The organism is Pseudoalteromonas sp. 120-MNA-CIBAN-0494 (genome assembly GCF_040308885.1).
Lineage (GTDB): Bacteria > Pseudomonadota > Gammaproteobacteria > Enterobacterales > Alteromonadaceae > Pseudoalteromonas > Pseudoalteromonas nigrifaciens.
On sequence record NZ_JBEOOE010000003.1, the window covers coordinates 1 to 230,686 of the forward strand.

Sequence of the window (230,686 nt, forward strand, 5' to 3'; positions counted from 1 at the left end):
GGTACGACTGAGTGGATTCGAACCACCGACCCCTACCATGTCAAGGTAGTGCTCTAACCAACTGAGCTACAGTCGTACAATTTTTGAATTCTTAAATAAATTTATTCTGTGATATTAGAATAAATTTGGTACGACTGAGTGGATTCGAACCACTGACTCTTGGACCGGATGATCAAGAGTAGGTAGTGCTCTTTCCTTCAATTATACTTTTTCTTAAATGTTGGTACGACTGAGTGGATTCGAACCACCGACCCCTACCATGTCAAGGTAGTGCTCTAACCAACTGAGCTACAGTCGTATTACTTTAATTTAAGCTAAGTGCTAACTAGGTAGCACGGGCGCTAATATATAGCGTGATGGGAGTTGGATCAAGCAGCTTTATAGTTTTTGCGTTTATTTGCCGTTTTTTTATTCATATTGGGCTGATTTCACACGTTTTATAAAATTTTTGCCACCAAAGTACATGGTTTTTAGCTGAGTATTTTAGTTGGTTCAATAAGTTACTGTTTGCATTGGGCTGGAGTAAATTATTAATTGGTTTGCTGGTGATTGCTGTTTTATACCAAAGTTGTTGATATAGCGGTTGCAGGGTTTCTAAGTAGCCGGCGAGCTGTGCTTGGTAAGGTTGGACTTGTCCTAAGTAATATTTTTTAAAGATATTATTTACAATTTGCGCTTGGTTATTATTTTTACCTGCTTGGCATAGCTGGCTAATATTTATGGTGTTTATAAATTGGGTAGCACTGTTATTTAGGGCTATTTGCATTCTTGCTGATTGAATTAGCTGCTGGTTAAACTGGTATTTATTAAGCTGCTCTAGTGCGGCAAATAAATGCTCGGAGTTTATTTGTGCAAACTGCTGCTTGGTTATTTGTTGTTTAATATTTACCAGCTTTGTTACGGCATTTACTGTGTCGCTAAAGCCTGCTGGGGTTATTGAAAGCTCTCGCGAGCTCAGTTGCCAAATGCGATTAAGCTCGGACTCTTTATAGAGCATGTTATTAAAGTAGTGCATTAAGTTATTTTGTTTGTGTTCGGTTGCCGCCAAAATCTTTTTATAAATAGAAGAGTCTTTTTCAAGCGAAGTTAAGCACTGCTGCGCACTTTGTATAAATTTTATTTGATAGATTAATATGCCTGCCGCTGTGGCGGTTTTACCGAGCTGGTTATTATGCTCGCTAATAAGGACGTTAAGTTTGCAGTGGCTTAAACTGGCAAGTTGAATAATGCCCAAGGTGATGTTGCTATCACTTAATACAGTTAATGGTATTAAGCTTAGTGGCACTAGCGGTTTTAGTGTTACTGGCTGTAAATCAAGCGAGTTTGCTAGCCGCTGGATATAAGTATGGTTTGCATTGCTAGGCTTATCGCTACAAGCGGTTAATGCAATAAAGCACACTACCAATAAACACGTTATTGGCAGTGGCTTTACTAATAGCCGTTTAAGCTTGCAAAGACGGTTCATATTTAAAACGTCTATGTACTGTGTACATTAACAATACAGCAGCGAGTGTTAAGCCAACAATAATGCCCAACCAAAAACCATGTGGGCCCATTGCTGGGACGATTAAGTCGGTTCTGGCTAATACATAGCCTAGTGCAAAGCCAACTAACCAATACGATACAAATGTAATGTATGAAATAGGTGCGGTGTATTTTAATCCACGTAATATGCCATTTGCAGCAACTTGTAGTGCATCAGGTAGTTGATATATACAGGCTAAAATCATGATTGATGAAGCCAGTGCCAGTACTTCGGGGCTGTCGCTGTATAGTTGGCTTATTAAATCGCGGCCTAAAAAGGTAGTTACGGCAACAAACAGGGCAATGAGCGCTGCCAGTATATAGCTAGTTGAAACAGCAACTTTTAGCTGTTTTAAATGGTTTTGACCATATAAGTTGCCTATACGTATACTTATAGCAATAGAAAGGCTGAGCGGCATCATAAACAATAAAGTGGTAACACTGGCGGCAATTTGATGGCCAGATACGGCTACGGCGCCTAAATGGGCTATAAATAATGGAATGCAGGCAAATAAGGTTACTTCAAAAAAAGTAGCTAATGAAATAGGAATACCCAATTTAGTGATAATGCCAATAGTGGTTAAATTAGGTTTTTCAAATGGAGTCATTAAGCCTTTAGCATCTATTTTTTTACTCATTTGGCAATAAATAACCTGGGCTATTGCCATTACCGTTAATACTAATGCAGTAGCAATACCACAGCCTGCGCCGCCATAAGCGGGTAGGCCAAATAAGCCATTAATAAAAATATAGTTAACCGGAATATTAACCGCTAAACCTAACAGGCTGATATAAAAAGCGGGTTTGGTCATTCCCATACCTTCGGTCATATTTCTGTAAACGGTAAAAATTAAAAAGCCAAACACTCCCCATTTAACAAAGCGAATATAATCACTGGCAAGTGTTGCTATAGCAGGGCTGGTGTCGAGTTTTAAAATAATAATATCGGCAAATTGAGCAATACCAAACCCAGCAATACATAGCAGCGCAGTTAAATATAAAGCTTGTTGAAAATAATGGCTGATGCCTTTTTTATCGTTGGCCCCCGCAAACTGTGCAATAACACCGGTTAAAGCGAGTAAAATACCTTGCAGTGCAAGTAATAATGGGTTCCAAATACCAGTGGCAATAGATAAAGCAGCTAAATCAGTTGGGCTTACTTGGCCTGCCATAATCGTATCGACGACAGACATTAAAACAAGGGTAACCTGAGCTAAAAAAACGGGGATGGCAAGGGAAAGTAAGCGTTTAGCTTCCCAATTACTAAATGTCATAACAAACAGCTAAGAAATAATACAGGGCATAATTGTAATCTATTGCGGGGTGCCAATCCATTAAGATAATTATTAAGAGTGCATGATTTTATAACTTGATACGTTAAACTAGAGGCTATTAAGCAGCAAAGGCTTAACAGCCCCAATTTTGTAATAAACTTAAGAGATTATATGTTTACAGGAATTATACAAACCCAAGCGAGAGTCGTGTCGGCTAACCAAGTAAATGGCGTAATGCAATTAACCATAGCGGTTGAAAAGCAATATATACAGCAACTAAATTTAGGGGCGAGTATTGCTATTAATGGCTGCTGTTTAACAGTTGTTAAAGTATTAGCAAGTGATGATTTAATGGCGCAGGTATATTTTGATGTGATTGATGAAACACTCAAGTTAACTAACTTAGGTAAGCTTGAACTGGGCAGTTTAGTTAATTATGAGCGTTCAGTAACCTTTGGTACTGAACTTGGCGGGCATATTGTATCTGGCCATATTCACTGTACGGCTAAAGTGGTGCAAATAGTTAAACAGCAAAGTAATTATAAAATGCAATTGTGCATACCGCCGCAGTGGCAAAAGTATGTATTGTATAAAGGTTTTGTGGCTATAAATGGCGCAAGTTTAACTGTAGGTAATGTTGATGAGCAGGGCTTTTGGCTGCACCTTATTCCCGAAACCCTCGCTATTACCAACTTAGATGCAGCTAAGCTAGGTGATGAGTTTAATATTGAGGTAGATCAGCAAACCTATACCATAATAAATACGGTCGAGCACTACTTGCGTCAGCAGAGTTAAAATATTTGTTCGTCGCCGCTATCTACATGTAACTCTAGTTTATTACGAGCATGGTCAATGTGCATGTTTAAATGAATAGGGTTACAACAGGCGCTGCACTCTTCTATGTAGTCTTGATCTCCCATGCTGGCATCTAAATCTAAATGAATATGATGCCCGCAGTGCGGACATGAAATACGTTGCGATACAAAGTTTTTCATAATCACTCCATGTATATTATTAAGTAGGCTTTCAATAATATAATTACACTAATCAATCACTTACTTAATGCTATTGGTATAAGCTCAATATAGTCGGGTTTGAATGTTTACTGCGTTTAATTTAGTTTAATTTAGTTTATTTGGATTACTTTATTAACCTTTCTATGTGTTGTTTTGCTTGGGTAAGGTAATGCCCCGCAAAAATATTAGCGTGGTTTAAAATAGGGTAAAGCTGGTATATTAATTTACGTTGCTCAAAACTTGCTAGCAACGGATACTGTTGGTTATAAGCGCTGTAAAAATCATCTGGCAGTGGTGCAAATAGCTCGCTCATGGCTATATCAACCTCTCGGTCACCGTAATAACAGGCAGGGTTAAATATACTCGGTACTGTATTTATAAACCCTACATTACCACGCCAAAAATCGCCATGTAATAATGATGGCTCTACGGGGTGGCTGTGTAATTGCTCTTTTACTAAATTAATTAATCGCTCTGGCTCTATAAATATAATGCCTTTTTCTGCCAATAATTGTAATTGCCAGCCTATGCGCTCTTCGGCGTAAAATATATTCCACTTTTTATGCCAGCTATTAGGCTGTACTGTAGTGGCTAAATAATTATCTACATCAAAACCAAACATGGCTTGCTGATGCTTTTGATGCAACATTGCTAAGCCTTTTCCCATTGCGTTCCATGTGGGGTGTGGTTGTTTGTCAAATTCTAACCACTCTAAAACAATAAACGAGAACTCTATATTTGCACCTGTTGTAATGCAATCAGGCACTATAAACACCCCGTTTTCTGTGAGCAGCTTTAAACCAAGCGATTCGCTTTCTAGGCGCTCAAGCTCATTTTTTAACGCTACTTTTACTAAATAGTTGTGCGTACCATTGGTTATATGAAAAAGTTTGTCTGTGTTGGTGCTCTGAAGTTGCTGTTTATGAGTATGTTTAAAGTCATAATGTATGGCTTGGCTTATTTGCTCGTTTACTGTTTTCCACATAACAATTGCTCGCTTTTTAAACCGATACTTAAACTATGGCAAAAAGGTATTAATTTAACAAACTAATCGTTGTAAAATTAATGCCATAAATCACTGAAATGGAATAAAAATGAATAAAAGTTTAATAACCAATTTGCTAGCGGGTATATTTGTTGTTCTCGGCTTTATATTTGATCAGGCAATTGTGCTGTCGGTTGGTTTATTTGCACTCTCTGGAGCAGTGACTAATTTATTAGCTATTCATATGCTGTTCGAAAAAGTACCTTTTTTATATGGTTCGGGAGTAATCGCGTTAAAGTTTCAAAGCTTTAAAGTAGCAATAAGAAACTTAATTTTAACTGAGTTTTTTTCAGAGCAAAAAATTAATAGCTTACTCAGCAAAGCGCAACCTAATATCGACTTTGAACCAATAATTAGCAATGTTGATTTAAACCCTGCATTCGACAATTTGTTAGAGGTAATAGAGCAGTCTCAGTTTGGTAGTATGCTAGGAATGTTTGGCGGTACAGCGGCAATAGAGCCGATGCGTGAAAAGTTTATTGAAAAAATGCAATTGTCGCTTAGTGAGATTTCTCAAACTGACGACTTTAAAGCATTAGTAAGCCAAACACTTTCACAAGGTAATAGCGCAGAAAGCCTACATAAAACGGTGCTTAAACTAGTTGATGAGCGCTTAGATGAGCTTACTCCTAAAATGGTTAAAGAGATTATTCAGACCATGATCCGCGAGCACCTAGGCTGGCTTGTAGTATGGGGCGGTGTGTTTGGTGGTTTATTTGGTTTAATAGCGGCCGTGATTTAAATATAGTCTGAGCTATAAGATAATTTTATTAAAAGTATTTTATAGCTACTGACATATTTTTTCAGACTGTTATTATCGCCCCCTAATTTTTAGTGTTTAATTAAAAGGAGCCACTGTGAGTAAAACGCTAGCCAGTTATTATCAGCAGGCGTATGCATGCGACCAACAGCACTTTAACCAATGTTTTTATTGTGGCTGTGAAGCGACAGAGCGCGACCATTGTCCGCCATTACACATGCTACAAAGCATTATTGACCTAGGTGAAGAAGCCGACTTTGTATCAATACCGGCATGTTATGAGTGCTATGCGCTACTACATAACGAAAGGTTAATGACGATAGATGAGCGCTTTACTAAAATGAAAAAAAAGCTTTCTAATAAATACGCTAAACCACTGCGTGTTTATAACATGTGGGAAGAGAGTGAACTAGGTGATATGAGCGACGAGTTTGCGCATAGCATTCAAGCGGGTATGAAACTAGGTAAAGAAGCCGCAGAGCGCTTAGCATTTACTGGCTTTAGTTACGCCACTGAAGAGGCTAAGGTCACAGTGCGGGAAAAAACCAAAGAATTTGACGTAGAAGGCGTGTTATTTACTGATTTTAAAGAGGCACTAAGCTACTGCATTACCGACTTAAATGTTGATAAAAGTGATTTTTATAAAATATTGGTTGAAGACTATCAAGGCGATTTTAACAAAGCACTTAGCCAGTATCGTCATCGGCATGACAAAGTAACTGCCGCTAAAGATGGCAACACGTTAATTAAAGATTTTTCAAAGCTGCACAAACAAAACTCTGATTTTGTAACTCGCACTGTTAAGCACTTTATGGAAAAAGATCCAGTGTTAACAACCGAAGGCGCACTAGAGAAACTTTATAACAATTATATAAAAAAGTAATTACAGCAACTCATCTCAATTTATTGGTTTTTGGCCTGTTTTTTTAGCTTTATTAGTTAGCTTTAGCTAAAGTAGCAAAAAAACAGGAGAACCGAATAACATGCAAAAATTTGCTCCCTCATTGTTAGCTATTGGCTTAGCAACTGCACTTGTTGGTTGCCAAGAAAACGGCCCACAAGACGATAAAATAACAATAAACAAAAACCCTTACCCAAGTACTTATAAAGTGGTTGCTACATCAAGCACGCTGATCACTAATGCCACTGTATTAACAGGTACGGGCGAGCGCTTAGATGATACCGATGTATTACTTGTTGATGGTAAAGTACAACAAGTAGGCAAAGATTTAACTGCATCAGCAGATACCACAATTGATGCTCAAGGCAAGTGGGTCACACCGGGTATAATTGACGTTCACTCACATTTAGGTGCATATCCAAGCCCCTCGGTTGAGTCGCATCAAGACGGTAACGAAATGACCAGCCCAAATACAGCGGAAGTATGGGTAGAGCACTCTATTTGGCCACAAGATCCAGGCTTTAACCGTGCTCGCGAAGGCGGTATTACCTCACTACAAATATTACCTGGCTCTGCTAACTTGTTTGGTGGGCGCGGCGTAACACTTAAAAACGTACCAGCGCATACAATGCAAGCAATGAAATTTCCAGATGCGCCGTACGGCTTAAAAATGGCGTGTGGCGAAAACCCAAAACGCGTTTATGGTCGTAAAGGCACGTTACCGTCAACCCGTATGGGGAACATGGCCGGTTACAGAATGGCATGGGCCGAAACTGTAGAATACAAACGCGCGTGGGATAAATACGATAGCGATTATGCAGCGGGTAAAAACCCAGCAGCACCTACCCGCGATATTAAATACGATACATTGCGAGGAGTGTTAGAGGGCGAAGTGCGCATTCATAACCATTGCTATAAAGCAGAAGAAATGGCGATGATGATTGACCTTTCAAAAGAATTTAATTATCACGCGGGTACTTTTCATCATGGTATAGAAGCCTATAAAATTGCCGACATGCTAGCTGCAAATGGTTCATGTGCTGCGCTTTGGCCAGACTGGTGGGGCTTTAAAATGGAAGCCTACGACATGGTGCAAGAAAATGTGGCCATTGTTGATGCGGTTAAAAACTCGTGTGCGGTAGTTCATTCTGATTCAGATACGACTATTCAGCGCTTAAACCAAGAGGCCGCTAAGGTAATGTTCCGCGCTAATCAAAATGGTTTTGATATTTCGGAGCAGCACGCAATTAAGTGGATCACTGCTAATGCGGCAAAATCACTAGGAATTGATGATAAAACAGGCTCACTCGAAGCGGGTAAACAGGGCGATGTGGTTATTTGGAACCAAAGCCCGTTTAGTGTTTACGCTAAAGCTGAGCAAGTGTTTGTTGATGGTGCAAAAGTTTACGATAGAAACGATAGCACGTATCAGGCAACAAGTGATTTTATGTTAGGTCAACAATAAGGAGCACCCAGAATGAAAAATTTATCACGTTCGTTTTCGCTTTCTCTGGTTGCTGCAGGGTTATTAGCAGCAGGCGCGGTTAATGCGCAGTCACTGGCAATTATTAACGCCACATTACACACCTCAACAGAGCAAGGTGTATTAGAGGGCGCGAGCATTGTAATGACTGATGGCAAAATTTCTGCCATTAATCCAAGCGCTGTAAAAGCCGACAAAATTATTGATGCTAAGGGCCAAATAGTAACGCCTGGCTTTATTGCCAGTATTAACCAATTAGGTTTAGTTGAAGTAGGTGCGGTTGCAGGCTCACGCGATGGCGGCGATGAAAAAGCCGGTATTGATTTTGATGCAAGTTTAGCTTTTAACGGCCACTCGGGGTTAATTCCTTACGCACGTAAAGGCGGAATTACACGCGATGTGATCACCCCACAGGGCGGCGAGAGTATTTTTGCAGGCCTTGCTAGTGTAGTTGATTTAAGTGGTAGTTTTGAAAGCGTACTGCAAAAACAAGTGGCACTAGTGGTTAATTTAGGTGAGCGCCGTAAAGGTTCGCGTGCGTTTACTTTGCAAACGCTTATAAATAAGCTTGAAGAACATCAAACTAAAGCCGGTAAAAAAGCTAAAAAAGATGACAAAAAGCCAACCGCCGAAGATAAAATAATGGTTAAAGTACTTAGCGGTGAAATGCCATTAATCGTTAATGTATCTCGCGCTGCCGATATAGTTGAGCTTATTAAAGTAAAGCAGCAGTTTGGCATTAACTTAGTACTTAATGGTGCGCAAGATGCTGTTGTAGTTAAAGAGCGTTTAGCTAAAGCAGACATTCCAGTGATCATTAGTGCTATGGATAGTTTGCCAGGTAGTTTTGACTCATTAAATGCGAGTTTAAATAATGCAGGATTACTTGAAAAGGCCGGCGTAAAAGTACTGCTAACAGTGGGCGGCGATGCCAGTCATAATGTTTACCAGCTACGTTTTGATGCGGGTAATGCTGTATCGTATGGTATGAGCCAACAAGGTGCGTTAAAAGCAGTTACAGCAAACGTGGCTGATGTATTTGGCATTAATGCAGGCAGCCTAGCAGTAGGTAAAGCGGCCGATGTGGTTATGTGGAGCAATGATCCGTTTGAGCTTAGCAGCCACGTGAGCAAAATGTTTATTAATGGGGTTGAGGTATCTACACAATCTCGCCAAGATAAACTGCGTGACCGTTATACAACTGAGTCAAGTATGCCACGCGCATATACTAAGTAATCAGAAACTAAGCTAAACATCCTATATATTGGAGGTTAAAGCTACTACTAAAAAGGCCGCTATTTTATAAATAGCGGCCTTTTTATTTGTAAAATTTTAGACATAAAAAAGCCGCTTACTTTTGCAAGTAAGCGGCTTTTAAATTCATTTCAATATTATACTAATTTAGCAAGAATATCGTTAAAGGTAGTGCTTGGACGCATCGCTTTAAAAGCAGCATCGTCGTTAGGCTGGAAGTAACCGCCTAAATCTACCGCTGGGCCTTGAGCGTTGTTTAGCTCACTAACAATTTGTTCTTTGTTAGTTTCAAGGTCGCTAGCAATTTGCGTAAACTGCGCTTTAAGTTCGCTGTCGTCATTTTGCTTAGCAAGTTCTTGTGCCCAAAATAAAGATAAGAAGAAATGAGAACCACGGTTATCAATTTCTTTTACTTTACGTGAAGGCGACTTGTTTTCTGCAAGGAAAGTACCAGTTGCTTTATCTAGGGTGTCAGCAAGTACTTGTGCCTTGTTGTTACCCGTCGTTACGCTTAGGTGCTCAAGCGATGCAGCAAGTGCTAAAAATTCACCTAAAGAATCCCAACGTAAGTGGTTTTCTTTTTCGAATTGTTGCACATGCTTAGGTGCAGAACCACCTGCGCCAGTTTCAAATAAGCCACCACCGTTCATAAGTGGAACAATTGACAGCATTTTAGCACTTGTACCCAACTCTAAAATTGGGAATAAATCTGTAAGGTAATCACGTAAAACGTTACCTGTTACAGAAATAGTGTCTTTACCTTCTTTAATACGCGCTAAAGAGAATAAAGTTGCTTCAAGCGGTGCTAAAATTTGAATATCTAGACCAGCTGTATCGTGATCTGGTAGGTATTTATTTACTTTTTTGATTAGCTGCGCATCATGTGCACGGTTTTCGTCTAACCAAAAAATAGCAGGAACGCCCGTTGCGCGTGCACGGTTTACTGCAAGCTTAACCCAATCTTGGATTGGTGCATCTTTAACCTGACACATGCGCCAAATATCGCCTTGCTCAACACTGTGCTCAAGTAAAGTAGTACCGTTTGCATCAACAACACGGATTGAACCGTCTGCTTTAGCTTCAAACGTTTTGTCGTGTGAACCGTATTCTTCTGCTTTTTGCGCCATAAGGCCAACGTTTGGAACGCTACCCATAGTTGTTGGATCAAACGCACCATTTTCTTTACAAAAATCAATAGTTGCTTGGTAAATACCTGAGTAACAACGATCTGGAATTACAAAGCTAGTGTCTTGTAATTTACCATCGTTATTCCACATTTGACCGCTTGAACGAATTGCAGCAGGCATAGATGCATCGATGATCACGTCACTTGGTACGTGTAAGTTTGTAATACCACGGTCAGAATCAACCATAGCAATAGCGGGGCGGTTAGCGTAAACAGCTTGAATGTCTGCTTCAATTTCTTCGCGCTTAGCGTCATCTAATGTTTGAATTTTAGAGTACACATCGCCTAAACCATTATTTACATCAACACCTAGCTCTTCAAAAAGTTTACCATGCTTGGTAAATACATCTTTGTAAAATACTTTTACAGCGTGACCAAAAATAATTGGGTCAGATACTTTCATCATTGTCGCTTTCATATGCAGCGAGAATAATACGCCTTTTTCTTTAGCAGCATCAATTTCGGCAGCTAAGAAAGCTTGCAGTTTAGCAGCGCTAATGCTTGATGCATCAATAACTTCGCCAGCTAAAAGCGGTGTGCTTTGTTTAAGCACAGTAACGTCGCCGTTAGTTGCAACATGTTCAATACGCACATCAGTGGCTGTATCAACAGTTACTGATTGCTCAGAACCAAAAAAGTCGCCTTCGCTCATGCTAGCAACGTAAGATTCAGAATCTTTGCTCCACGCACCCATTGAATGCGGGTTGTTACGTGCATATTCTTTTACAGAACCAGGTGCACGACGATCTGAGTTACCTTCACGTAGTACTGGGTTTACTGCACTGCCTTTAATTTTGTCGTACGCAGCTTGAATTGCTTTTTCTTCATCGTTTTTAGGCTCAACAGGGTATTCTGGAAGTGCATAACCTTTAGCTTGAAGCTCTTTAATTACCGCGCGAAGCTGTGGTACAGAGGCGCTGATGTTTGGTAATTTAATAATGTTAGCTTCTGGTGTTTTAGCCAGTTCGCCAAGTTCAGCCAGTGCATCGTTAATACGTTGTTCTGGTGTTAAATAATCAGGGAAGCTTGCAATTACACGACCTGCTAATGAAATATCGCGAGTTTCAACTTCAACACCTGCCGCATTTGTATATGCTTGGATGATAGGTAGCAACGAATAAGTTGCGAGTGCCGGAGCTTCGTCCGTTTTTGTATAGATAATTTTTGATGTCATCATCATTCCTAGATAGTTGGCCATAACGACCATATTCAACAATGCAAAGAAATCATTGCCACCAGTATTGGTAATACATTAAAGCGTTAATAATGGAGCAACGAGCAGTCAGTTAGGTGTTTATTGCCCTATATTTATATAAAGCAAAATAGTCACACCTGACCAGCTAGTACCGTATTTATAACTAAACATTTAATAAAAATAAATTAGCCTTTAGGCTAGCGTTAATACGTTATTTTTAGGGTAAAGAGTGTAACAAGCTTGGTTTAAAAGGGCTAGTTTTTGCAAGCACCATCCAAGTAGTTATACCAATTGAATTAAAAACATTGATCGTTCTAACGGACTAAAGTTTCATAATGGCATTAAAATTTTCATATAGAATAACTATACATTTAAATTTATGCTTAATTATTAAGCTTTTTTACTTGTCGCTATAGTAAATGCCAATTTTATTAAAAATATGAGCATGCTTGCGTATTAAATGACTTATTGGTTACTTTTAAAATAACTAAGGTAAAACAATGGGATACATTATTTAACCCTATTGTTAAGCCATTTGTTTTGCGCCGAAATTACTCATTAATTTAATGTTATTGGTATATTCGCGTATTTAATACAAATTGATATTTAACATTCAATACAGAAAATATTGGGGTAGATAAAATAAATTCAAGGAAAAGGGTTGAATTTGCAGATAATGAGGCTATTAATACAGAAGAAGAGATGATAAAAAAGATGTTGAAGGAATTAAGCGAGGATCTAAGCAGGTCACTCGCTTTAGTAGAACAAAATAACAGTCACTCAATAATATCACCGTTAGGCGCTATATTTTTAGCATGTAAGCCTTTAGGGCCTTGTTCTAATTCGAATGTTACATCTTGACCAGCTTTAAGTGTTTTATAGCCGTCCATTACAATTGTTGAGTAATGAGCGAAAATATCATTCTCGCAGCCGTCTTCTACGATGAAACCGAAACCTTTGGCATTATTGAACCATTTGACTTTACCACAAGCCATACTTCTACATCCTTCTATAAGTTCACTAATTTAGTTAATCTAAACTGTATAATTTGCTAGACTGACTAAGGTTTAATCAATCTATGTTTGACTGTAGTTTATTTAGCCAGTCAGTCAAGTGTTTTGATCTATTTATTAACATTTTATTTATTTTTTTATTCAAGTTTGCTTGAGTTACAAAGACAAGACTATATTTAATTATGAGTGGTATGAAAGATTCAGGTGTTATAGACATCGTTCGCGACAAGGAAAAGCAAAAGCTGCAACCACCGCGAAAATATAAAGTTGTTTTAAATAACGACGATTACACGCCAATGGATTTTGTGATTGAGGTCCTGATGACGTTTTTTAATATGGATAGCGATAGAGCAACCGACGTGATGCTGCAAATTCATCAACAAGGGAAGGGGATCTGTGGCGTATTTAGCTCAGATGTAGCCCATACAAAAGCTGAACAAGTTAACCGGTATTCAAGGGATAACGAGCATCCACTGCTATGTAGTTGTGAGCAGGAATAAATACCAAGCGAATGATCTTTCGTTCGATTGTAATGGTATAAAATTATTATCTCTGTAAGGGGTTGCCAATGCTAAATAAAGATTTAGAACTTACTTTGAACAGCGCGTTTCGCGAAGCGCGTACACGTCGTCATGAGTTTATGACGGTAGAACACCTTTTACTTGCGCTTTTGGACAATCCATCTGCTGGGGAAGCGCTAAGTGCCTGTGCAGTAAATGTTGCAGAGTTAAAAACTGAACTCCTTGAGTTTATTAACGAAACCACGCCGGTTATTCCAGATTTAGAAGAAGAGCGTGAAACTCAGCCAACACTTGGTTTTCAACGTGTATTGCAACGTGCTGTTTTTCATGTGCAATCATCGGGTAAAAACGAAGTGACAGGCGTAAACGTGCTGGTGGCTATTTTTTCTGAACAAGAAAGCCAAGCAGTCTATTTACTTAAAAAACACGACATATCACGTCTCGATATTGTTAATTTTATTTCGCATGGCATTGCCAAAGGCGATGATGAATTAGGCGATGACACCGACGATATTCACGAAGACGTACAAGAAGTGCAAAGCGAAGAAGCAAGCAAGCTCGACAGCTTTACCACTAATTTAAACGTACAAGCGCTCGAAGGCCACATTGACCCATTAATAGGGCGCGATAGTGAAGTAGAGCGTACTGTACAGGTGTTGTGTCGTCGTAAAAAGAACAACCCACTATTAGTAGGCGAAGCAGGTGTTGGTAAAACAGCAATTGCAGAAGGCTTAGCGTATCGTATTGTAAATAAGCAAGTACCCGAAGTAATTGCCGATGCAGTTGTTTACTCGCTTGATATGGGCGCATTATTGGCAGGTACTAAGTACCGTGGCGATTTTGAAAAACGCTTTAAAAGCTTACTAAAAGAGTTGCAAGCACAACCGGGTTCTATTTTATTTATTGATGAAATTCATACTATTATTGGTGCCGGCGCGGCATCGGGTGGAGTTATGGATGCATCAAACTTACTTAAGCCGCTACTCTCTAGCGGGCAATTACGCTGTATGGGTTCGACAACTTATAACGAGTACAAAAATATTTTTGAGAAAGACCGTGCTTTGGTACGTCGCTTTCAAAAAATTGATGTGCTTGAGCCGAGTGTTGCCGATACCACTAAAATATTAAATGGTTTAAAAGAGCGTTACGAAGCGCACCATGGCATTCGTTATACGCAAAAAGCATTAAAAGCAGCGGCAGAGCTAAGTGCAAAATATATTAATGAACGCCATTTGCCCGACAAAGCAATTGACGTAATTGACGAGGCCGGTGCAAGCCAACGTTTACTGCCTAGCTCTAAACGTAAAAAAACCATTGGCGTTGCCGATATAGAAAACATTGTGGCTAAAATGGCGCGTATTCCACCGCAAAGTGTGTCATCTAGCGACAAAGAAACGCTAAAAAACTTAGACCGCAATTTAAAAATGTTGGTGTTTGGGCAAGATCAATCTATTGATGCGCTTACATCAGCTATTCGCTTATCGCGCTCTGGTTTAGCCAACGAAGAAAAACCGGTAGGGTCGTTCTTATTTGCAGGCCCAACAGGGGTAGGCAAAACCGAGGTAACTAAACAGCTAGCTAAATGTATGGGTGTTGAGTTTATTCGCTTTGATATGTCGGAGTACGTAGAGCGCCATGCAATAAGTCGACTAATTGGTGCGCCACCAGGTTATGTTGGTTTTGAGCAAGGTGGGTTACTCACTGAAGCGGTAATTAAAAACCCGCATGCGGTAGTACTGTTAGATGAGATTGAAAAAGCGCACTCAGATATTTACAACATATTGCTGCAAGTAATGGATCACGGTACATTAACTGATAATAACGGCCGCAAAGCCGATTTTAGAAATGTAGTCGTGGTAATGACCACCAATGCGGGCGTGCAAGAAACAACGCGTGCGTCAATTGGTTTTAGCGAGCAAGACCATACACACGATGCAATGGGTGAAATTAATAAAGTATTTTCACCAGAATTTAGAAACCGTTTAGATAACATTATTTGGTTTAATCACCTTGATAAAGACGTTATTTTACTTGTGGTTGATAAGTTTATTGTAGAGCTTCAAGCGCAACTGGATAAAAAGTCAGTTAATCTTGAGCTAAGTGCTAAAGCACGAGAATGGTTGGCTGACAAAGGTTACGACAAAGCGATGGGGGCACGTCCTATGGCACGTATTATCCAAGAGCAGCTTAAAAAACCATTAGCCAACGAAATACTCTTTGGTGAACTTGTTGAAGGCGGTACGGTTAAAGTATCGGTTAAAGATAAAAAAATTCGCTTTGATTATCAAAGTGATTTAACACCCGCTTAGTTTAATATGCGCTAAATGAGTTAAATAAAAAGGCCTGCTTTTAAAAAGCAGGCCTTTTTATTTAATGTTTTATAGACAACAAAAAACCCAGCAAGGCTGGGTTTTTTGTTTATTAAATGTAATTGCTAGTTAATATCCATCAATTACATTTAATAAACGCTTAAAGCTAGTGAAACACTAGCCAAAAACTAAATCTCGTTTACGCACTTACTTAGCGAGCACGGAATACGATACGACCTTTCGATAAATCGTAAGGAGTCATTTCTACCGTTACTTTATCGCCGGTTAAAATACGGATATAGTTTTTGCGCATTTTGCCTGAAATATGAGCCACAACTACGTGACCATTTTCTAGCTCAACTCGGAACATTGTATTTGGTAAAGTATCAAGGACTGTCCCTTGCATTTCGATTACGTCTTCTTTCGCCATGTTTAGCGTAACACCTCTTTAATAGTTAAACGCTGCAGATTCTGCCCAAAATACGCCAATAAGTAAAGGCGCAGCGGCTATTTTTGCAAATTAAATAGTCAACCACTGGTCTTTGACTTGTTTTTGCGCCGGTAAAAATTGCGTTTTGTAGTTCATTTTAGGACATTCGTCTATTTGGTAGCCCAAGTACACGTAGTGCTTATTTTGTGCTTTAGCAAATATTAGCTGCTGTAAAATCATCACAGTACCCAAACTATACTGCTCATAGTCGGGGTCAAAAAAAGTATAAATAGCTGAAATAGCCTTGTCCATACAATCAGTTACGGCAACTGCAACTAAATTATCTTGATCCCAAAGTTCTATAAAAGTGATGTTTAACCAACTGCATAATAAAAAACTCTGAAACTGTGTTTTATCAGGAGGATACATACTACCGTCTTGATGGCGCAAACTAATATATTTACTGTACAGCGCGTAGTATTGCGGGCGCTCTTGGTTAGAATATTTAACTTCAAAGCGTGTTTTTGCTTTGTTTAGTTTACGTTTGTGCGATTTTGTCTCAATAAACTCTTGTGCTAATACACGTACAGAGCTACATGCGCTGCAAGTTGGACAGTGCGGGCGGTAAATTTGGTTACCGCTGCGACGAAAACCTAACGCCAGCAAAGACTCAAATTTATCGCTGCTGTAGCAACTTGGATCAAGAATGACCAACAACTGCTCTTGGCGGTTGGGTAAATAACTACAAGCAAACTCTTGGCTTAAACCAGCGCGTGCAGGAATATGTTCATTCATAAATAGCGTTAAGCTCCTGTGGTATCCACATAGCAGGGTCTACTTTATAATTTTGCGCTGCGTGTAGTTTAGCTAAAAATGCAGGGCGTGGGATCACTGTCGCCCCTAATGACATTAAATAGGGGTTTTCGAGCTGACAATCAATAAAATGCGCGTTATGGCGCTTAAGCCAATTAACCAACGCCCACATAGCCAGCTTAGAGCAGTTTGTTTGATGATGAAACATCGACTCGCCACAAAAAACACCATTTTGCATAATGCCATATAAGCCACCTGCAAGCTCTCCCTCGCGCCACACTTCTACACTATGAGCAATGCCTGCGTTATGGGCGTTAATGTACGCAGTGAGCATGTCAGAGGTTATCCACGTACCATCGGTATCAATGCGTTGCTCGCAGCATGCTTCAATCACTTCAATAAAGGCATTATTTATAGTAACGGTGACCGGGTGCTTTTTTAAATGCTTGCGCAGGCTTTTACTAATATGAAAATTATCGAGCTCTACAATGCCGCGCTCACTGGGCGACCACCACATTATTGGCTCGTCTTCGCTAAACCACGGAAATATACCATTATTATAAGCGTTACTTAGCCGCGCTAAACTTAAATCGCCACCAATAGCGAGTAAACCGTCGGGGGAGTCGAGAGCGCACTCTATAGGTGGAAATGCTATATCGGTATTACTTAGCTGGTACAGCTGCTTTTTCATACAATACTTCAATAAAAACGAATAACAAAAGTGTAACTATAATTTAGACATAAAAAAAGGCTGATTTATCAGCCTTTTTCACTAAACACTTAACAGCTTATAGATTATCTAAAAAGCGCTCAGCATCTAATGCTGCCATACAACCTGTTCCGGCTGAAGTAATTGCTTGGCGGTAAATATGATCCGACACATCACCAGCGGCAAATACGCCTGGTACGTTAGTTTGTGTAGCGTTGCCATTAAGGCCCGACTCAACAATTATATAGCCGTCTTTCATCTCTAGTTGGCCAACAAACATATCGGTATTTGGCTTATGGCCAATAGCAATAAATACGCCCGCTAGGTCTAACTCTTCGGTTGCATCAGAGTTTGCATCTTTAATACGCACACCGGTAACGCCCATTTGGTCACCTAATACTTCGTCAAGCGTACGGTTGTAATGCATTACCACATTACCGTTTGCTGCTTTTTCAGCAAGGCGGTCGGCTAGTATTTTTTCACTACGGAAACTATCACGACGGTGAATTACATGCACTTCATCGGCAATGTTAGATAAGTAAAGCGCTTCTTCAACAGCTGTGTTACCGCCGCCAACAACCGCTACTTTTTGTCCTTTATAGAAAAAACCATCACAGGTCGCACACGCAGATACGCCACGGCCTTGAAAATTTGTTTCTGACTCTAAGCCTAGGTACTTAGCAGACGCGCCTGTTGCAATGATAAGTGCGTCACAGGTGTAAGTGCCTTGGTCGCCAGTTAAAGTGAAAGGGCGTTTAGACACGTCTACTTTATTTATGTGATCAAATATAATTTCAGTTTCAAAGCGCTCAGCATGCTCTTTCATACGATCCATTAACGCAGGACCAGTTAAGCCATGCGCATCGCCAGGCCAGTTTTCTACTTCGGTAGTGGTGGTTAATTGGCCACCTTGTTGCATACCAGTAATTAATACTGGGTTTAAATTTGCGCGGGCTGCGTAAACTGCGGCAGTGTAACCAGCGGGGCCTGAGCCTAAAATAAGTAACTTACAATGTTTTGCTTCAGTCATGGTTTTTTCCTAAACGTTTAATTCACTCTGTAATGCGCTCGATTCTAAGAAAAACAAGCAGGAAGTAAACAAAATCCGTGATTAATTTTTTTAACAAATTTTAAAGCTGTGCAATATTGTGTACTTAAAATGGAGTAATTTATGTCTAATAAGTAAAATTAGTTCAATAAACAGACTAATACGCAACAAAACTGCGTTAATTCATGACCGGTTTGATTTTTTTTGATATGTTTTACCTAATTTTGATTTGTCACTGAAAGATTATGTGACCTAAGTGAATAGGCAACTATGTTATTTTGGCAGGAAAAACCCGCATTTGGGTTGACTTCAAAAGACCTTAACGTCTTAACCAATGCGCAAGAGTACCGTACGCAATTGCTACGTTTAATTGCCAACGCAAAAAAACGAATTTATATAACCACGCTTTATTTACAAGATGATGAAGCCGGACGTGAAGTTTTAGAGGCACTGCACCAGGTGTCATTAGCTAACCCAGCGCTTGAAATAAAAGTGCTGGTAGATTTTCATCGCGCGCAACGTGGCCTTATTGGTGCCGAAAAATCTGAGGGGAATGCCAGTTTATATTGTGATTACCTCGAAAAGTTTCAATCGAACGTGCAGGTATACGGCGTACCAGTAAAAGCGAAAGAGTTATTTGGCGTATTGCATTTAAAAGGTTTTGTGATTGACGACACCTTGCTTTATAGCGGCGCGAGTATAAATAATGTGTATTTAGAGTATAACGACCGTTATCGCCTCGATCGTTACTTTTTAGTTACGCAAAACGCATTGTGCGATGCTGTAATAGACTTTATTGAAACAACATTACTTAGCTCAAATGCAGTGCCGCGTATTGATAGCCGCCCGCTGCCAAAGCTTAATGATTTTAGATTAGATCAAAAGCAATTAATGCGTGATTTAAAAACAGCAAGGTATAACAGCGCCGAGCTGCATAATACTCAGTCCTTAGGTATTCGTTTGTTTTTAGGATTAGGGCGACGCAATAACGAACTTAATCGTTTAATTAAAACCATGTTTGACGCCACCGAGCAAGAGCTAGTGTTGTATACGCCTTACTTTAATTTTCCGGCGCCGTTAATGCGCTCATTACGCCGCTTATTAAAACAAGGTAAGCAAGTCACTATTGTAGTGGGCGATAAAACGGCTAACGACTTTTATGTACCGCCTAGCGAGCCATTTAGTAAAATAGGCGCGTTGCCGTATTTATACGAAACTATTTTGCATAAATTTGTTAAAACACAAAAACGCCATATTGATAACGGTAATTTAAACGTTTATCTATGGAAGCACGACAGTAATTCGTTTCATTTAAAAGGCATTTGTTCAGACAGAAAAGTACATTTACTCAGTGGTCATAACCTTAACCCGCGGGCGTGGGGACTAGATGTTGAAAATGGTATTTTAATTGAAGATCCACAACAAACAATAATGCAAGATATTGACAACGAAAAGCAAGAAATTCTGCAGCACTGTCGCCGTTTAACTGGCCCAGATGATTTAGAAACCATGGACGATTATCCGCAAGCGGTTAAAAAGTTACTTGGCCAAGCAAAACGTGTAAAAGTAGATTTTATAATTAAACGTTTTATATAAGTAACCTTATAAAATTTAAAATCTATACAACAAAAAAGCAGCTAATAGCTGCTTTTTTGTTTGCACTAATGTTTACTCTAAAGTTTAAAGCACTCAAGTAAATTAATGCTTGAGTGCTTTACGCTAAATTAAACGTTTTCTAGCGCAGTACGAGGATCAACATATTCCATGTTAAACGCTTGTGCTACTTCTTTGTAAGTTACTTGGCCTTTTATTACGTTTAAGCCTTTTAAGAAGTGAGCGTCGTCAAGCAATGCCTTTTTATAACCTTTGTTTGCAAGGTTAATAATAAACGGCAAGGTTGCATTGTTAAGTGCAAACGTAGAAGTACGTGGCACAGCGCCCGGCATATTAGCAACACAATAGTGAACAACGTCATCAACAATGAACGTAGGATCTGCATGGGTAGTTGCTTTAGAGGTGGCAATACAGCCACCTTGGTCAATGGCAACGTCAACAATTGCAGAGCCTGGTTTCATGGCTTTAATGTGCGCAGCAGTTACTAGTTTAGGTGCAGCTGCACCTGGAATAAGTACACCACCAATTACTAAATCGGCCTCCAGTACGTGTTTTTCAAGTGCGTCGGCAGTTGAGTAAATAGCGCGTACTTTGTTGCCAAACTGTGCGTCTAGTGCGCGTAATACGTCAATGTTACGATCAAGTATTACTACGTTTGCACCTAAACCAACCGCCATAAGTGCAGCGCTACGGCCAACCATACCGCCGCCAATAATAACTACTTTAGCTGGCTCAACGCCCGGTACGCCACCAAGTAACATACCACTGCCTTTATTTATTTTTTCAAGCGCTTGTGCGCCCGCTTGAATAGACATACGACCTGCTACTTCACTCATAGGTGCTAAAAGAGGAAGGCCACCGCGAGAGTCTGTGACTGTTTCGTATGCAATACAAATTGCTTTGCTTTTAACTAGGTCTTCAGTTTGTGGTAAATCAGGGGCAAGGTGTAAGTAAGTGAAAAGAATTTGATCTTCGCGCAGCATGGCACGCTCAATCGCTTGTGGCTCTTTTACTTTAATTATCATCTCGGCTTTTGCGAATACATCAGCAGGTGTTGCTAAAATTTCAGCACCGGCTTGTACGTAATCGTCGTTAGTAAAGCCAATGCCCATACCCGCATCTGTTTCCACTAATACTTGGTGGCCGTGATTAACGAGCTCACGAACACTAGCAGGAACCATACCTACGCGGTATTCATGGTTTTTAATTTCTTTAGGTACACCTATAATCATAATTTTGCCTTGTTAGAACGGGATAAGTTTTTTCACTATTATATTCATGAGTTGCTAGTGTGTCTTACCTTTTTTTTAACATATTATAGTGATAATATCTGTTTTTGGCTTTTAAACAGAATAATAAACTAGGTGAGTATGCATACACTATTAGATAGAATAGATCGCAAAATATTAGTGGAATTACAACAGGATGGGCGGTTATCTAATGTGGAACTGGCCCGACGAGTTGGCTTAAGTGCGACACCTTGTTTAGAGCGTGTAAAAAAGTTGGAGCGAGAAGGTTATATACTTGGTTACAAGGCTGTGGTCGATCCGGCTAAGCTTGGCCAAGGTTTATCGGTATACGTTGAGGTAACTATTACTAAAACATCGGCAGATGTATTTGACGAATTTAGTGCTGCAGTTAAAAAGCATAACGAAATAATAGAGTGCCATTTAGTATCGGGTAATTTTGACTTTTTACTTAAAACGCGGGTAAACGACATGTCAGAATATCGAGGAGTACTGGGCGATATACTCTTAAAGTTACCCAATGTTAGCGAAAGTCGTACTTATGTAGTAATGGAAGAAGTAAAAGGCGAGGAAGGCGTAATTATTCGCCCCTATGTTGCTTAAGCTGATTTACAATATGTGTGTTATTTATAGGCTAATATAGTAATTTATAATTAGTTTCGCATAATATAAGTTTAAATTATAAAAACTTGTTCATAATCAGGCCATCAAGGTTAAGATAAAGTGCAACAAAATACATTTCCTGCTAAGGTATTCCACTGCTAAGTGAGTGTAAAAATAATAAAGAGGAATAGGGAATTATGCGCCTAAACGGTGTGCAAAGGCTATTAGAAACAGGGCTGATAATCAGCACTTTTACAGCAATATTTATTTTATGTGCCTTAATCAGCTTTGATCCGGCGGATGCTGCATGGTCGCAAACTAGCTTTAGCGAAGTAAAAAACATTACTGGCGCTGCGGGTGCATGGATTGCTGACATATTATTACTCACTTTTGGCTGGTTGGCTTATTTAGTACCGGCCGCAATTCAGATATTTGGTTATTTATTATTTAAACAACCGCACCGAATTTTACAACTCGACTACACCACCTTAGCATTGCGTGTTATTGGTTTTGCTTTATTTATTACCTCAGCTACCGCTATTAGCAGCATTAATTTTGATGATATTTATAACTTTTCATCAGGCGGGGTAGTGGGCGATGTGATTGAATCGGCAATGATGCCAGCATTTAACTTTACCGGTACTTCAATACTATTATTGTGCTTCTTTTTTGCCGGTTTAACATTATTAACGGGCGTTTCGTGGGTTGATTTTGTTGATTATTTAGGTGATTTAATCGTTCGTTTTTATCGTTACATAAGCAATTATGTAAAAGGCTGGCTAAACCGAGAGCGTTTAGCGGGTAATGATAATCAGCAAATAGACGCACAATTTGAACCAGACGCCAACGAGCAAGCCGATGAAACAAATAGCAAAAAAGTAAATAAACAAAAATCAATTAACAAACCGCAAACGCCATTTAATGAGCCGCAAATTAGCGACGAATTTATGCCGTTTGACGAGCTAGACGATATTCTCGATCAAGAAATTGGCTTTAGCGCCATAGATGACGATCCAATGGATACAGAAGCTGCACTTAATGCACTTGATCAGAGCCCAGTAGTAGAGCCAGAAAAGCCTGTAACTACAGTAGTATCGCCAGCAAGGCCAATGAACAAGCCAAAAGCTGCGTATCAGCCGCCGCCAACAGCCAAAGAAAAATTTGAACAATTACTTAATCAAGAGCCGCCACTAGGGCCATTACCATCGCTAGATTTACTCGACAGACCCGACAAAGCTAAAAACCCTATTTCGCAAGAAGAGCTCGATACAGTATCGCGACTAGTAGAGACAAAACTGCTCGACTTTAACGTACAAGCAAAGGTTGTAGCAGTATACCCAGGGCCAGTTGTAACGCGCTTTGAGCTAGATTTAGCACCCGGTATAAAGGTGTCTAAAATTACCGGTTTAGCAAAAGATTTAGCCCGTTCGCTTTCAGCAATTAGTGTACGTGTGGTTGAGGTTATTCCGGGTAAAACCTATGTAGGCATAGAGCTGCCTAACAAGTATCGCGAAATAGTGCGTTTATCAGAAGTAATAAACGCCCCTAAATTTGAGCAAAACCCATCACCACTCACCATGGTATTAGGTAAAGATATTGCCGGGGAGCCGGTATGTGCCGACCTTGGTAAAATGCCACATTTACTGGTAGCCGGTACCACAGGCTCGGGTAAATCAGTGGGCGTTAATGTGATGATAGTAAGCTTACTGTACAAATCGGGGCCTGACGATGTACGTATGATCATGATTGACCCTAAAATGCTTGAACTTTCGGTATACGAAGGTATTCCGCATTTATTGTGTGAAGTAGTTACCGACATGAAAGAAGCCGCTAATGCACTGCGTTGGTGTGTAGGCGAAATGGAGCGTCGTTATAAGCTAATGTCGGCTTTGGGTGTACGTAACTTAAAAGGTTATAACCAAAAAGTGCTTGAAGCCAAAGAAGCAGGCTACCCAATAATGGACCCATTATTTAAAGACACCGATGGCATGAAAGATGGCCCAGATGAGCTTGGAAAACTACCTAGTATAGTGGTAGTAATAGACGAATTTGCCGACATGATGATGATTGTAGGTAAAAAAGTAGAAGAGCTAATTGCCCGTATTGCGCAAAAAGCACGTGCCGCAGGTATTCATTTAATACTGGCAACACAGCGCCCATCGGTAGACGTAATAACCGGTTTAATTAAAGCAAATATACCAACGCGTATGGCGTTTCAGGTATCGAGTAAAATAGATTCGCGCACTATACTTGACCAACAAGGTGCCGAAAATTTATTAGGTATGGGTGATATGTTGTATTTACCGCCAGGTACAAGTGTTCCTGAGCGTGTGCATGGCGCGTTTGTAGACGACCACGAAGTACACGCAGTAGTAAACGACTGGAAAGCCCGTGCTAAACCAAATTACATAGACGAAATACTTAATGGCGACGCGAACGAGGATATTTTATTACCGGGAGAAGCCAGCGAAAACGCAGATGAAGAAAACGATCCGCTATACGACGAAGCAGTGTCGTTTGTAATTGAAACCGGTAAAGTATCGGTGTCGTCTGTGCAACGTAAATTACGTGTTGGCTATAACCGCGCAGCACGCTTAGTAGAACAAATGGAAACATCGGGTATCGTGAGTTCAGCTGGCCACAATGGCGCTCGCGATGTATTAGTACCTAATGGAGCAAATTAATGAAAAAACTTAACACCTTATTATTAGTACTTGGCAGCTTAGTTGCTACGCCAAGCTTTGCAGACGACAGCCAAGCATTACAAGATCAACTCGCAACGCTAAAAAGCTTTAAAGCGCAGTTCTCGCAAAAAGTAACAGACAAACAAGGCCAAGCAGTAATGCAAGGCGAGGGCACAATTGCCCTGCAACAACCTATGATGATCCGCTGGCAGCAAACCAATCCAGACGATACATTATTTGTATCAAATGGGGATAAAACATATTACTTCGACAGTTTTGCCGAGCAAGTAACTATTATGCAAACTAGCAGCCTTATAGATTCAACGCCGTTTGTGTTACTTACCTCAAAAGACCCAGCGCAGTGGGAAAAATACAGCGTACTGGCTACAAATAGCGGCTTTAGCGTAACGCCAAACAAAGGCGTAGAAAGCCAAGTAGAGCAGCTAGATATAACCTTTGCTGGTAACGAGCAAGGTTTGGCTAAATTAGTGGTAACCGATAATTCAGGGCAGTTATCGTCGTTTACTTTTAATGATGCACAAGTTAATACGCTGCTTGATAAAAGCACCTTTGAATTTACGCCTCCTGAAGGTGTTGAAATAGACGATCAGAGTAACGGTGAGTAACTTAGGATTTAACTTTGGGCCCGATGTACGCCCACTCGCAGCGCGTATGCGCCCAACAACGCTTGATGAATACATTGGTCAGCAGCACTTACTCAGCGCCGATAAACCACTGCATCAGGCAATTGTTGCAGGGCGCTGTCATAGTTTAATACTGTGGGGGCCGCCGGGTGTGGGTAAAACAACGCTCGCGCAAATAATAGCTAATCATGCCGATGCTGCGCTTATTCAAATGTCGGCAGTTACTGCAGGCGTTAAAGACATTCGCGACAGCGTTACGCAGGCGCGCGAAAACCTGCAAAGCCGTGGCCAACGCACCTTAATGTTTGTTGACGAAGTACACCGTTTTAATAAATCTCAGCAAGATGCATTTTTACCGCATATAGAAGACGGTACGTTTATATTTGTAGGTGCAACCACCGAAAACCCATCGTTTGCTCTTAACAACGCTATTTTGTCGCGGGCGCGTGTGTATGTTTTAAAATCGCTTGCCGATACCGACCTATACACAGTAATAGATCGTGCACTCAAACAAGACGAACAATTAAGCCAAAAGCACATAGTAATTGCCGACAACGCTAAAAAAGCACTGTGCCAAGCAAGTGGTGGCGATGCGCGCAAAGTACTTAACTTACTAGAGCAAGCGGTTGATTTAACCACAGAGCAAAACGGCCAATACAAGGTAGACGAGCACGTACTTAGCCAAGTGCTGCCCACACATTTAGCTAAATACGACAAAGGCGGCGATGAATTTTACGACTTAATATCGGCCTTTCATAAATCGGTACGAGGCAGCTCCCCCGATGGCGCGCTGTATTGGTATTGTCGTATTTTAGCCGGTGGTGGCGACCCTTTATATGTAGCTAGGCGCTTACTTGCCATTGCCACAGAAGACATAGGCAACGCCGATCCGCGCGCTATGGAAGTGGCGCTAAACGCATGGGATATTTTTCAGCGAGTTGGCCCAAGCGAGGGCGAACGCGCAATTGCCCAAGCCACACTTTATTTAGCCAGCGCACCTAAAAGTAATGCGGTGTATATGGCGTTTAATCAAGCCAAGGCCGATGCCCAAAACGAGCCAAGTTACCCCGTGCCAGAGCATTTACGCAATGCGCCAACCAACTTAATGAAAGACTTAGGGTATGGCGCTGAGTATCGTTATGCGCATAACGAAGAAGGCGCTTTTGCAGCCGGAGAGAAGTATTTACCACCAGAAATGCAAGGTAGGGAGTATTACTTACCGAGCGATCGTGGCCTTGAGCAAAAAATTAAGCAAAAGCTCGATTACCTAAAAGAGCGCGACGCGCAAAGCCCACTTAAACGATACGAAAATGATTAAACTTTATATGATGATCGCCCTTGGCGGAGCCTCAGGAGCGTGTTTACGGTTTTTTATTAGCGAAAGCATGCTAAAACTCCTCGGTAGGGGATTCCCTTTTGGCACGTTGGCGGTTAATATTCTGGGTTCATTGTTGATGGGCATTTTGTACGGTTTACTAGATAAAGATATAATCGCCGAAAGCCCTGCTAAAGCCCTGATCGGGGTTGGCTTTTTAGGTGCGTTAACCACCTTTTCAACATTTTCAATGGATTCGCTGTTGTTATTACAACAAGGTCACTTTATTAAAATGGCCCTCAATATCATCTTAAACGTGATGGTGTGTATTTTTATGGCTTGGCTGGGCCTTCAGCTAGTAATGCAAAAAGGTTAAAAACTAACATGTTAGATTCTAAATTTTTACGTCAAGATATCGAACAAACTGCAGCACGCTTAGCGGCTCGCGGTTACGAACTCGATGTAGCGACGGTCACGGCACTTGAAGAAAAACGCAAAACATTACAAGTAAAAACGCAAGAACTTCAAAGTCAGCGTAATGCAAGCGCAAAAGCAATTGGCCAAGCTAAAGCCAAAGGCGAAGACGCTCAACCGCTACTAGATGCAGTTGCTAACTTAGGTAGCGAACTAGACGCAGCAAAAGCGCAGCAAGATGTAGTATTAGCCGCAATTAACGACATTGCCTTAGCAATTCCAAACTTGCCAGACGAATCCGTACCTGCAGGTAAAGACGAAGACGACAACGTTGAAATACTAACGTGGGGCACACCTAAAAAGTTTGATTTTGACGTGAAAGATCACGTTGATGTAGGCCAAGACTTAAACGGCTTAGACTTTGAAATGGGCGTTAAAATTAGTGGCGCACGCTTTACCGTAATGCGCGGCCAAGTAGCGCGTATGCACCGTGCATTAACGCAATACATGCTAGACACCCACACAGACAAAAACGGTTACACAGAAATGTACGTACCGTACCTAGTAAATAGCGCAAGTCTATACGGCACCAGCCAATTACCTAAGTTTGCGGGCGATTTATTCCACACATTAGGCCTTGTAAACGACGATGGCGAACAGCAATCAGGCTTTAGCTTAATCCCTACAGCAGAAGTACCACTTACTAACAGTGCACGCGATGAAATTTACGACGAAAGCGATTTGCCAATTCGTTTAACTGCGCACACGCCATGTTTTAGAAGTGAAGCCGGCAGCTATGGTCGCGATACTCGCGGCTTAATTCGCCAGCACCAGTTTGATAAAGTAGAACTTGTACAGCTGGTAAAACCAGAAGACTCAATGGCAACACTTGAAGAGTTAACAGGTCATGCGGAGCAAATACTACAAGAGCTTGAACTACCGTACCGTAAAGTAATTTTATGTATGGGTGATATGGGCTTTGGCTCAGCTAAAACCTACGACTTAGAAGTATGGTTACCAGCGCAAAACACCTACCGCGAAATTTCATCATGTTCAAATATGGTAGATTTTCAGGCGCGTCGTATGCAAGCACGTTTTCGCCGCGAAGGGGCTAAAAAGCCAGAGTTACTACATACACTAAATGGCTCAGGTTTAGCCGTTGGCCGTACACTCGTAGCCATACTAGAAAACTACCAACAAGCCGATGGTTCAGTAGTAGTACCAGAAGTATTACGCCCGTACATGGGTGGCCTTGAAGTGATTGGCAAGCAATAAAACGTAAACTTTAAGCCAATTTTTAGGCTTATGAGCTTAAAAAGAAAGCCGCTGTTAATTACAAACAGCGGCTTTTTTATTATAGGTTAAAAGTAAAAAGGTTCAGCTAATATGTAGGGCGTGCTTTAGCACTTTATAGTTCTTTGACAAAGTTATGCGCCTGTCCTTTTTAGTTTCCTTTTTATATGTTACGACTTTTTATCTGTTATGGAGTCAGGTGAATGAGCAATGGCAACTGTATAGCCTTGTTCATAATATAGAAAAGCTGCAAAACACGATGCATTAAGGTGGGTAAGGCCTTTTAACCTCAATAAAGCCACTTAAACACCAGTAATACCTTCTAAAATGCCAATTAAAACAACATCAACCTCCCACTTTATATTCTGCATAAAATACAGTAATCGATTGAACCAAAATAGGAACTCAGCTATGGTTTATTAATCAATAAAAACAAATAAAAAACGAGTTAATCTACAGGCTCGTTATACGTTTTTCAAAAATGGAGTTTTAAAAATGAGTAAAGTATTTCAATTCAAAGTTAAAAATCACACTATTAAAATAGTTAATTCATGGCTTCGAGGTGTGAAGCTCTACGTAGATGGCGATTTTCGAGATCACGACTCAACTTTCCTAGCAATTGGTAAAAAAGCTCTTTTATCAGCAAGCCTTGGAGAAAGTGGTATCCTAGAAATTATTCCAATGTCAGCTTTATTCTCTGTAGAAATGGATGCGTATTTGATTTCAGATAATTCAACTCAGCATGTTTATAGCTCACATAAACGCTTAAGTTTAACAGAACAAAGAACCGCGCAATAAACGTATAACAACACGGCCTGAGGTGGACGACTAGTAAAATTTAGCTATTAATTGCAAATTTTAAAAGTGGTGAGCCCTGCGTTTTAATGCTGATAAATACGTCGATTCATCGTAGGGTGTATTCGTTTTCCAACACCTAAATACAATCCTTATCCATTTAAATGTCAGTGTTCTAAAAGTAAAATAAGACAAGCACAATTTTTTGTATACAAGAATAAATAACAGTTAGCGAAACATTATATTTATAGTTGAGCTCTAGCCACTAATAATTGATTAAATAAGGGGTATTAAAATGGATAAAATGTCAGTTAACATAACGTCTAAACCTTTAGAAACTTACCCGAAAAAACAAATTTTAAAGGTGGTGGCTGATGACGATTCTGAAAAAGAGACAGTGCAAAAGGGAGTGGCTCAAGGTGTTCAAGTAGACATATCTGAAGAGGGGGCGGAAAAAAGTCTGGAAGATAAAAATCAAGCGGCGTTTCGCAAGTTATTAGGTAATGAAGATGTAGATCAAGCATCACAATCTGAAGGTGACCTCCTTGATGAACTAATTGCTGAAATACAAGAAAAGCTTGAAAAACTACTGCAGGAAACTGCATTGTTACGCAGTAAAGATGATGAAGAGTCGCAGGCAAAAGTGAAGGTGCTAGAAGGTGAAATTACCGGGCTTAATATTCAACTTATTGAATTATTAAAACAGAAATTAGAATCGGGTAAAAACTAGGTGTAAAGCTCCTGTAATTACCTTTAATACATTTTTCGGTTACTGCATAACGCGGTAAGTCGGGTTGTTTCTAGTAAACTCATCACTTTTGTCGGATGGCGTGGCTTCGCCACTTATCCGACTTACGTCAAAAGGTAGGTTGGTTAAGCCGAAGGCGCCACCCAACAGAGTTATTAAACCTATTAAAGCGGCTTACTAAAAGGCGCTATCCCCCCTAAAAGCGAAGTCTCTCTAACCCTCTTGTGAACTAATTTGATTTAACTAACATCAGCTTTGCATCTTCCCCATCGGTTAATATCGCTACATTACCCTCAGTGGTTACAAACACATCTCTTAATCGGCCTGTGGCCTCTGGGAATATATGAGACTGGGTAAATTCACCATTAGCTAAATTTACAGCGTAGAGCTTTTTATCAGCCAAAGTCGTAATTAACACATGTTTTTGTAGTGAAGGGAAAGCCGCGTGCTTAGAGCCGTAATACGCCATGCCAGATGGGGCTATTGATGGCGTCCAATTAACACTTGGTTTTTGCATGCCTGGGTATTGAGTAAAAGGTGAAATACGCGCTTGCGAATAATCCCTACCGTAAGTAATTACTGGCCAGCCATAATTGGTTCCTGCGGTTAAGTAGTTTAGCTCGTCGCCGCCTGCGGGGCCGTGTTCGTGGCTAATAATTTGCTGTGTATCGTAATCATATACAAGGCCTTGAGGGTTACGGTGACCAAGTGAGTAAACAGCATGGGCATTTGGGTTTGTATGGTTAATAAATGGGTTATCTGTTGGAATACTGCCGTTTAAGTTTATACGTAATATTTTACCAAGCTGGCTGGTAATAACTTGTGCTTGTTCTCTAAAGTCAAAGCCATCGCCCGTTGAAACTAATAACGTATTGTCGGGTAGTACAAGGGCGCGCCCAGCGTAATGTTGTGGTGTGTTTTTATTGGTAGCTACTTTATAAATAATTTGCGGCTTTGAAAAACGAGTACCATTAAAGGTGGCTTTGGCAACAACAAGCCTGTTTGCGTTGGCATCGCCTTGGGCGTAGGTAAAAATAATTTCTTTGGAGTTGCTATAATCTGGCGATAACACTATATCGAGCAAGCCACCTTGGCCTGCAAGGTATAAGCCCTCTAGGTTTAGTTTTACTCTTGATTGCTCATTATTTTTAATTATAACTACGTGGCCATCGCGCTCTGTAATTAACCATGTACCGTTTGCTAGTTCAACCATGCTCCACGGAGACTGTAATTGTGTAGCAAGGGTTTTTGTACTGTATTGCTTTTTTGGTAACGCAGCGCCTGCATTAACAGGAAACGCAAAAAGCGAAAGCAGAGTAAAAAAAGAGATACATTGTTTACGGGGTAAGCCTTTGCTAGCATGGCTTATATAAGAAAAAAACTTTATTTTAAGTTGAGATAACCATGTCATTTTTAACACGTATATTGCCCTCATTTTTAGTTTCTTGGTTATTTACATTCACACTTGCTAGCTTGTTTCATAGCCAATACGTTGTCTATCAATTAGTTAATGTAGGTGTTGTAGTGGGCTTTAGCGACCGTGTTAGTTTAACACTGGATGATTGGCTGGGCTTATTACCTACCTATGGTGCTATTATTGCCATTGCACTTGCCATCGCTTTTTTAGTTACGGTGCAGCTTAATAAAAAGGTTAAAAAATACCGTACTCAGCTATTTGTTATTGCTGGCATTGTGGCGTTTGCTATGGTGTTAATTGCCATTGAGTCGATTATGAATATACATATTATAGCGGGTGCAAGAGGTTGGGGGTTTTATACTCAATTGCTTGCAGGTGCAGCTGGGGGCTATGTGTTTTCACGCTTAACAAAAACAAATATTATCTGATTTTAATTACTGCAGGATACAGGAAAGGTTTTTATTATAATGAATAAGTAAAAAAGCCACTGTTTGTAGTGAACAGTGGCTTTTAATTAGGTGTTTTAGTTTAATTAAAAAATCAAACTAATCAGCTTGTAGCTGCTTAAGCCAAAAATAAGCAGTAATATAGGCACAGTGATAAGGTTTAATAACACAGAATTGGTGTAATTGCCCATCACCGCTTTTTGATTTACCAACCAGAGTAAATAAACAGTAATAATAGGCAGTAATAAGCCATTAGCAGCTTGGGCAAAAATGATCACGGCAACCGGATCTAACCCCAAAGAGGCAACAGCTGCGCCAAACAGCAAGATAACCAGTGCTACCGATTTGAAACGGCTACTTTGCATTTTGTTAGACCAACCAAGCATTCCGCAAACTGCATAGGCTCCCGCTAAAGGAGCAGTAATTGCACTAGTTAAACCTGCAGCAAATAAACCAATAGCAAAAAAGTAATGGGCAGCGCCACCTAATAATGGCTCAAGCTGTACTGCCATATTTGCTGCGCTAACTTTACCTGCGTCGGTACCATAAAAAGCCACCGAGGCGGTAGATAAAATAGCCAAAGTGATCACTCCACCTAAAGTGATTGATAAGCTGGTATCGATATTTGTTTGCTTAATTATTTTACGTTTATCGCTATTATTGTTGTACTTTGCTGCGAGCACTCCTGAATGCAAAAATAAATTATAAGGTACTATGGTGGTGCCAATCAGTGCAAGTACAGTGGTAACAGAGCCCTCAGGCATAGTAGGAATAAAACCCGCTAGTACTTTGCTTATAGGCGGAGCAGCCATAACTAAAGTAGAAATAAACACTAAGCTCATTAAAATCACTAATAAGATGAGCGCGTTTTCTACCACTTTATGTTTTCCGCTGTACAGTAACAATGCGCTAATAAAAGCAATGAGCGGCGTCCATATTTGCGCATTTATTGTCGGAAATATCTTTATTAAACCCATGCTAGCGCCACTAAGGTTACCCGCTTCATAGGCGGCGCTGCCCACGCCAATGGCGCTTATTACCAAAAAGCTAGCGAGAATTTTAAGCACTGGGGTATGAATATGCGCGCGCAGTGCTTGGGCAAGATCTTTGCCTGTTGCTACGCCAAGGCGAGCAGCCATAGATTGTAATAATATAGTGGCTATTACTGAAAAAAGTAATGTCCAGATAAGTGCAAAGCCAAAGTTTGCACCTGCTACGCTAGCAGTCGTTATGGTGCCTGGTCCTATAAAGGCTGCGGTGACTAGTAGTCCTGGTCCTAATCGCATAATTTACCTGTATGTTGGTGTTTAAAGTGTGCACCTGTATGGGCGCGCGTTTTATTACTGCCACTTAGTAAGCGTTTGCAGCCTGAACTACCTTTTATGCTACCCGCTAGTAAATAGCGTGTAAAAAAGGTCGCGTAGAATAACAGTTTATATATAAATTTAAAGAGTATAGCGCGCGTTTGCACAAAAAGAGTACAGTATTACAGAGGTAAATAAGGGATAAAGGCAACACTTGCTCAATAGCGTGCCGTTATAGTGGATGTTACGTTATAGCCAAAGCGTAGATAGCATAAGCATTAATTTACGCCATTAAATACTTTATGGTTTGTAAACCTTTGCGTAGTGTTGCTTCATCGGTTGCATAGTTAATGCGAATACACTCGTGCTTGTGCGCCCAGCTATCGTCAATGCCAATAAAAAAGTTGTGTCCAGGAATTACATACACATCTTGCTCTTTAAGCTTTTGGTATAGTGTTTCGCTTGTTATTTTTGCATCTTTAAACCACAGCCACATAAAAAATGCGCCTTCAACTTTATGCAAGTAAACACTCATATCGGCAAATATTTCATCAAACAGTTCAATCGCTATTTGTGCTTTATTACGATAAAAAGGCAACACAACATTACGACACAGCGGCAGTAGTTCGTCGTCGTTAATTAAACGGGTAACTAAGCTTGGGCCTATACTATTTGGCGATAAAACCATGCTGCCATTTACGCGGCCAATTGCTTTAATAATTTCATTGTTTGCAACCACAATACCGCTGCGTAAACCCGGTAAGCCAAGCTTTGAAAGCGACATACATAAAATTATGTTTGAGTTCCACGTTAGGTTTGCGTCGGTGTAAATACAGCCCGGGAATGGATCGCCATATGCGTTATCTATAATGAGTGGAATGTTGTATTGCTTAGCGAGTAAATCAAGGTGTTTTACTTCATCATCGGTTATTACATTACCGGTTGGATTGGTAGGGCGCGATACGCACAGCGCACTGATACTGCTGTCGTTTGCTAATATTTTTTCAACCGCTTTAAAATCAATAACGTATTTAAATTGTTTAGATGTGCTACCGGTATTTAAAATTTCGATATCGGGCTTTATGGCAACAAACATATCGTCCGATAAACCTTGGTCGGCATAACCTACGTATTCTGGCGCGAGGGGAAATAAAATCTTTTTATGGCTGCCATCAGGCATTTCGCCTGCAAACATATTAAACAGCACAAAAAAGTTAGCTTGGCTGCCATTACCAAGTGCTACGTTATTGGCACTTATATCCCATGCATATTCTTTACTTAGTTGGCTTGCTAATGCAGCTCTAAACTCGTCGTTACCGGTTGGGCCGTCGTAAAGGCCAAATACTTGCGATACTTTATTACTGGCAACGAGCTTTTGTAACTCACTTAAAAAAACCTCATTTACTTGTGGTACTAATGCAGGGTTACCGCCACCCAGCATAACAATATTAGGATTGTTACTGCTTTTAGCACTGCCTAAGTCTTCCATTAACTGAGTAATGCCGTTGGGTTGTGTAAATTTAGTGCCAAAGTTTGAGTAGTTCATAATACATAGCGTTTGTAGGTAATGGAAAGGGCAGTATAGCCTAAATAAAGGGCTAAAATAGTAAGTTGAGAATTATTCAATGCGTAGTTTTAAAGGTTGTTACTGCAACCTCATTGCATATAAGCATAATAAAGCAGTAATAAAATAGGCACTGTGCTTTTTGGAGATATTTGTAAAAAATGAGGGGGTTTTTGGTTTTAATAGCGCGTAGCGATACTCAAGGGTAAAAACAAAGCGTACGAATACGTAAGCAGCTAAATTTGTAATGCTATTGTTTGATGTATGAAATTGAATTGATTTGCCATGTATGATCTTATTTTTACAAGTTTACTTAAATAGCACAGGTTTTGAACACCCCCCTAAAGCCTTAAAAACGATAAGCAATAGGGTATACTGCTATTACATACTTTTACGTATTCATTTAAGCAAGCATTAGGGCTAATAACTCAGCGATGTTTGTTATTTTAAAATGTACAGCAGTGGAACCTCTTTTGATAAAAAACACTCAACTAAAAATAGCCACATTTAACTTGTTTAATTACCTTGAGCCACCCAATGCATACTATGAGTTTGAGAAAATTTATACCGCGCAACAGTGGGCTAAAAAGCAGCAGTGGGTTATTGATTATTTAACAGAGCACGCACCTGATGTGATTGGTTTTCAGGAAGTGTTTAGTATTGAGTCGTTACAAGAATTAGTACGTGGGCAAGGTTATGAGCACTTTGCAGTGGTAGATACGCCCGAGGTGATTGACGACTTTATTTATAAACGCCCCGTAGTGGCAATTGCCGCAAAATATCCTATTGTTGAAGTGGCTGCGGTGCAGCACGATAATGAACTTGTAGCTACCCTTGGGCTTAGTGCTGATTTTACATTTAGCCGCAAGGTATTAAGAGCCACAGTAACTTTGCCGCACATAGGTAATACAGATTGTTATGTGGTGCATTTTAAATCTAAACGCCCAATGATTGAGGTTGATGAGCACAATAAAGCACTTTCGCCCGAAAAGAACATAATTGAGATTTTAAAAGCGAATGTAGCGGGTGGCTGGGGATCAACTATTCAACGCGGCAGCGAAGCCACATTATTAATGATACAAATGATTGCGCGCCGCGAAGCTACGCAGCAGCCTATGATTTTAATGGGCGACTTTAATAACAGCATAGCTGATGGTGTGTTAAGCCACATGCTTACTAATACACTGCGTTTTGCACCTGCTTTTGACGCTAAAACTTACCTTGCTAAATATTGTTTAAATGATGCATGGGACTTATTTACAAAGTCGCAATTGGCAAGTGCTGAGCCACAAGCACCAACAGACGACTTGCGTGTTGATGGCGATATAGTGAGTGTTGTAATTGAGCAAGGTGATACAAATAATGTGGCTAAGCCAGCAACTCCACGCACGCCAACCCATTATTATGGCGCGAGCAGTTCAGTGCTTGACTATATTTTATTGTCTAGTGAATTTGATGCCAGCTACCATGATAGCTTTTTTGAAGTAAGTGACTATAACACTTACGATCGGCATTTAATTAACCCAGTATTTGAGCGAGACGATTTAAGTACCGACCATGGGGTGGTTATAGTTACTTTAACTTTGAGGTCGTAGGCTATAATTTTAATGATTAATATTGCTAATAATATTTGTTTAACAATATTACTTTTACGGTTTTTAATTTAAGTATTAAGTGCTTTTATGTAAAAACGTCGGAATAAATTACTGAGTTTAAACGATAGCTTTAACTATTTGTATAACTATCAAATAATTAAACTCGGCCTAAAACTTGCCTGTTATTAATGTTAAACATCTAAAAATTGATAATCTTTAATAAAAACAAGGAAATTAACTATGACTAATATTGCACTTTCGGCGTATTTGGCGTTTTACCTGTATTTAATTATGTTGCTTGTACAGTGGGCGGTAGCAACTTTTAGCAAAGCAAAACAGCCTAATGCAGTGCCGGGTAAAATAAGTGACGACTTATCTCACGATAGTTTTATATTTAGAGCACACCGTACTTTTCACAATACCCTTGAAAATAGTGCGTTATTTATAGGAACAGTGTTGTTTGCTTTTGTAATAAATTATCAAAGCCCAATATTTGCACTATGTGTATGGATATACGTTATTGCGCGATTAATTCATATGGTGCTGTACTACGCAATTGCTACTAATAAAAATCCTAGCCCGCGTAGCTACTTCTTTTTAATTGGCGTACTTGCCAATGTTGTGATGCTAGTAATGGTAGGTTTAAGGTTAATTGCCTAATACAAATTAAATAACAAACAACAATTAATCAAGAGCGAAGTTGCTTATATAGCAACTTCGCTTTTTTTGTTAACTACTTCGCAGCACCAAATAAAAACAATATAACCAATTGAATTTTAAATAATTAACCTGTAAATATTAAAGCTTGCATAACCACCATTCACACACCCTATTTACAATATAGCAACCATCTATGCATATATAGACCTCAGTACAATAGCCACTTGGTAATGCTGTGCTATTTTATTGTGGTGAAAAAATAATAACCAATAAATACTCACCAAAATGCGTATCAATAAAGCAGATAAATTGCTTTATTGTAATTAAAGCCAGCTGATTTATGTAATTAAAACAGGAAATGTAAAATGAAGAGTTTGCTATGGGGGTTCAACATAGTATGTATTGCTATGTTGTTTTTTTGCTCGCCAGTTTGGGCTGCGCAAGGGCAGTTAGATTTAACATCATCGAGTATTGGTTGGTTATGTATTGGTATATTTTTTATTGCTTATACCGTGGTTATGCTCGAGGAAAAGCTACATTTAAGAAAGTCGAAACCAGTATTAGTTGCAGCAGGATTAATTTGGATATTAATAGGTGCCTATTACGTTAGCCATGATATTACTGAACTTACCGAAACTGCATTTAGGCATAATTTACTTGAGTTTGCCGAGCTTATGCTCTTTTTACTAGTCGCTATGACCTACATAAATGCGCTAGAAGAAAGAGGAGTATTTGATGCATTGCGCGCTTGGATGATCCGTAAAGGCTTTAACTATAAAAATTTATTTTGGATAACCGGTTTTTTAGCATTTTTTATCTCCCCGATTGCCGACAACCTTACCACCGCGTTATTAATGTGTGCAGTGGTAATGAAAGTTGCCGAAGGTGATAAGCCATTTATAAACATCAGCTGTATTAATATTGTTATTGCGGCTAATGCGGGCGGCGCATTTAGCCCCTTTGGCGACATAACCACGCTAATGGTGTGGCAAGCTGGATTGGTGCATTTTAACGAGTTTTTAGTGCTGTTTTTACCTGCTTTAGTTAATTACTTAGTGCCCGCAGCCATTATGAGCTTTTATGTTGCCGATAAGCACCCAACCGCACAATACGAAGCGGTTGAGCTAAAACGCGGCGCAGTGCGAATATTAGTGTTGTTTTTACTTACCATAGCCACTGCCGTTGCTTGTCATAGCTTTTTAAACCTGCCACCAGTATTAGGTATGATGATGGGGCTAGGCTATTTACAGTTTTTTGGTTATTTTTTAAGAATGACTTTACCAGGATCACTGGCTCGTAAAAGAGCCCATGCAGAGCAGTTGGGCGATCAAGAACGATTAGCTAAACTAGGCAGTGTTGTACCATTTGACGTATTTAGTAGAGTGCAACGGGCAGAGTGGGACACGTTATTATTTTTTTACGGTATTGTTATGTGCGTGGGTGGCTTAGGGTTTTTAGGTTATTTAAACTTTATGTCTGAGATGCTATACGGCAATTGGTCTACTACAACGGCAAATGTTTTTCTTGGGGTGATTTCTGCAGTGATCGATAATATACCGGTTATGTTTGCGGTGTTATCTATGGATCCTGAAATGTCGCATGGGCAATGGTTGCTGATCACATTAACTGCGGGGGTAGGCGGTAGTTTACTCTCGATTGGCTCGGCTGCGGGAGTGGCATTAATGGGGCAAGCACGCGGCTACTATACTTTTTTTGGTCACCTAAAGTGGACGCCTGTGATTGCGTTAGGTTACGGGGCCAGCATAATTCTGCACTTATGGCTTAACGCATCATTATTTTAAAGATACCAGCAAACGCCTATAAGCTATTTTTTATCACAGTAACAATACTATAAAGCTTTAATTTAAGTATTAAATGGTAGTAAAAGCGAAGGAGCATAAACAGCATCTTCGCTTTTTTTATTACTTAAATTTAAGCCGTTATAAACTAATGGCTGAGTGCTTACTGATTAAATTTTTTAAGCCAAATAAGTTGTGGTGATAATAGACGGCTAGTTAATAAAATATTGATTTATTTTATGTTTTTTTAAAGGTAAATGTTATAAAAAAGGATTTATTTTTATTGTGGCAAATAATTTGCATGAAAAAATGTTATAGTAAGGCTCGTATTAGCTATTAGGAGTCGACTTTTATAATGAAAAAAATTGCTATTTTGGGCGCAGGTCCAAGCGGTTTGGCACAATTACGTGCATTTGAAGCAGCTCGTTTAGCCGGTATTGAGAATTTACCGGAAGTTGTTTGTTACGAAAAACAAAATGATATTGGTGGCATGTGGAACTATACATGGCGCACTGGGCTAGACAGAAATGGTGAGCCGGTACATGGCAGTATGTATCGTTATCTTTGGTCTAACGGACCAAAAGAATGCTTAGAATTTGCTGATTATTCTTTTGAAGAACATTTTGGTAGACCTATTCCTTCGTATCCCCCTCGTGAAGTGCTTAAAGACTACATAATGGGGCGTATTAACAAGCAAGATATTCGTAAATACATTCGCTTTGAGTGCCCGGTTCGTTGGGTTACATTTGACGACGAAACACAAATGTTTACTGTAACGGTTATGAACCATAAAACCGGCGAGCAGGAAGTGAATGAGTTTGATTATGTTATTGTTGCTACAGGTCATTTCTCTACACCAAACATGCCTTATTTTGAAGGGCTAGAAGAGTATTCTGGTCGAGTATTACATGCTCATGACTTTAGAGATGCGCTAGAATTTAAAGATTCAGAAGTTTTACTTATAGGCAGTAGCTATTCTGCCGAAGATATAGGTACGCAGTGTTATAAGTATGGCGCTAAATCGGTAACTATAAGCTACCGTACTAAAGCACTTGGCTATAATTGGCCAGACGGCATTGCAGAAATGCCACTTGTGACCCACTTTGAAGGGGACATTGCGCATTTTATAGATGGCACTAGTAAGCGCTTTGATGCTGTGATTATGTGTACTGGGTATTTATTTCATTTTCCATTTTTACCTGACGAACTACGTTTACAAACACATAACTGTTTGTATCCGGCAAACTTGTATAAGGGTGTTTTTTGGCAGCCAAACCCTAAGTTAGTTTATTTAGGCATGCAAGATCAGTACTTCACTTTTAATATGTTTGATGCGCAAGCATGGTATGTACGCGACGAAATTTTAGACAGAATAAAAATACCAGCATTAGCAGCACGACAAGAAGATGAAAAAAATTGGTTAGCTAAGTACGATGAAGTAACGAATGTTGAAGGCTCTATTGATTATCAAGCAGCGTATATTCGTGATTTAACTAATGCCACAGATTACCCTGAATTTGCAGTTGAAAAACAGGCAGATATTCTCAAAGAATGGCAAAAAGATAAACAACAAGACATTATGTGTTTTAGAGAAAAAGCGTATCGCTCTACTTTAACAAACACCTTGGCACCTGAGCTTCCTGTGCCGTGGTTAGATGTACTTGATGATTCATTAGAATACTTTTTAGAATTATCGGCTACTCACACCATAGAAAAAAGTAAAGCGAGCTAGCACGTAATAAAACAATATTAAACCATAACGCATTTTTCGTTATGGTTTAATATTTTAAGTTTGTTGTTAATACTTAAAAAAACTATTCAACGCCAATAAACCCACCTGTTTGATGTGCCCAAAGTGCAGCGTAAATCCCATTCTTAGCTATTAACTCATCATGTGTGCCTTGCTCAACAACACCGCCGTTATCAAGTACGATAAGCCTGTCCATTTGCGCTATGGTTGATAGCCTGTGAGCAATAGCAATTACTGTTTTATCTGTCATTAAATCATCAAGACTTGCTTGAATAGCGGCTTCTACTTCTGAATCAAGCGCGCTGGTGGCTTCGTCGAGTATGAGAATAGGGGCGTTTTTAAGCAGTACGCGCGCAATAGCAATACGTTGGCGCTGCCCACCCGATAAGGTAACGCCACGTTCGCCTACTTGCGCGTCAAAGCCTTTATTACCTTTGCTATCAACTAAGTCGGTTACAAACTCTAGAGCTTTAGCTTGCTTGGTGGCATCGATCATTTCGGCTTCAGTGGCATCTGGTCTGCCGTATAAAATGTTGTCTTTTACTGAGCGGTGCAGCAGGGAAGTGTCTTGAGTTACCATGGCAATGTAACGGCGTAAGCTTTCTTGGCTCACATCGGTAATGTTTTGGCCGTCAATTTTTATACTGCCAGAGTCGGTGTCGTAAAAGCGTAGTAGTAAATTAACTAGCGTTGATTTACCCGCGCCAGAGCGACCCACTAAGCCAATTTTTTCACCGGCTTTAATATTTAAGTTTAAACCGTTAATAACCGGGCCACGCAGCGTTTCACTTGCTGCTTTGCCGTAGTTAAAGTGCACATTGTTAAATTCAATTGCACCTTGGCTAACGTTAAGAGTGCTGGCATTGGGTTTATCGGCTACTGCAATTGGGTTAGAGAGGGTTTGCATGCCATCGGCCACGGTGCCAATATTTTCAAATAAGCTGCTTATTTCCCACATGATCCACTGCGCCATGCCGTTTAATCTAAGGGCTAAACTTACCGCAACGGCAATTGCTCCTGCGCTAATGGCACTTAGCGACCACAAGTAAAGTGATACCGCAGTGACCGAAAACACTAATAAGTAATTTAAAGTTTGAATAACAAAGTTGAGGCTGGTAACTAAACGCATTTGCTTGTACACCGGCTGTAAAAAAACATCCATACTTTGTTTTGCGTATTCTTCTTCGCGTTGGGTGTACGAAAATAGTTTAATGGTAGCAATATTAGTGTAGCTGTCGACAATGCGGCCGGTCATTTCTGAGCGGGCATCGGCTTGTGAGGTAGCCACTTTTTTAAGACGCGGTACAAAGTAAAGTTGAATGCAAATATACAAAACAAGCCAAACAAGTAAGGGTAACATTAAGCGCCAATCGGCCTCGGCTACTAAAAACAACATAGAGCCAAAATAAACGATTATGTACATTAATACGTCGAGTAGTTTTGTTACAGCTTCGCGCACAGCCAGAGAGGTTTGTAATACCTTGGTGGCGATGCGTCCGGCAAATTCATTTTGATAAAAACTAACACTTTGGCGCAATAAATATCTATGTGCTAACCAGCGAATCGACATGGGGTAATTGCCCAGTAATGCCTGGTGCAAAATTGCAGAATGAAAAAACACCACTACAGGCAGCACCACAAGGAGCATAAGGGCCATTTTTGTCAGCTCGGACTGCTGCTCTACAAAGAGTGTTTGTGGTGTATAAATTGCCAGCCAATCAACTAGTTGCCCCATATAGCTAAATAGCGATACTTCTAAAATAGCGAGCAAGGCGGCACTTAACGAGAGTAGTGCTAGCGACAGCCCCATGCCTTTGGTGTAATGAAGACAAAACGCAAGCAGCGTGTTAGGTGGCTGCGTTGGTTTATCTTGTGGGAACGGCTTAGTAATGCGCTCAAATAGTCGATACATTTTAATAGCTTAAATGGCAAGTAATTGCAGCTATCATAGCATTTTTGTGTTTTTAAATGCAGCTTAGTAGAGGCTTAATTACTCATACTCTAAGGTATAATTAATATTAGTAAGCATTAAAACAATACTAAGATTGCTATTATCAGCCGTTATTGAACAGCCCCATTAAGTTTTATTTTGCTTCTATATGGTAAATAGTATTTATATTGCTATGCAAGTTTGGCGCTATGCTTTGCATTACTGTTGAGGCTTGTATTGCCTCTACCGTTATATGCTTTAACGAAAGGTTACTTAGTATAAGTACAATGTTTTTGTATTCAAAAAACTCTATAAGTGCAATACAGTTAAAGTAATGGCGTAACAATACTAAAGTGGTTTGTAATTCTTGCCCTGTTTTAGGATTTAGGTTAATAATTGCCTGGCCGCTTTTATTAATGCAGTGGTTAATGGCGTGCCAAAACGACTCGCTTTGAATAAACGTTTGGTGGTGCTCGCCACTAAATATATCTATGTAAATTAGGTCGTATTGTTGAGTGCATTGACTAATAAATTGCTGAGCACATTGCTGGTGCACAGTATGATCACTGGGTAATTTAAAAAATTGCTTAGCGATACTTATAACATCAGGGTTTATTTCTACACTTTCAAACGTATCAATTAAATTACGGCGGCTAGATTCAATGTGTTTAAGTGCGCGCTCTATTGCTGCAGTGCCTAAGCCCAAATTTAAAATACGTAGCTCACTAACCGGGGCTAATAAAAATAACAACATGCTTTGATATATTGGTACACATAATAGTTCAGGCCGGGCTTTGCTCATTACTCCTTGAAGGGTAGAGCCTAGCGGCGGATCGTTATTAAAAGTGAGCCATCTATAATCTTCATTTTGATAAACGCGTACCGGACCAAACTTACTGTCGGCATGATAGATTTGATTACTGAGCTTGGTATCGTTTTTTAATTGGCGCATAAAGTTTTTAATAAATAAAAACCCTAGTGTGGCATAAATAAAATAACTATATTACTAAATATTGTAGTTGCTAATTATTTGGCTTAATTAAACCTTTAACCTGTACTCTAGCTTACTTTTTTGTGGTGCCTACCGCAAAAGTATTGCGCAATAAGCTTACTTGCGTAATGGTGATTATAATAAAAATAAGGAGCTATAAATGCTTAAAACACCTTTTAAAATAACAACAAAATTACTTAGCGTGAGTACCCTTACAGCTGCTTGTTTTGTGGGTTTAACTTCGCAAGCATTGGCAGCGGGCGAGATTAAATACACTGATCAACAAAAATTGCATGCTATAGCCGGTGATATTTCAGCGCAGCGTATTGGTGGCGATATTCAAACGCTGGTGGATTTTGGTACGCGCCATACATTATCAGACACTAAATCGGAAACCCGTGGCATTGGTGCAGCAAGGCGCTGGATAAAACAAGAGTTCGAAAAAATATCAGCACAATGCGGCGGATGCCTAGAGATTATTGAAGTAAAAGACACTATATCGGGCGAAAAACGAATTCCTGATGCAACCGAAGTGGTTAATATTGTCGCTATTCAGCGCGGTATAAGCGAGCCTAACCGTATGGTAATAATGTCGGGCGATATAGACTCACGCGTAAGCGATGTGATGGATTTTACTAGTAACTCGCCGGGGGCTAACGATAACGCCTCTGGTGTGGCGGGCGTAATAGAGGCGGCGCGCGTATTGAGTAAACATAAATTTAATGGCTCTGTGGTGTACGCGGCGCTGTCGGGCGAGGAGCAGGGTTTATTTGGTGGTAAAATTTTAACCGCTTATGCGCAAAAACACGACTGGCAAGTACACGCAGTACTAAACAACGACATGATAGGCAATATTACCGGGGTTAATGGCGTAACCGATAACACCACAGCGCGGATATTTTCTGAAGGTACGCGCGTAATAGAAACTAAAGAGCAAGCACGAACGCGGCGCTTTACGGGGGGCGAGGTTGACTCAGCTAGTCGTAACTTGGCGCGTTACATAGATACCATTGCCGACAGATACATTGCTAATTTAAATACTATGCTAGTTTACCGGTTAGACCGATTTGGTAGAGGCGGGCACCATAGACCCTTTAATGACGCGGGCTTTGCTGCAGTGCGCATTATGGAAACAAACGAGCATTACGATCGCCAGCATCAAGACTTACGCACTGAAAACGGCATTGAATATGGCGATACGATCAAAGGCGTTGATTTTGACTATGCGGCCAAATTAACCGCACTTAATGCTGTAAGTTTAGCGTCGATGGCGTGGGCACCAGCTCCTCCTAAAGACGTGAAAATCGCGGGTGCGGTAACGGCTAATACGCGTTTGTCGTGGCAGGCATCTAAAGACAATAATATAACCGGTTATCGTATTTATTGGCGTTATACCAGCGAGCCACAATGGCAGTTTAGTAAAACCGTGGGTAAGGTTACTCAAGCTATACTTAACAATGTAGTAATTGATAATTACTATTTTGGTGTTGCAGCCATTAATAAAGAAGGGATTGAGTCGCCGGTGGTATTTCCGGGGGATGTGGGCTCATTCGATCATAATATTAAAATAGTTAAGTAAAGCTTATAAATTTGGCTAAAAACCAGGCAAACAGCGGGTTTTAGGCTAAAAAATACTATTTTTGTACTTGCACCTTATTTGTTAAGCCCTTAAAGTGTTAAAAAAGAAGTAAAAGGTTATTAATAATGACACAACAAGAAAAAAAACCGTTAACAGCACAAGAACAAGCTCAAGTAGAGCAGCAAAATATATTATGGCAGCGTGAATGCTTTCAAAACGCACAAAAGCATTTAGCTGAAAAAGGCATTATGCCTAAAACGTTGATTGAAAAAGACAGTCGTTTTTTAGCCCCATTTTGTGCTCTATGGAAATTTAAGGCGCAAAACGGTAAAAACTATTGGGTAATTACCGGTCGTTTACCAACTGATCATGCTGAAGTGAGTGCTGCAAAAGATGCTCGCGATGCAATACGTTATTTTTCACTGCAATGGCAGTTAAAAGCTGATCAAATAATGCAAACAGGGGCGAGTGATAAAACCAAGGTTGATTTTGCCAATTTACTGATCAATCGTGCCCATGGTTTATACGAAATGCACGAAAATGAACAACTGTGGGCTAACGAGCCTAAATAAGTTTAATATGTTTGTATAACAAATTAAAAAAGCGAGCTACTTTGTTTATTGTAGCTCGCTTTTTAATGCGTTAACGTAAATGGACGAGTTTCAAAGCTGGTAACAGGGCATTGCATTCGTAGCTTTGCAATGCCAGCCTCCATGAATACATTGCCTTGTTGGCTAAAGCCATTTTGTTTAAATAATTCAACTTCTTCTAAAATGCAGTTAATACTCAGTACTTCAATATTTTGCTCTGCAGCAAGTGCAACAATAAAGTTAAGTAGGGATTTGTAAACATTGCGATTGCGGTGGGCGGGTAATACAGCTATACGGCCTATAAGGCCATCGCTACACAGCCTGCCTGTGGCTACAGGAGACTGTGTGTCGTTGGTAATACAGGTGACAAGAATATGTTGGGCAAGTGGGTCTAGGTTGTCAAATTCAATATGTTTAGGAATATGTAACTCATAAACAAATACACGCTCTCTTATTTGCTGCAGTAGCGCTTTTTGGCTGTGCCAATCGACCTGTTCTACCCGGTAGTCCATAATACACCTCTAATTGAACCAAATACCCTCATTAATTAGTGTAGTGAATATTTCAATAAAAACTAGGCTTGGGGCCGTGTTTTTTAGCTGTTGCGCATTAAAACCTGTAAAATCAGTAAGTAACTTAACAGCATTCAAGTCACTATTTGGTACAGAGTAGTTTTCTCCGTTAACACTTACTAATAATTCATCAGCTGTTTGCTGATATATAGCACGCGTTCCACCTAGGCGTTCAAAGCTTATGTCGTCACTGATTATTGCATCGGCTATTTGCGCCGCATTAAACGGTTGCTCAACAGGCATTAAGTCCATATCGTGCTTTGGTTGGCTTAAAGTTGTGCCAAGCCATTGTTTAAATAAGGTGTGGTCGTTTAGTAATGCCTGCATTAGCACTTTTACTTTATCAACCTCAGTATCGCTCAGCTCGCCCTTAGACTCTCTTAATGTAAGGTTGTGGTCGGTGTAACGCTTTTGTCCGCTTTCGGTATCAATAATATGATCGGCAAAGCTAGAGAGTAAATCTTGTTGATTTGGCGCTCTAAAACCCACCGAATAATTAAGGGCGTTTTCTACGGCATAACCTTCGTGCGGGCAACCTGGTGGAATATATAAAATATCGCCGGGTTCTAAAATACAATCAATAACCGCAGTAAACGCTTCTACTTGCAATAATGTTTTATTTTGGGTGAATTGTTTAAGGCTAGGATCTGGTAGGCCTACTCGCCAATGGCGTTTGCCTTCACCTTGAATAATAAATACATCGTATTGATCTAAATGCGGGCCAACACCACCGCCAGGCGTTGAATAGCTGATCATTAAATCATCTATGCGCCAGTTTGGGATAAATCGAAACGGCTCTAGCAGCTGTGCTGCATCGTTATGCCAATGATCAACCGCTTGTACTAATAAAGTAGAGTGTTGCTCTGTAAGCTGTTCAAAGTCTTCAAACGGCCCTTGGTGCGATTGCCATTCATTATTATGATTAGTAACAATACGCGACTCTATGCTGTCTTCCATTGCAAGGCCTGCAAGTTCATTCGCATCAAGCGGGTCCTGAAAATTACTAAAACCTTGTTTAATTAAGAGTGGTTTTTTTTGCCAGAACTGAGTTAAAAACTCTTGCTCTGATAAGTCATTTATTTTTAATTGATACATACAGTGGCCCTACAAATTAGTGCAAGTGGTATTAAAACAAAAAAAGCGAAAGGAGACCTTTCGCTTTTTCATTGATTTTAGTTTAGTTATTAAACTAAATCATCAATAAACTCAACAGCGCGGCCAATATAATTAGCAGGTGTTAGTTTTTTCATTTCTACTTTAGCGTGTTCAGGAAGGTCTAAACCATCGATGAAGTCTGCCATTATTTCTTGGTTTACACGTTTGCCACGGGTTAAGTCTTTAAGCTTTTCGTATGGCTTTTCGATACCGTACTTACGCATAACTGTTTGAATTGGCTCTGCTAGCAGTTCCCAGTTTTGATCAAGCTCTTCTAATAAACGTTGCTCGTTTACTTCAAGCTTACTTACACCTTTAAGTGTTGATTGGTATGCAATAAGTGCATAACCCATACCTACACCTAAGTTACGTAATACCGTTGAGTCGGTAAGATCACGTTGCCAGCGAGAAACAGGCAGCTTTTGTGCAAGGTGAGAAAAAATAGCATTTGCTAAACCTAAGTTACCTTCTGAGTTTTCAAAATCAATAGGGTTAACTTTATGTGGCATTGTTGATGAGCCAATTTCGCCAGCAATGGTTTTTTGCTTAAAGTGATTAAGGGCAATGTAACCCCACATGTCACGATCAAAATCGAGCAGTATTGTGTTAAAACGGGCAATAGCATCAAAAAGCTCAGCAATGTAGTCATGCGGTTCAATTTGTGTAGTAAACGGGTTTAGAGTTAAACCTAGGCTTGATACAAATTTGTCTGCATGTGTGTGCCAATCGTAATCTGGGTATGCACTAAGGTGAGCGTTGTAGTTACCTACAGCACCGTTAACTTTACCTAGCATTTCTACTTGTGCAATTTGGTCGCGTTGACGTTTTAAGCGCATGTAAACGTTAGCAAACTCTTTACCCATAGTAGACGGTGTAGCAGGTTGTCCGTGCGTACGTGTCATCATAGGGATTGTTTTGTACTCAATCGCTTTTTCTTTAATTGCGCTAAGTAACTGATCGCAATATGGTAGTAATACATTATTGCGTGCTTCAGTTAGCATTAAACCATGAGATAGGTTGTTAATGTCTTCAGAGGTACATGCAAAATGAATAAATTCGTTAATTGCATGTAGTTCTGCGTTATCGGCTACTTTTTCTTTTAGAAGGTATTCAACCGCTTTAACGTCGTGATTTGTTGTGCGTTCAATATCTTTAACGCGCTGTGCATCAGCTTCGCTGAAGTTATCAACAATGGCGTTTAGTAATGCATTAGCTTGTTCGCTAAATGCAGGGACTTCTTTAATATCGCTCGCTGCAGCTAACGCTTGCAACCAACGCACTTCAACGGTTACGCGGTATTTGATTAGGCCAAATTCGCTGAAAATACTGCGTAGTTCAGTGGTTTTGCTGCCGTAGCGACCATCCACTGGAGAGATAGCCGTTAACGCTGAAAGCTCCATAATAACTCCTAAATTTTAGTTTGAACGATAATTAAATTTTTGCTTTAGCAATGGCGATTATTTTTCTTTTTGCAAAGAAAAAGTGACGGCGTTTACCGCCCATTTGTCGCCATAAAACTGCACTTCTAATACCGGCTAATAATAATGCGCGGATTTTATTTTGAGTGAGCTGCTGCTTTAGTAACTCAGGTTTACCATAAACCTGTATACGGTGCCCAAGGGGGCTTAGCACCGTTGAGTATATATCCGCTAAACCGGCGACAACGCTCTCGTCGGTTATAGCAAAATGATCTAAACGTCGATGAATGTCATCAATACGTTTACCTAATTCGTTTAAGCTTTTGTCGTTTGCACTCAAGGCACGTTCTAGCTGCATTAAACCACCGACGTATTTTACAATTTCAACATCTTTTTGCGCGCCAGCACTTAGCTGTGCCAATAATGTTTTGTAGCCATCGCGTAGGTTATCTGTGCCTTGGTATACATCCTCTGGCGATGCCGGCGAGGTTTGAATAATACTCGAAAGTAGTATTTCTAAATCGTGTTCATTATTATTGCCGTACTGAGCAACTTTTTGAACTTGTTTAGCAACTTGGCACATGGCGGCAAGCGCCATGACTTGGTGTTGATTCATTATTTGATCACCGAATCAATAATACCACCACCTAAACACACATCTTCTGCATAAAATACGGCAGATTGACCTGGAGTAACGGCTTTTTGTGGCTCGTCGAATAATACGCGTGCCATGCCGTCTTCGCCTACAAGTAGCGTACAGCTTAAGTCTTCTTGGCGGTAACGGGTTTTAACTGTGCAGCGAGTAGTGCCTTTAGGGCCAATACGGTCAACCCAGTGCAATTGGTTAGCATTAAGGCCATTACTGTATAGGCGAGGGTGATCTTTACCTTGGCCAACAATAAGTACATTTCGCTCAAGGTCTTTATCTACTACATACCATGGCTCTCCTGAGCCTTCTTTCATACCACCAATTAGCAAGCCTTTGCGTTGACCTAGGGTGTGATACATTAATCCTTCGTGCTCGCCTACATTGTTACCATCAGTGTCTTCGATAACACCAGGTTGGGCAGGTAAAAACTTTTGTAAAAAGTCTTTAAATTTGCGCTCACCAATAAAACATATACCTGTGCTGTCTTTTTTATCGTGAGTAATTAGGTCTTGCTCTTCAGCTATGCGGCGTACTTCTGGCTTAGCAATATCGCCAACAGGGAATAATGTTTGGCCAATATGTTCGTGGCTAAGCGTGTATAAAAAGTAGCTTTGATCTTTATTATCATCTAACCCGCGGCACATAACGTATTTGTCATCGCGTAGTTCGCGGCGTACATAGTGACCGGTGGCAATAAAGTCGGCGCCTAATGCTTGGGCCGCAAATTCTAAAAAGGCTTTAAATTTAATTTCTTTATTGCACATTATATCTGGGTTAGGTGTACGACCTGCTTTGTATTCAGCTAAAAAGTACTCAAATACGTTATCCCAATACTCAGCGGCAAAGTTAACTGTATGCAGTTCAATACCGAGTTTATCGCAAACTGCTTGCGCGTCTTTTAAATCATCAGCTGCGGCGCAATATTCATCATTGTCGTCTTCTTCCCAGTTCTTCATAAACAGGCCTTCTACCTGATAGCCTTGTTGCTTTAACAAATATGCAGATACAGAAGAATCAACACCGCCGGACATACCTACGATGACTTTAATGTGACTATTTTCGCTCATGAATAATTTCGCTTATACAGATTACTGTTATTAATAACATCTTGGAAAGGCCGCGATTATAGCATGTATTTAAGCAGCGCTTAAAGAGGCTTAGCCGTAATGCAGCGCTTTTGTGATTATTTTTTATTTAGACTAAACTTATTTAGCAGTTAGAACGTAAGGTAAAACGAAAGTAAATTATATAAAAAAGTATGTTAAGTTTTAAGAGTATTATGGCTTATAGCTTTGAGTAGTAGCTTAGTGCTATATTTACATTGTTAGTTATTGTGTATTTGCCAAGGTTTAATATTACATAGTAATTACAATTATTATAAATATAGTCAAAGGAATGAATATATGAATTATGCGTCACATGTCGACAGGATTAAATCTTTTATTATCAGTGCATCAAACGACGTTGATTTTAAAGATTTGCTTGCCAGTACATCAACCGATTTAAAAAAATCGGCTTACTACCTTTTTAATCAAATAATTAAAGTTACACCACCTTATTCATATCAAGATCCACATCCTATATCTGAGCTATTTAGGCTTACAGAGCAATCGCTTAGTTTAAATAATCAAGCACAAAAAGCGATATTAACACGCTTAGAAAAATGGTGGCTTGAATGGCACTTTGTCGCCATTATGAATGCTAAACTAGCAAATGAGTACAGTGATACACAACAAAACTATATAACCAATAGTACCCATCATCCAATGCGAAAACATGAGTTGAGCCATTATGCAAAGTTATTTACTATTTTACCTATGCCTATATGTAATGTGTGTAGTGACACAGGTGATATTTTAAAAGTTAATCAGCGATTTATTGATGTTTTTGGTTACAGCATAGAAGATGTCCCCAATTTGGACATTTGGTGGGTAAATGCGTACCCAGATTTAAACTATAGGCAGTCAGCACAAACCTTGTGGGAGCATTCGATCGCTCAAGCCGAAAAAAAAAATAACGACATCCAAGCAAATGACTACCAAATAGTATGTAAAAATGGTGAGCAAGTAACAATGCAAATTTCAGGTATAAGCATTGGTAATGAGTTTATTGCTGTTTTTAACGACGCAACGGAGCGTATAAAAGCCCAAGATATTTTGCGTGATATGGCCTTTTTAGACTCGTTAACTAAAATAGCTAACAGGCGTCGTTTTGATGAAAAGTTAGCCGATGAATTTGAGCGAGTAAATAACCTTAGTGGTCAGCTATCTATTATTTTAATTGATATTGATAACTTTAAACAATTTAATGATCGTTACGGTCATTTAGCGGGTGATGAATGCTTATACGCTGTTGCACAGAAACTTGCCGATACAGTGAGTCGCCCAGAAGATTTTGTTGCCCGTTATGGGGGCGAAGAGTTTGTAGTATTACTACCCCAAACAGATAAACAAGGAGCGCTCTTTGTGGCTGAACAAATTCAAAAAGCGATTGAAAAATTAGCTATAATTCATGAAGACAGTTTTACTGGTTTGTTGTCGTTAAGTATGGGAATAAACACGATAGATGAGCATGTATGTAATGATTATGTAGATTTTATTAAAGCAGCCGATAGCGCCCTTTATTATGCAAAAGATCAAGGGCGGAATTGTATTGCGCTTAGTTCAGTATGTTAATTAATCGTCGTGTTAGGCTGTCGTTTATACACTTTAAAACAAGAGAACTGCGTAGATGCATTGTTTTAATTTTCTAAAAGCTATACTAACCGGCAGAGGTAATATCGGGCTCAAGCGGTATTGGGATTGTAATACAGTTGTCGGCTGTAAAAAAAGAAAAATTATAAGTCCCATTTGTAGCATGTAAGTTTTAAAAGCCTAAAAATTCTTCTGGGTACAGTGCTAAGCCAGTTTCCTCTAATAACTCTCTGCTTGCGGCTTGTGCCAGGATTTCGTTTTTTACAATTGCCACCACGGTTGCATACGGCTTATGCACGGTTACCTTCGCGTACTTCATACTCGCCGTTATTAATACCATCTAGGGTATATTTACCAATACTATAGCGAATTAAGCGCAAAGTAGGGTGGCCAATATGTGCTGTCATGCGTCTAACTTGGCGGTTACGCCCTTCACTTATTGTTATGCTGAGCCAAGTTGTAGGTATTAGTTTTCGCTCTCTTACTGGCGGGTTTCGCGCCCACAGCGTTGGTTCACTGATGATACTCACTTTAGCGGGTAATGTAAGGCCATCTTTTAATTCTACGCCTGTGCATAGTGCAGCAATTGACTCTGAGCTCGGCTCACCTTCTACCTGAACCCAATAAGTTTTACTGGTTTTTTTACCCGGTGCGGTTAGGGTGTTTTGTAATTTACCGCAATTGGTGAGCAGTAATAAACCTTCACTGTCTCTGTCGAGTCTGCCTGCAGCGTAAACTTCTTTTATAGGAATAAATTCAGCAAGGGTTTTTCTGTTGGCATCATCAGTAAATTGGCACAAAACGTCGAAAGGCTTATTAAATAAGACTATTTTTATATCTTGTGAAGCTATTGCTGGTTTTATTTCTCTTTTTGAAGCAACGCTTTTTAGCGTGCTGCGAGAATAGGTTCTGCCAGTATTACGTTTGGGTTTAGCTGTGTACTCTTGCTTATTAGCTGACTTATTATTCATTATATGCACCTGGCAGGTTTTGGTAAGCCGGCAATTTTAGTCGCTTGTTTTGCCGGGCCTTTAGGAAATAATTTATATAAATATAGGCTATTACCTTTATCTTCACCGAGTGCTTTAGCCATGGCTTTTACCAGCATTCTAATAGCGGGGCTGGTGTTGTATTCTAGGTAAAAGTTGCGAACAAAGTTAATAACTTCCCAATGCTGCTCAGTTAAACTAATGTTTTCTTGCTGTGCAATAATGGGCGCTAATTCTTTTGACCATAAAGTATGGTCAAGTAAATAACCTTGTTTGTCTGTTTCAAGCTGTTGGTTGTTAATTTCAAGCATAAGTTACCAGGTAATAGATTGATTGGTTGATAAGCTAAGGGTTACAAATTCGTCATAGCTAATTACTTTATCGTTATTATTTAGCTTTATAGCGCGAGCACTCGCATCAGGCGCTAAAATAAACAATGATTCGGCAAATTGTCGATACTGCTTTGCTGCATAACAGGCATCACCAACCAGAAGTACAATATCAGTTGCTTGAATTAGGTTTTCTAATCGATTGGCGCTGTAGTAGCTAAGTGGTTTAGAAAATATATGTAAGGTGCTCAAAGCATTAGTTTGTAGGTTACTCATAGGTTCACCACATGTTGCTGGGTTTTAATTAGCGCTTTTTGCTGATCAAAGTTTAGTGCTTGCACATCTAACAATAAATCATTTTTGTTTAAGCCATAATCGAGTAGTGACTTTTCGCAGACGTAAATATTTTCAACGTCATAAATTTCCAATGTTTTAATGTTTTTAAAAAAATCTTTTATACCAAGCATATTTGGTTGTTGTTGCTTTTTTAGTGCCAGTACAGCTGGGCCACTAAATAGCCAACTGATATTCTGATCGACAGCTGCAAATATGAGGGTCATGTCTAGGGCGTCGCGAATATGCAAGTCATCAAAAGGACTGCATTGGCTCATTACGAGTACGTTAATCATTTAAACTGTATCCATTTGTCGGCATCACTAGCAAGCATGGCAAATTCAGCAAGCCCAGCAACATTAAACACATTGGTGTGTTTAATGTCTAAACCACGTTTTTCAGCGGCGGTTACACATAACATTAAATTAATTTTTTGATCTGCTAATTGCTGCCACAACATCGGAATTTGTAGCTCATCAGTGGGAAGATCAAAGTGGTTTGAAGCATGATAAACCCCTTGCTGATATAAAAATATAGCGTCTATGGTGTGTCCTTGCGCTAAGCAAGCGTGCGCAAATTTAACTAAACGCTGCGTAGTATCGTGATCAGAGGGTGGAGTATGTAAAGACAAGACGAAACGCGACAAAATTATTCCAAAAAAAAGCCCCAATTAAGGGGCTATTTTAACAGAACTTTTTAATTAGTCATTATTTGCGCCAAGCAGAGCAAGTAATGAAGTAAATAAGTTATATACACTTAGGTAAAGTGACACAGTTGCGCGAATATAATTTGTTTCGCCACCGTTAATAATACGGCTGGTATCAAATAAAATTAAACCAGACATAATTAATACTACAGCAGCATTAAGTACCATAAACATCAGTGAACTACCGATGAAAATATTAACAATGCTTGCCACAATAACTACGATTAAACCAACCGTTAAAAAGCCACCCATAAATGAGAAGTCTTTTTTAGTGTTAAGTGCATAAGCCGATAAACCAAAAAATATCAGCGCGGTAGAGCCCAGCGCTTGCATAATTAGCATAGGGCCATTAGGCATTTCTGCATAGTGGTTAAGCATTGGGCCAAGGCCTGCGCCCATTAAGCCGGTAAAAGCAAATACCCAAAATACACCAGATGCAGTTTCTGCTTTTTTATTTACTACAAATAATAAGCCGAACGAGACAAGTGTGAACACTAATCCCATAAAGTATGGTAACTGTAGTGCCATTGAAATACCCGCTGTAACAGCGCTAAATGCGAGTGTCATAGCAAGTAATAGGTAGGTGTTTTTAAGCACCTTGTTTGTTTCAATGGTAGACATTACCGGTTTAGCGGTATTGTACGATTGATTAAACGCCATTGTAGAGCTCCTGTGGTTGAAACTGAGTAGTTCCGATAATTTAACTAAATTTAGATTAACAACTCTTATATGTTTGGGCAAACCTTTGTAGTTCAATAGAGTGAAATATTTAAATAAAAGTTCAATTACAATTAATGCAGGCCACTTTTGCTTTAACTTTAAACAAATTAGTTGTTTTTTAATCACTTAAACAATTAATTTAAAATAAAGCTTCACAAACCTCTGCGCTTTCCCTATTATTCAGGCCGTGCGGAGAGATGGCAGAGTGGTCGAATGCACCGGTCTTGAAAACCGGCATGGGTTTATAGCCCATCTAGGGTTCAAATCCCTATCTCTCCACCACTTATTTAATAAATAAATGGTGTTTTGGTTTTTAAAATCAATAATAAGCATTTATTTAAAATAGTTAAAAATACACTCTTATTTTTAACTATAGCAGTATCGGAGAGATGGCAGAGTGGTCGAATGCACCGGTCTTGAAAACCGGCATGGGTTTATAGCCCATCTAGGGTTCAAATCCCTATTTCTCCACCATATAACAAAACAGCCCGCTTAATTAGCGGGCTTTTTTGTGCCTCATATAAAATAATGCGTTTGTTTTGCAAGTTTAAATTACGACCATAGTCTCTATTTATAAGCGACTCCGCTTAGGGCATGCTTATATTATGAGGCTTATGTTTGTATATTTAAGGATTTTACGATGAAACATCAACTTGCAAAAAGTGTCGGGCTTTCATTACTCTCCCCAATTATTATTGGTGGTATGTTGGGTGTTTATTATGGCCTTGCTATGAGTGGCGACTTTTTATCTGTATTTTTTCAATTATTGATGACGGCAATAGCAAACGCACACATTGTAGGGTTAACAATGGCCGCATTTGTAGTGCCAGGTTACTTACTTATGTTTAAGTACGCTAAAGTAAATTATTCAGGGGTTTTAACGCTTGGTTTATTAGGCGGCGCTATTTTTAGTTACTTACTTAGTGCTACTACGGGCGAGATATTTTTAATAAATAGTGTGATGTCTGGGTTTGCTGCAGGGCTGTTTTTGTTTGGGCTGCGTAAAACCGCAAAAAAATAATCGTAGCATTATTAAGCAAGCATGCTGATAAAGCGTGCATTTTCCTTTTTTTTAGCCGCAAAAGGTTTCAATTTTTCACGACAAAGAGTACCTTTAGCTACTGTATGTTTAATAAGAAGTAGTTTGGTATGCAAAAGCACGATTTTTACCAGTCATTAGTTAAGCAAACGCAATCGCTGATAGGCGGTGAATCGAATGTAATTGCTAATATGGCAAATATAAGCGCGCTGTTATTTACTTCATTAGATGATGTAAATTGGGCGGGCTTTTATTTTATGGATTCACCTACCGAATTAGTGCTTGGTCCGTTTCAAGGTAACCCAGCTTGCATTCGAATTCCGGTAGGAAAGGGTGTATGTGGAACCGCCGCTGCAACCGGACAAACACAATTAATAGAAGATGTTCACGCTTTTGATGGGCATATAGCCTGTGATGCAGCGTCAAATTCTGAAGTAGTTGTACCTATTATGAAAGCTGGTAAAGTATTTGCTGTACTTGATATAGATAGCCCAAGTATTAGCCGATTTGATACTGACGATCAAGCGGGTCTTGAAGCATTAGTAAAATGCTTAGAGGCAAGCCTATAATGAAAGACTTGCTAAATGTTCAAGACTACCTTTTTGCCGTACAAGATGTGGGCGATTGGGAAGGCGATGAAGAACATGTAGCGGAAACGCTCAATGATTTGATTCATATTGCTTGGGATCGTCTACCAGACGAAGCCGAGTGTGAATTTATCGATGAAACAATTAATGGTATTTGGGAACACCTTCGTGGTGATATGGCTGTAATTGAGGCCGACTTCGAAGAATTGGTCGACTGGGTAATACACTATGTTGATTCGTCCCTTGATGAAAAGATGTGAAAAATAGGTTCTAAAATGGAAACCACAAACAAGCTAAAAGATATGAACGAAGTGTTGGAATTTTTATATCAAGAATTCCCGCAGTGTTTTAAACAAAAAGACGGTATCAAACCGCTTAAAGTCGGTATTTTTAAAGATATTGCTGAGCGTATTGAAGGGTCTGAAAAAGTAAGCAAGACTCAAGTGCGCCAAGCGCTTAGAAAATACACGTCTAACTGGCGTTATTTAGAAGCTGTGACTAAGTCAGAGTTTCGTATTGATCTTGATGGTAATCAAGCTGAAAAAGTTGAGCAAGAGCATATCGACCATGCACAAAAAGCATTGGAAGAAAGCCGCGCGAAAATGGCTAAACGCAAAAAGCAGCAACGTCCGCGTCCAGATGCAGATGCAAAATCTTTCAAAAAGAAACCTGCTCATGCCGCTAAAAATGCTACTTCAGCAGATAAAACAGCTAAAGCCGCACCGGTTAAGCGTTCAGGAAAAATTGAACCTTTACCAGCAAGTGAGGTCAAGGTTAATAATAAGGTTAAGGTTAAACTTGGCCAAGCACTTGTTAATGCAATAATCACTGAAGTGAACAAAGACGACGTTCATGTTGAATTAGTGACTGGTATGCAAGTTAAAACCAAAGCTGACAGCTTATACATTATTTAAGCTGAAAATAAATTAAGGAGTTGTGTATGAGTAAAAAGTTTACGCTCATTCCGTTAGTTGCTGCCCTGTTTTCAGGTTCATTATTTGCTGCCGTTGAAGCCGTTACGTTAAAAGACTTACCGTTGCTCAAGCAAGAAAGTCAACATGCTACAGCCAGCAAACGAGTGGTTAACTTATTTACTCGTTCACACTATACACCGGTTCGATTTAACGATGAGCTTTCAAGTAAAGTGTACGATCGTTATATCGAATCCCTTGATTTTAATAAAAGTGTATTCTTAGCCAGCGATATTGCGTCATTTGAGCAATATCGTAATGGCTTTGATAACGCATTGGTAACCGGCAAGTTGGGCTTTACGTTTGATATTTTTAACCTAAGCCTTAAACGTCGCTTTGAGCGTTATGATTACTCGCTTTCATTACTTGAAAATGAGATGACGTTTGATAAACAAGATGAATACTTTTTTGATCGAGAAGATGCTGATTGGGTAACCACCCAAGACGAACTTGATGAAATATGGCGTGAGCGCGTTAAATATGACGCACTACGCTTAAAAATGACCGGTAAAGATTGGGAAGGTATAAAGGATGTACTTGTAAAGCGCTATAAAAATGCACAAAAGCGTTTAGTACAATCAAAATCTGAAGATGCCTTTCAAATAGTAATGAATTCGCTTGCACGCAGTATAGAGGCGCATACCTCTTATTTATCGCCGCGCCGTGCAGAGCAATTTAAAATGGATATGGACCTAGAGCTTGAAGGCATAGGTGCAGTATTAAGCCCAGACGAAGACTATACCGTTATTCGCAGTTTAGTACCGGGTGGTCCTGCCGATAAATCACAACAAATTAAAGCCGATGACCGCATTATTGGCGTTGCCCAAGACGGTAAAGAGTTTGTTGATGTGATAGGTTGGCGCTTAGATGACGTGGTTGATTTAATTAAAGGCCCTAAAGGTACAAAAGTACGTTTACAGTATCTAAAAGGCGCTGATGCGCACGGTACGCCTAAAATAGTTGAAATAACCCGAGATAAAATACGCCTAGAAGACAGAGCAGCCAAATCTGAAGTGTTTGAAGCACAGTATTCCGATTTAACGAGTAAAATAGGCGTTATTGAAATACCTGGCTTTTATAATAACTTGTCGCAAGATGTAAAAGTTGAACTAGCTAAACTAAAAGAAGCTAAAGTAGACGGTGTTATTATAGATTTACGTCAAAATGGTGGTGGTTCTTTATACGAGGCAACACAGCTTTCTGGATTGTTTTTCGACCAAGGTCCTGTGGTACAAATTCACACTCTTAATAATCGTATTGAAGAGCAGAAAGACCGCGATGGTATTACGTACTACGATGGCCCGTTAACTGTTCTAGTAGACAGATACAGTGCATCTGCTTCTGAAATTTTTGCAGCAGCGATACAAGATTATGGTCGCGGTATTGTGATTGGCGAGCAAACCTTTGGTAAAGGCACTGTACAACAGCACAAAGGCTTAGGGCGAGCGTACGACCTGTACGACAACGAGCTTGGCAGTGTGCAGTATACAATTGCTAAGTTTTACCGCATAAATGGTGGTAGCACACAACACAAAGGCGTTATTCCTGATATTTCGTTTCCATCTGCAATTGATCCCGCAGAGTGGGGAGAAAGCAAACAAGATAATGCACTGCCGTGGGATAGCATAGTACGCGCTAGATACCAAGAAATGGGTGACTTAAAACCGATTATTACGTATTTAGATAAGCAACATGCGCAGCGTATTCAGTCAGAGCCAGAGTTTAATTATGTATTTGAAGACATTACTCGCTACAACGAAGAGAAAGACCGCAAAACTATTTCGTTAGTAGAAGCTCAGCGTATTAAAGAAAAAGATGAAAATGAAGCACGCGCTTTAGTGCGTACTAATGAGCGTTTAGCGCGTTTAGGTGAAAAACCAATCGAAAACCTAGATGATGTGCCGGAAGTAATTGAAAAGCTGGATCCATTTTTAGAGGAAGCAGCCCTGATCACTCAAGACTATATTAAATACGGGCGTATAGCCAAAAAGTAATAATTGGTTTACCTCTATAAAAAAAGGCGCAATTGCGCCTTTTTTGCTACCCATAATTTACAAGATTGTTATAATCGCTGATTACACAAAGTTGAGCTAGATCAATGTTGCTCGATTAATGCGCTGTATGTGCTAAGAAGAATAATTAACATGCATTAGATGTGTGTAGGAGTCTTTATCTTGAAGTCATTAGAAGAAAAACCAATAAAACCCGCCTCGTTTTTTGATGCACTCATTCCAATCTCAGTTCTCATTTGTTTACTTGGTGCGGCTGTTTATCTATTTGGTGATAATTCCTCTTCTGGGCCAAATCAAATAGCTTTGTTATTTGCTACTTTTGCAGCAGCATTAATAGGTCTAAAAAATGGCTACAATTGGAAAAAACTAGAAGATGCGATGATTGAAGGGATCACCTTATCGCTAGGCGCTATCTTAATTTTACTTATGGTAGGTGCGTTAATAGGCACTTGGTTGCTTTCGGGCACAGTACCTACGCTAATTTACTATGGCTTACAGGTTATTAATCCGAGTTGGTTTTATGCAGCTAGTTGTTTAATTTGTGGCATTGTAGCAATGAGCATTGGTAGTTCGTGGACCACAGCGGCTACAATAGGTGTGGCTTTATTAGGCGTTGCTACAGGCTTAGGATTAGAGCAAACAGTAACGGCTGGTGCGGTTATATCGGGCGCGTATTTTGGCGATAAGCTTAGTCCACTATCAGAGACTACTAATTTAGCGCCTGCGGTTGTGGGGGCAGATTTATTTGAACATATTCAGCATATGCTATGGACTACAGTACCGAGCTTTGTAATTGCCTTAATAATCTTTATATTTATGGGGTTTAACGCGACTGCATCGAGTGAAGCAGGGCGTATTGATGAAATTACTGCTATTTTGCAGCAAAACTTTAATATTGGTTTAGAAATGCTAGTGCCTTTAATTGTACTTTTGGTACTTGCGATACGCAAAATGCCAGCGTTTCCTGCTATATCGATAGGCGCGGTACTTGGCGCTGTGTGGGCTGTGTTGTTTCAATCTGATTTAATTGCCAGCCAAATAGACATAAGCCAAGGCCAGCTAATAGGCTACTTTAAATTAATTTGGACCACTTTTTTTGATGGTTTTAGTATTAGTACCCAAGACGACAATATGGATGCGCTCCTCAGTGGTGGTGGTATGTCAGGTATGCTTACAACAACCTGGCTAATTATGACGGCACTGATGTTTGGCGCTATTATGGAAAAAACGGGACTGTTAGATGTGTTTGTTAAGAGTATTCTTAAAATCGCAAAAAGCACAGGGTCGTTAATCACTGCAACTATAGCGACTTGTATTGGTACAAACGTCATTGCGGCGGATCAATATATTGCTATTGTGGTACCGGGGCGGATGTTTAAAGAAGAATACGCAAACCGTGGTTTAAAGCCGGTTAATTTATCGCGTACCTTAGAAGATGGCGGCACAATTACTAGCCCGCTGATCCCATGGAATACCTGTGGTGCATATATGCAAAGCGTGTTACTGATCAATCCATTTGACTATGCACTGTATGCTTTCTTTAATTTAATTAACCCTGTATTGGCAATTATTTACGCTTATTTAGGTATTAAAATATTACGTATTAAACCTAAACAGACAGCTTAATTTAAACAGCCTCTTTTAAACATAAAAGAGGCTTTTTTTGGAGTATTTATGACTGCCACACAAAAACCGCAAACACAATATTTAAAAGACTACCAAGCGCCAAACTTTTTAATTAACCACACCGAGCTTAACTTTGATTTACAGCCGTTAACAACAAGAGTCACTGCGCTACTTACATTGAGCCGCGTGGGCGCTAAAACGGCACCTTTAGTACTCGATGGCATTGATTTACGCTTAGTGTCGCTTTCAATAGATACTCATGATATTAGCGATTATAAAATAGTGGGTGAGCAACTCATTATTAATAACCTACCAGATCACTGCCAACTTAGTATAGTGACCGAAATTTCTCCGCAAACAAATACTTCTCTAGAAGGACTTTATTTATCGGGTGGGGCTTATTGTACTCAGTGTGAAGCGCAGGGTTTTAGAAAAATAACTTACTATATGGACCGTCCAGATGTTTTATCAACATTCGATGTAACCATAATAGCAGACAAAAAATACCCGCAGTTACTCTCTAATGGCAACATGGTAGATAGCGGTGAAACGCAAGACGGTCGTCATTTTGCTAAGTGGCAAGATCCGTTTAAGAAGCCAAGTTACTTATTTGCGTTAGTGGCGGGTGACTTTGATGTATTAAATGACAGCTATACTACAAAAAGTGGTAAGAATGTCGATTTAGCCTTATTTGTAGATAAAGGTAACTTGTCAAAAACACCGCATGCAATGAGCTCACTTAAAAAAGCGATGCAGTGGGATGAAACACGCTTTAATTTAGAGTATGACCTTGATATTTATATGATTGTTGCCGTTGATTTTTTCAACATGGGAGCGATGGAAAATAAAGGGCTTAATATTTTTAATAGTAAGTGCGTTTTGGCAAATCAAGAAACCGCTACCGATAAAGACTATCACACCATTGAATCTATTGTTGGGCATGAATACTTTCATAACTGGACCGGCAACCGCGTAACCTGTAGAGATTGGTTTCAGTTATCGTTAAAAGAAGGTTTAACAGTATTTAGAGATCAAGAATTTAGCAGTGATTTGGGCTCGCGAGCGCTAAACCGTATTGATGCCGTTAAAGTAATGCGTACTCACCAGTTTAGTGAAGATGCAGGGCCTATGGCGCATCCTATTCGTCCAGAAAAAGTAATTGAAATGAATAACTTTTACACTGTGACTGTATACGACAAAGGTGCTGAAGTTATACGTATGATGCACACCTTGCTTGGTGAAACTAACTTTCAAAAGGGCATGACACTTTACTTTGAACGCTACGATGGCCAAGCGGTTACCTGTGACGATTTTGTAAGTGCTATGAGTGATGCATCTAATATTAACTTAGAGCAATTTAAACGTTGGTATAGCCAATCGGGTACTCCTCGTTTAAATGTACAACAAAGTTACCATAGCGAGACGCAAACGTTTAGCCTTACCATTGAGCAGGCTGCGCCAATTAATCAGCCACAAAACGATACTTTGCATATTCCTTTTGCAATTGAGTTGTTAGATAGCAAGGGGGAAAGTGTACCGTTACAATATAAAGGTCAGAGCGTTGATCATGTGCTTGATGTAACTAAAGCAACGCAAACATTTAATTTTGATCAGCTAGCAGAGCAACCTGTTGCCGTTTTATTGGAAGACTTTTCAGCCCCGTGTATATTAAAGCAGCACAGTAACGATCAAGACCTATTGCACATAATGCGCTTTGCGCGTAGCGATTTTTCGCGTTGGGATGCACAGCAACAGCTATTTATTAATGCGGTTAAGCGTGGTATTGCAAGCAAAAAACCTGAACCATTAAGTAATGAAATAATAGCAGCATTACAGGTATTAATAGCCAGTAGAGCAGGTGACTTGGCATTACTTGCTGAACTGTTAAAACTCCCTAGCTTTGATACCTTAGCAGCTGAGTTTGAGACGATCCCAGTTGATGCCATTCTTACTATTACACAGCAGTTTGAACAGCAAATAGCTGATACCCTTGAACAAGAATTTATTAATTGTTACCAAGCACTTCAAGACGATGGCAGTGTTAATGCGGCTGCTGTGGCAATACGTTCATTAAAACAACAATGTTTGTATTACCTAGCAAAAACAGACAGTTTATCAGCGGCTGAATTTATAAAAGAAGCTGCAAGCTCAACTAATATGACCAATGTGCTCGGTGCGCTCAGTGGTGCTATAAAAGCGTCGCATACATTAAGTGACACCTTGCTTGCACATTTTGATAGCCAATGGCGACACGACGTATTAGTAATGGACAAATGGTTTGCACTGCAAGCCATGCAGTCGGGTGATGATGCAATTGACAATATTAAAGCACTGTATGAACATCCTTGTTTTGACTTTTCAAACCCTAACCGAGTGCGTGCTTTAATTGGCAGTTTTAGTCACTTTAATACCGCGCAATTTCATCGCCTAGATGGTCAAGGTTATGCTTTGCTTGGTGATTTACTCATTAAGCTCAATACTATTAATCCGCAAAATGCATCACGCATGTTAACGCCTTTTATGTCTTGGAAACGTTACGATAAAGTACGTTCTGCAGCAATGAAAACACAACTGCAGCGTTTAGCTGATTTAGATACGCTGAGCGACGATTTATTTGAGAAGGTTGAAAAAGCCTTAAATTAAATCATGATTGAATATTATTTTAGATTAAATTTGAGCTACAACGAATGCATGGATTACTACCATGGACGTTATAGCTCAGTACAAGTTGTAGATGACAGCGGTAAAAGCATTCGATTTGCCGCAAACTACCTGCGCCCCTACATTTCTAGTTTAGGGGTGCGAGGTAGGTTTAGATTGATACTTACCCCCGAAAATAAGTTTATCCGCCTCGAACGAGTAGCCTAAGCGCTTGTATTTATGTTATAGATATACATAAATATTGCCTTTTTGTTAATTTCGATTTGTCCTATTGTTAATTTGCGTGTATAAATTACTGGTATGACGTCTTACCATTGCGTAAACGTCAGTGAATAAAAAAAGATTATGACTGATTGAAGGCGACTGTTTGTAATTTGTTTAATTCGCTTCTATCGTTACGATTACACTAAAAACAATAACTTGATCACACAAAATGACCCGCGACAGGGGGGAAACCAAAATGATAAGAAGATCGCTTTTTGTTAAAAATAAAATCGCTATAGGTTTAGCAGCCGCAAGCTTAGGGTTATCTGCAATGACTGCACAAGCGGCAGTTTTTGAAGCCGGAGGTTTTGATATAACTTTCGACTCCACTTTTTCTTATGGGCAAAGTATTCGTGTAGAAGACCGAGACTTTGGCTTAATAGGTAAAAGTAACAACCCTTCATTCGATTGGACGGGTTATAACCCAGCCTTAAACAATACCGTTTACTCATCGCAAGATGTGTGGGCGCAACCAGGATCATATTCAAACAATGGTGATGCAGGCGATTTAAACTTTGATAGTGGTGATTCGTTTTCAAAACTATTAAAGGGCACCCATGATCTATCTATCAGTAAAGATAATTATGGTTTGTTTACTCGATTTATGTATTTTTATGACTTTGAGTTAATGGATGGCGATCGTGCTTATGTAAACCCTACCTCAGGCCAAGGCGTCGATCCATGTGATGACAAAGATACAAAAGCACAAAGCTGTGCTGACATCCGTTTATTAGATGCGTATGTATGGGCAAGCTTTGATTTAAATGAAGGCAAAAACCCGCTATCAATTCGCGTTGGTCAACAAGTAATAAATTGGGGTGAAAGTACATTAATATCGCATGGTATTAACGTTAACCCAGTTGACATAGACCGTTTAAAAGCGCCTGGTGCAGAGCTTAAAGAAGCCTTTATACCTGTTGGTATGTTATGGGCGTCGTTAGGTATTACTGATAACGTAACCTTAGAGGGTTTTTATCAATACCAATGGCAAGAAACACGCTTACCAGCAACGGGAACGTATTTTTCTACCAATGACTTTGCCTCTGAAAATGGTTATCAGCAAAATGTGCAGTTAGGTTTTACTTCAAATCCTGATATTGATTTAGCATTTTTAACCGACAGTTTAAATAATTTAACCTCTGACTTTGCCCTAGCAGCCTCACTCAAAGGCGTTGATCCTTCAAGTGCTCAAGGCAAAGCGCTACTGGCCGAAATGTATTTAGCCTATCCAACTAAGGTAGCACTAAAAGGTAAAGGCGATGAAGGTAAAGTAGAGCCGGATGACGGCGGCCAATACGGTTTACGTTTAGGCGTGTTTTTACCTGAATTTAATGACACGGAAGTGGCATTTTATCATGTGAATTATCATAGCCGTCGCCCGTTAGTATCTGGTCGAGTGTCTAATTTTACTCAAGCTTCACTTGCCCAAGATTTAGCAATGATTACAACGACTGAAATCACTGAAGATAATATTCATAATTTAAGAGCTTTCTCTTTAGCAAAAAATGAATACCCAGAAGACATTAAACTCTATGGTTTGAGCTTCAACACATCTTTAGGTGAAACTGCGTTTGCTGGTGAGTTTACTTTTCGCGAAGATGAACCACTACAAATTGATGACGTAGAGCTACTTTACGCTGCAATGCCAGAGCAATTAGCAGTGGCAGGTTTACGCCCTGAATTTGCAGGTATTTCACAAATGAGCCAAGGCAATGCTGTCAGTGTTGTTGGCCCAGGCGAGCTAGCAAAAGGTTATATAGAGCGTAATACCAGTCAATTACAATTTACCGCGACGCATTTATTTGGCCCATCTTTGGGTGCAGATAGCTGGGCTGTGGTAGGTGAGGTTGGTGGCGTGCGTATTCATAGTATGCCGGAGTACGATGAAATGCGTTTAAACGTTTCTGGTACTGGGCGTAGTGGCATTATGACCGGCCCAGGCAGTTCTGATTATTCTGCGCTACATATGGCGTTATCAAATGGAGCAGAGCAAAAACAATTTGCTACGGCTACATCGTGGGGTTATCGCTTAATTGCTAAAGGTGATTATTATAACCTGTATAACGGTATTAACTTTTCGCCACGTTTTGTATTTTCTCATGACGTAAATGGTAGCACGCCAGATCCTATGTTTTTGTTTATAGAGGATCGTAAATCGTTAGGTGCAACCATGAACTTTAACTATCAAAATGCGTGGTCATTAGATGTTAGCTACAACTCATTTTGGGGTGGCGGCGACATTAATACCTTCTCTGATCGCGATTACATTTCATTTAACTTAAAATATTCTATTTAGGGGTAATATTATTATGATTAAAAAACCTACCCTCATTGCTACTGCATTTTGTAGCTTGTTTGCAAGTCACGCTGCTTTAGCTAAAATTAGCAGCGAAGAAGTTGCGCGCTTAGGTGCAGACTTAACGCCACTAGGCGCTCAAAAAGCAGGCAATGCAGATGGTTCTATTCCTGCGTGGAATGGTGGTATTACCGCAGCACCGGCAGGTTATAAAGCAGGTATGCATCACTTAGACCCGTTTAATACGGATAAAGTGTTGTTTACTATTGATAAAAGTAATATTGAAAAATATAAAGCGAACTTAAGCCCTGGCCAAATTGCGTTATTTGAAGCGTATCCTGATACCTTTAAAATGCCAGTATATGCAACTCGTCGCTCTGCTTCGTTCCCGCAATTTGTATATGATGCAACTAAGCAATTTGCACCCACTGCAGAGCTAATAGAAGGCGGTAATGGGATTAAAAGTACAGCAATTGGTATTCCATTTCCTATTCCTAAAACTGGTTTAGAGGCAATTTGGAATCACTTGCTACGTTACCGTGGTCAGTCTATTGAGCGCTTTGGCGGCCAAGCAGCACCTACCGCTTCGGGTTCGTATAACTATGTTGGTTTTGATGAGCAACTACTAGTTAAATACTCAGATCCAAGTGCTACACCTGCGCAACTGCAAGACTCAAATATTTTGTTTAAGTTTAAACAAAAAGTAACCGAGCCTGCACGCCTAGCGGGTACTGCGTTATTAGTGCATGAAACCATGGACCAAATATTAACGCCACGCCAAGCATGGACCTACAACAGTGGTCAACGTCGTGTTCGTCGTGCACCTAACGTTGCTTATGATGCACCAGGTACAGCAGCTGACAGCTTACGTACTACTGATGACTTTGACATGTTTAACGGGTCACCAAACCGTTACACCTGGACATTAAAAGGTAAGCAAGAGCTTTATATTCCATACAATAGTTATAAGCTCCATAGCGATAAACTAAGCTATGACGAAATATTAATGCCAGGACATATTAACCCTGAGCATACACGCTACGAAAAGCACCGTGTGTGGGTGGTTGAAGCTAACTTAAAAGATGATACGCGCCATATTTATAAAAAACGTGTGTTTTATATTGATGAAGATAGCTGGCAAGTACAGGTTACCGATATTTACGATAACCGTGACCAACTTTACCGTGTAGCTATGGCTTATGGCCTTAACTACTATGAAGTACCAACGCAGTGGAGTACGTTAGAGGTTTATCACGATTTAAACTCTCGTCGTTACTTAGCAATTGGTTTAGATAATCAGCACAAAATGTATGATTTTTCTCAGTCGTTTAACGACAATGAGTTTACATCAAGCGCATTACGTCGCGAAGGTAGATAGTTAATAGTAGGCACCTAACCGATTGGTTAGGTGCCTTTTTTCCTTTCTCATCGCGTTTGTCTTTTTGACGCGCAGGGCTTTTCCTCACCTAAATAGACAAACAATTCCCCAGTTCAAGGCGATTTAAATTTATGAAGTATTTGGTATATGCCAGCCTGATCCTCAGCGGTGCGAGTGTTGCACAAGAAACTCCTCAATTTGCTATTAGTGCAATAAACGCCGATAAAACGTTATTGACTGATATTACCCAAACTAAAGCGGGTTTAGTGGCTGTTGGTAAGCATGGCACTGTAATTACAAGTATTAATGGTATTGATTGGCAACAAGCAGAATCGGTGCCAACTCAAGTATTGTTAACTGCGGTTGATTTTACTAATGAAAACAATGGCTGGGCCTGTGGGCACGATGCAACAATAATAAATACTACAAATGGTGGTAAAACGTGGCATTTACAACAAGCTAAGCCAGAGATAGATAAACCGTGTTTAGATATTTTATTTAAAGATGAGCTACATGGTTATGCTGTGGGGGCTTATGGCATGTTTTATCAAACCAGCGACGGTGGTAAGCACTGGCAAAAACGTTTTTTAGACTCGCTATTATTTAGTGACGATAGAGAATATTTGAGTGATTTAAAAGAACACGACCCAGAAGGTTATGAAGCAGAAACAGCCTCAATTTTGCCGCACTTTAACCGCATTGAGCAAACTCCAGACGGTTTAATGTTAGTGGGTGAAATGGGCTTAATGGCAAAAAGTACCGATGCAGGCTTAACATGGCAGCGAGTTGACGAAATTTACCCAGGATCATTTTTTGCATTTAGCGCCAATGCGCAGCAAGAGGTAGTGGCAGGATTACGAGGCAATGTTTTTACTCGCCAGCGAGGTGATCAAAATTGGCAGCACCTTGATAATAAAAAAACAGCAACGATTAACAACATCATAAATTATAACAATGAACAATGGCTAATGTTGGCCAATAGCGGCGTGATTTTTCATTTGCAAAACGCTGAGCTTACACATGAGCAGTTGGCCGACGGTAAAGCAATTCTAGATGGTGTGATTTTAAATAATAAACTAATCATGGCAACAGAAGATGGCATTAAAGTGAAGGAGTTGACCCCTTAATGCATAAGATTTTAGACTTTATAGAAAATGCGATATTTAAACATCGCTTAATTATGCTTATAAGCTTTGTGCTTATAACCTGTTTATTGGCATTTAAAGCGACACAAATTCAACTTGATGCCTCGTTTAATAAAAACATTCCGTTAAACCACGATTATATGAAGGTATACACCAAACACGAAAAGCAGTTTGGTGGCGCTAACAGTATTTTAATTTCGGTGTGTGACGACAGCGGCGATATTTTTAATCCTGAATTTTTTACCCAATTAAAAGCGGTACACGACCAGCTATATTTTATCCCAGGGGTTAATCGACCTTTAGTAAATTCAATATTTTCACCCAGCGCTCGATTTGTTGAAGTAGTTGAAGATGGTTTTGCCGGCGGGCCAATAATTCCTGCTAATTTTAAAGCCGATAAACAGGGTTTAGGGGTCGTTAAAGAAAATATCGAAAAAGCGAAAGTAGTTGGGCGCATGATTGCCAGTGACTATTCGTGTGCGATGGTGACAGCGCAATTAATGGAAACCGATCCGCAAACCCAAGAAAAGCTCGATACCTTAGCATTTGCGCAAAAACTCGAAACACAACTACGTGAACCGCTAAGCACCGACAAGGTGAGTATTCATATAATTGGTTTTGCTAAAATGGCCGGTGATATAGCCGAAGGTGCAAAAGGTGTGGTGGTATTTTTTGCCATCGCGATTGCCTTTACTTTTATTATGGTTTGGCTATTTTGTGGCAGTTTAAAGCTGACTATTTTACCTATAATGTGTTCGATCATTGCTGTAATTTGGCAATTAGGGCTACTGTCGAGTTTAGGCTTTGGCTTAGATCCTATGTCTATTTTGGTACCTTTTTTAGTATTTGCAATTGGTGTGAGCCATGGTGTGCAGATGATTAACGCGATAGGTAAAAAAGTAGGCGAGGGTAAAAGTACGCGAGAATGTTGTCAGTCAAGCTTTAGAGCATTATTTATCCCAGGCGGCATTGCGTTGTTATCGGATACGGTTGGCTTTTTAACTCTGCTAACCATTGACATTGGTATTATTAGAGAGCTTGCTATAACTGCTAGTTTAGGTGTTGCGGTAATTATATTTACTAACCTAATTTTACTCCCTGTATGGGCGTCGTATATGCACTTTGAAAATAGTGTACATATTCAATCGGGTGATGCTAAAAAACCAAATATGCTTGATGCAATTAGAGATTTATTGGTTAAAGCCACCGATCCTAAAATTGCTAAAATGATAATTGCTTTTACTTTAGTGTTATTTGCACTTGGTTATTGGCAAGCTGATAAAATGCGTATTGGGGACTTACATGCTGGCGCACCATCATTGCACCAAGATGCACGCTATAACCAAGACACATTTTTAATCTCGGACAAATACACCATTTCGTCTGATATCTTAAAGGTAATTGTAGAAGCGTATCCTGCAGCATGTACTGAGCATGATGTGATGCAGCGTATTAGCCGCTTTCAGTACAAAGTAGAGAATGTGGCCGGTGTGCAATCAGCGGTAAGCTTAAGCTCGGTAGCGCAGTCGGTAAATGCCGGTTATAACGAAGGTAACCTTAAATGGCAAAGCCTGCCACGTAACTCTGCAAGCTTAGTACAATCTACCTCGCGGGTAGAAACCAGCACGGGGTTACTCAACGGCGATTGCTCAGTGATGCCAGTGATTATCTTTTTAGATGATCATAAAGCGCAAACAATTGATCTTGTAATTGAAAGTGTTAAACGCTTTGCACAAGAAGAGGGTACAGATAAAGTTGCGTTTAAACTCGCATCAGGCCCAGTAGGTGTAATGGCAGCCACAAACGAGTCAGTGTCAGCGGCGCAAATTCCGATGATGCTGTATGTTTACGGCGCTGTAATTGTTTTGTGTTTACTAAGCTTTAGAAGCGTAAAAGCAACCATTGCAGTAGTGTTACCTCTGTATGTGGTATCTACTCTTGCACAAGCACTAATGGTACAGCTGGAAATTGGCTTAACCGTATCTACACTGCCAGTTATTGCATTAGGTGTGGGTATAGGCGTTGATTATGGTATTTATATATTGTCGTCGATGATGGGGCAGTTAAAACAAAATGTACCGCTGAGTGTTGCTTATCGAAATGCGTTAATTGAGCGCGGTAGTGCAGTATTATTTACCGGTATTACACTTGCTATTGGCGTGAGTACTTGGATTTTCTCTGATTTGAAATTTCAAGTTGATATGGGAATTTTGCTTACCTTCATGTTTTTAGTAAATATGCTGGGTGCAGTGCTGCTTTTACCAGCAATTGGTAGCTTACTCTGGACTGACCAGAAAAAATAAAGTGAATAAGTTTGCTCCTAAATGGCCTGTAAAGGCCATTTATATCTATAATTTGTGAATAGATGACCAAATAGCTGAAAAGCTAAAAATGTTTTCATCGTAAAAGGCTGTTTATTAGTTGTAAACGAGTTAGAATTTGCTCGACTCCACGCTAATAAATGCTGTACAAATATTCTGCTATTAAGCAGTAATAGATTTAAGGAATAAACAATGACACGAAATGAAGGTCAAGCCTCAGTTATTTTAGATAATGTTTGTAAGCTTATCCACAAAAAAGTTCGCGCTGATAATGTGTTACTCGTTGAAAAATTCGCCAAAGCCTTGTACAGCAATATGTCTAAAGAGGATTTGGCTAATCGTAACGATAGTGACTTATATGGTGCTGCACTAAGCCTTTGGAATTCGCTAGAAAAGAACACGTCTGATGACGCGGTTATTCGCGTTTTCAACCCAGAAGTGGCAAAAGATGGCTGGCAGTCATCGCATACCATTGTTGAGATTATAGCTAAAGACATGCCGTTTTTAGTTGATTCAGTACGTATGGCCATGACTCGTGAAAATATTGCCTCTCACTTATTACTACATAGCCCGCTTAAAATCCAACGAGATGAAAATGACAAAATCTCAGGTTTATCTGGTTTAAAAGCAGAGCAAGAATCAACCTCGACCAAAACAGTATTCTTTATTGAAATTGACCGTCAAACAGATTCAGCTGTGATTGAGTCTTTCAAACAAGAGTTAGAGTCTGTGCTTACAGATGTGTCGGTAGCGGTAGAAGACTGGCAGCCAATTCGCGAAAAGCTAATTGCAGTTAGTAAAGAGCTACCAAAACGTCGTGCTGGCAAAAATAATGCTGAAGTAGATGAAACGGTTGAGTTTTTAGACTGGTTAGTTAAAGACAACTTTACCCTAATGGGCTATCGCCAATATGAGTTATCGCCAATACAGGGTGATTACGAGTTAAAAGGCGTAATGGAAACCAGTTTAGGTTTGATGAAAAATGCCGGTGTAGAACACACTCGTCTACTTTCTGAATTACCAGAAGCTGCTCGCCAAGATGCGCGTAGTAGTAACTTACTAATTTTAACTAAAACTAACTCATTATCACGCGTACATCGTCCGGCTTATATCGACTATGTTGGTGTAAAACGTTTTGATGACAAAGGCAATGTTATTGGTGAGGATCGCTTTATTGGCTTGTTCTCGTCAAACTTTTATAACTACAGTGCGGCAGACGTACCGGTTCTTAAAAGTAAAATTGACCGTATTATGCAAATGTGTGATTTTGCCAAAGGCACCCATGCTTATAAAGCGGTGCTTAATATTTTAGAAACCTACCCGCGAGATGAACTTGTACAAGCCCGCGAAAGCGAATTGCTAGAAGTTGCAATGGGCGTGTTGCAAGTACAAGAACGTGATATGTGTCGCTTGTTTGTACGTAAAGATGCCTATGGACGTTTTTTCTCATGTATGGTTTATGTACCACGTGAGCGCTATAACACGGCACTGCGTCATGAAACGCAAAATATTTTAGCAAATGCATTTAATTCTGACGAAAAAGTCGAATTTACAACCTATTTCTCTGAGTCAACACTAGCCCGTACTCATTATACCGTGCGTGTGACTGATAATAATATAGAGTATAAAGTGAAAGACATTGAAAACAATTTAGTTGAAGCGGCCCGTACTTGGGAAGATAAATTACAATCAGCCTTACTAGAGCAAGCTGGCGAAGCACGCGGTAATGAATTAAACCGTAAGTATGCTCAAGCATTTGCTCGCTCATATAAAGATGAAGTATTACCAAGTGCAGCTGTTGTTGATATTGAAAAGCTAGAAATGCTTAACGATGAAAACAAACTTGAAATGTTATTTTATCGCCCGCAAGAAGAAGCTAACAGCAATGTTGTGCGTTTAAGCTTATTTCATAAAGATGAGCCTATTCACTTATCTGATGTGATGCCGATGCTAGAAAACTTTGGCTTACGTGTCGTTGGCGAAACACCTTATTCAGTTAAAACTAGCGATGGTAGCATTAATTGGATCATGGATTTCTCTATGCTAATTGATAGCAAAGGGATGGCAGATTTTGATAAAATTTCAGCACGTTTTCGCGCTGCGTTAACCAGTGTTTGGAATAACCGCTTAGAAAACGACGGTTTTAACCGTTTAGTATTAATGGGTGGTCTTACTGGGCGTGAAGCGTCAATATTACGTGCGTACGCTAAATACATGCGCCAAATTGGGGTTACCTTCTCGCAAGCTTACATTGAAGGCACTTTTGCAAATTATCCACACATTGCAGCAAAAATTGTTAACTTGTTTACTAAAAAGTTCTCAGTTAAAAGCCCTGCAAGTGAAAAAACACTTGAAAAGCTTAGTACAGAAATATATTTAGAACTTGAAAACGTAGCCAATCTTGATGATGACCGTATTATACGTCTATACGTTGATATGATAGTGGCAACACTGCGTACTAGCTTCTTTCAAAAAGATGGCAATGGCCAATTTAAATCGTATGTATCGTTTAAAATTAAGCCAAGCTTAATTCCTGGCGTACCATTACCATTACCGGCGTTTGAAATTTTTGTATATTCTCCGCGTATTGAAGGTGTGCATTTACGATACGGTAGTGTTGCCCGTGGTGGCTTGCGTTGGTCAGATCGCCGTGAAGATTTCCGTACTGAAGTACTTGGCTTAGTTAAAGCACAACAAGTGAAAAATGCGGTAATTGTGCCAGTAGGTTCAAAAGGCGGTTTTGTTTGTAAACAATTGCCAACTGAGCGTGAAGCATTCTTAAAAGAAGGCCAAGAATGTTACAAAATCTTTATTCGTGGTTTGTTAGATATCACAGATAATATTGTACAAGGTGAAATTGTTGCGCCTGTAGATGTAACTCGCCACGATGGCGATGATGCTTATTTAGTTGTAGCAGCCGATAAAGGTACTGCAACTTTCTCTGATATTGCTAATGGCATTGCAAATGAATATAACTTTTGGCTAGGTGATGCGTTTGCATCAGGTGGCTCAGTGGGTTATGACCATAAGAAAATGGGTATTACAGCACGTGGCGCGTGGGAATCAGTTAAACGTCATTTCCGCGAAATGGATATTGATTGTCAAACAACCGATTTTACCGTGGTAGCTATTGGCGATATGGCAGGGGATGTATTTGGTAATGGTATGTTGTTATCTAAACATACTCGTTTACAAGTTGCATTTAACCATATGCATATTTTTATTGACCCAACACCAGATGCAGCAGCAACGTATCCTGAGCGTGAACGTTTATTTAAATTACCGCGTTCATCGTGGGAAGACTTTAATAAAGATTTAATTTCTGCCGGTGGTGGTGTTTTCTCTCGTGCGGCTAAGTCGATTACACTAAGCCCAGAAATGAAAAAAATGTTAGGCACTAAAAAAGCCAGCATGACACCAACTGAACTGATCAAAGCTGCGCTAATGATGGATTACGATCTATTGTGGAATGGTGGTATTGGTACTTATGTTAAGAGCAGCAAAGAAACTGACGCCGATGTAGGGGATCGTGCAAACGATGCACTGCGTATTAACGGTGGCGAGCTAGGTGCTAAAGTATTCGGCGAGGGCGGTAACTTAGGTGCAACTCAGTTAGGACGTATTGAATTTGCAGCGAAAGGCGGCCGTGTTAATACTGACTTTATTGATAACGTAGGTGGCGTTACTTGTTCAGATAACGAAGTTAATATTAAGATTTTACTTAATGGTTTAGTTACCTCAGGTGACTTAACGCGCAAGCAACGCGATGAACTTTTATACGCTATGACAGACGAAGTGTCTAAGCTGGTATTGAATGATTGTTATCGTCAAACACACACTATTTCAATTACTCAATCTAAAGGCTCATCAACGCTTAAAGAGAAAATTCGCTTTATTCATGCTCTTGAAAAAGAAGGCAAGCTAAATCGTGCGATTGAGTTTATCCCAAGTGATGAAGAATTAGCAGAACGTGCAGCAGCTGGCAAAGACTTAACACGTCCAGAGTTAGCGATTTTAGTGTCGTACTCTAAAATGGTACTTAAAGAGTCATTTGTTACAGATGAAATTACGGAAAATCCATATTACCGTCAATTGTTAGTTAATTCGTTCCCGTTACCACTGCGTGAGAAGTTTAACGAAGCGATGGATAATCACCCACTTCGTAAAGAAATTATTGCCACTAAACTGGCTAATCAAATTGTTAACGATATGGGCCTTAACTTCATGGTGCGTATGCATGAAGAAACCGGTGCAAATGAAGCTGAAATTGCTTTATGTTATTCAATTGCCAGCGAGTTGTTCCAAATGAGCGATACGTGGGCCTCGGTTGTTGCACTTGATAATAAAATTCCGGCTGCTGTACAAACCGAAATGCTATACCAATTACGTCGCACGGTTCGTCGTGTAACACGTTGGTTCTTACGTCATCGCAACAAAGCACAAACAATTACCCAAACAGTTGAATTTTTTGCGCCAACATTTGCAGATTTAAGTGCTAATTTAACAACGTATATGGTTGATAAAGAAGGCGAGCTTTTAGTTGCAGCTGCCCAAGAGTTAACACAAAGTGGTGTGCCTGCAGAACTAGCTAATCGCATTACTGGTTTATCTAGCTTGTTTTCTGCTATGGACTTAGCTGAAATCTCAGCAAGTTCGAAACAAAGTATCGATACTGTATCGCATACTTACTTCAAGCTTGGTGCAAACATGGGCTTACATTGGTTCTTAGAGCAAATTACTAAGCAACCAGTAGCAAACCATTGGCAGGCATTAGCGCGTGCATCGTACCGCGAAGAGCTTGATTGGCAACAACGTACATTAGCAGAAGTGGTATTAAACGGTTTTGCCGATGATAACAAAGATGTTAATGGCCAAATTGAGCAATGGATGGATAGCCAAGAGTTATTATTACAACGTTGGAAGCAAATGCTTGCAGAGTTTAGAACATCACAAACTCACGATTTTGCTAAGTTTTCAGTAGCACTACGTGAACTCATGTTATTAAGCCATAACTGCGTGTAATAGAATAAAAACCATAATTAATGCCTACTCATTATTTTCCTTGGTGAAAATAATGAGTTAATGGTTAAAATTGTTATACAATACCTCGGCCTAGTCTGAGGTATTTTTTTGTCTGCATTTTAAGAGGATTATATTCATGTTTTACGATTTAGCTCGCCGTTTTATGTTTACCCGTGATGCGGAGTGGGCGCATGAGTTCGCTCTTAATAATTTAAGTCGTTTTGCCAATACACCATTAAGCGCTGCTTGGTCACAAAATATTGTGAATAAACCAGTTAATTTTTTAGGCTTAGAACTTAAAAACCCCGTTGGTCTTGCTGCAGGGCTTGATAAAAATGCAGAGTGTATTACTGCATTTGCACAAATGGGCTTTGGTTTTGTTGAAGTGGGTACAGTTACTCCGCGCCCACAAGCTGGTAACGATAAACCACGTATGTTTAGATTGCCGCAGTCAAATGCCATTATCAATCGCATGGGATTTAATAACAAAGGCGTTGATAATTTAGTTAATAACGTTAAAGCAGCCAACTATACCGGTATTTTAGGTATTAACATTGGTAAAAATAAAGACACACCGAATGAGCAAGGCAAAGACGATTACATACATTGCATGCGCAAGGTGTTTGAACATGCCTCGTATATAACTGTTAATATTTCATCGCCAAATACCCCAGGGCTTCGTGATTTACAATACGGTGCAGCCCTTGATGATTTACTACAAAGTTTGAAAAACGAGCAGCTTGATCTTGTTGCTAAACATGGTAAACAGGTACCTATGCTGGTAAAAATTGCGCCAGATTTAGATCCAATCCAAATTGCTCAAGTAAGTGAATCTTTACTAAGCAATAAAATAGATGGGGTAATTGCTACCAATACTACACTTGAGCGTAGCATGGTTGCGGGTCAGCAATATGCTGACGAAGCCGGTGGTTTATCGGGGCAGCCAGTTAGGGAGCGTGCGACGCATGTAGTTAGCGAGTTAAAGCGCTTAACTAATGGGCAGTTACCTATTATAGGTGTAGGCGGTATTGACGATGTGTCATCGGCGAAAGAAAAAATAAACGCAGGTGCCGATTTAGTACAAATTTATACTGGCTTTATTTATAAAGGCCCACAATTAATTAAATCGATAGTTGATAGTTTATAAAAAATAGGGCTACTTAGCCTTAAAAGTTAAGTTTGTTTTAACACTAAAAGGCTAACTTGCCCTCTAAGCTTTTGATCGTTCAATAAATGTTCTAATAAAACATTTTAAAAATGATTAAAAGCGGCTATACTTTGTGCTTATTGTTTTTATTATATTTAAATGTTAAGCGTGGAGGGGATATGTTACAAGCATCAAAGCAATGGCAGTGGATATCTTGCGCCAAAAAAAACCGTTTATTACTTGATTTAAATGAAGATATGCAGCTCTGCACTCCTTATAAGTTAAGACAACTTACTGACAGCACATTTAAAAACCCTTATTTTAGCTTAGAAGATGCCGCTTTTTATGAACAAGTTTATCAATATCTTGTGCAATTTAAGCTGTGGAATCCAGCGCAATTATGTCAAATATCACTCAATGCAACCGCAGTGAAATTTCAATTAAAGCCAGTACTTGCTAAAAGTTGGTTTTTTGAGCAATACACAGGAAGCACTCCAAGTACTGAAGCCGTTATTAATTTAACCTCTAAAGCGCAGTCGGGAGAGTTTTTAATTGTAGAGCACAGCAGTGATGCATCTGTATGTATTAACCTAAGTGAAAATTTTCAATTAGATGATAATTTATCATTAGTACAGTTTGAAGCCATTCGCGTTTTAAACAATCGTGTACATCCTCTCTTAAATCAGCATATTCATAGCAAAATAGCTTAATCTAATTTTATTTTCAGCCCGTGTTTATGGCGTGTTTGTATGCAAACCTATGTTATAATCCTGCGCAATTAGCTATTAAGGGTTACTACTTTGCAATTTATCGCACTTACTTCTATCGGAATCGAAAATTTATTGGTTGATGAACTAACAGAACTTGGCGCAACTGTGTCTAAGCAAACTGTTGGTTCTGTTCGCTTTGAGGCAGACTCATTATTGGCGCAAAAGGTGTGTTTATCGACTCGCTTTGCTACGCGCGTGCTTATGCTTATTGAAGAAAAAGAAGGCGTAGATGACAAAAATAGCCTGTATAACTTTGCTCGCTCACAACCATGGCAAGAATGGTTTGGGCCTACACAAACGTTTGCTGTCGACTTTAATGGCACCAACGACTCATTAAAAAATACACAGTTTTCTGGTTTAGTTATAAAAGATGCCATAGTTGATTACTTTAACGACTTATTCGAGCAGCGCCCTAATGTTGATAAACAAGACGCTAATGTGCGTGTGGTTGCGCGTTTAAATCGTTATGGCGTATCTATGTATATAGATTACTCTGGCCCGCGTTTATCTGAACGTGGTTACCGACAGGGCCAAGGTAAAGCACCTATAAAAGAGCATTTAGCAGCGGCATTAATCAAACGCAGCGGCTGGCTTGAAAATGTAAATCAGCCTTTGTTTGACCCATGTTGTGGTGCAGGTACTATTTTAATTGAAGCTGCCGGTATGGCGCGCAACGAAGCTCCCGGCTTATTTCGCGAAGGCTTTGCATTTGAGCGCTTACCAAGTTTTAGAGCTGCGAAATTTAAAGAGCTAAAAGAAGAATTGCTGGGCAATATTATAGACCCTAAATTATGGCTCATTGGCCACGATTACGACGCTCAAGTATTAGGTAAAGCAATTGATAACGCAAAACGTGCTGAGCTAGACGATATTATTAAGTTTAAACAAAGTGATGCAACTAAACTAACCGCAGTGGCTAAATTACCTGGCGTAGTTATATCTAACTTACCTTATGGTGAGCGTATTGGTTCTATGGCTGAGCTTGTAGATTTACATCGTAATTTAGGCGTGGGCTTTAAAAAGCACTTCAATCATTGGAAGCTTGCTTTACTGGGTATGGATGAGAGCTTATTTAAGCTGTTAAAGTTGGTTAGGCTGAAACGTTATAAATTTAAAAATGGCCCGTTAGATGTTGAACTTAACTTGTATCAACTTGATGACAAACAAGTAAGCCTGACAACCGATGATAAAAAAGCGCTGAATTTTGAAGGTTCAATGTCTTTTGCTAATCGATTGAAAAAGAACAAGCAGGGTTTAAAAAACTGGCTTAAGCAAAACGAAATTACAGCATACCGTGTATACGAAGCTGATATTCCTGAGTACAACGTTGCTGTAGATATTTACGGTGACTCAGCGGTTATTTTTGAATACGCAGCCCCGAAAGAAATTGATGAAAAAACGTCTGAAAAACGCTTACAAGATGTGATCAGCTTAACCGCTGAACAACTCAAAATAGCACCAGAGAATATTGCTGTAAAAGTACGTAAAAAGCAAAAAGGCGAAGAGCAATACACGCCAATGGCTAAACAAAACCGCACTATGGTGGTTGAAGAGTTTGGCGCTAAGTTTAAAGTGAATTTATTTGATTACTTAGACACTGGCTTGTTTTTAGATCACCGTTTAATGCGTCGTTATATTCAAGAAAACGCCAAAGATAAGCGCTTTTTAAACTTATTTGCCTACACAGGTACAGCGTCAGTACATGCAGCACTTGGTGGCGCTAAAGCAATTACCACGGTTGACTTGTCAAAAACCTATTTAAAATGGGGCCAAGACAACTTTGATTTAAATAATATTAGTAATACTCGCTACCGTTTTGAGCAAGCAGATTGCTTAAAGTGGCTAGAGCATGCGACGGCGCAGTACGATTTAATCTTTTTAGATCCCCCGACGTTTTCAAACTCTAAGCGTATGAAAGATGCATTTGATGTGCAGAGCGATCATATTAAGTTATTAACTTGGGTTAAAAAAATATTAAGCCCGTCGGGTACGCTTATTTTTTCTAATAATAAACGTGGCTTTGTTATGGATGAAGTGGGTTTAATTGGCTTGGGCTTAAAAGCGGTTAATATTTCTGACAAAACCTTATCGCCTGATTTTAAGCGTAATAAAAAAATTCATAACAGCTGGTTAATTACCCATGGCTAAGTGGATTTTATATCACACAGATGGTTGTCATTTGTGTGAACAAGCTGAGCAATTAATTAAGGGATTAGTTAATAGCCACAATGAATTATTGCTAGTAGATATTATGACTGATGATCAGCTTATTGCTGATTATCAGGTTAGTATTCCGGTATTTAAAAGTGAGCAAGGCCAACAATTATTTTGGCCTTTTACTGCACTAGACGTGCGTGAATTTTTAGCGCAAGCAGAATAAGAGCAAAGAAGAATTATGGATTTAATTAGAATTTTAAAAGCACAACTGGCCTTTGGTACTCATGCATTGCTTAATAAAGCAGATGCAGTGATTGAAAGTGGCGAGCGTGTGTGTGTTGTAGGTCGAAATGGTGCTGGTAAGTCAACGTTATTAAAAGTACTCGATGGTGAGGTTTTATTAGATGATGGCGAAATAAACCAGCTTGGCGGTATAAGAATTTCTCGTTTAGAACAAGATCCACCAAAAGGCGCAAGCGGCACTGTATTTGATTATGTTGCTCAAGGTATGCCTGAAATTGCCAACTTACTGATTGATTTTCATCATGTGAGTACAGAGCTACAAACCGTATGTACCGATAAGTTATTAAATAAACTTGAGCGTTTATCAAACCAATTAGAAGCGGTTGATGGCTGGCGTTTTGACAGTCGCATTCAAGTTGTTTTAACCCAATTAGAGTTAACACCTGATGCTAAGCTTGAGTCACTTTCAGGTGGTTGGTTACGTAAAGTTGCACTTGCTCGTGCACTGGTTAGTGAGCCAGACTTATTATTACTCGATGAGCCTACTAACCACTTAGATATGGCAAGTGTTATGTGGCTTGAGCAATTTTTAAAAGAATTTAAAGGCGGCATTGTATTTATATCGCATGACCGTGCCTTTATTCGTGCTGTTGCAACGCGTATTTTAGATTTAGACCGTGGTAAATTAATATCATACCCTGGCGACTATGCTACTTATTTAGAGCAAAAAGCCCACGACTTAAAAGTTGAAGAAAGCCAAAATGCTTTATTCGACAAGCGTTTAGCCGAAGAAGAAACGTGGATACGCCAAGGTGTTAAAGCACGAAGAACCCGTAATGAAGGGCGCGTACGTGAACTTAAGCAACTACGTAACGAGCGTAAACAACGTGTTGACCAAGTAGGTAAAACAGACTTTAATATTGAAACCGCAGATCGTTCGGGTAAATTGGTATTTGAAGCTAAGCATCTTTGTCATGCATTTAAAGATAAAGTGATTGCAGATGATTTTTCAACCTTGGTTATGCGCGGCGATCGTATTGGTTTAGTTGGTCCTAATGGCATTGGTAAAACAACGTTATTAAAATTAATGTTTGGTAGCCTAGCCCCAGATAGCGGTGAAACTAAGCAAGGTGTTAATTTAGAATTTGCTTACTTTGACCAATACCGTGAAAAATTAGATGAAGAAGCAACAGTACAAGACAACGTTGCTGAAGGTAAGCAAGAAGTAATGATGGGTGGTCGCTCGCGCCATGTATTAGGTTACTTACAAGACTTTTTGTTCCCGCCAGCACGTGCCCGTACACCAGTTAAAGCGCTTTCGGGTGGTGAAAAAAACCGCTTGTTATTGGCGAAACTGTTTTTAAAACCGTCAAACATATTGGTACTCGATGAGCCAACTAATGATTTGGATATAGAAACATTAGAGCTTTTGGAAGATATTATTAACCAGTATCAAGGCACAGTATTAATAGTAAGCCATGACCGTGAGTTTATTGATAATACCTGCTCTAGTGTTTGGGCATTTGAAGGTCATGGCAAGATTACTGATATTGTTGGCGGCTACAGTGATTACGAAGCCTATGTTAATTACTTAGCAGAGCAACAAAAAAATCAACCACAGCAAGCAACTAAAAAAGTTGAAAAAGCACCTGCTGCGCCAGTAGTTAAAGCAGAGGCTAAAGGTAATAAACTCTCTTACAAATTAAAACTTGAATTAGAGCAACTGCCTAATAAAATGGAACAACTCGAAGCCGATGTTGAAATTCAACAAGCCATAGTTAGTGATGTTGATTTTTTTAAGCAAGACAGTGATATAACGGCTAAGGCATTGAACCATTTGGCAAAACTTGAGTCAGACCTTGAGGCCGCGTTTTCGCGCTGGGAAGAACTTGAAGAATTAAAAAATCAGTAGTAAGGACTAAAATGAAATATAAATTACTCGCTGCCAGTATTTTAGCAACAATGAGTACTTCAGCATTAAGTGCGACTTATCAATTAACGGAATTGGGTGCACTTGAAGGCGCGAAATATTCTTATGTTACCGATGTAAGTGAAAGTGGTCATATTATAGGTATAGCTAATGGCTTATATAATTTACCTGTAGATATTGAGCATATTGATTTTTCACTGAGTTTAATTCAAAACGCTTACACTAATGAAGTTAATGCATTTGAGCTTAGTGATAAAGAGATTACTTTTACGTTAGAAGACATAGAAAAAAACAATGCTGTAGCAACAAATGCAGATGCGCATAGCTTCATGATTCGTTTTTTAGCTAATGTGTCGGCTAATTATCAGTTTCAAAAGTTAAGCTCACTAACGGCAATAAAATATGATAGCGGCGCTGCTGTTGAGCAAACTTTGTTTGATATAAACTCGCCTGATTACCCAGGCGTTACCCGCTCTGTGACTAACTTTTACAACGCTGTTGCAGAAGATGGCACTACAGTTGGTTGGGGTAGTGCTCCTTTTGATAAAATAGAGTTTACTATAGAGGACGAAACTGATCCTAAACCGTGGTTTACCCGTGACTTTATAGAGCGCGGTATTGTTATATCTGAAAGCGGTATGGAAGTTCCTTTAGTACCCCAATTTAGTGAATATGGTGGTACTAGCCAAGCCTCTGATATTGTAAAAACCGCAGATGGTTATATTGTTGTTGGTAATATGTCACTTGGTATACCGCAAACGCGTCAAACCAATATTACTGATAACTGTGATGATAAATATCAGCCATTTTCAACCTGTATTGAAGTTATTAATAATCAAACAACCCGTGGGATATTTAATAAGCAAGCAACTAAATGGACGCTTGATAACGCATTTAATATCACGTCTACCGAGGTACTAGGTTTAGCCTTTACTCCTTATGAAGACGAAGTTGACTTTGCGTTTATTAGTAATGCATTCGCGGTTAATAAGAACGGTATTGCAGCAGGTGTATCGAACACGCGTTATTATGATAAAGATACTACTATTATAACCATGCCGGTGTATTTTAAAGATGGCAAAGCGGTTGAATTTATAAATCAACCAGACGGTTGGCAAGGCGGTAAATCTTTAGCAATTAACGATAATAATATTGTGACAGGTTATGCCACAAGACGTGTTGATGGTGCTTTACGTAATAAGTTTTTCTATCATGATATAGCAACAGGTACTACCGTTTATCCAGATAGCTATTTTACGAGCTCAAGCTCATACGGTAACAGTATAAATAATCAAGGTTATATTGTTGGCGAAGGTGAGGTTGGTATTTCTGATAGTTCACGTCGATCAGCTGCGTTCATTTATAAAATAGGTGATGATAAAATCACTAATTTAAATGACTTATTGCCGTGTTACGACATGGACGGTACAAGTAGTTATGGCTATAGCATGAGTGAAGCTAAAGTGATTAACGAAAACAATGAAATATTTGGTGTGGCCACTAAAACTGTTGAAAAGCGTAACTCATTAGGTGAAGTTGTAACCGATGTTAACGGTAAAACTGAATATGAAAGTGTTGCTGTAGCAGTAAAGCTTTCGCCAATACCTAATGGCACGATAGAAGATTGCGCACCACCTGATGCCGAAGTGTATGAGCGTCGCTCTGCAAGCTTCTCTTGGTATGGATTATTATTATTACCACTGATTGCGTTTAGACGAGTATTTAGATTTTAATAGAATTTAAATCGAAAATTTAAGCTGAGAAACTAAAAAAGCCCAAACTTGTTAAGTTGGGCTTTTTTTGTCTATAGTCATTATAACTATTGGCTACTTGTTACGTATTAACCATGCTTTTCTAACTGAACGCCGCCAAACAATATCTATTCCAAAATAGCCGATAATCGCGGCAACTGATGCCGACACCAAGGAGCCAACTAAAAATGCTGGACCAATAGTCGTTAAGCTTTCGATAAACCAAGGCCAGCTTGCTTCAAAGGAAAAATGTTGTTCTGGCTGGTTTAGTACTAGGGTGCCAATAAGGTAAGAGCAGTAAAAAATAGGTGGCATGGTAACGGGGTTAGTTATCCACACTAAGGCCACTGAAATGGGCAGGTTTACCCTAAACACTATAGCGGTTGCTGCAGCTAGGACCATTTGAAAAGGAACAGGGATGAACGCAAAAAATAACCCGACAGCAAATGCACCACGCGCAGAGCGTCTATTTAAATGCCAAAGGTTCGCGTCTTGTAACAAACGGCCAAATATTTTAAGTGATTTGTGATGCCTAATTTTATTTGGATCGGGTAAAAATCGTTGGATCGTTTTTTTAGCCATTTAAAGCAACCATTTACATCAATGTGGATTAGTCTTGGATTTGTGTGCGGAAGTATTGCAACCGTATTTTATTTTCAAACCCTCGAATTTATACTCATCACAATTTCAATCCTAATTGCGAGCGCTTATTTTAAGCCGTTTTCAAATGTTTTGTTAGGCTTTATTTGCGCTATTTTTGCTATCTTAGTGCATTTCACACTTTTTTACTCGTTTGAGCTACCAGCGCAGGGTGAAAAGTATGCATATTCAGTAAAGTTAGTTGTTGAAGACGTTGTATCAGCTAATGCTCCGCAATATATAAAAGCAAAAATTATTAAGCTTGATGAGCAAGATTACGCTTATTTTACTGCCCCCAGTGCTATGTTAAGTGTTGATTCAGCGCAAATATTAGAAGTAGGCGCAACCTTCAGTGCTCACGCACATTTAAAAAACTTTAGAAGCACAAAAAATTTTACTGTTTTTGACAATCAACTTTATGCATTTACACAAAAAATATTTTTTAAAGGCAAAGTACTCAATAAAAATTTAATTATTACTGATACAAAAAGAAACCAACACGTTATAGCTTATCGCCACTATATTAAACACATATTTAAAGAGTCTAAGCTTAACTGGCTTTATTATACGCTGCTGACGGGCGACAAGTCCTTAATGAACTTTGAACAAAAGCTGACCATGCAAACGCTGGGGTTAAGCCATTTACTGGCAATTTCTGGGTTGCATATTTCGTTAGTATTTGGCTTTGCTTTTTTTGTAACACGCTCACTTGTAAGCCACGCCAGAATTAGAATAAAACAAACAATTAACCTTGCAACTTGTTATAGCTTAATGGGCTTTATAGCGGCTTTTGTTTATGTATATTTAAGCGATTTTATTGTTTCTGCGACCCGGGCTTTAATAATGTTAGGGTGCTACTTATTATTGTATTACCTAGCTAAACAATCGCTACGTTGGCGCAGTATTTTATACGCCTTGGTTTTAGTTTTAATGATTAACCCTTTTAATGTATTAAATCCTGGTTTGTATTTTTCATTTTTAGCTGTGGTTATCATCTTTATTGTTATTACAAAAGTACCCTTTAAGGGAGCCTCTGTTATCGCTAAAGTAGGCATGTTATGTGCTATACAAGGGGCACTATTTATAGGCTTATTGCCTTTGTCTTTATACTTTTTTAATGGTGTGAGTTTGGCAGGGTTAGTCTTGAACTTAATCGCTATTCCGTTGCTCGCCTTTATCATTATGCCATTATTATTAGTGGTTGCGATATTGAGCAGTGTTATTGATATGAGCCTGATAGTGTCGTTATTTGACCCCGTATTGTATTTTTTGTATCAACAATTAATGGCAATACCGCCAGGCTGGCGTTGGTTTAATGTAGGAACAATTACTTTAGATATAGTAATGTTTAGTTATGTAACCATGCTACTACTGTATTTAGTGAAATTTAAATGGCTTGCTTGTATCCCGTTAAGTGTATTGCTGGTTGATAGTTACTTTACTTCCAAAAGTGATTGGCAAGTAAACATATTTGATGTTGGCCATGGTTTGATGGTGTTGTTAGAAAAAGATAACAATGCATTAATTTATGATTTTGGCCCTAGTTATTTTAACCGCTTTAGCCGTACACGTAGTATTTTACTGCCGTATATAAAAGCTAATAACCTGAATGTTGCGACCGCTATTTTAAGCCATCAAGATAACGACCATGCAGGAGGAGTTAAACATTTTATTGAGGCAGGCTTTGAATCGACTCTTAGTGCTTTTCATCCAAATGGTATACCGAGTTTATGTAAAACCATGACTATGGATTTTTATGGGCTTAAAATACAAACGTTTAGTTCAATTACTTTTAACAATAACAACGATGACTCCTGCGTAGTTAAAATTAGTAGCGCGCAACACAGTGTACTTTTTACTGGTGATATTTCTAAGCAACGAGAGCACGCACTAATTGCCGCAGGATATAATTTAGCAAGCAATGTATTAATAAGCCCGCATCATGGTAGTGGTACTTCATCAAGTAGTGAGTTTATTGCGGCTGTTAACCCTAAAGTTGTGGTGCATTCGAGTGCTTACAAAGGGCAATGGCATTTTCCTAATGATGAAGTGGTTGCGCGGTTTAACAAAATTGGCGCTGCGCAATATATTACTGGGCAGCAAGGACAAATTAGAATTAAATTTTATAGTACTAATCTGCATGTTGAAACGGCCAGAGAGCGTGAAAGTTATTGGTTTATTAAAGATTGACGTTTTGTTTTAGCCTCCCTGAGGATACAATAGGGGCTGTAACTGTATAAAGAGAGTGTTATGGATCAAAGTACTACACAAATTTATAAACGTCTTATTTCTTACGTTGGTGCGTACAGAACAGTCGCCATCGTCGCTATTATTGGCATGATAGGGTATTCAGGTATGGATGCTTTATTTATTCAGCTTATGAAGCCGTTTATTGACGAAGGTCTTAATGAGCGCAATGCTGATGTATTAAAATATGCACCATTTGTAGTTATTGCTTTGGTAATAGGGCGTGGTGTATTTAACTTTATGTCGTCTTATTGTTTGAGTTATGTAGGCTCACAAGTTGTACGCTCGCTGCGCCAAGAGTTGTTTGAACATATTCTACATTTACCGGTATCGTTTCATGATAAAAATTCCACCGGCGATCTTATTTCCAAAATAACCTTTGATACCGAACAAGTACAACAAGCTATTACCAAGGCATTATTAATTGTAGTGCGTGAAGGCGCTTTTGTGGTGTTTTTACTCGCAGTTATGTTTTATACCAGTTGGCAATTATCGCTGATATTTTTAGTTATTATTCCTTTAGTTGCTGTCATAGTCACTGTTGTGTCAAAGCGCTTTAGACACATTTCTAAAAGTATTCAATCAGCTATGGGGCAAGTTACTCGTAGCTCAGAGCAAATGCTAAGCGGTCATAAAGTGATCCATGGTTTTGGTGGTCAAAATCAAGAAATAGATCAGTTTTCAAAAGTAAATAATCATAATCGTCAGCAACGAATTAAAATGGACGCAACTAAAGCCTTGAGTGTATCAATCATTCAAGTATTGGCTGCCAGCGCTATGGCGGTTATTTTATGGGTTGTGTCAATGCCTTCGATGATTGACACCATAAGCTCAGGCGACTTTGTAGTATTAATTTCATCAATGATGATGTTACTTCGCCCGCTTAAACAGCTAGCTAATGTAAACAGTGATATGCAGCGAGGAGTTTCAGCCGCGCAAAGTGTGTTTTTAATACTCGACGAGGAAGTAGAAAAAGACACAGGTACTGTAAGCGTAGATAAAGTAAAAGGCTTGATTGAAGTTAAAAATGTCACCTTTAAATACCCAACTAAAGATGAGCCGGTATTAAACAATTTATCGTTAACGATTAAAGCGGGTGAAAGCATTGCTTTAGTTGGGCGTTCGGGCTCAGGTAAATCTACTATTTCTAACCTATTGCCACGTTATTATGATTTAGAAGCGCCTAGTGAAATTTTACTCGATGGCATTGCACTGCATGATTATAAGCTAACCGATTTACGTCGTCAGTTTGCGCTAGTGTCGCAACAAGTGGTGTTATTTAACGACTCCATTGCCAATAATATTTGTTACGGTTTACAGCGTGAAATATCGCAGCAAGAACTGGAAAAAGTAGCCAAGCAAGCACATGTATGGGAGTTTGTAAAAGACTTACCAGAGCAGCTAAATACTATGGTTGGCGAAAATGGGGTAATGCTCTCTGGTGGTCAACGCCAACGTATTGCTATTGCTCGTGCAATATTAAAAGATGCGCCTATTTTAATCCTTGATGAAGCAACATCTGCGCTCGATACTGAATCAGAAAAACTAATTCAGCAAGCACTCGAGGCATTAATGAAAGACAAAACCTCGATTGTAATTGCGCATCGCTTATCGACGATAGAAAATAGCGACCGAATTTATGTTATAGATAATGGCAGTGTTATTGAAAGTGGCGATCATTTAAGTTTACTGGCAAATAATGGCACTTATTCAGCATTATGCAAAATGCAATTTGGTGAGCAAGGGTGAGCAAAATTGAACAAAGCTGGTATCAGCCTGTCAGTTTAATTACTATATTATTACTGCCTTTAGCTGCACTGTTTTGGCTAATATCAACATTACGTAAATGGCTTTATACATGCGGTATATTAACGCAATTTAGTAGCAAAACACCTGTAATTGTAGTGGGTAATATTAGTGTTGGCGGCAATGGTAAAACGCCATTTGTACTGTGGCTACACGCTCATTTAACTCAGCAAGGTTTATCTGTAGGTATTATTAGCCGAGGCTACGGCGGGCATGCTAAGCAATATCCATTGCTTGTTGATCATAACAGTACTACGCTTGAGGCGGGCGATGAACCGATACTTTTATATCATCGTTTGCAGTGCCCCATAGTGGTTGGCCCAAACAGACAACAAAATATAGAATTACTTGAACAAACCTCTGCTATTGATGTAATTATATCTGACGATGGCATGCAACATTATAAAATGGCACGTAGTATTGAATGCTGTATTGTTGATAGTGCACGTCAATTTGGCAACGGTTTGTTAATGCCAGCAGGCCCGCTTCGCGAAACTAAAAAGCGTTTAAAGAGCGTTGATTTAGTGATAGAAAATGGCGGCAACAACCCACAACGTTATAATTTGCAGCCTGCAGCTTTAAAATCTGTGCTCAATAATCGTACGCTAACAGAGCCTATATTAACAGCCCACGCTGTGAGTGCTATTGGTAATCCGCTGCGTTTTGAGCAGTCATTACAAGCACAAGGCATTACCTTAGTATCAACCCATCATTATCGAGACCATTATGCATACACTGCTGATGATTTTACTCAGTTTGGTGATGAAAATGTGTTAATGACCGAAAAAGATGCTGTAAAGTGTAGTGCTTTTGCAAAACAAAATTGGTATTACTTACCAGTGGATGCTCAACCTACCGATAGCGTTATAAACAAATTAAATTCATTATTAAAAGATAAAGGGATCCTCAATGGCCTTTGATACAAAATTACTCGAAATTATCGCCTGCCCAGTATGTAAGGGTAAATTACGTTTTGATAAAGAAAACAGCGAACTAATAAGTACAGCCGCTAAGTTGGCGTATCCGGTTATCGATGACATTCCAGTATTGCTTGAAAATGAAGCGCGTGAATTGTCACTTGATGAGGTACAAAAGTGGAATTCGTAGTTGTTATTCCTGCGCGTTACGCTTCTAGCCGTTTACCAGGCAAACCACTAGCCGATATTTGTGGTAAGCCAATGATCCAGCATGTTTACGAAAAAGCCTGTTTATCGGGTGCGAGTAAAGTTGTTATTGCGACCGATCATCAAAAAGTATTTGATGCTGTGAGTACCTTCACAAGTGATGTATTAATGACGCGTGAAGATCATCAGTCAGGAACGGAACGTTTAGCAGAGGTTGTTGATTTACTTAAGCTTGATAACAACACTATTGTAGTTAATGTGCAAGGTGATGAGCCATTATTGGCACCAGAAAATGTATCTCAAGTTGCCACGTTATTAAATGAATCAACTGCACCTATGGCCACTTTAAGTGTAGCGATAGAAGAGCAAGAAGACGTTTTTAATCCTAATGCAGTTAAAGTCGTTAGCGATATTAATAAAAATGCATTGTATTTTTCGCGTGCCAGTATTCCGTTTGATCGTAGCGCCATGATGGGCGAGCAGAGCACGCTGGATTTAACGCCGTTTCAACGCCATGTGGGTATTTATGCCTACCGAGCTGGTTTTATTAAGCAATATATTGAGCTAAGTGTGTCGCCGCTAGAGCAGCTAGAATCACTAGAACAATTACGTGTGCTTTACCATGGCTACAATATTAAAATAGAGCAAGCGCATATTACTCCAAAAGCGGGTGTCGATACGCCAGAAGATTTAGCTAAAGTAATTAGCTATTTGCAAAGTAAACACGCGTGAGCATTACGAATAAAGCCTATTTAAAAGTTGTGCATAGTCATAGCGACTTTTATATTTTAGCAAAACCTGCAGGGCTGAATTTTCATTCAGAAGACGCCGCAGGTTTTGTGGTATTAGCAGAGCAGCAATTAAATGAAAAACTCTTTGCAGTACACCGCCTCGATAAAGTGACCTCAGGCTTGCTTATTTTAGCGCGCAATAAACTCGCCGCCGCTAAATTTACGCAAATGTTTACTGAGCACACAATTAATAAGTTTTACTTGGCTATTAGCGACGCCAAGCCTAAAAAAAAGCAGGGTTGGATAAAAGGCGATATGGCAAAATCACGCCGTGGTACTTTTAAGTTACTTACAACAACAGCTAATCCTGCTATTAGTCGTTTTTATTCTGTAAGTTATAAACCCGGTTTTAGGGGATATATTTTAAAACCTTACTCAGGTAAAACGCACCAATTAAGAGTAGCGCTAAAAAGTATAGGCGCACCTATATTAGGTGATACCTCTTATGCAGGTGCGCATAGCGCACGTACTTACTTGCATGCATTTGCGCTTGATTTCTTATGGAATGAGCAGCAAATACAATTTACTCTTTTACCCGATAATGGGGATGAGTTTACACAATTAATTAAACATCAAGATTTTCAAGCATGGAAAACACCATGGCAACTGGATTGGTAAATGACTGAAAAAGTAACAGACATACGTTTTGGCGGGATCAAACGTTTATACGGACAACAACAGTTTGACTGGTTACAGCAGGCACATTTTTGTGTTGTTGGCATTGGTGGTGTTGGTAGTTGGGCCGCAGAAGCATTGACGCGCACTGGGGTTGGCAAATTAACCCTAATAGATTTAGATGATATTTGTGCCACTAATGTAAATAGACAAATACACGCACTTACCGGCACCATTGGCCAAGCTAAAGTGGAGGCGATGAAAGCGCGTTGTGAGTTAATTAACCCACAATGTGAAGTGCAGGTGATTGATGACTTTATTACTTTAGATAACATTCATGAGCATATTCAGGGCTTTGATTATGTTATTGATTGTATTGACGCAGTGAAAGAAAAAGCGGCATTAATTGCGCATTGTAAACGCAATAAACTAGCTGTAATTACTACCGGCGGCGCAGGTGGGCAAACTGATCCGGGGCAAATTACGTTTGGCGATGTGGCTAAAACTACCCAAGATCCACTCTTAGCTAAAGTGCGTTATATTTTACGCAAGCAATATAATTTTAGTAATAACCCTAAGCGTAAGTTTAATATTGATTGTGTATATTCAACAGAGCAGCTGGTATACCCAGGCAGTGATGGCAGTGTTTGCCATGCTAAGCAAAATGCCGATGGTAGTATGAATATGGATTGTAATAATGGCTTTGGCTCAGTGACTATGATCACTGGCAGCTTTGGCTTTTTTGTAGCTGCAAAAGCCGTTCGTAAATATTTAGATAAAAAACAGCGTTTACTTAGTTCCCAAGCATAACGCTGCTTATAATTTAACCGGATCTTGAGTTAATTTAACTTATTTTTTGTTTAGCCATGGTTTGAATCGTCTCTACCATGGCTTTAATACCATTCCCTCTAGATGGACTTAAGTGGCTAATTAACCCTAGTTTTTCAAACTCTTGATAGGCGTTTATCTCCAGTACTTGCTCTGGGGTAAGGCCATTGTATAGCGCTAATATTAAGGCAAGTAAGCCCTTTACAATACGGGTATCAGAATCACCTATCACCACGAGTGTATTTTCGGTTAAATCAAACTCCACAAATAGCCACACTTTACTTTCGCAGCCAGGGACTAATGCGCTGTCTATTTTCAAAACGTCAGCAAGTACTGGTAATGTTTTACCAAGTAACATTATTTCTCGGTATTTTTGCTGCCATGCAGGTGCATTTTTTATCCCTTGGGCTGCTTTATTAAAAGTATTTGTCATATTCTTATCCAACATTAGTCTAATAGAGCAATGCATTTTTGTAGTGCATCAATAAAATTATCTACATCTGTATGGTTATTATAGAAAGCTAAGCTTGCTCTAAGGGTGCCATTGACCCCTAAATGCGCCATTAAAGGCTGAGTGCAATGATGGCCACTGCGCAGTGCAACCCCATATCCGTCAAGTAAAGTTGCCAAATCGTATGGATGCTCATCTTTATAGTTAAAACATAAAGTGCCAATATTATGCTTAAGGTCACTAAATAGGGTGATGCCATCAATTTGCTGTAGTCTATTGGCTGCATAATTAAATAGCGTTTGTTCATATTCAATTAAAGCAGGATGATTTAATGCATTTATATACTCAAGTGCTGCACCAAAGCCTAATACGCCGGCAATATTTGGCGTCCCCGATTCAAACTTTGCCGGTGCATCGCGATAAGTGCTGTGCGTTAAGGTTACGGTTTGGATCATTTCTCCCCCGGTTTGGTATGGGGTGAGGGCATTTAATTGCTCGTAGCGGCCATATAAGCCACCTAAACCGGTTGGCCCCAGCATTTTATGGGCAGAAAAAACGTAAAAATCACAATTAAGTGTGCTTAAATTAGCTTTTAAATGCATTGCCCCTTGTGCGCCATCAACCAGTACTAATGCGCCTACCGCTTTCGCACTGGCAATCAACGGCGCTAAATTAGTGATATTACCAAGCGCATTAGAGGCTTGGCTAATGGCCAATAACTTAGGTTTATGCTGCTTTATAAATTCACAGCATGCAGGTATATCAAAGGTGGCATCGTCGTTAAGCGGTAAAATAGCAAGCTTAGCACCAGTTTGCTGAGACAAAACCTGCCAAGGTACAATATTAGCATGATGCTCAATAGGCGTAATAATGATGGTATCGCTGGCTTTTATTTGATTTTTTAAGCCATTAGCAACTAAGTTTATAGCTTCAGTTGCCCCTTTAGTCCATACAATTTCATTACTATTAACACCAAAAAATTCTGCAGCTTTATCTCGTACTTGCTCATAACGATAAGTAGCCTGCTCACTGAGGGTATGGCGTCCACGATGTACGTTCGCGTTTTGCGCTGCATAAAACTGTGCCGTGGTATCAATAACGCATTGTGGCTTTTGTGTGGTTGCCCCAGAGTCTAAATAAGTTAAAGTTTGGCTATTAATCGTTTGATTTAGGATAGGGAAATCATTACGTATTTTAGTGATATCAAACGTGGAAACAGACATAAGCTCATTTAATTAGTCAATTTAGGGCGAGAATTGTAATCTGTTTAAGATAATTCTCAAGTGCTGAGTAACAAAAAAGGCCGCAATAGCGACCTTTTAAAATACTTAAGCAATATTACAGCGAATTAACGCTTGTCAGTTGCTTTGTAGTCACGTTGTGTGTAACCCGTGTAAAGCTGACGTGGGCGGCTGATCTTATGACCAGGTTGAGATAGCATCTCATCCCAGTGAGTGATCCAACCAACAGTACGTGCCATTGCAAAAATTACAGTGAACATGCTTGTTGGAATACCGATCGCTTTTAAGATAATACCTGAGTAAAAATCTACGTTAGGGTAGAGTTTCTTCTCAACAAAGTACGGGTCTTCAAGCGCAATTTGCTCAAGCTTCATTGCAATATCAAGCAATGGATCTTGAATATTTAGCTCAGCAAGTACTTCGTGACACGTTTGACGCATTACCGTTGCACGTGGATCAAAGTTTTTGTAAACACGGTGACCAAAGCCCATAAGACGGAACGGGTCTGACTTATCTTTTGCTTTAGCTACGTATTCGTCAATGCGATCAACAGAACCAATTTCTTCTAACATGTTTAAACATGCTTCGTTAGCGCCGCCGTGTGCAGGGCCCCAAAGAGATGCGATACCAGCAGCAATACAAGCATATGGGTTAGCACCAGATGAACCTGCAAGACGTACAGTAGACGTTGATGCGTTTTGTTCATGATCAGCATGAAGCATGAATATTTTATCCATAGCTTTAGCCGTTACAGGGTTAACTTTATACTCTTCAGCAGGTACAGAGAACATCATATGTAAGAAGTTTTCGGCGTAGCTTAAATCGTTACGTGGGTATACAAATGGTTGGCCAATGTTTGTTTTATAAGCCATAGCTGCAATAGTAGGTAACTTAGCTACTAATTTAATTGCACTTGTTTTGCGTTGGCTTGCGTCTGTAATATCAAGATCTTCATGATAAAAAGATGATAAAGCACCAACCACGCCACATAGCATTGCCATAGGATGTGCATCAAAACGGAAACCTTGGAAGAAAGTTGCAATTTTTTCATCTAGCATAGTACTGCGAGTGATTTGTTGTGCAAATTCTTCATACTGCTCTTTTGAAGGTAACTCACCGTTTAATAGTAAGTAACATAGCTCTACATAGTTAGAGTCTTCAGCAAGCTGCTCAATTGGGTAACCACGATGAAGTAGAACACCTTTGCCGCCATCAATATAAGTAATTGTAGATTCACAAGAGCCAGTCGACATAAAACCTGGATCGTAAGTAAAGTGACCATGTGAACCTAATGTACGTACGTCAATTACATCCTGGCCAGCAGTACCTTGATAAATTGGAAGTTCGATTGGATCTAGACCATCAATATGGACTGTGGCTTTCTTATCCGCCATCTATGTATCTCCTATTAAGATAACTATTCTGATTTTATACTCTAAAATCTGTTTTAAGCACATCTTCTCATTTTAACGTGAAAGAGGGGTATAAAGTCAATTTTTATAAGCATTATGCGTATACGTATAATAAATATTCGGTATGGTTTGAATATTATACCATTGGCTAATTTGCAAATGGCTCTAACTAAACAAGAATTGTAAAAAGGCCTGCGGCTATATATACTGTCGAAGGTTTTTAACCGTATTGTATTTAGGTAAACATATTTTTACATTATAATTTTTGCATTATAGTGAACTTTATTTGTAAAGAGACGTTTATTTTGATAGTTCCATCAGAAATATTTGGTGGGTTTTAGAAAAACAAGTAGATGAGCCCCACTGTGGGCAAGATGGGCAAGTAACTGTGAAAAAGCAAAGACCTGTAAATCTAGATCTAACAACTATATCTATGCCGGCAACGGCTAAAGCGTCAATTTTCCACCGCGTCACCGGTGTTGCATTATTTTTTGCTTTAACGTTTGTCATTTGGGCTTGGTCAGAGTCTCTTTCTTCTGCTGAAGGTTTTGAATTCGTCAAGGGTCTGTTTAACGGATTCATTGCCAAATTTATTGCTTGGGGCACCGTGTCTGTATTGGGTTATCACCTTATTGGTGGTATTCGCCATATGATTATGGATATGGGACATTGGGAAGAACTTGAATCAGGTAACCTCAGCGCTAAAATTGCAATGGCTCTTGGCGTTGTGTTTGCCGTATTGGCAGGGGTGTGGATATGGTTTTAAATCAAGCAACTCTTAAACGTGATGGTGTACAAGATTTCGTATCTTTACGTACCACGGCATTAATAATAAGCGCGTATGCGATTTTTATTATCGGCTATTTTTTAGCAACGCCAGAAGTCACTTTCGAAGCCTGGACAGGCCTCTTCTCTAACCTAGCAATGAAAGGGTTTACTTTAATTGCCCTGGTTTGCATTATGGTTCATACCCGCATTGGCCTTTGGCAAGTTCTAACAGACTATGTTAAGTGCGCTAAGCTTCGTGCTGTTTTAGGCTTTGTACTAAACCTAATGGCCTTTGCTTACGTAGCTATTGGTCTAATCGTATTATGGGGTGTATAAGTGAAATATTCTGTTCGTGAATTTGACGCCGTAGTAATCGGTGCCGGTGGTGCAGGTATGCGCGCTGCTTTAGCTATTACTGAGTCTGGCAAAACGTGTGCTTTAATCTCTAAAGTATTTCCAACTCGCTCACACACTGTATCAGCACAGGGTGGTATTACAGTAGCGCTTGGTAACTCGCACGAAGATAACTGGGAATGGCACATGTACGATACCGTTAAGGGCTCCGATTTTATCGGTGACCAAGACGCTATTGAATATATGTGTCAAACAGGCCCAGAAGCTATTACTGAATTAGAAAACATGGGTCTCCCATTTTCTCGCTTTGAAAATGGCCGTGTTTACCAACGTCCTTTCGGTGGTCAATCGAAAAACTTTGGTGGTGAACAAGCTGCACGTACTGCGGCAGCTGCCGATCGTACTGGTCACGCACTATTACACCTTCTTTATCAACAAAATGTTAAAAACAAAACAAATGTATTCTCAGAATGGTATGCACTTGATTTAGTTAAAAACGATAATGGTGATGTAGTAGGTTGTACTGCAATTGAAATTGAAACAGGTGAAATCACTTATTTCAAATCTAAAGCAGTAGTATTAGCAACAGGTGGTGCGGGTCGTATTTTTGCATCAACTACTAATGCGCACATCAACACCGGCGACGGCGTTGGTATGGCAACACGTGCTGGTATTTCTATGCAAGATATGGAAATGTGGCAGTTCCACCCAACGGGTATTGCTGGCGCGGGTACGCTAGTAACTGAAGGTTGTCGTGGCGAAGGTGGTTATCTTTTAAATAAAGATGGCGAGCGCTTCATGGAACGTTATGCACCAAACGCAAAAGACTTAGCGTCTCGCGATGTGGTTGCACGTTCAATGATGACTGAGATCCGTGAAGGTCGTGGTTGTGATGGTCCTTGGGGTCCTCACCTTAAGCTAAAACTAGATCACTTAGGTGCAGAAACACTAAATCTGCGTCTTCCTGGTGTATGTGACCTTGCTAAAACATTTGCTCACGTTGACCCTGCAAAAGAACCAATTCCAGTAATTCCTACATGTCATTACATGATGGGTGGCGTGCCAACCAACGTAAATGGTCAAGCGCTACAAATCGACGCAAACGGCAAAGAAACAATCGTTGAAGGTTTGTTTGCGGTAGGTGAGATTGCCTGTGTATCAGTACACGGTGCTAACCGCTTAGGTGGTAACTCATTACTTGATTTAGTGGTATTTGGTCGTGCGGCCGGTAACTTCTTAGGTAAATACCTAAATGATGTTGAAATTTCTAAAGCGGCATCAGAGTCTGATTTAGAAACATCACTTGCACGTTACAATCGTTGGGAAAATTCAACGGCTGGCCAAGGTGAAGATCCAGTTCAAATCAAAAAAGACTTACAGCAATGTATGCAACTTAACTTCTCGGTATTTCGTGAAGGTGACTCAATGGCTGCTGGTCTGCAAGAACTTAAAGAAATTCGTGAACGTCTGCAACATGCACGTCTTGATGATAAATCATCAGACTTCAACACGCAGCGTATTGAATGTCTTGAACTAGATAACTTAATGGAAACAGCTTACTCAACTGCAGTAGCTGCAAACTTCCGTACCGAAAGCCGTGGTGCACATTCTCGCTTTGACTTCCCAGATCGTGATGACGAAAACTGGTTATGTCACTCAGTATTTAATCCGTTAACGGATGAAATGAGCAAGCGTGACGTAAACTACGCGCCTAAGTCGCGTGAAGCTTTCCCACCTAAAGCACGTGTGTACTAGGAGATAGACGATGGCACAAGTACAATTTTCAGTTTATCGTTATAATCCCGATGTTGACAACGCACCTCGTATGCAAGAATACACCTTGCAAACAGAGGAAGGTCACGACATGATGGTTTTGGATGCACTTATTCTTTTAAAAGAACAAGATCCAACATTATCTTTCCGTCGTTCATGCCGTGAAGGTGTGTGTGGATCTGATGGTGTTAACATGAATGGTAAAAATGGTTTGGCATGTATCACTCCTTTATCTACGCTGCAAAAAGGTGGCAAAGGTAAAATAGTAGTGCGTCCATTACCAGGCTTACCTGTGGTTCGTGACCTTGTTATTGACATGAGTCAGTTCTACACTCAATACGAAAAAGTTAAACCGTATCTAATTAATGACACGCCAGCAGCTGGCGAGCGTCTTCAAACAATCGAAGAACGTGATAAGTTAGATGGGCTTTATGAGTGTATTTTATGTGCATGTTGTTCAACATCGTGTCCTTCGTTCTGGTGGAATCCAGACAAGTTCATTGGTCCAGCAGGCCTTCTTCATGCTTACCGTTTCTTGGCTGATAGCCGAGATACAGCAACAGAAGAGCGTTTAGCTGACTTAGACGATGCTTTCAGTGTGTTCCGTTGCCACAGTATAATGAACTGTGTTAGCGTTTGTCCTAAAGGTCTTAATCCGACCAAAGCAATTGGACAAATAAAATCTATGTTATTAAACCGAGCGGTTTAATTACTTAGTAAATGTAGGATGGCTAATACTAATTAGTCATCCTGTTATCATAACTATTAATTTCTGCGCTAAAGAAAAGGGCTTATAAATGCACGAAGGTGTGATGAAGGCATGGCTAGAATCTTCACATTTAAACGGCGGTAACGTTGCTTATATTGAAGAGCTTTATGAAGCGTATTTAGACGATGCGACTTCGGTGCCAGAAGAATGGCGAGAAGTGTTTGAACAATTACCTAAAGTTGATGGTGTGGATGTTGAAGTAAAACATTCAGAAGTTCGAGCACAGTTTGCGGCGCTTGCTAAAAACAAGCATAGAGAAGTAGTGGTAGCAGAGGGCAGTGGCGGTGACCTTAAACAGGTTAAAGTATTGCAACTTATTAATGCTTTCCGTTTTCGTGGACACCAAAATGCTAACTTAGATCCGTTAGGTATTTGGCAGCGAGAGCGCGTACGAGATTTAGAGCTAGATTACCACGACCTATCCAATGCTGACTTTGACCGCGAATTTAATGTAGGATCGTTTGCTGTAGGGCGCGATACTATGCCTCTAGGTGAGTTATACCAAGCACTAAAAACCACGTATTGTGGTTCTATTGGCGCCGAGTATATGCACATCACATCAACAGAAGAAAAACGTTGGTTACAACAGCGTTTAGAGTCTGTTCAGTCTAGGCCAAAATTCAATAAAGACGAAAAGCTACGTATCCTTAAAGGATTAACCGCAGCCGATGGTCTTGAAAAATATTTAGGGGCTAAGTTCCCAGGTGCTAAGCGCTTCTCACTTGAAGGTGGCGATGCGTTAGTACCTATGCTTAAAGAGCTGATTCACCGCGCTGGTGAAAGTGGCCAAAAAGAAGCTGTTATTGGTATGGCTCACCGCGGCCGTTTAAACGTACTTGTGAACGTACTTGGTAAAAATCCATCAGAGTTATTTGATGAGTTTGCCGGTAAACACAAAGACACGTTAAGCTCGGGTGATGTTAAATACCACATGGGTTACTCATCTGACTTTGCTACTAAAGGTGGCAATGTGCACATGGCACTTGCGTTTAACCCATCGCATCTTGAAATTGTAAATCCAGTGGTTATGGGCTCAGTACGTGCTCGTTTAGACCGCTTAGGTGACAGCTCAGGTATTAAAGCACTGCCAATTACTATTCATGGCGACTCAGCAATTGCTGGTCAAGGTGTTGTACAAGAAACATTTAACATGTCACAAACAAACGCCTTTAGCTGTGGCGGTAGTATTCGTATAGTAGTAAATAACCAAGTTGGTTTTACAACGTCTAAACAAGACGATGTACGTTCTACTCCATACTGTACTGACATTGCTAAAATGGTGCAGTCGCCAATATTTCATGTTAATTCTGACGATCCAGAAGCAGTGGCATTTGTTACTCAACTGGCACTTGATTTCAGAAACCAATTTAAGCGTGACGTTGTAATTGACCTTGTTTGTTACCGTCGCCATGGTCATAACGAAGCTGATGAGCCTAATGCTACTCAGCCTGTTATGTATCAAAAAATTAAAAAGCATCCAGTTCCACGTTTAATTTACGCTGATCAATTAATTGCCGAAGGCTCATTCACTGAAGATGAGGTTAAAGCACTTGTTGATGATTACCGTAATGGTTTAGACGAAGGTAATTGTGTGGTTGATGAAATACAGCCAGAAACATCACATTCATCAGATTGGGCAAAGTATGTTGGCCATGAATGGAGTGTTGATTACGATGCAAGTGTCTCGGTTGAAAAACTAAAAGAGCTTGGCAACATAGTGTCTAGCTACCCAGAGAGTCATAAAGCGCAATCGCGCGTGAAGAAAATTTACGACGATCGTAAGCTAATGGCATCTGGCGAAAAGCCGCTTGATTGGGGCATGGCAGAAACACTAGCTTATGCAACTATTGCAGCAGAAGGCACAGATATTCGTTTTACTGGACAAGATTCTGGTCGTGGTACTTTCTTCCATCGCCATGCGGTAGTACATAGTCAAGCCGATGGTGCGACTTACACTCCACTTGAGCATGTTGGTAAAGATCAAGGTACTTTCCAAGTATTCGATTCAGTTCTTTCTGAAGAAGCGGTTGTTGCTTTTGAATATGGTTACGCAACCGCAGAGCCAACGTCATTAATTATTTGGGAAGCACAGTTTGGTGACTTTGCAAACGGCGCACAAGTTGTATTTGATCAGTTTTTAAGCTCGGGTGAGCAAAAGTGGGGGCGTTTATGCGGCCTTACTATTTTATTACCACATGGTTACGAAGGCCAAGGTCCAGAGCACAGCTCTGCACGCTTAGAGCGCTTTTTACAACTTTGTGCTGATCACAATATGCAAGTATGTGTACCTTCAACGCCAGCGCAAGTATATGCAATGCTTCGTCGTCAATCAGTTAGACCATTGCGTCGTCCACTGATTGTTATGACGCCTAAGTCATTACTACGCCATCCGTTAGCAGTGTCTTCGCTAGAAGAACTCTCTGCAGGTGTTTTTCATAATGTGATTGACGAAATTGATGATATTAACCCTGAGAAAGTAGAGCGCGTTATTTTTTGTAGTGGTAAAGTTTACTATGAACTATTACAAGAGCGCCGCAAGCTTGAACAAGATAATATTGCTATCGTACGTGTAGAGCAGCTTTACCCGTTCCCACACGACGAAATGAAAACTATTATAGAGCGTTACCAGCACGTAACTGATTTTGTATGGTGTCAAGAAGAGCCGCAAAACCAAGGTGCATGGTATTGCTCGCAACATCACTTCAAAGATGCTATTCCACAAAACGCTAAACTAACGTATGCGGGTCGTAAGGCTTCAGCATCACCAGCATGTGGTTATATGTCAGTACATACTAAAGAACAACAAGCGCTCGTTGCCGACGCGCTTACTATCGAAAATAAAGGATAAGCAATGAGCACAGAAATTAAAGTTCCTGTTCTTCCTGAGTCGGTTGCAGATGCTACCGTTGCTACATGGCATGTAAGTGTTGGCGACAAAGTAACTCGCGACCAAAACTTAGTAGACATTGAAACAGATAAAGTGGTTTTAGAAGTTGTTGCGCAACATGACGGTGTGATTACTGAAATTACACAAGAAGAAGGCGCTACGGTACTTGGCGATCAAGTTATCGGTTTACTTGGCGATGCTGATGCAGCACCAGCAAGTGAAGATGCACCAAAAGAAGACTCTTCAACTGAAGAATCTGCAGCAACTAAATCAGAAGACGCGCCAGCGGCGCAATCAGCACCAGCATCAGAAGGTAAAGAAGTGGATATTAAAGTTCCTGTACTTCCAGAATCAGTTGCAGACGCAACAATTGCTACATGGCATGTACAAGCAGGCGACGCAGTAACTCGCGATCAAAACTTAGTAGATATTGAAACTGATAAAGTGGTACTTGAGGTTGTTGCTCAAGAAGACGGTATCATGGGTGAAATAATCCACGGCGAAGGCGACACTGTATTAGGCGAGCAAGTAATTGGTTCGGTTAAAGCGGGCGGCGCTCCAGCAGCACCAGCTAAAAAAGCAGACGCAGCTGCACCAGCAGCAAGTGAGTCAAACGACAGCTCTGATGTGTTAACACCTTCAGTACGTCGTTTAATTGCTGAAAAAGGCCTAGACGCTGCAAAAATTAAAGGCACGGGTAAAAACGGTCGTGTAACTAAAGAAGACGTAGATACTTTCTTAAAAGCACCTGCACCAGCGGCAAAAGCAGCACCAGCGGCGGCACCTGCAGCAGCAATGGGCGATCGTACACAAAAACGTGTTCCTATGACGCGTTTACGTAAAACAATTGCTAAGCGCTTACTTGAAGCGAAAAACTCAACTGCAATGTTAACAACATTCAACGAAGTGAACATGGAACCTATCATGAGCCTTCGTAAGCAGTATCAAGAAGTGTTTGAAAAGCGCCACGGTATTCGTTTAGGTTTCATGTCTTTCTACGTGAAAGCGGTTACTGAAGCACTTAAGCGCTTCCCAGATGTAAATGCATCAATTGATGGTGACGATATTGTTTATCACAACTACTTCGACATCAGCATCGCTGTATCTACACCTCGTGGTCTAGTAACGCCAGTACTTAAAGATTGTGACAAGTTATCAGTTGCAGAAATCGAAAAAGGTATTCGTGAGCTAGCACTAAAAGGTCGTGATGGTAAGCTAACACTTGATGATATGACGGGTGGTAACTTCACTATTACAAATGGCGGTGTATTTGGTTCTTTACTATCTACTCCTATCATTAATTTACCGCAGTCTTCAATTTTGGGTATGCATAAAATCCAAGATCGTCCAATGGCTGTAAACGGTAAAGTAGAAATACTTCCTATGATGTATTTAGCACTTTCTTATGACCACCGCATCATTGATGGCAAAGAATCTGTTGGCTTCTTAGTAACAATTAAAGAGTTACTTGAAGATCCAACACGCTTATTACTGGATGTTTAATTTAGTTGTATGAAATGTAAGCTGTGAATGAACATTCACAGCTTTTTTTTTTGCGCCTTTGGTCATACTGGGGTTTTCATGTTAAGCCTTGGGATCTATACTATGGTCGCAATTTGGGATAGTTGTTTATTTGAAAAAATATTCGGCTCTTTTAGTATAAAAATTTGGATAAAGCATCATGAATTTGCATGAGTATCAGGCAAAACAACTTTTTGCCGAATATGGTTTACCAGTTTCTACAGGTTACGCTTGCGATACACCTGAAGAAGCTGCAGCTGCTGCTGAAAAAATTGGCGGCGATATGTGGGTTGTTAAAACTCAGGTTCACGCAGGTGGACGTGGTAAAGCTGGCGGTGTAAAGCTAGTAAAAACTATCGACGAAGTTAAAGCGTTTGCAGCTAACTGGTTAGGTAAAAACCTAGTTACTTACCAAACAGACGAAAAAGGCCAGCCAGTTGCTAAAATTTTAGTAGAAAGCTGTACTGACATCGCCAACGAATTGTACCTAGGTGCAGTTGTTGACCGTGCATCTCGCAAAGTTGTTTTCATGGCGTCTACTGAAGGCGGCGTTGAAATTGAAACTGTTGCTGAGGAAACACCTGAGCTTATCCACAAAGCTGAGATCGACCCATTAGTAGGTCCTCAAGCTTATCAAGCACGTGAACTAGGTTTCAAATTGGGTCTTAACCCAGTACAAATGAAACAGTTTGTTAAGATCTTTATGGGTCTTGGTAAAATGTTCACTGATTTTGATTTCGCATTACTTGAAATCAACCCGCTTGTGATCACAGACGAAGGTAACCTTCACTGTCTTGACGGCAAAATCGGTATCGATGGTAATGCACTTTACCGTCAACCTAAAATCCGTGAATTCCACGATCCTTCACAAGAAGATTCACGTGAAGCACATGCAGCAAGCTTTGAGCTTAACTACGTAGCGCTAGATGGCAACGTTGGTTGTATGGTTAACGGTGCAGGCCTAGCAATGGGTACTATGGACATCGTAAATCTACACGGTGGCAAACCGGCTAACTTCCTAGATGTTGGCGGCGGCGCGACTAAAGAACGTGTTTCAGAAGCATTCAAAATCATTCTTTCTGATGATAATGTTAAAGCTGTTTTAGTTAACATCTTTGGCGGTATTGTACGTTGTGACATGATTGCTGAAGGCATCATTGGCGCAGTTAAAGAAGTAGGCGTAAACGTACCAGTAGTTGTACGTTTAGAAGGTACTAACGCTGAACTAGGCCGTGAAGTTCTTAAAAACTCTGGTCTAGACATCATCGCTGCTGAATCACTAACAGACGCTGCTGAAAAAGTAGTTGCTGCTGCGGAGGGCAAATAATGTCTGTATTAATCAATAAAGATACAAAAGTTATCTGTCAAGGTTTCACCGGTGGCCAAGGTACTTTCCACTCAGAGCAAGCGCTTGAGTACGGTACACAAATGGTTGGTGGCGTAAGCCCAGGTAAAGGCGGTCAAACGCACCTTGGTCTTCCTGTATTCAATACAGTACGTGAAGCAGTACAAGAAACTGGCGCAACTGCGTCTGTTATCTATGTACCAGCACCTTTTTGTAAAGATGCAATCTTAGAAGCAATCGATGCAGGCATCGAGCTGATTGTTTGTATCACTGAAGGTATTCCTACACTTGATATGGTTGATGTTAAAATCAAACTAGATCAAACAGGTACACGTATGATCGGTCCTAACTGCCCAGGTGTTATTACTCCTGGTGAAACTAAGATTGGTATCATGCCTGGTCATATCCACAAACCTGGTAAAGTAGGTATTGTTTCTCGCTCTGGTACATTAACGTACGAAGCAGTTAAGCAAACTACTGATGCTGGTTTTGGTCAGTCTACATGTGTTGGTATTGGTGGCGACCCAATTCCAGGTACTAACTTTATCGACGTTTTAGAAATGTTCGAAAAAGATCCACAAACTGAAGCGATCGTAATGATCGGTGAAATTGGTGGTACTGCAGAAGAAGAAGCTGCAGAGTACATCAAAGCACACGTTACTAAACCTGTAGTATCTTACATTGCTGGTGTTACTGCACCAGAAGGTAAGCGTATGGGTCACGCTGGCGCAATCATTGCCGGTGGTAAAGGTACTGCTGATGAGAAATTTGCTGCACTAGAAGCTGCGGGCGTAAAAACTGTACGTTCACTTGCTGATATCGGTAAAGCACTTAAAGAGAAAACAGGCTGGTAATCGCTTTTTTACTCTAAAAAGGCTCGCTAATGCGAGCCTTTTTGTTATCTGCACTTTTACTTTTACACTTAGTATAGGTAGCTTATATGCTGATAAAACCGCACTGATAAATCTTGGCGTTGTTTATTTATAGCTAACTCATCGCACAAAGTATGAATCGTTTTCTCTACTTGATTCATAAACCGCCCATAGCCCATTTCATTATTATTATGCTGCGCAGCCACCACTACAAAATGCAGTGTTTCTACTAATTTATCTTCATTAAATAGCGCTTTAATTTGCACTTGATCAGTCTCTATGTCAAAGCTTAACTTTTGTAATTCTTGATTACCGTCATTTTTATCAATGCTGCTATTACGAATAATAGGTATAGCGCCATTAGCAACCATAGCCCCGTGGGTTAACTTATTGGTATTACAAATTTGGGTAAATAAATCGGTAAAGTATGTATAAAATTGCTTAAAATCACGATTATTTATTTGTGTTTGAAATTGCGTTTTGATTGCTCGTGACACTGGAATAGCGAAGGTTGCATAGCTCATTTGGGCATGATCACTGGGAATATTACACTGCCTTGACTGGTAGCGAGGGTAGAGGCTACGCAGTTTATAACCGTAGGTTTGTTTATTGCCTTTATCTTTAGCAAATAAGTCATAGGTTAAATGTTGATGATCGCGCAGTTTAAACAATGGTTGTTCTAAAAATAACTGCTGTTGTAAATTATTTAATACCTTTTGTACCTTGCTATGAAACAGTGCTGAATTTGCACGCAGATCGTCACCGGTTGCTAAAAATAACAGCCTGATTTTTTTACTGGCTATATTTTCAGTGTAGTACGCTTTATGTGCTTCGTGGTAGCGAGGGTTATAAAAAAACAACATTTGTTTATTCGTTTCAAGCTGATACGACTCATCGTTAAAGCGTACTACAGGTAGTTTGTCGTTCGCTAATAAATGCACATTGTGTAAGCCAAGCTCATCACAGCAAGAAAAAAGCTCACGTGCTATACGCTCATAACAACAGTTAATATTACTAAAGCTTTTATAAAAATCAGTGGTAGGGGTTATTTCAGCTAAAAGGTAGTGATTGGTACGGGCATTGGTTGGAATATAAACACGGTGTTGATTTTGTATAGCCATGATGGTTCCTTTAAGTCAGGTTATTTGCTTACTATAATGGCCTTTGATGACGTTATTATTGCGCTAAAACAAAGTTTATTCATTAACTGACTCGTTACTGAATTAAAGTTAACCAAGATCTAAAATAAACCTTAATCTATTGCTGTATGTTAGTGTATGTTTTTGTAATAATGCATTAGTTTTGTTATCACGCACTATTTTGAGGATCATACTCCTATGGCGGAAATCGAGAATCGCCCAAGTAATTTTATTAGAACCCGCATTGACCAAGATTTAGCAAGTGGAAAGCATGCGTCTACGCATACTCGTTTTCCACCCGAACCAAATGGTTTTTTACACATTGGCCATGCAAAATCAATTTGTTTAAATTTTGGCATCGCAAAAGACTATAACGGTTTATGTAACTTACGCTTTGACGATACAAACCCAGAAAAAGAAGATATTAACTACGTTAATTCTATTAAAGAAGACGTGCAGTGGTTAGGCTTTAATTGGGATGGCGAAATTAAATACTCGTCTAATTACTTCGATATATTATACGATTATGCAGTTGAGCTAATAAATAAAGGCTTAGCGTATGTGTGCTTTTTAACGGCAGATCAAGCCCGTGAATACCGTGGCACATTAAAAGAGCCGGGTAAAAACAGCCCATACCGCGATACAGCAAGTGATGAGAATCTCGCGTTATTTGAAAAAATGCGTAATGGCGAGTTTAAAGAAGGCGAGTGTGTACTGCGCGCTAAAATTGATATGGCAAGCTCATTTATGGTGCTTCGCGATCCTATTATTTATCGTGTACGCTTTGCTCATCATCATCAAACTGCAGATAAGTGGTGCATTTACCCAATGTACGACTTTACTCACTGTATTTCTGATGCGCTAGAAGGTATTACTCATTCATTGTGTACACTGGAGTTTCAAGATAACCGTCGTTTATACGACTGGGTACTTGATAACATCAGTTTAGAGTGTCATCCACAGCAAATTGAGTTTTCACGCTTAAACCTAGAGTACACTATTATGTCTAAGCGCAAGCTCAGCGACTTAGTAGTGAATAATCATGTAGAAGGGTGGGATGATCCACGTATGCCTACGATTGCAGGCTTACGTCGTCGTGGTTATACCCCAGCCTCCATTCGTGAGTTCTGCTTACGTATTGGTGTAACCAAACAAGAAAACATGGTTGAAATGGGCATGCTTGAAGCCTGTATCCGTGAAGATCTTAACGAAAATGCACCACGTGCAATGGCGGTACTTGATCCCGTTAAAATCGTTATTGAAAACTATGATGCTGATAAAGTTGAAACCTTATCTGTGGCTAATCACCCAAATAAAGAAGAAATGGGTCGCCGTGATGTGCCATTCACACGTGAAATTTATATTGAACGTGAAGACTTTAAAGAAGAAGCTAATAACAAGTTCAAACGTTTAGTACTTGATAAAGAAGTACGCTTACGCGGCGCTTATGTTATTAAAGCACAGCGTGTTGAAAAAGACGAAAATGGTGAAATTACCACTATTTATTGTACTTTTGATCCAGAAACGCTAGGTAAAAACCCAAGTGATGGTCGTAAAGTTAAAGGGGTTATTCATTGGGTATCGGCAAGTGAAGCGATTACAGCAGAAGTACGTTTATATGACCGTTTATTTAGCGTACCAAACCCAGCAGCAGCCGATGAGTTTGAAAGCACCTTAAACCCTGACTCATTAGTTATTTTAACGAATGCTAAGTTAGAGCCATCGTTGGCTAATTCAGCAGCCGAGCAAGGTTTTCAGTTTGAACGTACTGGCTATTTTTCGCGAGATTCAAAAGCGAAAAACATAGTATTTAATCAAACAGTGGGTCTGCGTGACTCATGGTCAAAAACTCAGTAAAGGTTAACGCCTCTGTACTCATTATTACCTAGGAAGTGTTAGTAATGAGTACTGGGAATTTTACTGACAAAAAAACCTGCATTAAGCAGGTTTTTTTTGTTTATAATACAAGCTTAACTTATATTATTAGCAAAATTTTTGCACGCTTCTTTGTCTTCGCATTCACCATACAAATATAAAGAATGATTGGTTAATTTAATACCATTTCTTTCAGCAACTTCAAGTTGGCGACGTTCAATAACATCATCTTCAAACTCAACCACTTTACCACATTTTAGACATACTAAGTGGTCATGGTGAGTGCTGGTTGCAAGTTCAAATACTGATTTACCACCTTCAAAGTGATGGCGAGTAACAATACCAGCGTCATCAAATTGATTAAGTACGCGATATACAGTTGCAAGACCGATTTCTTCACCCAAATCTAGAAGAATTTTATAAACATCCTCAGCACTAATATGCTGGTTATCAGGTGATTGTAAAATCTCTAAAATCTTAATTCGCGGTAAAGTAACCTTTAAACCGGCTTTTTTTAATTCCAAATTATGATCAGTCATTAAATCTGTCTCAATTTTGTTTGGTTATACTAGACACCTTGCAAGGATGTACACGAATAGATGTACACGACACATCAACCGGTAAGGGTAACGTGCCTAGCTACTAAGTGCAAAGGTCAAAGCTAATAAATACCGATAAAAACGCATTTACTAATATATTGCTACTAATTTAAGCAAAAACCAAGAAAAAATAAAGTTAATCAGCAAGTTCGCTTAAACACATTTCTTCATAAACTTGGGCAGACCAGGCTTTAACACGCTGCTCAGTAAGTTCTGGTTGACGGTCTTCATCGATACCTAAACCAACAAAATGTTTGTCATCAGCAATACCTTTAGATGCTTCAAAGTTATAACTTTCACTTGGCCAATGACCAACCACAATAGCACCACGTTCAGTAACTATATCGTTAATCATGCCCATTGCATCTAAAAAGTACTCTGCGTAGTCTTCTTGGTCACCACAACCAAAAATAGCAACCAGCTTACCTTCAAAGTCTACTTCTTCAAGCTCAGGAAAAAAATCATCCCAATCACATTGCGCTTCGCCATAATACCAAGTAGGAATACCAAATAAGATTAAATCAAATTCCGCAATCTCTTCTTTAGAGCTTTTTGCAATATCATGTACAGCTACGAGCTTTTTACCCAATTCTTTTTGGATCATTTTTGCTACGTGTTCTGTATTACCTGTGTCACTTCCGAAAAAAATGCCTACACTTGCCATGGATTAAACCTTTTATCTATCAATAGCCAATCTTTCTTGTAAAATTGTTTCAATCAACACACTGCGGCTAATATTTTGTGCATCTGCCATATCACTAAGTGCCTGATATAACTGTGAAGAAACTTTAAATTCAACACGCTTTAAACCACGTGCTTTATCTCTTTTTATTTGATTACGTTTATTAACCTTTAACTGCATATCCCGTGGAAGGGGATTGGTTTTAGGTCTGCCTGGGCGTTTTTCGTATTCAAATAAATCGAGCGTTGTTCTATCTGTTTCTGACTTGGCCATGCTTAACCTACACCTGCGCCTTGCCAAAATACTTGAATAAGTCCTTTAGCAATAAAGCCAGAACACCCTAAAAAGAGTACAGCCCAAACAATGTAACGACCAAACTTGGGTACATTGCCGCTTTTTAGTACGTCTTTAATTGCCATACCGATAAATATAAAAATACCGGCTAAGCCAAAATACAACCCTAAGGTATCAAATTCGTTAATTAACTGACTGACCATCAACGTGTAACCTTTAAATTAAACGGCGCATACTATAGCATATAAATATACGACTTTTTAGTACGCAAAATCAAAAACAGGCGATTAAAATGAGTTTAAATCGCAGTTAAAAAGTCATTTATTGCTTTATTCACTGCTAATGGCTTTTGCGCATGCAACCAGTGGCCAGCACCGTGAATTATTTTGGCACTGGCATTACTAAAGCGCGCATTAATAGCCGCTCTATGCTCAGCTAATATATAGTCAGAATCATTACCTTTAATAAATAGAGTGTCGCACAAACAAGAATTGTTTTCATTAACATTGTCGGTAATTATCGAATAATTTTTATCAAGACTCAATAAATTAAACCGCCATGCAAAATTGCCTTCATCGTTTTTAGCTAAACTTTTTAATAAAAACTGACGCACACCCATCTCGTCTATAAAAGGCTGCATAATTACATCGGCATGCTTTCTATCTGTAATAGATTCGTTTGCAACCGCTTTAAGCGCTTGAATAATTTTAGTGTGGCGAGCAGGGTAACTAACAGGTGCTATATCAAGCACAATTAATTTATTAACGTGCTCTGGATGGGTTAATGCCAATTCCATTGCTACTTTTCCGCCCATAGAGTGGCCTATAATGTGCGCTTTATCTATGTTCAAATGCGTTAATAATTCAATAATATCTTGGGCCATTGCCGCATAAGTCATTGTATCGCTATGGGGCGATTTGCCATGGTTACGTAAATCGACATTGGTTACGGTATAAAATTCACTAAGGGGTTTTGCGATCACGTTTAAGTTCTCTAATGATCCAAAAAGCCCATGAATTAAAATAACATGTGGGCCTTGCCCTTGTTGCTTATAATTTAACTGCATATTAGCCTCAGTGTAAAATTCGCCATAGTGTGACGAGCATTTGCTTAAAAAGCAAAAAATACAGTCACAAAATATAATATTGGGCTGTAGCCTGTTTTATCAACAATATTTAGCTATTTAATCGTGCTAAATAGTAATTTAAATAGCGCTGATAAGTAATTTAAAATATATGTTTACAGCGGGGTTTGTTGTAACTCGCATTTCTAACTGGTTTGGGTATAATCACACGGAAAGAAAAATGTGGCCGTAATGACAGGAAGAACATGAAACAAATCGACATAGACGACGAGTTATATCAGTATATTGCCAGCAATACGCAAAGTATTGGTGAGAGCGCATCCACTATTTTACGTCGTTTATTAAATCTGAGCGGCGAAAAAATTCAGACCGCAAACGTAGAGCTTAATCAAAATAATCAAACAACAACTACCTTGCCTAAAATTACCCCTGTAGCAGAGCAAACACCTGCGCTTGCTGCTAAGCCAAGTGCAGTAGCTGAGAAGTCTGTGCAGCAAAAAAATGCGAATGTATTTAATGTATTAAATAAAGAAGAGTTGGCAATGCAGAAAGGCGTTGTGGGTCGGTTTTTATTTATTTTAAGTGCATTTTACCGTACCCATAAAACTGACTTTCGCGCCGTATTAGATATCAAAGGCCGTGATCGCGTTTACTTTGCTACTAGCAAAGAAGACTTAGTTAATAGTGGTAGCAGTATGAACCCTAAAAACATCACCGACAGTGAGTATTGGGTAATGACAAACTCTAACACTACACGTAAAAAAATGATGCTTCATGAAGTTGCTTTGTGTTTAGGTTATAGCACAGAACAAGCTGAAAAAATTCGCGACTACCTGTAAGGAAATACTATGGCTATTCATCCAGGTGCGGGCAAACCAGCTCCACAATCGGTATTAATAAATGTACCTAAATTAGTATCTGCGTATTATTTAAATGAGCCAGACCTTGAGCAGAATCCAGAGCATTGTGTTGCATTTGGTACATCAGGGCATCGTGGTTGCTCCTACGATGTTAAATTTAACGAGTCGCACATACTCTCTATTACTCAAGCTATTTGTGACTACAGAAAACAAAACGATATTTTTGGCCCGTTATTTTTAGGAAAAGACACCCACGCTTTAAGTGAAGCGGCCTTTAATTCGGCAATAGAAGTATTAGTAGCCAACGAAGTGCAAGTGATCACCCAAGACGATGGTGACTTTACTCCAACACCTGTAATTAGCCACGCTATTGTAAGTTACAACAAGCTGCACCCAAATGAATTAGCCGACGGTATTGTAGTTACGCCTTCGCATAACCCACCAGAGGATGGCGGGTTTAAATACAACCCACCCGATGGCGGGCCTGCCGATACCGACGTGACTAAATGGATAGAAGACAGAGCTAATCAGTTATTACTAGAGGACTTAGTTGAAGTGGAATTATTTCCGTTTGCTAAAGCCTCGCGCTCAGGGTTTATTAAATACCAAGACTTAATGACCCCGTATATTAATGATCTAGAAAATATTGTTAATTTAAAAGCCATTAGCGAAGCGGGTATTAAAATTGGCGTTGATCCGCTGGGCGGCTCAGGCATTAATTTTTGGCCGGTTATCGCTAAAAAATATAATTTAGACATTAGCGTTGTAAATGATGTTGTTGATCCTCGTTTTGCATTTATGCCACTTGATAAAGATGGCAAAATTCGTATGGATTGCTCATCACCTTATTCAATGGCCAATCTTATTGCGCTTAAAGATGATTTTGATATTGCCATTGGTAACGATCCAGATTACGACCGCCATGGCATAGTAACGCCAGATGGTTTAATGAACCCTAATCACTTTTTAGCGGTTGCGATTGATTATTTGCTTAAAAATCGAGACTGGAACGCAAATGTGCAAATTGGCAAAACGTTAGTTTCCAGCTCCATGATCGACAAAGTTACTGAGCGTAATGGCCGTAAAGTAAAAGAAGTACCGGTTGGCTTTAAATGGTTTGTTGAAGGGTTAAATAAAGGTAAGTTAGCCTTTGGCGGCGAAGAAAGTGCTGGCGCCGCATTTTTACGTTTTGATGGCAGTGTTTGGTGTACCGACAAAGATGGCTTTATTATGGGCTTATTAGCGGCCGAAATACTTGCTGTTACCGGTAAAACACCGTCTGCTCTTTATAAAGAGTTAGAGCAAGAATTTGGCTCGCCGCTTTATAAACGTATAGACGCACCGGCTACAAGCACGCAAAAATCGCGTTTAAAAGCCCTCAGTGCCGACGACGTTAAAGCCGATACACTCGCAGGTGAACCTATTTTACAAAAGCTAACCCATGCGCCAGGTAATAATGCGCCAATTGGTGGTTTAAAAGTAGTTACCGAAAGTGGTTGGTTTGCAGCGCGTCCATCGGGTACTGAAGATATATACAAAATTTACCTTGAGTCGTTTAAAGGTGAAGTGCATTTAGCACTACTTGAAAAAGAAGCTAAAAAGCTAGTAGACTCAGTTATTAGCTAATATCGCTTATATTACTTAAAAACGGCTGATTTAATCAGCCGTTTTTGTTTTTAATTGCATAATAATAATTTCAATTTTACAAAGGGCTTTTATCCATATGTCAGCCACTACTCCAGATTACATCGAAGAATTAAAACAAACTGGCGACTTTTTAACGCTAAGCCGCAATAACGAATGGCACTTAGCCGCAGGGGAGTTCACCCTCAATAATGGCACAGTAGTTACTATTCATGATACCGGTGTTATAGAGTTTCAACCGGCCACTGTTTCAAGCAAAGACGTAGTGTACTCAAGTGCAGTGCACGGAAACGAAACCGCACCAATCGAAATATGCGACGAATTAATTAAACAAATAATCGCCGGTGAGCTGCTCTTAAAGCAGCGCGCTTTATTTATTTTTGGTAATCCGCAATCAATTAATATTGGTTTGCGTTTTGTAGAAGAAAACCTTAACAGGTTGTTTAATGGCCACCATAGCGTAGACGGCGTACCAATGAATAACGAACGTACCCGTGCAGCCAAATTAGAGCAGTACGTAAGTGACTTTTTTAGCCGAGGCGAGCAAGGTAGCAGCCGCTGCCATTACGATTTACATACTGCAATTCGTGGCTCTAAAAACGAAAAGTTTGCAGTGTATCCCTATTTACATGGTAAACCGTGGAAAAAGTCGCAATTACAGTTTTTATTAAGTTGTGGGGTAAATACCGTATTAATGATGAAATCCCCAGCAACCACCTTTAGTTATTATTCATCATTTGTGCATGGTGCCGATTCGTTTACGGTCGAGCTTGGCCAAGTTAAGCCCTTTGGTGAGAATGACATGAGCCGCTTTGCAAAAACCAAACAAACACTCACTGCATTAATTAGCCAAGATAAGGTTGAATATCCAGAATTTAATGCAGATGAATTCGAGTTGTTTACTGTGCACCGCACCATAAATAGAACGCAGAATGAATTTAGTTTTCCATTTTCAGATCAGGCCGAAAACTTCACAGGTTTTGCCAAGGGTGAGTTGTTAGCTACTGATGGCGATACACCTTACTACGCCGATGTGCAAGGAGAAGCGATTATTTTCCCCAATGCAAACGTAGCTATTGGCCAGCGAGCGCTGTTAACCGTTGTGCCAATGGCGATAGACAGTAATTTTATTTAAAATAGCTGATCAGACCACTTGTTGTAATAAGTTAACTATATGATTAATAAATAGTAAAATATCTGTATAGTTAACTTGCCATTTTTATACTCACTATTTAGTTTTGTTTCGTCACAGATTTGTTGAATAACACTTTACGTTAACGTAAAGTGTCGGCAGCTTTAATTAAAGACAGTGCAGATGTTGCAAAGTTTATTCGCAGCAATCAACCCACAATAATAATTTAATGGGCACTGTTTTATCGACAACAAAAGAAGGTAGGTTATGAGTAATCCAAATAACGTATCGCTGAATATTAACCATAAGCTTGAGTTTATCGATGGCAATGCGTTAACTATTCCAACCCTTAGTATTTTAACTGAGGACGGCGAGATTCATCCAGGTGCAACCGCACCCGACATTTCAAAACATACCGCAATTAAATTATACGAAACCATGCGCTTTATACGTTTGTTAGATGAACGCATGCAAGGTGCACAGCGCCAAGGCCGCATTAGCTTTTATATGCAATGTTTAGGTGAAGAAGCTGCAGTAACAGCCTCTGCAGCTGCGCTTGATCAAAATGATATGATTATGGCTCAGTACCGTGAACAAGCGGCGCTTCACTATCGTGGTTTTACGCTTGATCAGTTTATGAACCAAATGTTTTCTAATGAACTGGATTTAGGCAAAGGCCGCCAAATGCCGATTCATTATGGTTCTAAAGCATTAAACTATATGACCATATCATCGCCATTAGGAACACAAATTCCACAAGCGACTGGCTACGCTTATGGTCAAAAAATTAAACATATAGATGCTAAAACAGGTGAGCTTGCCAGCACTATAGATAACATCACTATTTGTTATTTTGGTGAAGGCGCAGCGTCTGAAGGGGACTTTCATGCCGGTGTAAATATGGCCGCAGTGCATCAAGCGCCGGTAATATTTTTTGCCCGTAATAATGGTTATGCTATTTCGACCCCTGCAGATGAGCAGTTTAAAGGTGACGGCATTGCTTCTCGTGGCGTTGGTTACGGTATTAAAACAATTCGTGTTGATGGCACAGATGCCCTTGCAGTGTATGCGGCAACTAAAAAAGCCCGTGAAATTGCAGTGAGCACAGGCGAGCCAATTTTAATTGAATCAATTGCTTATCGCTTAGGTGCGCATTCGACCTCAGACGATCCAAGTGGTTATCGCTCTAAAGATGAAGAAGCTAATCATCAAGTATGCCCAATCGACAAGTTTAGAAAATGGCTAATTAAGCAAGACTGGCTAAACGAAGCCGACGATGTAAAAGCTAAAGAATCAATTCGTGAAGAAATTTTAGCTGCGCTAAAACGTGCCGAAGTAGTGGCAAAGCCAGCTTTAGAAGAATTAATATCAGATGTTTACGATACCCCAATTCCATCATTGCAACGCCAATATGAGCAACTAAAAGCGCATATAAAACTGCATCCAGATGCCTACCCAGTTACAGCAGGGAGAATTAAGTAATGGCTAAAATGAACATGCTACACGCAATTAACTCTGCACTTGACATTACTATGGCAGAGCATCCACAAGCCTGTATTTTTGGCGAAGATGTGGGTTACTTTGGTGGTGTATTTAGAGCAACTTCAGGCTTACAAGAAAAGTACGGTAAACACCGTGTATTTAATACCCCGCTTACAGAGCAAGGTATTTTAGGTTTTGCGAATGGTTTAGCGGCTTTTGGCGCTCCAGCGCTGGCAGAAATACAGTTTGCAGATTATATATTTCCAGCCTTTGACCAAATAGTCAATGAATCAGCTAAATTTCGCTACCGCAGTGGTAATGAGTTTAATGTGGGTAATTTAACTATTCGTACACCTTACGGCGGCGGAATTGCAGGGGGCTTGTATCATTCACAATCACCCGAGGCTTACTTTGCACATACACCAGGCTTAAAAGTGATTGTGCCACGTAACCCGTACCAAGCAAAAGGCTTATTACGCGCGGCAATCAAAGATGACAACCCGGTATTGTTTTTTGAACCAAAACGCTTATACCGCGCATCAATCGGCGAAGTGCCAGAAGAAGATTACATCATTGAGCTTGGAAAAGCCGAGGTAGTACAGCAAGGTACAGACGTGACCTTACTTGCGTGGGGCGCGCAAATGGAAATAATAGAAGACGCCGCCAAACAAGCAAGTGAACAAGGCATTAGCTGCGAAGTAATTGATTTACGCAGTATTTTACCATGGGATGTAGAGGCAATTGCACAGTCGGTGACTAAAACTGGACGCTTGATTGTTAGCCACGAAGCGCCAATTACTAATGGCTTTGGTGCAGAAATAGCGGCAACCATTGGTCAAGAATGTTTCCTACATTTAGAATCGCCAATTATGCGCGTGTGTGGCTTAGATACGCCGTATCCGTTAGCGCTTGAAAAAGAATATGTACCGGATGCATTAAAAGTATTGGCCGCAATTAAACAATCAATGGATTTTTAGGGGATACCATGGCTAAAGATTTTATATTACCCGATATTGGTGAAGGCATAGTTGAATGCGAAGTTGTTGAATGGCTTGTAGCAGAAGGTGACACTGTGGCTGAAGATCAGCCTATTTGTGATGTAATGACAGACAAGGCATTAGTGCAAATACCCGCTGTACATGATGGGGTTATTACCAAGCTTTATTATCAAAAAGGTGAAATTGCCAAGGTTCATGGGCCATTATTTGCTATGAATGTAAGTGGTGAAGCAGTTAGCGAAGAAGCTGATGCAGCACCTGAAAAAGCAGCTCAAACGGTTGTCAGTAATAATAGCAGCGAGCACTTAGAAGATTTTATTTTGCCAGATATAGGCGAAGGTATTGTTGAGTGTGAAATTGTTGACTGGTTAGTTGCCGAAGGTGAAGAAATAGTTGAGGATCAAGCGGTTTGTGATGTAATGACAGACAAAGCCTTGGTACAAATACCGGCAAAATATACTGGTGTTGTAAATAAGCTGTATTATCAAAAAGGTGAAATAGCCAAAGTGCACAGCCCGTTATTTCAAATGACGGTAGCAGGGCGTACAGCTAAAGCCGATGCAGATATAAATCAAGCAGTGGTAAAAGCACAAACTAATGCAGCAGATAAACCAGCGGCTATTAAAGCTGAGCAAACAACTAAAATTGTGAATAAAAAAGCAGTTGCATCGCCAGCGGTTCGTCGTAAAGCACGCGAGCTTGATGTTGATTTAACCTGTGTACCGGGCAGTGGTAAAAATGGCCGTATTTATAAACAAGACATAGAAGAGTTTGTAAAAGGCGAAGTTCCTAACACTATCGATACCTCACCATTGCACAGTGGCAATGAGCAAAGAACATCAGCTACACACTCAGGTGGTACACGTGTAGAGCCAATTAAAGGCATAAAAGCGGCAATGGCTAAACAAATGGTGGCGTCGGTTTCGACCATTCCACACTTTACCTTTAGTGATGAAGTAGACTTAACTAAGCTAATTGCGCTTCGCTCTAGTTTAAAAGAGCAGTATAAAGCGCAAGGTATTAAACTAACCATGATGCCGTTTTTTGTTAAAGCATTATCGCTTGCAATGAAAGAGTACCCAGTACTTAACTCTAAAGTAAATGATGAGTGCAGCGAGCTTACCTATTATAACGATCATAATATTGGAATTGCAGTTGACTCAAAAATAGGTTTATTAGTGCCTAATATTAAATCGTGTCAGAGCAAAAGTATTGTAGAAGTTGCAAACGATTTAACCCGTTTAACCGACTCAGCGCGAGAAGGTCGTGTTGCGCCAGATGATTTGAAAGGCGGTACTATTAGTATTTCAAATATTGGTGCAATTGGCGGCACTATTGCGACGCCTATTATTAATAAACCAGAGGTGGCTATTGTTGCTTTGGGTAAATTACAGCACTTACCGCGTTTTGATGAAAACGGCCAAGTGGTAAGCAAAGCTATAATGCAGGTGAGCTGGTCTGGCGATCATCGCGTGATTGATGGTGGCACTATTGCCCGTTTTAATAACCTTTGGAAATCGTACTTAGAAAATCCATCGGTAATGATGATGGCGATGAGCTAAACATACGCGCTTATTGTTATTAAAAAACCAGCTTCGGCTGGTTTTTTGTTTACTGTATTTAAAAGTATTACTTACTCACCAAAAATATAAACCATAACCCACGCCTAAAGCCGGTATTGCAGTATAAAAAGTTGCTATGAGCGCGGCTTTTGGTGCCATTGCTATGGCAGGAAACAGCGCATCGCCATCGTTAGAAATAGCATTTGCAGTTAAAGCACTAAATGGAATAATACCTTGAATGTACAAAGTGGTAACAATTATTTGTGGCCCGCAACCGGGTAAAAAACCGATTAATACCGCTATAAGTGGTGCTAAATACGCATAGTGTAAAAACCATGCTTTTAAATCAAGTCCTGCCACATTTACTAATATTTCAAATAACATAAATGACGCAACGACCCACGCAGTTACAAAGTGAGTGTCTTGTAATACCTTGGTAATATTAGAGGGAGGATTACGCTTACATGCATCGTCTTCTGCGGTGACTTCTTTATAGCTCTCTCCTTTAGACGAATACGCCCAAATACTGACAATAAACAGTGCCATTGCAGCGCCAAAAAAGCTAATAATGTTAGGTATATTAGTACCCCACTTGTTAAAATCAACATTAAACGCAATTAACAAAGCAATAATTAAGCTTGGAACAATAGCAACCATCCATACCGGCTTAGATATTTTAATAATAGCTGTTGGTAGCTGTATAACCTGTTGTTTATGCTGTTGTGGGAGTGGTCGCAAAAAGTCTTTTTTATGAATAGCATTTACTATCAATCCGCTTAAAGTTCCTACAACCAAGCCAATACCCATAATAATTACTCCTTCGGTAGGGCGAGTAGCAAGTAGTAAAAATGCCGCATCACCCATTGTTGCAGCTAAAACCGCGACAATAGCGCCAAAACTGGCTTGGCCTTTTGTAAATTGGGTAACAACAATAATTGCACCACCACAGCCTGGTAATGCACCTAGTATAGATGCAAAAGCAACTTCTAAAATAGGCGACTTAGCGCTTAAATAACTAAGCTCTAATTGTGGTAAACGTGCTATGGCATAGTAGTAAATTAGTAAGGTAGCTGCTACAAAAACACTGACCTGAAAAAATGCGTCACTGAGTGCAGTAATAGTAATAGCGCGTAAATTAGGTAGGGCTAAACACACTAATATAAAGAGTGGTAATAATAAGCGTTTGTTTTGACCCATAAAGCGTTTTGAATTGGCTGTTATAAATCCACTATGTGAGAGTAATTGCATAAAGTGTGGCCTAGTAAGTAACTAAGCTACACTTTACATTGCACTCAAATGATAATCAATATCATTTGAGTGCAATTATATCGATTACTCTATTTGAGTTTTTCGATTAGATAAGATTAAATTACTTACGTTGGAACTCAGAGTTAGTGTTCCACGTTGGCCATTGCTCTTGCTCAGAAATATTAAAACCTACTTTATAAAATAATTGTAGGTCTTGCACCGCGCCCGATAAATCCCATTCATCACGGTAGCGATCGCATGGTTGATGATAACAACCGCGCAGTACTAAGCTCATACGCTTACGGTAGTTTGCAGTTTCTTCGTCAAAGGCTTGCGTGCCACCACCTGCGTACATGGCTGGAATGCCCATGTTTGCAAAAGCAAAGTGATCAGAGCGATAGTAACCACCCGAAGAAGGATTAGGATCGCCAGATATTGTTCTGCCTTGCTCAAGCGCAACCGTTGTTAATAAATCATCCATTTGTGATTTACCAATACCTACCACGCTAATATCTTTTACTTTGCCTAATAAATTTAAGCTGTCCATATTAATGTTAGCAACGGTTTTATTGGCAGCAATAACAGGGTTAGCTGCATAATATTTTGATCCTAATAAGCCTTGCTCTTCAGCGGTTACCGCTAAAAAGGTCATTGAACGGCTAGGGTGCTTAGGTAATTTAGTAAAGGCTTCAGCCACTTCAATTAAACCAGCCGTACCGGTAGCATTATCGTGCGCGCCATTAAAAATTTGATCCCCTTTGCGGTTTTTATCAGTGCCTAAGTGATCCCAATGTGCAGAATAAATAACATGTTCATCTGGTTTTTCACTGCCCGGTAAAGTGGCAATAAAGTTATACGAGATAGACTTTTTAATGGTGTTTTTTATCTTTATAGAGGCAGTCAAATCGCCCATATCAACGTGGTAAGCGCCTTTTGCAGCATTGGCTTTTAGTGTATCAAAATCAAGCCCTGCTTTATTAAACAGCTCTTTGGCTACGTCTGTTGTTACCCAGCCTTCAACGGCTACACGGTCCATATTGTTGTTTTCTTTTTGAAAACCAAACTGCTCACCACTCCACGAGTTTTCTACTACAGACCAAGGGTATGAAGCTGGTGCTGTTTCGTGAATAATAATTGCGCCCGCTGCACCTTGACGACTCGCTTCTTCGTATTTATAAGTCCAACGGCCATAATAGGTCATGGCATCGCCAGTGAATAAATCAGGGTTTTTAGTTGCAAAGCCCGGATCGTTTACCAGCATTACTACCGTTTTGCCTTTAACATCTAAGCCTTCGTAATCGTTCCAGTTATACTCTGGTGCATTAACGCCGTAACCAACAAATACTAGCTCAGAGTTTTCAATTGCTTGGTTTTCGCTAATGCGACTACTGCCCATTACCATGTCTGTTTTGTATTGGTAGTTTTTACCACCAATTTTTAATACCATGTCTGAGTCTGCTTCAAGCGAAACCAGCGGAACTTCTTGTAAAAAGCTATTGCCATTACCGGGCTTTAAACCCAAGGCTTTAAATTGCGCTGTTAGGTAATCAAGCGTTAGCTTTTCGCCTGGCGATGAAGGGGCACGGCCACCAAATTCATCCGATGCTAACACTTTTACATGCTTAGCAATTTCATCAGCTTGAATACTGTTGTAGCCCTTAGTTACATCATCGGAGGTAATACTTGTTGTAGCGCAGCCCGCTAATACGGCAGCAGTGATAAGGGTAAGAGAGAAATAACGTTTCATATTGGCTCTATTTTTGTTTTAAGATAACCCAGTATATGAAGTTCTATTAATTAGAACCAGTTTTTGCGGTAAACTGTTACAAAATTTAAGGTATAAACTAGTAAGTACAAATAATAATGAAGCGTTTTACTCCCCCAGAAGAATTTCAGCCAAGCTGCTTACAAAGCGGCGCTTTTGAGCATTTGCGTACGTTGTTTAATATACATGAGCAAAAAAATTGGCCTCTGCCTAGCTGGTTTAGCCCACACTTAAACGCAATTAATGCCAATAACTTGGCTATTAGCTTTGTCGATGATGCAAAAATAGATTTTGCTGAGCGTTATTACGAGCAAGTTATTTTTGAAACAGGGCAGGTGCCTACGCGTACTGAAAATTGGCACGACTTATTTGGTGGCTTTATTTGGTGTTTATTTCCTAAAACCAAAGCGCTCATTAATCAACGCCACGTAGCAGATATTGCAGTACATGGCACAAAGCAGCGTACCAAACATCGCAATGCCCTAACCTTATTTGACGAATGCGGTGTTGTACTGGCTATTAGCAATACCCAATGGCAACAGTGGTTGCGCGATCATCAATGGAAAACAGCGTTTGTTGAGCATAGAGCGCAGTGGGGAAAAACCATCAAACCATTTATGTTTGGCCATGCTAATTACGAAATGCTAACTAAACCCTATATTGGTTTAACGGGTAAAGCGTTGTTTGTAACTGTACCCGATGAAATATTTTGTAAAGATTTAGTTACCCAATACCAGTACCTAGATCAAAGACTTTATGAGATGATAAAAACCGATCAGTGTTTAGCCGACAATAAACTCCTTTCACCTTTACCACTACTAGGTGTTCCGGGGTGGCATGAGGACAACACCGACGACACATTTTATAATAATACGGATTACTTTAGAGAAAAACGAAGGATACGAACATGATAGAAGTTATTGGCCTTAAAAAGAAATTTAAGCTAACTAAAGATCATAAAAAAAACAAAGTAGATGAAATAGACCCGCGCGAAGATAAAGATTATTTTCATTCAGTTAGAGATGTTAGCTTTCGTTGTGCAAAAGGCGAAGTACTTGGACTGCTAGGACCAAATGGCGCAGGTAAAACCACCACGTTAAGAATGATTTCTACTGCCTTAAAACCCGATGCCGGCAGTATTACCATTGCCGGTAACGACATAATAAAAAAGCCATTGCTGGGGCGTAAATCGATTGGGTTTCTATCGGGTTCAACCGGCTTATACGGGCGTTTAACCGTAAAAGAAAACATCGAATATTTTGCAAAACTCCATGGCATGAGCAAAAAAGATATTGCAACACGCTGCGAAGAGCTATTTACCTTGCTCGATATGCATAAATTTATAGATAAGCGTGCAGAAAACCTCTCAACCGGAATGAAACAAAAAGCCAATATTGCCCGCGCAGTAGTGCATTATCCTGCTGTAGTGGTTTTAGATGAGCCAACGACCGGGTTAGATATTATGACCACACAAACGGTAATTAACTTTATAAAAGGTTTAAAAGCGCAAGGAACACCGGTTGTTTTTTCAACGCACCACCTAGATGAAGTTGCTTTACTGTGCGACCGCGTAGCAGTGATTAACGAAGGCGTAAGCTGTTTTGATGGCACTGTAGAAGAGTTTAAACAAACAGGTAACAGTGAAGAACTTAACCAAGCGTTTATGAACATATTAACGGAGAAACGTGATGTTTGAAGTATTTAAAAAGGAATTAAGAGAGTTACTACGCGATAAAAAAACGCTCATATTTGTAGTGGCTGTGCCAGTTGCAGTGTTCCCACTTATTTTTGCCGTTGTTGCCTTTATTAGCGCACAAGCAGCTATGGATGCAGAGCAAAAAGTAAATACCTACGCTATTGTAAACGGCGACTATGCGCCAGAGTTTACCGACAAAGTGTTTTACCATAAAAGTTTTGAGCAGTATAAAGGCACTAAAACCTTTAATAGTGTTGCACAGCTTAAAGCCGCAGTGATTGCTGGCGATATTGATATGGGCATTTATTTACCAAGCAATGCACAGCAAACGTTAAATAATGCACAGCAAAGCAAATGGCAGGTAGTGTTTAACGACGCTAAGTCTATTAACTTTTTGTTTCAGCGGGTGAAAGAGCTAGCGCAAGAATACAGCGATGCGTTACAAGTACAAAAGCTGCTTAGTTTTGGCATTGACGAAGCAACGCAAAAAGCAATACTTGAACCAATTGAAGTTGTAAAAGTAGATACCGCCGACAAACGTGAAAACCTAGGTGAAAAAATAGGTGGGTTTTTACCGTACTTATTAGTACCTTTAGTATTAATGGGAGCAACTTATCCTGCCATTGACTTAGGAGCAGGCGAAAAAGAACGTGGCACCCTAGAGACATTATTGTTAACACCTATCACTCGTACACAACTTGTTTTAGGTAAATTTATTACCCTTTTAACTACTTCGATTGCCTCTACAACCATTACTGTGCTGAGTATGGGAGTGTGGATAGCCTTGGCGATTACTTTTGCGGATCTTGAATTTATTAAAGTTGCATTTAGTAGCTTAGCCGTTTCTGATTTATTAATGATTTTTGTATTACTGTTACCACTGGCGGCTATATTTTCTGCGCTAGCGTTAGCTATTTCAATTTACGCACGTACCTTTAAAGAAGCGCAAAACTACATGACACCGTTATCTCTGGGCGTTATTTTTCCGGTAATAATTGCCTTAATGCCAAATGTGGAACTCACTGTTAAAACAGCGTTTATTCCTGTCACTAATGTAGCGTTAGCAATAAAAGAAATAGTTAAAGGCACAGTAGATTACACGCTAATAGGGCTAATATTTTTAGCTACAGCTATTATTGCCGGTATTTTATTAGCTTTTTGCGTTAAATGGTTTAACCGCGAAGATGTGTTATTTAGATAGTTAATAGACAAAGCTTTAAGTTTTGAAGGCAGCACTCGCTGCCTTTTTCATTTATAAACAAATATAAATAGCGTTTAGTTTATTTCATTAAGAGCAATGGTAGTGGTAGAATACACTTCATAATTTGGCACTCTTTATTGCAAATAAAAGAGGTAAGTAATTAATTTTGAGGTTTATTGTTTCTCAATCTAGACTACTTATGTAAGTACTATAGTGTAGGTAATAGTAAATGTTAAAACGAAATTTTTTATCTAGAGTTGCAAAAAGTAATAAGCTAATACTTTTTGCCGTAATGATTTTTATGATCATTGCGTTGCCTTCAATGTATATATTTGAGCAAAAAGTAAGAAGTGAAATTTATCACACGGCGCAAATAGAGCTAAAACGCGAACTCGAAACTAAAACATTATCGTTAAAAAAACACTTTACCGACAGCGTTAACGCCATTCGATTTTTAGATGCAACCCCACCTATAAAAGCAATATCACGCGCTAGTGAAAATCAATTGTCAGATCCAGCATCTGCAACGCCTATGGCCATTTGGAAAAATCGCTTAGCGAGTATATTTTCTGGCTTTATGCGCACCGACGAAAGCATATTACAAGCGCGTTATATAATGCTAGCAGAAGGCGGGCAAGAAGTCGTAAGGGTTGATCGGACCGAGCAAGGCAAAATTACCATACTCGAAGGCGAGCAATTACAACAAAAAGGCCAACGAGATTACGTTATTAAAACCAGTATGCTTGATGAGCACACTGTTTATATTTCGCCAATAAATTACAACCGTGAAAATGGTAAAATTCAGCAGCCTTATATCAGTACCTTTCGGGTAGCAAAACCTGTATTTGACAAAAACAAACAGGTTTCTGCGGTTTTAGTTACGAATTATTATGCAGAGCAACTATTTAAAAGCCTCACTTTTGAGTCTCCGCAAGGCACTGCAATTTATTTAATGAGTAACCAAGGTGAGTTTTTATATCATCCAAACCCAGAGCTGCGCTTTGGGTTTGAGTTTAATAAAAGCAGAACCTGGGAGCAAGAGTCTGTTGGCGCGCAAAATATGGCTGCAGACAAAACGCTGCCGTTAAATAACTACCCACAACAATACACACTTCAAAAGCGTATTTATTTTGGTAATGATATTGCCATGCTGCCACTCGAGCTTGCTGTGAGTGTAGATACGCAAACATTATTAGCAAAAGTGAGCGAGAGACGCCAAAGCTTTATTACTACATTAGCTGTATTTTTTGGTGTGTTTTTAGTTATGACCATGCTGTATCAGCGCTTTATAAACCGAAAGTTACTTATTCATTCGTTAAAAGAGCAAAATAACACAGTAATAGAAAACTCCTTAGATGCTATTTTTAGCATTTCAGAGTCGGGTAAAGTAGTGCAATTTAATAACACAGCTAAGCAAGTGTTTGGCGATATACTAGAGAGTGATAACGTAAATTTTATTTCTTTATTTACTTTAAATAAAGAAGATGAGCAATGCATAAGAGAAACCATTAAAAATGGCTCTAAAATGCCCTTTGAAGCCATGCACACCGACAGTTCGGGCAATAAATACTACTACTCAATAACCCTCAGCAGTATTTATGATGTGTTTAATGAGCGTTATCAAGTTGCGGCTATTTTAAGAGACATAAGCTCGCTTAAAAATATTCAAGCTGAACTTGAGGGAGTTAATACCACTTTAGAGCTTAAAGTTTCGCAAAGAACCCGAGAGCTTGAGCGCGCAATAGATGAAGCATTAGCAGCAAGCCAAGCTAAAAGTGACTTTGTAGCTAATATTTCTCACGAAATACGCACCCCTATGAACGGGGTATTAGGCATGCTAGAAATGCTTAAAGAAGATGGCTTATCAGAGCAACAGCATCATTATTTAAAACTTGCAAATAGCAGTGCTAATTCTTTAATGAATTTAATTAATGATATTTTAGATTTTTCAAAAATAGAAGCGGGTAAGCTCGATATTGATAATCACAGCTTTGATGTTGTTACCGTGTGCAGCGATATGATTAACTCATTAGCGCTACAAGGGCAACGCAAAGGACTTGAAGTATTTTTACACACCCACAATATTGTTGATCGTATGGTAGTAGGTGACAGCCATCGCCTTAAGCAAATTTTAATTAATTTGGTTAATAATGCTTTTAAGTTTACTCACAAAGGTGAAGTTAGCTTAACCATAGGCTCTAAATACATTACCGATACTAAATTACAGATGAGTTTTGCGGTTAAAGACACTGGAATTGGCATAGCAGCTGAAAATATAGATAAACTATTTGAAGTGTTTACCCAAGAAGATTCAAGCACCACACGCCATTTTGGCGGTACCGGCTTGGGTTTATCAATTTGTAAAAAGCTAGCGCAATTAATGGGTGGTAATATATCGCTAACAAGCGAAAAAGGGGTAGGGAGCACTTTTACTGCAACCGTTGAGCTGCATGTAGCACCCCAGAAAAAGCTAAATACCGGCATTGAGCTTGCTACCAGTATTGATGTTGCTGCATTAATTGCTCGCGATAATGTGTATAACAATGTGTGTGATTTATTACTGCAAACATGCAAAGTAGATAAAAGTAATATTGTTAGGTTAGATTACTTTAGTGAGCATGATGAGTTTGAAGCGGACTTATTAATTATTGACGACGACCATCCACAAGTTAATGCCCTGATTAGCTTTTGCAAACAGTACGATAAAAAATATGTACTAATTTTGCGTGATATGGTGATGAACAAACAATCGAAAAAAGTATTTCCTGATCATCTACATATTTTAAATAAACCGCTTACCCAAGATGAGTTTAGTTACAAATTAGCGAGTTTATTTGGTGCCAGTAGCGAGTTTGTTATTACCCCACCAAAGAGCTTAATTGAAGAGCCTGTAGATGCAGACTTATCAGCTTATCATGTGCTTTTAGTTGACGATAATATGATCAACATAGAAGTGGCTAAAGCGATTTTAAAGCACACTAAAGTTAAAATCACCTGTGCATCTGACGGTCTTGAAGCTTTAGAGGCGTTAAAGAGTAATAAACAGCAACCTTTTAACGTTATTTTAATGGATTGCCAAATGCCTAATTTAAACGGCTACGATACCACCAGCGAAATTAGAAACGCCAAAGCCGGAATAGAATATATTCATGTGCCTATCATTGCGATGACAGCAAGTGCAATGGAAGGCGACAGAGAGCGTTGTTTAACGGCCGGTATGAACGACTACATTACTAAACCAATTAAGCCGCAAACGTTAAAAGACAAGCTTATTACGTGGTTGAGTTAACACTAAAGCGAAATAGGCGGCTTTTAATAAGTCACCTTTTTTTAGCTGAAGTGATTATATTTTAGATATAAAAAAACCGCTTTAAAGCGGTTTTTTATTTATAGTTAAGTGTATTTTATGCTTAACCTTTAACAGCTGCTTTAATTGCATCGATTGCTGTATCAATATCAATCATTAGCTTTTCACCAGTGCGGCGGTTTTTAAGTTCAACTTTGTTTTCATCAAGGTTGCGCTCGCCAATAACTAATGTAAATGGTACGCCAATTAATTCCATGTCGTTAAACATAACGCCAGGGCGCTCTTTACGGTCATCAAATAACACATCAAGGCCAGCATCTTTTAAGCCTTGGTAAAGGTTGTTAGCAATATCTGGAATGCGATGCGACTTATGCATATTCATAGGCACAATAGCTAAATCAAACGGTGCAATTGGTTGTGGCCAAATAATACCGTATTGGTCGTTGTTTTGCTCGATTGCTGCAGCAACAATACGCGACACACCAATACCATAACAACCCATAGTCATTATTTGGTTTTTACCTGATTCGTTTAATACGCCAGCCTTCATTGCTTGTGAGTATTTAGTGCCAAGTTGGAAAATATGGCCAACTTCAATACCACGTTTAATTTGTAAAGTGCCTTGGCCACATGGGCTTGCATCGCCTTCTACAATATTACGTATATCAGCAACTTCATAATCAGTTACATCACGATCCCAGTTAATGCCGCTGTAATGCTCGTCGTCTTTATTAGCGCCGGCAACAAAGTCAGCTAGTATGTTAGCGCTTCTATCAACAATAATTGGCATAGACAGGCCAACCGGGCCTAATGAGCCAGGTTTTGCACCAATAGCAGCAACAATGTCTGCCTCTGTTGCCATTTCAAGCGGAGAATCTACTAACGGGTGTTTTTCAGCTTTTAGTTCGTTAAGGTCGTGATCGCCGCGTAAAACTAGCGCAACTAAACCACGTACCCCGTTTTCATCAGGCGTAGCGTAAACGATTAATGTTTTAACACCGCGATGTGGTTTAACACCGTAGTGCTTTTTAAGCTCGTTAATTGTTTTAGCGTCAGGCGTTGGAAACGCTTTAAGCTCTTTTGTTGCAGCTGGGCGTGGCTCGCTTGGTGCAAGTGCTTCTGCTTTTTCAATATTTGCTGCGTAGTCGCTGCCATCACTAAATGCAATAGCGTCTTCACCAGATTCTGCAAGTACATGAAACTCATGCGATACGCTACCACCAATAGAACCCGTGTCGGCAATAACAGGGCGGTAGTCTAAGTTTAAACGCTCAAAAATATTACAATACGCTTTGTGCATTACTTGATACGTTGCATCTAAACACTCATCACTTAAGTGAAATGAATAGGCATCTTTCATTGTAAATTCGCGGGCGCGCATTACACCAAAACGCGGACGACGTTCGTCGCGCACTTTAGTTTGTATTTGGTATAAAGAAATTGGTAGCTGTTTATAGCTGCTAATTTCTTTACGAACAAAATCAGTGATCACTTCTTCGTGAGTTGGGCCAAGCGCAAAGGTACGATTATGACGATCGGTAAAACGCATAAGTTCAGGACCAAACTCATCCCAACGACCTGATTCTTCCCATAAATCTGCTGGTTGAATTACTGGCATCAGCATTTCAATCGCATTGGCTTTATTCATTTCTTCACGTACGATATTTTCTACTTTTCTAAGTACCCGTAACCCAGTGGGTAACCAAGTGTATAAACCCGAAGCGACACGACGGATCATACCGGCTCTAAGCATTAATTGATGCGATACAATTTCAGCATCCGAAGGCGTTTCTTTAAGTGTGGCGAGTATATATTGACTGGTACGCATGTTGTTTCCGAAATTAGAGTAATTATGTACATATTGTAAGGGCTTCAGTCTACCAGCGGTTGCATTTACACTAAAGCGCTAAGTGATAAATTATTTAGGTATTTTCTATACTAGTAACTAAATTATGTGACTCATTAACTTGCCAGCAAATATTATAGTTATACAAAGTCATGCCGTAGCTTTGCTGTCCGTCTTTTTGCTTTTTATAAGCAGGGCGAGGATCTTGCTTTAGCACATTACTTATAAACGCCTGTAAATCTGGATATTGCGTTTGCTGCGCAATAAAATCTAGTACTTCAGGGGTAAATTCAACGCTCATGTGGGTTTCTGGGCGGGTGTCGGCAAACCCCGCACTGGCCTCTGGCATAGAGTCAGAATAGGGTAAGTAAGGTTTTATATCGATTATTGGTGTGCCATCGAGTAAATCTATTCCGGCGAGTAATAAGCTCAGTTGGCCATTTTTATACTCTATACCTTCTAGTTTTACTGCGCTCATACCAATGGCGTTAGGCCTAAAAGTGGCACGCGTGGCAAACACGCCTTTGCGGGCATTACCACCTAAACGAGGCGGGCGCACCATAGCCGAATAGCCTTTGTCGGCTGTTTCATGAAAACGAAATAGCAGCCAAATATGGCTAAACTCATCGAGCCCGCGTACAAATTCTTCACGATTAAAGTCAGGCGCAAAAATAAGCTTTGCTTTAGCTTCTGGCACTAAACGAGGTTGCCTAGGTATAGCAAACTTTTGTTTATAAGGAGATTGAATGTGGCCAATAGCCGAAATGGTATAATCGCTCATAGTACTCGGGTGCAAATGAAATAGAGCGCTATTCTACCCATATTTAGCGTTTATGGCATTACTTGTAAGTGAGTTTATTACTTAACCTGAGCTCCGGATAATAAACCTATCTCAAGCAGCTACTTTCAGCGCTAACTGCGTTGAATTTACTTGCAATAGGCCAGCTATTGACGCGTAAATTCGCCTTATTTTCACTGAAAATCTCTGGCTAGAGAAAATAAAATTAAATATAACTATGATTTAATACGTTAGTAAATCTCTTAACCAGAGCTCAGGTTACTTATAGAAGCCTAGTCTAAAAGGTATTGATTAGACTAAGTGGTTTATATGCATGTGCGTTTAAACCACTCAAAACAAAAAAGGTAAGCCTAAGCTTACCTTTTACACACGTTTTAGGGTTTAATTAAAACATGTACTGCACTGATAGAGACGCTACATCCATATCTGGGTCAATATCGTCATCAAGTTTATAGCGTTCATACTCTAAACGAAATTGAACGTTTGTTGTAAGTGCATATTCAATACCTGCACCGTAAAACGCATCACCACCATCTGTAGAAGCTGAAACAGAACCTACTGGTAAATCTTGTGTGTATTCTGCATCCCACTCAAGCCAACCGCCTTTTGCATACACAGAAAAACTCTCTGTAATAGGGTAGCCCAAGCGTGCGGCAAGCGATACGCCATCAATTTCAGCTTTGCTGTCCACATCACTTACTTCATCAAAGTTTTGATAAGCAAGCTCTAAGCTTAAATACTCGTTAAATTGTGCGCCAACGTAACCTTTTAGCATTTGTGCATCGTCGTCAAAGTCAGTGTCTTTGTCACTGTCTTCAAATTCAAAAGAATATTGACCGTAACCAACACCCGTGTAGATACGTGGAGAATCGAAATCAGCAATATCAGCCTTAGCTGCAGTATTAAAACCCAGTGTTACTAAAGCAAGTGTAGAAAGAGAAAGTGTTTTAATCATGAATTAGCTCCTTTAATAATAAAAATCAAATGCTTGAAAAAATAAGATGTAATTAAATCAAACGTCATCAAGGTAGGTGCAGTGAGCATGCCACTTATTAAAAACATAAAAAAACGGCCATAAAAACCTACTTTAGTATTGGTTTTTATGGCCGTTTGTATGATACGTGTACAGCAGTGAACTTTTATTAGTTGTTACTTTCTAAGCTCTATTGCATGTTTTACAAAAAGTGTGAGGTTTTTACAGGCACACTTTAGTTACTTATACCTTATGCAGTAAGTTTTCCGTCTCTATTGCAATTTCTTTCATTTTTATAGCGTAGTTTTCTAATTTTAAATCTTCTTCGGTAATCGCTTTAAAAGAAGGCACAGCTACTGGGTAACCGGTTTCATCCATAGCAATAAAGCTAATAACACAGTGGTTGGTTTCAACCATATTTTGTGTTTTGGGGTCGCCACAACGCACTTGAATAAATATTTGCATACTGGTTTTACCGGTATGCGCTATTTTAGCTTCCACTTCAACAATTTGGCCTACTAAAATAGGGCGTCTAAACTTCACCCCAGCAACAGATACGGTAACACAGTAATGGCCACTCCAGCCTGCAGCACATGCATAGCCAGCTTGGTCAATCCACTTCATGACGGCTCCACCATGCACTTTACCACCAAAATTTACATCAGTAGGCTCTGCTAAAAAACGAAAAACAACTTTTGACGACGGCATAACTAATTCTCTTTTATAAAAACTAGGGTAAGCATAGCGCAAAACAGGGGCACAAGCCCCTGCAAATTAGTGTAGGTTTATAATTTATATGTAAAAACCTACTTTTTATTAACAATAATAACTACATATTAGGATAATTTGGCCCGCCAGTCCCCTCCGGAGTTACCCAAGTAATATTTTGGCTCGGATCTTTAATATCGCAGGTTTTACAATGCACGCAGTTTTGCGAGTTAATCACAAACTCTTTAGTGCCAGCAATTTCTTGAATTTCATAAACCCCAGCAGGGCAATAGCGCTGCGCTGGCTCATCAAATTTAACTAAGTTTACAGCAATTGGAATACTCGGATCTTTTAATTGCAAATGACACGGCTGTGACTCTTCGTGGTTAGTATTTGATAAAAATACCGACGACAACTTATCAAAACTGAGTTTACCATCGGGTTTTGGATACACTATTTTATCGGCATCCGCCGCATCAACTAAAGTATCGTGATCTGGGGTGTTGTCTTTAAAGGTAAATGGCAAGCAACCATTAAAAATATTTTGATCTAGGGTGTTATATGCGCCACCAACAAACTTACCTAACTTGTGCATAACAGGGCCAAAGTTACGTGATTGCTGCAATTCTTTATAAGCCCAAGATTGCTCAAACGCGTCTTTAAACTCGCTTAAGTCGGTATTTGCTTGCTCATTTTCTAATGCTTTAAAAATAACTTCAGCTGCCACCATACCCGACTTCATTGCAGTATGATTACCTTTAATTTTTGCAAAGTTAAGCGTACCTGCATCGCAGCCTACCAATAACCCACCAGGAAAATGCATTTTTGGTAATGAGTGCAAGCCGCCTTTAGCAATAGCACGAGCACCATAAGCAACACGTTCGCCGCCTGCTAATACATTTTTAAACACAGGATGGTGTTTCATGCGCTGAAACTCATCAAACGGGCTTAAATGCGGGTTTGAGTAGTTGAGATCAACAATCAGTCCTACCACAACTTGGTTGTTTTCACAGTGGTACATAAATGCGCCGCCGTTAGTATCGCCTTGTAATGGCCAGCCTGTACCGTGTACTACTGTGCCTAATTGATGCTTACTTTCATCAATTTGCCAAATTTCTTTTAAGCCTAAGCCATAGTGCTGCGGTGATGACTCATCATCGAGGGCAAATTCATTAATGAGTTGTTTGCCCAAATGACCACGACAACCTTCGGCAAATACGGTGTATTTAGCGCGTAGCTCCATGCCAGGCATGTAACCATCTTTTTCGTTGCCGTCTTTATCAAGGCCCATATCGCCAGTAATAATGCCTTTTACTGTGTCGTCTTCAATAATAAGCGAATGCGCACTAAACCCAGGAAAAATCTCGACTCCCAGTGCTTCTGCTTGCTCAGCTAACCAGCGACAAACATTCCCCATAGAGACAATATAATTGCCATCATTATGAAAGGTTTTTGGTGTGGCAAAGTGCGGAATAGCGGTGGCTTTTTGTTCGTTGTTAAACCAGTAAATTTCATCCTTTGCTACTTTGGTGGTTACAGGGGCGTTGAGCTCTTGCCAATTTGGCAGTAATTCATCCAGCGCTTTGGTTTCAAACACGGCACCAGAGAGTATATGAGCACCCACTTCTGAACCTTTTTCAACGACACAGATCATGCATTCTTGTTGTTTATTTTGCGCTTGTTGTGCCAGTTTTATTGCACATGCAAGACCCGCTGGGCCTGCACCTACAACAACTACATCAAATTCCATGGTTTCCCGGGTGATCATAAATACCTCTTATTCGAATGGTTAACGTACCCTATATTTAACTACACGTTAATGAAATACATAACCCATTTGATAGATGCTAATAAAAAGTTATGGGTTGTGAATGTTTAAAGGTTATTTTAGGTTGATGTTTACGTCAATAGACAGTAGTCTGATTTCATAAAATAAATAGGTTGACGTGCACGTCAGCTTGTAGGTTTAAATAACGATGGAGTCCATATGAAAGTTCTCGTACCAATAAAAAGAGTTATAGATTACAACGTAAAAGCGCGAGTTAAGTCAGACAAAACAGACGTTGATTTGACCAACGTAAAAATGGCGATGAACCCATTTTGCGAAATTGCAATTGAAGAAGCTATTCGCTTAAAAGAAGCGGGTACAGCAAGCGAAGTTATTGCCGTAACAATTGGGCCAAAAGCCTCGCAAGAACAGTTACGTACGGCATTAGCCCTAGGCGCCGACAAAGCCATTCACATCGAAACCGATGAAAAGTTAGAGTCGCTGCACATTGCTAAATTACTTGCAAAAATTGTAGAACAAGAAGCACCAGAATTAGTTATTTTAGGTAAGCAATCAATTGATTCAGACAATAACCAAACCGGCCAAATGCTAGCTGCATTGACCAAACGTGGCCAAGGTACGTTTGCTTCAAAAGTTGAAGTGGTTGATGGAAAAGTTAATGTTACCCGTGAAGTTGATGGCGGCTTACAAACAGTAGCGCTTAATTTACCGGCTATTGTAACTACCGATTTACGTTTAAACGAGCCACGTTATGCGTCGCTGCCAAATATAATGAAAGCAAAACGTAAACCGCTTGAGGTTATTGCAGCCGATACTTTGGGTGTTGATTTAACGGCCCGTGTGCAATTAATTAGCGTTGAAGAGCCAGCTAAACGTACTGCCGGTATTATAGTTGAGGACGTGGCGCAACTTGTAGAAAAATTAAAAACAGAGGCGAAGGTAATCTAAATGAAAACACTTGTAATAGCAGAACACGATAACGGTGTATTAAAACCAGAAACCTCAAAAACAATTAACGCAGCAGCAAAACTTGGTTTTCCTATTGATGTGCTTATTGCGGGCGAAAACCTAGGTGTATTAAGCGAAGAAGTTGCGCTTATTAATGGCGTAGCCAGTGTACTGGTAGCAGATAACGCAGTATATGCACACCAATTAGCTGAAAGTATGGCAGATTTAGTGCTATCGCTTGCTGATTCTTATAGCCACATAGTGGTAAGTGCTACCACTACAGGTAAAAACTTTATGCCGCGCGTTGCAGCCTTGCTTGATGTTGCACAAATTTCAGAAATTGTTGACGTTGTTGACGCAGAAACATTTAAGCGTCCTATTTATGCGGGCAACGCAATTGCCACGGTTAAGTCACTCGATAGCAAAAAAGTTATCACTGTACGTGCTAGTAGCTTCGACTTACAAACAGAGCAAGCAAGCGCGCCAATAACGGCAGTTAATACGGTATCCGATTCTGCGCTAAGCAGCTTTGTAAGCGATGAGCAAACTAAATCAGAGCGCCCAGAATTAACCGCAGCTACTGTGGTTATCTCAGGTGGTCGTGGTATGCAAAATGGCGAAAACTTTAGTTTATTACACGGAATAGCCGACAAGTTAGGCGCTGCTATTGGTGCTTCGCGCGCAGCAGTTGATGCAGGCTTTGTACCAAATGACATGCAAGTAGGGCAAACAGGTAAAATTGTAGCGCCAAACTTGTACATTGCAGTGGGTATTAGTGGTGCAATTCAGCATCTAGCCGGTATGAAAGACTCAAAAGTAATTGTCGCAATTAATAAAGACCCAGACGCACCTATTTTTCAGGTTGCAGACTACGGTTTAGTTGCCGATCTGTTTGATGTTTTACCACAGCTAGAGCAAGCTCTATAAGTTAATAACTAAAAATTATATTTGTATTTATAGTTATAGTGATAAATTAAAAGCCGCAGTATCATTTTATGATGCTGCGGCTTTTGATTGTGCCTAATAAACCTAAGGTACTTATTCACTTAACCTGACTGGCCTATTGCAAGAAAATTCAACGCAGTTAGCGCTGAAAAATAGCTGCTTGAGATAAGTTTATTATCCGGAGCTCAGGTTACTTAGGCATAAAAAAACCAGCCATCGGCTGGTTTTTACTATGGTACACAGTAAGCGTTAACGTATTAGTACGTTGCGCTGCCTTTAGTACGAGGGAAGGCGATAACGTCACGTACGTTGCCCATACCAGTAACATAAGCAACTAAACGCTCAAAACCTAAGCCAAAGCCTGAGTGCGGCACAGTACCGTATTTACGTAAATCGCGGTACCAGCTGTAGTCGTCTTTGTTTAAGCCCATTTCGTCTAAACGAGCATCGAGAATATCTAGGCGCTCTTCACGTTGTGAGCCACCAATGATCTCACCAATACCTGGCGCTACTATGTCCATTGCGGCAACGGTTTTACCGTCTTCGTTTTGGCGCATGTAAAACGCTTTAATATCGCGTGGGTAGTTTTTAATAACAACCGGTGCTTTAAAGTGTTCTTCTGCTAAGTAACGCTCGTGTTCAGACTGTAAATCTACGCCCCATTCAACAGCGTACTCAAACTTTTTACCACAGGCTTTTAATATTTCTACCGCTTCGGTGTAATCAACTTGTGCAAAGTCTTTTTCTACAAATTCTTCAAGGCGAGTAATGGCTGTTTTTTCTACACGTTGTGCAAAAAATTCCATGTCATCGCGGCGCTCTTCTAGTACGGCTTTAAACACATACTTCAACATCTGCTCTGCTAGTTTTGCAATATCTTCTAAATCAGCAAATGCTAATTCAGGTTCTACCATCCAAAACTCGGCAAGGTGGCGCGAAGTATTTGAGTTTTCTGCGCGGAAGGTTGGGCCAAACGTATAAATTTTTGACATTGCCGACGCGTAAGTTTCACCATTTAACTGGCCAGATACAGTAAGAAATGCTTCTTTACCAAAAAAATCTTCGCTGTAATCTACTTCGCCTTTATCGGTAAGCGGTAAGTTTTGCATATCAAGCGTTGATACGCGGAACATTTCACCTGCGCCTTCACAGTCACTTGCTGTGATAATAGGGGTGCTTATCCATAAAAAACCTTGCTCATGGTAAAAGCGATGAATAGCTTGAGCTAAACAGTTACGTACACGGGTTACGGCACCAATCATGTTAGTACGAGGGCGAAGGTGAGCGTGCTCACGTAAGTACTCAATACTATGACGCTTTGCAGCCATAGGGTACGAATCTGGGTTTTCTACCCAACCTAATACAGTAACCGAGTTAGCTTGAATCTCATAAGACTGACCTTGGCCAGCAGATTGCACTAAAACACCGGTAACCGACACAGAACAACCGGCTGTTAGGCTAGTGACTTCATCATAATTATTAAGTGAATTAGGAACTACCGCTTGAATAGGATCAAAACACGAACCGTCATGAACGGCTAAAAATGAAATTCCTGCTTTTGAATCGCGGCGAGTACGGATCCAGCCTTTTACTGTAACTTGGCTGTCTACCGATACCTTGCCTTTTAATAGCTCTGAAATCGCTAAATGGCTCATCTTCACTCCAATGATATAAGTTGCCTAACTATATAATTTAACTACGCACCACACGCTGGCAAAATTGCTCTTAAACGGCGCTGCACTTGAACCCTGTATCTTACCTAGTAAAGTAAGATAAAAAAACTATTGTGGGCAACTCTTTAAAAATTTTTATAAATGCGCTTTATTTTTATACAGTTTTAAGGCCTAAATGTGAGTATTGTTATTTGTTGCTCTTATGTTTACCCATTTTGTGGCATTATGAACATTCAGATATTTTTATATTAATCGTTTTACCATTACATACTAAAAAATGGATGCTATGAAACAAGTTTTTATTTTACGAGGACTACCAGGAAGCGGTAAGTCTTATTATGCGCAAAATCTTGCTGACGAACTCGCCGGTGCAGACGAAAGCCAATATGTTATTTGCTCAACCGATGATTATTTTATTAATGATCTAGGTGAATACCAATTTGATAAGTTTAAATTGCCGCAATACCATAATTTAAATTTAGCGCGCTTTATTAACGCTTTAGCACAAAATATTCCGTTGGTGATTGTAGATAACACCAATATTAAAAAGTGGGAATTTATCGCGTACACACAAGCAGCAGTCGCTTTGGGCTATCAAGTAAAAGAAGTGATTGTGGGCGAAGTAAAAGACAAATCTATGCAGCATTTATATGCCAAGCGTAACAGCCATAACATTCCACTTAAAACTATTAGTAAAATGGCCTATATGTTTGAATGGTAATTTATACAGATTAAAAAAGCCCATGTTAATGGGCTTTTTAGTGTTGCATACTTTATTATTGCGCGAGTTGTTTATAAACCGCTAACGGATGCAAGGTACTTAAAGATACATGTACAGCATCGCCAGGGCTTACCACTATTTCATGGCTAACACGGCTGGTTACTACAGTTCCGCAGGCAAGCTTTATAGCACATAAGCGGCTGCCACCTTCAAAGCGTACCCAAATAACTTCGCCATTATTCCCCACACTACTTTGCACTAGTAATACGTCATCGGGGCGCAGCAGCACATCTACATCGCCACTATCGCAATCAACACCGTGGGCAGGGGCATTACCAATACTTGTGGTTGCTTGGCCTTGGCTAAACTGGCCGCTTATAAAGCTGGCTTCCCCTAAAAAACGTGCCACAAATCGATTGTTAGGCGTACTAAAACAGCGCTCTGGTGTATCAATTTGCTGAATTTTACCGCCTTGCAGTACACCCACACGATCGCCAACCGACAGTGCTTCTTCTTGGTCGTGCGTTACCCAAATTGCAGGTACGCCCGCCGCTTTAAGGGCGTTTCGAATATCCCAGCGCAGCATGTCTTTAAGTGCGGCATCTAAGTTAGAAAGCGGCTCATCTAATAATACAAAGTCGGGCTGGTGGGCAAGGGTGCGCGCAAGTGCAACGCGTTGTTTTTGCCCGCCTGAAAGCGTTGCCGGTTTTTTATTTCTAAACTCATCAAGGCCAAGTAACTTTATCCAATGTTCGCCTGGGCTGGTGTCTTTTAACCTAAAATAAATATTTTGCTGCACGGTTAAGTGCGGAAATAAAGCAAAGTCTTGAAATACCATACCTACACTGCGTTTTTCTGGAGGCATAGTAATTTTAGGGGTTGCCCGCCATTTACCACTGTTTATTTCGCCTTCGCTTATAGGTATAAGGCCGGCTAGTGCCTGCAAAATAGTACTTTTACCACAGCCAGTAGGGCCTACAAGCATAAGAATTTCGTTATTACCTAATGATAGGTTTAAATCGCTTACTACACGGTTACTGCCATAATCTATAGACAACTGACTTACAGATAGCATTTGTTATTAAATCCTTAATGTTCGAGCTGGTTGCGTTTTTCGCCAGTGAGCATAATAGCTAACGCGCACGCAGAAATCACCACTAATAATAACCCTGGAATAGCAGCACGGCCAAAATAGCCGGCTTCGTATACACGCCACAAATAAGTAGAAAGGGTTTCAAATCCAGTAGGGCCAAGCAATAATGTGGCCTCTAGCTCGCGCATCGACTCTAGAAACACTAATGCTGCACCGGCAATAATACCGCGCATAGTTAAGGGCAGAGTTATACGCATAAATGCTTCGCGTGGGCTGGCGCCAAGTACTCGGGCCGATTTTACCAAGCTTGGATCTAAGTGCTCGGTGCTGGTACGAACTGAGCCTACAGCAAGGGGTAAAAAGCGCAGCGTATAAGCAATAATAAGCAACCCTAATGTTTGATACAAAAAGGGCAGTTGCAAGCCGCCATAAACAAGCGCTGTGCCCATTACTATGCCCGGAATACCAAAGCCAAAGTAAGTTACGCGCTCCATTACTTTACCTGCTTTACCGCTAAGAGCCGCATGAGCAACCGGAATGGCCACAATTACAGCTACTACAGCAGCAATTGCTGAGGCATATGTTGAGTTCCAAGCAATACTAAAATCAAAGCCGCTAAAACCATCCCGTGCCAGCCACAACGAAAATATAGCTAAAGGTAAGCCAATGGCTAATAACAAAATAGGCGCAAAAGTTATAAACATAGCGCTTAACTGCCACTTTTTAGGGAATAAAATAAGTGGTCTGCCTTGGCGTTCAGTGGCGGTTTTTATTTGTGATTCAATCATTAATAAAAAGCCAACAATAACCATTAATTGCAACGAGAGCATAGCCGCACGGCCCAAAGCAAAGGCGTTGTATTCCACATAAATAACTCGGGTAAAGGTATCTAAGCGCATCATTGCCGGTGTACCAAAGTCAGATAAAGTATAAAGTGCAACAAGCAAAGATCCCGCGGCAATACCATTAACTACGCGGGGTAATATTACTTTAAATACACTTTGTGTCATCGACATACCCAGTGTACGTGCAGCGTTTACCATACTGGCATCAAGGCTGAGTAAGGACGAGCGGGTGGTCATCATTACAAACGGAAATGTGTACAAGGTCATTACTATGGCTGCGCCGCTAAGGCCGTCCATTGAGGGCGTTGGAATGCCAAGCAGGTTATTTATTTCCCCCCCAGGGCCAAAAGCTGCATAAAGTGTAAACGCCCCTATATAACTAGGTATAGCTAAGGGAGCTGCAAATATAACCAGCCATAATTTTTTAAATGGCAAATGTACATAAGCGCTAATAAACGCCAGTGGCACGCCAATTAAAATAGAACCCAATACAGTTAACGCCATTAACGATAAGGTATTAGCTAAAATGTCGAGGTTATGGCTGTCAAATACTGAGCTTGTGTCGCTGGCAAGGGTAATTAACACATAAATAGGGGTAAGCGTAATGAGCGCTGCAAGCAGCGCCATTGGGTAGGATGCTGGTAGTCGCATTACAGTACGCCGCTACTGCGCATTAAATCGATAGTGGGGCGTAAATCGGCGAGCTGAGTTAAATCAATTTTAGGCGGCGAAATACTCGATAAAGACGGTATGCCCTGTGGCACACTAATGCCATTAACAAGTGGGATTTCGTAAGCTTCACTGGCTAAATAGCTTTGCACTTCGGTGCTTAGTAAATAACGCATAAAATTAGTTGCTAACGGATCGTCACTTAAAGCTAACACCCCTGAGGCATTGACCAAACAGCCCGCATCGTTTTGGGTAAAAGCTAAATCTAACTTAGCATCGGGCTTACCCGACTTTAACCTAAGTGTGTAATAGTGATTTGCAAAACCAATATCAACTTCACCGCGCTCAACGCCCATAACTACACCTAATTCACCGGCATAGGTTTTAGAGCGCTTTTTAATTTTTTTAAGCCACTTAGCGGTTTTGTTATCACCTTCTAAAATTCGCATTGCAGTTACAAACGACTGGAACGATGCATAAGCAGGGGCCCAACCAATACTTAAATCGCTGTCGGCAATTTCCATAATGCTGGTGGGAATTTGCTCTTTAGTTAAACGCGACGTGTTGTATGGCAAGGTACGAATACGGCCGGTTACCGGCGTCCATTCTTTATATCTAAATTGCGGTTGTAACTGAGCCGATAAATCACTTGGTATTGGCTGTGCAAGGCCAGCATCGGTAACTAAACCAATTGCGCCTGAGTCAACCGCCCAAAATAAGTCAGCACGGCGAACGCCTGCTTTTGCTTCAGCTACTATGGTATTTGCTAATGCAGCAGTTGGGCCTCGGCGTATACCGAGTTTAAGGTTTGGATTTTTCTTCTCGATAGCTTGTAATACGTTTTCGTATAAGCCACCTTCACCACGCCCTAAATAAAGCGTAAGCTCACCCTCTAGTTTAGGTAAGCTATCTACAGACACAGGGTTTGCTATATTGGCCGCTAGTGCGCGAGCAAGAGGCAGTGGTAATGCACCCACAGCCCCAAGCGCAACCAGGCCTTGTATAAAGGTCCTACGCTTCACTTAAAATACATCCTTACGTGTTTTTTCGGCTTTTTCGATCAGCGTTTTAGCGCGATCTAATTTTGTTTGCATGTCGCTTATTACATTACGTACTTCGTCTACGCTTTTGTTGCTAGAAATAGCAAGTGGCAGTGTTACGTTAAAGTCTTTCTCTAACACTTCAACTAAGTTAGCGTCTTGCGCTATTAGTGTGCCTTCTACGCCTTCAAATAAGTGTAGGTAAGTGTCGTGTACAATTTCGGTGGCTTCGTCGTTTAAACGCTCAGCAAATTTTGCAACAACACGATCGAGTCGGTGCTTAATTTCGTCGATAGTGGCACTTTGGGTCATTTCTTTGGTTGCAGTTGTTGTTACATTTGCTAATAAACCCTGTTGCTGAAATTTTGCCGCTAATTTAACAGCGCCAAGGCCTTGCCATAGGGCATTGTTCATGGCTTGTTGTTGTTTACGAACTTCAGTTGCAGGCTGTTTGTTTTCGATAGCCATTTTTACACCGTAAATACCTTGCCAAATAGAAGCGTAAACAGGTACAAAATTGGTTTCTATGGCGCTGTGAAATTTAACCGATTCCCAATATTCAATAAGGTCATCTGTTTTTACCGCTTTAGCACCTTTAGTATCGTAGTCGCTTACCATAGTATCGACTTTGCCAACCATCCACTCTACTTCTTCGGCGTAACTTTTAAGATTAGCCTGAAGGTGATTAACATGCTCGCCAATAGGGCCATTAGCAAGTACCGGTTGCGTTATAAAAGCAGAGGCTAATAACAGGCTTACGCCTAACGCTTTAGCTGGTTTAAATAATAAGTTCATAAAAGAGTCCGAAAAGGTAACTGTAAATGATAGGTATTATCATATAGGTAAAGGTCACTGAGATCAATACTCTAAAGGTGAGTTAAGGGGCTGTTTGTTTATTAGGGCAAAGTGTGTACAACTTTTAACCCTAAAACTTTAATTTAGCGGTAAGTTTAAGCGTAATGCTTGCCTTTAATGGCGTTATAAATGGCATCACACAAGGTTTTTATGCTGCTATGGTCTGAAATATATGGCGGCATTAAATAAATAAGTTTACCAAAGGGGCGTATCCACACACCTTGTGCTACAAAATAAGCCTGAATTTTAGCCACATCAACATTGCCTGCTTCCGCTGTTAGCTCTACCACCCCAATAGCGCCTAAAGTGCGTACATCGGCTACGTCATCAAGCTCTTTGCACTTATTGAGTTGTTGTAGTTGGCTGTTTAGGTTGGTTATGCGCTGCTGCCAGTTTTGCTCAAGCAGTAAATCTATACTGGCACAGGCCACAGCGCAGGCAAGCGGGTTGCCCATAAAAGTAGGGCCGTGCATTAATACACCGGCTTCGCCTTCGCTTATACCTGTGGCTATTTTGTCACTGGTAAGAGTGGCCGATAGGGTCATAGCGCCGCCAGTGAGTGCTTTGCCTATACACATTATATCGGGCTGAATATTAGCATGCTCTACGGCAAATAATTTACCGGTACGGCCAAAGCCTGTGGCTATTTCGTCGCATATAAGTAACACCTTATATTGCGTGCATAACTTGCGTACGCAGGCTAAGTACTCAGGGTGATAAAAGTTCATGCCACCAGCATTTTGTACAATTGGCTCAATAATAAATGCCGCAACGCTCTGGTGGTGCGCTTTAAAATACGCTTCAAGCTCGGTTGCCTCAGCTTGGTTAAATTCACTATTAAATTGGCTTACCGGGGCTGGTACAAAAATATGCTCGGGTAAAAAGCCGCTGTACAAACTGTGCATTGAATTAACTGGATCGCATACACTCATAGCCGCAAAGGTATCGCCATGATAGCCCTTGTAGGGAGTCATTAATTTTTGTTTGTTAGAAATACCTTGGCTAAGCCAATACTGCAGCGCCATTTTTATAGCTACTTCAACACTTACCGAGCCGCTATCGGCTAAAAATACCTTAGTTAAGCTAGCAGGGGTAATGCTTACTAGCTTTTTACACAGCTCTACAGCGGGTTTATGGGTAAATCCGCCAAACATAATGTGGCTCATAGAGTTAATTTGCTCAATCATGGCGTTATTTAAAACTGGGTGGTTATAGCCATGTATAGCGCTCCACCATGAGGCCATGCCATCAATGAGTTGCTCGCCTGTTTCAAGCTCAATAATATTATGATTTGCGTGGGTAACAGGGTAAACCATTATAGGCTTGGTCATAGAGGTATAAGGGTGCCAAATATGCTGGCGATCAAAATTTAGGTCAATCGTATTCTTTTTAATCATATGTAAACTTAAGTGGGCTTGGGTTCGTTGACAATGGTACTTCAAGAAGTAGACTAAGCCAATATCACCGTTATGAAAAAATAAAGAGAGTAGAAAACTATGGAACTTGCACCTGTTCGTCACAACTGGACCCACAGTGAAGTTAAAGCAATATTTGAAATGCCATTTAACGATTTACTATTTAAAGCCGCATCGGTTCATCGTGCTAATTTCAACCCAAATGAAGTGCAAATTTCTACTTTATTATCGATTAAAACCGGTGCCTGCCCAGAAGATTGTAAATATTGCCCGCAGTCTGGGCATTACCGAACCGATTTAGAACGCGAACGCCTAATAGAGGTAGAAAAAGTAGTAGAACAAGCGCGTTTAGCCAAACAAAAAGGCGCAACTCGTTTTTGTATGGGGGCCGCGTGGTCAGATCCAAAAGACAGAGACATACCGTATATTTCGCAAATGGTTAAAGAAGTAAAAGAACTTGGCCTAGAAACCTGTATGACCCTAGGCATGCTTAATAACGAAAAAGCCCATGAACTACGCAATGCTGGGCTTGACTACTACAACCATAACCTTGACACCTCGCCTGAGTATTACGAGCAAATTATATCTACCCGAACTTTTCAAGACCGCCTAGATACCATAGGCAATGTACGCGACGCGGGTATGAAAGTATGTTCGGGCGGTATTGTAGGTATGGGCGAGCAAGCAGCCGATCGCTATGGCTTATTAATGCAACTGGCCAACTTAGATCAACAACCAGAAAGCGTACCCATTAATATGCTGGTTAAAGTTAAAGGCACACCGCTTGAAAACGTAGATGACTTAGATCATTTTGAGTTTATACGCACAATTGCAACCGCGCGCATTATGATGCCGCACAGCTATGTGCGTTTGTCGGCAGGGCGCAACGCCATGAACGAGCAAATGCAGTCAATGTGCTTTTTTGCAGGTGCTAACTCTATATTTTATGGCGACAAACTGCTTACCACCGAAAACCCAGATGCCGATGCCGATATGGCCTTAATTAAAAAGTTAGGGATGAATCCAGAAACTCGTCACGACTATTCAGATGAAGCCGTAGCCGCGTCGCTTTCATCGCAAGTGGCCGACAAAGCAACGTCTAAGTTATTTTACGAAGCATAACCATAGCCATAATAATAACTAAGCTATAACTAAGCCTAGGTAAACACAGCCAAATGTCATTTGAATTTATAAATACGCATCTGCAAGCTTGCTTGCACGATGCGCTACTGCGTAAACGCCACCAAGTACAGCATGCTACGGCGCGCAAAATTACTATTAATAACAAAACCTATCTTAATTTTGCCAGTAACGACTACTTAGGCTTTGGCGATAACGCAATTGCTTTAAATGAATTACCGGCATTAGGGAGTCACAGCTCAGCGTTAGTTACCGGTTATCAAGTTCAGCAACACGCACTAGAGCAGTATTTATGCGCACAGTTAGGTTACGAAGCCGCCATGCTGTTTAGCTCGGGCTTTAGTGCTAATAGCAGTGTAATAAAAGCGCTGTTTCAAGATAAAACGGTAGCGCAGCACAGTGCTGTTTTTCAAGATAAGCTTAATCATGCCAGCCTAATAGACGGCGCACTGCATGCTAACGCCGCTTTAATCCGTTTTAATCATAACGACATGAACCATTTACGCGCCCGCTTAGAAAAATCAACAGCGCAGCATAAGCTAATTATAAGCGAAGGTGTATTTTCGATGGATGGCGACAAAGCGCCACTTAGCGAGCTACTGGCGTTAGCCAAACAGCACAATGCTTGGCTAATGATAGACGATGCTCATGGTTTTGGCGTATTAGGTAAAACCGGGTTAGGCAGCTGCGAGGCGCTTAATACCGAGCAACTACCTGAGTTACTGGTTATTACTTTTGGCAAAGCGGTAGCCAGTAGCGGCGCGTGTGTATTAGGCAGTAAACATTTTATTGATTACATGCTGCAATTTAATCGCGATTACACTTATTCCACGGCTATGTCGCCGCTTATTGCAGGGCTTACTCTTGCACGTATTAAAGCGATTAAAACTGCAGATGATAAACGCGCTAAATTAAAGGCAAATATTAGCTACTTTAAGCAACTTGCTAAACAACATAATATTGCCGTAATGGAGTCAAGTACCGCTATTCAGCCCATTGTTTTAGGCTGCGCCGAGCACACCTTAAACGTGGCTAGTAAACTTAAAAAATACGGTGTTTGGCTTACTGCTATTCGCCCGCCAACCGTTGCTCATAACACCGCACGTTTGCGAATCACTCTCAGCGCAGCGCATACAAAGCACGACATTAACCATTTAGTTAATAGCTTAGTAGGTGCATTAGTATGATTGCTCAAACACTTTTAAATGCTGCTTCTATAACAACACAGCCATTAAATACAGAGCCAAATAGGCAGCCGTTAAATATACAATCATTATCAGCAGGGCCTATATTATTACCAAGCTGTAGCCTTAAAAAGGGGGCGCAGAGTAAGTTTTCAAAAGCAGCCAGCAGTTATAACCACCATGCTAATGTGCAAAAACAAGCCGCAGATGATTTATTTAAACTTATAAAAGCGAATGCAAATAGCAGTAATAAAGCCAAACTGTGTATCGACTTAGGCGCAGGGCCATTAGTTAATACACATACTTTGCAAACATTATTTGGCAGCGTTATTGCCATGGATCTTAGTTTAAACATGCTACAAAGCAGCGCACTAAATACGCCACGGCTATGCGCCGATATGGATAATCTTCCGCTGCAAGCCAATAGTATTGATATTATTTACAGTAACTTTGCAGTGCAATGGTCGGCCGATTTTGCTCAATTATTAAAATCGCTTTATACTGCGCTCAAACCAGGCGGGCAAGCCTATATTAGCTGCGTTATTGAAGGCTCGCTTAACGAGATAAAAACCGCATTTAGCGCACTTGATAACAACAGCCATATAAATACCTTTAATAGCGAACAGTATATAAACCAATCAGTCCAAAAATCTGGGTTTACTATTAATACAATACAAAAAGCCTTGTATAGCGATGAGTTTACATCGCCATTAAATGCCATTCGCTCTATTAAGGCCATAGGTGCTACAGCGCAAAATCACAGTAATACGCGCAGAGGCTTGTTAACTAAGCACGCTTTGCAGCAGGTATGCAGCGCATATCCGCTTAAAAATAATAAAGCGCACGTGTCGTATCACGTTATGCTATTAGCACTTTGCAAAAAAACAGTTAAATAAAAACCGCTAAATAAAACAGCAAAGGTAAATAACGCCATGAAAGAATTTTTTATTACCGGCACCGACACCGACGCCGGAAAAACCCACGTTACCAGTTTATTACTAAAGCTACTTGCGCAACATAAAAAGCAAGCAATTGGTTTTAAACCGCTCGCGTCTGGCTGCGAAATGGCGTTTGATCAGCTAGTAAATGCCGATGCACTAATATTAATGGAAAGCGCAACGGTAAGTGCCAAGTACGATGTAATTAATCCGTTTGCCTTTGCACCTGCTATTGCCCCGCACATAGCCGCCGAGCAAGCAGGGGTTACTATTACTGCAGATAAGCTAAGCAGCGCGTATAAAAACGTAAAACAGCAAGGTGCCGATTATATACTTACCGAAGGTGCTGGTGGCTGGGCGCTGCCTATAAGCAACACAGATTATTTATACAATTGGGTTAAAGCAGAGCAACTGCCGGTAATATTGGTAGTAGGTATAAAGTTAGGCTGCTTAAATCATGCACTCCTTACGACTGCACATATGCAAAGTATGGGTATAAATTGCATTGGCTGGATTGCAAATCAGGTTGATCCAAACATGGATGAGTACCAAGCTAATCTTGATTCACTTAAATTACGTTTACCCTTTCCTATACTGGCAATAAGCCCATACAGTGAGCAAACCCCTAAATTACAAATATATAAAACACTGCTAGAAAATTTCGCACTAAACACATAAAAAACACTTGTTTTACGACATAGTTTGTCACAGAATAGCACTGACGTTGTGACATACTGTGTCATAACGCAGTGATTGCTTTTAATCAATTTAGTGCCAAACGCACTAAACATATTAATAGTACCGCAATCGATATTATTTTTTGAGGACAAGTATGAAACGTGTTTTTTTATTTTTACTAACAAACCTCGCAGTTATGTTGGTATTAGGTGTAGTGCTTTCAATAGTGATGAGTGTATTTGGACTAAGCAACCGTAGCTTAGGCGGTATGCTAATGATTGCCACTGTGTTTGGTTTTGGTGGCTCGTTTATTTCGTTATTTATGTCGAAATGGATGGCTAAAAAATCAACCGGCGCACATGTTATTACCCAACCACGTAACGAAACCGAACATTGGCTAGTAACTACGGTTGCAGCACAAGCGCAAAAAGCCGGCATTAAAATGCCAGAAGTGGCCATTTACGACAGCCCAGAAATGAACGCATTTGCCACCGGCCCAAGTAAAAACAACTCACTAGTGGCAGTAAGCACAGGTTTATTACACAGTATGAGCCAAGATCAAGCCGAAGCCGTACTTGCCCACGAAGTATCGCATATTGCTAATGGCGACATGGTAACGCTTACACTTATACAAGGCGTGGTAAACACCTTTGTTATATTTGCCGCTAAAGTGCTAGCAGGCATAGTAGATAACTTTATAAACAGTAACAACGATGAACAAGAGGGCGGCAACAGCTGGACCTACTTCCTGTTCGATATGTTGTTTCAAGTAATTTTTGGCATTTTAGCCAGCGTTATAGTGGCTTATTACAGCCGCCAACGTGAGTTTGCTGCCGACAGCGGCGCTGCCAAACTAGTAGGCGCAGACAAAATGCGTTCAGCCCTTGAGCGATTAAAGCAAAATCATCCTTCGCAACTAGAAGGCTCAATGATGGCGTTTGGTATTGCCAGTGGTAAAGGTATGGCTGAGTTGTTTTCGTCGCACCCACCGCTTGACGCCCGCATAGACGCACTGCGTAAATAATGTTTTAGCGCAAAGTTATTGCATATATACTAAGCCAGCTTAACCGCTGGCTTTTTTGTGACTAAATTACATGCTAAGTTGGTTGCTCATATGTTTAACCAAACCAGAGTTTATACATGAAACTATTAAGCACCACTTTTGTATTTGCGTTACTTTTTGTGTTTTTTCCGGCTAAAGCAACAAACGGCCTAATAACACTACAAAGCCAGCAAAGCGCCAAAGCCACTATGAATAAGTTTGAGCTACTGGCTAAAAATAAAGGACTGACAATTTTTGCACGTATTGATCACGCCGCAGGGGCTAAAAAAGTAGGGCAGCAGCTTGGCTATACCGAAGTTATTATATTTGGTAATCCACAAGGCGGTACTCCTTTAATGCAGTGCGCGCAAACAATGGGGATTGATTTACCGCTTAAAGGACTTGTTTGGCAAGACGCCGATGCAAAAGTATGGTTGAGCTACAACGATCCGAGCTATTTAACTAAGCGCCATGGTGCAGCGCAATGCGCTGTTGCTACAAAGCTTGCCAATGTACTTGCAGAGCTTGCTGCAAAGGCTATACAGCCCTGAGCTTAATTACCAACCCTAAAAAAGTAATTTAAACAACGAGGGAATATACATGAAGTTTTTAGTATTTTTAGGCACAGTACGCAATAGCACACCCCCTAAACCAGCAAGGCTTGGTGAGCGCGTAGCCCAAGCATGTATAGCGTGTTTGCAAAGCCAATTTAGTACACACGAAATAGAGCTAATCGACGCGCTAGATTACCCGCTCGAACCGGTATTTAAGCCACACTTTGCTTACCCCAAAAGTAAAGCTCCCGAGCAGCTAAATACCCTAGCTGATAAAATTGCCGCAGCCGATGGCTACATTATGGTCAGCCCAGAGTACAACCATTCTATGAGCCCAGCACTGGCCAACTTATTAAACCATTTTGGCAGCTCACTGTTTTCGTACAAGCCCAGCGCTATTGTTACTTACTCTGCTGGGCAATGGGGTGGTATGCGCGCCGCAATGGGTATGCGTAACTTTTTAAGTGAATTAGGCTGTTTACCCGTATCAGCAATGATCCATGTACCAAAAGCGCAAGAGGTAATGACTGAAAATGGCTCGTTCAATGATCAAAGTGAACAAGACACTTGGTTTAATTACTTCTCACGTACATTTACCCAATTAGCCTGGTGGGCAGAGGCTGCTCAACAGCAAAAACTAACTCAAAATCCAACTGAAGTGTTAAGCAGCTTTACTAAAGATCCCTCACAGCGAAACGCTCCTAAATAAACTAAGTTTAATTAATAACGCCTTCAAACAATAAAGCCAGCTTAGCTGCTGGCTTTATAATTTAAAACATACGACCTAGCTATTACTGAGACATAATAATTTCGGTAATGCCCTCGGCCGAGAGTATTTCAATCCAATAACCGTCGGGGTCTTTAATAAACGCCAAACCTTTCATCGAGCCATCGTCTGGTTTTTTTACAAACTCTACATCGTATTTTGCAAAGCGTTCGCACGCGGCGTATACATCGGGTACGCTAATACCAATATGGCCAAAGCCTTTAGGCTCTTCGTTACCACTTACATAGCCTGCAAAGCTATCGTCGTTTTCTGTGCCCCAATTATGGGTAAGCTCAATTAGTGCAGGGCGGCGAAACACCCATTCAGCTTTGGTTTTATCATCGCCCGCAGGCAGTTGTTGCTCGTAACCTAAAAAGTACAGGGTAAACTTCATACCAGGAAAGTCATATTTGCCCAACAACTTCATACCTAATACGTTTTCATAAAATGCTAATGACGGTTTTGGGTCTTTAATTCGCAGCATAGTTTGCTGCATTACATAACCTTCGGTCGCTTTAGTAACTTGCTCTGGAGATTCGTTATAGCTAGACATAAGATGATCCTTACTAAAAAATTTAAAGCACAACAGACTTATTAAGTATTTCTAGCGCCATCATAATCAACAGCACCGCAAATTAAAACCACCCTATGTAATTCATTCGTTATTCAATCACTATTCAATAATTAGTTAATTAAAATACCGCCAAGCAATGGCTATAAAGTAGTTTAATTTTAAAATTACTTAAAATAAGTTTACCGACCACTTTTAGAAACGTATAGTTTGCATAAGTAACACATAAAAAATAACTAATAAAAAGTATAAAAATCAGGAACACCAATGAACAAAGGATTGTTAACGTCGTGGAACGACAACCGAGGCTATGGTTTTATTAAATCTAGCAGTGTTGCACACGACACCTTTATACACATATCTTCGCTTAAACACATGAACCGCAAACCCAAAGTAGGCGACACTATCTATTTTGAGGTAGCTACTAATCCCAATGGTAAAAGCAAAGCCGTAAACTGCCGCATTGAAGGCGTAATTGAAAGCAAAGTAGAAACCAAACTAGCAAAAACAGCTGCTTTTAATAAACCCTTTAAAATGAGTAAAGCAAAAAAGAAGTCGAGCACTTTAGCTAACCTTGTTGCGCTGGTAATTATATTAAGCATAGGTTTTAGCGCATACAATAGGTACTTCGCAAACACTCATGCAGGCAATAAAAACAACACCCCCGTTATTACCAATGCCGACTTAACCACCTTTGATGAGAAATACCCAAAGGCAGTTATTCCTAAAAACACTCAAAATTTTAGCTGCGATGGCAGGCAACACTGCAGCCAAATGACCTCACGAGCCGAAGCTGTATTCTTTATAAAAAACTGCCCGAATACAAAAATGGATGGCGATAACGACGGGATACCTTGTGAAAATGATTCAAGGTTTTAAAGAGGTGATAATTGCAGATGCGTTTTTATAAAAAATAAATTTAATTTGATACTGTATATAAATACAGTTCTGTAGGTTTTGTCCCATAACATTATTAAAAGTCGTTTTGGGATTAAATTATAAAGGTTACAAAATAGAAATTGTAACTTCTTGTTTATAAATGAATTATATGTTTTTGTCGAACAACGTAACGTATAAATACTAAGACGTTATAACTTTACGAGTCCATATTGCTCATCGTTAATTATAGGAAAGGAAATGTCCAAAAATAATCAAATCTTACTTGATGCAATAATTAAACAAGAAATGGAAGATTTAGAAGAAAATATACCATTGAGTGATTTCTTCGAATTTTACTCCGCGCTTCAGGTATTAAAAGAGAATGAATTAAGTTATGACGAAATAAATACCGGTATCGCAGGTAAAAGTCATGACGGTGGTGCCGATTCGCTTTATTTATTTGTAAATGGTGAACTGGTTAAAGAAGATGATGACTTAGCGGATAAGTATAAAAAGAATGTAGATATTGAATTTGTATTAATTCAATCAAAATATGAAAATAAATTTTCAGAAGATCCACTATTGAAGTTATCAAGGTTATGCCGAAGTCTCTTTGATTTAGACTTTAATCCTGAAGACTATATTGGCCAATATAACGAGCACGTGTTATCTGCGTTTGAATTATTTAAAAAAACTTATGTGGGGCTAATTACAAAAAAACCAAGATTGAAAATTAGTGTTTATTATGTTTCAAAAGGTATTGATATTCACCCTAATGTATATAAGCAGGCAGCATCCTTAGAAAACGACATCATTGATAAATTACCTGCTTCAGAAGCAAAAGTTCATTTTCTCGGAGCCGAAAAACTAGTCAAAATGACACAAGAAAGACCAAATGATGTGTTTCGTTTGAAAATATCTGAAACTCCATTATCAACATCAGGACAAGTATTTATAGCACTTACAAATTTAGTTGATTATTACAACTTTATTACAGATGAAAATGGTAAATTAATTCGGCATATTTTTGAGTCTAATGTTCGTGACTATCAGGGCAAAACAAACGTAAATAATGAAATCCAAGATACACTAGAAAACCCTGGTGACGAAGAGTTTTGGTGGCTAAATAATGGTGTAACTATTTTAGCAAGTGAAGTTGCTGCACCAGGGGGGAAAGAACTAGTTGTACACAACCCAGAAATTGTAAATGGATTACAAACATCTTCTGAAATACACCGTTTTTATAATAATAACAAAGATAAGATAGAAGGTGAAAATCGAGATGTTCTTGTCAGAATAATTGTTGCAGAAAGTGAAGAAACACGTGATCGAATTATTCGTGCAACAAATAGTCAAACTCCAATTCCAAAATCTTCTTTGAGAGCAACAGATCAAGTACATCGTCAAATAGAAGATTTTCTTAAGCCGAGAGGTCTTTATTATGATCGAAGAAAGAACTTTTATAAAAATGAAGGGAAGAAGCCTAAAGAAATAATTAGTGTCCCTTTCATGTCTCAGTGTTTAATTTCAGTACTAATGCAAAAACCAAACTTTGCAAGAGCTAGACCATCAACTTTATTAGAAGATGATGAGTCTTATTCTAAATTGTTCCATAAAAATAATGATTTACAGACTTATTACTTAGTTGCACTTCTAGGACGAAAAATTGAGGAGCAGTTAAAAAAAGATAAAGCATATACTACTATTGAAATAGCGGATATTAAGTTCTACATCCTATATACAGTAAGTTGTTTAATGACCAACAGCCTTTATCCCGGTAGTAATCAAATCGCTCAATTAAAGCAAGAAGATTTAACGGATGATATGTTTAATTATGCTTTAGCTACAACTTATGATCTATATCGTGAGTATGGTGGCACAAATAAGGTTGCAAAAGGTGCAAAATTAATTGAAGAGCTGAAAGATAAAATCAGAGCAGATAAAAAGTTATAATAAATAGTTTAAACAAAATAAAAGAAAAGGACAGGCATAAAAAATCAACAGTGCTGTGAATTAAATCCTGGTATTTTCTAAGCCATTTTCCTAAGTGGATTAGACTATGGATGATTATATACCAGGCTAAGTGCTAATAAACTCATTTTAACTAGGAAGTTAGGGAAATAAAATGAGTTTAATTGAAACAAACACAAAGAAGAAAATTATAATGACACCCACGCTAATCACTTTGAAAAACTAGGGTGGGTGTCAATGTTATTCACTTGATTTCGCTATGCGTATTATTATGCGTATAGAGGGCTTAAAATCTAATTTTTAAAGATTGAAATCTAAAGTGAGACCAATCACTTAACGCTGTGATAGTTTGTTTTGTAGGGGGAGCGACATAGATTAAACCTGCAATGGCAATAATTGACGACAATGTAATTAATTTATTATCGAAGTCAGCTATTTTTAGAGCGGTCCCGAAAGAGCGTTTAATTGTGACATTACTTAAATCTACACTGTAAATTTCATCCAGCAATAAATGAATTAATCCTCCGAGTAAAATAAACCCACCCGTTAACCAGGCAAAGGTGGCTGCTTGTGGGGTTGATTGATCATTCAGTTCCCATGTTACTTGAGTTGTTAATAGCGCGCATAGCAGTATAAATAGTAAAGAGTGGCAACTGCCTCTATGTACTGTGATCCATTCAAAAAGTGGTCTAATAATATATTTCATAAATCCGTAAACTAATAAGGGCACTACAATTAACTCGATAAAACTAATTTTAATAATTAGCTCAGTGGTTATGTAATGCAGTACCAGTAATACAGCGCTGAGTGCAAATAAGTTAAAAATAGTGTCGAGTGATGTGGAGTTATCTGAATCTATATCTGGTAATAAACCGCCGATTGAGCCTAAAAACCATAACCAGAGCGCGCCCTTTAAATCAATATGTTCTGCAGATAATAAGGTGGCTGAGGCTAAGCCTGTGATGATTAGCGCAGTATTAAGATGAGTATTGAAGTTTGCCATTGTGTCTCTTGATGGGGAAATAGGAGGGCATTCTAACAATTATGTTCTTTAAGACAAATAAAGGGACAGGCATAAAATAATTAACAGTGCCGTAAATTAATCCACTTGTATTTTCTAAGCCATTTTCCTAGATGGATTAGGAATATGGATGATTTTATACCAGGCTATTTGCTAATAAACTCAATTTAACTAGGACGTTAGGGAAGTAAAATGAGTTTAATTGAAGCAAGCACAAAGGAATTTGGCAATATTACGGTGTTTTTACATAGCCTAGGCTCATTTTGCTATCGTATTGAGTGGTATAGCAAAATGACAGGTGCCTCAATTAGTTTAGCGCGTATTAAAAAGGGTAAATATATAGTCATTCGAAAATGGGCAGCTATACGGGGTTTAACTGATGTGTCTACAGAGTTTGATAGAGCTAATCAAGCATTTATCCATTTATTAAATAATGTTGACGTGGTTAAAGGTAAAGACGATTTGATAGTTGCAGCTAAGCAGCACTGCGTAAACTTATTTGCAAAGTCGGAAGGGTTAAAACCAATTAGCAAACCTAGTTTGCCAAAGCCACGATTACAAGGCGCTATAGGCAAGCAAGTGGTGGTAAAGTCAAGGCTTGGCAACAGCCAAATAGCACAAGGTATGCTACTGCAGCTAATAGGTAACCAAGCTGAAATACAAGTTAATCCCGAACATATAGAAGCAGGCCAATTAAGGCAAAAGTTTTATACTAAACAAGTTTTTATTTGCTAAGCAATTTACAAATTAAGCAATGTGCTAACTAATCAAAGTAAAAAGGAAGCTTTACCTTAATGGTAAAGCCATTTTTTACACACACTTCAAAAGTTCCGCCCAATGCCATTGCGCGCTCTTCAATAAAAGCTAAACCATAATTACCCGAGTTGTTAGCAGGTGTTGCTAAACTGCCATTATCACTAATGGTTAGTGTAATAAAATTATTATCGGTTACGAGTTCTATATGCATTTTGCTGGCATTACTATGCTTAACACAGTTAGTTACAGCTTCTTGGCATATTCGATAAATAGCTATTTCATGATCTTTTGACAGGGCTTTATGAATTTTAAAGTCGGCCTGAAAATTAATTTTTGCCTTATGCAGTAAACTTTTTAGTCGCCCGGCTGTTATTGCCTTATTTAAGCCAAGTTCGTCTAATTCGCGTGGGCGAAGGTAATGCATTAATTGGTATACCGAATCGTACATGGTATTGGCATTCGTTTTTAAGCTTTTAACAAACGACTGAGTATCTTTATTACTCATGTGAGACAAAATAGATAAGTCAGTTTTTAAAGCAGTGAGATTTTGACCCAACTCGTCGTGTAACTCTTGAGAAAGATGTTTTCGCTCATTTTCTTGTACGCTAACCATTTTAGCCGCAAGGTGTGTGTTTTTAGTTAACTGCTTTCTGAGTTCTAGGTTCGTTTTATATAACTCATTATTTTTACGTTTTAGTTCAGTAATTGCAGCGCCTAAAACCATACTGGTAATTGCATTTGCTAAAATGAATAACTGGCTTATATAAGTGTTTTCAGGGGCATGAGTAAAGCTTGCCTCGAGTATAATTAAGCTATTAATTAACGTGGCACTGGTTACAGCGCCCAAAGAGCCAAACCTATACGAAAACCAAATAATGGGTAATAACGAGGCGAGCCTTAGTAGCGGGTAGGTGTCGGGGCGTAGTGCATATACAAAAATTACAATTAATAAAAGGCACAATAAAGCAGCCCCTAAATGCATCATTTTTAGTAATAGCGATTTATTTAATTTATGCCTCACGCTAAAAATTAGCATCATTAGCGGAGTGACTAATAGTGTGCCGGTAATATCCCCAAGGCACATATTTAACTGGTACTGTAATAATTCTGTAGCAACCAGTATATTGGTAAATTCAAACGCACTAGCAAATACAAACCATTTAATAGATGTACTAGCAACAGCCAGTAATATTAACGAAAGTATACCTTGGCTATCGTTAATACTGGGCGGCCAACGGCTGTTTTTTAAAATATAAATAAGCGCAACAAAGCAAAGCTCCTGCCAAAAACCATGAAATAAATTAAAATCCCATTGTGCAAGAGCTAAAACTTCATTATTAAAAGCACCCACAAAGGCAGCGAGAAGACGAGATGTTACCCATAAAGTTAGCCAATACTTTGTAGGTAAAAGTAAAAAGAAGGCAATTTTAATGCCCGCAGGAATAAAAATTGCGCTGCTTTCGGGGACTGTTTCTAGATTTTTGCTGAGCCAAAAAGTTGCAGCAAATATAACAAAATAAACAAGCCCAACAAGTAACTGCTTGGTTACTTGTTTAAAAGCTGTAGTAATAAAAAAACTAAACGAGGGGGATAGGCTAAGTAAGCTCATCTAGTTGTATTACTCCTACATCTATTGCAATTTTTAACAGCTCGAATGAAGTTGTAACGTTAAGCTTAGTGTATATATTTGCCTTATGGACATGAGCAGTTTTAGGCATTATTCCTAATGCTTGTGCTACTTGCTTGGCATTAAGCCCCTTAGAAAATAATGGTAAGGCCTCTATTTCTCGATTTGTTAGTAGCGTAAGTGCGCTACTTTCTGTGGTTAGGGCAAAGTTTACGTCTTCGCTTATATAGCGCTTACCCAAAGCTACAGACTTAACCGCATCTATTAATTCTTCAGAAGCCGAGCGTTTTGACACATAACCTAACGCGCCAAGTCGCAAAGCGTTACTCACATAGGGTTCGTGGTCATGCATGGAGGCAACAATGGTTTTAATGTTAGGAAAATGCTCAAAAAGGTAAGATAAAAAAGTAAGCCCGGTTTCTTTACCGTTAAGCGATATATCCACTATAAATATATCGGGTTGTTCTAGTTCAACCGCAAGCTTTGCTTCATTTACGCTGCAAGCTTCTATTATTACTTTCCAATCTGGCTGTAATTCGAGTAGCTTTTTAAAGCTATCTCTTACTAGTTGATGATCTTCTATGATACCAATGTGCATTTATATCTCCCTTTAAAATTATTATACATGGTAATAGGTAAGTATTGGCTAGGAAAAAATCTTAGAAAGGGTAATTAGGTAGAAAAATAAAGGAAGGAAATAAAGGGACAGGCATAAAATAATTTACAGTGCCTAAATTTTTGAATACTTCACGATCTTACTAAAAATAAGCTGTGGAATTTAATGTCAGCTAGCTTAATCTCTAGAAGATTTATTTTGGGCTGGTGGTTATTTGAAAGTCTATGCTTGCTCTTAGATGGATAAGTCTATTTATAAGCTCCTTGTTTGTAAAGTTATTTCAGGACGGGTCAGTGAGCAACAAAAAAGCCTAGCATGTTAACGCTAGGCTTTTTGTTATTTATTTATAAGAATTAAACTTTAAATCTATGCACTGGTTTTATTACGAATCAATTTGTAGTTTAAGAATTCAGTAATACCAAGGGTACCAAGTTCACGACCGAAGCCTGAGCGCTTAACACCGCCAAAAGGGGTGTTGGCTTCAGTACCAGAAGGTGCGTTTATGGTCACCATGCCGACTTCTAACTGATCAGCAATCTCAGCTGCCAATTCTGAGTCTTTAGTCTGGATTGACGCACCAAGACCAAATGGAACATCGTTGGCAATTTTGATCGCATCAGCGATATCACGAGCTTTATAAATAACAGCAACAGGACCAAATAGTTCTTCGCTATAAACAGCCATTGAGTTATCGACATTGGTAAGTACTGCTGGAGCAAACCAAGCGCCTGGCTTGTCTTTGACAATGCCGCCTTCAATTAGAACGGTGGCACCAGCTTTTATTGCTTCATCTAACTGCTTTTGTAAATTGACTGCAGCGCTTTTTGAGGACATCGGTCCGATAAAGGTTGTTTGATCTAATGGATCAGACAACGTCATCTCACGAACCGCATCGGCAAAGCCTTGTACAAACTTATCATAAACGGCTTCAACGACAATTAGGCGCTTAGCGGCGTTACAAGCTTGTCCTGTATTGCCAAAGCGGCCGGTGATGGCATCTGCTACTGCTTGCTCAATATCAGCATCTGCTGCAACGATAAAGGCATCTGAACCCCCAAGCTCTAAAACGACCTTTTTAAGGGCGCCGCCTGCTATTTTAGCAACTGCTTGTCCTGCACGCTCAGAACCTGTTAATGAGATGCCTTGTATTCTGCTGTCTTCGATGATAGTTGCGGCTTGATCATTGGTAGCAAATACATTGTTATATACGCCATCTGGTAAACCGGCATCTTTAAGAATTTCGACAATTACTTCTGCCGTTTTAGGGCACTGTGGGGCATGCTTTAAAATAATTGTATTGCCTGCCATAAAGTTAGGTGCTGCAAAGCGTGCTACTTGATAATGCGGATAGTTCCACGGCATAATTCCTAACAATGCGCCTACTGGCAGTTTCTCTACAAAAGCTGAGCCTTCGGCTACATTGATTTGGTTATGTGCTAATAGCTGTTCTGCGTTGTCTGCATAATAGCGATATATTTCAGCGACTAGAGCGAGCTCTCCTTTACCTTGGGCTACAGGCTTGCCCATTTCTACAGCGATCATGTTTGCCAGCTCATCTTGACGCTCAATATAGATATCTGCAATTTTGTGCAGAAGTGCGCTGCGCTCGCTAAGAGAGATGTTACGCCATTCTTTATAGGCATCATCAGCTTTTGTGATGGCTTGCTGAATATCTTGTTCATTTGCAGTAGGGTAGCTGGCTTCAACTTTGCCAGTTGCTGGATTGGTTACTTTATATTCGCTCATAAATATTCCTTGGATTAAAAGTTCATTTATAGTGACTCACTGAGTACAACTATTATTTATACAACTGCAACATGTAAGCGTACATCAATACTAAATGTTGCATTAGAGTAAGGACAGGTTAGATGAGATTTTGTGATTGCACATTGTTAATACGTGATACTTCAACAGACAGATCTATATATATTAAGTTATAGCTATTATCGGCTTTCATACCAAGACCGACTTGAGCAGATGTTGAAGCTGTAATTGGTAATTTTAACTGTTGTGCTGCCATGTTCAGGGCGCGCTATCGAAACGCGCTGCATAACCCATCACAAACAGCTGTTCTGGATTAAAACCCTTTTTATCTGGTTCTTGAAAGAACACCAAATCAAAAACTTAGTGAACCATCGACAAGACTTGTATGGCCAAACTGATCACAGGCTGCTATTGCCTAAGCTGTGTAATACTTTCATTTTGTGATGCGATCATTATAAGGGACAGCTTAATAATTCGTTATAATAGTCCTACAAATGTGTTGCCTAATCCTATAAAAATTTGTACTGTCAATCAGGTTCTAAAAATAAGTAAAATATGATGCAGAAAACAAACATTGAGCAACTACTTAGATTAATCCCTAAGAACCAAACCATCGAATCAGATATTCCAGACTTAGTATTTCATTGTGCCGACAGGCCAGAAAAAATAATCGGTTATGTCCTAGAGCCTAGTATATGTATTGTTTTACAAGGCGAGCGCGAGGTTTACTTAGGAACAGATTGTGTAAAGTTTGACAATACTAACCTGATGTTTTGTCCAGTAGACGCTCCATTGAACATACATATTAAACAGGCTTCGTTAGACAATCCTGTTGTTGTATTATCTATGAAATTAAATTTGCTAATGATTCGCGACGTTCTGGCTAAAATACCACCTAAAAAACATATAGACGAGGGTTATTTTGGAATCAAATGGCAATTAGATGACTCTATCATGCCATCGTTTGATCGATTGATAGAGTTACTTAATTATCCAAATGATATTGAATTTCTATCTCCTTTAATACAGCAAGAAATTTATTATCGATTACTATCAGGAAAACAAGGCGATAAGCTGCGCCAACTGGTAACGAATGGCAGCCATATTCATCGTATTGCTCAAGCAGTCGATTGGCTGAAAGCACATCTAGATGAACCTTTGGTTATTGCAGACTTGGCAAGCCGCTGCGGTATGAGTGTTTCAGGGTTTCACCAACACTTTAAGAAAATTACTCAGTTGAGTCCGCTACAGTATCAAAAAAACTTACGATTAATGGAGGCGCGACGGCTGATTAAAATCAATGACGCGCAAATATCATACATTGCCCTGCAAGTAGGATATGAAAGCCCTAGCCAGTTTAGCCGAGAATATAAACGACTGTTTGGCATCAGTCCAAATAATGACTTGGATTAAAGCATCGCAACAGCAGTCTTCCAGATGGTCACAAAGCAGAAATAAAGGTAACAGAAATAAAGGGACAGGCATAAAATAATTAACAGTGCCATAAATTAAACCCTGATATTTTCTAAGCCATTTTCCTAGGTGGGTTAGGAATATGAATGATTCTATACCCCAGGCTATTTGCTAATAAACTCATTTTAACTAGTAGAAAATAAAGGGACAGGCATAAAATAATTAATAGGTTAAATATTGCCCCTTACCAATCAAAACTTTATTTTTACTAAATTAAAGCGGCTCACTTCAAGCCGCTATTTCTTTTAAAATCTTTTATAACTAAAGCGCTTCAAAAATAGCAGCTATACCTTGTCCGCCACCAATACACATAGTGACCAAGCCGTATTTACCGTTAATGCGTTTCAGTTCGTACAGGCATTTGGTCGATAAAATAGCACCGGTTGCGCCAACAGGGTGGCCAAGTGCTATAGCTCCGCCATTGGGATTTACTCTATGCTCAGGAAAGTTTAACTCATTGCCTACGCATAATGCCTGTGCGGCAAAGGCTTCGTTTGATTCTATTACGTCCATGTCATCAATAGTTAATCCAGTTTTGTCAAACACCTGTTGCACAGCAGGAATAGGCCCTGTGCCCATTAATGAAGGCTCAACACCTGCTCTGGCATAACCGACTAGGCGACCGAGTGGTTTTAAGCCTTGCTCATTGGCCTTTTGCTCCGACATAAGCACTAACATGGCTGCGCCATCATTAATACCTGATGAGGTAGCTGCGGTGACTGTACCATTTTGTTTAAAGTAGGGTTTTAAGGTGGCGAGTTTTTCGACCGTTGTGTCAGCACGAACATGCTCGTCAGTATCAAAAATTTGATTACCGTTACGAGATTTAATTTCGATGGGCATTATTTGCTGTTTAAAATAGCCTGCGGTAATGGCTTTAGCCGCTTTATGATGGCTTTGTGCTGCGTAAGCGTCTTGTTGCTTGCGGCTAATGCTATATTTTTCTGCAATGTTTTCAGCGGTAACGCCCATAGGGGTGTTGTCCCATGGGTCTTGTAATGTGGTAGTTAGCTCATCAACTACTGTACTATCACCCATTTTTTGGCCCCAACGATTACTTGCTAGAGTATAGCCTGAGCTACTCATGCTTTCTGCTCCGCCTGCTAAAGCTGCGTTTACATCACCTAATTGAATTTGTTGTGCTGCTTGTATAATGGCTTCTAAACCCGAACCACACAAGCGGTTGAGTGTTACCGCGTGACTGCTAATTGGTAACCCTGCATTTAGCCCAATTACTCGCGACAAATACGCGTCTTTAGGACCGTTATGTATCACTTTACCTACCACACATGAACCAACTTGCTTTGGTGAAATATTTGCTCTGGCTAATGCTTCTTTGGCGCACATAGTGCCTAACTGAGCGGGAGTGAAGTTTTTAAGGCTGCCACCAAAGCCACCGATAGCAGTGCGTACTGCGCTTAATATTACTACGCTATTGTTATTAAATTGTGTCATTGTGTTCTCTTATTATTTTTTTGCTTGTATCCACTTTGTTCTAAATGATATTAAAAGAGCAAAAGGATAAAGGTTGACTTTAATTCATCAAAACATAATTTTAAAATAAACTAAAGCTGCAGGCGTTGAGTTGATATATAACTTTGTTAATCATTTTATGTTTTTGCTTTAAAGAGATTTAAAAGATTTAAAAGGACAGGCACAAAGTATTTGCAAAACTCACATTAGCTACTACTGTTATTATATCCAGTGGTTATTGGTTTTGTATTTTATGACACGCGCAAGAAAAAATCTCATTGATTTGGCATCAACATCTTATTATCACTTAATAGCTAGATGCGTTAGGCGAGCTTTTTTGTGTGGTGATGATAAATACACAGGCAAAAACTTTGATCACCGCAGAGAGTGGCTAGTAGAGCGTATAAAGTTGTTAAGTAGTGTGTTTGCCATAGAGATTGCAGCTTACGCAATTATGAGCAATCACTATCACTTAGTTGTAAATGTTAATAGAAAGCAGGCACTAGATTGGGCAAATAGTGAAGTAATTGAACGCTGGTATAGGCTTTATAATGGCCACGCTTTGGTGGATAGTTACTTAAAAGGCGAGCAGTTAGATAATGCGAGTTTAGTTTGCGTTAATGAAATTATAGCTAAATGGCGAGAAAGACTTTACGACATAAGCTGGTATATGAAAAACCTAAATGAATACATTGCCCGTGAAGCAAATAAGGAAGATAGCTGCACAGGTAAGTACTGGGAAGGGCGCTATAAATCACAAGCATTATTAGATGAAACCGCATTGCTTAGTTGCATGGCCTATGTCGATTTAAATCCTATTAGAGCAAACATGGCCGGTACGTTAGAAGACAGTGATTTTACTTCTATTCAAGAACGTATAGCGCAATTGACAGCCTTTACTAAAAATACGGTTCAAACAAATAACCCCTCAAAGCAAAAAGATAGTGTTCAAGATCAAAGTCAACCAAGTCAGCTAAAGCCATTTTGCGCTAACAACATAAAACACACTATACCTTTTGCGTTACTAGATTACCTAGAATTAGTAGATTGGAGTGGTCGTCAAATTTCTCCAAACAAAAAAGGATATATAAATAAAGCAATTCCTAAAGTGCTAGTTACTCTGAATATAGAAGAAGCACAATGGCTTGAATCGATTCAACGATTTAGGCATAAATATTCAAACTTTGCAGGGAGTAAACAACGATTAAAGCAGCAAGCCGCGAATAACGATGTTAAATGGTACAAAGGTGCAGGGTGAGCGCCACACCTTCAGCGATAACTTAACAACAACTTTAACAAACCGCCTTTGAAACTAACTTTACCTGCCTGATATCCCTACTAAACACATATCTACTAATAACTTAAATTATGTAAACTAATAGAGCGTAGAAGTGTGGGGGAATTAGTAAATAACGATGACGAATTTTGAGGTTAAATAAACCGGGAAATATGTGCCTGTCCCATTTTTAATATGTCCCATTTTTAATAAATAGTTTTATGCCAATATTGCAATAAACACCGTTTATGGTATAAGACTGCCAGCTTTAGTTTACTCAATATAGTATGGATAATAGCAAGGGTGAACAAGCCAATTTAATCTATTGAATTTTTTGGACTTTTATCGAAAAACGGCGCCCAGTATTATCTTTAATATAAAGCCGCTTTGCAGCAACAGCACTTAACCAAACACACCGAATTTATTTTAGCCTACGGCTACACCTTAAATCATACGTACCGCACGAATGCTTATATGAGCACGTACCTGGGTATTTAGTATTAATTACACGCCGCTGGTGATGATCACGCTAGGCATGTCATTTTGTAAGTTAATTAATTCTAATCACACGGCTATGGCCGTAAATTTGTATAACCAGTTTATAAGCTACAGCACGTTTATAAACGTCAATGCTTTAAACGTAATCCAACAAAAGCGGCATTACCTCACATGCCAAGCTTTGCAAACAGCCTATAAGTACTAAGCACTAGTTACTGCTTTAGGCTGCAATTCAATTTTAGTTATGTAATTAACAAGGTTAACAATGAACACCAATTTTAAAGAGCGTAAGCTTACTTATTTATCTGCTTGTTTAGTTTTCTTATTTACCAGCCAAACAAGCTCAGCCTTTGAGCAACCACCGCTATTTAATCAGGCTAATACAGCTATAGAGAGGGTTGCAGTGATAGGCTCGCGCCATGTATACAGCAGTAACTTTACGCCTTTAGAAACACCACAAGCTGAGCAAACAATCGATTTAGCAACGCTTGAAAATGCTGGCGCATGGGATTTAAACCAAGCATTGGATCTATCTGCTTCGGTTGCTAGGCAAAATAACTTTGGTGGCCTGTTAAATAATTTTGCTTTACGTGGTTTTACAGGAGATGAAAACCTCTCGAGTAACTACTTAGTTAATGGCTTTAATATAGGCTGGGGCTTGGGTGGTACGCGAGATCTGTCAAGTATTGCCTCGGTTGAGGTGCTAAAAGGGCCGCGTGCTGCGTTATTTGGTCGGGGAGAACCTGGCGGAGTGGTTAACTTAATAACTAAACGGCCAGCATTTGATACCGCAGGCGAACTAAAACTTGCTGTTGCAAGTGAGGATACCTATAGGGCTGATATAGATTACACCACTGGGGTTTCTGATGATGTTGCAATTAGACTGATCGGTTTTTATGAAGATTCAAATAGCTTTAGAGACACCATTAAAAAAACCAAACAAGGCGTTAGCCCATCAGTAGCTTGGTATATTAACGACAATAGTGAACTGATTTACGAACTTGAATACAGTAAGCAAACAATACCTTTTGATAGAGGAGTGTTAGCAATAAATGGTGAGCTTGGGGTTATTCCTGCAAACCGATTTTTAGGTGAGCCGGGTGATGGCCCTATTACAGCACAAGTAATTGGCCATCAGCTTGAACTTAAGCATGATATTAATGACGACTGGAGTGTATTAATTGCTGCTAATTACCGTGATACTAAGTTAACCGGTTTTGCCACTGAAACTGGTTTTGCAGGTGTAGTGAATGATGAGGTTAATCGCTTTAGGCGTTATCGAGATTACAGTGCAAACTATAAGGTTTTACGCGGCGAAGTTACTGGCGATATTAATTTTGCAGGGTTTGAGCATCGTTTAACTATAGGGGCTGATACCGATAAATTTGAAAACGATCAGTTTTTACTACAGGTAAAGGGCGATCAATATATTAATGTATATAACCCAGAGTATGGTGCTTATGCGCTACCTGCACCCACCACTCATACTGATCGTATTGAAATTCAGCAATCATTGGGCGTATTTATACAAGATCAAATAAGTTTAACCAATAAGCTAGATATACGTCTTGGCGCGCGTTTAGACGATTTTAAGCAAACACTTAATAATCGTTTAACTAATACAGGGTATAAACAAACAGAATCGCGTATTAGTCCGCAATTAGGGGCTGTGTATGCGGTGTCTGACTTTATATCGGCTTATGCGGCTTATGGTGAAAACTTTCGTCCGCTTTCGGGTACCGACGCCCAGGGAAACGGCTTTAAACCAAACCAAACAACTTCAAAGGAAGTAGGCGTTAAGGTTAGTTTAAATAACGGTGCGCTGGTGGGCACCTTAGCCTTATTTAAAGTTGAGCAACAAAATATGTTGGTAGTAGACGATCCAACAGCATTTACCAGTGCCGCTATTGGGGAGGCGCAAAGTAAAGGGTTTGAAATTGATATAAATGGTCAACTAACGAATAACTTAAACCTGTGGGCGTCTTATGCTTATGTTGATGCAACAACCAAAAATTCATTTTACGATAGCAACTTTGGCCTAAATATAGCTGCAGGCAGCTCGCTGTTAAATATTCCTCAGCATCAATTGAGTTTACAGTTGGTAAAGTCGACAGAAGTGAATGGAAAAACACTAAAATTGGGTGGTGGTTTACTTTATGTGGGAGATCGAAATGGCTTTTTTGGTACCGACTTTACACTGCCAAGTTATATAACTGCTCGGGCATTTATGCGTTACGCCGTATCAGACTCAATAACGCTAACAGGGGAGCTAGATAACTTATTTAATGAAACTTATTATATCAGCTCATTTTCAGACGCTTGGGTGCAACCAGGCACGCCTCGTAGTGTTAGATTTTCTGCCTCGTTTAAGTTTTAATACCTTACACGTATTTTAAAAACGTATAACAGGCTGGTTAATATAAGCAGCCTGTTAGTTAATCTAGTATTGAGTAAGGTATTTTATTGTGGGTACTTTAGTGGCTTGCTTTATCGCCCCAAATTTCTTCTAGGCGGTTGTCGCGCCCACAACGCCAGCGATAGGTATTGTAGCGAATAGGATTGTTTTTATAATAATCTTGATGGTAACTTTCATCGCCTTTAATTGGGTAAAAAGTACTGGTGTTTAGTATAGGGGTAACCACGGTTTTATTTGGGAACTGTTTGCTCACTGCTTGTTTAGATTGCACTGCTAATTTGCGCTCTTGCTCGTTAGCTACAAAAATAGCGCTTAAGTAACTTGGCCCTTTATCGCAAAATTGGCCTTTAGCATCAAAGGGATCAATGTTTACCCAGTAATGCTCGAGTATAGCTTTATAGCTAACTATTGCAGGATCGTAAGTAATTTCTACAGCTTCATAATGACCACGATGATTGCCGTTATAAGTTGGGTTTTTAAGTTTACCTCCCGTAAAACCCGATATTACATCGGTTACACCTGCTAGCTTTTCAAAATCACTTTCCATACACCAAAAGCAACCTCCGGCTAAAACGGCTTTTTCGGTTTTGTTTGCATGGGCGAGCGAGGCATAAAATATAACGGATGATGTTAACGCTAAGGCTAATATTCTTTTCATAAAATCTCGCATCTGTTTGATGAATGTATAAATAAATATATTGGTATAGTTACTAGACCCGCTATTAGTAAAACGTATTTCATTTTTATTTGTAAGCCGCAACGCGCTTTAGTGAATGAGGCCGCTTTAATAAAACCCACTTTAAAGCCTAAACCCTATTTTTGAGACTAACGCAAAGCTTGTTAGCTAATTTTAAGAACAGTAAAACTAATAAAATGCTTATTGCCGGTGGATCACAACTAGGCATTAGCAAAAAGATAGCGGGTAGGTGCTTAGTACACAAGCTTATAAAATGTTAACTGCCAATACCGCTGGTGGGGGTATGTATTTAAAAAGTAGGGAAGTAAGATATTTAGCACAAATGGCGTTGACTGTGTGCGTACAGTGTTTGTTTTTATATAATAAACTTTATGTATAAATTCAGTTTTATAATAGGTTGTTATATATAAAATTTTAACTTTAAATGGTGCCGGTTTACTTAGCTGGGTTACAATATTGCAGGTAACTGTATTTATATACAGTGGTTGTTTGGGGGTGTATAATATTACCTGTACTTATTAAAGTGCAGAATAGGAGTTTAATAAGAAATGGCTAGTGTATTAAACTCCTTATTCAGAGCTTATTTTATTTATACTGAATGCTATTAGCTTTAATGGACAAAGTTATGAGCAAAAAGAACACATCGTGCTTTGTTGTGGGTGAGTATAGTTTAGCAATAGCGCTAATCTTTATGTTTTCTTTATCATAAGTAAAGGGCGGGGCTTAACGCATAGCGATGCTACGTTTTAGTTACCAGTAATTATATAGTGCTCTGTTTATAGCAAGGCTATTTTTTGGGTAAGTTGCCTTAACATAGCATCGGCATTGGGAGATTGCTCGTTTAACCCGCTAATTAAAGTCATAAAGTAGCAGTCAATCATTACGCTTGCTTTTACGTCATCAATTTGAGTTTGCTGCTGAAATAATAACTGTTTAAACAGGCTTACTTGCTCACTAAAAAAGGTTGCTTGCCAAATAACATTACTGATAAGTATTTTACTAAATTCACTGTTTTCACAATAAAAATAATACAGGGGATGTGCATAATGACGCAGCTTTAATCTAGGAGAATGTTGTTTATCGGATGCGCGAGCTTGATTAATTATAGCGGTAATTTGTTGCTGCATTCCGGCAATTAATAAGTCTATTTTATTTTCGAAATGACTAAATACAGTGCCCACAGCCACACCAGCAGCTGTTGCAATTTCTCGGGTTGAGGTATGCTCGTAACCTTGTAATAAAAATAACTCCCAAGCAGATGCTAAAATTTTATTACGTGTTCTCTGTTTTTTATCCATTATATTTGTGTATTGCTCTCTACTAGTTTTATTAAGTAATGTTTGTAAGTGCAAAATAAGTGTTTATAAAACTGCATTAAAAACAATTGAGTACCCTATTTTAAGCTTGAAAATGCTTATTGACTATTCGCTACTTACTAAATTAAGTAAATAGTAATTGAGTGCGCTCATTTTTATTGTGAGCATGCTCAATTAATAATCTGCATTGTTATTATTATAGCAAACATGTATTTGTTCATTCTACAGGTTCTAGTTTGTTTATCTAACTCTCAAGTTAGAGTTTATTGCCTTATTTAAGCGCATTAAAATAAACCAGTAGCCTGGTTATAAGCGATAATATTTACTCGCGTAAATGCTATAAAAATTAGAACAGTGTAATACTTAGGATATGTTGTCTAATAGCTGCATTTTAACTAAAATAACTTTATTTATAATGGTTGGTGTGTAAATGAATCAATTAACCGAAAAATCGATTGGCTGCCCTTATTGCGGCGAAACAATTGACGTTTTACTAGATGCTGCAGATTTAGACCAACAGTATATTGAAGACTGCCAGGTGTGTTGTAAGCCAATTATTTTTAAAGTTTTTGAAGATGCTGATGCTGAGCTTGGTGTTAATGTATACAGTGAAGATGATGCATTTTAACTTTTATAATCTCGCAGATTTAATTTAAAACCAAAAGGTTGCTTTTTATCAAAGCAGCCTTTTGGTTATTTATGTAAGCTAAAAAGTCGTTATTTATTTTGCTGCTCTCTTGCTAATTGGTTTGGCAATAACTGCTCTATAATTTCGCGAGCGGGAAGGGTGTAGCGCGTGCCGTCAAACATCACCGAAGTGAACTCGTTAATATTAGTAATCCCCGTTAGGGTCCAACCTTCGCCGCGCTCAGGGCAATAAACCGTGGTAGTGGGCTGTATTACTTTAAAATCGTCACTCATGGCTAATTACTCTCAATATATTGCTTGTTAATGCAGTATGGTAAGTTAATAATACTGTTATATAAAGTGCTATTTATTGCTTAATAGCTACCTACTACAAATATTGAATTTAAGTAGTAGGTAGCTCAAAAATTTATAATTTTGGTAATTGCATGTTTAAAACAATAACACTACCGCGAGTTACGTTGCGTTTAATAACTCACAAACATGGCGCAGCTTTGTTTGGCATTTTAAATCATCCTTTAGTGTCTCAATATAACGATTACCAAACACCGCTTAGCCAGCAACAGGTAAAGCAATTAATACAAAACGATATTAGCGGCTATTACGAAGGGGGTGTATTGCGCTTAGCAATTGAGCATAACAGCAATGGCCAATTGTTAGGCTCAATTGGTTTGTACAAAATAAATACAGACAAGCAAACTGCTTTTATAGGTTTTGAGCTACACCCAGATTTTTGGCAACAAGGAATTATGCAAGAAGTGCTTTTAGGTTTTATGGCAGTAATGCCTGCATTACAATTAAAACATTTGTATGCTGAGGTGAGTACACACAACCAACGTTCACACGCTTTGCTAATAAAGCTAGGATTTACGCCAAAGTGTAGTGTACAAAATAGTGATAACAGTTCACTTTGGTATAAATTATTATAGAGTTAACGTGCTACAATAGCCGGTTTAAATCTAAACGTTACCTCCGTAATTACTGTAATTATTTATAAGTAAACACAATAAAGAACACATCATACTTATCATGGGGGAGCAATACCTTAGCAAAGGAGTTAAATTTATAAAGTAGCAGGGCAGTAGTAAATGCTAAGCGCTGATATTTATCTCAAATTACAATATCATGAGTTCATGAGACTTATCCGGTTCACTTAAATTGCATATTTGAGTTCGGCGTGTTTAACCTTTATGGTGGCTTTGGTCCGCACTTATAAAACCTACTATATGCAAGTGCACGTAACGTTATTTGAAATGACAGCTACAGAGCAAATTGATATAGCGTTTTCAAGGCCATTACTAAGAAGCACAATTAGCAATGAATTTATTAGCCATACGGTCTATCCAGATAAGCTAGTTGCTCTTGTTAATCAAGGCCATAAATGTGAAAGTAAACAAGTCGGGTTTTCGCCAAATAGTGTTAGCAAACCTAGGCATATGCAAACATTAGTAACCGAGATTGTAATGTTTAGGAGTGGGGTGATAGGACTGTATTGTGCACAAGAAATTTTACAGTGAGGATGTCATTTTATAACGCTAGAGAATGTAAGTACGCAAAGTCCACTACAAATTCAATTTAAAAAATGACGTAAGTACAACATTTGTAAATATAGTTTTAAGCGCCAAAATAGACATTCAAAGCAGCATGGCTGAGTGATACTATAAACTTAAAATCAATAAAAAAGGCCTTGTTATGCTCTATAACAAGGCCTTTATAAAGCTATGTTAGGCTTTAAAGTATATACCTAAAACCAATTGCGATGCCGTCATCTTCCGATTGTTCCATAAGTGCTTGTTGTTCTTTATTAGCACTTTCAAAGTCACCAAAATCTTTACGTGCTTCTATGTAAAGCTGGGTATTGTCGTCAAGTAAGTAATGAACACCAATAACGGCAAATTGACGCTTAAATACATCGTTAGGGTCGGCGTTAAAGTTAGGTTGAATTACGTAATCGTCGCCAGCATCAAAAAGGTTGTATGCAATAAATGGTCTAAAGTCATTATCGAAACGGTAAGATACAAATGTTTCTATACCAACTGCTTCTTTAATTAAGCGACCCAGATTGTCGGTATCATGGTTTTCGTTTTTATTAATGTTAGCGGCAGCGTATAAACCTGGTGCGTTAATGTTACCCCAAATAATACCAGCGCCATAAATTATATCTTCTACTGAGCGAGTTGTGCCATCGCCAAAGTGTAAGTCAAACTCCCCGCGGTTAATGCCGGCAGTTAACGTAAGCATATTGGTTACGTTATAAGTTACTGCGCCACCAAAAGTGTAATTAAACTCTACTTTTTGTGCTGTCGCATCGCCAGCTTCCCATTTTGTTTGGCACTGTGCTTCTGTAATATTGCTTACATCACAAGTGTAAAACTCACTGTTTTTTAGCTGCGTTTGTACGCTAAATTCAAAGTCGTTGTAAGTATTGCGATATTGCAGCGTTTTATCACCGCGACCGGTACCATTTACTGCGCCATCGTCTTTATTATATGTGTAAACACCTGCTGCGTTACCATCCCACACATAGCTGTAGTTGGTGGCGTAAACAACATCGAACCACGAACCCCATTGTTTACCAATGGTAATTTGACCATATTTATCATGCGATAAGCCGGCATAACCTAAGCGGTTATATAAAAACTCATCTTGAATAGATTCAAAACGGTTATTATAAACAATATCACTGTTACCAACAGGGTTTACACCCCATTCAATTAAGGCCAGTGCTTCCCAATCATTTTTTAATTGGCGTTTAAAAGCAAAGTTAATACGCGAGGCACCATTTACTATCTCAGTTTGGTTTTGGGTATTGATCGCACGAACGTCAATATAACCACCAATAGAGACAGCATTTTTATCGTCTTTATAAACTTCTACTGCTGATACAGCTGGAGCCGCTAAAATACTTACGCTTAGTAGAGTTGCTAACTTGTTATTTATCATTTGTTGCCTTGTGTAAATTTGATGCTTTTTTATTGGGGTATATCTGTGGGGTTGAAGACTAACAAAGCAATAATATGCTCAAAAGTTAAAAATAATCACCCGCAATAAACAAAATAAATGGCAAATACTCACCAAGCGTTAATTTTGTTTTTGTAGTGTTACTTTTTTTAATGCTTTGAGTTGCTGGGTAGTTGTTTGGTATTAGAAATTAAAAAAATAAAGGTGAATTTTTTTCAAGTTGGCTAAAAAGTGAAGGGTAGTGCAAAAGCTCTAAGTGGCTTTTATATCATCAATATATACAAAAATATTTTTAATAAAAACTAAATGCGACAAACAAGCTAACAAACAGGTTAAACAGTTGTATTAAATAATTTTGCAGATGTTAACAACGGCGAATGAAATTCAGTCAGCAAAAATTTATTAATTAAATACGCACCAGCAGCAATATCAATTGCTGACTGATGTTGTTTTTGGATACAAATATAAGGAGCTGCTAACTTTTCAAAATTGATATTTGTTTAATTATGCGGCAATTTAATCGCTTTGTAAGGTGCGTTACCTAGTGTGCGTTAAGTAATATTTCACAACTTAATTATAGTTATTAAAGTAGGCTCTTATTTGCGTATTTAGCCTTTAAACTTTCATAGAAAAAACGATGAATTTGGTTTAAACTGCGCGCAATTAAAATACATCATGTCTCCCTTGGAGGGTAGCGCTATTATTAGTACAGCTAACATCACCATGCAATTTGGTGCTAAACCATTATTTGAAAACATCTCAGCAAAATTTGGCGACGGCAACCGTTACGGTTTGATCGGTGCTAATGGTTGCGGTAAATCAACATTTATGAAAATTCTAAGTGGTGAGCTTGAGCCGTCTTCGGGTAACGTTAGCACTGATCCAAATGAACGAGTTGCTAAACTAAACCAAGACCAGTTTGCGTACGAAGAGTATTCTGTAATTGATACTGTGATCATGGGTCACAAGCAGTTATGGGAAATTAAACAAGAACGCGACCGCATTTACTCTTTAGCTGAAATGAGCGAAGCGGATGGCATGAAAGTAGCAGATTTGGAAACTGAATTTGCCGAAATGGACGGTTACTCTGCAGAATCTAAAGCGGGTGAGTTGTTATTAGGTGTAGGTATTGCTACTGAGCAACACTATGGCCCTATGTCAGAAATTGCGCCAGGTTTTAAATTGCGTGTACTTTTAGCACAGGTACTGTTTTCAGATCCTGAAATAATGCTACTCGATGAACCTACTAATAACTTGGATATTTATACAATCAAGTGGTTAGAAGATGTATTGAACCAACGCGATTGCACCATGATAATAATATCGCATGACCGCCACTTTTTAAACTCGGTTTGTACCCACATGGCCGATATTGATTACGGTGAGCTGCGTATTTATTCAGGTAACTACGACGAATACATGTTTGCTGCAACGCAAGCACGTGAGCGTCTGTTAAGTGAAAACGCCAAAAAGAAAAACCAAATTGCTGAACTTCAACAATTTGTATCACGTTTTTCTGCTAATGCGTCAAAAGCTAAGCAAGCAACGTCGCGTGCTAAACGTATCGACAAAATTCAGTTAGATGAAGTTAAAGCGTCATCACGTCAAACGCCATTTATTCGTTTCGATCAAGAAAAACAATTATTCCGTAATGCGCTAGAAATGACTAACCTTAGCCAAGGTTTTGGCGACAACACTTTGTTCTCTGGCCTCGAAGGTTTAGTAGAAGTAGGTGAACGCATTGCTATTATTGGCGAAAACGGTGTAGGTAAAACAACACTGTTAAATACCTTTGCTGGGCGTTTAGCGCCTAAATCGGGTGAGTTTAAGTGGTCTGAAAATGCCAATATTGGTTATTACGCGCAAGATCATGCAGATGAATTTGCCACCGGTATGAACTTATTTGAGTGGATGGAGCAATGGCAGCAAGAAGGCGACGACGAGCAAGTGGTGCGCAGCTTTTTAGGCCGTATGTTATTCTCTCAAAACGATATTAAAAAGTCGGTTAAAGTAATATCGGGTGGTGAGCAAGGCCGTATGTTATTTGGTAAAATTATGATGCATAAACCAAATATATTACTAATGGATGAGCCAACCAACCACATGGATATGGAATCTATTGAAGCACTTAACTTAGCACTTGAAGCCTACGAAGGTACTTTATTGTTTGTGTCTCACGATCGCCAATTTGTATCATCGGTTGCTACGCGTATCTGGGAAGTTAAAGACGGTAAGGTTATTGACTTTAGAGGTACCTACGCAGAGTACCTAGCAAGTAAAGAGGCGTAAATAGCGCTTTACTGCTAACTTTAAAAAGCCATGTTTAACATGGCTTTTTTTGTTTTTGTTAGTCGCAATTTAATGACTTTTGGGTATAATACCCGCCATAAAAGCGGACATAGGTCCGCTAGTTAAAATAGTATATTACTGAGGAGTATTTATGAAAGTTGGCATTATTATGGGTTCTAAATCAGATTGGCCAACCATGGAACATGCGGCGCTTATGCTAGAAAAATTTGGCATTGAGTACGAAACAAAAGTAGTTTCTGCCCACCGAACTCCTCAACTCCTTGCTGATTACGCAAGCTCAGCAAGCGACCGTGGTATTAAAGTTATAATTGCAGGCGCAGGCGGCGCGGCCCATTTGCCGGGTATGGCAGCTGCATTTACCTCATTACCAGTACTTGGTGTGCCAGTTAAATCAAAAGCGCTTAATGGTATTGATTCGCTACTTTCTATTTGCCAAATGCCTAAAGGTGTTGCGGTAGGGACATTAGCTATTGGTGAGCCTGGCGCTGCTAATGCAGGTTTACTTGCAGCGCAAATTTTAGGGTGTCAAAACCCTGAAATATTCGCAAAAATTGAAGCGTTTCGTAAAGAACAAACCGACACTATTTTAGCTAACCCTAATCCTGCAGAGTAATAATGACTATTTTAATTTTAGGTGCAGGGCAATTAGCACGCATGATGAGCCTTGCTGGCGCGCCACTTAATTTAAACGTGGTTGCGTACGATGTAGGCAGCCAAAAAATTGTGCACCCACTCACAGGCGAAGTTTACTCAACCACATTAGAGCAAGCCATAGCAAACGCAGATGCAATTACTGCTGAGTTTGAGCATATACCTGACGATGTATTAACACTTTGTTGTAATAGCAATAAGTTTTATCCGGGTAAAGCGGCCATTAAAACCGGTGGCGATCGCCAAATCGAAAAAGCACTACTAGATAAAACAGCTGTAGCGTGCGCACCGTATCAACTTATTACTGAAAAAGCGCACCTTGAGCTTGCGGTTAAAAACCTAGGTAAACCTTTAGTTATTAAAACCTGTCAAGCAGGCTACGATGGTAAAGGCCAATGGCGATTAAAGTCTGACGATCAAATTGATGAAATTTGGGCTCAAATGTCTGATTTTATTGCCTCAGGCACAGCACATGCACCTCATACTATTATTGCTGAAAAAATGATTCCGTTCGATCGTGAAGTATCTATTATTGGTGCACGCGATAAACACGGTAATGTTGCAATTTATCCGTTAACCGAAAACCAGCACACCAATGGTGTATTAACCTTATCGGTAGCAGGTTTAAATAATAGCCATGTAGAGCAGCAAGCTATTGATGCCTTTACTAAATTAGCGAATGAGCTTAATTATGTGGGTGTATTGGCAATTGAGTTTTTTGACGTTAAAGGCACTTTACTGGTAAACGAAATTGCCCCGCGTGTACACAACTCAGGCCACTGGACACAGCAAGGTTGCCATTGCTCGCAGTTTGAAAACCATATGCGTGCGGTTGCAGGGCTGCCTCTGGGTAATACTGAGCTTAAACACGCCACTGCGATGATAAATGTGCTTGGCCAAGCCAGTATTCCTACTGCAGTTTTAGAAGTGACTGATGTAACTAGTCATTGGTACGGTAAAACAGTAAAACCAGGGCGTAAAATGGGTCATATTAATGTCTCAGCTCAAAGTCTACATCAACTAGGTGAGCGCTTAGCTGAACTTAGCGAGTGTTTACCAGAACAAGCCTACCCAGGTATTTTAGCCACGAGTACATCTTTGATACTCAACTAAAAATAAGCAATAAATTGGGACATCTCAATTTATTGCTTAACGCCAAAGGCTACACCTATGTTTAACCCTAAATACCGCAATGTTGTGTTTGCATTTTTAATGGCACTATTAATGTCGGGCTTTATGTCTTTTGTGATCTCATTATTTAACGTGGGAATGGTCGATAATATTATAACTATATGGCTCAAAGCATGGGTATTTGCATTTTCTATCGCATTTCCTACAGTTATTCTAGTTGCACCTTTAGTACACAAGTTAACTGATAAAATAATTCGAGCGTAATACAGCATGCCATTAACACTCAAAAAGCCATTGTTTTTAATTCTTTTAGCATTATGTATCACTCCTTTTATTGGCGCTGGTAGTGCACTGGTAATAGGCGCTGCTTTTGCTATGACATTAGGTAATCCGTTTGCCGAGCTTTCGCAAAAAGCCAGTAAGTGGATGTTAAAAGCAGCGGTGGTCGGGCTTGGTTTTGCCGTTGACTTTAATCAGGTAATTGAAGTGGGTAGCAGCTCTTTAGTGCTCACTATTGTGAGTATTACCGCAATAATTGGCTTAGGTGAAATACTTACCCAAGTATTTAAACTTAACCGCAATACCGGCGTATTAATTTCATTTGGCACTGCTATTTGTGGTGGCAGTGCTATTGCAGCTATGGCACCGGTAATTAAAGCAAAAGATCATGAAGTGGCTGTGGCACTTGGCGTAGTATTTATGCTCAATGGCGTGGGCTTACTGTTGTTTCCGGCCATTGGCCATTATTTTAATTTAACCGAGCAGCAATTTGGCATGTGGGCTGCTTTAGCTATTCACGATACCAGCAGTGTTGTAGGTGCATCCGCTACTTATGGCGCTGTGGCACTAAGCATTGCCACCACAGTAAAATTAACCCGCGCTATGTGGATCATTCCTTATACTGCGCTTGCTGGGGTGTTTTTACGCTCAGATGAAAAAGCCAGTATTCCACTATTTATTGTTGGCTTTGTACTCGCCGCACTTATTAATACTTATTTGCCACAGTTTTCACCTGTATGGAGCGTTATTAATATAGTTGCTAAACAATTGCTTATAGTTACATTATTTTTAATTGGTAGTGGCCTATCATTAGCAGTACTAAAACAAGCCGGACTTAAGCCCTTTATAATGGCAATTTTATTATGGATAGTGGTAAGTAGTGTTATTTTATTATTAATTTTAGATGGGTTGATATAATGAAAGGTAATTTAAGTAGTATTACTTTGGGTAGTACGTTGTTTTGTTTACTGCTAAGCAACTACGTTGCAGCGGCGCAACTGCGTGTTGCCACCTTTAATGTAAGTATGGATGCAACTAACTATACACCAAGAAAAACCCCTGTAAAAAGCGATTCTTTGGTTAGCGCGCTTAAAGCAGAGCATTCACAAATTAAAAATATTGCCGAAATAATTCAACGTGTTCGCCCCGATATAATACTATTAAACGAGTTTGACTATGTGCCAAAAGAGCAGGGTATAGCGTACTTTAAAAGCCATTATTTAAACGTGAGTCAAAATAATCAAGCGGCAATAGACTATCCTTATTTTTATATTGCGCCGGTTAATACCGGTTTAGCCACTGAGTTTGATTTAGATAACGACGGTAAAAAAATAGGAATAATGGGCGACGCTCACGGTTTTGGTTTTTTTGAAGGCCATTACGGTATGGCCGTTTTATCTCGTTATCCAATCGATTTAGATAAAGTACGAACGCTGCAAACTTTTAAATATAAAGATATGCCTAATGCGCAAATGCCTATCGATCCAACCACAGGCAAAAACTGGTATAACGAGCAAGAATGGCAAAACATTCGTTTGAGCTCAAAATCTTTTTGGGATTTACCCATATCAGTTAATAATAAAACGGTACACATACTTGCATCGCACCCAACCCCGCCGGTTTTTGATGGCTTAGAGGACAGAAACGGTAAGCGTAACCATGATGAAGTAAGGTTAGTTGCAGACTACATTAATAATGCCGATTATATTTATGACGATAAAGGTAAAAAAGGCGGTTTAAATGCTCAGTCTCGGTTTGTTATTTTAGGTGACTTAAATGCCGCCCCTGAGGGTGATAAACAGCGAACTATAACTACAGATCAGCTACTTAAGCATCCGCTTGTAAACGCCAGTTTTATACCGCAAAGTGCTGGCGCAAAAGAGCAATATCCACAGCACAGCCATGCTAAAAATTACAGTGCAAGTTGGCAAGCACGGGTTGACTATGTTTTGCCATCGCATTATGGGTTAAAAATTATTGATGGTGGGGTATTTTGGCCAACTAAAAATAGCCAGCTATACCGCTTAATTAAAGACAGAAATGCGTCGAGTGATCATCGACTAGTTTGGCTAGATTTACGCTTAGAATAAGCAACCTAACTCAGTTACACCGGCGTTTGTCTTAAAAAATTGCAATCACCAAAGTGCTTCTGCTTAAATACGGCTTAATTATAATTACCGTTAAGAAGCACTATGATTTTTAATATCTCATCGTCCAAAACATTAATAGCACTGGCTGTTGCCTCAAGTGTTTTTTTAGCAGGGTGTCAAGCAACTGCATCATCTTCAACAGCTACGCAAAATAATGTAACAACGTCTCCTGTTGCTGCCGTTGTTAATACCCCCGCCGATATGGGCTCTACTAAAATAACGTTAGAGCAAGCTATGGCCCATCCCGATTGGCTTGGACGTCAACCAGAGCGCGCATTTTGGGTCAGTGATTCTGCTACCATTATTTATGCACGTAAAGAGCAAGGTAATGAGTTACGTAACTTATTTAGCCAATCAATTACAAGCCAAAGCGCAGAGCAAATAGCACTTAATAAACTGCACACTGTAGGTGCAAATAAAGCTGTTTATTCAAAAAATAAAGCCCTGCAAGCCTATGTATTTGAGGGTAATATATTTGTAAAAAGCGTTACAACAGGTGCAATTCAACAAGTAACGCATACCTCTAGCACTGAATCTAAACCACAATTTTTAAATGATGGCAGCTTAGCTTATCGTCAAGGTAATACATTTTTTAAAGTTGACTTAAGCTCAGGCTTAACCACTGAAATTGCTAATTTAAAACTGGCAGATAAGCCCCAAGGCATTACAGAGCCAAGCAGTTATATTGCTAAAGAGCAGCACAAACTTATTGATTACATAGCGCTAACGCATAAAAACAATAAAGATAAACAAGCACGCAAAGCACAGCTTAAGCAGCAAAATAGCTCAATTGCTAATACTGAGTTTTATTTAGGCAAAGGTAATAGTGTAAAAGACGTGCAGTTATCGCCAAATGGTGATGCTTTATTAGTGGTAGTGCAAGAGCAAAGAGATTGGCGCGATGATAGCGATATAATGCCAAATTATATTACCGATGATGCCCGCATTGAACCTAAAAAAGCGCGCCGCCGAGTAGCTGACGAAAAGTCGCAAACCTCAGAGCTGGTATACATTAATTTAAACGATAAAAGTCAAAATACCTTAAGCTTTGATACCCTACCGGGCTTTGATGAAGACGTATTAGCAGCGGTTAAAAAAGAAAACTATGCCCGTGATGGTAAAACGTATAAGTCTAAAAAATCGCCGCGTGGTATAAATTTAATTAGCGATTGGGGCTGGGATCAAAGCCCTATAATTTGGAACGACGACGGCTCAAACGTAGCAATAATGCTAGAAGCGTGGGATAACAAAGATCGCTGGTTAGCAACCGTCGATTTTAAAAATAATAAGTTAGTGTCGCAACATCGTTTACATGACGACGCTTGGATAGCCTATGCTTTTAACGATTTTGGCTGGCTACACAACTCTAACACCTTATATTATTTATCAGAGCAGTCGGGTTACAGTCAGCTTTATAAAAAGCCGTTAAATGGTAAAGCAACAGCGCTAACAACAGGTAAGTTTGAAGTATCTAACCTTACGCTTACCGACGATAACAGTGCTATTTATTATAAGGCTAACGTTGAACACCCAGGCCTATACGAAATTTACCGTGTAAATCCACTAACCGGTAAAAACGAGCAAGTAACCGACCTTAACGGTATGACCGACTATACACTTAGCCCTGATCAAACCAAGCTGTTGTTAAAGCACTCAACAATTATGTTACCAACTGAGTTGTATGTGGCTGATGCAAAAGCAAACACACAGGTTACCCGGTTAACACATACGGTTTCGGATGAGTTTTTAGCTAAAAAGCTAACAGCCCCTAAAATAATTGCAGTGCCATCTAGCCATACTGATCAACCGATTTACGCAAAAGTGTACTATCCGGCTGATTATGTAGAGGGCGAAGTGGGTAAAAAGCGTAAAGCGGTTATTTTTAACCACGGTGCAGGTTACTTACAAAACTCGCACTTGGGCTGGTCTGGGTATTTTCGTGAGTTTATGTTTCATTCGTTATTAGCTGACGAAGGTTATGTAGTAATGGATATGGATTACCGCGCATCTAAAGGCTATGGACGTGATTGGCGTACGGCAATTTATCGTCAAATGGGTACACCCGAAACCCAAGATTTAGCTGATGGGGTTAAATGGATGGCAGAAAATGCCAACGTAAATACGCAAGCTGTAGGCACGTATGGCGGCTCTTATGGCGGCTTTATGACCTTTATGGCGTTATTTACCGCGCCAGAATTGTTTCAAGCGGGTGCTGCACTTCGCCCCGTTACCGATTGGGCTCATTATAATGCGCCGTACACGGCAAATATATTAAATCATCCGGATGTTGATCCAATTGCATATGAGCGCAGTTCGCCTATTTACTATGCTGAGGGTTTAAACAAACGCTTATTAATTAATGCGCCTATGGTTGACGACAACGTGTTTTTTCAAGATACGGTTAGATTAGTACAGCGTTTAATTGAGCTTGAAAAAGAAAACTTTGAAACGGCTATTTTTCCGGTAGAGCCGCACGGTTTTGTGCAGCCATCGAGCTGGTTAGATGAATATCGCCGTATTTATAAACTGTTTAAAGAAACCCTGTAACGATTAATAACAAGTTACACCTAAAACGCCACTTTTAAGTGGCGTTTTTTATATTTAGTTTTTGTTTTTAATGTAGTTAACTAATAAAGGTGCAGCTAACAAAGTACCACCAATAGCACCAATTAAGTGCGCGTCAATTGCAACGGTTGAGTTTATAAGCTTACCAATATCGGCATTAGGACCATTTAGCTGCTCAAATATTATTTTAAGCCACACCCCAATAAACAATAAATAGCCCGACTTAAGCTCAAGTGTTGTATCTTTAACTGCGCCCCAAATAATAACGCCATGTAACAGTGCGCTTAGCCCAGTGTAAATATAAATACTGGGGCAAAACCAGTAAACACCTAAGCCGCACCACAGAGCCAATAAGCTAATATTAATAGCGTAGCGTTTAGGCGACGTATATTCGCCATGTAGTAACCAAATTAAAATAATACCGCCGCAGTTTAGCGCCAAATGTGCCCAGTTAGCATGAACAAATTGGCTGCTAAAAACTCGCCACAATTCGCCCTGACTAACTAAATCGCGATTAAATTCGAGTAAGTCATTTAAATCAAAAGTAGCAAAAGTAACGCTTAGCAGCATTAAAAATAAAGGAGGGAGTAAATAACGAGGTTGCACTGGTAAATTAAGCATTTAATTGTAATTTTTAGTATTAATTTTTGCATATTGTGCCTGTTTAACTTTAAGATGCCAATTAACTCTTGATAATTTAGGTTATTTACTCTTTATGAACTTTAAACATCACGCATTACTTGCTATCACATTATGTGCAACGTCTTTTCCTTTATTTGCACAACCCCTTACTCAAATTGAAACGCGCGAGCCAGAAGCCGCAACCGGCTTAGTACATAAACAAGCTGTGAGCGGCAATAAATATATGGTGGTTGCAGCTAACCCGTATGCATCTCGTGCTGGGCAGCAAATATTAGCGCAAGGCGGCAGCGCTGTTGATGCTGCAATAGCAACGCAACTGGTACTGACTTTAGTAGAACCACAATCGTCAGGTATTGGTGGCGGCACCTTTATGCTGTACTACAACAAAGTAAACAACAAATTAACCAGTTTTGATGGCCGTGAAACTGCACCAGAAAACGCCGACGAAACATTGTTTTTAGATAAGCATGGCAAAGCCGTGAAGTGGATTGAAGCCATAGTAGGTGGACGCTCAGTAGGTGTGCCAGGGGTTTTACATGCCTTTGCTAACGCACATAAACAATACGGTAAACTACCTTGGGCTGATTTATTTAAACCAGCCATTGAGCTTGCAGAGCAAGGCTTTGAGGTTTCGCCGCGATTACACGGTTTACTGCAGCGCCAATTAAACCCTGGCGTAATGAGCATGCCAGTAATTAACGACTACTTTTTCCCAAACGGTAAATTAATTGCGATAGGTAGCATCAAAAAAAACCAGCCATTAGCTAATTTATACAAAGAGATTGCTAGTAATGGTATTGATGCATTTTATAAGGGCGCTAATGCCAAACAAATGGTTAATGCGGTACAGCACTCTAAAATAGCGCCTGGCAAATTAAATGAGCAAGATCTGGCTAATTACACTAGCAAAGAGCGCGAGGCGGTATGTATTGAGTACCGTGTTTATAATGTATGTTCTATGGCACCACCCAGTAGCGGCGGGGTAGCTGTGCTGCAAATGCTTGGCTTATTAGAGCATAAAAACATGGGCGCACTGCCAGCAAATGGTGAGCAAGCACTGCATTACTTTAGCCAAGCATCAAGAATTGCGTTTGCCGATAGGGATGTTTACATGGGCGATCCCGATTTTACCCAAGTACCGACCAAAGAATTATTAAATAAAAACTATATAGCCACACGTGCAAAACTAATTACCGAGCAAGATATAACAGCCGTTGCTGGTAACCCAGTTGATTACTTAAGTTATGCCAAAGATGACTCGTTCGAATTGCCATCAACCAGCCATGTGTCGATTGTAGATAGCCAAGGTAATGCAGTGTCTATGACCAGTTCAATAGAAATGGCTTTTGGCTCAACGGTAATGGTAAATGGTTTTATTTTAAATAATCAGCTGACTGACTTTTCATTATCGCCGCGTAAAAACGGCCAGCTTGTAGCAAACCGAGTTGAAGCTGGCAAGCGCCCGCGCAGCTCTATGTCGCCAGTAATGGTATTTAATAAAGATGGAAGTTTACGTTTGGTTGTCGGATCTCCTGGCGGAAGCCGTATTATTAGTTACGTTGCGCAAGTGGTAATTGGCGTGCTTGATTGGGATTTATCTGTTCAAGAAGCAATTAATCTACCACGTACTACTAATCGTAACGACTACACTAGCCTTGAAAAAGGCACTGCGCTTGAAACATTAGCGCCAGCACTTAGCAAGCGTGGTCATAATGTTAGAATTTTAGATTTAAATTCTGGTTTACATGCAGTTGAAGTAAAAAACAACACATTAATAGGCGGCGCCGATCCTCGCCGTGAAGGGGTGGCTTTGTCTGATTTAACTGATAAAAGCGCCACTTTAAAATTCTAAATTATGTATAATACAAATGCGCTAAGCTAGTGTTTAAAATTAGCGCATTTATATATTCTCAATGGTCTGACAAGGTTAAATAGCATTGCAATTTAGCCTTTAACACCGATAATGGCAGATCATAACTTAAGACTAAGTAAAGCTTGGAAATATGACTACAAATACCGATCCAAATTATCTTTATATTCATCATTCTGGCCCCGGCCTTCTTGAAACGCCATTACTCAATAAAGGCAGTGCATTTAGCCAAAAAGAACGCGAAAACTTTAATATTGCGGGTTTACTGCCTCCTCGTTATGAAACAATCGAAGAGCAGGTAGAGCGTTGTTACCAGCAGTATTCTAGTTTTACCGACAATCTTAATAAGCATATTTATTTACGTGCAATTCAAGATAATAACGAAACACTTTATTATCGTTTAGTGCGTGATCATATTGAAGAAATGATGCCAATAATTTACACCCCAACAGTGGGTGATGCCTGTGAAAAATTCTCAGATATATATCGCAGCGCACGTGGATTATTTATTTCATATGAAAATCGTTTTCAAATAGACGACATTTTACGCAATGCCACCAAAGGTAAAGTAAAAGTAATTGTGGTAACCGATGGTGAACGCATTTTAGGCTTAGGTGACCAAGGTATTGGTGGCATGGGTATTCCTATTGGTAAGCTATCTTTGTATACCGCATGTGGTGGCATTAGCCCTGCGTATACATTACCGGTAATGCTGGATGTGGGTACAAATAACGAGAAGCTATTAAACGATCCTATGTATATGGGTGCGCGTCATAAGCGTATTACTCAAGATGAGTACGATGAGTTTTTAGACTTATTTATTAAAGCAATCAAGCGTCGCTGGCCAAATGTATTATTACAGTTTGAAGACTTTGCTCAGCCAAATGCGATGCCACTGCTGAAACGTTACCGTAATGAAATTTGTAGTTTTAATGACGACATTCAAGGCACAGCTGCAGTAACTGTTGGCTCATTGCTTGCTGCGTGTAGAGTTAAAAACGAACGCCTAGCAGATCAAAAAGTAGTATTTGTTGGTGCTGGCTCTGCGGGTTGTGGTATTGCTGAGCAAATTGTAAGCCAAATGGTTTTTGAAGGTATTAGCGAAGCGCAAGCACGCAGCCAGGTATTTATGGTTGACCGCTTTGGTTTGTTATCGGAAGGTATGGAAGGTCTACGCGACTTTCAGCAAGTTTTAGCGCAACCACAAGCTCGTTTGAGTGAATGGACGTTCAGCGGCGAATTTGCGTCATTACTTGATGTAATGCATTGCTCTAAACCCGATATTTTAATTGGTGTTTCGGGCCAACCTGGTTTATTTACCGAACAAGTAATACGCGCTATGTATTCAGGTTGTGCACAACCTATTATTTTCCCATTAAGTAACCCATCAAAACAGGTAGAAGCACACCCAATAGATATTATTAACTGGACCGAAGGTAAAGCACTTGTTGCTACAGGTAGCCCATTTGCCCCAGTTGAATATAATGGTGAGCTTTTCCCAATTCCGCAGTGTAACAACAGTTATATTTTCCCGGGAATTGGTTTAGGGGTTATAGCTGCAAAAGCAACGCGTATTACAGATGCTATGTTAAGTGTTTCTAGCGAAATGCTGGCTGAATCATCGCCGCGTGCAAACACAGGTAAAGGGAGTTTATTGCCGGCACTTACAGAAATTGAAACCCTAAGTAAACGTATTGCATTCGCTGTAGGCAAAAAAGCGATTGAAGAGGGCGTTGCTCTTGATATTTCTGACGACGCACTATGGGCTGCTATCGATAAAAACTACTGGTTACCTAAGTACCGTAACTATAAGCGCAGTAGCATTTAAAGCTGCAACTTAGTATTTAGTAATAATTAAAAAACAGGCTACGGCCTGTTTTTTGTACTTGTTCATCTGTAATTAACCACTTAAAGTGTTTAATAAGCTTAATATATAGCAAGCTGTAAATACTTTTTGTATTAAATTAGTGACCAATAAAGGATTGCGAATTTAATAAAGTTAGTAATATAACCAGTTGTTACGGTTAATATAAAAGGATTCACTTATGAAAACGTTTACTTTATTTTTAGGTGCAGCACTGAGCTTTAATGCATTTGCTGCGGCCACACCCGATACACCGCATATTTATGTTAAAGGTGAGGCAACAATTACCACCATGCCAGACCATGTATTATTAAATGTTGGCATTACCGAAATAGATAAAGATTTAATTGCTGCAAAAAATAAAACCGATATAACCATGGCTAAGGCAATAAAATTAGTAACAGCATTAGGTGTAAGTGATGCAGATATTAATGCCGGGCAAATATCAATAAACCGAGAAAGCCAATATAATCGTGAAAGCGGTGAGCAACAATTTAAAGGTTTTAGGGTTAGCAGATCTTTAACGGTTAAGCTTAATGCCATTAATAAATATCCCGAGTTACTACAAAACTTAGTAAACAATGGTATTAACGAAATTAACCATACGCGTTTTTTAGCAAGCAATTACGATGAACTCTACAAAAAAGCGCAAAAACTGGCTATAAAAGATACTCGCGATGCAGCTAAAGAGTTTAGCAGTGAGTTTGGCGTAGAGTTAAAAGGCTTATATAGCGCATCTATGCAGCCATTAAATGTGCAATCAGCCCCTTATATGCGCGCCGAAAAAGTGATGCTCTCAGATAGTACACCGAGTAATTATGTACCCGATGCCTATCATGCAGGTGAAATCATTATAACTGCATCTAGTTATGCAGTTTATTATATAGATTAAGTTTATAACTTACTGGCGCTTAAAACGTGCCAGTAATGTATCACCTTGTTGCTTACTAATACGGGCAATTGATTTAAGCATATTATTAATTTCCTGCCTGTCGTACTCATTCGTTACGTGCTCGTTAATGTCATCAACAATAGCATTTAAATAATTAAATAAACTTTCCCTCGCCGCTGAATTTTCGTGAGCAACAAATAAAATATTTTTAAATGCTTCTAACACATTAGTCATTACGTACGCATCGCCTTTAGCGTAATTACGTAGCGGGGTAAAATTATCATGTAGTAATTCATCAAAGCGGGTTTCGTGTATATATAATAATGGCGTATCTTTGCTGTGTTTAAAGCTGTAGTTAATATCACTTATTGAAAGTCGTTTAATTAATAAAATACTCAACATATCAATGGCTTTAACTGCTGTACCCGGATCGTTTATGCCTGGGCTCATCGCTTTAACGGCTATTTCTGATATTTGCGTTAAACCATAACGATAATGGTCGCTAATATACTCTTCTATATAAAAAATAAAACAGCTTAAAATTTTAGCAATTAACTCATCATTACTTGAAATATCTTTATTACACTTTAAAAATGGATAACCTTTAACTGTAAAATAACCTTGTTTAACAGTGATATAAAGCTCAATTTCTTCTGCAGATAATAAGGCGCAAAGCTTATCAGTGTGCACTCCTTTGTAGTAGCCTTCAGTTTGACTATTTATAGAATGCCAATCAGTAAAGTCGGGAAGATTTTTAAGCGGCGCTTCTTGCTGACTTTTAATAATGGTTTTAATTTCACTTTTTGTTTGGCTAAATAAACCATTTAAAACATTATCTACTTGAATAGCGCGAGATATAGAGTGAATAAAAAATACAAATAGCCCTAACGAAATCAAACCAAAAATAAGCGCAAATAATACCCCAAGTGCCGGTATAGCCATGGCGCCATTCTCGAGTTTATTAATATTTATGAGCATAATTACTGAGTAAATAATACTGCCTAAATAAAAACCTAATACCAGTTGGTGAGATTTCCGGGTTATTAATCCAGGTACTACACGCGGCGATAAACTGGCACTGGCTGAGTTTAATACCACCATTACCATTGAAAAACTAAACACAGTTAACGAAATAATACTGCCGGCTAAGGTACTTAAAACAGTTCGCGCATTTTCGGCGCTATCTACTAATACTACAGATATAAACGACTTTAGCTTTTCAATAATGGGCATATATTCAACCGACATCGTAATAACCGCAAAGGTTAAAAATGCAATTGAAAGTAAAGAAGGGTAAAAGCCAATACTATTTATCATTTCTCGATAACTGTCGGCTATTTTGCGAGGTACAAACATAAAATCCTTATGCTTTATTGTATAAGAGTATTATTAATACTTTAGCATAGTTGTAAACTAAACTTCTGATAATGAACGTTAACTTGTGTGTTATTATTGCCAAAAATATTAGGATAATACTGTGATCATTTCAACATACGCTGCATTACTTGCATTTTACTATATTTACTTAAGCTTTAACGTAATAAACGTGCGCAGGGCAGCGCAAATATCACTTGGTGAAGGCGAAAATCCACAGTTGCAACGGGCAATTCGTGCCCATGGTAATTTTATGGAATATGTACCGTTTGCGATTATTTTGCTTTTTTTAGCAGAATATCAGGGGTTAGCGAGTCATTATTGCCATGCACTTGGTGCAATGCTACTTATAGGCCGCGTTTTTCATAATTTTGGCATAGTAGAAAAAAACCTAAAGTACCGCCAAATTGGTGTTATAGCTACATTTTTAACTATGCTTATAAGTGCTTTAGTTATTTTATTAACCCGCTTTAGTTAAATTTAATTATGAATAACAAAATATTTATTATTGGTTTACCGCGTACAGGCACTACAAGTGTTTGCCATGCTTTTTTAGAGTTTGGTATACCAACAGCGCATACTGCTTACACAAACAATTGTTTTGATAACGCCCATGCAATTGCCGATACGCCAATTTTTAATGATTATAAAGCCCTCGATAAGTATTATCCGGATGCAAAATTTATTTATTTAGAGCGTGAGCTTAACGTATGGCTACCATCAATAAAGCAATTATTATTACGTATGCATACTAATTTAACACGCACTGATGGTGGCTTTAATATTCATATAAAGCATTGTTATTTAAATACATTTAGTAATTTAACAATTGATAATATAAACGATGATAGTTACTTAACGCATTGTTATAACACGCATATCAATGACGCTAAAAATTATTTTAAACACCAAGAGCAACGCTTTTTATCAATAAATATAGCAAAACCGCAAAGCTACAAAATGCTCTGTGATTTTTTAGCGATTAAAAGTAATAAAACAGATTTTGAAAAAATGAATATGGGCGGCAAAGTTACTGCCTGGAACGATATAAAACATCCGCTAAAAGTTGAATCAACAGCAAAAGGGCGCATAGATAAACTGTTACGCTACAAGGTTTAACTTTACAGGCTTAGGAGCATGATTTTTTACCTAATATACGCTAAAATCTGCGCATTATTTTACACCTTGTTATAAGTAGTACAGAGCATGTTTGAATTAAAATACCACACTCCATTTGAATGGACCGAAGTTGTACTTGATGACTTCGATACTTTTTTACAAGACCACGCCGCAGCCGAAAAAAAAGCATCGGGTATGGCCATGTCTATGCTGTCGCATTACCCCGATAAACGTAAACTGGTTACAGCTATGGCAGACTTAGCACTTGAAGAAATGATTCATTTTAAAGAAGTGCTGAAAATTTTAATTTCACGTGATGTAAATTTAGGTGACGACAAAAAAGACCCTTATATAAAACAAATACGTGCTTTATTTAGACACGGCCGCGACGGTTTTTTAATGGATCGATTATTAGTCGGTGGGGTTATTGAGGCAAGAGGGCACGAACGTTTTTCACTAGTGGCGCAAGCGTTACCAGAGGGCAAAGAAAAAGAGTTTTACATTGCGATTGCCGAATCAGAAGAAAAACATAAAAACTTATTTGTAGAATTAGCGTATGAGTATTTTGATAAAGAAGAAGTAGACATACGCCTAGAAGAGCTACTAATAGCGGAAGCTAAAATTTGTGAAAGCATTCCGTTTACTGCGGCACTGCATTAATTTAAGCTGTTAATTCCATACTCTAAAAGCGCTAAATTTATATTTGGCGCTTTTTTGTTTGTAACAATTACGCATAATTTAATAATTATTATGTTTGGACAAAGCTGATGATTAATATATTTTCAAAATATAAAGTAATACCAACAACAGCAGGTATTCTATTTATGCTGTCATCCACACCGGTTGCAGCATCATTAGCGTGTAGTGATTTGACTGGCTGTGAAAAAAAGTTTTGCGAGATAGAAAGCCAGCTTACCATAGCTAAGGAACATGGTAATAAGTACAAGATTGAAGGGTTGAAAAAAGCATTACATGCAGCAAAAGCTAATTGCAGCGAAAAAATATTGAAAGAAGATTTAATAGAAAAAATAAACGATGCTAACAATGATATTGCTGAATATGAAGAAGATCTGCTAGATGCTAAACAAGCAGGTAAAAGTGATAAAGTTAGTAAGTATCAAAAAAAGATTACAGCAGAAAAGCTTAAACTAAAACATCTGAAAGATGAGCTTGGCAAAATTAATTAAATCACCAGTGGCTACTTGTTGTTAACGCTTTAGGTTATCGTTAACAGCAAGTGTACTGCGAATATTATCGGATTAACCATCATATTTAATTACATTATTACGCAACAATAACTATATACAGTGCAGGGCACTTCAATCTTTAAAACTAGCCTAATTAAAATACACTTAAAAATTATACTTAAAAAGTCATACTACAAATAGCAATCAAACATTATGGGGAAGCGCGTTTCCATTACTCTGTTTTATGCCAGCTGTCTTTCAACAACTTAGAAGTTCATAGTTAAAACCACTATCAGCAGGGAGTTTTAGTTAAATAACCAAGCGCATTACTGTGATAAACATAATCACACCACAATTTAACATAATTTAAATGACTAATAATTAAACCAAATATAACTAAAACTGAAAATTAAAACCCTACATAATAGGCTATTTAAAGCACCTGCTTATAAAATGAACTAAACCAGCTGATTTATTACTGTTAATAGCGTTATTTTGTAAAACTAGCTATGTAAATACAGGTAAAACCCATGTGTGTAACAGTGATAAAGCAGATCTTTTTGAGGTTTATTTATAAAAAACTATTACAACTGATAAAGAGTAATAAAACAGCATGGGATTGAAATAGAAATGTTAGTTAGCTATTGGAATAGAAGATAAAATAAAGCGATTAACTAGGTTAAAGACTTAAGCTTATTTATAGGCGTTAATTATGTAGTAAGTTATGGCGCAAATTTAATTGAATTATCACTTAGTTAAAATCACAGTAAGGCTGCTAGTAAATTTATAGATATAAGTTAAATAATAAAGAGAGCAAAGATGTGCATATAGAGATTTATAAGTAACGTGTAGGTATAAAATAGTAGCTGAATATTACCTAAGTTAAATTCGAAATTATGCATAGCCAAAAGAAAGAAATGCTTTAAGGGGCCTGATTTATTAAGCTAGATAAGATAATAATTGCAACATAAGTGTTTATATACAAAGAGTATAAGAAGCCACATAAATAGTAAGCAGCAAAATTCCGTTCTTTGAATTGAAAATATAGCAAAGGCATAACAATATACTTGCAGACTGGTTAGTTATAGATAGGTGCGATTTATAAACAAGGAGAACTTTAACCGCTAAATTATCAGCGGGGTTGTTTTATACAAATACATGTTTAAATAACAAACTTGCTTTATAGGGCTCATGTAAGTAAAGCATCCATATTTAAAGTTATGTATTCGTAGTAGTAGGAAAGTAGCTGTATTGAATTTGCTTAAAAACGTAAATACACTTAATAATCTCGTAACGAGAAGGCTTACAACACACATAGTTATACTGAATAGCTTATTGCAAACCCTATTTAACATAATATAAATTATAGGTTGTTATATATGTATTAATAAGGAGTGCCACATACTCTCTTTATTAGCTCTTTAATGTCCAATACTAGACGGTATCGGACATTAAAGAGGTTTTTATCTAAGTTAGTTATTCTCAGTTTGGTACATTTAAATTTAATTAATATTTTCTAATGTATGTAATCTAATGCATGGAATATTATATTTCAGGTTTTCATTTAAAATATAAGTTACTCAATACTTAGTAAACGCTCGGCCGTGTATTCGTTAGTAATAAGCCCACTAATCATTTTAGATCTTAGCGCACCTAAAATGGCTAATACTTTTTCTTCTCCGGCAGCTATGGCAAAAATTTGTTTATCTGAATTAACTTTTAATGGCGTACTTGCTACTCGTTGATTAACATTACAATCTAATAACTTACCATTTTTATCAAACACCCAGCTTATCATTTCTCCTACAGCACCTTGCTGTTGTAACTCTTGGAGTTCGTCAAGGCTTACAAAACCGTCTTTATGAAGTGGCGAATTTAATCCTAAATTACCAACGCCTACAAATGTAACATCTGCATTCGTGGCTAATTTTAAATTACTAGCAACATTCTGCTGTGAATGCAGTTGCTGCTTTTCCTCAATGGTGCGTGGCAAAACTGGTAATGGCATAGGGTAATGTTTGGCATTTATATGTTCCGCCATTCTTACTACTACATCGTATGGCGATGCTGATCCGTCTAATGCCATATTGCCTAACATGGCAACTATTTTATGTTGTTGGCAATCTTGTGTTCGCAGCTCATCTACGCATGCGCGTAAAACTCGCCCAGTTCCCATTGCAATAACTTTTGGTTGTGGTGATTTTAAATGGCGTTCTATTTCAGCCGCACCAGCTTGTGCCAAACCTAATGTAGATGAAGGTTCTGACGGATCACTAGGGACTACATCACAAGAGAGCAAACCAAAACGTGTTTTAATTTGTTCAGCCAAATCCATACATTTAGCAATAGGATGATCGAGTCTTACTTTTATTAATCCTTGGCTAACAGATAGCGCTACCATTCTTTGTGCCGATTGGCGTGAGGTATTAAGCTTTTTAGCTATTTCGTCTTGTGTTTTACCTGCAACATAATACAACCACCCTGCTCTTGCTGCGTCATCGAGTTTTCTAATTTCTGTATTAGATAGCTTGGCCACTGAAACCTCTTAAAATCAAAATAAATAGACTATTAAAATTGATTAACAGCAAAATATTTTTGTTAATTGAACGAATTATTTAATTGTTATTAGCCCTCTAAATATACCATTCATTTAATAAAAGTGTCGAATTTTCATGTTATTGCACTAATAGAAATCAAGTTAACGCTTTCTAATTTCTCACAACATATTTTTTCTATTACAGCTAAGTGCAAGTTATGGCCACAGCTATAAAAATTATAAAAACGTAAATGCGACCTGTAATGCACCTTTATTTTGCGCGGGGTTCCACATAGCTGTTGCCGATATAGGAAAATTATACTCTAGTATTTGTAAGCTCTTGGAGTAAGTAAAACCTAAGTTAACTATATTAGCGTTATCATCATAAAAGTTTTGCTGATCTAAAAAAGAAAAAGCACCACCAATAAATACAGAGACTTGCTCATCTAATTCATTACCCTTCCACACGGGCATGCTAGCTTCGAGATAGTTAGTGTAAGCTTGTTTGTTTTTTCCTGAACTTTCATCTAAATAGGTATCTATCCCTTGAACTATTACTGAGTAGTAAAGTGATAATGGCATTTCGCCCGCAAAGGTGTAACCAAGGCCGACATCAATAAAGTTTCCGGTTTTATCCGGATCGCTTGAATAGTCAAAAATATCTACATTATTAATCGACGAGTGGTTACCATGATTAACAATTTCAATGAACAGCTGCTCTGAAAACTTATAAGAAGCAAAATAAGTAAACTCCTGATACTCACCATCAAAAGAGGTCCCACCCCATAAACCTAAGGTGATTTTATTATCTGCCGTTTTATAAGTTAATTCACCAGCAACCATTGGGCCTGGCGTTACAATTGAGCCATGCCATAAGTGATTTGTTTTAAATTCTAACCCTAAATTAAAATCGTTGCTGTGTACCTGGCTACTATAAGTTGCTATTGCTGCCGTTAGTGTTAATACATGTTTAGCTTTCATAAATATGCTTCTTTGGTTGTATAAGCTCTGCGTTTGGCTTGAGTTATATAGTGCTAAATTACAATATGGGCATAAGCCCTTCTTGTGGTCATAATCCCAGCAAGAAGTTCGTACGTCAACCATTTAAATAACAAAAAACTCACAACGCGTTACCTTTCAATAATAAGTCAATTATATCAGTAGGTTAAAACACCATAATTGTTAATTTGTTTTTATTAATTAAACGTAAATCACTTGCAACGTAAATTTTTACAATATTAAAGGATAAGTAATGCGCGGAGGTTATTTAATAAAACGACAAAGTAGCTAAAAATTATTTAAATCAGTTATTAATGACTGTTTTTTAGTTACTATCTTGAGCTTATGAGGTGGTTAGCTTAGTATTGAAAGTACTCAAATGGTATTAACAATAGAAGTAACAACATATGGAATTTGTGCACCCACTAGAACCTATTTTAATCATTGATGATACAAAAAACAGTCGCGACTATCTAAACCAAATTTTAACGGATCTTGGTTATGAAGATATTCTTGAGTGTGAAGATTTTGATTGTGCAAAACCGCTGCTTAGCGAAAAGTCCCCAAAGGTTATATTTTTAGATGTCGAAATACCTGACTCTGAAGGTAGTGATATTTTAACTTATATAAATAATTGCTATCCGCATATTCATGTTGTTATTTGCTTTGGCCATAACAGTTTCGAAAATGTAGAAAATACGTGGGAACTTGGTGCTAAAGGGGTTATAGCAAAACCGTTTAATGTACAAAAAGTAGATACAGTAATGAAGCGTTTAGAGCTCATTGAATAATAATAAGGTTAGTATGCAAAGTTCTGTTAGTGCAATTATCGATGATTTATCTAATGTTATTTTTGGTAAAAAACAACAAATAAAGCTCGCGCTCACCTGCTTATTTAGTGAAGGCCATTTACTAATTGAAGATTTACCTGGCATGGGTAAAACAACGTTATCGCATGCCTTAGCAGCCGTTTTAGGCTTGTCGTATCAACGGATACAATTTACCAGCGACTTACTCCCAGCCGACATATTAGGTACTAATGTATTTAATAGTAATGAACACAGTTTTAGCTTTCATAAAGGGCCTATTTTTAGCCAAGTTGTTTTAGCAGACGAAATAAACAGAGCGGGACCTAAAACACAAAGCGCCTTACTTGAGGCAATGGAAGAACAACAAGTTACTGTTGATGGTAAAAAGTATTCTCTTCCTACCCCATTTTTTGTTATTGCTACACAAAATCCATTACATCAATCAGGTACTTACCCTTTACCTGAGTCGCAGCTAGATCGTTTTTTAATGCGTATTAGCCTTGGTTTTCCGCCAAAAGAAGCCGAAAAAAGGCTGTTACTAAATATGCAAAAGCGTGACTACACCCAGCTACCACAACGTATTACTGAGCAACAATTAGCTCAAATTCAAACTGAAATTAGCAATATTATACTAAGTAATCCTGTAATTGATTATATTATTGAATTGGTAAATTATACACGCGAAAGTAATAATTTTGCTGCATCGTTATCGCCACGCGCTAGCATGGCATTAGCAAAAGCTGCTAAATCATGGGCTTATATTGACGGTCGTGACTATGTTATGCCTGAAGATGTGCAAGCAGTTTTTGCCAGTGTTTGTCAGCACCGTTTAGGGTTACACAATGAGTCGGGCGAAGCGCAAGTTATGCAAATATTAAAAGCTGTTATGGTTCCGGTATAGCATTTATGCCAAATAAAAAAGCTAAGCGCCCTGCTTTATTTAAGTCATTTAAACGTGCCATATTTAATAAATTATTAAAAAATAAACATTTAAAACAGTCAATTACACTTGAACACAAAACTATTTATGTTTTTCCATCAGCCCTTGGCTGCTACTTTATTAGTGTAGCTATTTTAAATTTTGTGATGGGGATTAACTATCAAAACAACTTAATTTTGATCATGGCTTATTTAATGTTTGTGGTAATGATTATTGCTGTACTACTGGGTTACAGCAATGCAAAAGGCTTAACTGTTACTTTTAAAAATTCACTTTCGAGCTTTGCACCACAAAATCCACAAGTTCAGTTTGCTGTACAAAGCCCCTCGATTTGCCAATCTGTGATGCTAATTTATCAAGGCGATCAACAAACGCAAATTAATCATGATGAAATAACCAATGCAGCCCAAACGCTAAGCTTACCACTACCCTATAACAAACGCGGATGTTACTCACTACAGCGAATAAAAATTGCCAGTAATTATCCCTTTGGCTTGATCACTGTTTGGAGCTACATTCAACTACAATCAAGTGTTTATATTTACCCTTCACTTGAAAAGGTGTTTAGTGACGCTCAGATAAATAGTCTAGCCGAGCAAGCCGAAAACGGTATTGCCAAACAACTCGGTAGTGAAGAGTTTGAAACATTAATACCGCACTTGCCTGAAATGGGATTGCAAAGAATTTCTTGGAAACATTTTGCTAAAACACAGCAGTTATTAGTTAAAGAGTTTGTTGATTTTAAAGCTGCTGATGCATTATTTGATTTTGATTTAATGCATGGCGATACCGAGCAACGCTTAAACCAGCTGTGCTTTTTAGTATGTGAAGCAACAGAGAATAACACCCCCTTTATGCTAAAACTACCAAGTAAAATAATAGCTACCAACCTAGGTGTGCAACATAAAACACTTTGTTTAGAATCACTTAGTACATTTAATGGTTATACAAAGTGACGGCAATAAAAAACATAAAAGTAATAAATTATTCACTGTGTTTTATATACAGCTGCTTAGTCGTGTTTTTTATTGCTCACTTACCAATTGTATTTATTAGTGTACTAGCGCTACTTTGTGCGTGGAACTTTTATGTAACCATAAGTAATAAAACTAAACCTAATGCCTGGTTGGCTAACGCTTTAGCAGCACTTGCTTTAGGGTTAATGCTTTTTAGTGTGGGATTTAGCGACACGGTTATTTTATTTGTGGCTATGTTGTTGCTTTCAAGCTTATTTAAGTTGTTACAGGCGAAAACTAAAAAGCATTATCATGTAATAACTACGCTGACATTTTTTTCGCTTTCGGCGGTTTATTTATTTAACCAAAGTATTTTAACTACTTTAGTAGTGAGTAGTTTGTACATTTTAAATTTTGCCGTACTAGGCTTGTTAGAATCAAAACATAATTTAAAAGTCGCATCTAAACAAAGCGGTAAATTACTATTATTGGCATTACCGCTGGCGGTATTTTTATTAATATTTTTACCAAAAATGCCGGCATTTTGGCAACTACCTGGGCCAAAGTTAGCTAAAACAGGTTTGTCTGAGCAAATAGATCCGTTTGATATTGCCAAGTTATCTAATTCAGATGAACTGGTGTTTAGAGCTAAATTTAATGATCTAGCACCTAAAGCTCCCCTGTATTGGCGAGTCTTAGTACACGATGAGTTTAACGGAAATGCGTGGCTCACTTCCAATTTATTAAAGCATAACAGCGTAACTCAAACTAAAACGCAACAAGTTAGTAGTTTAACAAAATACGACTATTCGATTATTGCCGAGCCCTCGAGTCAAAAGTGGTTATATGGGCTCAACTTTGCAACCAGTAATAACGATAACGTAGAGAGTGACTCACTGGGCTTACTGCGTAAAAAAAATTACCAAGCTAAAAGTGTGCAATACACAGCAAGCAGCTCTGCACTAACAAATGCTCCTTTATTACAGTGGCAAACTAAGCACTACAAACACTTAGTAAATAACGACAATAACAAAGCAAGTGCTCTTGCCTATAATTTAAAACAAAACTTAACCAGCGACCGTGATTTTTACAATGCATTACTACAGTACTTTATAGACAAAAAATTTAGTTATACGCTTAACCCGACGCCAATGAGCGGCAACAATACTATTGATCAGTTTATGTTTGAGCAACAACGTGGGTTTTGTGGCCACTATGCCAGTGCCGCAGCTTATATTTTTAGAAGTGCGGGTATACCGGCAAGAGTTGTCAGTGGTTATTTAGGTGGTGAGCTTAATACTGATAATAATACTTTATCTGTTCGCCAATATGATGCACATGCATGGGTAGAAGTGTATTTAGATAATGAAGGCTGGCAAATATTTGATGCCACAGCGGTGGTTGCTCCCGATAGGCTTACAGGATCGCTTTCACAAAATAATGAATTAAATAATGAGTTTAAAAGCAATCTCGACTTTGGTTTGGTCAGTTTAAGTAACTTTGCAGCTATTAATTGGCTAAGGCTAGAGCTAGAAAACTTAGATTATAAGTGGTCTAGCTGGGTACTTGGTTTTGATGATGAAAAACAAAACGACTTTTTAAAGTCTATTTTTGGCAGCAAAAATATTTGGCTGGTACCGCTGGCTGTAATTGTTATTTTAGGGCTAACTTTTGTTAGTTATTTTGTTTATTTAAATTGGCCTAAGCCCGCTACTAAATTAGCTCCTATGGTTAAAGAGTTTGAACAACTAATAAATTGGGCTAAAAAACGTAAACTTAAGATAGCCGATCATTTAACGCCTACTCAACAATTACAACACTTAGCATCGCAAGCGCCGCATGTTGAGCAACAATTACTCGAGTTTAGTCAGTTATTTAACCAAGTACGTTATGCTAAAAAACCATTTAATAAAGAACGTAAAACTCAGGCAAAATATCTGATAAAATTAATTAAATCTACGAAACAGAGAAATCTATGAATGCGGTTGTTATAGGCGTTTTATTAATGCTTGGGCTTACCTTGGTCCGCGTAAATGTTATTGTTGCAATGATAATAAGTGCCCTAGTTGCTGGTTTAACCGCTGGTTTGGGCTTAAAAGAAAGTATAGACGCCTTTAATTCGGGATTGTCGGCAGGTGCTGAAATAGCACTAAGTTATGCCATGTTAGGTGCTTTTGCAGTGGCTATTTCTAAGTCAGGTTTAACACGTATTTTAGCCGCAAAATTATTAGCTAAAGTTAATGCACAAAAAAGTGGCAGTGAAACCCTGCTCAGTTATTTTATTTTATTTATAATAATGATCTGCGCCATTTCATCGCAAAACTTAGTGCCGGTTCATATCGCCTTTATCCCTATTCTTATTCCACCGCTGCTGGTAATTTTTAATAAACTTAGGCTGGATAGACGTGCAATAGCTTGTATATTAACTTTTGGTTTAGCTACTTCTTATATGGTACTACCGTATGGCTTTGGTGGTATTTACTTATATTCAATACTCCATAAAAATTTAGTGGATAACGGTTTAGAAATAATAAATACCCAAGTTCCTATGGCAATGATAATTCCGGCTTTGGGCATGTTTGCAGGTTTATTAATTGCAATATTTTTTAGTTACAGAAAACGTCGCGACTACGCAGCGCTACCGCTTACCATAGAAAGTAAAGAAACCACGGTAGAAAACCCAAAAAAGGTAATGTTAGTTGGCCTGTTTGCTGTACTTGCTTCACTTATTGCGCAAAACGCTAGCGGTTCAATGATTTTAGGCGGCTTAGTGGGTGTAATGATTTTTAGCGTTTTCGGCATCGTTAAATGGGAAGATAATGGCGACGTATTTAGTAAAGGCGTCGCTATGATGGCAATGATTGGTTTTATAATGATTTCTGCTCAAGGGTTTGCAGCTGTTATGCAAGCAACTGGTCATGTGGCTAGTTTAGTACACAGTGGAGCAGAGTTATTTGCTGGGAATAAACCCATTGCGGCAGCGGTTATTTTATTAGTTGGATTGTTTATTACCATGGGTATAGGTAGCTCATTTTCAACCGTACCAATTATAGCTACTTTATTTGTTCCTTTATGTTTAGAGCTGGGCTTTTCGGTTATGGCCACTGCTGCTTTAGTGGGTACGGCCGGTGCGTTAGGTGATGCAGGCTCCCCCGCTTCTGACTCTACACTTGGGCCAACTTCTGGGCTAAATGCTGATGGCCAGCACGACCACATTTGGGATTCAGTAGTGCCTACCTTTATTCACTTTAATATACCGTTATTAATATTTGGCTGGATAGCTGCCATGGTGCTTTAACCTAAGTAATGTAAAACGATAACCTAATAATAGATTAGGTTATTGACCTCCCACCTTGATAATTTATATTAAAATTGACTCTGCTGTTTAGCTATATCTTTTGCAATTAATTAGTATGATGTGTTCTTTAGTGGTATTTAAATAAGCACTACTTAAAGTGCTTATTTTTAATAACATTAAAATACTTTATTCTAATGTTTACTTGTCAAAACCATAAATCATTTTATCGCAAACCACAGGAGTTGGTCGGTGATCATCATTTACTGCAACAAAAGTAAAGCTGCCACTAATAGCAGAATGCTTGTTGTCATTATGCATAGTTTCTAGAAGTATATCGACATCAACCTTTAAACTGGTATTACCTACATGCACTACTTTTGCTATAAGTTCAGCAAAAGTACCTGCAGGAATAGCTTCTTTAAAGTCTACTCGATCTGATGAAATGGTAACTAAAGGCTTACGGCAAAAACGCGTTGCCGCTATAAAAGCAACCTCGTCCATCCAAGCTAAAGCGTCGCCACCAAATAAAGTGTTGTGGTGATTAGTTCGCCCCGGAAACACTGTTTTAGTTACCGATGTGGTGGAATCTTTAATACGTTGCGCGATAATAGCATCGCGCTCTACTTGTGTCATAGTATCTACTTTTTATTAGCTAATTTGTTTTGCATTAATAAGGCCGGATCAAGGCGTTCACCTTGCCAGTTAAAACGCCAATCTAAATGCGGGCCTGTTACCCGCCCTGTTGCACCTATCTCAGCTATTTTACTACCTTGCTCAATTTTATCGCCCAGCTTTACATCAAGCTTACTTAAATGAATATAAGTAGAGGTAACGCCGTGGCCATGGTCTAAAATAAGTGTGCCACCTGAATAATAAATATCCGGCTGCGAAAACACCACTGTACCACTTATAGGTGCATACACAGGTGTCCCCGTTTTATTGGCTATATCTAAGCCAAAATGTGGTCTGCGTGGCTCGCCATTAAAATAACGTTGGCTACCATACACCCCAGATATACGCCCTTGTGCAGGTTTTAGCACAGGATCTAAAAAGTACAATAGGTCAGAATTAACTTGGCGCGCAGCTCTAATCGCAGCAGCCTCTTTACTTATACGTGCGCTGAGTTCTTTAGCCGGCGATACATATTTTTTAGCAACGCCGGTAATTTTATCAATTTGATAGTCGCGCTTAGTAATTACTAGGCTTTCAGTGTGCTCAACACCAGCTTTATCAACCCATTTAAGTGTGTGATTTGTTGGTGCATCGCGGCCAAAGCCAAATACAAAATCACCCTTACTCGAAAGCTTAAGTGTTTTGTCGTTAAAGCTAACCGACTGCGCGTTGCTAATATTACCGGTTACTAAACCGCCTTGAGTTAATTGCCCTTTTAGCTCAAGTGCCATTGCACTTAAGCTAGTAGAGGAAATTAACACGGCTGCTAATAATGTTTTAAGCATGGCTAATAGACCCTTTGCCTACTCCTTCGTAGGCCGTTATTTTTACCGCTTTTTCAGGATATTGTGCTTTTACCTGACCCGCTAAGTATTCTGCAATGCATTCAACCGTGGTATCGCTAGGTAGAATATCGCAACGCGATTCGCTAATAGCCATTTCAAAATAGCCTTGCGCTGAAGTATATGCAAAACATACATCGCCAGCTTTTGCGCTAACGTGCTGTAAATCGTCTGCCTTAATTTGATCCTCAGCGGTGGCTAAATAAATGTCTTGCCACTTTTGTGACCATTCTTTTTGCAGGCGAGGCATAGAAATACCATCTAAACTAATACCAATTTGAGAACGATGCCCATGAATAATACGTTGGCAATTACCATCATGCTTTTTAAGGCCATGGCTGTAATGGTAATAATAGCTTTGATTATGCTCTGGCTTCAATGACAGCTCAATTTTTTCTATATTATCTGGCAGTTGTGGCAAAATAGTCGCTATTAAAAAATCTGTAACCGATGCAATAGTTACTTCATCTGCGTTAATCATACAATAAGCTTGATGTGGAGCACTCATCGCCAAATGGTGGTTATCACCAAATGTACAATCTAATGTTTTATGGTCGCTAAATTCGCTAACCACGCCATTTAGATTATTAGGTACAGCTAAACGATGATCAATACACTCATCTATAATGCCTTTAATTTGCTTTTTAACTAAGCCAAAGTCTAATACCATAGACTCATCGTTTAGTTTGCCATGCAAAGTTAAATCAACAATCCAGCTCTCGCCAACTGCGCCGCGTTTATTACACAAGTAAGAAAAGTCTATCACTGTTAGTGAGTTAACAAAAAGGATCATAAATTTCCTTTAAACAGGTTAAAAGTCAGCTGTAATTATAATGATTTATGATTGTAATTGCGCGGTTTAATCAGGCTAAAATCAATTACACCAATCGATTGATTAAAAAACCTACTAAATTTAGCTTTTTTAACTGATCCGAGTTGTTCAGCGTACAAGTGTACGCTAAAGTAGTTGGCAATTTATAAGCGAAGATAAGTGTTATGGAACCTAAAAATAGCTATACAAAAGAAGACTTGATCCTATGTGGTGAAGGTAAAATGTTTGGTGAAGGTAACTGCCGTTTACCAAGCGACAATATGTTAATGATGGACCGCATTACCTCTATTACTGCCGATGGCGGAATACACGGTAAAGGCGAAATTGTTGCTGAGCTAGATATTGACCCTAGCTTATGGTTTTTCGACTGCCATTTTAAAGGTGACCCTGTAATGCCCGGTTGCTTAGGTTTAGACGCTATGTGGCAGTTAGTTGGATTTTACTTAGGTTGGTCTGGCGGTCCAGGTCTTGGCCGTGCGCTAGGTGTGGGTGAAGTTAAATTTACCGGCCAAATTTTACCAACCGCTAAAAAAGTAACCTACCGCCTAGTAATGAAACGCGTAATTAAACGCAAATTATTTATGGGTGTTGCCGATGGCACGGTAGAAGTAGATGGCCGTGTAATCTACGAAGCGAAAGATTTAAAAGTAGGTCTATTTCAAGACACCAGTGCATTTTAATTAACTGTTAATAATTAAAATACACATACAAAAATGCCTCCACTTGGAGGCATTTTTGCTTAAATTCAGTTATATACTATGTTTTATAAATATTACGATTATCTATTGCTTCGCGCCAACCACCTAACCATTCTGATTTTGGATCAACTTGTTGATAGGGACAATGCTCTTTAGAGCGACCTGCTAAACCTGCTTTAAATCCTTGAGAATGTGCTCTCTCTAAACGATCTCTTTTTTGTCTCTTCATCGGTAATATCCTCACCTTTGTATTTATATATTTTGTAGCATTAGTGAAATCTACATGTAATGAATAGCTAATAAAAAAGGTTAATTCAAATTATAAAAGCAATTAATTAGTTTGACTTTAACTAAGCTGCTGATGCAATGATGAATTAGCTTTTTAAAAAGTAAGTGGTCGTACTTGCACTGTATTGACCGGTTTAATCTAACTTAAAAACACGATTAAAAAATCGTTTTATTACACTGTTGTGTATATATTGTGACCGGCTAATTTAGCCTTAGTTCCAAATTAATCTAGTCTATTTTTTAATTATTTTAAATTTTATTTAGCTTATTTAATAAACAACACAATTAATGCTTGATTATTTAAAGTCGATCGGTCTAATATGCTGTATGAACAAAAACACACCAACTCCAGTAAGGCGTGGCCGCCCACCCAAAGTAGCCAGAGAAAACGCAGATACCAAAGCGTTACTTATTCGCACAGGCCTAGAAACACTAACCGAGTTTGGTTTTAGCGCAACTGGCCTCGATACCATATTAAAAAAAGCAGCCGTACCTAAAGGCTCTTTTTATCATTACTTTAAAAGTAAAGAAGCGTACGGTATTGCCCTTGTTGATGCTTACGACCGTTATTTTATTGCCAAACTTAATCATTATTTACAACAAAGTGACGTGCCCCCGCTGGAGCGAATAGTCAACTTTACCCAAAGTGGCATTAAAGGGATGAAGAAGTACGATTATAAGCGTGGCTGTTTAGTAGGCAATTTAAATCAAGAACTGAATCACTTAAGTGACGAATTTAAAACCCGCTTATTGCAAAGTTATACTAGCTGGCAAAACTTGGTAGAGGTGTGTTTAAACCAAGCAAAGCAGCAAGGTACAATTGCCAACAGTGTAAACACCCCATTAATGAGTGAGTACTTTTGGATTGGTTGGGAGGGTGCGGTTATGCGTGCCAAGCTCACTAAGTCTAATACTCCACTTACTTTGTATACAGAAATGTTTTTACGCGCATTACTAACCTAATGCGTTTTTTTTACCAATTAAAAGACGATCGGTCTAAAAGGATATCCCATGAGTAACCCAATTAAAGCCATTGTTATTAATAAAGATGATAATAACTACAGCGCCTCTTTAAGCAGCATTAAGAATAGTGACCTGCCGAATGAAAATGTCACTATTGATGTGCTATACAGCACTTTAAATTATAAAGATGGCTTAGCAATAACCGGAAAAGGGCCTGTGGTACGCAGTTTTCCTATGGTGCCGGGTATAGATTTAGTAGGCACTGTGAGCCACTCCACCAGCGATGAATTTAAAAGTGGCGATAAGGTAATTTTAAATGGGTTTGGTGTAGGCGAAAAACACTGGGGTGGGCTTGCTCAAAAAGCAGCACTTAATAGCGATTGGTTAATCCCCTTGCCTGCTGGCATTTCACCTAAACAAGCTATGCAAGTTGGCACTGCGGGTTACACCGCTATGCTCAGTGTAATTGCACTCGAAAAACAAGGCATAACACCCGATTCAGGCGAAGTGCTGGTAACCGGTGCCAATGGTGGCGTAGGTAGTTTTGCAATATATTTACTAAATCAGCTTGGCTACAATGTAACCGCAGCTACTGGACGAATGGAGCAAAGTGATTATTTAAAAGAGCTAGGAGCAGCAAATGTAATTAATCGTGATGAGCTTTCAAACCCAGGTAAGCCGCTACAAAAAGAGCATTTTGCCGCAGCTATAGACTCAGTAGGTAGCCATACTTTAGCTAATATTTGCGCCTCATTAAAATATGGAGGTGTTGTAACCGCATGTGGGCTTGCACAAGGTATGGATTTACCCGGCTCTGTAGCACCATTTATATTACGTGGCATTCGATTAATAGGCATTGATAGCGTAATGCGCCCAAAAGCCGACCGAATTGAAGCATGGGATCGTTTAGCATCTTTAGTAGCAGCTGATTACCTTGATAAAATATCGACTGAAATAACGCTTGAACAAGTAATTGATAACGCCGAGCAGCTTATGAAAGGTAAAATTCGTGGCCGTGTTGTAGTTAATTGCCAAAGTTAAGCTTTTTACACTGTTAAAGCCTCGTTATTAAATTTATAATACACTTTGTATTTTAATAACGAGGCAACACCTATGAGCAACCAAGAACTTTTCAGTAATAACCCACTGCAAGGCGTAAAATTAGAACAAGTGGTTGAAGAGCTGGTTGAACAATATGGGTGGGAACTCCTATACGCTTATTTACAGCTAAATTGCTTTAAAAATAATCCTGATATTAAATCGGCGGTTAAATTTTTACGTAAAACACAGTGGGCACAAGAAAAAGTAGATAACTTTTATTTGTATCGCCTTAAAAACTTACCACGTCCTGATGATGTGCAATACGAACTGCCACCGCGTGATCGCGTGATCCCTGCTGATCATAAACCTGGTGAGCCGTGTGAGTTAAGCTTTACTGATGCAAAGCGTATTATGGAGAAAAAAGAGACTAAGCAACGTGCGCGTACCCGTAAACAGCGTGTTAGCTCAACTAATCCTTGGGGCAACTAAAGCACAAGGTTAAACCACTCATTATTAAAGCTGGCATTGCCGGCTTTTTTATTACGCCTTTTAACTCATACCCTATAAGTTAACAGCAACAAAGATATAAACTTTACTTTAGAGGCTTGTATCCCCTATCTTGCCAAAACTCTACAGCCGAGCGCTCTGTAGGCAGTGCTACATTAAATGTTTTATCCGCTATAAGTTTGCCATTGTACTCTATGGTCATGCGCCAATTACCAAGTTTATTATTAATTGGTGGCCATAAAGTATCACCTAAATAAAAATGCCAGTCGCTGTCTTTAACATACACCACTCCGGAAAAAGGAGGCATTATGTCGCCTTCATCATCGGGTATATTAGGATGATAAATGCTGTAATGTAATTTTTCGCCTTTGGCTTTTTTAATATTTATGATCAAACCAAATTCAACATCAAGAGTAGCGATGACCTCAGTAGTAAATTGCTCTATTTGCGGCAATGCTTTACTCTCGTTATCCCATGTTGAGTAAATACCGTAGCTTTGCAGCGTAATTATCGGTTTTAATTTAGCCATATCACCTAACTTTATATTTAACGTTTATTGTATGCCAGCAGAGTGTGTAAATTTGCCATATTTAAAGTGTCATTTTTGGGTTTTTAGGATAGTAATGATTGCTCTGCTGCTCGCACAAACTAAACTCACGAGTATTTTTGTAAGGTAACTTCATAAAACCGGCTACCCCTACGTCGGTAATATTAACTGCGTATTGCATCAACTTATTAAGCAGCCGCCTAAACTCATCCTCTTTACTGGCATCGAGCAACCGGTAGTAATGATGTATTTTGAGCCTATCGGGCAGCGCTTCAAAAATAATGCAGCCAGTGTGGTGTATTTGATTTAGCTCAAACACACATTTAATTACTTTTTTTGGCAGTTGTAGTTGCTCGTCGGGATCTTTACCATCTTCAAAGTAAGAATGTGGCCGGGTAACATCACTGGCATTTACATTCACCGTTTCAAAATCAAGTTCTGGTAAACTTTCAAACTTAAAGGCGCCGGTTCTATCGCGCTCTAGCTGAATGGTTTTACGTGCGTCAAACAAACAACATTTAAACAGCCCTTTTTGGCTAATTGCTTGTGCCAGCATTACGGTGTTATTTACCGCATCGGTAAATGCAGCGGCTAACGTTTCGTTATACAAAATTAGCGATGATTCAACAAACAGTGACTCATCTTTCCAATGAAAGCTTAATCCGCCTACGGCAGGATATTTTGCTAAACGACTAATTGAAGCTAAAAATGCTTTTTCGGTATCTCCGGTATCAAACAAAAACTCTTTGTAGTAACGATCTAATTGGGCATCGTTTACATCAAGCAATTGCTGTTTATGATCGGCTTGGCGTAAAAACTGCTTTCGTGAACTGTATACAACGGTTTCGGGCTCTTCGTCATAACTAAACCAAAACGGAATCGCGGCTTTAACTACTTTTTTAGGTAACTCAGGTAGGTACGCTTTCGCCATACTAGTAATGTTACGCATAAAGTAATCACCTGCGCTATTTCTCACTTGTTTATTTTTAGAGAGCATACCGTCAATTACTTTAGCCAGCTCTATTGGTAGCCCTAAACTGCTGGCCGGAATAACGTCTACTCCAAACCGACAAGACTGTGCAGAAGCAAGTGCGTACAAGGTTGCCGCTACGCCTTGCTCATCAAAGCGTGGAGATGATTGCTCTCCCGACATTTGTGCTTCACCAATAAAGTAAACATCGCCCATACGTGCGTTAGTAGTGCTTAGGTCTGCCGACATTAAATCCATAAAATTACTGGCAATGGGGTTACCGTCACTATCTATTTGCGCGTATACCGAGCTTCCCCAATCCACTAACGATAGTGCATCACTGGCTTCGTCCCATACTAAGTTTGAAGGTTTAATGTCGCCATGCACAATAGGCTGCGCCGTTATACCCGTATTATGATTGCGCAGATCGAGCAGCACGTTTCTGAGTCGCACTGCCAGCGTCATAATTTTTGCAGCGCCAATTCGGCCTTTTTTCAACGATACTTTTTCAAGGTCTTCGCCCATGGCGCGAGCCATCATTAAAATGCCTTGTTTTTTAATTCGTTCAAATGCATAAAATTCAGGTACAAGTGGATTGTTAATTTGCGATAGCATGTAAGCTTCGTCTTCTAGGCGGTCGCGTATACTTTGCGCTAGTGTAATACGCGAAAACTTAAATACCCAAGGTAAGCCGGTATCGTCGTGTCCCGCAAATACAAAACCAAAAGCGCCTGAACCAATCATTTCTACATTTTCGTAACCAAGTAAGGTAAGTTTTTTAATACATATATTAAGCCACTGTCTATGCTTTTTAGCATCGTGGTGTGAGAGCAAATAAACAGATTGCTCTTCGTTAATATAAAAGTTACGAATTTCTTTGGCTTGCACTGTATTTTCTCAATTAAGGAAGTGTAACGGCTTAAATTAATAACCCTTTTAGCTGTGTAATACTCTATTTTATTTAAAGTTTTATCTCAAGTAATAGCGCTCGTTTAAATTTTAAGGCTACATATCGCTAGAAATTGCGCATTCAACGTATAGGGCTTAACCTATTGGGCTAAAATAAGGTAAAACAGGGGTTTATATTCTTTTGGGTCAAACAATGACAAACATAATTAAAGCCTCTTCCTTAGCTATAGCGCTTTGTGCTGGTATGAGTACGCACGCAGCTGAGTTTACTTTCTCATCAAACATAAACAAAGATGCACAAACATTAGTCGTATTTTATAGCCAAGATGGAAAAAACAAACAATTTAAAGCACTTAATAAAGAGTTAAAACAGCATTTACAGCGCGTAATAAACATTGAAAACTTTAAAGGCGATTACGCCAGTGTTGCCGAACTTATAGCACCACAAAACAGTAAATATGATCGTATATTAGTGGTAGGTACGGGTAAACAAAAAGAACTAGATAAAGCCCGTATTGCAAAATTAGGTGGCAATATACATGCTCGCTTACTTGGCAATAAAGTAACAACTGCAAGTGTAATATTTGATGACGTAACCGGCTTAAATAATAATGCCGAGTTAGCAGCTAACTTTGCTCACGGCGCTAATTTACGCGACCACCGCTTTGAAAAGTATAAGCAAAAAGCCAACACAGAAACCATTAGTTACACATTTGATGTTACCAATACTAAGCAAACACAAAAAACATATAAAGTACTGCAAAGCATTCAAGCTGGGGTATTTTTAGCCCGCGACTTAACTTCTGAAGTTGCTACCCACATGACCCCGGTCGACTTTGCCAATGCAGCTAAAGAATTAGAGTCTCTTGGCGTTACTATTAGCGTACTTGAGCCTGCACAATTAAAAGAGCTAGGTATGGGAGCGCTTGAAGCTGTTGGCCGTGGTAGCGAACAAGGCGCTCGCCTTGTAGTTGCTCATTATAAAGGGTCTAACGACGCACCTATTGCCCTAATAGGTAAAGGTATTACATTTGACTCTGGCGGCTACAGCATTAAAACAGGTGCATCTATTGCACGAATGAAATCAGACATGGCAGGTGCAGCAGCGGTACTGGGTACTGTAAAAGCAATGGCACTTGCTAAAGCAGATAAAAACGTAGTTGCAGTGATGGGTATGGCCGCTAACATGGTGTCGCAATTTGCTGTAGCACCGGGCGACGTAGTACGTACCGCTGAAGGCTTAAGTGTAGAAATACTTAATACCGACGCAGAGGGCCGCTTGGTACTTAGCGATTCAATGTGGTATGCGCGTAAGCACTTTAATCCTGAAATAATGATTGATGTAGCCACATTAACTGGCTCTAAAGTAGGTGCTGTTGGCAATGAATACGCTGCAGTATTTTCACAAGATGATAAATTAGTAACGCAATTAACCTTAGCCGGTAAACAGGTTAACGAAAACTTATGGCGCCTACCTTTAGGTTATAAAGATGCTTTAAAGTCGGATATTGCTGATTTAACCAATGTTGGCTCCAGTGGCCCAGGTGCAACTACTGCAGCAAGCTTTTTAGAGCATTTTGCCGGTGACACTCGCTGGGTACACATTGACATAGCCGGCAATGCATTAGCTAAAAAAGGCAAAGACGAAGTATCTGCTGGCGGTACCGGATTTGGCGTGCGTTTATTGAGTGAATGGCTACTAAGTAATTAAATATACATTAGTTAGCTTTACTAGCTAAAACACAAAACGCCAAAAGCACATATATGCTTTTGGCGTTTTTTATTGTTAGTTAAAGCAATATAACCTTTAACCTAGAAGGTCAAACACGTTTTAGTCGTAACCATACTTATTATTAAACGCTTCATCGCTCATGGTTAATAAAATAATAAACTCTACAAATGCAATGATCGCCGGAATAGCTGTCCAAAAGAACAACAGATAAATAAAGCCTAAGCCAATTTGCCCTAAGTAAAACTTATGAACACCAAAGCCACCCAAAAATACCGCAAGCAATGCTGCAGCTATTTTACTCTTACCATTGGGCGCAGTACCACCTAATGAATTAGGTTGCGCTGTTTGTCTTACCCCACATTTAGGACAAATTTCTGCTTTTAAACTAATTACGCCTCCACAGTCCGAACAAAACTTTTCGTCTGCACTTTTTAATGTTGCTGCATCACTCATTAATAACTCTCCATTGTTTATAAATATGCTTCATAGCGTAGTTAAGTAAATGTCAGTATATAAATTATTAGTTTTAATTTTTAGATACTTGAAAATATTTAACAGCTAAAAACTTAGCACAATAGGCAAACCACATTCAACAAAAATAAAACAGCTATTTTACATTTGGGTGCTTATACATGATTTATATAGTGCAAATAAACGATGTGCAGCTATTAAAACTCGATAGTATCAATAATCAACACTAAATAATGTTAACAAAATTTACATTTAGTTAGTTGTTCTGCATAAACCCTTTTTGCTTAATAGCGCAGCACTAAGTTAATTGTGGTTTTTTAATGGAGTATCAAAATGATAAAATTTAAATCGATAACACTATTTGTTAAAATGTGTACTGTTACGGCATTATTAACCAGCTCAGCCGCTTACTCACTAGGCTTCTCACAAACCTACACACAGGCTTACTTACAAGCCTATGCTCAAGCTTCATCTAAAGATAGCAAACAGGCTCCAGCTCAAAACATTCCTCAAAACTCCATTTACCAATTAAATAATACCTGGTTAGATCAAGATGGCCACGGGCGTTTATTAAGTAGCTTTAGTGGTAAAAAGCAAATAGTGAGCCTTATTTACACACATTGTGCGCATACCTGCCCTACTATTGTGTCGACCATGCAAGCTATTGAAAATAAGCTTAGTAATGAAGAAAAAAACAATGTTGGATTTATATTAGTCTCGCTTACCCCTGATACAGACACCCCGACGGTATTACAAAGCTTTGCCCAAAGCAGAAAGCTAAGTGCACATAATTGGAGCTTATTAACAGGCTCAGCCGATGATGTGCGCAGCTTAGCTGCAGCATTAAACATTAAGTATCAAAATATAGGGAATAGCGAGGTAGAGCACTCTAATATAATGACGGTGCTTGATCAGCAAGGCAGAATCAAGTTTCAAAAAACGGGTGTAATTAGTAATGCAACTTTCACTGCTAAGGAGCTTGCCAACTTTTAAGCTACTCACTATTACTAAAAACACAAATATAAAACACTTTATTAGCAAATAGAGTGTTTATATTATTTTATAAATGTTTACTTAAAATACCTCCTACCTAAGTCCGCTTTAAATCTCTCATATATTTTTTTAATCAACTACTTCACTTGCTTACAGCATAGAGTATTAATGACGTATATATACCAACAAGTTATAGGGTAGCGTTGGACTTATTTGCAGCACAATAGAATAATCCGCCCTTCACTTACACTTCTGCTTTGTATTATTAATTATTAGGTACTTACGTGAATAAAAAACAAGCCATACTAGGTAGCGCTATTGCAATTTTATCTATTTTGTTAGGGGCACTATTTCTCGAAACATCATCACTGTTTTTACGTCTACTGCTAGGCTTAGCTTTGGGTTTTGCCTTAGCGAAAGGTTCAATTGGTTTTGCTGGCAGCATTAATCGCGCATACCGACGTGGCTCAACACAGCTATTGCAAACTCTTATGTTTATGTTTGTTATTACTGCCATTATAAATGCTGGCTTATTAGTAAATACAGATTCAACAAGTTATAACTTATGGGTTAACCCTATTAATTTAGGCCTGATTATTGGTGGCGTAATGTTTGGTGCCGGTATGAGCTTGTCGAGCTGCTGTGCTACCGGCATGATGGTAGAAATGGTAAGCGATGTACCACGCGCACTAACAACATTGGTATTTTTTGGAGCAGGTGTGTTTTTTGGCTTTCCGCTACAAACAACGCAAAGCTGGATCACGCAAAGTGTAATCTCTACAAGTAGTTATGCTGGGCAAGGTGTTTACCTGCCCGATTTGTTTAGTTGGGGGCCATTAAATGGCTACTTTATTGCTATTTTAGTTACGATTGCTTTTGCTTTAATTGTTGTAGTGCTGGCTAAAAAATATGAGAACTACCGCCAAAAAAGTGGATCTTATTTAGGGGTTGACGGTGAAATAGCCCGACAAAACCAGTTATTACACAACAGTACACAACTATTTACATTTTTTAGCACCCACACATATAAACGCTGGATAGGAAACATGTGGGAAATGCGCACTTCTGCTTTAGTAATTGCAATTATATTTGGTGTAATGATGGCGTCAACTGGTTCGGGCTGGGGCGCTTCTACCCCTTTTGGCATATGGTTTGGTAAGCTTGTAATGCAACTTGGCATAAGCGCAAACGATATTGCAAACTATACTCTAAGACCCGAAGTAATGTTTACTACAGGCTTTTTTGATCATGCTATTTCGGTACAAAACTTTGCAATAATGTTAGGCACATTAATAGCCGTGCTGCTTATGGGTAAATTTTCGTTTTCATTTAAAATAAACCACTCAGCTAAACAGTTTGCTTTATTTGCACTTGGTGGGCTACTAATGGGGTTTGGTACGCGTTTTGCCAATGGCTGCAATGTAGGTGCATTATTTACCCCTATCGCTAACTTTTCATTGTCAGGTTGGATTTACCTAATTTTTTTACTGCTTGGTGGAATACTGGGTAATAAGCTGCAACATGCTGTTATTAAATAATACCTTTTATAATTAAAATGCCGACTTAAATTATAAGTCGGCACTTTTACTAACCGTTATTTTTTAAACAGTATACGTTTAAGTGTATTGTCTTTAATAATATAATGATGCAGAAGTGCTGCGCTGGCATGTAATGCAATTAAGTAATAACCAAGTACGCCCGTTGTTTCGTGTAGGTATTTAATTTGTTTTGCCAGATCAGTGTTTTTTGCCGCTAATGCGGGTAATTCAAAACCATAAAAAGGGATTGGCGCATCAAATAAACTCAGCATAAACCAACCTGCCAAAGGCATTGCAAACATAAAAGCATAAAGTGCAATGTGCGTAATACTAGCTGCCATGGTTTGCCATTTTGCTGGACTGGGCGTTATTAATGGTTTAGAACCACTTTTTAAACGAATAAATAGCCGAATAGTTACAAGCAATAAAACTGATAACCCCAGCATAAAATGCCACATTTTAAATAAATCGCGAGTTTCTGTGCCCTTATCAAATAAAACCCGTAGTTCAATAGAGGCATACACAGCAATTAATACTAATAACATTAGCCAGTGCAGGATTATTGAGAGTTTATTGTAATGGGTAGATGTGTTTTTTATAGCCATAAAACCTCTAAAAATATAAGAAATAAATGCGCTCTTTACTTCTCAAGCACACCGTACTTAACCTGAACTCTGGTTAAGAGATTTACGAACATATTGAATCATCGTTATATTTAATTTTATTTTCTCTAGCCAGAGGTTTTCAGTGAAAACAAGGCGAATTTACGCGTCAATAGCTGGCCTATTGCAAGTAAATTCAACGCAGTTAGCGCTGAAAACAGCTGCTTGAGATAAGTTTATTATCCGGAGCTCAGGTTACTTAAGAAGTTTAGCGCGTTTAAAACTTTTACAGTGTTTAAAGTAAGCTTTTAATGATCTAGCACAATGACTATTTAACTTATATTTATCGGCGCTATCTGTATTGATAACTTAAACCAAGCCCCGCCCAAAATACATCTTGTAATAATTCATCGTTGGCATAGCGGTTTGAATCTTTATTAATAGCAAAACTATAGTTGCTATATGCGTATAACTGCATGTTTTTTATTACTGAGTAAGATAAATTCGCACTAAATTGCACATGATTAGCACCATTATGCCCATCGGCCACATACCCTGAATTAAAGCCAACACTGGTTTTAAAATCAAGCTGTAATACGGGCGTTAATTGATACTGTTTATTTAGCGCAACATCTAAAAAAGCACCTTGTGCATCAAATGAATAATATAAACTACTTATAAGCCAAACCTGCTGTGCAAAAGAGTAAATAAGCTCAAGGCTAACCTCATTATCGTAAGCGTTACTGCTTTCTTCGCGCGAGGCAATTGCACTATACCCACTTAATAGCTCAAGGTTTTTTTGATAATACCGTTGCGTATATTATATTTAAATTCACTTCTGAATAATCGGTATTAATGCCTTTAGCAAACCAAGGAATAATTATGAAATTTTCATAATTTAGCTCTGTAGATACTGAGGCAATCCCTTTATTTGCTAAGTTATCACGCCCCTCAGTAACATAGCGGTTTTCCCAATAGGAGTGAATGTGCCAGTCGTAGCTGTTATTAGGTTCAATGTTAGTTAACGTCTCAACTTTTATATGACCCGCTGCATCTGCTGAAACATTTTGCACAGCACTATGCTCTTGCGTAGTTTGCGCTAAAGCAAAGAAACTAAAACAAGCACTAAACGCAAATAAAAAACCGAAAATACATAACTTCATTAATAACCTAAACTTTCATAGTAGTATTTAGCTCAGTTACTGAGCTAAAAAGGTCGGCTATACTACTCGAATAGGTAAATGAGCAATAAATTTTGTTAACTTTATTAGTTAAATAAAAACACTGCAGCTAGGGCTCGCTGCAGTGTTAAAAATACGGAATATAAGGTAGGTAATTTAAAGTTTTATAAATATGCTACTAAACCTCTTCGCACTCCCAGCTTGGTTTTTCAAATTTAAACACTGCTAATCCTAAAACCGCTATCATTATTGCAAAAGCTAACCAAGATGATAAAAACTGTGCTGCAAAAAACCAACCCACTGCAGCGGCAATAACACTAATAACAAGCTGAGCCATAAGCGGAACTTTACCTTTGGTACCGTAAGTAAGTTTATAAGCTTTAACTAATTCATCAGCCACAAAAAACTCACAAAGTGTCACGTTTTTAGTTAAACCGTGGGCTTTTAGCCTAATTTTGGCCGGGTTGCCATTTATTTCAAACTGATGAGTAGAGCTAAACTTAAAGTTTTGTGCTTCGCTAACTATCTCACCGTTAACTTTTACAACTTCTTTTCCCGATACGGGCAAGCAGTAATAAGTAACTTCTACGTCATCACTGTAAAACTTAAAATGCATTCCACTTTTGGCCGAAACCTCTACTTTATTTGTCATCATCATCCTTATTGATATAAATTTAATTATATAGTTTCCAAAGAAAGTTAACAGCATGCTTACAACAATAAATCGTTAACTCACTCATAAAAAGCTATACCTCAATAAAAACAAACAATAGATTTAAAATCAAACTCGTTAACATTGCTGATCAGTACTAAACTTTTGCTCATCAGCAGTTAATTGATCTGTATCAAGTCATTTTTGCACTTAAGCGCAATACTAAGTTAATCGTCATTTATAATGGAAAATATAAAATGAAAATACAACCTAATAAGCACACCCTATGGCTCCCTCTAATAGCTATTTTATTTAGTGGTAACCTACTTGCTGCCAGTAATTTAAAAACTGAACAAGCAATACTAACGCCTCCTCCTATGGTGCCGCCCGCCATTAATAGAGATCACAGTGCAAAAGTAGTTATCAACCTAGAAACAAGAGAACAAGTAGGGAGAATTGCCGATGGCGTTGAATATGTATTTTGGTCATTTGGTGAAACCGTACCAGGGAGTTTTATTCGAGTTAGAGAAGGTGATGAAATTGAGTTTAACCTCTCAAATCACCCTAGCTCAAAAATGCCGCACAATATTGACTTACATGCGGTAACAGGCCCAGGTGGTGGCGCGGAATCGTCATTTACGGCCCCAGGACACACCTCAACATTTAATTTTAAAGCACTTAATCCTGGGCTTTATATTTATCATTGCGCCACGGCTCCTGTTGGTATGCACATAGCCAATGGCATGTATGGCTTAATTTTAGTTGAACCAAAAGAAGGCCTTGCGCCCGTAGACCGAGAGTATTATTTAGTACAAGGGGATTTTTATACTAAAGGTGAATTTGGTGAAGCTGGCTTGCAACCTTTTGATATGGCAAAAGCAATAGATGAAGACGCCGACTACGTAGTATTTAATGGCTCAGTAGGCAGTACCACAGATGAAAACTCTTTAACCGCTAAAGTAGGTGAAACAGTTCGATTATATATTGGTAATGGTGGCCCTAACTTGGTTTCTTCTTTTCATGTAATAGGCGAAATTTTTGATACCGTTTATGTAGAAGGCGGCAGTTTAAAAAATCACAACGTACAAACCACATTGATCCCCGCTGGCGGCGCTGCCATTGTGGAATTTAAAGTAGAAGTACCAGGCACCTTTATTTTGGTTGATCATTCTATTTTTAGAGCATTTAACAAAGGTGCACTAGCAATGCTAAAAGTAGAAGGTCCTGACGACCATTCTATTTTTACAGGCAAAACAGCTGAAAACGTATATTTACCAGAAGGCTCAGCAATACAGTCGTTAGACAATACTTTTACTAAAATAACAGCCAACAATAAAGATGAACAAATACGTTTCGGCCAACGTGTTTATGAAGCTAACTGTATGGCTTGCCATCAAGCTAATGGCGAAGGTATTCCCGGAGCATTCCCGCCTTTAGCAAAGTCTGATTATTTAAACAACAACCCACTTTTAGGTGTTAATGCGATTATTAAAGGCTTATCGGGTCCGATTAAAGTTAATAACGTTAACTACAACGGCGTAATGCCAGCAATGAACCTAAATGACGAAGATATTGCCAATGTTATTACCTTTGTACTAAATAACTGGGATAACGCTGGCGGAAAAGTCTCTGCTGAACAAGTTGCTAAGCAGCGCAAGTAACATGATTTTTTCTTTATTAACGATGACACTGACACTGGCAGAGCCTCCTAAAATGGTAGCGCTGCCCGCGGGTAACTACAGGCCGCTTTATATGAATAAAAACAGCCCACAAACATTTGTGGGCGCTTTTAGCATAGATGTTACGCCTGTGACTAACGCGCAATATTTAACGTTTGTAATAAATAACCCTCGTTGGCAGTCACAGCAAATACCTAGCATATTTGCGGAGGCTCAATATTTACAACATTGGCAACAAAATCTAACTCCAAAGCAGCCGTCACAAGGACAATTAAACAGCCCTGTAGTTAACGTATCGTGGTTTGCAGCCCAAGCTTATTGCCATTCACTTAATAAAAGCTTACCCACGGTTGCTCAGTGGGAACGTGTTGCCAGTGCCAGTGCAACCCAGCCCAATGGCAGTCTAGAAAAAAGCTATAACCAACGTATTTTACAATGGTATAGCCGCCCTAGTAGCAAACAGCTCCCCGAGGTTGGTACTACCCCAGCAAACTATTGGGGAGCACAAGACTTACACGGCTTAATTTGGGAATGGACAGAGGATTTTAACTCCGCTTTGGTCAGCGGCGAGTCCCGTGGTGATAGTGATATAAATCAAAAATTATTTTGCGCCGCAGGAGCACAAGGCGCTGCTGATCCCAGTGATTATGCCGCATTTATGCGCTTTGGCTTTCGATCTAGTTTGCAGGCCAAATATACTTTACCCAATTTAGGGTTTCGCTGTGCGAAATCAAAGGAATAAACAAATGATAAAATATAACCCAGCTATAATTTCTAATAATATAACACTTAAAATATTAGGGCTGATATGCATGCTTGCCAGCTCATACGCTTACTCGCAAAACATACCACAAGACTCTGTTTATCAGCTTAACAGTACATGGTTAGATCAAGACGCTAATAAACGTACTTTAAGTAGCTTTAGCGGTAAAAAACAAGTCATAAGCCTTATTTACACACACTGCTTACATACCTGCCCTACTATTGTTTCTACCATGCAAGCCATTGAAAATAAGCTGAGTGAGGCTGAAAAACAAGACGTAGGTTTTATTTTAGTATCGTTAACTCCAGACACAGATACACCTGCAGTACTAAAAGAATTTGCACAAAGCCGAAAGTTAAATTTACAAAACTGGAGTTTATTAACCGGCACACCACAAGACGTTCGTAGTTTAGCCATGGTATTAAATATAAAGTTTCAAAACATAGACAACAATGAAGTTAATCACTCCAACTTAATGACAGGTTTAGACGAGCAAGGACGTATTAAGTTTCAAGAACTTGGAGTAATAAATAACGCAGCAATAGCCGCTGAAAAGCTAACAAACTTTTAAAGCTCGTACCCTTAAGTAAACTATAAAAATGAATAAACACTCGCACAAAAGCAGAGTGTTTATTTAATTTCAAAAATTTTAATATGGGACAGGCATTTAATTTTTATTAAAAAACAAATGCACAGTTTATTTATTATTTACTCCAGTGTATGGCTTTCATTGAATCACAACAGTTAAAGTTTATTCGATTTTAGGGAGGTTTTAACGAGAGTTAGAGGCTTACACTTCATATGATGGATATTTGCTAACTTAAGCTGACACAGATCTATGAACGACCTCGCGGATGCTCGTATTTACTCTGCATAAAATAACTTACAGATTAACCAACACCTTTGTACCACTTAGCTTGGTTCTGCGCAGCTAAATTCATTAACCTTACTTTACTCCCTGCAAAGTTTGCATATTGCCTACGAAAATGCTGAATTGCGTTTAGCCACTCACCCTCTTCTATATTTAATTTGGCTAATATATTGGGTACATTTTTACTTACTTCCCGTTGTTTATTGCAAGTAAAATAACGACTACTCCAACTTACTAACTCTAAATAGTCTATTAATCTAAATGGGATCGTGTCTGGTTCTGCATTACTACCCAATTTAAGTAATTGCATTGGCTGGCTTTTGTGCTCAAAAAGCTCTGATTTTTGTGCAGGTTGTTTACTATTTTTTGGCGTGTTTTTATATTTATGGATACGCTCTTGAATTGATGTGAAATCACTGTTTTCAAGTTCTGTAGCTATTTTCGCTCTAATTGGATTCAAATCAACATACGCCATACAACTTAAAATGGCCTTATCATCTAATAGTGCTTGGGATTTATAACGCCCTTCCCAGTATTTTCCTGTGCAGTTATCTTCTTTATTTGCTTGCCTGGCAATATATTCATTAAGATTTTTCATATACCAGCTAATATCATAAAGTCGTGCTCGCCATGTTGCTATAATTTCACTAAAAATATATAAGCTAGCCTCATTTAATTTTTCGCCATTTAAAAAGCGTTCAACCAAAGAGTCTCCTTGTTTATATAACTTATACCAACGCCTTATAACCTCTTCAACAGACCAATCAAGCGCTTTGTTTTTATTTACTTTAACCACAACATGATAATGATTACTCATAATAGCGTAAGCAGCTATATCAATGGCAAATACATCGCTCAGTAATTTCATCCGCTTAACAAGCCACTCCCTACGGTGGTCAAAGTTTTTGCCTGAGTATTTATCATCGCCACACAAAAAAGCACGGCGAACACAACGCGCAATTAGGTGGTAATAAGGTGTTGCCGATAAATCTATGAGTGATTTTCTGGCACGGGTCATGTTTAGCACTCTGTTTTTACATGTATATATAAACAGTAGTTCAAAGCGAGGGAATTACCATTTTTTATGCCTGTCTACTATTATATTTACTTGTAAATAAGTTTTATGCCTGTCCCTTATTCGAAGAGGAGATAGTAATAAGCCTTATGTTTCTGCCAAAATATCGCCATCAACAAGGTGAACATTGGTGGTGTAATAAGCTTGGCTGTATTCTATATTTAACGAAAAATACACGCTTTGTTTAAGGTGTTTTTTTATAGATGCCTCTAGCTCAGTACTTAATGCTAATGTAAATTCTTTATTTCGGTGAGGCTTAGTTAATAACGATATTGTAATGAGAATATGCGAGTACTTATATTCTAAGCATGGGTAAGCTCTTGACTTACATACCCCAGCACTGGCGTCTTTGTTATTTATAATCTGCTCTATAACATCAAAAACTTCTTTTGTGTTTATTTTTAAGTTATCTGAATATTTTATTTCTACGTGTGGCATAAATATATGTTCCTGAGCGTATAACGCTTGGTTAATAATAAATCACTGCGTTTGAGTGCAACAATCAACAGTAACTTACCTAATGAGTTTATTCCGCTTGAGCCTGTAATACAGCGTGCTGTATATCTACATAGCATTATTTAAAATTAAACTTTGTTTATAAAACTTCTCTTTTTAAGCATTATAAGGTGCTTACTTATTATGGGGTTAGCTCCTTTATTCGTTTTATGGTATTTACCCTCAACTTTTTTACTTAAAACAAAAAAGCATAACCCTATTAAAGTTATGCTTTTTAATTTAGTTTGTTTAATAAACGAATGCGCCGTATAAAGGCTAATTACTCAATAGTTGTATTATTTAAAGAGTAGTTCCACACCTTATAAAAATAAAAGGCATAACCAAGGCCAAAGGTAAGTATTGAAATTATAATCCAAAGAATTACATGGCCAATGCTGCCAAAAATATCTGTATTACAAACCATTTTTCTTGCATTACCGTGTTCGTCAATTAACTCAGAGCGATTCAAAATAAACTTAGAGAACGAATAAGGAAAAAAGAACGCGCCTATACCAAACGTTATTAGTATTAAAATAAACCACAGTATTAAATGCCCTAAAATATCTATAGTTCCTACATTTGCTTGAATCTTCATATTTAATCCTTGATATGATTTTACTTAACGAGTGTTAAAACCTACTCGCTTTAATTTATTGTTATTACTAAATAAAACATAGCCGAGTTCCTATTTCAGTTCAATTATTTACATAAAACAAAAAGAAGTTTATTTACTTATAAGCAGCTACTACATACTTTTGCTTAGCTTTATTAGATTAAATAAACATTCTTTCACTTAACTTATTCCTCCTCAAAAATACACCTCACAAACCTACAGCCACGCTAATAAACGCAGCAAAACTAGCGAGAAAAGCAATCAATGAGAATCCCTCATATATAAATGAAATTAAATCAATTTTATTCATAATAATAACAACGTATAAAATACATTCTTGCTTTTACCTTTAGCCGCGCTGCACTTGGTTGCAATTAAGCCTTTAGGTAAAAATAAAAAATACTGTGGTGACTACTGACAGGGAAATCTGAAGATATTACCGAAAACCTCAGAAGTTAAACAAAAAATTCAGCTTTAATTATATAAATGGATACCAAAAATCATGAAAAAAGACTTTAAATTTACTATTAAGAGCACTTCTCTTGATGAAAGTTATCAGCCATCTAACGATACGCGCCTTACAACCAACTTTGCTAACTTGGCAAGAGGAAAATACCGCCAAGCTAATTTGCGCAACGCGTTAAAAATGATTGATAACCGCTTTAATGCTTTAGCGAATTGGGATAACGCTAAAGGAGATCGTTACTCTGTCGAACTCGAGATTATTTCTGTAGATTTAGATATTAAAGGCAGTGGTAATACTTTTCCATCAATAGAAATATTAAAAACAATTATTGTTGATCATAAAACTAATAAACGCATTGAAGGCATTGTAGGTAATAACTTTTCCTCTTATGTGCGCGATTATGACTTTAGCGTATTGCTGCAAAATCATAATAAAAATCAACCTAAATTTAGTATCCCAGATAACTTTGGTGAGCTGCACGGCAAGCTGTTTCAGCATTTTGTTAACTCAAGTACTTACAGACTAAATTTTAATAAACTACCTGTAATATGTATTAGTGTTTCTGATAACAAAACGTATCATCAAACTCAAAACCAGCACCCAATTTTAGGCGTTGAATACCTGCCAAATGAGTCATCTTTAACCGAGCAATATTTCAAAAAAATGGGCTTGCAGGTACGTTATTTTATGCCACCAAACAGTGTAGCGCCTTTAGCATTTTTCTTTTTTGGTGACTTACTTAATGATTACACTAACCTTGAACTTATAAGCACTATTTGTACCATGGAAACATTTCAGAAAATCTATCGACCTGAAATTTACAATGCAAATGCACCTGCAGGAAAGTTTTATCAGCCAAATTTGAACAACCAAGATCATTCATTAACGCAAATTGTTTATGATCGAGAAGAGCGTAGCCAAATGGCCAGCCAGCAGGGAAAATTTACCGAAGAGCATCTAATTAAGCCATACCAAACTGTGCTTGAACAATTCTCTGCCAATTACGTTTAAAAGCGGCGCTTAACAGTTTCGCTCAATAGCTAGGTTCAATTATAACTTTAAATATACGGCACTATTTATCATGAAAACACTTATTAGCAATACACTATTACCTACGTCAACTGCGGGCAGTTTGCCTAAACCGGTTTGGCTTGCACAACCACAAACACTTTGGTCGCCTTGGAAATTACAAGACGATGAACTAATTGAAGGTAAGCAAGACGCCCTTCGCTTGTCATTACACGATCAGCAACAAGCAGGCATTGATATTGTCAGTGATGGCGAGCAAACCAGGCAACACTTTGTTACCACCTTTATTGAGCACCTCAACGGTGTTGATTTTGAAAAGCGTAAAACCGTTAAAATTCGCGATAGGTACGATGCAAGTGTACCAACGGTTGTTGGCCCTGTTAGTCGACAAAAGCCGGTTTTTGTTGAAGATGCTAAATTTTTACGCCAGCAAACTAACCAGCCAATAAAATGGGCTTTGCCAGGCCCAATGACAATGATAGATACCCTTTATGACGATCATTATAAAAGTCGCGAAAAACTTGCGTGGGAATTTGCCATAATTCTTAATCAAGAGGCAAAAGAGCTTGAAGCTGCAGGGGTAAATATTATCCAATTTGATGAACCAGCATTTAATGTATTTTTTGATGAAGTTAATGACTGGGGCATAGCCTGTTTAGAGCGCGCAATTGTAGGACTAAAATGCGAAACCGCGGTGCATATTTGCTACGGCTACGGCATTAAAGCCAATACCGATTGGAAAAAAACATTAGGATCAGAATGGCGCCAATACGAAGAAGCGTTTCCTAAGTTACAGCAATCGAATATAGATATTATTTCGCTAGAATGTCATAACTCTCATGTACCAATGGAACTACTTGAACTTATTCGCGGCAAAAAAGTGATGGTAGGTGCTATTGATGTGGCAACCGACACCATAGAAACACCCGAAGAAGTTGCTAATACCCTACGCGAAGCGCTTAAATATGTTGATGCCGACAAGCTCTACCCTTGTACTAACTGTGGTATGGCTCCTTTAGCGCGTAATGTAGCAAACGGTAAGTTAAATGCCTTAAGTGCAGGAGCAGAAATAATCCGCAAAGAACTGGCTAACAAACGTTAACCCAATAAACCTATATAATATAACTAGTATTAGCACTTCAATATAGTTTTATAAAAGAATGCCCGGTATAGAGTTCCTATGCCGGGCATTCTTTTTTAAACAAACAATAAGTAAATTAAAAACCTATAAAAACACTTGTCCTAACATGCGTAAACCAGTAATTAATAGTACACAAGCAAATATCTTTTTCAGTTTACCTGCATCTAGTTTTGCAGCTAACGACGCGCCTACAGGCGCAAACAGTACGGTTAGCGGTACAATACATGCAAAGCCAAATAAGTTAACCAAACCAAAGGTCCCCGCTGGCGCATCAATTGGCGTACTGCCCAATATCAACATAGTTAGCGCACCAGGCAATGAAATAATTAACCCAATTGCTGCAGCTGTACCAACGGCCTTGTGAGCAGGATAGTTATATAAAGTAAGTAATGGCACCGAAATAGTGCCGCCACCAATTCCCACCATAGAGCTTAAAAAGCCAATAAATGCGCCCATAACACTTTGCCCTACTTTACCAGGTAGTTTTTGATACAACGCCGACTTGCCCGTTCTAAACAGCATATTAAGTGCAGATAACAGCGCTATTGCCCCAAACAATACCGTAAGCAACTTGCCATCAACCCGAGTAACTAACCAGCTACCCAGCAATACACCTATAAGAATAAATGCAGCCCAACGTTTTAAAAGGTCAAAGTCCACATTGCCTTTTTTATTGTGAGACCTAATTGAACTAATAGATGTAGGCACTATGGTTGCCAAAGACGTGGCTGTTGCAATTAACATTGCAGACTCGGGCGATACCCCAAAGCTCTGAAACAAAAAAAACAACACAGGCACAATTACAATTCCACCGCCCACACCGAGTAAGCCTGCTAAAATACCAGCAAATACGCCTGTGGCTACCAGTGCCAACAAAGTAGATATATTACTTGTTATAAATTCAATGATATTCATTAATTATTACTTCTATTTTTAATCACAACAAAGACCTTTCAGTCAATTTACGAGGTAATTACAGCCCCTGCTTTTAGGTTTTTAAATAAAACAATCACGTTAGCATGCTCTACAAACTCAGCTCTCGCTAAGTTTAATATAACGCTTTGTTATAATTAGTTATTCCCACCTTAATAGTAAATAAACTTGTTTGCTTGATAAAATGATATAATTTCATCAACCAATGAATATCAGTCATCATTAAAGCTAAATTATAGATAGGAGTTAACTTGTGCTGGAAAGGATCCACTTAGAAATACTAACCGCCATAAAAGAACATGGAACCCTAACTAAGGCAGCAAATTCGTTGTACTTATCGCAATCGGCACTAAGTCATAGTATAAAAAAACTAGAAGGCCAAGTTGGTACGCCAATATGGAAAAAAGACGGTCGAAATTTGCGCCTTACAGCGGCTGGTGAGCATATTCAAACACTGGCAAACAGAGTATTACCGCAGTTTGTACATACTGAATTATTACTAAATCAAATTGCCAAAGGTGAACTAGGCTCGCTACGCATTGGCATGGAGTGCCACCCGTGTTACCAATGGTTGCTTAGAGTAATTGAGCCCTATTTAGAGCACTGGCCAGACATAGACATTGACGTAAAGCAGGAGTTTCAGTTTGGCGCCTTAGGTGCATTACTAAGCTACGAAATTGACGTACTAATAACTCCCGATCCACTCTTTAAACCTAAAATAAGCTACATACCTGTGTTTAACTACGAACACAGACTCGTAGTTGCTAAATCCCATAAACTTGCAACACAAGAGTTTGTATTACCCGAGCAACTAAGCGAAGAAGTATTGTTTAGTTACCCTGTAGAGCCGCTAAGGCTTGATATTTTTAGCCAGTTTCTTAATCCAGCAAAGTGTTCAGTAAAAAAACACAAAACCATTGAAACAACCGAAATCATGCTACAAATGGTCGCTGCGGGTCGCGGTATTTGTGCTTTACCAGGCTGGCTAGTAGACGAGTATTCTAAAACAATGCCTATCAAAAGCCTAAGGTTTGGAGAGCAAGGTATTAACAAACAAATATTTGTCGGTATTCGTAACAACGAGCAGCATATAGACTACTTAAATGACTTTATTGCCCAAGCTAAAAAAACAACATAGCCACAGCTAAATTAAATGCACATTGCGGGCTCATTAGCGCGTTATCCTACCGCATGTTTAATACAAACTCAGTTGTGCAGGCTGGGTTTTTGTAAATAGCTCATTGAATTCATCACTGCGCATTTTAAGTAACAAATCCAAGGGTAAGCCGCACAACAGCATTATTAGATCACTGGCATTTAAATGGATAAGGATTGTATTTAGCGGCCTTAAAACGAAGATGCTCACCACTTTTAAAGTTTGCGCTTGAAAGTAAGTTTTAATACTTGCTGTCCACCTCAGGGCGTATTGTTATATTTCACAGTCTACTACCAAGAGCAATGTGAATTTGTATACCAGCAAGAATTACCAAAATGGAAATTAAAATACCATAGATAGTTGTTGCTGCAACAGAGTTAAATAAGCGCCACATGAATCCATTTTTACTTTGATGTTTCCAAGTGATAATAAAAAAACCAACCAAGCCAATAATTGGAAGTATTACATCAAATTTCAAAGTCCAACTATCTGGATTTTGACCGCCAAAGATATAAATAACATCTAGGGCTAGCCAAATTAAAAAGGAAACTAATAAATATAAAAACGAAAGTTTTAAATACCTATTTGTGCTCATAAACTTATTCATAGCATCCATACTTTGAGTGAAATATAACGCCCAAATAATGGGTTTTTATTGCTAGCTTACAATGTTGAGGAACGAAACAGCCAGCTGTAAAATTCCCGTTGATTTGCTTGTTATGTGTTTTTACTCTGATCTTGTTTGATGATTTTCAGCAGCAAATCCATTCTGCGATTTGTCTTTTTACTTTCAGCCGTAACCATGCCTTGTACAAAAGACGAAGCAAAGAAAATAACACACATTATTTGAAATAACTCAGTTTCAATTGTGAAGAAACTATTTGCAATCAGGAGTAAGCCAAATGGCGCAATAATAGAGAGAAAATCTTTAAGTCCCCAATGATTTGAACCAAGCTTATCAAATTCTTCTTTATACTTTTGAAGGTCAGAAATACGTTCTAATTCTATCTTCGCCTCTACCATTTTTACGTCATCATTATCCATTGAAATCACCACACTCCTGAAACACATAACGCCCGGGTAATAGGCGAGAGCTTGCGAGCGTCCTAATTGACGCGTTTGTTAGCATTTTATGACCAGATGTACATGCTCGATTTTTTATTTAGAATCTTTAGCTCAAACGACTTAGTGCAAACACTATTAGCTATTCCATAGCAAACGTGCAACGGCAATAAATGCTCTTCTCTTGGGTGACAGTAACGAGCACCGGGGGCTTTTTCCCATTGGATAAATCTTTGTTCTCTTTCTTCTTCAGTAATACTACTGTTAGTGCAAGTCTCTAGCAGCCACGCTTCAAAAGATTCATTTAAAGTTTTTGATTCACTGGTTTCAGATGAAAAAAATGCTTTCATATTATGAAAGGAGAAACCAGAACCAATTATAAGTAAATTTTCATACTCCAAGTCTTGGATTGCTCGCCCTATCCCGATATGAGCTGCTGGACTGAGATTATCGACAAGAGAGAGCTGAATGCACGGAATATCTGCCTCCGGGTACATGATTTTCAGAGGAATAAATAGACCGTGGTCAAAACCGCGCTGCTCATCAAGTTTTGCGGAAATACCTGAATGCTCCAGCCGCTTATAGGTCTGCTCCGCCAGTGATGGCTCTCCCTGACAAGGATAGGTAATACTATAAGACTTTTCTGGAAATCCATAGTAATCGTAAATAAGGGAAGGGTTGGCGCCCGAAGTAATGGTTGGGATTTTTTCTTCCCAGTGCGCACTTACCACTAAAATGGCTGATGGCTTACGCAAAATAGATGAGATTTTTTGCAAGCAATCAATCATTTCTTTATGCCCAACATCACCTAGAAGTGGCATCGGCCCGCCGCCATGAGACAAAAATAATATTTGAGGTTTAGTGTTCATCACGATCCTCTTAATAGGAGAATGCTAACGCCTAAATCAGCGGCGCGTTTTTTGCGTCCGCTGCCTTTGCTTGTGTACGCCCGACATGGGCATTGACTTATGAGGTGAAAGTCCTCTGTAGGAAGATCACCGTTTAAATAACACACTGTTATTAAACGATAACTACTAGCGAATGGCAAGGGCTAAATCGCGAGAGATAGTCTAGAGGAAGCCGCTAGCAAATCTGTGAGCTGATGAACAAAAACATCATATGAGGCGTAGGCTGGAGACGAGCTAGCACAAGATAGCGAAGTCATGTGATCTAACGGCCACCGTAAATGATGCAGTTGTGCAGAGAAAGTCGATGCACCTTATTCGGGGAGATCTGATAAATTACCAGTTAGGGACTGGTTGTTCAACCCTTGGCGCTCTGGTTGCTGCGACCTATAGCGAGCGAAATAGCAGTAAACAAGCGTTAGTTTAGACGCGCTTTATCGAGTAATCGTTAGAGTGATTTATCAGAAGTCAGCAGACGGCATAGTAGCCAAACGCCCATCGTAATGGAGGGGACACGGTAAAGGCCTGAACATCTTAACCAGAGGAGAAACTACAAATGAACTTGAATTCACATAGATCACCGTGTTGTGATAGTGATGAACAGCGTTCGACTGTGAATAATACCTCGAATGAATATAACCAAACAGATCATGACCTTATGGCAAAGGTACTAAGCAACCACAATATTAGCGCAGCATGGCAACATGTTAAGCGCAATAAAGGGGCTGCGGGTATTGATAATATGAGTATTGAGGAATTTAATGACTTCGCTAAGTTACATTGGCTGGGTATTAAACAACAATTACTTAACGGCAGTTATCAACCCTTGCCAGTCAAACGCGTGATGATACCCAAACCCGATGGCGGTGAGCGAATGCTTGGGATCCCTGCTGTTATCGACAGAGTGATCCAACAAGCCATTGCTCAAGTGATCAGCCCTTACTTTGAGCCTCAATTTTCACCACATAGTTATGGTTATCGCCCTCATAAAAGAGCCAGTCAAGCAGTGAACCATGTTCAGTCTTGTGTTAAACAAGGTTATAAAACAGCGGTTGATATCGACTTGTCTAAGTTCTTTGATGAAGTAAACCATGACATGCTGATGAATCGTGTTGGCCGTAAAATCAAAGACAAAGCACTCATGCGCCTACTCGGTAAATACTTACGAGCGGGGATCGCAGAGCGCGAAACAGGTCTGTGGTTTGAGTCAACCAAAGGAGTCCCTCAAGGTGGGCCATTATCCCCTTTACTTTCCAACATTTTACTCGATGAATTAGATAAGAAGCTAACCTACAAACACCTTAAGTTTGCACGTTACGCTGATGACATAATCATTTTAGTAAAAACGAAAAGCGAAGGACTCATAATCCAACGGGAAATTACTGCGTTTATCACTCAGCGATTAAAACTCAAAGTGAATGAATCGAAAAGTCGAGTCGGTCCCGTATCAGGCTCGAAATTTCTCGGGTTCACATTCCGTTACGGTCAAGTGCAGATCCACGAACAGGCGCTAAAGAAATTCAAAGCAAATGTCAGGGAACTCACTAACCGCAACTGGGGGATCTCAATGACCCTACAAATTCATAAACTCACGCAGTATTTACGCGGCTGGGGACACTACTACCTAATAGCCAACGCTTATCAACTAACAGTGGATTTAGATCATTGGATCCGTCGTAGGATAAGAATGTGCTACTGGCGGCAATGGCGTAAACCTCGCACCAAAGTACGCAGTTTAATGAAATTGGGTGTTAGCGAGCGACTCGCCATAGCCTGTGGTATCACCAGTAAAGGCCCTTGTAGAAGCTCAAAAACAAAAGGAATTAACATTGCGCTAGGTAATGAATATTTAGCATCACAAGGTTTAGTGTCATTGAAAGATATTTGGATCAATATTCATTACGGGAGATGAACCGCCCATTGCGGACCCGCATGATGGGTGGTGTGGGGGCTGGAGGTTAGAGACCTCCGGCTACCCGATTAGCTATCACATGGACCACAGTCGACGACTCAATTTGTCCATCGCCCGATCAGAAGCCATGTCAACGCCCCGATTCATCACAATAATCACGGCATCTTTCTTAACTGGGTCGAAGTATAAAGAAGAGAAGACACCAATCTCCGCTCCCTTATGACCAATTCTTCCTTGCAGATTGTCCCTCCAAAAGAACCTCTGTCGTTCATCAATGTCGTCGGTGAGCTGTTTAGCTAGCATTTCACCTTTAAGACTATCGGAGAATACCGTATCTCCGTCGTCGCTATCCAATAAAGCAAGGATGAGCGTATTTAAGTCGTTGATGCTTGTCCGGATGCCACCATCAGGATACTGCGGGTTACCGTAGTGAGGGTGTCTTTGAAAGGTCTTATAATCAATCGGTGGATTAAAAAGCTCTGAAATGATGCCGTTTTTTATGGGCGACTTCCAATTGGCACATATTGAAATGTATGGAATGCACTGCTCTACTTCGTATGGAACCGCGAGACCTCCCAAGCCCTCAAAGTCAGCCAATAACCATCCAGTATCGGCCATTCCTAATGGAAGAAATATA

Annotated in this window: 206 protein-coding genes, 4 tRNA genes and 1 pseudogene (1 of these 211 cut by a window edge); 123 read left to right on the forward strand and 88 right to left on the reverse strand. The window is 39.2% G+C overall.

Annotation, left to right across the window (positions count from 1 at the left end):
- Positions 1-2 precede the first annotated feature (2 nt).
- From AAEY55_RS03250 to AAEY55_RS03265, 4 genes are all read right to left on the reverse strand, one after another.
- Positions 3-76, reverse strand: a tRNA-Val gene (locus AAEY55_RS03250).
- Positions 77-221: 145 nt separating this feature from the next.
- Positions 222-298: transfer RNA gene (locus AAEY55_RS03255), tRNA-Val, on the reverse strand.
- Between the two features lie 114 nt (positions 299-412).
- On the reverse strand, positions 413-1,465 hold the full coding sequence (locus AAEY55_RS03260; protein ID WP_350550046.1) for a DUF3080 domain-containing protein: 1,053 nt from the start codon (positions 1,463-1,465) through the stop codon (positions 413-415).
- Positions 1,443-2,798 (reverse strand): MATE family efflux transporter, encoded by a 1,356-nt coding sequence (locus AAEY55_RS03265; RefSeq protein WP_011328411.1) that lies wholly within the window; start codon positions 2,796-2,798, stop codon positions 1,443-1,445. Before AAEY55_RS03265 ends, AAEY55_RS03260 begins: the two co-directional genes overlap by 23 nt.
- Before the next feature lie 171 nt (positions 2,799-2,969).
- On the opposite strand from AAEY55_RS03265, the gene AAEY55_RS03270 reads away from it, so the two are divergent.
- Positions 2,970-3,593 carry a riboflavin synthase subunit alpha gene (locus tag AAEY55_RS03270; protein WP_350550049.1) on the forward strand — a complete coding sequence of 208 codons (624 nt, stop codon included), beginning with the start codon at positions 2,970-2,972 and terminating at the stop codon, positions 3,591-3,593.
- On the opposite strand, the gene AAEY55_RS03275 is transcribed toward AAEY55_RS03270, so the two are convergent.
- Both AAEY55_RS03275 and AAEY55_RS03280 read right to left on the reverse strand, forming a co-directional pair.
- Positions 3,590-3,793 (reverse strand): CPXCG motif-containing cysteine-rich protein, encoded by a 204-nt coding sequence (locus AAEY55_RS03275; protein WP_011328409.1) that lies wholly within the window; start codon positions 3,791-3,793, stop codon positions 3,590-3,592. The genes AAEY55_RS03270 and AAEY55_RS03275 overlap by 4 nt on opposite strands.
- 145 nt (positions 3,794-3,938) lie before the next feature.
- Positions 3,939-4,799, reverse strand: a complete 861-nt coding sequence (locus tag AAEY55_RS03280) for a fructosamine kinase family protein (protein WP_011328408.1) — start codon at positions 4,797-4,799, stop codon at positions 3,939-3,941.
- Positions 4,800-4,908: 109 nt separating this feature from the next.
- Between AAEY55_RS03280 and AAEY55_RS03285 the strand changes: the two genes are divergently transcribed.
- The 4 genes from AAEY55_RS03285 to AAEY55_RS03300 all read left to right on the forward strand — a co-directional run bounded on the left by AAEY55_RS03285 (position 4,909) and on the right by AAEY55_RS03300 (position 9,239).
- Positions 4,909-5,601, forward strand: coding sequence for a DUF445 domain-containing protein (locus tag AAEY55_RS03285; protein ID WP_350550052.1), 693 nt, complete (start codon positions 4,909-4,911; stop codon positions 5,599-5,601).
- A gap of 115 nt (positions 5,602-5,716) precedes the next feature.
- A complete protein-coding gene (locus AAEY55_RS03290; RefSeq protein ID WP_309216199.1) occupies positions 5,717-6,502 on the forward strand; it encodes a hypothetical protein in 786 nt (261 codons plus the stop codon).
- A 100-nt stretch (positions 6,503-6,602) separates the two neighbouring features.
- A complete protein-coding gene (locus AAEY55_RS03295; protein WP_011328405.1) occupies positions 6,603-7,985 on the forward strand; it encodes an amidohydrolase in 1,383 nt (460 codons plus the stop codon).
- Positions 7,986-7,997: 12 nt separating this feature from the next.
- Positions 7,998-9,239, forward strand: coding sequence for an amidohydrolase family protein (locus AAEY55_RS03300; RefSeq protein WP_350550055.1), 1,242 nt, complete (start codon positions 7,998-8,000; stop codon positions 9,237-9,239).
- Between the two features lie 155 nt (positions 9,240-9,394).
- Here the strand turns inward: AAEY55_RS03300 and AAEY55_RS03305 are convergent, their stop codons facing one another.
- Positions 9,395-11,617: an NADP-dependent isocitrate dehydrogenase gene (locus AAEY55_RS03305; protein WP_058373546.1), complete on the reverse strand. Its 2,223-nt coding sequence runs from the start codon at positions 11,615-11,617 to the stop codon at positions 9,395-9,397.
- Positions 11,618-12,414: 797 nt separating this feature from the next.
- Positions 12,415-12,633, reverse strand: coding sequence for a cold shock domain-containing protein CspD (gene cspD / locus AAEY55_RS03310; RefSeq protein ID WP_011328402.1), 219 nt, complete (start codon positions 12,631-12,633; stop codon positions 12,415-12,417).
- Positions 12,634-12,842: 209 nt separating this feature from the next.
- On the opposite strand from cspD, the gene clpS reads away from it, so the two are divergent.
- Positions 12,843-13,151 (forward strand): ATP-dependent Clp protease adapter ClpS, encoded by a 309-nt coding sequence (gene clpS, locus AAEY55_RS03315; RefSeq protein WP_011328401.1) that lies wholly within the window; start codon positions 12,843-12,845, stop codon positions 13,149-13,151.
- A 68-nt stretch (positions 13,152-13,219) separates the two neighbouring features.
- Positions 13,220-15,481: an ATP-dependent Clp protease ATP-binding subunit ClpA gene (gene clpA / locus AAEY55_RS03320; RefSeq protein ID WP_011328400.1), complete on the forward strand. Its 2,262-nt coding sequence runs from the start codon at positions 13,220-13,222 to the stop codon at positions 15,479-15,481.
- A 211-nt stretch (positions 15,482-15,692) separates the two neighbouring features.
- Here the strand turns inward: clpA and infA are convergent, their stop codons facing one another.
- The 4 genes from infA to trxB all read right to left on the reverse strand — a co-directional run bounded on the left by infA (position 15,693) and on the right by trxB (position 18,463).
- On the reverse strand, positions 15,693-15,911 hold the full coding sequence (gene infA / locus AAEY55_RS03325) for a translation initiation factor IF-1 (protein WP_002962494.1): 219 nt from the start codon (positions 15,909-15,911) through the stop codon (positions 15,693-15,695).
- 90 nt (positions 15,912-16,001) lie between these two features.
- Positions 16,002-16,706 carry an arginyltransferase gene (locus AAEY55_RS03330; RefSeq protein ID WP_041454455.1) on the reverse strand — a complete coding sequence of 235 codons (705 nt, stop codon included), beginning with the start codon at positions 16,704-16,706 and terminating at the stop codon, positions 16,002-16,004.
- Positions 16,699-17,415 (reverse strand): leucyl/phenylalanyl-tRNA--protein transferase, encoded by a 717-nt coding sequence (aat, locus tag AAEY55_RS03335; RefSeq protein WP_011328398.1) that lies wholly within the window; start codon positions 17,413-17,415, stop codon positions 16,699-16,701. Before aat ends, AAEY55_RS03330 begins: the two co-directional genes overlap by 8 nt.
- A gap of 97 nt (positions 17,416-17,512) precedes the next feature.
- Positions 17,513-18,463 carry a thioredoxin-disulfide reductase gene (gene trxB, locus AAEY55_RS03340; RefSeq protein ID WP_350550058.1) on the reverse strand — a complete coding sequence of 317 codons (951 nt, stop codon included), beginning with the start codon at positions 18,461-18,463 and terminating at the stop codon, positions 17,513-17,515.
- A gap of 288 nt (positions 18,464-18,751) precedes the next feature.
- On the opposite strand from trxB, the gene pssA reads away from it, so the two are divergent.
- Entirely contained in the window at positions 18,752-20,077 is a 1,326-nt protein-coding gene (gene pssA / locus AAEY55_RS03345) for a CDP-diacylglycerol--serine O-phosphatidyltransferase (RefSeq protein ID WP_011328396.1), read from the forward strand.
- Between the two features lie 128 nt (positions 20,078-20,205).
- Here the strand turns inward: pssA and ald are convergent, their stop codons facing one another.
- Positions 20,206-21,327, reverse strand: coding sequence for an alanine dehydrogenase (gene ald, locus AAEY55_RS03350; protein WP_011328395.1), 1,122 nt, complete (start codon positions 21,325-21,327; stop codon positions 20,206-20,208).
- Between the two features lie 138 nt (positions 21,328-21,465).
- Here ald and lrp point away from each other — a divergent pair, with 138 nt between their 5' ends.
- The 7 genes from lrp (at position 21,466) to AAEY55_RS03385 (ending at position 29,093) form a co-directional block, all read left to right on the forward strand.
- Positions 21,466-21,945, forward strand: a complete 480-nt coding sequence (gene lrp / locus AAEY55_RS03355; protein ID WP_011328394.1) for a leucine-responsive transcriptional regulator Lrp — start codon at positions 21,466-21,468, stop codon at positions 21,943-21,945.
- A gap of 197 nt (positions 21,946-22,142) precedes the next feature.
- Positions 22,143-24,629 carry a DNA translocase FtsK 4TM domain-containing protein gene (locus tag AAEY55_RS03360; protein WP_350550061.1) on the forward strand — a complete coding sequence of 829 codons (2,487 nt, stop codon included), beginning with the start codon at positions 22,143-22,145 and terminating at the stop codon, positions 24,627-24,629.
- On the forward strand, positions 24,629-25,255 hold the full coding sequence (gene lolA, locus AAEY55_RS03365) for an outer membrane lipoprotein chaperone LolA (RefSeq protein WP_350550064.1): 627 nt from the start codon (positions 24,629-24,631) through the stop codon (positions 25,253-25,255). Before AAEY55_RS03360 ends, lolA begins: the two co-directional genes overlap by 1 nt.
- A complete protein-coding gene (locus tag AAEY55_RS03370; protein ID WP_086998673.1) occupies positions 25,248-26,591 on the forward strand; it encodes a replication-associated recombination protein A in 1,344 nt (447 codons plus the stop codon). Before lolA ends, AAEY55_RS03370 begins: the two co-directional genes overlap by 8 nt.
- Positions 26,584-26,964, forward strand: coding sequence for a fluoride efflux transporter CrcB (gene crcB / locus AAEY55_RS03375; RefSeq protein ID WP_041454454.1), 381 nt, complete (start codon positions 26,584-26,586; stop codon positions 26,962-26,964). Before AAEY55_RS03370 ends, crcB begins: the two co-directional genes overlap by 8 nt.
- Positions 26,965-26,972: 8 nt before the next feature.
- Positions 26,973-28,277, forward strand: a complete 1,305-nt coding sequence (gene serS / locus AAEY55_RS03380) for a serine--tRNA ligase (protein WP_058373536.1) — start codon at positions 26,973-26,975, stop codon at positions 28,275-28,277.
- 513 nt (positions 28,278-28,790) lie between these two features.
- Complete coding sequence (locus AAEY55_RS03385) at positions 28,791-29,093, forward strand: hypothetical protein (protein WP_086998670.1); 303 nt, start codon at positions 28,791-28,793, stop codon at positions 29,091-29,093.
- A 40-nt stretch (positions 29,094-29,133) separates the two neighbouring features.
- On the opposite strand, the pseudogene AAEY55_RS03390 reads toward AAEY55_RS03385, so the two are convergent.
- Positions 29,134-29,267, reverse strand: a pseudogene (locus AAEY55_RS03390) (IS110 family transposase); the annotation flags it as partial.
- Between the two features lie 118 nt (positions 29,268-29,385).
- On the opposite strand from AAEY55_RS03390, the gene AAEY55_RS03395 reads away from it, so the two are divergent.
- On the forward strand, positions 29,386-29,820 hold the full coding sequence (locus tag AAEY55_RS03395; protein WP_350550069.1) for a hypothetical protein: 435 nt from the start codon (positions 29,386-29,388) through the stop codon (positions 29,818-29,820).
- A gap of 247 nt (positions 29,821-30,067) precedes the next feature.
- Here AAEY55_RS03395 and AAEY55_RS03400 read toward each other — a convergent pair whose 3' ends face one another.
- Positions 30,068-31,258 (reverse strand): PQQ-dependent sugar dehydrogenase, encoded by a 1,191-nt coding sequence (locus tag AAEY55_RS03400; protein WP_350550072.1) that lies wholly within the window; start codon positions 31,256-31,258, stop codon positions 30,068-30,070.
- Between AAEY55_RS03400 and AAEY55_RS03405 the strand changes: the two genes are divergently transcribed.
- The gene (locus AAEY55_RS03405; protein WP_350550075.1) at positions 31,243-31,683 is read left to right on the forward strand and encodes a hypothetical protein; all 441 of its coding nucleotides are present in this window, start codon (positions 31,243-31,245) and stop codon (positions 31,681-31,683) included. The two genes, AAEY55_RS03400 and AAEY55_RS03405, sit on opposite strands and share 16 nt — an antisense overlap.
- A 104-nt stretch (positions 31,684-31,787) precedes the next feature.
- On the opposite strand, the gene AAEY55_RS03410 is transcribed toward AAEY55_RS03405, so the two are convergent.
- Complete coding sequence (locus AAEY55_RS03410; protein WP_182683460.1) at positions 31,788-32,987, reverse strand: Nramp family divalent metal transporter; 1,200 nt, start codon at positions 32,985-32,987, stop codon at positions 31,788-31,790.
- A gap of 301 nt (positions 32,988-33,288) precedes the next feature.
- Complete coding sequence (locus tag AAEY55_RS03415; protein WP_011328381.1) at positions 33,289-34,551, reverse strand: valine--pyruvate transaminase; 1,263 nt, start codon at positions 34,549-34,551, stop codon at positions 33,289-33,291.
- 530 nt (positions 34,552-35,081) lie between these two features.
- Here AAEY55_RS03415 and AAEY55_RS03420 point away from each other — a divergent pair.
- The 4 genes from AAEY55_RS03420 (at position 35,082) to AAEY55_RS03435 (ending at position 40,355) form a co-directional block, all read left to right on the forward strand.
- Positions 35,082-36,164: an endonuclease/exonuclease/phosphatase family protein gene (locus AAEY55_RS03420; protein WP_193038635.1), complete on the forward strand. Its 1,083-nt coding sequence runs from the start codon at positions 35,082-35,084 to the stop codon at positions 36,162-36,164.
- 240 nt (positions 36,165-36,404) lie between these two features.
- Entirely contained in the window at positions 36,405-36,824 is a 420-nt protein-coding gene (locus tag AAEY55_RS03425; protein ID WP_011328379.1) for an MAPEG family protein, read from the forward strand.
- A gap of 365 nt (positions 36,825-37,189) precedes the next feature.
- Entirely contained in the window at positions 37,190-38,626 is a 1,437-nt protein-coding gene (gene nhaD / locus AAEY55_RS03430) for a sodium:proton antiporter NhaD (protein ID WP_193038627.1), read from the forward strand.
- Between the two features lie 352 nt (positions 38,627-38,978).
- Positions 38,979-40,355, forward strand: a complete 1,377-nt coding sequence (locus AAEY55_RS03435; RefSeq protein ID WP_197182755.1) for an NAD(P)-binding domain-containing protein — start codon at positions 38,979-38,981, stop codon at positions 40,353-40,355.
- An 82-nt stretch (positions 40,356-40,437) separates the two neighbouring features.
- Here AAEY55_RS03435 and AAEY55_RS03440 read toward each other — a convergent pair whose 3' ends face one another.
- Together AAEY55_RS03440 and AAEY55_RS03445 are read right to left on the reverse strand one after the other, a co-directional pair.
- Entirely contained in the window at positions 40,438-42,285 is a 1,848-nt protein-coding gene (locus AAEY55_RS03440) for an ABC transporter ATP-binding protein (protein ID WP_058373524.1), read from the reverse strand.
- A 172-nt stretch (positions 42,286-42,457) separates the two neighbouring features.
- Positions 42,458-43,255: a hypothetical protein gene (locus tag AAEY55_RS03445; protein WP_350545889.1), complete on the reverse strand. Its 798-nt coding sequence runs from the start codon at positions 43,253-43,255 to the stop codon at positions 42,458-42,460.
- A gap of 199 nt (positions 43,256-43,454) precedes the next feature.
- Here AAEY55_RS03445 and AAEY55_RS03450 point away from each other — a divergent pair, with 199 nt between their 5' ends.
- Together AAEY55_RS03450 and AAEY55_RS03455 are read left to right on the forward strand one after the other, a co-directional pair.
- Entirely contained in the window at positions 43,455-44,873 is a 1,419-nt protein-coding gene (locus AAEY55_RS03450; protein ID WP_350545886.1) for a M28 family metallopeptidase, read from the forward strand.
- A 125-nt stretch (positions 44,874-44,998) separates the two neighbouring features.
- Entirely contained in the window at positions 44,999-45,445 is a 447-nt protein-coding gene (locus AAEY55_RS03455; RefSeq protein ID WP_011328373.1) for a DUF4826 family protein, read from the forward strand.
- Between the two features lie 62 nt (positions 45,446-45,507).
- Here AAEY55_RS03455 and AAEY55_RS03460 read toward each other — a convergent pair whose 3' ends face one another.
- The 5 genes from AAEY55_RS03460 to mnmA form a co-directional block, all read right to left on the reverse strand.
- A complete protein-coding gene (locus AAEY55_RS03460) occupies positions 45,508-45,975 on the reverse strand; it encodes a GNAT family N-acetyltransferase (RefSeq protein WP_011328372.1) in 468 nt (155 codons plus the stop codon).
- 9 nt (positions 45,976-45,984) lie between these two features.
- Positions 45,985-47,130: a cupin domain-containing protein gene (locus AAEY55_RS03465; protein WP_350545880.1), complete on the reverse strand. Its 1,146-nt coding sequence runs from the start codon at positions 47,128-47,130 to the stop codon at positions 45,985-45,987.
- An 89-nt stretch (positions 47,131-47,219) separates the two neighbouring features.
- Complete coding sequence (gene purB, locus AAEY55_RS03470) at positions 47,220-48,590, reverse strand: adenylosuccinate lyase (RefSeq protein ID WP_011328370.1); 1,371 nt, start codon at positions 48,588-48,590, stop codon at positions 47,220-47,222.
- A gap of 31 nt (positions 48,591-48,621) precedes the next feature.
- Positions 48,622-49,224: a high frequency lysogenization protein HflD gene (hflD, locus tag AAEY55_RS03475; RefSeq protein ID WP_011328369.1), complete on the reverse strand. Its 603-nt coding sequence runs from the start codon at positions 49,222-49,224 to the stop codon at positions 48,622-48,624.
- The gene (gene mnmA / locus AAEY55_RS03480) at positions 49,224-50,324 is read right to left on the reverse strand and encodes a tRNA 2-thiouridine(34) synthase MnmA (RefSeq protein WP_011328368.1); all 1,101 of its coding nucleotides are present in this window, start codon (positions 50,322-50,324) and stop codon (positions 49,224-49,226) included. The genes hflD and mnmA overlap by 1 nt, the downstream gene beginning before the upstream one ends.
- Positions 50,325-50,660: 336 nt before the next feature.
- Between mnmA and AAEY55_RS03485 the strand changes: the two genes are divergently transcribed.
- Complete coding sequence (locus AAEY55_RS03485) at positions 50,661-51,932, forward strand: sensor domain-containing diguanylate cyclase (protein ID WP_350545876.1); 1,272 nt, start codon at positions 50,661-50,663, stop codon at positions 51,930-51,932.
- Between the two features lie 190 nt (positions 51,933-52,122).
- Here AAEY55_RS03485 and AAEY55_RS03490 read toward each other — a convergent pair whose 3' ends face one another.
- Genes AAEY55_RS03490 through AAEY55_RS03520 form a run of 7 tightly spaced genes read right to left on the reverse strand, consistent with a single transcriptional unit; the run spans position 52,123 to position 54,967 of the window.
- Positions 52,123-52,269: a hypothetical protein gene (locus AAEY55_RS03490; RefSeq protein ID WP_350545873.1), complete on the reverse strand. Its 147-nt coding sequence runs from the start codon at positions 52,267-52,269 to the stop codon at positions 52,123-52,125.
- Positions 52,241-52,921 carry a pseudouridine synthase gene (locus AAEY55_RS03495; protein ID WP_350545871.1) on the reverse strand — a complete coding sequence of 227 codons (681 nt, stop codon included), beginning with the start codon at positions 52,919-52,921 and terminating at the stop codon, positions 52,241-52,243. The genes AAEY55_RS03490 and AAEY55_RS03495 overlap by 29 nt, the downstream gene beginning before the upstream one ends.
- Positions 52,921-53,250 (reverse strand): TusE/DsrC/DsvC family sulfur relay protein, encoded by a 330-nt coding sequence (locus tag AAEY55_RS03500; protein ID WP_011328365.1) that lies wholly within the window; start codon positions 53,248-53,250, stop codon positions 52,921-52,923. Before AAEY55_RS03500 ends, AAEY55_RS03495 begins: the two co-directional genes overlap by 1 nt.
- Before the next feature lie 3 nt (positions 53,251-53,253).
- Complete coding sequence (gene tusB, locus AAEY55_RS03505; RefSeq protein ID WP_041454715.1) at positions 53,254-53,520, reverse strand: sulfurtransferase complex subunit TusB; 267 nt, start codon at positions 53,518-53,520, stop codon at positions 53,254-53,256.
- Between the two features lie 20 nt (positions 53,521-53,540).
- Positions 53,541-53,897: a sulfurtransferase complex subunit TusC gene (tusC, locus tag AAEY55_RS03510; protein WP_041454449.1), complete on the reverse strand. Its 357-nt coding sequence runs from the start codon at positions 53,895-53,897 to the stop codon at positions 53,541-53,543.
- Complete coding sequence (gene tusD, locus AAEY55_RS03515) at positions 53,894-54,247, reverse strand: sulfurtransferase complex subunit TusD (protein ID WP_011328362.1); 354 nt, start codon at positions 54,245-54,247, stop codon at positions 53,894-53,896. The genes tusC and tusD overlap by 4 nt, the downstream gene beginning before the upstream one ends.
- Positions 54,248-54,301: 54 nt before the next feature.
- Positions 54,302-54,967, reverse strand: coding sequence for a Bax inhibitor-1/YccA family protein (locus tag AAEY55_RS03520; protein ID WP_041454448.1), 666 nt, complete (start codon positions 54,965-54,967; stop codon positions 54,302-54,304).
- 251 nt (positions 54,968-55,218) lie between these two features.
- Here AAEY55_RS03520 and AAEY55_RS03525 point away from each other — a divergent pair.
- The 21 genes from AAEY55_RS03525 (at position 55,219) to AAEY55_RS03625 (ending at position 84,329) form a co-directional block, all read left to right on the forward strand.
- Positions 55,219-55,309: transfer RNA gene (locus tag AAEY55_RS03525), tRNA-Ser, on the forward strand.
- Positions 55,310-55,410: 101 nt separating this feature from the next.
- A tRNA-Ser gene (locus tag AAEY55_RS03530) sits at positions 55,411-55,501 on the forward strand.
- Between the two features lie 166 nt (positions 55,502-55,667).
- Positions 55,668-56,048 carry a hypothetical protein gene (locus tag AAEY55_RS03535; RefSeq protein WP_086998619.1) on the forward strand — a complete coding sequence of 127 codons (381 nt, stop codon included), beginning with the start codon at positions 55,668-55,670 and terminating at the stop codon, positions 56,046-56,048.
- 128 nt (positions 56,049-56,176) lie between these two features.
- Positions 56,177-56,635 carry a GAF domain-containing protein gene (locus AAEY55_RS03540; RefSeq protein ID WP_011328359.1) on the forward strand — a complete coding sequence of 153 codons (459 nt, stop codon included), beginning with the start codon at positions 56,177-56,179 and terminating at the stop codon, positions 56,633-56,635.
- Entirely contained in the window at positions 56,635-56,913 is a 279-nt protein-coding gene (locus tag AAEY55_RS03545) for a hypothetical protein (protein ID WP_011328358.1), read from the forward strand. The genes AAEY55_RS03540 and AAEY55_RS03545 overlap by 1 nt, the downstream gene beginning before the upstream one ends.
- A gap of 15 nt (positions 56,914-56,928) precedes the next feature.
- Positions 56,929-57,567 carry an RNA chaperone ProQ gene (gene proQ / locus AAEY55_RS03550; RefSeq protein WP_086998613.1) on the forward strand — a complete coding sequence of 213 codons (639 nt, stop codon included), beginning with the start codon at positions 56,929-56,931 and terminating at the stop codon, positions 57,565-57,567.
- Between the two features lie 26 nt (positions 57,568-57,593).
- Positions 57,594-59,618, forward strand: a complete 2,025-nt coding sequence (prc, locus tag AAEY55_RS03555; RefSeq protein WP_011328356.1) for a carboxy terminal-processing peptidase — start codon at positions 57,594-57,596, stop codon at positions 59,616-59,618.
- A 159-nt stretch (positions 59,619-59,777) separates the two neighbouring features.
- The gene (gene nhaC, locus AAEY55_RS03560; protein ID WP_011328355.1) at positions 59,778-61,262 is read left to right on the forward strand and encodes a Na+/H+ antiporter NhaC; all 1,485 of its coding nucleotides are present in this window, start codon (positions 59,778-59,780) and stop codon (positions 61,260-61,262) included.
- 48 nt (positions 61,263-61,310) lie between these two features.
- Positions 61,311-63,905: an aminopeptidase N gene (gene pepN / locus AAEY55_RS03565; RefSeq protein ID WP_350550081.1), complete on the forward strand. Its 2,595-nt coding sequence runs from the start codon at positions 61,311-61,313 to the stop codon at positions 63,903-63,905.
- Positions 63,906-63,908: 3 nt separating this feature from the next.
- Complete coding sequence (locus tag AAEY55_RS03570; RefSeq protein WP_080516811.1) at positions 63,909-64,130, forward strand: DUF2835 domain-containing protein; 222 nt, start codon at positions 63,909-63,911, stop codon at positions 64,128-64,130.
- A 253-nt stretch (positions 64,131-64,383) separates the two neighbouring features.
- Positions 64,384-66,483 (forward strand): DUF1302 domain-containing protein, encoded by a 2,100-nt coding sequence (locus AAEY55_RS03575; RefSeq protein WP_011328352.1) that lies wholly within the window; start codon positions 64,384-64,386, stop codon positions 66,481-66,483.
- 13 nt (positions 66,484-66,496) lie between these two features.
- Positions 66,497-67,861, forward strand: coding sequence for a DUF1329 domain-containing protein (locus tag AAEY55_RS03580; protein ID WP_011328351.1), 1,365 nt, complete (start codon positions 66,497-66,499; stop codon positions 67,859-67,861).
- A 131-nt stretch (positions 67,862-67,992) separates the two neighbouring features.
- Entirely contained in the window at positions 67,993-68,988 is a 996-nt protein-coding gene (locus AAEY55_RS03585) for a YCF48-related protein (protein WP_192531491.1), read from the forward strand.
- Positions 68,988-71,309 carry an RND family transporter gene (locus tag AAEY55_RS03590; RefSeq protein WP_192531492.1) on the forward strand — a complete coding sequence of 774 codons (2,322 nt, stop codon included), beginning with the start codon at positions 68,988-68,990 and terminating at the stop codon, positions 71,307-71,309. Before AAEY55_RS03585 ends, AAEY55_RS03590 begins: the two co-directional genes overlap by 1 nt.
- A 210-nt stretch (positions 71,310-71,519) precedes the next feature.
- Positions 71,520-76,349 carry an NAD-glutamate dehydrogenase gene (locus AAEY55_RS03595; RefSeq protein ID WP_011328348.1) on the forward strand — a complete coding sequence of 1,610 codons (4,830 nt, stop codon included), beginning with the start codon at positions 71,520-71,522 and terminating at the stop codon, positions 76,347-76,349.
- A gap of 136 nt (positions 76,350-76,485) precedes the next feature.
- A complete protein-coding gene (pyrD, locus tag AAEY55_RS03600; RefSeq protein ID WP_011328347.1) occupies positions 76,486-77,496 on the forward strand; it encodes a quinone-dependent dihydroorotate dehydrogenase in 1,011 nt (336 codons plus the stop codon).
- A gap of 179 nt (positions 77,497-77,675) precedes the next feature.
- Complete coding sequence (locus AAEY55_RS03605) at positions 77,676-78,206, forward strand: cell division protein ZapC (RefSeq protein ID WP_011328346.1); 531 nt, start codon at positions 77,676-77,678, stop codon at positions 78,204-78,206.
- 90 nt (positions 78,207-78,296) lie between these two features.
- The gene (gene rlmKL, locus AAEY55_RS03610) at positions 78,297-80,414 is read left to right on the forward strand and encodes a bifunctional 23S rRNA (guanine(2069)-N(7))-methyltransferase RlmK/23S rRNA (guanine(2445)-N(2))-methyltransferase RlmL (RefSeq protein WP_011328345.1); all 2,118 of its coding nucleotides are present in this window, start codon (positions 78,297-78,299) and stop codon (positions 80,412-80,414) included.
- On the forward strand, positions 80,407-80,646 hold the full coding sequence (locus AAEY55_RS03615) for a glutaredoxin family protein (protein ID WP_041454446.1): 240 nt from the start codon (positions 80,407-80,409) through the stop codon (positions 80,644-80,646). The genes rlmKL and AAEY55_RS03615 overlap by 8 nt, the downstream gene beginning before the upstream one ends.
- A 15-nt stretch (positions 80,647-80,661) precedes the next feature.
- The gene (locus tag AAEY55_RS03620; protein WP_350550089.1) at positions 80,662-82,578 is read left to right on the forward strand and encodes an ABC transporter ATP-binding protein; all 1,917 of its coding nucleotides are present in this window, start codon (positions 80,662-80,664) and stop codon (positions 82,576-82,578) included.
- A gap of 11 nt (positions 82,579-82,589) precedes the next feature.
- Positions 82,590-84,329 (forward strand): DUF3466 family protein, encoded by a 1,740-nt coding sequence (locus AAEY55_RS03625; RefSeq protein ID WP_182683468.1) that lies wholly within the window; start codon positions 82,590-82,592, stop codon positions 84,327-84,329.
- A 93-nt stretch (positions 84,330-84,422) separates the two neighbouring features.
- On the opposite strand, the gene AAEY55_RS03630 is transcribed toward AAEY55_RS03625, so the two are convergent.
- Complete coding sequence (locus tag AAEY55_RS03630) at positions 84,423-84,929, reverse strand: DUF2062 domain-containing protein (protein ID WP_011328341.1); 507 nt, start codon at positions 84,927-84,929, stop codon at positions 84,423-84,425.
- Between AAEY55_RS03630 and AAEY55_RS03635 the strand changes: the two genes are divergently transcribed.
- From AAEY55_RS03635 to tcdA, 7 genes are read left to right on the forward strand one after another with little or no spacing between them, the layout of a single operon-like run.
- The gene (locus tag AAEY55_RS03635; protein ID WP_192531495.1) at positions 84,909-87,176 is read left to right on the forward strand and encodes a DNA internalization-related competence protein ComEC/Rec2; all 2,268 of its coding nucleotides are present in this window, start codon (positions 84,909-84,911) and stop codon (positions 87,174-87,176) included. The genes AAEY55_RS03630 and AAEY55_RS03635 overlap by 21 nt on opposite strands.
- A gap of 60 nt (positions 87,177-87,236) precedes the next feature.
- Positions 87,237-88,982, forward strand: coding sequence for a lipid A export permease/ATP-binding protein MsbA (gene msbA, locus AAEY55_RS03640; protein ID WP_011328339.1), 1,746 nt, complete (start codon positions 87,237-87,239; stop codon positions 88,980-88,982).
- The gene (lpxK, locus tag AAEY55_RS03645) at positions 88,979-89,959 is read left to right on the forward strand and encodes a tetraacyldisaccharide 4'-kinase (RefSeq protein WP_350550094.1); all 981 of its coding nucleotides are present in this window, start codon (positions 88,979-88,981) and stop codon (positions 89,957-89,959) included. The genes msbA and lpxK overlap by 4 nt, the downstream gene beginning before the upstream one ends.
- Entirely contained in the window at positions 89,949-90,146 is a 198-nt protein-coding gene (locus AAEY55_RS03650) for a Trm112 family protein (protein ID WP_011328337.1), read from the forward strand. The genes lpxK and AAEY55_RS03650 overlap by 11 nt, the downstream gene beginning before the upstream one ends.
- Positions 90,134-90,895: a 3-deoxy-manno-octulosonate cytidylyltransferase gene (gene kdsB / locus AAEY55_RS03655; RefSeq protein ID WP_306287997.1), complete on the forward strand. Its 762-nt coding sequence runs from the start codon at positions 90,134-90,136 to the stop codon at positions 90,893-90,895. Before AAEY55_RS03650 ends, kdsB begins: the two co-directional genes overlap by 13 nt.
- Complete coding sequence (locus AAEY55_RS03660) at positions 90,892-91,572, forward strand: TIGR01621 family pseudouridine synthase (RefSeq protein WP_011328335.1); 681 nt, start codon at positions 90,892-90,894, stop codon at positions 91,570-91,572. Before kdsB ends, AAEY55_RS03660 begins: the two co-directional genes overlap by 4 nt.
- Entirely contained in the window at positions 91,573-92,379 is an 807-nt protein-coding gene (tcdA, locus tag AAEY55_RS03665) for a tRNA cyclic N6-threonylcarbamoyladenosine(37) synthase TcdA (RefSeq protein WP_306287998.1), read from the forward strand.
- Between the two features lie 34 nt (positions 92,380-92,413).
- On the opposite strand, the gene AAEY55_RS03670 is transcribed toward tcdA, so the two are convergent.
- The 3 genes from AAEY55_RS03670 to AAEY55_RS03680 form a co-directional block, all read right to left on the reverse strand.
- Positions 92,414-92,830 (reverse strand): SufE family protein, encoded by a 417-nt coding sequence (locus AAEY55_RS03670; protein ID WP_011328333.1) that lies wholly within the window; start codon positions 92,828-92,830, stop codon positions 92,414-92,416.
- A gap of 14 nt (positions 92,831-92,844) precedes the next feature.
- On the reverse strand, positions 92,845-94,071 hold the full coding sequence (locus tag AAEY55_RS03675) for a SufS family cysteine desulfurase (RefSeq protein WP_350550098.1): 1,227 nt from the start codon (positions 94,069-94,071) through the stop codon (positions 92,845-92,847).
- A gap of 125 nt (positions 94,072-94,196) precedes the next feature.
- Positions 94,197-95,483, reverse strand: coding sequence for a citrate synthase (locus AAEY55_RS03680; protein ID WP_011328331.1), 1,287 nt, complete (start codon positions 95,481-95,483; stop codon positions 94,197-94,199).
- Positions 95,484-95,889: 406 nt separating this feature from the next.
- Between AAEY55_RS03680 and sdhC the strand changes: the two genes are divergently transcribed.
- The 8 genes from sdhC to sucD all read left to right on the forward strand — a co-directional run bounded on the left by sdhC (position 95,890) and on the right by sucD (position 105,772).
- A complete protein-coding gene (sdhC, locus tag AAEY55_RS03685) occupies positions 95,890-96,267 on the forward strand; it encodes a succinate dehydrogenase, cytochrome b556 subunit (protein ID WP_011328329.1) in 378 nt (125 codons plus the stop codon).
- A complete protein-coding gene (gene sdhD, locus AAEY55_RS03690) occupies positions 96,258-96,605 on the forward strand; it encodes a succinate dehydrogenase, hydrophobic membrane anchor protein (protein WP_011328328.1) in 348 nt (115 codons plus the stop codon). The genes sdhC and sdhD overlap by 10 nt, the downstream gene beginning before the upstream one ends.
- Positions 96,606-98,378: a succinate dehydrogenase flavoprotein subunit gene (gene sdhA / locus AAEY55_RS03695; protein ID WP_011328327.1), complete on the forward strand. Its 1,773-nt coding sequence runs from the start codon at positions 96,606-96,608 to the stop codon at positions 98,376-98,378. It begins immediately after the preceding gene.
- A 10-nt stretch (positions 98,379-98,388) separates the two neighbouring features.
- Complete coding sequence (locus tag AAEY55_RS03700) at positions 98,389-99,105, forward strand: succinate dehydrogenase iron-sulfur subunit (RefSeq protein ID WP_011328326.1); 717 nt, start codon at positions 98,389-98,391, stop codon at positions 99,103-99,105.
- Positions 99,106-99,193: 88 nt separating this feature from the next.
- Positions 99,194-102,013, forward strand: a complete 2,820-nt coding sequence (sucA, locus tag AAEY55_RS03705) for a 2-oxoglutarate dehydrogenase E1 component (protein WP_011328325.1) — start codon at positions 99,194-99,196, stop codon at positions 102,011-102,013.
- A gap of 3 nt (positions 102,014-102,016) precedes the next feature.
- Positions 102,017-103,555 (forward strand): 2-oxoglutarate dehydrogenase complex dihydrolipoyllysine-residue succinyltransferase, encoded by a 1,539-nt coding sequence (odhB, locus tag AAEY55_RS03710; RefSeq protein WP_011328324.1) that lies wholly within the window; start codon positions 102,017-102,019, stop codon positions 103,553-103,555.
- 178 nt (positions 103,556-103,733) lie between these two features.
- Complete coding sequence (gene sucC / locus AAEY55_RS03715; protein WP_011328323.1) at positions 103,734-104,900, forward strand: ADP-forming succinate--CoA ligase subunit beta; 1,167 nt, start codon at positions 103,734-103,736, stop codon at positions 104,898-104,900.
- On the forward strand, positions 104,900-105,772 hold the full coding sequence (gene sucD / locus AAEY55_RS03720) for a succinate--CoA ligase subunit alpha (RefSeq protein ID WP_011328322.1): 873 nt from the start codon (positions 104,900-104,902) through the stop codon (positions 105,770-105,772). The genes sucC and sucD overlap by 1 nt, the downstream gene beginning before the upstream one ends.
- A 68-nt stretch (positions 105,773-105,840) precedes the next feature.
- On the opposite strand, the gene AAEY55_RS03725 is transcribed toward sucD, so the two are convergent.
- Positions 105,841-106,911, reverse strand: a complete 1,071-nt coding sequence (locus tag AAEY55_RS03725) for a DUF3083 family protein (protein WP_011328321.1) — start codon at positions 106,909-106,911, stop codon at positions 105,841-105,843.
- Positions 106,912-107,127: 216 nt separating this feature from the next.
- On the opposite strand from AAEY55_RS03725, the gene glnS reads away from it, so the two are divergent.
- Complete coding sequence (gene glnS / locus AAEY55_RS03730) at positions 107,128-108,786, forward strand: glutamine--tRNA ligase (protein ID WP_086994249.1); 1,659 nt, start codon at positions 107,128-107,130, stop codon at positions 108,784-108,786.
- 113 nt (positions 108,787-108,899) lie between these two features.
- On the opposite strand, the gene fur is transcribed toward glnS, so the two are convergent.
- The 5 genes from fur to AAEY55_RS03755 form a co-directional block, all read right to left on the reverse strand.
- Positions 108,900-109,343, reverse strand: coding sequence for a ferric iron uptake transcriptional regulator (gene fur / locus AAEY55_RS03735; RefSeq protein WP_011328319.1), 444 nt, complete (start codon positions 109,341-109,343; stop codon positions 108,900-108,902).
- 196 nt (positions 109,344-109,539) lie between these two features.
- Positions 109,540-110,067 carry a flavodoxin FldA gene (gene fldA / locus AAEY55_RS03740; protein WP_011328317.1) on the reverse strand — a complete coding sequence of 176 codons (528 nt, stop codon included), beginning with the start codon at positions 110,065-110,067 and terminating at the stop codon, positions 109,540-109,542.
- Positions 110,068-110,079: 12 nt separating this feature from the next.
- A complete protein-coding gene (gene ybfE / locus AAEY55_RS03745; RefSeq protein WP_011328316.1) occupies positions 110,080-110,358 on the reverse strand; it encodes a LexA regulated protein in 279 nt (92 codons plus the stop codon).
- Positions 110,359-110,360: 2 nt separating this feature from the next.
- Complete coding sequence (locus AAEY55_RS03750; RefSeq protein ID WP_011328315.1) at positions 110,361-110,582, reverse strand: DUF2788 domain-containing protein; 222 nt, start codon at positions 110,580-110,582, stop codon at positions 110,361-110,363.
- Positions 110,583-110,677: 95 nt separating this feature from the next.
- On the reverse strand, positions 110,678-111,445 hold the full coding sequence (locus AAEY55_RS03755; RefSeq protein ID WP_339683121.1) for an alpha/beta fold hydrolase: 768 nt from the start codon (positions 111,443-111,445) through the stop codon (positions 110,678-110,680).
- Between the two features lie 263 nt (positions 111,446-111,708).
- Between AAEY55_RS03755 and seqA the strand changes: the two genes are divergently transcribed.
- The 6 genes from seqA (at position 111,709) to AAEY55_RS03785 (ending at position 119,141) form a co-directional block, all read left to right on the forward strand.
- Positions 111,709-112,302: a replication initiation negative regulator SeqA gene (seqA, locus tag AAEY55_RS03760; RefSeq protein WP_089368346.1), complete on the forward strand. Its 594-nt coding sequence runs from the start codon at positions 111,709-111,711 to the stop codon at positions 112,300-112,302.
- A gap of 9 nt (positions 112,303-112,311) precedes the next feature.
- Positions 112,312-113,949 (forward strand): phosphoglucomutase (alpha-D-glucose-1,6-bisphosphate-dependent), encoded by a 1,638-nt coding sequence (pgm, locus tag AAEY55_RS03765; RefSeq protein ID WP_339683125.1) that lies wholly within the window; start codon positions 112,312-112,314, stop codon positions 113,947-113,949.
- A 97-nt stretch (positions 113,950-114,046) separates the two neighbouring features.
- Positions 114,047-115,102, forward strand: a complete 1,056-nt coding sequence (gene astE, locus AAEY55_RS03770) for a succinylglutamate desuccinylase (protein WP_011328311.1) — start codon at positions 114,047-114,049, stop codon at positions 115,100-115,102.
- Between the two features lie 264 nt (positions 115,103-115,366).
- Complete coding sequence (locus AAEY55_RS03775) at positions 115,367-116,581, forward strand: thiamine pyrophosphate-dependent dehydrogenase E1 component subunit alpha (protein ID WP_011328310.1); 1,215 nt, start codon at positions 115,367-115,369, stop codon at positions 116,579-116,581.
- The gene (locus AAEY55_RS03780; protein WP_350550103.1) at positions 116,581-117,558 is read left to right on the forward strand and encodes a transketolase C-terminal domain-containing protein; all 978 of its coding nucleotides are present in this window, start codon (positions 116,581-116,583) and stop codon (positions 117,556-117,558) included. Before AAEY55_RS03775 ends, AAEY55_RS03780 begins: the two co-directional genes overlap by 1 nt.
- Before the next feature lie 8 nt (positions 117,559-117,566).
- Entirely contained in the window at positions 117,567-119,141 is a 1,575-nt protein-coding gene (locus AAEY55_RS03785; RefSeq protein ID WP_011328308.1) for a dihydrolipoyllysine-residue acetyltransferase, read from the forward strand.
- Between the two features lie 75 nt (positions 119,142-119,216).
- Here AAEY55_RS03785 and AAEY55_RS03790 read toward each other — a convergent pair whose 3' ends face one another.
- Both AAEY55_RS03790 and AAEY55_RS03795 read right to left on the reverse strand, forming a co-directional pair.
- The gene (locus tag AAEY55_RS03790; protein ID WP_182676641.1) at positions 119,217-120,389 is read right to left on the reverse strand and encodes a putative manganese transporter; all 1,173 of its coding nucleotides are present in this window, start codon (positions 120,387-120,389) and stop codon (positions 119,217-119,219) included.
- A gap of 121 nt (positions 120,390-120,510) precedes the next feature.
- Positions 120,511-122,136 carry a M28 family metallopeptidase gene (locus AAEY55_RS03795; RefSeq protein ID WP_089368342.1) on the reverse strand — a complete coding sequence of 542 codons (1,626 nt, stop codon included), beginning with the start codon at positions 122,134-122,136 and terminating at the stop codon, positions 120,511-120,513.
- Between the two features lie 116 nt (positions 122,137-122,252).
- Between AAEY55_RS03795 and AAEY55_RS03800 the strand changes: the two genes are divergently transcribed.
- The 4 genes from AAEY55_RS03800 (at position 122,253) to AAEY55_RS03815 (ending at position 128,340) form a co-directional block, all read left to right on the forward strand.
- Positions 122,253-123,065 (forward strand): DUF3025 domain-containing protein, encoded by an 813-nt coding sequence (locus AAEY55_RS03800; RefSeq protein WP_011328305.1) that lies wholly within the window; start codon positions 122,253-122,255, stop codon positions 123,063-123,065.
- Positions 123,062-123,850, forward strand: coding sequence for an ABC transporter ATP-binding protein (locus tag AAEY55_RS03805; protein ID WP_011328304.1), 789 nt, complete (start codon positions 123,062-123,064; stop codon positions 123,848-123,850). The genes AAEY55_RS03800 and AAEY55_RS03805 overlap by 4 nt, the downstream gene beginning before the upstream one ends.
- Positions 123,843-125,051 carry an ABC transporter permease gene (locus AAEY55_RS03810; RefSeq protein ID WP_011328303.1) on the forward strand — a complete coding sequence of 403 codons (1,209 nt, stop codon included), beginning with the start codon at positions 123,843-123,845 and terminating at the stop codon, positions 125,049-125,051. Before AAEY55_RS03805 ends, AAEY55_RS03810 begins: the two co-directional genes overlap by 8 nt.
- A gap of 229 nt (positions 125,052-125,280) precedes the next feature.
- Positions 125,281-128,340 (forward strand): ATP-binding protein, encoded by a 3,060-nt coding sequence (locus tag AAEY55_RS03815; RefSeq protein ID WP_182676643.1) that lies wholly within the window; start codon positions 125,281-125,283, stop codon positions 128,338-128,340.
- 121 nt (positions 128,341-128,461) lie between these two features.
- On the opposite strand, the gene AAEY55_RS03820 is transcribed toward AAEY55_RS03815, so the two are convergent.
- The 5 genes from AAEY55_RS03820 to AAEY55_RS03840 all read right to left on the reverse strand — a co-directional run bounded on the left by AAEY55_RS03820 (position 128,462) and on the right by AAEY55_RS03840 (position 134,452).
- Positions 128,462-130,186, reverse strand: a complete 1,725-nt coding sequence (locus AAEY55_RS03820) for a proline--tRNA ligase (RefSeq protein WP_089368340.1) — start codon at positions 130,184-130,186, stop codon at positions 128,462-128,464.
- 94 nt (positions 130,187-130,280) lie between these two features.
- Positions 130,281-130,985, reverse strand: a complete 705-nt coding sequence (tsaA, locus tag AAEY55_RS03825; protein WP_041454438.1) for a tRNA (N6-threonylcarbamoyladenosine(37)-N6)-methyltransferase TrmO — start codon at positions 130,983-130,985, stop codon at positions 130,281-130,283.
- A 403-nt stretch (positions 130,986-131,388) separates the two neighbouring features.
- Positions 131,389-131,958, reverse strand: coding sequence for an outer membrane beta-barrel protein (locus AAEY55_RS03830; protein WP_350550110.1), 570 nt, complete (start codon positions 131,956-131,958; stop codon positions 131,389-131,391).
- Positions 131,959-132,219: 261 nt separating this feature from the next.
- On the reverse strand, positions 132,220-132,684 hold the full coding sequence (locus AAEY55_RS03835; RefSeq protein WP_011328298.1) for an acyl-CoA thioesterase: 465 nt from the start codon (positions 132,682-132,684) through the stop codon (positions 132,220-132,222).
- Between the two features lie 121 nt (positions 132,685-132,805).
- Entirely contained in the window at positions 132,806-134,452 is a 1,647-nt protein-coding gene (locus AAEY55_RS03840) for an electron transfer flavoprotein-ubiquinone oxidoreductase (RefSeq protein ID WP_182676647.1), read from the reverse strand.
- Between the two features lie 219 nt (positions 134,453-134,671).
- Here AAEY55_RS03840 and AAEY55_RS03845 point away from each other — a divergent pair, with 219 nt between their 5' ends.
- Together AAEY55_RS03845 and AAEY55_RS03850 are read left to right on the forward strand one after the other, a co-directional pair.
- Entirely contained in the window at positions 134,672-135,421 is a 750-nt protein-coding gene (locus AAEY55_RS03845) for an electron transfer flavoprotein subunit beta/FixA family protein (protein WP_011328296.1), read from the forward strand.
- Positions 135,422-136,348 carry an FAD-binding protein gene (locus tag AAEY55_RS03850; RefSeq protein ID WP_339683149.1) on the forward strand — a complete coding sequence of 309 codons (927 nt, stop codon included), beginning with the start codon at positions 135,422-135,424 and terminating at the stop codon, positions 136,346-136,348.
- A gap of 275 nt (positions 136,349-136,623) precedes the next feature.
- On the opposite strand, the gene asnS is transcribed toward AAEY55_RS03850, so the two are convergent.
- Complete coding sequence (gene asnS, locus AAEY55_RS03855) at positions 136,624-138,021, reverse strand: asparagine--tRNA ligase (protein WP_011328294.1); 1,398 nt, start codon at positions 138,019-138,021, stop codon at positions 136,624-136,626.
- A gap of 304 nt (positions 138,022-138,325) precedes the next feature.
- On the opposite strand from asnS, the gene AAEY55_RS03860 reads away from it, so the two are divergent.
- Positions 138,326-138,760 carry an ATP-binding protein gene (locus tag AAEY55_RS03860; protein ID WP_058373461.1) on the forward strand — a complete coding sequence of 145 codons (435 nt, stop codon included), beginning with the start codon at positions 138,326-138,328 and terminating at the stop codon, positions 138,758-138,760.
- Positions 138,761-138,815: 55 nt separating this feature from the next.
- On the opposite strand, the gene AAEY55_RS03865 is transcribed toward AAEY55_RS03860, so the two are convergent.
- The 5 genes from AAEY55_RS03865 to bioA form a co-directional block, all read right to left on the reverse strand.
- Positions 138,816-139,835 carry an ABC transporter ATP-binding protein gene (locus tag AAEY55_RS03865; RefSeq protein ID WP_339683153.1) on the reverse strand — a complete coding sequence of 340 codons (1,020 nt, stop codon included), beginning with the start codon at positions 139,833-139,835 and terminating at the stop codon, positions 138,816-138,818.
- Between the two features lie 14 nt (positions 139,836-139,849).
- Positions 139,850-141,349 (reverse strand): iron ABC transporter permease, encoded by a 1,500-nt coding sequence (locus AAEY55_RS03870; RefSeq protein ID WP_011328291.1) that lies wholly within the window; start codon positions 141,347-141,349, stop codon positions 139,850-139,852.
- Complete coding sequence (locus AAEY55_RS03875; RefSeq protein ID WP_339683158.1) at positions 141,349-142,389, reverse strand: extracellular solute-binding protein; 1,041 nt, start codon at positions 142,387-142,389, stop codon at positions 141,349-141,351. The genes AAEY55_RS03870 and AAEY55_RS03875 overlap by 1 nt, the downstream gene beginning before the upstream one ends.
- Positions 142,390-143,202: a hypothetical protein gene (locus AAEY55_RS03880; RefSeq protein WP_182683482.1), complete on the reverse strand. Its 813-nt coding sequence runs from the start codon at positions 143,200-143,202 to the stop codon at positions 142,390-142,392. It lies immediately after the preceding gene.
- 155 nt (positions 143,203-143,357) lie between these two features.
- Entirely contained in the window at positions 143,358-144,659 is a 1,302-nt protein-coding gene (gene bioA / locus AAEY55_RS03885) for an adenosylmethionine--8-amino-7-oxononanoate transaminase (RefSeq protein ID WP_339683163.1), read from the reverse strand.
- A 99-nt stretch (positions 144,660-144,758) separates the two neighbouring features.
- Here bioA and bioB point away from each other — a divergent pair, with 99 nt between their 5' ends.
- The 7 genes from bioB (at position 144,759) to AAEY55_RS03920 (ending at position 150,922) form a co-directional block, all read left to right on the forward strand.
- Complete coding sequence (bioB, locus tag AAEY55_RS03890; RefSeq protein WP_339683166.1) at positions 144,759-145,799, forward strand: biotin synthase BioB; 1,041 nt, start codon at positions 144,759-144,761, stop codon at positions 145,797-145,799.
- Between the two features lie 53 nt (positions 145,800-145,852).
- Entirely contained in the window at positions 145,853-147,004 is a 1,152-nt protein-coding gene (locus AAEY55_RS03895) for an 8-amino-7-oxononanoate synthase (protein WP_339683169.1), read from the forward strand.
- Complete coding sequence (locus AAEY55_RS03900; RefSeq protein WP_197107973.1) at positions 147,001-147,897, forward strand: methyltransferase domain-containing protein; 897 nt, start codon at positions 147,001-147,003, stop codon at positions 147,895-147,897. Before AAEY55_RS03895 ends, AAEY55_RS03900 begins: the two co-directional genes overlap by 4 nt.
- 36 nt (positions 147,898-147,933) lie before the next feature.
- Positions 147,934-148,617, forward strand: coding sequence for a dethiobiotin synthase (gene bioD, locus AAEY55_RS03905; RefSeq protein ID WP_306288009.1), 684 nt, complete (start codon positions 147,934-147,936; stop codon positions 148,615-148,617).
- A 154-nt stretch (positions 148,618-148,771) separates the two neighbouring features.
- Positions 148,772-149,641, forward strand: coding sequence for a protease HtpX (gene htpX / locus AAEY55_RS03910; RefSeq protein WP_089368331.1), 870 nt, complete (start codon positions 148,772-148,774; stop codon positions 149,639-149,641).
- Between the two features lie 116 nt (positions 149,642-149,757).
- Positions 149,758-150,210 carry a DUF302 domain-containing protein gene (locus AAEY55_RS03915; RefSeq protein WP_339683176.1) on the forward strand — a complete coding sequence of 151 codons (453 nt, stop codon included), beginning with the start codon at positions 149,758-149,760 and terminating at the stop codon, positions 150,208-150,210.
- A gap of 49 nt (positions 150,211-150,259) precedes the next feature.
- A complete protein-coding gene (locus AAEY55_RS03920) occupies positions 150,260-150,922 on the forward strand; it encodes an NAD(P)H-dependent oxidoreductase (RefSeq protein WP_339683179.1) in 663 nt (220 codons plus the stop codon).
- Between the two features lie 82 nt (positions 150,923-151,004).
- Here AAEY55_RS03920 and gloA read toward each other — a convergent pair whose 3' ends face one another.
- Positions 151,005-151,532, reverse strand: coding sequence for a lactoylglutathione lyase (gene gloA / locus AAEY55_RS03925; RefSeq protein WP_086993386.1), 528 nt, complete (start codon positions 151,530-151,532; stop codon positions 151,005-151,007).
- A gap of 285 nt (positions 151,533-151,817) precedes the next feature.
- On the opposite strand from gloA, the gene AAEY55_RS03930 reads away from it, so the two are divergent.
- Entirely contained in the window at positions 151,818-152,429 is a 612-nt protein-coding gene (locus tag AAEY55_RS03930; RefSeq protein WP_350550121.1) for an excalibur calcium-binding domain-containing protein, read from the forward strand.
- 258 nt (positions 152,430-152,687) lie between these two features.
- Positions 152,688-154,382 (forward strand): AIPR family protein, encoded by a 1,695-nt coding sequence (locus tag AAEY55_RS03935; protein ID WP_339683186.1) that lies wholly within the window; start codon positions 152,688-152,690, stop codon positions 154,380-154,382.
- Between the two features lie 304 nt (positions 154,383-154,686).
- On the opposite strand, the gene AAEY55_RS03940 is transcribed toward AAEY55_RS03935, so the two are convergent.
- Positions 154,687-155,403 carry a metal-dependent hydrolase gene (locus AAEY55_RS03940; protein ID WP_011328272.1) on the reverse strand — a complete coding sequence of 239 codons (717 nt, stop codon included), beginning with the start codon at positions 155,401-155,403 and terminating at the stop codon, positions 154,687-154,689.
- Between the two features lie 210 nt (positions 155,404-155,613).
- On the opposite strand from AAEY55_RS03940, the gene AAEY55_RS03945 reads away from it, so the two are divergent.
- Positions 155,614-156,156 (forward strand): hypothetical protein, encoded by a 543-nt coding sequence (locus AAEY55_RS03945; RefSeq protein ID WP_011328271.1) that lies wholly within the window; start codon positions 155,614-155,616, stop codon positions 156,154-156,156.
- A 28-nt stretch (positions 156,157-156,184) separates the two neighbouring features.
- On the opposite strand, the gene AAEY55_RS03950 is transcribed toward AAEY55_RS03945, so the two are convergent.
- The 4 genes from AAEY55_RS03950 to AAEY55_RS03965 form a co-directional block, all read right to left on the reverse strand.
- Positions 156,185-157,786, reverse strand: coding sequence for an MASE1 domain-containing protein (locus AAEY55_RS03950; protein ID WP_011328270.1), 1,602 nt, complete (start codon positions 157,784-157,786; stop codon positions 156,185-156,187).
- Entirely contained in the window at positions 157,773-158,402 is a 630-nt protein-coding gene (locus AAEY55_RS03955) for a response regulator transcription factor (RefSeq protein ID WP_089368324.1), read from the reverse strand. The genes AAEY55_RS03950 and AAEY55_RS03955 overlap by 14 nt, the downstream gene beginning before the upstream one ends.
- Before the next feature lie 384 nt (positions 158,403-158,786).
- Positions 158,787-160,166 carry an NAD-dependent succinate-semialdehyde dehydrogenase gene (locus tag AAEY55_RS03960; protein WP_011328268.1) on the reverse strand — a complete coding sequence of 460 codons (1,380 nt, stop codon included), beginning with the start codon at positions 160,164-160,166 and terminating at the stop codon, positions 158,787-158,789.
- A gap of 118 nt (positions 160,167-160,284) precedes the next feature.
- On the reverse strand, positions 160,285-160,440 hold the full coding sequence (locus tag AAEY55_RS03965) for a hypothetical protein (protein WP_218910930.1): 156 nt from the start codon (positions 160,438-160,440) through the stop codon (positions 160,285-160,287).
- Positions 160,441-160,739: 299 nt separating this feature from the next.
- On the opposite strand from AAEY55_RS03965, the gene AAEY55_RS03970 reads away from it, so the two are divergent.
- Positions 160,740-161,597 carry an AraC family transcriptional regulator gene (locus tag AAEY55_RS03970; RefSeq protein ID WP_041454433.1) on the forward strand — a complete coding sequence of 286 codons (858 nt, stop codon included), beginning with the start codon at positions 160,740-160,742 and terminating at the stop codon, positions 161,595-161,597.
- A 321-nt stretch (positions 161,598-161,918) separates the two neighbouring features.
- On the opposite strand, the gene AAEY55_RS03975 is transcribed toward AAEY55_RS03970, so the two are convergent.
- Entirely contained in the window at positions 161,919-163,112 is a 1,194-nt protein-coding gene (locus AAEY55_RS03975; RefSeq protein ID WP_350550126.1) for an acetyl-CoA C-acyltransferase family protein, read from the reverse strand.
- Positions 163,113-163,467: 355 nt separating this feature from the next.
- On the opposite strand from AAEY55_RS03975, the gene AAEY55_RS03980 reads away from it, so the two are divergent.
- Together AAEY55_RS03980 and AAEY55_RS03985 are read left to right on the forward strand one after the other, a co-directional pair.
- On the forward strand, positions 163,468-164,388 hold the full coding sequence (locus tag AAEY55_RS03980; RefSeq protein ID WP_407072702.1) for a transposase: 921 nt from the start codon (positions 163,468-163,470) through the stop codon (positions 164,386-164,388).
- A 781-nt stretch (positions 164,389-165,169) separates the two neighbouring features.
- Positions 165,170-167,281 carry a TonB-dependent siderophore receptor gene (locus AAEY55_RS03985; protein ID WP_350550131.1) on the forward strand — a complete coding sequence of 704 codons (2,112 nt, stop codon included), beginning with the start codon at positions 165,170-165,172 and terminating at the stop codon, positions 167,279-167,281.
- A 97-nt stretch (positions 167,282-167,378) separates the two neighbouring features.
- Here the strand turns inward: AAEY55_RS03985 and msrA are convergent, their stop codons facing one another.
- Entirely contained in the window at positions 167,379-167,978 is a 600-nt protein-coding gene (msrA, locus tag AAEY55_RS03990) for a peptide-methionine (S)-S-oxide reductase MsrA (RefSeq protein ID WP_041454432.1), read from the reverse strand.
- 815 nt (positions 167,979-168,793) lie between these two features.
- Positions 168,794-169,315, reverse strand: coding sequence for a TetR/AcrR family transcriptional regulator (locus AAEY55_RS03995; protein WP_041454430.1), 522 nt, complete (start codon positions 169,313-169,315; stop codon positions 168,794-168,796).
- Positions 169,316-169,763: 448 nt separating this feature from the next.
- Here AAEY55_RS03995 and AAEY55_RS04000 point away from each other — a divergent pair, with 448 nt between their 5' ends.
- Positions 169,764-169,961, forward strand: coding sequence for a CPXCG motif-containing cysteine-rich protein (locus AAEY55_RS04000; RefSeq protein ID WP_011328257.1), 198 nt, complete (start codon positions 169,764-169,766; stop codon positions 169,959-169,961).
- A gap of 89 nt (positions 169,962-170,050) precedes the next feature.
- Here AAEY55_RS04000 and AAEY55_RS04005 read toward each other — a convergent pair whose 3' ends face one another.
- Entirely contained in the window at positions 170,051-170,254 is a 204-nt protein-coding gene (locus AAEY55_RS04005; RefSeq protein WP_011328256.1) for a hypothetical protein, read from the reverse strand.
- A 152-nt stretch (positions 170,255-170,406) separates the two neighbouring features.
- Between AAEY55_RS04005 and AAEY55_RS04010 the strand changes: the two genes are divergently transcribed.
- Positions 170,407-170,907, forward strand: coding sequence for a GNAT family N-acetyltransferase (locus AAEY55_RS04010; protein WP_350550134.1), 501 nt, complete (start codon positions 170,407-170,409; stop codon positions 170,905-170,907).
- 261 nt (positions 170,908-171,168) lie between these two features.
- The gene (locus AAEY55_RS04015; protein ID WP_350550137.1) at positions 171,169-171,495 is read left to right on the forward strand and encodes a hypothetical protein; all 327 of its coding nucleotides are present in this window, start codon (positions 171,169-171,171) and stop codon (positions 171,493-171,495) included.
- A gap of 214 nt (positions 171,496-171,709) precedes the next feature.
- Here the strand turns inward: AAEY55_RS04015 and AAEY55_RS04020 are convergent, their stop codons facing one another.
- Positions 171,710-172,921, reverse strand: a complete 1,212-nt coding sequence (locus AAEY55_RS04020; RefSeq protein WP_197107951.1) for a porin — start codon at positions 172,919-172,921, stop codon at positions 171,710-171,712.
- Between the two features lie 717 nt (positions 172,922-173,638).
- Here AAEY55_RS04020 and AAEY55_RS04025 point away from each other — a divergent pair.
- The 7 genes from AAEY55_RS04025 (at position 173,639) to AAEY55_RS04055 (ending at position 182,007) form a co-directional block, all read left to right on the forward strand.
- Positions 173,639-175,228 (forward strand): ABC-F family ATPase, encoded by a 1,590-nt coding sequence (locus tag AAEY55_RS04025; protein ID WP_089368960.1) that lies wholly within the window; start codon positions 173,639-173,641, stop codon positions 175,226-175,228.
- A 151-nt stretch (positions 175,229-175,379) separates the two neighbouring features.
- On the forward strand, positions 175,380-175,862 hold the full coding sequence (gene purE, locus AAEY55_RS04030) for a 5-(carboxyamino)imidazole ribonucleotide mutase (protein ID WP_011328251.1): 483 nt from the start codon (positions 175,380-175,382) through the stop codon (positions 175,860-175,862).
- Between the two features lie 2 nt (positions 175,863-175,864).
- Positions 175,865-177,013: a 5-(carboxyamino)imidazole ribonucleotide synthase gene (locus AAEY55_RS04035; RefSeq protein WP_197182058.1), complete on the forward strand. Its 1,149-nt coding sequence runs from the start codon at positions 175,865-175,867 to the stop codon at positions 177,011-177,013.
- A 57-nt stretch (positions 177,014-177,070) separates the two neighbouring features.
- Positions 177,071-177,295: a DUF2798 domain-containing protein gene (locus AAEY55_RS04040; RefSeq protein ID WP_011328249.1), complete on the forward strand. Its 225-nt coding sequence runs from the start codon at positions 177,071-177,073 to the stop codon at positions 177,293-177,295.
- A gap of 6 nt (positions 177,296-177,301) precedes the next feature.
- Positions 177,302-178,228: a YeiH family protein gene (locus AAEY55_RS04045; RefSeq protein WP_011328248.1), complete on the forward strand. Its 927-nt coding sequence runs from the start codon at positions 177,302-177,304 to the stop codon at positions 178,226-178,228.
- Positions 178,228-179,400, forward strand: a complete 1,173-nt coding sequence (locus AAEY55_RS04050; RefSeq protein ID WP_179807045.1) for an endonuclease/exonuclease/phosphatase family protein — start codon at positions 178,228-178,230, stop codon at positions 179,398-179,400. Before AAEY55_RS04045 ends, AAEY55_RS04050 begins: the two co-directional genes overlap by 1 nt.
- A 102-nt stretch (positions 179,401-179,502) precedes the next feature.
- The gene (locus AAEY55_RS04055; protein WP_350550140.1) at positions 179,503-182,007 is read left to right on the forward strand and encodes a prolyl oligopeptidase family serine peptidase; all 2,505 of its coding nucleotides are present in this window, start codon (positions 179,503-179,505) and stop codon (positions 182,005-182,007) included.
- A gap of 54 nt (positions 182,008-182,061) precedes the next feature.
- Here the strand turns inward: AAEY55_RS04055 and rrtA are convergent, their stop codons facing one another.
- On the reverse strand, positions 182,062-182,646 hold the full coding sequence (rrtA, locus tag AAEY55_RS04060; protein ID WP_309216137.1) for a rhombosortase: 585 nt from the start codon (positions 182,644-182,646) through the stop codon (positions 182,062-182,064).
- Positions 182,647-182,740: 94 nt separating this feature from the next.
- On the opposite strand from rrtA, the gene ggt reads away from it, so the two are divergent.
- The 3 genes from ggt (at position 182,741) to AAEY55_RS04075 (ending at position 187,293) form a co-directional block, all read left to right on the forward strand.
- Entirely contained in the window at positions 182,741-184,519 is a 1,779-nt protein-coding gene (ggt, locus tag AAEY55_RS04065; RefSeq protein ID WP_350550143.1) for a gamma-glutamyltransferase, read from the forward strand.
- Positions 184,520-184,670: 151 nt separating this feature from the next.
- Positions 184,671-186,365, forward strand: coding sequence for an NAD-dependent malic enzyme (locus AAEY55_RS04070; RefSeq protein ID WP_350550145.1), 1,695 nt, complete (start codon positions 184,671-184,673; stop codon positions 186,363-186,365).
- Between the two features lie 217 nt (positions 186,366-186,582).
- On the forward strand, positions 186,583-187,293 hold the full coding sequence (locus AAEY55_RS04075) for an SIMPL domain-containing protein (protein ID WP_011328242.1): 711 nt from the start codon (positions 186,583-186,585) through the stop codon (positions 187,291-187,293).
- Between the two features lie 9 nt (positions 187,294-187,302).
- Here AAEY55_RS04075 and AAEY55_RS04080 read toward each other — a convergent pair whose 3' ends face one another.
- Positions 187,303-188,649: a DUF2254 domain-containing protein gene (locus AAEY55_RS04080; protein ID WP_350550148.1), complete on the reverse strand. Its 1,347-nt coding sequence runs from the start codon at positions 188,647-188,649 to the stop codon at positions 187,303-187,305.
- A 121-nt stretch (positions 188,650-188,770) separates the two neighbouring features.
- Between AAEY55_RS04080 and AAEY55_RS04085 the strand changes: the two genes are divergently transcribed.
- The 4 genes from AAEY55_RS04085 (at position 188,771) to AAEY55_RS04100 (ending at position 190,973) form a co-directional block, all read left to right on the forward strand.
- Entirely contained in the window at positions 188,771-189,145 is a 375-nt protein-coding gene (locus tag AAEY55_RS04085; protein ID WP_011328240.1) for an MAPEG family protein, read from the forward strand.
- Between the two features lie 8 nt (positions 189,146-189,153).
- On the forward strand, positions 189,154-189,786 hold the full coding sequence (locus tag AAEY55_RS04090; RefSeq protein WP_086996941.1) for a sulfotransferase: 633 nt from the start codon (positions 189,154-189,156) through the stop codon (positions 189,784-189,786).
- Positions 189,787-189,873: 87 nt separating this feature from the next.
- On the forward strand, positions 189,874-190,446 hold the full coding sequence (locus AAEY55_RS04095; RefSeq protein ID WP_011328238.1) for a tRNA-(ms[2]io[6]A)-hydroxylase: 573 nt from the start codon (positions 189,874-189,876) through the stop codon (positions 190,444-190,446).
- A gap of 107 nt (positions 190,447-190,553) precedes the next feature.
- Positions 190,554-190,973, forward strand: coding sequence for a DUF1090 domain-containing protein (locus AAEY55_RS04100; protein WP_306288022.1), 420 nt, complete (start codon positions 190,554-190,556; stop codon positions 190,971-190,973).
- Positions 190,974-192,549: 1,576 nt separating this feature from the next.
- Here the strand turns inward: AAEY55_RS04100 and AAEY55_RS04105 are convergent.
- Complete coding sequence (locus AAEY55_RS04105) at positions 192,550-193,509, reverse strand: sugar-binding transcriptional regulator (protein ID WP_086994123.1); 960 nt, start codon at positions 193,507-193,509, stop codon at positions 192,550-192,552.
- A 237-nt stretch (positions 193,510-193,746) separates the two neighbouring features.
- On the reverse strand, positions 193,747-194,490 hold the full coding sequence (locus tag AAEY55_RS04110; RefSeq protein WP_197107942.1) for a hypothetical protein: 744 nt from the start codon (positions 194,488-194,490) through the stop codon (positions 193,747-193,749).
- Positions 194,491-194,915: 425 nt separating this feature from the next.
- Here AAEY55_RS04110 and AAEY55_RS04115 point away from each other — a divergent pair, with 425 nt between their 5' ends.
- From AAEY55_RS04115 to AAEY55_RS04135, 5 genes are read left to right on the forward strand one after another with little or no spacing between them, the layout of a single operon-like run.
- Complete coding sequence (locus AAEY55_RS04115) at positions 194,916-195,299, forward strand: response regulator (RefSeq protein ID WP_086994129.1); 384 nt, start codon at positions 194,916-194,918, stop codon at positions 195,297-195,299.
- A 13-nt stretch (positions 195,300-195,312) separates the two neighbouring features.
- The gene (locus AAEY55_RS04120; RefSeq protein ID WP_182676693.1) at positions 195,313-196,218 is read left to right on the forward strand and encodes a MoxR family ATPase; all 906 of its coding nucleotides are present in this window, start codon (positions 195,313-195,315) and stop codon (positions 196,216-196,218) included.
- A gap of 5 nt (positions 196,219-196,223) precedes the next feature.
- Positions 196,224-197,213: a DUF58 domain-containing protein gene (locus AAEY55_RS04125; RefSeq protein WP_182676695.1), complete on the forward strand. Its 990-nt coding sequence runs from the start codon at positions 196,224-196,226 to the stop codon at positions 197,211-197,213.
- Entirely contained in the window at positions 197,210-199,192 is a 1,983-nt protein-coding gene (locus tag AAEY55_RS04130; protein ID WP_350550155.1) for a DUF3488 and transglutaminase-like domain-containing protein, read from the forward strand. The genes AAEY55_RS04125 and AAEY55_RS04130 overlap by 4 nt, the downstream gene beginning before the upstream one ends.
- Complete coding sequence (locus tag AAEY55_RS04135; protein ID WP_041454421.1) at positions 199,189-200,511, forward strand: Na+/H+ antiporter family protein; 1,323 nt, start codon at positions 199,189-199,191, stop codon at positions 200,509-200,511. Before AAEY55_RS04130 ends, AAEY55_RS04135 begins: the two co-directional genes overlap by 4 nt.
- Before the next feature lie 198 nt (positions 200,512-200,709).
- Here AAEY55_RS04135 and AAEY55_RS04140 read toward each other — a convergent pair whose 3' ends face one another.
- Genes AAEY55_RS04140 through AAEY55_RS04150 form a run of 3 tightly spaced genes read right to left on the reverse strand, consistent with a single transcriptional unit; the run spans position 200,710 to position 202,818 of the window.
- Entirely contained in the window at positions 200,710-201,144 is a 435-nt protein-coding gene (locus AAEY55_RS04140) for an acyl-CoA thioesterase (protein ID WP_011328175.1), read from the reverse strand.
- A gap of 5 nt (positions 201,145-201,149) precedes the next feature.
- Positions 201,150-201,968, reverse strand: a complete 819-nt coding sequence (locus AAEY55_RS04145) for a M23 family metallopeptidase (protein WP_011328174.1) — start codon at positions 201,966-201,968, stop codon at positions 201,150-201,152.
- A complete protein-coding gene (locus AAEY55_RS04150) occupies positions 201,961-202,818 on the reverse strand; it encodes a 6-carboxytetrahydropterin synthase (RefSeq protein WP_089368270.1) in 858 nt (285 codons plus the stop codon). The genes AAEY55_RS04145 and AAEY55_RS04150 overlap by 8 nt, the downstream gene beginning before the upstream one ends.
- A gap of 203 nt (positions 202,819-203,021) precedes the next feature.
- On the opposite strand from AAEY55_RS04150, the gene fabA reads away from it, so the two are divergent.
- Positions 203,022-203,537 carry a bifunctional 3-hydroxydecanoyl-ACP dehydratase/trans-2-decenoyl-ACP isomerase gene (fabA, locus tag AAEY55_RS04155; protein WP_011328171.1) on the forward strand — a complete coding sequence of 172 codons (516 nt, stop codon included), beginning with the start codon at positions 203,022-203,024 and terminating at the stop codon, positions 203,535-203,537.
- A 76-nt stretch (positions 203,538-203,613) separates the two neighbouring features.
- Here the strand turns inward: fabA and rmf are convergent, their stop codons facing one another.
- Entirely contained in the window at positions 203,614-203,784 is a 171-nt protein-coding gene (gene rmf / locus AAEY55_RS04160) for a ribosome modulation factor (protein WP_011328170.1), read from the reverse strand.
- 386 nt (positions 203,785-204,170) lie between these two features.
- Here rmf and AAEY55_RS04165 point away from each other — a divergent pair, with 386 nt between their 5' ends.
- From AAEY55_RS04165 to AAEY55_RS04175, 3 genes are all read left to right on the forward strand, one after another.
- Positions 204,171-204,806 carry a TetR/AcrR family transcriptional regulator gene (locus AAEY55_RS04165; RefSeq protein ID WP_350550159.1) on the forward strand — a complete coding sequence of 212 codons (636 nt, stop codon included), beginning with the start codon at positions 204,171-204,173 and terminating at the stop codon, positions 204,804-204,806.
- Between the two features lie 48 nt (positions 204,807-204,854).
- Positions 204,855-205,847: an MDR family oxidoreductase gene (locus AAEY55_RS04170; RefSeq protein ID WP_350550162.1), complete on the forward strand. Its 993-nt coding sequence runs from the start codon at positions 204,855-204,857 to the stop codon at positions 205,845-205,847.
- 72 nt (positions 205,848-205,919) lie between these two features.
- Positions 205,920-206,336, forward strand: coding sequence for a VF530 family DNA-binding protein (locus tag AAEY55_RS04175; protein WP_011328167.1), 417 nt, complete (start codon positions 205,920-205,922; stop codon positions 206,334-206,336).
- Between the two features lie 103 nt (positions 206,337-206,439).
- Here AAEY55_RS04175 and AAEY55_RS04180 read toward each other — a convergent pair whose 3' ends face one another.
- On the reverse strand, positions 206,440-206,883 hold the full coding sequence (locus tag AAEY55_RS04180) for a DUF3859 domain-containing protein (RefSeq protein WP_011328166.1): 444 nt from the start codon (positions 206,881-206,883) through the stop codon (positions 206,440-206,442).
- A 61-nt stretch (positions 206,884-206,944) separates the two neighbouring features.
- Complete coding sequence (locus AAEY55_RS04185) at positions 206,945-208,759, reverse strand: protein kinase domain-containing protein (protein ID WP_089368268.1); 1,815 nt, start codon at positions 208,757-208,759, stop codon at positions 206,945-206,947.
- 214 nt (positions 208,760-208,973) lie between these two features.
- Between AAEY55_RS04185 and AAEY55_RS04190 the strand changes: the two genes are divergently transcribed.
- Positions 208,974-210,491: a leucyl aminopeptidase gene (locus tag AAEY55_RS04190; protein ID WP_350550165.1), complete on the forward strand. Its 1,518-nt coding sequence runs from the start codon at positions 208,974-208,976 to the stop codon at positions 210,489-210,491.
- Between the two features lie 120 nt (positions 210,492-210,611).
- Here AAEY55_RS04190 and AAEY55_RS04195 read toward each other — a convergent pair whose 3' ends face one another.
- On the reverse strand, positions 210,612-210,965 hold the full coding sequence (locus AAEY55_RS04195; RefSeq protein WP_011328163.1) for a TM2 domain-containing protein: 354 nt from the start codon (positions 210,963-210,965) through the stop codon (positions 210,612-210,614).
- A 351-nt stretch (positions 210,966-211,316) separates the two neighbouring features.
- On the opposite strand from AAEY55_RS04195, the gene AAEY55_RS04200 reads away from it, so the two are divergent.
- Positions 211,317-211,976, forward strand: a complete 660-nt coding sequence (locus tag AAEY55_RS04200) for an SCO family protein (protein WP_350550168.1) — start codon at positions 211,317-211,319, stop codon at positions 211,974-211,976.
- Between the two features lie 284 nt (positions 211,977-212,260).
- Positions 212,261-213,514, forward strand: a complete 1,254-nt coding sequence (locus AAEY55_RS04205; RefSeq protein WP_192531924.1) for a YeeE/YedE family protein — start codon at positions 212,261-212,263, stop codon at positions 213,512-213,514.
- A 56-nt stretch (positions 213,515-213,570) separates the two neighbouring features.
- Here the strand turns inward: AAEY55_RS04205 and AAEY55_RS04210 are convergent, their stop codons facing one another.
- The 4 genes from AAEY55_RS04210 to AAEY55_RS04225 all read right to left on the reverse strand — a co-directional run bounded on the left by AAEY55_RS04210 (position 213,571) and on the right by AAEY55_RS04225 (position 215,949).
- A complete protein-coding gene (locus AAEY55_RS04210; protein WP_011328160.1) occupies positions 213,571-214,119 on the reverse strand; it encodes a cytochrome b in 549 nt (182 codons plus the stop codon).
- A gap of 349 nt (positions 214,120-214,468) precedes the next feature.
- Entirely contained in the window at positions 214,469-214,594 is a 126-nt protein-coding gene (locus AAEY55_RS04215) for a hypothetical protein (RefSeq protein WP_350550173.1), read from the reverse strand.
- A gap of 310 nt (positions 214,595-214,904) precedes the next feature.
- Positions 214,905-215,279: a hypothetical protein gene (locus tag AAEY55_RS04220; protein WP_350550176.1), complete on the reverse strand. Its 375-nt coding sequence runs from the start codon at positions 215,277-215,279 to the stop codon at positions 214,905-214,907.
- Positions 215,280-215,475: 196 nt separating this feature from the next.
- On the reverse strand, positions 215,476-215,949 hold the full coding sequence (locus tag AAEY55_RS04225) for a hypothetical protein (protein WP_089368262.1): 474 nt from the start codon (positions 215,947-215,949) through the stop codon (positions 215,476-215,478).
- 257 nt (positions 215,950-216,206) lie between these two features.
- Here AAEY55_RS04225 and nirK point away from each other — a divergent pair, with 257 nt between their 5' ends.
- Genes nirK through AAEY55_RS04240 form a run of 3 tightly spaced genes read left to right on the forward strand, consistent with a single transcriptional unit; the run spans position 216,207 to position 218,962 of the window.
- Positions 216,207-217,610, forward strand: coding sequence for a copper-containing nitrite reductase (nirK, locus tag AAEY55_RS04230; protein WP_011328157.1), 1,404 nt, complete (start codon positions 216,207-216,209; stop codon positions 217,608-217,610).
- A gap of 1 nt (position 217,611) precedes the next feature.
- Positions 217,612-218,370 carry a formylglycine-generating enzyme family protein gene (locus tag AAEY55_RS04235; protein ID WP_086994167.1) on the forward strand — a complete coding sequence of 253 codons (759 nt, stop codon included), beginning with the start codon at positions 217,612-217,614 and terminating at the stop codon, positions 218,368-218,370.
- Between the two features lie 4 nt (positions 218,371-218,374).
- Complete coding sequence (locus tag AAEY55_RS04240; protein ID WP_086994170.1) at positions 218,375-218,962, forward strand: SCO family protein; 588 nt, start codon at positions 218,375-218,377, stop codon at positions 218,960-218,962.
- A 319-nt stretch (positions 218,963-219,281) separates the two neighbouring features.
- Here the strand turns inward: AAEY55_RS04240 and AAEY55_RS04245 are convergent, their stop codons facing one another.
- From AAEY55_RS04245 to AAEY55_RS04255, 3 genes are all read right to left on the reverse strand, one after another.
- Positions 219,282-220,280 (reverse strand): transposase, encoded by a 999-nt coding sequence (locus tag AAEY55_RS04245; RefSeq protein WP_309217130.1) that lies wholly within the window; start codon positions 220,278-220,280, stop codon positions 219,282-219,284.
- A gap of 144 nt (positions 220,281-220,424) precedes the next feature.
- A complete protein-coding gene (locus AAEY55_RS04250; protein WP_011328153.1) occupies positions 220,425-220,775 on the reverse strand; it encodes a hypothetical protein in 351 nt (116 codons plus the stop codon).
- Positions 220,776-221,112: 337 nt separating this feature from the next.
- On the reverse strand, positions 221,113-221,427 hold the full coding sequence (locus AAEY55_RS04255; RefSeq protein WP_011328152.1) for a DUF6693 family protein: 315 nt from the start codon (positions 221,425-221,427) through the stop codon (positions 221,113-221,115).
- Positions 221,428-221,947: 520 nt separating this feature from the next.
- On the opposite strand from AAEY55_RS04255, the gene AAEY55_RS04260 reads away from it, so the two are divergent.
- Together AAEY55_RS04260 and AAEY55_RS04265 are read left to right on the forward strand one after the other, a co-directional pair.
- Complete coding sequence (locus tag AAEY55_RS04260) at positions 221,948-222,922, forward strand: DUF1852 domain-containing protein (RefSeq protein ID WP_179808280.1); 975 nt, start codon at positions 221,948-221,950, stop codon at positions 222,920-222,922.
- A gap of 70 nt (positions 222,923-222,992) precedes the next feature.
- Entirely contained in the window at positions 222,993-224,042 is a 1,050-nt protein-coding gene (locus tag AAEY55_RS04265; RefSeq protein WP_350550182.1) for a methionine synthase, read from the forward strand.
- Positions 224,043-224,165: 123 nt separating this feature from the next.
- On the opposite strand, the gene AAEY55_RS04270 is transcribed toward AAEY55_RS04265, so the two are convergent.
- The gene (locus AAEY55_RS04270) at positions 224,166-224,996 is read right to left on the reverse strand and encodes a sulfite exporter TauE/SafE family protein (protein ID WP_350550185.1); all 831 of its coding nucleotides are present in this window, start codon (positions 224,994-224,996) and stop codon (positions 224,166-224,168) included.
- A gap of 271 nt (positions 224,997-225,267) precedes the next feature.
- Here AAEY55_RS04270 and AAEY55_RS04275 point away from each other — a divergent pair, with 271 nt between their 5' ends.
- Positions 225,268-226,152 (forward strand): LysR family transcriptional regulator, encoded by an 885-nt coding sequence (locus tag AAEY55_RS04275; RefSeq protein WP_011328148.1) that lies wholly within the window; start codon positions 225,268-225,270, stop codon positions 226,150-226,152.
- A 298-nt stretch (positions 226,153-226,450) separates the two neighbouring features.
- Here AAEY55_RS04275 and AAEY55_RS04280 read toward each other — a convergent pair whose 3' ends face one another.
- The 3 genes from AAEY55_RS04280 to AAEY55_RS04290 form a co-directional block, all read right to left on the reverse strand.
- Positions 226,451-226,777 carry a hypothetical protein gene (locus tag AAEY55_RS04280; protein ID WP_350550188.1) on the reverse strand — a complete coding sequence of 109 codons (327 nt, stop codon included), beginning with the start codon at positions 226,775-226,777 and terminating at the stop codon, positions 226,451-226,453.
- A 110-nt stretch (positions 226,778-226,887) separates the two neighbouring features.
- Complete coding sequence (locus AAEY55_RS04285; protein ID WP_182679044.1) at positions 226,888-227,214, reverse strand: hypothetical protein; 327 nt, start codon at positions 227,212-227,214, stop codon at positions 226,888-226,890.
- An 86-nt stretch (positions 227,215-227,300) separates the two neighbouring features.
- Positions 227,301-228,101, reverse strand: coding sequence for a class III extradiol ring-cleavage dioxygenase (locus tag AAEY55_RS04290; protein ID WP_278355337.1), 801 nt, complete (start codon positions 228,099-228,101; stop codon positions 227,301-227,303).
- A gap of 592 nt (positions 228,102-228,693) precedes the next feature.
- On the opposite strand from AAEY55_RS04290, the gene ltrA reads away from it, so the two are divergent.
- Positions 228,694-230,049, forward strand: coding sequence for a group II intron reverse transcriptase/maturase (ltrA, locus tag AAEY55_RS04295; protein ID WP_350550191.1), 1,356 nt, complete (start codon positions 228,694-228,696; stop codon positions 230,047-230,049).
- Positions 230,050-230,124: 75 nt separating this feature from the next.
- Here ltrA and AAEY55_RS04300 read toward each other — a convergent pair whose 3' ends face one another.
- Positions 230,125-230,686: the 3' portion of a serine hydrolase domain-containing protein gene (locus tag AAEY55_RS04300; protein WP_350550194.1), read on the reverse strand. It continues 653 nt past the right edge of the window; the window shows 562 of its 1,215 coding nt (coding positions 654-1,215); its start codon lies beyond the right edge, outside the window; its stop codon occupies positions 230,125-230,127.

What these genes read in the sequence shown, in the direction of transcription:
- AAEY55_RS03385 (WP_086998670.1), top strand. Translation starts at nt 28,791, where the DNA reads ATGAGTAAAGTATTTCAATTCAAAGTTAAAAATCACACTATTAAAATA.
- AAEY55_RS03570 (WP_080516811.1), top strand. Translation starts at nt 63,909, where the DNA reads ATGATTGAATATTATTTTAGATTAAATTTGAGCTACAACGAATGCATG.
- AAEY55_RS03465 (WP_350545880.1), bottom strand. Translation starts at nt 47,130, where the DNA reads ATGTATCAATTAAAAATAAATGACTTATCAGAGCAAGAGTTTTTAACT.
- AAEY55_RS03650 (WP_011328337.1), top strand. Translation starts at nt 89,949, where the DNA reads ATGGCCTTTGATACAAAATTACTCGAAATTATCGCCTGCCCAGTATGT.
- ybfE (WP_011328316.1), bottom strand. Translation starts at nt 110,358, where the DNA reads ATGGCCAAGTCAGAAACAGATAGAACAACGCTCGATTTATTTGAATAC.
- AAEY55_RS04265 (WP_350550182.1), top strand. Translation starts at nt 222,993, where the DNA reads ATGAAAACACTTATTAGCAATACACTATTACCTACGTCAACTGCGGGC.
- AAEY55_RS03895 (WP_339683169.1), top strand. Translation starts at nt 145,853, where the DNA reads ATGTCATTTGAATTTATAAATACGCATCTGCAAGCTTGCTTGCACGAT.
- AAEY55_RS03790 (WP_182676641.1), bottom strand. Translation starts at nt 120,389, where the DNA reads ATGCAATTACTCTCACATAGTGGATTTATAACAGCCAATTCAAAACGC.
- AAEY55_RS03295 (WP_011328405.1), top strand. Translation starts at nt 6,603, where the DNA reads ATGCAAAAATTTGCTCCCTCATTGTTAGCTATTGGCTTAGCAACTGCA.
- AAEY55_RS03575 (WP_011328352.1), top strand. Translation starts at nt 64,384, where the DNA reads ATGATAAGAAGATCGCTTTTTGTTAAAAATAAAATCGCTATAGGTTTA.
- asnS (WP_011328294.1), bottom strand. Translation starts at nt 138,021, where the DNA reads ATGAGCCATTTAGCGATTTCAGAGCTATTAAAAGGCAAGGTATCGGTA.
- AAEY55_RS04245 (WP_309217130.1), bottom strand. Translation starts at nt 220,280, where the DNA reads ATGACCCGTGCCAGAAAATCACTCATAGATTTATCGGCAACACCTTAT.
- AAEY55_RS04255 (WP_011328152.1), bottom strand. Translation starts at nt 221,427, where the DNA reads ATGAAGATTCAAGCAAATGTAGGAACTATAGATATTTTAGGGCATTTA.
- AAEY55_RS04070 (WP_350550145.1), top strand. Translation starts at nt 184,671, where the DNA reads ATGACTACAAATACCGATCCAAATTATCTTTATATTCATCATTCTGGC.
- fur (WP_011328319.1), bottom strand. Translation starts at nt 109,343, where the DNA reads ATGACTGATCATAATTTGGAATTAAAAAAAGCCGGTTTAAAGGTTACT.
- AAEY55_RS04190 (WP_350550165.1), top strand. Translation starts at nt 208,974, where the DNA reads ATGACAAACATAATTAAAGCCTCTTCCTTAGCTATAGCGCTTTGTGCT.
- msrA (WP_041454432.1), bottom strand. Translation starts at nt 167,978, where the DNA reads ATGAAAAGAATATTAGCCTTAGCGTTAACATCATCCGTTATATTTTAT.
- AAEY55_RS03595 (WP_011328348.1), top strand. Translation starts at nt 71,520, where the DNA reads ATGACACGAAATGAAGGTCAAGCCTCAGTTATTTTAGATAATGTTTGT.
- prc (WP_011328356.1), top strand. Translation starts at nt 57,594, where the DNA reads ATGAGTAAAAAGTTTACGCTCATTCCGTTAGTTGCTGCCCTGTTTTCA.
- AAEY55_RS03830 (WP_350550110.1), bottom strand. Translation starts at nt 131,958, where the DNA reads ATGATTAAAACACTTTCTCTTTCTACACTTGCTTTAGTAACACTGGGT.
- nirK (WP_011328157.1), top strand. Translation starts at nt 216,207, where the DNA reads ATGAAAATACAACCTAATAAGCACACCCTATGGCTCCCTCTAATAGCT.
- ggt (WP_350550143.1), top strand. Translation starts at nt 182,741, where the DNA reads ATGAACTTTAAACATCACGCATTACTTGCTATCACATTATGTGCAACG.
- infA (WP_002962494.1), bottom strand. Translation starts at nt 15,911, where the DNA reads ATGGCGAAAGAAGACGTAATCGAAATGCAAGGGACAGTCCTTGATACT.
- AAEY55_RS04150 (WP_089368270.1), bottom strand. Translation starts at nt 202,818, where the DNA reads ATGATCCTTTTTGTTAACTCACTAACAGTGATAGACTTTTCTTACTTG.
- AAEY55_RS04020 (WP_197107951.1), bottom strand. Translation starts at nt 172,921, where the DNA reads ATGATAAATAACAAGTTAGCAACTCTACTAAGCGTAAGTATTTTAGCG.
- AAEY55_RS03845 (WP_011328296.1), top strand. Translation starts at nt 134,672, where the DNA reads ATGAAAGTTCTCGTACCAATAAAAAGAGTTATAGATTACAACGTAAAA.
- AAEY55_RS03935 (WP_339683186.1), top strand. Translation starts at nt 152,688, where the DNA reads ATGTCCAAAAATAATCAAATCTTACTTGATGCAATAATTAAACAAGAA.
- AAEY55_RS03410 (WP_182683460.1), bottom strand. Translation starts at nt 32,987, where the DNA reads ATGCGATTAGGACCAGGACTACTAGTCACCGCAGCCTTTATAGGACCA.
- AAEY55_RS03835 (WP_011328298.1), bottom strand. Translation starts at nt 132,684, where the DNA reads ATGCCGTCGTCAAAAGTTGTTTTTCGTTTTTTAGCAGAGCCTACTGAT.
- purB (WP_011328370.1), bottom strand. Translation starts at nt 48,590, where the DNA reads ATGGAGCTTTCAGCGTTAACGGCTATCTCTCCAGTGGATGGTCGCTAC.
- AAEY55_RS03305 (WP_058373546.1), bottom strand. Translation starts at nt 11,617, where the DNA reads ATGACATCAAAAATTATCTATACAAAAACGGACGAAGCTCCGGCACTC.
- cspD (WP_011328402.1), bottom strand. Translation starts at nt 12,633, where the DNA reads ATGGCTTGTGGTAAAGTCAAATGGTTCAATAATGCCAAAGGTTTCGGT.
- AAEY55_RS04055 (WP_350550140.1), top strand. Translation starts at nt 179,503, where the DNA reads ATGATTTTTAATATCTCATCGTCCAAAACATTAATAGCACTGGCTGTT.
- AAEY55_RS03585 (WP_192531491.1), top strand. Translation starts at nt 67,993, where the DNA reads ATGAAGTATTTGGTATATGCCAGCCTGATCCTCAGCGGTGCGAGTGTT.
- AAEY55_RS03450 (WP_350545886.1), top strand. Translation starts at nt 43,455, where the DNA reads ATGCTTAAAACACCTTTTAAAATAACAACAAAATTACTTAGCGTGAGT.
- lrp (WP_011328394.1), top strand. Translation starts at nt 21,466, where the DNA reads ATGCATACACTATTAGATAGAATAGATCGCAAAATATTAGTGGAATTA.
- AAEY55_RS04215 (WP_350550173.1), bottom strand. Translation starts at nt 214,594, where the DNA reads ATGCAGTTATACGCATATAGCAACTATAGTTTTGCTATTAATAAAGAT.
- sucA (WP_011328325.1), top strand. Translation starts at nt 99,194, where the DNA reads ATGCACGAAGGTGTGATGAAGGCATGGCTAGAATCTTCACATTTAAAC.
- AAEY55_RS03860 (WP_058373461.1), top strand. Translation starts at nt 138,326, where the DNA reads ATGAAACAAGTTTTTATTTTACGAGGACTACCAGGAAGCGGTAAGTCT.
- AAEY55_RS03360 (WP_350550061.1), top strand. Translation starts at nt 22,143, where the DNA reads ATGCGCCTAAACGGTGTGCAAAGGCTATTAGAAACAGGGCTGATAATC.
- AAEY55_RS04075 (WP_011328242.1), top strand. Translation starts at nt 186,583, where the DNA reads ATGAAAACGTTTACTTTATTTTTAGGTGCAGCACTGAGCTTTAATGCA.
- AAEY55_RS03920 (WP_339683179.1), top strand. Translation starts at nt 150,260, where the DNA reads ATGAAGTTTTTAGTATTTTTAGGCACAGTACGCAATAGCACACCCCCT.
- AAEY55_RS03725 (WP_011328321.1), bottom strand. Translation starts at nt 106,911, where the DNA reads ATGGCTATACAAAATCAACACCGTGTTTATATTCCAACCAATGCCCGT.
- AAEY55_RS03995 (WP_041454430.1), bottom strand. Translation starts at nt 169,315, where the DNA reads ATGGATAAAAAACAGAGAACACGTAATAAAATTTTAGCATCTGCTTGG.
- AAEY55_RS04140 (WP_011328175.1), bottom strand. Translation starts at nt 201,144, where the DNA reads ATGACACAAGTAGAGCGCGATGCTATTATCGCGCAACGTATTAAAGAT.
- AAEY55_RS04100 (WP_306288022.1), top strand. Translation starts at nt 190,554, where the DNA reads ATGATTAATATATTTTCAAAATATAAAGTAATACCAACAACAGCAGGT.
- AAEY55_RS04270 (WP_350550185.1), bottom strand. Translation starts at nt 224,996, where the DNA reads ATGAATATCATTGAATTTATAACAAGTAATATATCTACTTTGTTGGCA.
- mnmA (WP_011328368.1), bottom strand. Translation starts at nt 50,324, where the DNA reads ATGAGCGAAAATAGTCACATTAAAGTCATCGTAGGTATGTCCGGCGGT.
- AAEY55_RS03455 (WP_011328373.1), top strand. Translation starts at nt 44,999, where the DNA reads ATGACACAACAAGAAAAAAAACCGTTAACAGCACAAGAACAAGCTCAA.
- AAEY55_RS04280 (WP_350550188.1), bottom strand. Translation starts at nt 226,777, where the DNA reads ATGAATAAGTTTATGAGCACAAATAGGTATTTAAAACTTTCGTTTTTA.
- AAEY55_RS03940 (WP_011328272.1), bottom strand. Translation starts at nt 155,403, where the DNA reads ATGGCAAACTTCAATACTCATCTTAATACTGCGCTAATCATCACAGGC.
- AAEY55_RS03820 (WP_089368340.1), bottom strand. Translation starts at nt 130,186, where the DNA reads ATGCGTACCAGTCAATATATACTCGCCACACTTAAAGAAACGCCTTCG.
- AAEY55_RS03865 (WP_339683153.1), bottom strand. Translation starts at nt 139,835, where the DNA reads ATGCTATCTGTAAGTCAGTTGTCTATAGATTATGGCAGTAACCGTGTA.
- AAEY55_RS03580 (WP_011328351.1), top strand. Translation starts at nt 66,497, where the DNA reads ATGATTAAAAAACCTACCCTCATTGCTACTGCATTTTGTAGCTTGTTT.
- rmf (WP_011328170.1), bottom strand. Translation starts at nt 203,784, where the DNA reads ATGAAGAGACAAAAAAGAGATCGTTTAGAGAGAGCACATTCTCAAGGA.
- AAEY55_RS03900 (WP_197107973.1), top strand. Translation starts at nt 147,001, where the DNA reads ATGATTGCTCAAACACTTTTAAATGCTGCTTCTATAACAACACAGCCA.
- lolA (WP_350550064.1), top strand. Translation starts at nt 24,629, where the DNA reads ATGAAAAAACTTAACACCTTATTATTAGTACTTGGCAGCTTAGTTGCT.
- AAEY55_RS03965 (WP_218910930.1), bottom strand. Translation starts at nt 160,440, where the DNA reads ATGGCAGCACAACAGTTAAAATTACCAATTACAGCTTCAACATCTGCT.
- bioD (WP_306288009.1), top strand. Translation starts at nt 147,934, where the DNA reads ATGAAAGAATTTTTTATTACCGGCACCGACACCGACGCCGGAAAAACC.
- astE (WP_011328311.1), top strand. Translation starts at nt 114,047, where the DNA reads ATGTCAGCCACTACTCCAGATTACATCGAAGAATTAAAACAAACTGGC.
- AAEY55_RS03840 (WP_182676647.1), bottom strand. Translation starts at nt 134,452, where the DNA reads ATGATCACCCGGGAAACCATGGAATTTGATGTAGTTGTTGTAGGTGCA.
- AAEY55_RS03490 (WP_350545873.1), bottom strand. Translation starts at nt 52,269, where the DNA reads ATGAAGTACGCGAAGGTAACCGTGCATAAGCCGTATGCAACCGTGGTG.
- AAEY55_RS04210 (WP_011328160.1), bottom strand. Translation starts at nt 214,119, where the DNA reads ATGGCTATAAAAAACACATCTACCCATTACAATAAACTCTCAATAATC.
- bioB (WP_339683166.1), top strand. Translation starts at nt 144,759, where the DNA reads ATGGAACTTGCACCTGTTCGTCACAACTGGACCCACAGTGAAGTTAAA.
- AAEY55_RS04010 (WP_350550134.1), top strand. Translation starts at nt 170,407, where the DNA reads ATGTTTAAAACAATAACACTACCGCGAGTTACGTTGCGTTTAATAACT.
- odhB (WP_011328324.1), top strand. Translation starts at nt 102,017, where the DNA reads ATGAGCACAGAAATTAAAGTTCCTGTTCTTCCTGAGTCGGTTGCAGAT.
- AAEY55_RS03415 (WP_011328381.1), bottom strand. Translation starts at nt 34,551, where the DNA reads ATGAACTACTCAAACTTTGGCACTAAATTTACACAACCCAACGGCATT.
- proQ (WP_086998613.1), top strand. Translation starts at nt 56,929, where the DNA reads ATGGAAACCACAAACAAGCTAAAAGATATGAACGAAGTGTTGGAATTT.
- AAEY55_RS04135 (WP_041454421.1), top strand. Translation starts at nt 199,189, where the DNA reads ATGAATGCGGTTGTTATAGGCGTTTTATTAATGCTTGGGCTTACCTTG.
- AAEY55_RS04015 (WP_350550137.1), top strand. Translation starts at nt 171,169, where the DNA reads ATGGTGGCTTTGGTCCGCACTTATAAAACCTACTATATGCAAGTGCAC.
- pgm (WP_339683125.1), top strand. Translation starts at nt 112,312, where the DNA reads ATGGCTATTCATCCAGGTGCGGGCAAACCAGCTCCACAATCGGTATTA.
- sdhD (WP_011328328.1), top strand. Translation starts at nt 96,258, where the DNA reads ATGGTTTTAAATCAAGCAACTCTTAAACGTGATGGTGTACAAGATTTC.
- AAEY55_RS04180 (WP_011328166.1), bottom strand. Translation starts at nt 206,883, where the DNA reads ATGGCTAAATTAAAACCGATAATTACGCTGCAAAGCTACGGTATTTAC.
- AAEY55_RS03785 (WP_011328308.1), top strand. Translation starts at nt 117,567, where the DNA reads ATGGCTAAAGATTTTATATTACCCGATATTGGTGAAGGCATAGTTGAA.
- AAEY55_RS04170 (WP_350550162.1), top strand. Translation starts at nt 204,855, where the DNA reads ATGAGTAACCCAATTAAAGCCATTGTTATTAATAAAGATGATAATAAC.
- AAEY55_RS04080 (WP_350550148.1), bottom strand. Translation starts at nt 188,649, where the DNA reads ATGTTTGTACCTCGCAAAATAGCCGACAGTTATCGAGAAATGATAAAT.
- serS (WP_058373536.1), top strand. Translation starts at nt 26,973, where the DNA reads ATGTTAGATTCTAAATTTTTACGTCAAGATATCGAACAAACTGCAGCA.
- AAEY55_RS03435 (WP_197182755.1), top strand. Translation starts at nt 38,979, where the DNA reads ATGAAAAAAATTGCTATTTTGGGCGCAGGTCCAAGCGGTTTGGCACAA.
- tsaA (WP_041454438.1), bottom strand. Translation starts at nt 130,985, where the DNA reads ATGAGCGATTATACCATTTCGGCTATTGGCCACATTCAATCTCCTTAT.
- AAEY55_RS03260 (WP_350550046.1), bottom strand. Translation starts at nt 1,465, where the DNA reads ATGAACCGTCTTTGCAAGCTTAAACGGCTATTAGTAAAGCCACTGCCA.
- AAEY55_RS04040 (WP_011328249.1), top strand. Translation starts at nt 177,071, where the DNA reads ATGTTTAACCCTAAATACCGCAATGTTGTGTTTGCATTTTTAATGGCA.
- AAEY55_RS03950 (WP_011328270.1), bottom strand. Translation starts at nt 157,786, where the DNA reads ATGAGCTTACTTAGCCTATCCCCCTCGTTTAGTTTTTTTATTACTACA.
- AAEY55_RS04240 (WP_086994170.1), top strand. Translation starts at nt 218,375, where the DNA reads ATGATAAAATATAACCCAGCTATAATTTCTAATAATATAACACTTAAA.
- rrtA (WP_309216137.1), bottom strand. Translation starts at nt 182,646, where the DNA reads ATGCTTAATTTACCAGTGCAACCTCGTTATTTACTCCCTCCTTTATTT.
- trxB (WP_350550058.1), bottom strand. Translation starts at nt 18,463, where the DNA reads ATGACTGAAGCAAAACATTGTAAGTTACTTATTTTAGGCTCAGGCCCC.
- bioA (WP_339683163.1), bottom strand. Translation starts at nt 144,659, where the DNA reads ATGATTAAAAAGAATACGATTGACCTAAATTTTGATCGCCAGCATATT.
- AAEY55_RS03405 (WP_350550075.1), top strand. Translation starts at nt 31,243, where the DNA reads ATGTCATTTTTAACACGTATATTGCCCTCATTTTTAGTTTCTTGGTTA.
- AAEY55_RS03485 (WP_350545876.1), top strand. Translation starts at nt 50,661, where the DNA reads ATGAATTATGCGTCACATGTCGACAGGATTAAATCTTTTATTATCAGT.
- AAEY55_RS03535 (WP_086998619.1), top strand. Translation starts at nt 55,668, where the DNA reads ATGAAACATCAACTTGCAAAAAGTGTCGGGCTTTCATTACTCTCCCCA.
- AAEY55_RS03970 (WP_041454433.1), top strand. Translation starts at nt 160,740, where the DNA reads ATGATGCAGAAAACAAACATTGAGCAACTACTTAGATTAATCCCTAAG.
- AAEY55_RS03930 (WP_350550121.1), top strand. Translation starts at nt 151,818, where the DNA reads ATGAACAAAGGATTGTTAACGTCGTGGAACGACAACCGAGGCTATGGT.
- AAEY55_RS04175 (WP_011328167.1), top strand. Translation starts at nt 205,920, where the DNA reads ATGAGCAACCAAGAACTTTTCAGTAATAACCCACTGCAAGGCGTAAAA.
- AAEY55_RS03285 (WP_350550052.1), top strand. Translation starts at nt 4,909, where the DNA reads ATGAATAAAAGTTTAATAACCAATTTGCTAGCGGGTATATTTGTTGTT.
- AAEY55_RS03495 (WP_350545871.1), bottom strand. Translation starts at nt 52,921, where the DNA reads ATGAATAATAAGTCAGCTAATAAGCAAGAGTACACAGCTAAACCCAAA.
- htpX (WP_089368331.1), top strand. Translation starts at nt 148,772, where the DNA reads ATGAAACGTGTTTTTTTATTTTTACTAACAAACCTCGCAGTTATGTTG.
- AAEY55_RS04235 (WP_086994167.1), top strand. Translation starts at nt 217,612, where the DNA reads ATGATTTTTTCTTTATTAACGATGACACTGACACTGGCAGAGCCTCCT.
- AAEY55_RS03265 (WP_011328411.1), bottom strand. Translation starts at nt 2,798, where the DNA reads ATGACATTTAGTAATTGGGAAGCTAAACGCTTACTTTCCCTTGCCATC.
- msbA (WP_011328339.1), top strand. Translation starts at nt 87,237, where the DNA reads ATGGATCAAAGTACTACACAAATTTATAAACGTCTTATTTCTTACGTT.
- AAEY55_RS04095 (WP_011328238.1), top strand. Translation starts at nt 189,874, where the DNA reads ATGTTTGAATTAAAATACCACACTCCATTTGAATGGACCGAAGTTGTA.
- AAEY55_RS04035 (WP_197182058.1), top strand. Translation starts at nt 175,865, where the DNA reads ATGACTATTTTAATTTTAGGTGCAGGGCAATTAGCACGCATGATGAGC.
- AAEY55_RS03805 (WP_011328304.1), top strand. Translation starts at nt 123,062, where the DNA reads ATGATAGAAGTTATTGGCCTTAAAAAGAAATTTAAGCTAACTAAAGAT.
- AAEY55_RS03540 (WP_011328359.1), top strand. Translation starts at nt 56,177, where the DNA reads ATGCAAAAGCACGATTTTTACCAGTCATTAGTTAAGCAAACGCAATCG.
- AAEY55_RS03975 (WP_350550126.1), bottom strand. Translation starts at nt 163,112, where the DNA reads ATGACACAATTTAATAACAATAGCGTAGTAATATTAAGCGCAGTACGC.
- AAEY55_RS03300 (WP_350550055.1), top strand. Translation starts at nt 7,998, where the DNA reads ATGAAAAATTTATCACGTTCGTTTTCGCTTTCTCTGGTTGCTGCAGGG.
- AAEY55_RS03280 (WP_011328408.1), bottom strand. Translation starts at nt 4,799, where the DNA reads ATGTGGAAAACAGTAAACGAGCAAATAAGCCAAGCCATACATTATGAC.
- AAEY55_RS04005 (WP_011328256.1), bottom strand. Translation starts at nt 170,254, where the DNA reads ATGAGTGACGATTTTAAAGTAATACAGCCCACTACCACGGTTTATTGC.
- AAEY55_RS04250 (WP_011328153.1), bottom strand. Translation starts at nt 220,775, where the DNA reads ATGCCACACGTAGAAATAAAATATTCAGATAACTTAAAAATAAACACA.
- AAEY55_RS04260 (WP_179808280.1), top strand. Translation starts at nt 221,948, where the DNA reads ATGAAAAAAGACTTTAAATTTACTATTAAGAGCACTTCTCTTGATGAA.
- AAEY55_RS03750 (WP_011328315.1), bottom strand. Translation starts at nt 110,582, where the DNA reads ATGGTCAGTCAGTTAATTAACGAATTTGATACCTTAGGGTTGTATTTT.
- fabA (WP_011328171.1), top strand. Translation starts at nt 203,022, where the DNA reads ATGGAACCTAAAAATAGCTATACAAAAGAAGACTTGATCCTATGTGGT.
- AAEY55_RS04125 (WP_182676695.1), top strand. Translation starts at nt 196,224, where the DNA reads ATGCCAAATAAAAAAGCTAAGCGCCCTGCTTTATTTAAGTCATTTAAA.
- AAEY55_RS04050 (WP_179807045.1), top strand. Translation starts at nt 178,228, where the DNA reads ATGAAAGGTAATTTAAGTAGTATTACTTTGGGTAGTACGTTGTTTTGT.
- AAEY55_RS03620 (WP_350550089.1), top strand. Translation starts at nt 80,662, where the DNA reads ATGGATTTAATTAGAATTTTAAAAGCACAACTGGCCTTTGGTACTCAT.
- ltrA (WP_350550191.1), top strand. Translation starts at nt 228,694, where the DNA reads ATGAACTTGAATTCACATAGATCACCGTGTTGTGATAGTGATGAACAG.
- AAEY55_RS03700 (WP_011328326.1), top strand. Translation starts at nt 98,389, where the DNA reads ATGGCACAAGTACAATTTTCAGTTTATCGTTATAATCCCGATGTTGAC.
- pepN (WP_350550081.1), top strand. Translation starts at nt 61,311, where the DNA reads ATGACTGCCACACAAAAACCGCAAACACAATATTTAAAAGACTACCAA.
- tcdA (WP_306287998.1), top strand. Translation starts at nt 91,573, where the DNA reads ATGACTGAAAAAGTAACAGACATACGTTTTGGCGGGATCAAACGTTTA.
- AAEY55_RS03680 (WP_011328331.1), bottom strand. Translation starts at nt 95,483, where the DNA reads ATGGCGGATAAGAAAGCCACAGTCCATATTGATGGTCTAGATCCAATC.
- AAEY55_RS04285 (WP_182679044.1), bottom strand. Translation starts at nt 227,214, where the DNA reads ATGGATAATGATGACGTAAAAATGGTAGAGGCGAAGATAGAATTAGAA.
- aat (WP_011328398.1), bottom strand. Translation starts at nt 17,415, where the DNA reads ATGAAAAAGCAGCTGTACCAGCTAAGTAATACCGATATAGCATTTCCA.
- AAEY55_RS04165 (WP_350550159.1), top strand. Translation starts at nt 204,171, where the DNA reads ATGAACAAAAACACACCAACTCCAGTAAGGCGTGGCCGCCCACCCAAA.
- AAEY55_RS04115 (WP_086994129.1), top strand. Translation starts at nt 194,916, where the DNA reads ATGGAATTTGTGCACCCACTAGAACCTATTTTAATCATTGATGATACA.
- AAEY55_RS03880 (WP_182683482.1), bottom strand. Translation starts at nt 143,202, where the DNA reads ATGAACTTATTATTTAAACCAGCTAAAGCGTTAGGCGTAAGCCTGTTA.
- sucC (WP_011328323.1), top strand. Translation starts at nt 103,734, where the DNA reads ATGAATTTGCATGAGTATCAGGCAAAACAACTTTTTGCCGAATATGGT.
- AAEY55_RS03850 (WP_339683149.1), top strand. Translation starts at nt 135,422, where the DNA reads ATGAAAACACTTGTAATAGCAGAACACGATAACGGTGTATTAAAACCA.
- AAEY55_RS03425 (WP_011328379.1), top strand. Translation starts at nt 36,405, where the DNA reads ATGACTAATATTGCACTTTCGGCGTATTTGGCGTTTTACCTGTATTTA.
- sucD (WP_011328322.1), top strand. Translation starts at nt 104,900, where the DNA reads ATGTCTGTATTAATCAATAAAGATACAAAAGTTATCTGTCAAGGTTTC.
- crcB (WP_041454454.1), top strand. Translation starts at nt 26,584, where the DNA reads ATGATTAAACTTTATATGATGATCGCCCTTGGCGGAGCCTCAGGAGCG.
- AAEY55_RS03275 (WP_011328409.1), bottom strand. Translation starts at nt 3,793, where the DNA reads ATGAAAAACTTTGTATCGCAACGTATTTCATGTCCGCACTGCGGGCAT.
- glnS (WP_086994249.1), top strand. Translation starts at nt 107,128, where the DNA reads ATGGCGGAAATCGAGAATCGCCCAAGTAATTTTATTAGAACCCGCATT.
- AAEY55_RS03800 (WP_011328305.1), top strand. Translation starts at nt 122,253, where the DNA reads ATGAAGCGTTTTACTCCCCCAGAAGAATTTCAGCCAAGCTGCTTACAA.
- AAEY55_RS03270 (WP_350550049.1), top strand. Translation starts at nt 2,970, where the DNA reads ATGTTTACAGGAATTATACAAACCCAAGCGAGAGTCGTGTCGGCTAAC.
- AAEY55_RS03755 (WP_339683121.1), bottom strand. Translation starts at nt 111,445, where the DNA reads ATGCAGTTAAATTATAAGCAACAAGGGCAAGGCCCACATGTTATTTTA.
- AAEY55_RS03985 (WP_350550131.1), top strand. Translation starts at nt 165,170, where the DNA reads ATGAACACCAATTTTAAAGAGCGTAAGCTTACTTATTTATCTGCTTGT.
- AAEY55_RS04200 (WP_350550168.1), top strand. Translation starts at nt 211,317, where the DNA reads ATGATAAAATTTAAATCGATAACACTATTTGTTAAAATGTGTACTGTT.
- AAEY55_RS04195 (WP_011328163.1), bottom strand. Translation starts at nt 210,965, where the DNA reads ATGAGTGATGCAGCAACATTAAAAAGTGCAGACGAAAAGTTTTGTTCG.
- AAEY55_RS03815 (WP_182676643.1), top strand. Translation starts at nt 125,281, where the DNA reads ATGTTAAAACGAAATTTTTTATCTAGAGTTGCAAAAAGTAATAAGCTA.
- pyrD (WP_011328347.1), top strand. Translation starts at nt 76,486, where the DNA reads ATGTTTTACGATTTAGCTCGCCGTTTTATGTTTACCCGTGATGCGGAG.
- purE (WP_011328251.1), top strand. Translation starts at nt 175,380, where the DNA reads ATGAAAGTTGGCATTATTATGGGTTCTAAATCAGATTGGCCAACCATG.
- AAEY55_RS03590 (WP_192531492.1), top strand. Translation starts at nt 68,988, where the DNA reads ATGCATAAGATTTTAGACTTTATAGAAAATGCGATATTTAAACATCGC.
- AAEY55_RS03955 (WP_089368324.1), bottom strand. Translation starts at nt 158,402, where the DNA reads ATGCACATTGGTATCATAGAAGATCATCAACTAGTAAGAGATAGCTTT.
- AAEY55_RS03960 (WP_011328268.1), bottom strand. Translation starts at nt 160,166, where the DNA reads ATGAGCGAATATAAAGTAACCAATCCAGCAACTGGCAAAGTTGAAGCC.
- AAEY55_RS03460 (WP_011328372.1), bottom strand. Translation starts at nt 45,975, where the DNA reads ATGGACTACCGGGTAGAACAGGTCGATTGGCACAGCCAAAAAGCGCTA.
- AAEY55_RS03780 (WP_350550103.1), top strand. Translation starts at nt 116,581, where the DNA reads ATGGCTAAAATGAACATGCTACACGCAATTAACTCTGCACTTGACATT.
- clpS (WP_011328401.1), top strand. Translation starts at nt 12,843, where the DNA reads ATGAAAGATTCAGGTGTTATAGACATCGTTCGCGACAAGGAAAAGCAA.
- AAEY55_RS04000 (WP_011328257.1), top strand. Translation starts at nt 169,764, where the DNA reads ATGAATCAATTAACCGAAAAATCGATTGGCTGCCCTTATTGCGGCGAA.
- AAEY55_RS03675 (WP_350550098.1), bottom strand. Translation starts at nt 94,071, where the DNA reads ATGTCTGTTTCCACGTTTGATATCACTAAAATACGTAATGATTTCCCT.
- AAEY55_RS03545 (WP_011328358.1), top strand. Translation starts at nt 56,635, where the DNA reads ATGAAAGACTTGCTAAATGTTCAAGACTACCTTTTTGCCGTACAAGAT.
- AAEY55_RS03810 (WP_011328303.1), top strand. Translation starts at nt 123,843, where the DNA reads ATGTTTGAAGTATTTAAAAAGGAATTAAGAGAGTTACTACGCGATAAA.
- clpA (WP_011328400.1), top strand. Translation starts at nt 13,220, where the DNA reads ATGCTAAATAAAGATTTAGAACTTACTTTGAACAGCGCGTTTCGCGAA.
- AAEY55_RS04090 (WP_086996941.1), top strand. Translation starts at nt 189,154, where the DNA reads ATGAATAACAAAATATTTATTATTGGTTTACCGCGTACAGGCACTACA.
- AAEY55_RS03395 (WP_350550069.1), top strand. Translation starts at nt 29,386, where the DNA reads ATGGATAAAATGTCAGTTAACATAACGTCTAAACCTTTAGAAACTTAC.
- AAEY55_RS04290 (WP_278355337.1), bottom strand. Translation starts at nt 228,101, where the DNA reads ATGAACACTAAACCTCAAATATTATTTTTGTCTCATGGCGGCGGGCCG.
- AAEY55_RS03440 (WP_058373524.1), bottom strand. Translation starts at nt 42,285, where the DNA reads ATGTATCGACTATTTGAGCGCATTACTAAGCCGTTCCCACAAGATAAA.
- AAEY55_RS03630 (WP_011328341.1), bottom strand. Translation starts at nt 84,929, where the DNA reads ATGGCTAAAAAAACGATCCAACGATTTTTACCCGATCCAAATAAAATT.
- nhaD (WP_193038627.1), top strand. Translation starts at nt 37,190, where the DNA reads ATGAAGAGTTTGCTATGGGGGTTCAACATAGTATGTATTGCTATGTTG.
- AAEY55_RS04225 (WP_089368262.1), bottom strand. Translation starts at nt 215,949, where the DNA reads ATGACAAATAAAGTAGAGGTTTCGGCCAAAAGTGGAATGCATTTTAAG.
- fldA (WP_011328317.1), bottom strand. Translation starts at nt 110,067, where the DNA reads ATGGCAAGTGTAGGCATTTTTTTCGGAAGTGACACAGGTAATACAGAA.
- AAEY55_RS03670 (WP_011328333.1), bottom strand. Translation starts at nt 92,830, where the DNA reads ATGACAAATACTTTTAATAAAGCAGCCCAAGGGATAAAAAATGCACCT.
- AAEY55_RS03615 (WP_041454446.1), top strand. Translation starts at nt 80,407, where the DNA reads ATGGCTAAGTGGATTTTATATCACACAGATGGTTGTCATTTGTGTGAA.
- tusC (WP_041454449.1), bottom strand. Translation starts at nt 53,897, where the DNA reads ATGATTAACGTACTCGTAATGAGCCAATGCAGTCCTTTTGATGACTTG.
- AAEY55_RS04045 (WP_011328248.1), top strand. Translation starts at nt 177,302, where the DNA reads ATGCCATTAACACTCAAAAAGCCATTGTTTTTAATTCTTTTAGCATTA.
- AAEY55_RS03330 (WP_041454455.1), bottom strand. Translation starts at nt 16,706, where the DNA reads ATGAATGAACATATTCCTGCACGCGCTGGTTTAAGCCAAGAGTTTGCT.
- ald (WP_011328395.1), bottom strand. Translation starts at nt 21,327, where the DNA reads ATGATTATAGGTGTACCTAAAGAAATTAAAAACCATGAATACCGCGTA.
- AAEY55_RS03795 (WP_089368342.1), bottom strand. Translation starts at nt 122,136, where the DNA reads ATGAAACGTTATTTCTCTCTTACCCTTATCACTGCTGCCGTATTAGCG.
- AAEY55_RS03445 (WP_350545889.1), bottom strand. Translation starts at nt 43,255, where the DNA reads ATGCGCCAATTAAAAAACGATACCAAGCTCAGTAATCAAATCTATCAT.
- AAEY55_RS03915 (WP_339683176.1), top strand. Translation starts at nt 149,758, where the DNA reads ATGAAACTATTAAGCACCACTTTTGTATTTGCGTTACTTTTTGTGTTT.
- AAEY55_RS04110 (WP_197107942.1), bottom strand. Translation starts at nt 194,490, where the DNA reads ATGAAAGCTAAACATGTATTAACACTAACGGCAGCAATAGCAACTTAT.
- AAEY55_RS04145 (WP_011328174.1), bottom strand. Translation starts at nt 201,968, where the DNA reads ATGCTTAAAACATTATTAGCAGCCGTGTTAATTTCCTCTACTAGCTTA.
- AAEY55_RS03605 (WP_011328346.1), top strand. Translation starts at nt 77,676, where the DNA reads ATGTTACAAGCATCAAAGCAATGGCAGTGGATATCTTGCGCCAAAAAA.
- seqA (WP_089368346.1), top strand. Translation starts at nt 111,709, where the DNA reads ATGAAACAAATCGACATAGACGACGAGTTATATCAGTATATTGCCAGC.
- AAEY55_RS03625 (WP_182683468.1), top strand. Translation starts at nt 82,590, where the DNA reads ATGAAATATAAATTACTCGCTGCCAGTATTTTAGCAACAATGAGTACT.
- AAEY55_RS04120 (WP_182676693.1), top strand. Translation starts at nt 195,313, where the DNA reads ATGCAAAGTTCTGTTAGTGCAATTATCGATGATTTATCTAATGTTATT.
- AAEY55_RS03520 (WP_041454448.1), bottom strand. Translation starts at nt 54,967, where the DNA reads ATGGCGTTTAATCAATCGTACAATACCGCTAAACCGGTAATGTCTACC.
- AAEY55_RS03500 (WP_011328365.1), bottom strand. Translation starts at nt 53,250, where the DNA reads ATGCTTGAAATTAACAACCAACAGCTTGAAACAGACAAACAAGGTTAT.
- AAEY55_RS04220 (WP_350550176.1), bottom strand. Translation starts at nt 215,279, where the DNA reads ATGAAGTTATGTATTTTCGGTTTTTTATTTGCGTTTAGTGCTTGTTTT.
- pssA (WP_011328396.1), top strand. Translation starts at nt 18,752, where the DNA reads ATGTTATTTTGGCAGGAAAAACCCGCATTTGGGTTGACTTCAAAAGAC.
- AAEY55_RS03775 (WP_011328310.1), top strand. Translation starts at nt 115,367, where the DNA reads ATGAGTAATCCAAATAACGTATCGCTGAATATTAACCATAAGCTTGAG.
- hflD (WP_011328369.1), bottom strand. Translation starts at nt 49,224, where the DNA reads ATGAATCAACACCAAGTCATGGCGCTTGCCGCCATGTGCCAAGTTGCT.
- nhaC (WP_011328355.1), top strand. Translation starts at nt 59,778, where the DNA reads ATGTGTGTAGGAGTCTTTATCTTGAAGTCATTAGAAGAAAAACCAATA.
- AAEY55_RS03945 (WP_011328271.1), top strand. Translation starts at nt 155,614, where the DNA reads ATGAGTTTAATTGAAGCAAGCACAAAGGAATTTGGCAATATTACGGTG.
- AAEY55_RS03870 (WP_011328291.1), bottom strand. Translation starts at nt 141,349, where the DNA reads ATGCGACTACCAGCATCCTACCCAATGGCGCTGCTTGCAGCGCTCATT.
- gloA (WP_086993386.1), bottom strand. Translation starts at nt 151,532, where the DNA reads ATGTCTAGCTATAACGAATCTCCAGAGCAAGTTACTAAAGCGACCGAA.